212 protein-coding genes, 1 other RNA gene and 2 pseudogenes (1 of these 215 cut by a window edge) are annotated in these 221,802 nt (G+C 66.2%); 91 read left to right on the plus strand and 124 right to left on the minus strand.

The genetic code is table 11. The features are described from left to right. The 11 genes in view from popB to popN are tightly spaced (at most 27 nt apart) and all read right to left on the minus strand, a layout consistent with a single transcriptional unit that may run on beyond the window. On the minus strand, positions 1-63 hold the 5' end (the start) of the coding sequence (popB, locus tag ACYAF3_RS28325; RefSeq protein WP_004342870.1) for a type III secretion system translocon subunit PopB. 1,110 nt of this gene lie to the left of the window's left edge; the window shows 63 of its 1,173 coding nt (coding positions 1-63); its start codon is at positions 61-63; the stop codon falls past the left edge of the window. Beyond that, positions 44-550, minus strand: coding sequence for a SycD/LcrH family type III secretion system chaperone PcrH (gene pcrH, locus ACYAF3_RS28330; protein ID WP_003120337.1), 507 nt, complete (start codon positions 548-550; stop codon positions 44-46). The genes popB and pcrH overlap by 20 nt, the downstream gene beginning before the upstream one ends. A gap of 8 nt (positions 551-558) precedes the next feature. Then, positions 559-1,443, minus strand: coding sequence for a type III secretion system needle tip protein PcrV (pcrV, locus tag ACYAF3_RS28335; protein ID WP_003100789.1), 885 nt, complete (start codon positions 1,441-1,443; stop codon positions 559-561). A 9-nt stretch (positions 1,444-1,452) separates the two neighbouring features. Continuing rightward, complete coding sequence (pcrG, locus tag ACYAF3_RS28340; RefSeq protein WP_016253572.1) at positions 1,453-1,749, minus strand: LcrG family type III secretion system chaperone PcrG; 297 nt, start codon at positions 1,747-1,749, stop codon at positions 1,453-1,455. 27 nt (positions 1,750-1,776) lie between these two features. Then, a complete protein-coding gene (gene pcrR / locus ACYAF3_RS28345; RefSeq protein ID WP_003100791.1) occupies positions 1,777-2,211 on the minus strand; it encodes an LcrR family type III secretion system chaperone PcrR in 435 nt (144 codons plus the stop codon). Further along, entirely contained in the window at positions 2,208-4,328 is a 2,121-nt protein-coding gene (gene pcrD / locus ACYAF3_RS28350; protein WP_003100792.1) for a SctV family type III secretion system export apparatus subunit PcrD, read from the minus strand. Before pcrD ends, pcrR begins: the two co-directional genes overlap by 4 nt. Then, a complete protein-coding gene (gene pscY, locus ACYAF3_RS28355) occupies positions 4,325-4,654 on the minus strand; it encodes a type III secretion system chaperone PscY (protein WP_003087695.1) in 330 nt (109 codons plus the stop codon). Before pscY ends, pcrD begins: the two co-directional genes overlap by 4 nt. Positions 4,655-4,658: 4 nt before the next feature. Further along, on the minus strand, positions 4,659-5,024 hold the full coding sequence (pscX, locus tag ACYAF3_RS28360) for a type III secretion system protein PscX (RefSeq protein ID WP_003100794.1): 366 nt from the start codon (positions 5,022-5,024) through the stop codon (positions 4,659-4,661). Then, positions 5,021-5,392, minus strand: a complete 372-nt coding sequence (gene sycN / locus ACYAF3_RS28365; protein WP_003087694.1) for a type III secretion chaperone SycN — start codon at positions 5,390-5,392, stop codon at positions 5,021-5,023. Before sycN ends, pscX begins: the two co-directional genes overlap by 4 nt. Beyond that, positions 5,379-5,657 (minus strand): Acr1 family type III secretion system gatekeeper subunit Pcr1, encoded by a 279-nt coding sequence (gene pcr1 / locus ACYAF3_RS28370; RefSeq protein WP_003087693.1) that lies wholly within the window; start codon positions 5,655-5,657, stop codon positions 5,379-5,381. The genes sycN and pcr1 overlap by 14 nt, the downstream gene beginning before the upstream one ends. Continuing rightward, complete coding sequence (gene popN, locus ACYAF3_RS28375; protein WP_003087692.1) at positions 5,638-6,504, minus strand: SctW family type III secretion system gatekeeper subunit PopN; 867 nt, start codon at positions 6,502-6,504, stop codon at positions 5,638-5,640. Before popN ends, pcr1 begins: the two co-directional genes overlap by 20 nt. 190 nt (positions 6,505-6,694) lie before the next feature. Between popN and pscN the strand changes: the two genes are divergently transcribed. Genes pscN through pscU form a run of 8 tightly spaced genes read left to right on the plus strand, consistent with a single transcriptional unit; the run spans position 6,695 to position 13,209 of the window. After that, a complete protein-coding gene (gene pscN, locus ACYAF3_RS28380; protein WP_474726937.1) occupies positions 6,695-7,978 on the plus strand; it encodes a SctN family type III secretion system ATPase PscN in 1,284 nt (427 codons plus the stop codon). Continuing rightward, positions 7,975-8,451 carry a type III secretion system central stalk protein PscO gene (pscO, locus tag ACYAF3_RS28385; protein WP_003087688.1) on the plus strand — a complete coding sequence of 159 codons (477 nt, stop codon included), beginning with the start codon at positions 7,975-7,977 and terminating at the stop codon, positions 8,449-8,451. Before pscN ends, pscO begins: the two co-directional genes overlap by 4 nt. Then, positions 8,439-9,533: a type III secretion system needle length determinant PscP gene (pscP, locus tag ACYAF3_RS28390; protein ID WP_073651475.1), complete on the plus strand. Its 1,095-nt coding sequence runs from the start codon at positions 8,439-8,441 to the stop codon at positions 9,531-9,533. Before pscO ends, pscP begins: the two co-directional genes overlap by 13 nt. Further along, a complete protein-coding gene (gene pscQ, locus ACYAF3_RS28395) occupies positions 9,530-10,459 on the plus strand; it encodes a SctQ family type III secretion system cytoplasmic ring protein PscQ (RefSeq protein ID WP_016263647.1) in 930 nt (309 codons plus the stop codon). Before pscP ends, pscQ begins: the two co-directional genes overlap by 4 nt. Then, positions 10,456-11,109: a SctR family type III secretion system export apparatus subunit PscR gene (pscR, locus tag ACYAF3_RS28400; RefSeq protein WP_003087674.1), complete on the plus strand. Its 654-nt coding sequence runs from the start codon at positions 10,456-10,458 to the stop codon at positions 11,107-11,109. The genes pscQ and pscR overlap by 4 nt, the downstream gene beginning before the upstream one ends. A 2-nt stretch (positions 11,110-11,111) precedes the next feature. Further along, entirely contained in the window at positions 11,112-11,378 is a 267-nt protein-coding gene (gene pscS, locus ACYAF3_RS28405; protein WP_003087672.1) for a SctS family type III secretion system export apparatus subunit PscS, read from the plus strand. Next, positions 11,375-12,163 (plus strand): SctT family type III secretion system export apparatus subunit PscT, encoded by a 789-nt coding sequence (gene pscT, locus ACYAF3_RS28410; RefSeq protein WP_023086385.1) that lies wholly within the window; start codon positions 11,375-11,377, stop codon positions 12,161-12,163. The genes pscS and pscT overlap by 4 nt, the downstream gene beginning before the upstream one ends. Continuing rightward, the gene (gene pscU / locus ACYAF3_RS28415) at positions 12,160-13,209 is read left to right on the plus strand and encodes a SctU family type III secretion system export apparatus subunit PscU (RefSeq protein WP_003103203.1); all 1,050 of its coding nucleotides are present in this window, start codon (positions 12,160-12,162) and stop codon (positions 13,207-13,209) included. Before pscT ends, pscU begins: the two co-directional genes overlap by 4 nt. 105 nt (positions 13,210-13,314) lie before the next feature. On the opposite strand, the gene ACYAF3_RS28420 is transcribed toward pscU, so the two are convergent. From ACYAF3_RS28420 to speE, 3 genes are all read right to left on the minus strand, one after another. Next, the gene (locus tag ACYAF3_RS28420; RefSeq protein ID WP_128669377.1) at positions 13,315-15,417 is read right to left on the minus strand and encodes an LTA synthase family protein; all 2,103 of its coding nucleotides are present in this window, start codon (positions 15,415-15,417) and stop codon (positions 13,315-13,317) included. 2 nt (positions 15,418-15,419) lie between these two features. Beyond that, the gene (locus tag ACYAF3_RS28425) at positions 15,420-16,289 is read right to left on the minus strand and encodes an NHL repeat-containing protein (RefSeq protein ID WP_003087664.1); all 870 of its coding nucleotides are present in this window, start codon (positions 16,287-16,289) and stop codon (positions 15,420-15,422) included. Positions 16,290-16,449: 160 nt separating this feature from the next. Further along, positions 16,450-17,310 (minus strand): polyamine aminopropyltransferase, encoded by an 861-nt coding sequence (gene speE / locus ACYAF3_RS28430; RefSeq protein WP_003103196.1) that lies wholly within the window; start codon positions 17,308-17,310, stop codon positions 16,450-16,452. Positions 17,311-17,458: 148 nt separating this feature from the next. Between speE and ACYAF3_RS28435 the strand changes: the two genes are divergently transcribed. Further along, positions 17,459-18,352: a DNA-3-methyladenine glycosylase family protein gene (locus ACYAF3_RS28435; RefSeq protein ID WP_003449989.1), complete on the plus strand. Its 894-nt coding sequence runs from the start codon at positions 17,459-17,461 to the stop codon at positions 18,350-18,352. Between the two features lie 15 nt (positions 18,353-18,367). Here the strand turns inward: ACYAF3_RS28435 and ACYAF3_RS28440 are convergent, their stop codons facing one another. From ACYAF3_RS28440 to aroC, 6 genes are all read right to left on the minus strand, one after another. Further along, positions 18,368-18,559 carry a PLDc N-terminal domain-containing protein gene (locus ACYAF3_RS28440; protein WP_003103184.1) on the minus strand — a complete coding sequence of 64 codons (192 nt, stop codon included), beginning with the start codon at positions 18,557-18,559 and terminating at the stop codon, positions 18,368-18,370. A 48-nt stretch (positions 18,560-18,607) separates the two neighbouring features. Beyond that, positions 18,608-19,285: an acireductone synthase gene (mtnC, locus tag ACYAF3_RS28445; RefSeq protein WP_034006935.1), complete on the minus strand. Its 678-nt coding sequence runs from the start codon at positions 19,283-19,285 to the stop codon at positions 18,608-18,610. A gap of 71 nt (positions 19,286-19,356) precedes the next feature. After that, positions 19,357-19,902, minus strand: a complete 546-nt coding sequence (locus tag ACYAF3_RS28450) for a 1,2-dihydroxy-3-keto-5-methylthiopentene dioxygenase (RefSeq protein WP_003087656.1) — start codon at positions 19,900-19,902, stop codon at positions 19,357-19,359. Next, the gene (locus tag ACYAF3_RS28455; protein ID WP_003087655.1) at positions 19,899-20,516 is read right to left on the minus strand and encodes a methylthioribulose 1-phosphate dehydratase; all 618 of its coding nucleotides are present in this window, start codon (positions 20,514-20,516) and stop codon (positions 19,899-19,901) included. Before ACYAF3_RS28455 ends, ACYAF3_RS28450 begins: the two co-directional genes overlap by 4 nt. Further along, positions 20,513-21,664, minus strand: a complete 1,152-nt coding sequence (locus tag ACYAF3_RS28460) for an MFS transporter (protein WP_003087654.1) — start codon at positions 21,662-21,664, stop codon at positions 20,513-20,515. Before ACYAF3_RS28460 ends, ACYAF3_RS28455 begins: the two co-directional genes overlap by 4 nt. Before the next feature lie 43 nt (positions 21,665-21,707). Beyond that, positions 21,708-22,799: a chorismate synthase gene (aroC, locus tag ACYAF3_RS28465; protein ID WP_003087653.1), complete on the minus strand. Its 1,092-nt coding sequence runs from the start codon at positions 22,797-22,799 to the stop codon at positions 21,708-21,710. 107 nt (positions 22,800-22,906) lie between these two features. Here aroC and ACYAF3_RS28470 point away from each other — a divergent pair, with 107 nt between their 5' ends. Beyond that, entirely contained in the window at positions 22,907-23,890 is a 984-nt protein-coding gene (locus ACYAF3_RS28470; RefSeq protein WP_124207286.1) for an alpha/beta hydrolase, read from the plus strand. A 77-nt stretch (positions 23,891-23,967) separates the two neighbouring features. Next, positions 23,968-24,747, plus strand: a complete 780-nt coding sequence (locus tag ACYAF3_RS28475; protein ID WP_003087649.1) for a hypothetical protein — start codon at positions 23,968-23,970, stop codon at positions 24,745-24,747. A 24-nt stretch (positions 24,748-24,771) separates the two neighbouring features. Here ACYAF3_RS28475 and prmB read toward each other — a convergent pair whose 3' ends face one another. After that, positions 24,772-25,686 carry a 50S ribosomal protein L3 N(5)-glutamine methyltransferase gene (gene prmB, locus ACYAF3_RS28480; protein WP_003087648.1) on the minus strand — a complete coding sequence of 305 codons (915 nt, stop codon included), beginning with the start codon at positions 25,684-25,686 and terminating at the stop codon, positions 24,772-24,774. A gap of 170 nt (positions 25,687-25,856) precedes the next feature. On the opposite strand from prmB, the gene ACYAF3_RS28485 reads away from it, so the two are divergent. From ACYAF3_RS28485 to folE, 4 genes are all read left to right on the plus strand, one after another. Then, the gene (locus ACYAF3_RS28485; protein WP_003103179.1) at positions 25,857-26,453 is read left to right on the plus strand and encodes a cysteine hydrolase family protein; all 597 of its coding nucleotides are present in this window, start codon (positions 25,857-25,859) and stop codon (positions 26,451-26,453) included. A 172-nt stretch (positions 26,454-26,625) separates the two neighbouring features. Continuing rightward, complete coding sequence (locus ACYAF3_RS28490; protein ID WP_003087644.1) at positions 26,626-26,946, plus strand: hypothetical protein; 321 nt, start codon at positions 26,626-26,628, stop codon at positions 26,944-26,946. Between the two features lie 56 nt (positions 26,947-27,002). Next, the gene (locus tag ACYAF3_RS28495; protein ID WP_128669379.1) at positions 27,003-27,560 is read left to right on the plus strand and encodes a Smr/MutS family protein; all 558 of its coding nucleotides are present in this window, start codon (positions 27,003-27,005) and stop codon (positions 27,558-27,560) included. Between the two features lie 77 nt (positions 27,561-27,637). Further along, the gene (folE, locus tag ACYAF3_RS28500) at positions 27,638-28,183 is read left to right on the plus strand and encodes a GTP cyclohydrolase I FolE (protein ID WP_003087639.1); all 546 of its coding nucleotides are present in this window, start codon (positions 27,638-27,640) and stop codon (positions 28,181-28,183) included. A gap of 64 nt (positions 28,184-28,247) precedes the next feature. On the opposite strand, the gene ACYAF3_RS28505 is transcribed toward folE, so the two are convergent. Continuing rightward, the gene (locus ACYAF3_RS28505; protein ID WP_003087637.1) at positions 28,248-28,709 is read right to left on the minus strand and encodes a bacteriohemerythrin; all 462 of its coding nucleotides are present in this window, start codon (positions 28,707-28,709) and stop codon (positions 28,248-28,250) included. A 245-nt stretch (positions 28,710-28,954) separates the two neighbouring features. Here ACYAF3_RS28505 and ACYAF3_RS28510 point away from each other — a divergent pair, with 245 nt between their 5' ends. Further along, on the plus strand, positions 28,955-29,335 hold the full coding sequence (locus ACYAF3_RS28510; protein WP_003097780.1) for a VOC family protein: 381 nt from the start codon (positions 28,955-28,957) through the stop codon (positions 29,333-29,335). 27 nt (positions 29,336-29,362) lie between these two features. Here the strand turns inward: ACYAF3_RS28510 and ACYAF3_RS28515 are convergent, their stop codons facing one another. The 19 genes and pseudogenes from ACYAF3_RS28515 to ACYAF3_RS28605 all read right to left on the minus strand — a co-directional run bounded on the left by ACYAF3_RS28515 (position 29,363) and on the right by ACYAF3_RS28605 (position 53,047). Further along, positions 29,363-30,352, minus strand: coding sequence for a serine/threonine-protein kinase (locus tag ACYAF3_RS28515; RefSeq protein WP_003097784.1), 990 nt, complete (start codon positions 30,350-30,352; stop codon positions 29,363-29,365). Continuing rightward, positions 30,349-31,077 carry a PP2C family protein-serine/threonine phosphatase gene (locus tag ACYAF3_RS28520; RefSeq protein WP_003087627.1) on the minus strand — a complete coding sequence of 243 codons (729 nt, stop codon included), beginning with the start codon at positions 31,075-31,077 and terminating at the stop codon, positions 30,349-30,351. The genes ACYAF3_RS28515 and ACYAF3_RS28520 overlap by 4 nt, the downstream gene beginning before the upstream one ends. Continuing rightward, positions 31,077-34,604 (minus strand): type VI secretion system membrane subunit TssM, encoded by a 3,528-nt coding sequence (tssM, locus tag ACYAF3_RS28525; protein ID WP_003114614.1) that lies wholly within the window; start codon positions 34,602-34,604, stop codon positions 31,077-31,079. The genes ACYAF3_RS28520 and tssM overlap by 1 nt, the downstream gene beginning before the upstream one ends. A 15-nt stretch (positions 34,605-34,619) precedes the next feature. Further along, positions 34,620-35,489: a type IVB secretion system protein IcmH/DotU gene (gene icmH / locus ACYAF3_RS28530; RefSeq protein ID WP_003087622.1), complete on the minus strand. Its 870-nt coding sequence runs from the start codon at positions 35,487-35,489 to the stop codon at positions 34,620-34,622. A 2-nt stretch (positions 35,490-35,491) separates the two neighbouring features. Beyond that, positions 35,492-36,823, minus strand: coding sequence for a type VI secretion system baseplate subunit TssK (tssK, locus tag ACYAF3_RS28535; protein ID WP_003097790.1), 1,332 nt, complete (start codon positions 36,821-36,823; stop codon positions 35,492-35,494). Further along, positions 36,820-37,326 (minus strand): type VI secretion system lipoprotein TssJ, encoded by a 507-nt coding sequence (tssJ, locus tag ACYAF3_RS28540; RefSeq protein WP_003122875.1) that lies wholly within the window; start codon positions 37,324-37,326, stop codon positions 36,820-36,822. The genes tssK and tssJ overlap by 4 nt, the downstream gene beginning before the upstream one ends. A gap of 5 nt (positions 37,327-37,331) precedes the next feature. Beyond that, on the minus strand, positions 37,332-38,525 hold the full coding sequence (gene tagH / locus ACYAF3_RS28545; RefSeq protein WP_003114611.1) for a type VI secretion system-associated FHA domain protein TagH: 1,194 nt from the start codon (positions 38,523-38,525) through the stop codon (positions 37,332-37,334). A 17-nt stretch (positions 38,526-38,542) separates the two neighbouring features. Next, positions 38,543-38,683: a hypothetical protein gene (locus ACYAF3_RS28550; protein ID WP_003087614.1), complete on the minus strand. Its 141-nt coding sequence runs from the start codon at positions 38,681-38,683 to the stop codon at positions 38,543-38,545. Positions 38,684-38,771: 88 nt separating this feature from the next. Further along, positions 38,772-40,283: a sigma-54 interaction domain-containing protein gene (locus tag ACYAF3_RS28555; RefSeq protein WP_003097799.1), complete on the minus strand. Its 1,512-nt coding sequence runs from the start codon at positions 40,281-40,283 to the stop codon at positions 38,772-38,774. Between the two features lie 10 nt (positions 40,284-40,293). Continuing rightward, positions 40,294-42,927 carry a type VI secretion system ATPase TssH gene (gene tssH / locus ACYAF3_RS28560; RefSeq protein WP_019371917.1) on the minus strand — a complete coding sequence of 878 codons (2,634 nt, stop codon included), beginning with the start codon at positions 42,925-42,927 and terminating at the stop codon, positions 40,294-40,296. 6 nt (positions 42,928-42,933) lie between these two features. After that, positions 42,934-43,941 (minus strand): type VI secretion system baseplate subunit TssG, encoded by a 1,008-nt coding sequence (tssG, locus tag ACYAF3_RS28565; protein WP_003087607.1) that lies wholly within the window; start codon positions 43,939-43,941, stop codon positions 42,934-42,936. Continuing rightward, on the minus strand, positions 43,905-45,692 hold the full coding sequence (gene tssF, locus ACYAF3_RS28570; RefSeq protein ID WP_033980513.1) for a type VI secretion system baseplate subunit TssF: 1,788 nt from the start codon (positions 45,690-45,692) through the stop codon (positions 43,905-43,907). The genes tssG and tssF overlap by 37 nt, the downstream gene beginning before the upstream one ends. A gap of 159 nt (positions 45,693-45,851) precedes the next feature. Continuing rightward, positions 45,852-46,019 (minus strand): annotated as a pseudogene (locus ACYAF3_RS28575) (PAAR domain-containing protein); the annotation flags it as partial. 10 nt (positions 46,020-46,029) lie between these two features. Next, positions 46,030-46,437 (minus strand): type VI secretion system baseplate subunit TssE, encoded by a 408-nt coding sequence (gene tssE, locus ACYAF3_RS28580; RefSeq protein ID WP_019683149.1) that lies wholly within the window; start codon positions 46,435-46,437, stop codon positions 46,030-46,032. Between the two features lie 12 nt (positions 46,438-46,449). Continuing rightward, complete coding sequence (gene tssC, locus ACYAF3_RS28585) at positions 46,450-47,925, minus strand: type VI secretion system contractile sheath large subunit (RefSeq protein ID WP_003087596.1); 1,476 nt, start codon at positions 47,923-47,925, stop codon at positions 46,450-46,452. 27 nt (positions 47,926-47,952) lie between these two features. Then, entirely contained in the window at positions 47,953-48,459 is a 507-nt protein-coding gene (gene tssB / locus ACYAF3_RS28590) for a type VI secretion system contractile sheath small subunit (RefSeq protein ID WP_003097811.1), read from the minus strand. A 35-nt stretch (positions 48,460-48,494) separates the two neighbouring features. Continuing rightward, positions 48,495-50,051: a type VI secretion system protein TssA gene (gene tssA, locus ACYAF3_RS28595; protein WP_017148916.1), complete on the minus strand. Its 1,557-nt coding sequence runs from the start codon at positions 50,049-50,051 to the stop codon at positions 48,495-48,497. A 1,171-nt stretch (positions 50,052-51,222) separates the two neighbouring features. Beyond that, a complete protein-coding gene (locus ACYAF3_RS28600) occupies positions 51,223-51,825 on the minus strand; it encodes a glutathione S-transferase family protein (protein WP_003097816.1) in 603 nt (200 codons plus the stop codon). Between the two features lie 55 nt (positions 51,826-51,880). Further along, positions 51,881-53,047: an aminotransferase-like domain-containing protein gene (locus tag ACYAF3_RS28605; RefSeq protein WP_073667267.1), complete on the minus strand. Its 1,167-nt coding sequence runs from the start codon at positions 53,045-53,047 to the stop codon at positions 51,881-51,883. Positions 53,048-53,128: 81 nt separating this feature from the next. Here ACYAF3_RS28605 and ACYAF3_RS28610 point away from each other — a divergent pair, with 81 nt between their 5' ends. Continuing rightward, the gene (locus ACYAF3_RS28610; protein ID WP_003097819.1) at positions 53,129-53,605 is read left to right on the plus strand and encodes a MarR family winged helix-turn-helix transcriptional regulator; all 477 of its coding nucleotides are present in this window, start codon (positions 53,129-53,131) and stop codon (positions 53,603-53,605) included. A 50-nt stretch (positions 53,606-53,655) separates the two neighbouring features. Here ACYAF3_RS28610 and ACYAF3_RS28615 read toward each other — a convergent pair whose 3' ends face one another. Next, entirely contained in the window at positions 53,656-54,291 is a 636-nt protein-coding gene (locus tag ACYAF3_RS28615; protein WP_003097821.1) for a hypothetical protein, read from the minus strand. Between the two features lie 230 nt (positions 54,292-54,521). Here ACYAF3_RS28615 and ACYAF3_RS28620 point away from each other — a divergent pair, with 230 nt between their 5' ends. Then, positions 54,522-55,718, plus strand: a complete 1,197-nt coding sequence (locus ACYAF3_RS28620) for a benzoate/H(+) symporter BenE family transporter (protein ID WP_003087572.1) — start codon at positions 54,522-54,524, stop codon at positions 55,716-55,718. Positions 55,719-55,724: 6 nt separating this feature from the next. On the opposite strand, the gene ACYAF3_RS28625 is transcribed toward ACYAF3_RS28620, so the two are convergent. Both ACYAF3_RS28625 and ACYAF3_RS28630 read right to left on the minus strand, forming a co-directional pair. Continuing rightward, on the minus strand, positions 55,725-56,618 hold the full coding sequence (locus ACYAF3_RS28625) for a bile acid:sodium symporter family protein (protein WP_003117741.1): 894 nt from the start codon (positions 56,616-56,618) through the stop codon (positions 55,725-55,727). Between the two features lie 158 nt (positions 56,619-56,776). Then, positions 56,777-57,538: an SDR family oxidoreductase gene (locus ACYAF3_RS28630; protein ID WP_003087566.1), complete on the minus strand. Its 762-nt coding sequence runs from the start codon at positions 57,536-57,538 to the stop codon at positions 56,777-56,779. Positions 57,539-57,788: 250 nt separating this feature from the next. Here ACYAF3_RS28630 and ACYAF3_RS28635 point away from each other — a divergent pair, with 250 nt between their 5' ends. Continuing rightward, on the plus strand, positions 57,789-58,793 hold the full coding sequence (locus ACYAF3_RS28635; RefSeq protein WP_003097826.1) for an NADP-dependent oxidoreductase: 1,005 nt from the start codon (positions 57,789-57,791) through the stop codon (positions 58,791-58,793). Positions 58,794-58,935: 142 nt separating this feature from the next. Next, complete coding sequence (locus ACYAF3_RS28640) at positions 58,936-60,657, plus strand: SulP family inorganic anion transporter (RefSeq protein WP_003097828.1); 1,722 nt, start codon at positions 58,936-58,938, stop codon at positions 60,655-60,657. On the opposite strand, the gene ACYAF3_RS28645 is transcribed toward ACYAF3_RS28640, so the two are convergent. Continuing rightward, positions 60,638-62,596 carry a methyl-accepting chemotaxis protein gene (locus ACYAF3_RS28645; RefSeq protein ID WP_016263660.1) on the minus strand — a complete coding sequence of 653 codons (1,959 nt, stop codon included), beginning with the start codon at positions 62,594-62,596 and terminating at the stop codon, positions 60,638-60,640. The genes ACYAF3_RS28640 and ACYAF3_RS28645 overlap by 20 nt on opposite strands. 201 nt (positions 62,597-62,797) lie before the next feature. Between ACYAF3_RS28645 and ACYAF3_RS28650 the strand changes: the two genes are divergently transcribed. Next, on the plus strand, positions 62,798-63,205 hold the full coding sequence (locus tag ACYAF3_RS28650) for a DUF5086 domain-containing protein (protein WP_003117744.1): 408 nt from the start codon (positions 62,798-62,800) through the stop codon (positions 63,203-63,205). Positions 63,206-63,211: 6 nt separating this feature from the next. Here the strand turns inward: ACYAF3_RS28650 and ACYAF3_RS28655 are convergent, their stop codons facing one another. Next, the gene (locus tag ACYAF3_RS28655) at positions 63,212-63,820 is read right to left on the minus strand and encodes a flavin reductase family protein (protein WP_003097831.1); all 609 of its coding nucleotides are present in this window, start codon (positions 63,818-63,820) and stop codon (positions 63,212-63,214) included. Positions 63,821-63,957: 137 nt separating this feature from the next. Between ACYAF3_RS28655 and ACYAF3_RS28660 the strand changes: the two genes are divergently transcribed. Continuing rightward, entirely contained in the window at positions 63,958-64,305 is a 348-nt protein-coding gene (locus ACYAF3_RS28660; protein WP_003087550.1) for a GFA family protein, read from the plus strand. Here the strand turns inward: ACYAF3_RS28660 and mnmH are convergent. The 3 genes from mnmH to ACYAF3_RS28675 form a co-directional block, all read right to left on the minus strand. Then, a complete protein-coding gene (mnmH, locus tag ACYAF3_RS28665) occupies positions 64,284-65,393 on the minus strand; it encodes a tRNA 2-selenouridine(34) synthase MnmH (RefSeq protein WP_003087548.1) in 1,110 nt (369 codons plus the stop codon). The genes ACYAF3_RS28660 and mnmH overlap by 22 nt on opposite strands. Beyond that, entirely contained in the window at positions 65,393-66,427 is a 1,035-nt protein-coding gene (gene selD / locus ACYAF3_RS28670; protein WP_003087546.1) for a selenide, water dikinase SelD, read from the minus strand. The genes mnmH and selD overlap by 1 nt, the downstream gene beginning before the upstream one ends. Before the next feature lie 83 nt (positions 66,428-66,510). Beyond that, positions 66,511-66,789 carry a hypothetical protein gene (locus ACYAF3_RS28675; RefSeq protein WP_003097836.1) on the minus strand — a complete coding sequence of 93 codons (279 nt, stop codon included), beginning with the start codon at positions 66,787-66,789 and terminating at the stop codon, positions 66,511-66,513. Positions 66,790-66,903: 114 nt separating this feature from the next. On the opposite strand from ACYAF3_RS28675, the gene ACYAF3_RS28680 reads away from it, so the two are divergent. After that, positions 66,904-67,941 carry a patatin-like phospholipase family protein gene (locus ACYAF3_RS28680; RefSeq protein WP_003087542.1) on the plus strand — a complete coding sequence of 346 codons (1,038 nt, stop codon included), beginning with the start codon at positions 66,904-66,906 and terminating at the stop codon, positions 67,939-67,941. A 3-nt stretch (positions 67,942-67,944) separates the two neighbouring features. Here ACYAF3_RS28680 and ACYAF3_RS28685 read toward each other — a convergent pair whose 3' ends face one another. From ACYAF3_RS28685 to ACYAF3_RS28730, 10 genes are all read right to left on the minus strand, one after another. Beyond that, entirely contained in the window at positions 67,945-68,550 is a 606-nt protein-coding gene (locus ACYAF3_RS28685) for a DUF4893 domain-containing protein (protein WP_003097837.1), read from the minus strand. Positions 68,551-68,660: 110 nt separating this feature from the next. Continuing rightward, a complete protein-coding gene (gene glsB / locus ACYAF3_RS28690) occupies positions 68,661-69,569 on the minus strand; it encodes a glutaminase B (RefSeq protein ID WP_003087537.1) in 909 nt (302 codons plus the stop codon). Positions 69,570-69,690: 121 nt separating this feature from the next. Next, a complete protein-coding gene (locus ACYAF3_RS28695) occupies positions 69,691-70,383 on the minus strand; it encodes a response regulator (RefSeq protein ID WP_003114598.1) in 693 nt (230 codons plus the stop codon). 100 nt (positions 70,384-70,483) lie between these two features. Further along, positions 70,484-73,141 carry a sensor histidine kinase gene (locus ACYAF3_RS28700; RefSeq protein WP_116680151.1) on the minus strand — a complete coding sequence of 886 codons (2,658 nt, stop codon included), beginning with the start codon at positions 73,139-73,141 and terminating at the stop codon, positions 70,484-70,486. A gap of 107 nt (positions 73,142-73,248) precedes the next feature. Then, positions 73,249-73,800, minus strand: coding sequence for a potassium-transporting ATPase subunit KdpC (gene kdpC / locus ACYAF3_RS28705; RefSeq protein WP_003120424.1), 552 nt, complete (start codon positions 73,798-73,800; stop codon positions 73,249-73,251). Positions 73,801-73,853: 53 nt separating this feature from the next. Then, positions 73,854-75,926: a potassium-transporting ATPase subunit KdpB gene (kdpB, locus tag ACYAF3_RS28710; RefSeq protein ID WP_003087527.1), complete on the minus strand. Its 2,073-nt coding sequence runs from the start codon at positions 75,924-75,926 to the stop codon at positions 73,854-73,856. Between the two features lie 11 nt (positions 75,927-75,937). Next, the gene (gene kdpA, locus ACYAF3_RS28715; protein ID WP_019371928.1) at positions 75,938-77,632 is read right to left on the minus strand and encodes a potassium-transporting ATPase subunit KdpA; all 1,695 of its coding nucleotides are present in this window, start codon (positions 77,630-77,632) and stop codon (positions 75,938-75,940) included. A gap of 10 nt (positions 77,633-77,642) precedes the next feature. Continuing rightward, positions 77,643-77,732, minus strand: coding sequence for a K(+)-transporting ATPase subunit F (locus ACYAF3_RS28720; RefSeq protein ID WP_003097848.1), 90 nt, complete (start codon positions 77,730-77,732; stop codon positions 77,643-77,645). 187 nt (positions 77,733-77,919) lie between these two features. Next, positions 77,920-79,074 (minus strand): acyl-CoA dehydrogenase family protein, encoded by a 1,155-nt coding sequence (locus tag ACYAF3_RS28725; protein ID WP_003097850.1) that lies wholly within the window; start codon positions 79,072-79,074, stop codon positions 77,920-77,922. A 54-nt stretch (positions 79,075-79,128) separates the two neighbouring features. After that, entirely contained in the window at positions 79,129-79,995 is an 867-nt protein-coding gene (locus tag ACYAF3_RS28730) for an IclR family transcriptional regulator (protein WP_009876205.1), read from the minus strand. Between the two features lie 241 nt (positions 79,996-80,236). Between ACYAF3_RS28730 and ACYAF3_RS28735 the strand changes: the two genes are divergently transcribed. The 4 genes from ACYAF3_RS28735 (at position 80,237) to ACYAF3_RS28750 (ending at position 84,630) form a co-directional block, all read left to right on the plus strand. Next, the gene (locus ACYAF3_RS28735) at positions 80,237-81,022 is read left to right on the plus strand and encodes an enoyl-CoA hydratase (protein WP_009876204.1); all 786 of its coding nucleotides are present in this window, start codon (positions 80,237-80,239) and stop codon (positions 81,020-81,022) included. Between the two features lie 3 nt (positions 81,023-81,025). Then, positions 81,026-82,555, plus strand: a complete 1,530-nt coding sequence (locus ACYAF3_RS28740; protein WP_116349935.1) for a 3-hydroxyacyl-CoA dehydrogenase — start codon at positions 81,026-81,028, stop codon at positions 82,553-82,555. Between the two features lie 137 nt (positions 82,556-82,692). Beyond that, positions 82,693-83,340 (plus strand): FadR/GntR family transcriptional regulator, encoded by a 648-nt coding sequence (locus ACYAF3_RS28745; protein ID WP_003122888.1) that lies wholly within the window; start codon positions 82,693-82,695, stop codon positions 83,338-83,340. A 15-nt stretch (positions 83,341-83,355) separates the two neighbouring features. Beyond that, positions 83,356-84,630, plus strand: a complete 1,275-nt coding sequence (locus ACYAF3_RS28750) for a CynX/NimT family MFS transporter (protein ID WP_003122889.1) — start codon at positions 83,356-83,358, stop codon at positions 84,628-84,630. A gap of 50 nt (positions 84,631-84,680) precedes the next feature. Here ACYAF3_RS28750 and ACYAF3_RS28755 read toward each other — a convergent pair whose 3' ends face one another. From ACYAF3_RS28755 to ACYAF3_RS28810, 12 genes are all read right to left on the minus strand, one after another. Next, positions 84,681-85,748 (minus strand): AI-2E family transporter, encoded by a 1,068-nt coding sequence (locus ACYAF3_RS28755; protein WP_003097861.1) that lies wholly within the window; start codon positions 85,746-85,748, stop codon positions 84,681-84,683. A gap of 165 nt (positions 85,749-85,913) precedes the next feature. Further along, positions 85,914-86,720 carry a DUF4892 domain-containing protein gene (locus tag ACYAF3_RS28760; protein ID WP_003097863.1) on the minus strand — a complete coding sequence of 269 codons (807 nt, stop codon included), beginning with the start codon at positions 86,718-86,720 and terminating at the stop codon, positions 85,914-85,916. A gap of 8 nt (positions 86,721-86,728) precedes the next feature. After that, positions 86,729-87,391, minus strand: a complete 663-nt coding sequence (locus ACYAF3_RS28765) for a glutathione S-transferase family protein (protein ID WP_003087500.1) — start codon at positions 87,389-87,391, stop codon at positions 86,729-86,731. A 79-nt stretch (positions 87,392-87,470) separates the two neighbouring features. After that, positions 87,471-88,331 carry an alpha/beta fold hydrolase gene (locus ACYAF3_RS28770; protein WP_003097867.1) on the minus strand — a complete coding sequence of 287 codons (861 nt, stop codon included), beginning with the start codon at positions 88,329-88,331 and terminating at the stop codon, positions 87,471-87,473. After that, on the minus strand, positions 88,328-89,140 hold the full coding sequence (locus ACYAF3_RS28775; protein ID WP_003097869.1) for an alpha/beta fold hydrolase: 813 nt from the start codon (positions 89,138-89,140) through the stop codon (positions 88,328-88,330). The genes ACYAF3_RS28770 and ACYAF3_RS28775 overlap by 4 nt, the downstream gene beginning before the upstream one ends. Positions 89,141-89,241: 101 nt before the next feature. After that, positions 89,242-89,883: a LysE family translocator gene (locus ACYAF3_RS28780; protein WP_012614311.1), complete on the minus strand. Its 642-nt coding sequence runs from the start codon at positions 89,881-89,883 to the stop codon at positions 89,242-89,244. Between the two features lie 40 nt (positions 89,884-89,923). Continuing rightward, positions 89,924-90,748 carry an AraC family transcriptional regulator gene (locus tag ACYAF3_RS28785; protein WP_003097872.1) on the minus strand — a complete coding sequence of 275 codons (825 nt, stop codon included), beginning with the start codon at positions 90,746-90,748 and terminating at the stop codon, positions 89,924-89,926. A gap of 57 nt (positions 90,749-90,805) precedes the next feature. Next, a complete protein-coding gene (locus ACYAF3_RS28790) occupies positions 90,806-91,243 on the minus strand; it encodes a hotdog fold thioesterase (RefSeq protein ID WP_003087490.1) in 438 nt (145 codons plus the stop codon). Positions 91,244-91,292: 49 nt separating this feature from the next. Next, on the minus strand, positions 91,293-92,960 hold the full coding sequence (locus ACYAF3_RS28795) for an AMP-binding protein (protein ID WP_003122891.1): 1,668 nt from the start codon (positions 92,958-92,960) through the stop codon (positions 91,293-91,295). A 126-nt stretch (positions 92,961-93,086) separates the two neighbouring features. Further along, positions 93,087-93,551, minus strand: a complete 465-nt coding sequence (gene sixA / locus ACYAF3_RS28800) for a phosphohistidine phosphatase SixA (protein ID WP_003117751.1) — start codon at positions 93,549-93,551, stop codon at positions 93,087-93,089. Next, on the minus strand, positions 93,548-93,889 hold the full coding sequence (locus ACYAF3_RS28805; protein ID WP_003097882.1) for a DUF4389 domain-containing protein: 342 nt from the start codon (positions 93,887-93,889) through the stop codon (positions 93,548-93,550). Before ACYAF3_RS28805 ends, sixA begins: the two co-directional genes overlap by 4 nt. Positions 93,890-93,902: 13 nt before the next feature. Next, positions 93,903-94,925: an NAD(P)H-dependent glycerol-3-phosphate dehydrogenase gene (locus tag ACYAF3_RS28810; RefSeq protein WP_003097883.1), complete on the minus strand. Its 1,023-nt coding sequence runs from the start codon at positions 94,923-94,925 to the stop codon at positions 93,903-93,905. Between the two features lie 150 nt (positions 94,926-95,075). On the opposite strand from ACYAF3_RS28810, the gene ACYAF3_RS28815 reads away from it, so the two are divergent. From ACYAF3_RS28815 to bosR, 7 genes are all read left to right on the plus strand, one after another. Further along, positions 95,076-97,184 carry a TonB-dependent receptor plug domain-containing protein gene (locus tag ACYAF3_RS28815; RefSeq protein ID WP_016851772.1) on the plus strand — a complete coding sequence of 703 codons (2,109 nt, stop codon included), beginning with the start codon at positions 95,076-95,078 and terminating at the stop codon, positions 97,182-97,184. 171 nt (positions 97,185-97,355) lie between these two features. Continuing rightward, positions 97,356-98,114, plus strand: a complete 759-nt coding sequence (locus ACYAF3_RS28820; RefSeq protein ID WP_003120435.1) for an ABC transporter substrate-binding protein — start codon at positions 97,356-97,358, stop codon at positions 98,112-98,114. Then, on the plus strand, positions 98,111-100,066 hold the full coding sequence (locus tag ACYAF3_RS28825; protein WP_003097889.1) for an ATP-binding protein: 1,956 nt from the start codon (positions 98,111-98,113) through the stop codon (positions 100,064-100,066). The genes ACYAF3_RS28820 and ACYAF3_RS28825 overlap by 4 nt, the downstream gene beginning before the upstream one ends. A gap of 188 nt (positions 100,067-100,254) precedes the next feature. Beyond that, entirely contained in the window at positions 100,255-100,770 is a 516-nt protein-coding gene (fabA, locus tag ACYAF3_RS28830; RefSeq protein WP_003087475.1) for a 3-hydroxyacyl-[acyl-carrier-protein] dehydratase FabA, read from the plus strand. An 11-nt stretch (positions 100,771-100,781) separates the two neighbouring features. Next, complete coding sequence (fabB, locus tag ACYAF3_RS28835) at positions 100,782-101,999, plus strand: beta-ketoacyl-ACP synthase I (protein ID WP_003097892.1); 1,218 nt, start codon at positions 100,782-100,784, stop codon at positions 101,997-101,999. 154 nt (positions 102,000-102,153) lie between these two features. Further along, positions 102,154-103,779, plus strand: coding sequence for a methyl-accepting chemotaxis protein (locus ACYAF3_RS28840; protein WP_003097894.1), 1,626 nt, complete (start codon positions 102,154-102,156; stop codon positions 103,777-103,779). Positions 103,780-103,884: 105 nt separating this feature from the next. Then, the gene (gene bosR, locus ACYAF3_RS28845) at positions 103,885-104,325 is read left to right on the plus strand and encodes a biofilm oxidative stress transcriptional regulator BosR (RefSeq protein ID WP_003087468.1); all 441 of its coding nucleotides are present in this window, start codon (positions 103,885-103,887) and stop codon (positions 104,323-104,325) included. Positions 104,326-104,465: 140 nt separating this feature from the next. Here the strand turns inward: bosR and ACYAF3_RS28850 are convergent, their stop codons facing one another. After that, positions 104,466-104,942, minus strand: coding sequence for a DUF3859 domain-containing protein (locus ACYAF3_RS28850; RefSeq protein ID WP_003087466.1), 477 nt, complete (start codon positions 104,940-104,942; stop codon positions 104,466-104,468). Positions 104,943-105,010: 68 nt separating this feature from the next. Continuing rightward, positions 105,011-106,045, minus strand: a complete 1,035-nt coding sequence (locus tag ACYAF3_RS28855; protein WP_003097898.1) for an amidohydrolase family protein — start codon at positions 106,043-106,045, stop codon at positions 105,011-105,013. On the opposite strand from ACYAF3_RS28855, the gene ACYAF3_RS28860 reads away from it, so the two are divergent. The 5 genes from ACYAF3_RS28860 (at position 106,044) to ACYAF3_RS28880 (ending at position 111,702) form a co-directional block, all read left to right on the plus strand. After that, positions 106,044-106,949 carry a substrate-binding periplasmic protein gene (locus tag ACYAF3_RS28860; RefSeq protein WP_003120437.1) on the plus strand — a complete coding sequence of 302 codons (906 nt, stop codon included), beginning with the start codon at positions 106,044-106,046 and terminating at the stop codon, positions 106,947-106,949. The two genes, ACYAF3_RS28855 and ACYAF3_RS28860, sit on opposite strands and share 2 nt — an antisense overlap. A 38-nt stretch (positions 106,950-106,987) precedes the next feature. Continuing rightward, positions 106,988-107,410 (plus strand): MarR family winged helix-turn-helix transcriptional regulator, encoded by a 423-nt coding sequence (locus ACYAF3_RS28865; RefSeq protein ID WP_003120438.1) that lies wholly within the window; start codon positions 106,988-106,990, stop codon positions 107,408-107,410. A gap of 206 nt (positions 107,411-107,616) precedes the next feature. Further along, positions 107,617-108,108 carry a (2Fe-2S)-binding protein gene (locus ACYAF3_RS28870; RefSeq protein WP_003097907.1) on the plus strand — a complete coding sequence of 164 codons (492 nt, stop codon included), beginning with the start codon at positions 107,617-107,619 and terminating at the stop codon, positions 108,106-108,108. After that, positions 108,105-110,351 (plus strand): xanthine dehydrogenase family protein molybdopterin-binding subunit, encoded by a 2,247-nt coding sequence (locus tag ACYAF3_RS28875; protein WP_016253590.1) that lies wholly within the window; start codon positions 108,105-108,107, stop codon positions 110,349-110,351. Before ACYAF3_RS28870 ends, ACYAF3_RS28875 begins: the two co-directional genes overlap by 4 nt. Before the next feature lie 49 nt (positions 110,352-110,400). Next, positions 110,401-111,702, plus strand: a complete 1,302-nt coding sequence (locus ACYAF3_RS28880) for a cytochrome c (RefSeq protein ID WP_003117755.1) — start codon at positions 110,401-110,403, stop codon at positions 111,700-111,702. A 10-nt stretch (positions 111,703-111,712) separates the two neighbouring features. On the opposite strand, the gene ACYAF3_RS28885 is transcribed toward ACYAF3_RS28880, so the two are convergent. Further along, positions 111,713-112,495, minus strand: a complete 783-nt coding sequence (locus ACYAF3_RS28885) for an AraC family transcriptional regulator (RefSeq protein WP_003117756.1) — start codon at positions 112,493-112,495, stop codon at positions 111,713-111,715. 80 nt (positions 112,496-112,575) lie between these two features. Here ACYAF3_RS28885 and panB point away from each other — a divergent pair, with 80 nt between their 5' ends. Continuing rightward, the gene (gene panB / locus ACYAF3_RS28890; RefSeq protein ID WP_003087450.1) at positions 112,576-113,397 is read left to right on the plus strand and encodes a 3-methyl-2-oxobutanoate hydroxymethyltransferase; all 822 of its coding nucleotides are present in this window, start codon (positions 112,576-112,578) and stop codon (positions 113,395-113,397) included. A gap of 10 nt (positions 113,398-113,407) precedes the next feature. Here the strand turns inward: panB and ACYAF3_RS28895 are convergent, their stop codons facing one another. The 5 genes from ACYAF3_RS28895 to ACYAF3_RS28915 form a co-directional block, all read right to left on the minus strand. Continuing rightward, the gene (locus tag ACYAF3_RS28895; protein WP_003122896.1) at positions 113,408-114,133 is read right to left on the minus strand and encodes a dienelactone hydrolase family protein; all 726 of its coding nucleotides are present in this window, start codon (positions 114,131-114,133) and stop codon (positions 113,408-113,410) included. Positions 114,134-114,200: 67 nt separating this feature from the next. Beyond that, complete coding sequence (gene htpG, locus ACYAF3_RS28900; protein WP_003087446.1) at positions 114,201-116,105, minus strand: molecular chaperone HtpG; 1,905 nt, start codon at positions 116,103-116,105, stop codon at positions 114,201-114,203. A 117-nt stretch (positions 116,106-116,222) separates the two neighbouring features. Beyond that, positions 116,223-117,455 (minus strand): MFS transporter, encoded by a 1,233-nt coding sequence (locus ACYAF3_RS28905; RefSeq protein ID WP_003120441.1) that lies wholly within the window; start codon positions 117,453-117,455, stop codon positions 116,223-116,225. A 36-nt stretch (positions 117,456-117,491) separates the two neighbouring features. Further along, complete coding sequence (locus ACYAF3_RS28910) at positions 117,492-117,938, minus strand: PaaI family thioesterase (protein WP_003087441.1); 447 nt, start codon at positions 117,936-117,938, stop codon at positions 117,492-117,494. Further along, positions 117,935-118,408: a PaaI family thioesterase gene (locus ACYAF3_RS28915; RefSeq protein WP_003106488.1), complete on the minus strand. Its 474-nt coding sequence runs from the start codon at positions 118,406-118,408 to the stop codon at positions 117,935-117,937. Before ACYAF3_RS28915 ends, ACYAF3_RS28910 begins: the two co-directional genes overlap by 4 nt. Before the next feature lie 172 nt (positions 118,409-118,580). On the opposite strand from ACYAF3_RS28915, the gene ACYAF3_RS28920 reads away from it, so the two are divergent. Then, positions 118,581-118,817 carry a hypothetical protein gene (locus ACYAF3_RS28920; RefSeq protein WP_003087435.1) on the plus strand — a complete coding sequence of 79 codons (237 nt, stop codon included), beginning with the start codon at positions 118,581-118,583 and terminating at the stop codon, positions 118,815-118,817. 58 nt (positions 118,818-118,875) lie between these two features. On the opposite strand, the gene ACYAF3_RS28925 is transcribed toward ACYAF3_RS28920, so the two are convergent. The 11 genes from ACYAF3_RS28925 to sdhC form a co-directional block, all read right to left on the minus strand. After that, positions 118,876-119,640, minus strand: a complete 765-nt coding sequence (locus tag ACYAF3_RS28925; protein ID WP_003106486.1) for a DUF599 domain-containing protein — start codon at positions 119,638-119,640, stop codon at positions 118,876-118,878. 145 nt (positions 119,641-119,785) lie between these two features. Beyond that, positions 119,786-121,099 carry a branched-chain amino acid transport system II carrier protein gene (gene brnQ / locus ACYAF3_RS28930; RefSeq protein WP_023104251.1) on the minus strand — a complete coding sequence of 438 codons (1,314 nt, stop codon included), beginning with the start codon at positions 121,097-121,099 and terminating at the stop codon, positions 119,786-119,788. 310 nt (positions 121,100-121,409) lie between these two features. Then, positions 121,410-122,297 (minus strand): succinate--CoA ligase subunit alpha, encoded by an 888-nt coding sequence (gene sucD / locus ACYAF3_RS28935; protein ID WP_003087428.1) that lies wholly within the window; start codon positions 122,295-122,297, stop codon positions 121,410-121,412. Beyond that, complete coding sequence (sucC, locus tag ACYAF3_RS28940; RefSeq protein WP_003087425.1) at positions 122,297-123,463, minus strand: ADP-forming succinate--CoA ligase subunit beta; 1,167 nt, start codon at positions 123,461-123,463, stop codon at positions 122,297-122,299. The genes sucD and sucC overlap by 1 nt, the downstream gene beginning before the upstream one ends. A gap of 328 nt (positions 123,464-123,791) precedes the next feature. Then, complete coding sequence (gene lpdA, locus ACYAF3_RS28945; protein WP_003087422.1) at positions 123,792-125,228, minus strand: dihydrolipoyl dehydrogenase; 1,437 nt, start codon at positions 125,226-125,228, stop codon at positions 123,792-123,794. A gap of 68 nt (positions 125,229-125,296) precedes the next feature. Further along, on the minus strand, positions 125,297-126,526 hold the full coding sequence (gene odhB / locus ACYAF3_RS28950; protein ID WP_031755750.1) for a 2-oxoglutarate dehydrogenase complex dihydrolipoyllysine-residue succinyltransferase: 1,230 nt from the start codon (positions 126,524-126,526) through the stop codon (positions 125,297-125,299). A gap of 42 nt (positions 126,527-126,568) precedes the next feature. Then, the gene (locus tag ACYAF3_RS28955) at positions 126,569-129,400 is read right to left on the minus strand and encodes a 2-oxoglutarate dehydrogenase E1 component (protein WP_031755752.1); all 2,832 of its coding nucleotides are present in this window, start codon (positions 129,398-129,400) and stop codon (positions 126,569-126,571) included. A 256-nt stretch (positions 129,401-129,656) separates the two neighbouring features. Further along, positions 129,657-130,364 (minus strand): succinate dehydrogenase iron-sulfur subunit, encoded by a 708-nt coding sequence (locus tag ACYAF3_RS28960; protein ID WP_003087410.1) that lies wholly within the window; start codon positions 130,362-130,364, stop codon positions 129,657-129,659. Positions 130,365-130,375: 11 nt separating this feature from the next. Then, a complete protein-coding gene (gene sdhA / locus ACYAF3_RS28965; protein ID WP_003087407.1) occupies positions 130,376-132,148 on the minus strand; it encodes a succinate dehydrogenase flavoprotein subunit in 1,773 nt (590 codons plus the stop codon). Positions 132,149-132,151: 3 nt separating this feature from the next. Continuing rightward, positions 132,152-132,520: a succinate dehydrogenase, hydrophobic membrane anchor protein gene (gene sdhD / locus ACYAF3_RS28970; protein WP_003104386.1), complete on the minus strand. Its 369-nt coding sequence runs from the start codon at positions 132,518-132,520 to the stop codon at positions 132,152-132,154. Continuing rightward, on the minus strand, positions 132,514-132,900 hold the full coding sequence (gene sdhC, locus ACYAF3_RS28975; RefSeq protein ID WP_003104388.1) for a succinate dehydrogenase, cytochrome b556 subunit: 387 nt from the start codon (positions 132,898-132,900) through the stop codon (positions 132,514-132,516). The genes sdhD and sdhC overlap by 7 nt, the downstream gene beginning before the upstream one ends. A 348-nt stretch (positions 132,901-133,248) precedes the next feature. Between sdhC and gltA the strand changes: the two genes are divergently transcribed. After that, a complete protein-coding gene (gene gltA, locus ACYAF3_RS28980; RefSeq protein ID WP_003087400.1) occupies positions 133,249-134,535 on the plus strand; it encodes a citrate synthase in 1,287 nt (428 codons plus the stop codon). 114 nt (positions 134,536-134,649) lie between these two features. Here the strand turns inward: gltA and ACYAF3_RS28985 are convergent, their stop codons facing one another. The 3 genes from ACYAF3_RS28985 to ACYAF3_RS28995 form a co-directional block, all read right to left on the minus strand. Further along, positions 134,650-135,258, minus strand: a complete 609-nt coding sequence (locus tag ACYAF3_RS28985; protein WP_003104390.1) for an START domain-containing protein — start codon at positions 135,256-135,258, stop codon at positions 134,650-134,652. A 133-nt stretch (positions 135,259-135,391) separates the two neighbouring features. Beyond that, entirely contained in the window at positions 135,392-135,646 is a 255-nt protein-coding gene (locus ACYAF3_RS28990; RefSeq protein WP_003087397.1) for a YkgJ family cysteine cluster protein, read from the minus strand. Positions 135,647-135,749: 103 nt separating this feature from the next. Then, on the minus strand, positions 135,750-136,505 hold the full coding sequence (locus ACYAF3_RS28995; protein WP_003449855.1) for a hypothetical protein: 756 nt from the start codon (positions 136,503-136,505) through the stop codon (positions 135,750-135,752). Positions 136,506-136,620: 115 nt separating this feature from the next. Between ACYAF3_RS28995 and ACYAF3_RS29000 the strand changes: the two genes are divergently transcribed. After that, the gene (locus ACYAF3_RS29000; RefSeq protein ID WP_003104394.1) at positions 136,621-136,962 is read left to right on the plus strand and encodes a DMT family protein; all 342 of its coding nucleotides are present in this window, start codon (positions 136,621-136,623) and stop codon (positions 136,960-136,962) included. A gap of 6 nt (positions 136,963-136,968) precedes the next feature. Here ACYAF3_RS29000 and ACYAF3_RS29005 read toward each other — a convergent pair whose 3' ends face one another. Then, the gene (locus ACYAF3_RS29005; RefSeq protein ID WP_003104396.1) at positions 136,969-137,835 is read right to left on the minus strand and encodes an NAD(P)-dependent oxidoreductase; all 867 of its coding nucleotides are present in this window, start codon (positions 137,833-137,835) and stop codon (positions 136,969-136,971) included. A 103-nt stretch (positions 137,836-137,938) separates the two neighbouring features. Between ACYAF3_RS29005 and ACYAF3_RS29010 the strand changes: the two genes are divergently transcribed. Further along, complete coding sequence (locus ACYAF3_RS29010; RefSeq protein ID WP_003104398.1) at positions 137,939-138,490, plus strand: 3'-5' exonuclease; 552 nt, start codon at positions 137,939-137,941, stop codon at positions 138,488-138,490. A gap of 94 nt (positions 138,491-138,584) precedes the next feature. Further along, positions 138,585-138,866 (plus strand): pyrimidine/purine nucleoside phosphorylase, encoded by a 282-nt coding sequence (gene ppnP / locus ACYAF3_RS29015; RefSeq protein WP_003087375.1) that lies wholly within the window; start codon positions 138,585-138,587, stop codon positions 138,864-138,866. 117 nt (positions 138,867-138,983) lie between these two features. On the opposite strand, the gene ACYAF3_RS29020 is transcribed toward ppnP, so the two are convergent. Further along, positions 138,984-139,580: a DUF1287 domain-containing protein gene (locus ACYAF3_RS29020; protein WP_025324849.1), complete on the minus strand. Its 597-nt coding sequence runs from the start codon at positions 139,578-139,580 to the stop codon at positions 138,984-138,986. Positions 139,581-139,590: 10 nt separating this feature from the next. Then, positions 139,591-140,736, minus strand: coding sequence for an ATP-NAD kinase family protein (locus ACYAF3_RS29025; protein WP_003122902.1), 1,146 nt, complete (start codon positions 140,734-140,736; stop codon positions 139,591-139,593). A 209-nt stretch (positions 140,737-140,945) separates the two neighbouring features. Here ACYAF3_RS29025 and ACYAF3_RS29030 point away from each other — a divergent pair, with 209 nt between their 5' ends. Beyond that, on the plus strand, positions 140,946-141,125 hold the full coding sequence (locus tag ACYAF3_RS29030) for a PA1571 family protein (protein ID WP_003104406.1): 180 nt from the start codon (positions 140,946-140,948) through the stop codon (positions 141,123-141,125). A 68-nt stretch (positions 141,126-141,193) separates the two neighbouring features. Here ACYAF3_RS29030 and ACYAF3_RS29035 read toward each other — a convergent pair whose 3' ends face one another. Beyond that, a complete protein-coding gene (locus ACYAF3_RS29035; protein WP_003104408.1) occupies positions 141,194-142,075 on the minus strand; it encodes a LysR substrate-binding domain-containing protein in 882 nt (293 codons plus the stop codon). A gap of 377 nt (positions 142,076-142,452) precedes the next feature. On the opposite strand from ACYAF3_RS29035, the gene ACYAF3_RS29040 reads away from it, so the two are divergent. From ACYAF3_RS29040 to ACYAF3_RS29065, 6 genes are all read left to right on the plus strand, one after another. Next, on the plus strand, positions 142,453-143,814 hold the full coding sequence (locus ACYAF3_RS29040; protein WP_003144858.1) for an MFS transporter: 1,362 nt from the start codon (positions 142,453-142,455) through the stop codon (positions 143,812-143,814). Between the two features lie 55 nt (positions 143,815-143,869). Beyond that, positions 143,870-144,166 (plus strand): RidA family protein, encoded by a 297-nt coding sequence (locus ACYAF3_RS29045; RefSeq protein ID WP_474727009.1) that lies wholly within the window; start codon positions 143,870-143,872, stop codon positions 144,164-144,166. A gap of 67 nt (positions 144,167-144,233) precedes the next feature. Next, the gene (locus tag ACYAF3_RS29050) at positions 144,234-145,631 is read left to right on the plus strand and encodes an FAD-dependent oxidoreductase (RefSeq protein ID WP_003104413.1); all 1,398 of its coding nucleotides are present in this window, start codon (positions 144,234-144,236) and stop codon (positions 145,629-145,631) included. 151 nt (positions 145,632-145,782) lie between these two features. Further along, complete coding sequence (locus tag ACYAF3_RS29055) at positions 145,783-145,971, plus strand: hypothetical protein (protein WP_003449842.1); 189 nt, start codon at positions 145,783-145,785, stop codon at positions 145,969-145,971. A 127-nt stretch (positions 145,972-146,098) separates the two neighbouring features. Next, positions 146,099-147,463: a glutamine synthetase family protein gene (locus tag ACYAF3_RS29060; protein WP_003106001.1), complete on the plus strand. Its 1,365-nt coding sequence runs from the start codon at positions 146,099-146,101 to the stop codon at positions 147,461-147,463. A gap of 68 nt (positions 147,464-147,531) precedes the next feature. Next, positions 147,532-148,842 carry an NAD(P)/FAD-dependent oxidoreductase gene (locus ACYAF3_RS29065; protein ID WP_003106000.1) on the plus strand — a complete coding sequence of 437 codons (1,311 nt, stop codon included), beginning with the start codon at positions 147,532-147,534 and terminating at the stop codon, positions 148,840-148,842. Between the two features lie 31 nt (positions 148,843-148,873). Here the strand turns inward: ACYAF3_RS29065 and tusA are convergent, their stop codons facing one another. Both tusA and rlmM read right to left on the minus strand, forming a co-directional pair. Then, the gene (gene tusA, locus ACYAF3_RS29070; RefSeq protein ID WP_003105999.1) at positions 148,874-149,113 is read right to left on the minus strand and encodes a sulfurtransferase TusA; all 240 of its coding nucleotides are present in this window, start codon (positions 149,111-149,113) and stop codon (positions 148,874-148,876) included. An 84-nt stretch (positions 149,114-149,197) separates the two neighbouring features. Then, the gene (gene rlmM / locus ACYAF3_RS29075; protein WP_003087345.1) at positions 149,198-150,256 is read right to left on the minus strand and encodes a 23S rRNA (cytidine(2498)-2'-O)-methyltransferase RlmM; all 1,059 of its coding nucleotides are present in this window, start codon (positions 150,254-150,256) and stop codon (positions 149,198-149,200) included. A 326-nt stretch (positions 150,257-150,582) separates the two neighbouring features. Here rlmM and acnA point away from each other — a divergent pair, with 326 nt between their 5' ends. Together acnA and ACYAF3_RS29085 are read left to right on the plus strand one after the other, a co-directional pair. Beyond that, on the plus strand, positions 150,583-153,315 hold the full coding sequence (gene acnA, locus ACYAF3_RS29080; protein ID WP_003105996.1) for an aconitate hydratase AcnA: 2,733 nt from the start codon (positions 150,583-150,585) through the stop codon (positions 153,313-153,315). 372 nt (positions 153,316-153,687) lie between these two features. Beyond that, positions 153,688-155,253, plus strand: a complete 1,566-nt coding sequence (locus ACYAF3_RS29085) for a methyl-accepting chemotaxis protein (RefSeq protein WP_003087330.1) — start codon at positions 153,688-153,690, stop codon at positions 155,251-155,253. A gap of 37 nt (positions 155,254-155,290) precedes the next feature. Here ACYAF3_RS29085 and cprA read toward each other — a convergent pair whose 3' ends face one another. Both cprA and ACYAF3_RS29095 read right to left on the minus strand, forming a co-directional pair. Beyond that, positions 155,291-156,448, minus strand: a complete 1,158-nt coding sequence (gene cprA, locus ACYAF3_RS29090; protein WP_003087328.1) for a cationic peptide resistance protein CprA — start codon at positions 156,446-156,448, stop codon at positions 155,291-155,293. 88 nt (positions 156,449-156,536) lie between these two features. Continuing rightward, positions 156,537-157,169: an alpha/beta hydrolase family protein gene (locus tag ACYAF3_RS29095; RefSeq protein ID WP_003105994.1), complete on the minus strand. Its 633-nt coding sequence runs from the start codon at positions 157,167-157,169 to the stop codon at positions 156,537-156,539. Between the two features lie 187 nt (positions 157,170-157,356). Between ACYAF3_RS29095 and ccoN (ACYAF3_RS29100) the strand changes: the two genes are divergently transcribed. From ccoN (ACYAF3_RS29100) to hemN, 14 genes are all read left to right on the plus strand, one after another. Next, a complete protein-coding gene (ccoN, locus tag ACYAF3_RS29100) occupies positions 157,357-158,784 on the plus strand; it encodes a cytochrome-c oxidase, cbb3-type subunit I (RefSeq protein ID WP_003087322.1) in 1,428 nt (475 codons plus the stop codon). Between the two features lie 10 nt (positions 158,785-158,794). Further along, a complete protein-coding gene (gene ccoO / locus ACYAF3_RS29105) occupies positions 158,795-159,403 on the plus strand; it encodes a cytochrome-c oxidase, cbb3-type subunit II (RefSeq protein ID WP_003087318.1) in 609 nt (202 codons plus the stop codon). 5 nt (positions 159,404-159,408) lie between these two features. After that, entirely contained in the window at positions 159,409-159,594 is a 186-nt protein-coding gene (locus ACYAF3_RS29110) for a CcoQ/FixQ family Cbb3-type cytochrome c oxidase assembly chaperone (RefSeq protein ID WP_003087314.1), read from the plus strand. Beyond that, positions 159,591-160,517, plus strand: coding sequence for a cytochrome-c oxidase, cbb3-type subunit III (gene ccoP / locus ACYAF3_RS29115; protein WP_003087308.1), 927 nt, complete (start codon positions 159,591-159,593; stop codon positions 160,515-160,517). Before ACYAF3_RS29110 ends, ccoP (ACYAF3_RS29115) begins: the two co-directional genes overlap by 4 nt. Before the next feature lie 364 nt (positions 160,518-160,881). After that, a complete protein-coding gene (gene ccoN / locus ACYAF3_RS29120) occupies positions 160,882-162,309 on the plus strand; it encodes a cytochrome-c oxidase, cbb3-type subunit I (protein WP_003087306.1) in 1,428 nt (475 codons plus the stop codon). A gap of 14 nt (positions 162,310-162,323) precedes the next feature. Next, positions 162,324-162,935 (plus strand): cytochrome-c oxidase, cbb3-type subunit II, encoded by a 612-nt coding sequence (ccoO, locus tag ACYAF3_RS29125; protein ID WP_003087303.1) that lies wholly within the window; start codon positions 162,324-162,326, stop codon positions 162,933-162,935. A gap of 5 nt (positions 162,936-162,940) precedes the next feature. Next, positions 162,941-163,126 (plus strand): CcoQ/FixQ family Cbb3-type cytochrome c oxidase assembly chaperone, encoded by a 186-nt coding sequence (locus ACYAF3_RS29130; RefSeq protein ID WP_003087298.1) that lies wholly within the window; start codon positions 162,941-162,943, stop codon positions 163,124-163,126. Then, positions 163,123-164,079 carry a cytochrome-c oxidase, cbb3-type subunit III gene (ccoP, locus tag ACYAF3_RS29135; RefSeq protein WP_003087292.1) on the plus strand — a complete coding sequence of 319 codons (957 nt, stop codon included), beginning with the start codon at positions 163,123-163,125 and terminating at the stop codon, positions 164,077-164,079. Before ACYAF3_RS29130 ends, ccoP (ACYAF3_RS29135) begins: the two co-directional genes overlap by 4 nt. A gap of 217 nt (positions 164,080-164,296) precedes the next feature. After that, positions 164,297-165,712: a cytochrome c oxidase accessory protein CcoG gene (gene ccoG, locus ACYAF3_RS29140; protein ID WP_003087288.1), complete on the plus strand. Its 1,416-nt coding sequence runs from the start codon at positions 164,297-164,299 to the stop codon at positions 165,710-165,712. An 11-nt stretch (positions 165,713-165,723) separates the two neighbouring features. Next, entirely contained in the window at positions 165,724-166,263 is a 540-nt protein-coding gene (locus ACYAF3_RS29145) for a FixH family protein (RefSeq protein WP_003159982.1), read from the plus strand. Continuing rightward, entirely contained in the window at positions 166,260-168,695 is a 2,436-nt protein-coding gene (locus tag ACYAF3_RS29150; protein ID WP_003111083.1) for a heavy metal translocating P-type ATPase, read from the plus strand. Before ACYAF3_RS29145 ends, ACYAF3_RS29150 begins: the two co-directional genes overlap by 4 nt. After that, the gene (gene ccoS / locus ACYAF3_RS29155; RefSeq protein WP_003087273.1) at positions 168,674-168,883 is read left to right on the plus strand and encodes a cbb3-type cytochrome oxidase assembly protein CcoS; all 210 of its coding nucleotides are present in this window, start codon (positions 168,674-168,676) and stop codon (positions 168,881-168,883) included. The genes ACYAF3_RS29150 and ccoS overlap by 22 nt, the downstream gene beginning before the upstream one ends. After that, entirely contained in the window at positions 168,876-169,559 is a 684-nt protein-coding gene (locus ACYAF3_RS29160) for a sulfite exporter TauE/SafE family protein (protein ID WP_003087270.1), read from the plus strand. The genes ccoS and ACYAF3_RS29160 overlap by 8 nt, the downstream gene beginning before the upstream one ends. A gap of 127 nt (positions 169,560-169,686) precedes the next feature. Beyond that, positions 169,687-171,069 (plus strand): oxygen-independent coproporphyrinogen III oxidase, encoded by a 1,383-nt coding sequence (gene hemN / locus ACYAF3_RS29165; protein ID WP_003087267.1) that lies wholly within the window; start codon positions 169,687-169,689, stop codon positions 171,067-171,069. Positions 171,070-171,117: 48 nt separating this feature from the next. On the opposite strand, the gene ACYAF3_RS29170 is transcribed toward hemN, so the two are convergent. Next, the gene (locus tag ACYAF3_RS29170; RefSeq protein WP_003103936.1) at positions 171,118-171,585 is read right to left on the minus strand and encodes a hypothetical protein; all 468 of its coding nucleotides are present in this window, start codon (positions 171,583-171,585) and stop codon (positions 171,118-171,120) included. A 245-nt stretch (positions 171,586-171,830) separates the two neighbouring features. Between ACYAF3_RS29170 and anr the strand changes: the two genes are divergently transcribed. From anr to mdtI, 5 genes are all read left to right on the plus strand, one after another. Further along, a complete protein-coding gene (anr, locus tag ACYAF3_RS29175) occupies positions 171,831-172,565 on the plus strand; it encodes a transcriptional regulator Anr (protein ID WP_031755760.1) in 735 nt (244 codons plus the stop codon). Positions 172,566-172,650: 85 nt separating this feature from the next. Further along, positions 172,651-173,199, plus strand: a complete 549-nt coding sequence (locus ACYAF3_RS29180) for an adenine phosphoribosyltransferase (protein WP_003087259.1) — start codon at positions 172,651-172,653, stop codon at positions 173,197-173,199. 239 nt (positions 173,200-173,438) lie between these two features. Further along, on the plus strand, positions 173,439-174,275 hold the full coding sequence (locus tag ACYAF3_RS29185) for a metal-dependent hydrolase (protein ID WP_003087258.1): 837 nt from the start codon (positions 173,439-173,441) through the stop codon (positions 174,273-174,275). A gap of 408 nt (positions 174,276-174,683) precedes the next feature. Continuing rightward, positions 174,684-175,052 (plus strand): multidrug/spermidine efflux SMR transporter subunit MdtJ, encoded by a 369-nt coding sequence (locus ACYAF3_RS29190; RefSeq protein ID WP_003087256.1) that lies wholly within the window; start codon positions 174,684-174,686, stop codon positions 175,050-175,052. Next, positions 175,046-175,375 (plus strand): multidrug/spermidine efflux SMR transporter subunit MdtI, encoded by a 330-nt coding sequence (gene mdtI / locus ACYAF3_RS29195; RefSeq protein ID WP_003117768.1) that lies wholly within the window; start codon positions 175,046-175,048, stop codon positions 175,373-175,375. Before ACYAF3_RS29190 ends, mdtI begins: the two co-directional genes overlap by 7 nt. 573 nt (positions 175,376-175,948) lie before the next feature. Here the strand turns inward: mdtI and ACYAF3_RS29200 are convergent. Then, a pseudogene (locus tag ACYAF3_RS29200) lies at positions 175,949-176,098 on the minus strand (hypothetical protein); the annotation flags it as partial. A gap of 92 nt (positions 176,099-176,190) precedes the next feature. Here ACYAF3_RS29200 and ACYAF3_RS29205 point away from each other — a divergent pair. The 3 genes from ACYAF3_RS29205 to ACYAF3_RS29215 all read left to right on the plus strand — a co-directional run bounded on the left by ACYAF3_RS29205 (position 176,191) and on the right by ACYAF3_RS29215 (position 179,271). Beyond that, positions 176,191-177,774 carry a flavin-containing monooxygenase gene (locus ACYAF3_RS29205; RefSeq protein ID WP_003121915.1) on the plus strand — a complete coding sequence of 528 codons (1,584 nt, stop codon included), beginning with the start codon at positions 176,191-176,193 and terminating at the stop codon, positions 177,772-177,774. Next, positions 177,771-178,658: an SDR family NAD(P)-dependent oxidoreductase gene (locus ACYAF3_RS29210; protein WP_003103932.1), complete on the plus strand. Its 888-nt coding sequence runs from the start codon at positions 177,771-177,773 to the stop codon at positions 178,656-178,658. The genes ACYAF3_RS29205 and ACYAF3_RS29210 overlap by 4 nt, the downstream gene beginning before the upstream one ends. Before the next feature lie 73 nt (positions 178,659-178,731). Further along, complete coding sequence (locus ACYAF3_RS29215) at positions 178,732-179,271, plus strand: CbrC family protein (RefSeq protein WP_003103931.1); 540 nt, start codon at positions 178,732-178,734, stop codon at positions 179,269-179,271. Positions 179,272-179,283: 12 nt separating this feature from the next. Here ACYAF3_RS29215 and ACYAF3_RS29220 read toward each other — a convergent pair whose 3' ends face one another. From ACYAF3_RS29220 to dnaX, 4 genes are all read right to left on the minus strand, one after another. Further along, positions 179,284-180,432 carry an acyl-CoA dehydrogenase family protein gene (locus ACYAF3_RS29220; protein WP_003103930.1) on the minus strand — a complete coding sequence of 383 codons (1,149 nt, stop codon included), beginning with the start codon at positions 180,430-180,432 and terminating at the stop codon, positions 179,284-179,286. Positions 180,433-180,554: 122 nt separating this feature from the next. Then, on the minus strand, positions 180,555-181,151 hold the full coding sequence (gene recR, locus ACYAF3_RS29225; protein WP_003087237.1) for a recombination mediator RecR: 597 nt from the start codon (positions 181,149-181,151) through the stop codon (positions 180,555-180,557). A 78-nt stretch (positions 181,152-181,229) separates the two neighbouring features. Beyond that, positions 181,230-181,556 (minus strand): YbaB/EbfC family nucleoid-associated protein, encoded by a 327-nt coding sequence (locus tag ACYAF3_RS29230; RefSeq protein ID WP_003087236.1) that lies wholly within the window; start codon positions 181,554-181,556, stop codon positions 181,230-181,232. A gap of 45 nt (positions 181,557-181,601) precedes the next feature. Next, positions 181,602-183,677 (minus strand): DNA polymerase III subunit gamma/tau, encoded by a 2,076-nt coding sequence (dnaX, locus tag ACYAF3_RS29235; RefSeq protein ID WP_033987495.1) that lies wholly within the window; start codon positions 183,675-183,677, stop codon positions 181,602-181,604. 36 nt (positions 183,678-183,713) lie between these two features. Here dnaX and ACYAF3_RS29240 point away from each other — a divergent pair, with 36 nt between their 5' ends. After that, a complete protein-coding gene (locus ACYAF3_RS29240; RefSeq protein ID WP_031278138.1) occupies positions 183,714-184,580 on the plus strand; it encodes a substrate-binding periplasmic protein in 867 nt (288 codons plus the stop codon). Positions 184,581-184,758: 178 nt separating this feature from the next. Here the strand turns inward: ACYAF3_RS29240 and ACYAF3_RS29245 are convergent, their stop codons facing one another. The 7 genes from ACYAF3_RS29245 to ACYAF3_RS29275 form a co-directional block, all read right to left on the minus strand. Next, positions 184,759-185,841: a type I restriction endonuclease gene (locus ACYAF3_RS29245; protein WP_003133016.1), complete on the minus strand. Its 1,083-nt coding sequence runs from the start codon at positions 185,839-185,841 to the stop codon at positions 184,759-184,761. Positions 185,842-186,134: 293 nt separating this feature from the next. After that, positions 186,135-186,231, minus strand: an RNA gene (gene ffs / locus ACYAF3_RS29250) — signal recognition particle sRNA small type. Positions 186,232-186,341: 110 nt separating this feature from the next. Further along, positions 186,342-186,719, minus strand: a complete 378-nt coding sequence (locus ACYAF3_RS29255) for a hypothetical protein (RefSeq protein WP_003083354.1) — start codon at positions 186,717-186,719, stop codon at positions 186,342-186,344. A 45-nt stretch (positions 186,720-186,764) separates the two neighbouring features. Beyond that, the gene (ligA, locus tag ACYAF3_RS29260; protein ID WP_003083353.1) at positions 186,765-189,149 is read right to left on the minus strand and encodes an NAD-dependent DNA ligase LigA; all 2,385 of its coding nucleotides are present in this window, start codon (positions 189,147-189,149) and stop codon (positions 186,765-186,767) included. 90 nt (positions 189,150-189,239) lie between these two features. Continuing rightward, the gene (gene zipA / locus ACYAF3_RS29265) at positions 189,240-190,109 is read right to left on the minus strand and encodes a cell division protein ZipA (protein WP_003083352.1); all 870 of its coding nucleotides are present in this window, start codon (positions 190,107-190,109) and stop codon (positions 189,240-189,242) included. A 164-nt stretch (positions 190,110-190,273) separates the two neighbouring features. Continuing rightward, a complete protein-coding gene (smc, locus tag ACYAF3_RS29270) occupies positions 190,274-193,762 on the minus strand; it encodes a chromosome segregation protein SMC (protein WP_003083351.1) in 3,489 nt (1,162 codons plus the stop codon). Positions 193,763-193,787: 25 nt separating this feature from the next. Continuing rightward, positions 193,788-194,447, minus strand: a complete 660-nt coding sequence (locus tag ACYAF3_RS29275; protein ID WP_003087224.1) for a GntR family transcriptional regulator — start codon at positions 194,445-194,447, stop codon at positions 193,788-193,790. A gap of 180 nt (positions 194,448-194,627) precedes the next feature. Here ACYAF3_RS29275 and alkB2 point away from each other — a divergent pair, with 180 nt between their 5' ends. The 5 genes from alkB2 to guaD all read left to right on the plus strand — a co-directional run bounded on the left by alkB2 (position 194,628) and on the right by guaD (position 202,069). Next, a complete protein-coding gene (gene alkB2 / locus ACYAF3_RS29280) occupies positions 194,628-195,761 on the plus strand; it encodes an alkane 1-monooxygenase AlkB2 (RefSeq protein ID WP_023112890.1) in 1,134 nt (377 codons plus the stop codon). A 220-nt stretch (positions 195,762-195,981) separates the two neighbouring features. Continuing rightward, positions 195,982-197,436 carry a xanthine dehydrogenase small subunit gene (xdhA, locus tag ACYAF3_RS29285; RefSeq protein WP_023112889.1) on the plus strand — a complete coding sequence of 485 codons (1,455 nt, stop codon included), beginning with the start codon at positions 195,982-195,984 and terminating at the stop codon, positions 197,434-197,436. Beyond that, a complete protein-coding gene (gene xdhB, locus ACYAF3_RS29290; protein WP_088002631.1) occupies positions 197,429-199,828 on the plus strand; it encodes a xanthine dehydrogenase molybdopterin binding subunit in 2,400 nt (799 codons plus the stop codon). Before xdhA ends, xdhB begins: the two co-directional genes overlap by 8 nt. 26 nt (positions 199,829-199,854) lie before the next feature. After that, positions 199,855-200,694: a xanthine dehydrogenase accessory protein XdhC gene (gene xdhC, locus ACYAF3_RS29295; RefSeq protein ID WP_003083344.1), complete on the plus strand. Its 840-nt coding sequence runs from the start codon at positions 199,855-199,857 to the stop codon at positions 200,692-200,694. Positions 200,695-200,764: 70 nt separating this feature from the next. Further along, entirely contained in the window at positions 200,765-202,069 is a 1,305-nt protein-coding gene (guaD, locus tag ACYAF3_RS29300) for a guanine deaminase (protein ID WP_003083342.1), read from the plus strand. Positions 202,070-202,227: 158 nt separating this feature from the next. Here guaD and ACYAF3_RS29305 read toward each other — a convergent pair whose 3' ends face one another. Next, positions 202,228-202,761, minus strand: a complete 534-nt coding sequence (locus tag ACYAF3_RS29305) for a GNAT family N-acetyltransferase (protein ID WP_003082887.1) — start codon at positions 202,759-202,761, stop codon at positions 202,228-202,230. A gap of 135 nt (positions 202,762-202,896) precedes the next feature. Between ACYAF3_RS29305 and aceK the strand changes: the two genes are divergently transcribed. Further along, positions 202,897-204,630, plus strand: a complete 1,734-nt coding sequence (gene aceK / locus ACYAF3_RS29310; RefSeq protein WP_003082886.1) for a bifunctional isocitrate dehydrogenase kinase/phosphatase — start codon at positions 202,897-202,899, stop codon at positions 204,628-204,630. 34 nt (positions 204,631-204,664) lie between these two features. Here the strand turns inward: aceK and pdxB are convergent, their stop codons facing one another. Then, positions 204,665-205,807 carry a 4-phosphoerythronate dehydrogenase PdxB gene (pdxB, locus tag ACYAF3_RS29315; RefSeq protein ID WP_023085067.1) on the minus strand — a complete coding sequence of 381 codons (1,143 nt, stop codon included), beginning with the start codon at positions 205,805-205,807 and terminating at the stop codon, positions 204,665-204,667. Between the two features lie 214 nt (positions 205,808-206,021). Next, positions 206,022-206,528, minus strand: coding sequence for a winged helix-turn-helix transcriptional regulator (locus ACYAF3_RS29320; protein WP_003086962.1), 507 nt, complete (start codon positions 206,526-206,528; stop codon positions 206,022-206,024). 108 nt (positions 206,529-206,636) lie between these two features. Here ACYAF3_RS29320 and fabF point away from each other — a divergent pair, with 108 nt between their 5' ends. Together fabF and ACYAF3_RS29330 are read left to right on the plus strand one after the other, a co-directional pair. Next, complete coding sequence (fabF, locus tag ACYAF3_RS29325) at positions 206,637-207,905, plus strand: beta-ketoacyl-ACP synthase II (protein WP_003122983.1); 1,269 nt, start codon at positions 206,637-206,639, stop codon at positions 207,903-207,905. A 348-nt stretch (positions 207,906-208,253) separates the two neighbouring features. Continuing rightward, on the plus strand, positions 208,254-209,234 hold the full coding sequence (locus ACYAF3_RS29330) for a Shedu immune nuclease family protein (RefSeq protein WP_020750495.1): 981 nt from the start codon (positions 208,254-208,256) through the stop codon (positions 209,232-209,234). 93 nt (positions 209,235-209,327) lie between these two features. Here ACYAF3_RS29330 and ACYAF3_RS29335 read toward each other — a convergent pair whose 3' ends face one another. Further along, positions 209,328-210,521 carry an HNH endonuclease gene (locus ACYAF3_RS29335; protein WP_176608084.1) on the minus strand — a complete coding sequence of 398 codons (1,194 nt, stop codon included), beginning with the start codon at positions 210,519-210,521 and terminating at the stop codon, positions 209,328-209,330. Positions 210,522-210,789: 268 nt separating this feature from the next. On the opposite strand from ACYAF3_RS29335, the gene ACYAF3_RS29340 reads away from it, so the two are divergent. From ACYAF3_RS29340 to ACYAF3_RS29350, 3 genes are all read left to right on the plus strand, one after another. Next, on the plus strand, positions 210,790-211,626 hold the full coding sequence (locus ACYAF3_RS29340; RefSeq protein WP_003082875.1) for a PhzF family phenazine biosynthesis protein: 837 nt from the start codon (positions 210,790-210,792) through the stop codon (positions 211,624-211,626). A 167-nt stretch (positions 211,627-211,793) separates the two neighbouring features. Beyond that, positions 211,794-212,054 (plus strand): hypothetical protein, encoded by a 261-nt coding sequence (locus ACYAF3_RS29345; RefSeq protein WP_003102002.1) that lies wholly within the window; start codon positions 211,794-211,796, stop codon positions 212,052-212,054. Next, on the plus strand, positions 212,051-212,821 hold the full coding sequence (locus ACYAF3_RS29350) for a Fic/DOC family protein (RefSeq protein ID WP_023112887.1): 771 nt from the start codon (positions 212,051-212,053) through the stop codon (positions 212,819-212,821). The genes ACYAF3_RS29345 and ACYAF3_RS29350 overlap by 4 nt, the downstream gene beginning before the upstream one ends. 195 nt (positions 212,822-213,016) lie before the next feature. Here ACYAF3_RS29350 and ACYAF3_RS29355 read toward each other — a convergent pair whose 3' ends face one another. The 4 genes from ACYAF3_RS29355 to ACYAF3_RS29370 all read right to left on the minus strand — a co-directional run bounded on the left by ACYAF3_RS29355 (position 213,017) and on the right by ACYAF3_RS29370 (position 217,451). Next, positions 213,017-215,458, minus strand: a complete 2,442-nt coding sequence (locus tag ACYAF3_RS29355; RefSeq protein ID WP_121377955.1) for a TonB-dependent receptor — start codon at positions 215,456-215,458, stop codon at positions 213,017-213,019. A 77-nt stretch (positions 215,459-215,535) separates the two neighbouring features. Beyond that, the gene (locus ACYAF3_RS29360) at positions 215,536-216,378 is read right to left on the minus strand and encodes a FecR family protein (RefSeq protein ID WP_003101998.1); all 843 of its coding nucleotides are present in this window, start codon (positions 216,376-216,378) and stop codon (positions 215,536-215,538) included. Next, entirely contained in the window at positions 216,375-216,899 is a 525-nt protein-coding gene (locus ACYAF3_RS29365) for an RNA polymerase sigma factor (protein ID WP_003449595.1), read from the minus strand. The genes ACYAF3_RS29360 and ACYAF3_RS29365 overlap by 4 nt, the downstream gene beginning before the upstream one ends. Positions 216,900-217,127: 228 nt before the next feature. Further along, positions 217,128-217,451, minus strand: a complete 324-nt coding sequence (locus ACYAF3_RS29370) for a hypothetical protein (RefSeq protein WP_023122209.1) — start codon at positions 217,449-217,451, stop codon at positions 217,128-217,130. A 414-nt stretch (positions 217,452-217,865) separates the two neighbouring features. On the opposite strand from ACYAF3_RS29370, the gene pmpM reads away from it, so the two are divergent. Further along, positions 217,866-219,299, plus strand: a complete 1,434-nt coding sequence (pmpM, locus tag ACYAF3_RS29375; RefSeq protein ID WP_003123004.1) for a proton-coupled multidrug efflux MATE transporter PmpM — start codon at positions 217,866-217,868, stop codon at positions 219,297-219,299. On the opposite strand, the gene rhtA is transcribed toward pmpM, so the two are convergent. Next, on the minus strand, positions 219,282-220,175 hold the full coding sequence (gene rhtA, locus ACYAF3_RS29380) for a threonine/homoserine exporter RhtA (RefSeq protein ID WP_003086919.1): 894 nt from the start codon (positions 220,173-220,175) through the stop codon (positions 219,282-219,284). The two genes, pmpM and rhtA, sit on opposite strands and share 18 nt — an antisense overlap. Here rhtA and ACYAF3_RS29385 point away from each other — a divergent pair. Together ACYAF3_RS29385 and ACYAF3_RS29390 are read left to right on the plus strand one after the other, a co-directional pair. Continuing rightward, on the plus strand, positions 220,174-220,830 hold the full coding sequence (locus tag ACYAF3_RS29385) for a helix-turn-helix domain-containing protein (protein WP_025270943.1): 657 nt from the start codon (positions 220,174-220,176) through the stop codon (positions 220,828-220,830). The two genes, rhtA and ACYAF3_RS29385, sit on opposite strands and share 2 nt — an antisense overlap. Positions 220,831-220,867: 37 nt before the next feature. Next, the gene (locus ACYAF3_RS29390) at positions 220,868-221,266 is read left to right on the plus strand and encodes a VOC family protein (RefSeq protein ID WP_017148866.1); all 399 of its coding nucleotides are present in this window, start codon (positions 220,868-220,870) and stop codon (positions 221,264-221,266) included. 15 nt (positions 221,267-221,281) lie between these two features. Here the strand turns inward: ACYAF3_RS29390 and ACYAF3_RS29395 are convergent, their stop codons facing one another. After that, positions 221,282-221,758: a YbaK/EbsC family protein gene (locus ACYAF3_RS29395; RefSeq protein ID WP_003086914.1), complete on the minus strand. Its 477-nt coding sequence runs from the start codon at positions 221,756-221,758 to the stop codon at positions 221,282-221,284. Positions 221,759-221,802 lie beyond the last annotated feature (44 nt).

The raw sequence follows: 221,802 nt of genomic DNA on the forward strand, positions 1-221,802 counted from the left end.
GATATCCCCGGCGTCGGCCACCCCGTAGGGCAGTCCGGCGCGTTCAAGCGTTATCGGATTCATATATTCGATCCTTTCTCGCGGTTACGGCTTCCAACATGGCGCCGGCACGCGCGGCCAGGGCCTCGTGCGCCGGCTGTGCCGCGGCCAGGGCCCGGGCCGAGTAGAAGCCACTCTCGGCTCCGTCGAGATCACCCAGTTGCAGATGGCACTCGGCGGCATGGAAGGGAAAGCGCGGCTCGTTGATGTCCATCAGCGCGCCGTAGCTGTAGCTCTGCAGGGCCTGTTCATAGAGACCGAGGGACTGGCGGCAGGCGCCCAGGCCGAGAAAGTAGCGGGCGTCGTAGTGGTCGAGCATGCACAGTGCCTGGAAGATCTTCTGCGCGTCGTCCCACTTGCCCGCCTGGTACTGGTTGAAGCCCAGCGCATAGAGCTGCTCCAGGGTGTCCTCGCTGAGTCCGCGAAGCATCGCCAGGGTGCCGCCGTCGCGCAGGAAGGCCTCCAGCGCCTGTTGCTGGTCGGTGTCGGAAGGGGTCGCTTGCTGGTTCATGGATACCTCTAGATCGCGCTGAGAATGTCGCGCAGGACGCTGTCGTATTTCTGAATGAAGCGGTTGAGCGCCTCGACCGCCGAGTTGTAGCGGGAGCTGGTGTCGTTGAGCAGGGTGGTCTTCTCGTTGACCTTGTCGTTCAGCGGACGCGAGCGGTCGCTCACCGTGGTGGCGAAATTGCCGACCGGGTTGTTGTCCTTCTCGAAGGGGTACTCATCGCTGAGGCCCTTGAGTTCCCCGCTCTGCTTCGGCGAGCCGCTGAGAAAATCCTTGATCGACAGCTTGCCGCTGAAGGTATCCAGATTGCTCAGCAGCGCATACTCGGGGCTGTCCTTCCACCTGGGATCGCCGACGGCATAGCCATATAGCGTGGGGTCGACCAGATCGATACCGCCAGCGTCGATCCTGATGCCCTGCTTGGCCGACAGCGCGGCGTTGATCTGCGACTGGATCACGCTGTAGACCTTCAACTCCGCGGTCAGCGCCTTGAGCTCGTCGAGCAGCGCCTTGCGCTTGCCGTCCTGGGTCTGCAGGACATCCTTGTAGACACCGATGACATCCTCGTCGAGACGCCCGTGCAGGCTGAAATAGGCCGACACCAGGAACTCGCGCAGATCCCACTGCGCACCGGGCTGCCGACGTGCCTGCAGGACTTCGCGGAGTACCTCGAGGCCCTGCCCCGGAGGCGCGGACGGATTGGCCGCGAGCAACCAGGCGAGCGCCTTGAGCACTTGCGCCTCGCTCAGCGGCTGGCCGGCGTGGGCCAGCACGATCCGCTCGCTGCGCAACAGGGCCAGCAGTTCCTCCTGCTCGGCACTGGCAGGCGCCGCCGACGCGGCCAGGAGCTCGTCCAGGAACAGCTCGCGAGCGGCATTAAGGTTTCTGACTTCCATCGTGATTCCTCAGATCAACAAGCCACGCATCGGCGTCGGACGCCGCGGCCGGGTACCCTGCTCGCCCTGCGTCGGCTGGGAACTGCGCATGCGCCGCAGTTCGGCCAGCAGCTCCTCTTCGGCGGCTCGCGCCAGCTCTCGCTCCGGCGCCTGGAACAGCAGCTCGCCGGCGTCCGCGGCAAACCCCAGGCCTTGCCACATTTCCGCCAGCAGGCGGCCGCGTTCCTCGCTGTCGCGAATCGCCAGTTCGGCGGCCTGGACGGTCGCCCGCAGGGTGTCTTCGGTGTATTCGTTCATGTCGCCCATGGTAGGGATCGACGTTGCCGGAGCCTGTCAGGCACGGTCGGGTTTTTGTCGTTTTCGCAGGCTTCGCTGCGTCACCACCCGCCCGGCCTCCAGCTCGAACCAGCCGTCGGCGGGCTCGGCGGCGCCGGTCCAGCGGCGATAGAAGCGCGCCATGCGCTCGCCAGGCAGTGGGCTGCCGGCCAGCGCCAGGACCTTGCCGTAGAGACGCTGGCGCGGCCCCAGCGTATCGAGCGTGGCCTCCGCCAGCAGGTACAGCGCGGCGAATGGATTGGCCAATCCGCTGCGCGCCTGCCGCCGACGCAACATCACGATCCAGACCCGCTCGCCGTCGCAGCGCCAGGCCAGTTCGCAGCCATGGGCCAGGACCTGCCAGCCGAGCGCGATCGAGGTGTCGCGCAGGCAATGCGGACGCACCGCCAGGCCGCGGGCGAGAAACCAGGGAATCAGCGGATCGGCGCTCACAACACGATCCTGCCAAGCGGCTGGATGTTGATCTGCTGGGTCAGCTCCTGGTAGGACAGCACCGGCAGCCCGGCATAGTCGCTCTCCACCAACTTGCGCACGTAGCGGCGGATATCCATGGAAACGATCAGCACCGGCCGGTTCTGCATCTGCGCGAGATCGCCGACGGTCTGCCGCACGCGCTCGAGGAAGGCCTGGGTTATCGCCGGGTCGAGGGCCAGGTAGCTGCCGGCGCTGGTCTGGCGGATGCCACCGCGGATCTGCTCCTCCACCGCCTGGTCCAGCAGATAGGCGGGAAGGATATTGTTGCCGCTGGAGTACTTGTAGCAGATGTAGCGCTTGAGGCTGCTGCGGATGTACTCGGTGAGCTGCACCACGTCCTTCTCCTTCTGCCCCCACTCCACCATCGCCTCGAGGATCGCCCGCATGTTGCGGATCGAGATGTCCTCGCCGACCAGGCGCTGGAGAATCTCGGTCATCCGCTGCAGGGGAACGATCCGCTGCGCCTCCTTCACCAGCTCGCCGTAACCCTGCTCCATCTGCTCCAGCAGGTAGCGCGTCTCCTGGATGCCGATGAAATCCTCGGCGTACTCCCGCAGCACATGGGACAGGTGCCAGGTGAGCACCTGCTCCAGGCCCAGGCAGGCACAGCCGGAACGCTCCAGGCGATCCTGATGCGCCTGCTCCACCCAGCTCGCCTCTTCTCCCGGCACCTGCAGCTCCGCCGGCTCGTGGGGGACCGCGAGCAGTTCCAGCTGCGCGGCGCGTTCGCGCACCAGCAACCAGCCCGGCCGCAGGCATCCGCGCGCGACCGGGACCTCCTGTAGCTGCACCAGGTATTCGCCATCGCCCATCGCTTCATTGAAGCGCAAGTGGATACCCGGGAACGGCACGCCGAAATCCAGGTACAGCGCGCGTCGTACCCGCACCAGCTCCTCGTTCAGCGACATCGCCTCGAGACGTTCCTGGAGGCTGGCATCGACGTCGATCAGCAACGGCACGGTGAGGGCGAATTCTTCCTGCTCGGCGAGACGCCCGGCCTTCGGCTTGCCGCCGCCAGCCTTGCCACGCGCCTTGGCCGATGGCGCTCCGGCGCCCTGCGCGAGCAGCGCCGGCAGGTCGCGGGAACCGGCGCTGGCCTGGGCCCGCTGGCGCCAGAGCATGAAGTAGCCGCCGCCGCCAACCAGCAGCGCGAGAGCCAGGAAGGTCAGGGTCGGGAAACCGGGAATCAGGCCGAACAGCACCAGCAACAGGCCGCCGATCAGCAGCGCCTTGGGCTGCGCCACCACCTGTTCGCCGATGTCGCTGCCGAGGTCCGCCGATTCGTCGGAAGACACCCGGGTGACGATGATCCCGGCGGTGATGGCGATCAGCAACGCCGGCACCTGCGAGACCATGCCATCGCCGACGGTCAGCACCGCGTACAGTTGCAGCGCGTCGGCGGTGCTCAGGCCCTTCTGCGTGACGCCGATGGCGATGCCGCCGAGGATGTTGACGACGATAATGATCAGCCCGGCGATGGCGTCGCCCTTGACGAACTTCATCGCGCCGTCCATGGAGCCGAACATCTGGCTTTCCTTTTCGATCACCGCGCGCCGCGCCCGCGCCTCGTTGACATCGATCACGCCGGCACGCATGTCGCCGTCGATGCTCATCTGCTTGCCTGGCATGGCATCCAGGGAAAAGCGCGCGCTGACCTCGGCGACCCGCTCGGCACCCTTGGTGATCACCAGGAACTGCACGATGGTGATGATCAGGAAGATGATGATGCCCACCACCAGGTTGCCGCCGACCACGAAGCTGCCGAAGGTGTTGACGATCTGCCCCGCGTCGGCCTGCAGCAGGATCATCCGAGTGGTGCTCACCGACAGCGCCAGGCGGAACAGCGTGGTGATCAGCAACACCGCCGGGAACACCGAGAACTGCAACGGCGAGCCGATGTACACCGACATCATCAGCAGGACCACGGAGATGGTGATGTTGACGGCGATGAGGATGTCCAGCAGCAGCGGTGGCAGCGGCAGCACCATCATGAACACCACCGCCAGCAGCAACACCACCAGCAGGATGTCCTTGCGCTCGCCGACCCGGCCGAGAAGCCCGCTCAGGTCGTTCATTCCCGCGCCTCCAGCTCCAGCGCCCGGGCGTGCGCGGCACGCGCCGCGTCGAGACGCCCGGCGAGCTGTTCGGCACGGCTCAGGCAAAGCCACAGACCGGGCTCCTCCTCGCCATCCTCCTGCAACTGCCGGCACAGGCGCACGGCGGGCTCGCCGAGGCCTTGCTGGAGCAACGCCAGGAGCAAGGCGCGGCGCCCGTCGCGGCGCTCCGGCGCAACGCTCAGCAAGGCCTCCAGCAACACCTGGGCGCGTCGCGGCTGGCCGCATTGCAGGTGCAACCAGCCCAGCATCAGCAACAGGCGCTGTTGCGTCGGTTTCAACGTCATCGATTCATACCTTGTGCAACAGGTTCAGGGCCATTTGCAGCAGTCGCTCGTCTTCATCGCGCTCGCCGAGCAGGCAGGCCGCGGCCTGCAGGGCCGGCTGGCGGGGCAGCGTGAGGGCCAGGCGGAGATCGCGCAGCGCCTGGCGGAAGTCGCCGGGGCGCAGCAGGCCGTGGAACTCCAGCTGGGGCCGGGCGTAGTCGAACAGGCGCTGTTGCGCCTGCTGCGCGGGATACAGGCTGGCGACGTGGGTCTCCACCGGCCGGCCGTCGGGCGCCAGCAGATGGCGCTCCGGCAGGGGCGGCGCGAACGGCTCGGCATGCGCCAGGTCGAGTCGTTCGATGCCGATGTGCCAGGCACCGACCCGGCTCATGCGGCGAGCACTTCGCTGCGCGCCGAGCGCAGCGCCTGCAAGGCCTGGTGCAACGTCGGGATGCCGACCTGCCGGGCTTCCAGGGTGATGCACAGCAGCAGGCGCGATTCGCCGCTCCAGGCGCAACGCAGCGGCAGGCTCCCGGCCGCGCGCGCATGGCACAGGCGCAACGCCCGCAGGGTGCCGCGATAGGCCTGGTGCCAGGCCAGGTCACAGGCCAGCCAGAGCGACAACTGTTCGCCATGGCGTTCCAGCTGCAAGGTGCCGCTGTCCTCGAAATCCAGTTGCACCACGCGCGCCAGCGGCGCCGGTACGCTCACCCGCAGGTCCTGGCAGAACTGCGCGACGGCCAGCTCAACCCAGTCCATGCTGCTGCTCCTCTTCGCGCTCGATCGCCAGGTCGAGTGCCATCTGGCAGGCATTCAAAAGATTCTGGCGCTGCTCGTCGTCGCCGAACACTTCGACCGGCAACAGGCGGTAGAGACGCTTCAGTTCGCGGAAGAAATGGATCTGCCGGGCGACGTCGGCCAGCGGCAACGGCTCGAGCAACGCCTGCACCTCGGCGACGCCGACCCAGCGCTTCTCGAGCAAGGCGATGACTGCGCCGGTCAATTCAGAAGGCCCGTATGCCATGGCCCCGCTCCCCCGTCACCAGCACCTGCCAGAGCGCCCCCACCTGCTCCGCCAGGCCGCCGAGCACGCGCAGCTTGTGCATGTCGCTCATGACCCGCTCCAGCTTCACCGGATCGAGCCGGCTCGACTGACTGTCCAGGTCGGCGCTCAGGGCTTTCTGCAGGAAGGCCACGACCCGCTCCAGCGGCGTCGCGGCGAAGCGCGCCTGGATGTCCTGCCAGGCCGCCGACAGGCCCCGGTAGTCGAGTACCGCGTCACGGTAGGTATCGCGCAGCGCCTGGATATCGCCGACACCGGCGGCGGAAGCCTCGGCGGCCAGCGGCTCGATGCGCAGGCCGAGTTCGATCTCCAGGCCCTGCTCGTCGGCCATCCGCAGCAACGCCTGGTCGACCAGCGCCAGCATCGCCCGCGCCTCCGGCCGCCCGGCCAGGACGTCGCGCGCCCGCGACAGCGCCAGGAAGCGCTGGCTGATCTCGCTGGAGAAGCCCTCCAGGTAAGCGCTGAGCTGCGCCAGGCTGCTCAGTTGACCGCTGCCCAGGTGGGCGATCAGCGCCTCGAGCTTCTGCTGGCTTTCCAGGTCCGGAATGCGCTTCCAGTACTCCTGCAGCATGGCCTGGACTTCGCTCAGGCGCGCATGGGCGTCGCTCAGGCGGCGCTTGGCCAGGGATTTCTCGGCGCGCTCGGAAAAGGCGAAGGTCAGCTCTTCCGCGGCATCGGCCAGCGACTGCGAAACGGAAACGTAGTGGACGCGCTCGCCCTGGAAGCTGCCGCCAGCCTGCTGCGCGGGGGCGTTGGCCGCTTCCCGCGGCGCGAGGGGCGCGGCGGAGGAACTCTGGAGGATGTCCATCGTGGCTGTGGCTCCTGGTCTGCAAAGGCGGCGCAGTATAGGAACCGGCCCGGTGCCGCCGATGCCAATATCGGCCGGTTTTTTTTAGCCGCGGCGGCAACCGATTTCTAAAAACTCCCGGCTGGCACTGAAATTCGTCGCGCGAGGCTTTCTCTATAGTGCGCGCCGACTCCAGCCGAACCGACCCGCCATGCCCGCGCCTCTCTCTCCTCTCATCGTCCGGATGCGCCACGCCATCGAAGGCTGCCGGCCGATCCAGATCCGCGGGCGGGTCACCCAGGTCACCGGAACCCTGCTCAAGGCCGTGGTGCCCGGCGTGCGCATCGGCGAACTCTGCCAGTTGCGCAATCCCGACCAGAGCCTGGCGCTGCTCACCCCGCTCGGCGAGATGCTCGGGGTTTCCTCCAACACCGAGGTCAGCCCTACCGGCGGCATGCATCGCGTGGCGGTTGGCGAGCACCTGCTCGGGCAGGTGCTCGACGGCCTCGGCCGCCCCTTCGACGGCAGCCCGCCGGCCGAGCCGGCGGCCTGGTATCCGGTCTACCGGGATGCCCCGCCGCCGATGAGCCGGCGCCTGATAGAGCGGCCGCTATCGCTGGGTGTGCGCGCCATCGACGGCCTGCTGACCTGCGGCGAAGGCCAGCGCATGGGCATTTTCGCTGCCGCCGGCGGCGGCAAGAGCACCCTGCTGGCCAGCCTGGTGCGCAATGCCGAGGTGGATGTGACGGTACTCGCCCTGGTCGGCGAGCGCGGTCGCGAAGTCCGCGAGTTCATCGAAAGCGACCTCGGCGAACAGGGGCTGCGCCGCTCGGTGCTGGTGGTCGCCACTTCCGACCGACCGGCGATGGAGCGCGCCAAGGCCGGCTTCGTCGCCACCAGCATCGCCGAGTATTTCCGCGACCAGGGACGCCGCGTCCTGCTGCTGATGGACTCGCTGACCCGCTTCGCCAGGGCCCAGCGCGAAATCGGCCTGGCGGCCGGTGAACCGCCCACACGCCGCGGCTATCCGCCATCGGTGTTCGCCACGCTGCCACGCCTGATGGAGCGTGCCGGGCAATCCGAGCGGGGCTCGATCACCGCGCTCTACACCGTGCTGGTGGAAGGCGACGACATGAGCGAGCCAGTGGCCGACGAGACCCGCTCGATTCTCGACGGGCACATCGTGCTGTCGCGCAAGCTGGCCGCCGCCAACCACTATCCGGCCATCGACGTGCTGCACTCGGTGAGCCGGGTCATGAACCAGATCGTCGACGACGATCAGCGCCATGCGGCCGGACGCTTGCGCGAATGGCTGGCGAAGTACGAGGAAGTCGAGTTGCTGCTGAAGATCGGCGAATACCAGAAAGGCCAGGACAGCGAAGCCGACCAGGCCATCGAGAAGATCGGGGCGATCCGCCAGTGGCTGCGCCAGGGTACCCACGAAACCAGCGATTACGCACAGGCCTGCGCGCAGTTGCGGAGCCTCTGCGCATGAGCCTGGCGCTGCTGTTGCGCGTCCGACGCCTGCGCCTGGACCGGGCCGAGCGCGCCCAGGGCCGCCAATTGCTACGGGTTCGCGCCGCGGCGCAGGAACACACCGAGCGCCAGGCGGCACAACGGGACTACCGCGACTGGCGACTGGCCGAAGAGCAACGGCTGTTTCTCGCCTGCCAGGCGGCCATGCTCGACCGCCGGCGCCTGGAAGCCTGGCAGCAGCAGGTAGGACTGCTGCGGGAAAAGGAAGCCGGCCTGGAACAGGACTGCGCCGAGGCCGCGCAGCGCCTCGAAGGGGAGCGCGAGCGCCTGCGGCAGTGCCGGCGAGAACTGCTGGAACGCCAGCGGCAACTGGAGAAGTTCGCCGAACTGGAGCGCCACGTCGACGCCGAGCGCCAGGGGCTGCGCGAACGCAGCGAGGAAGGCGAACTGGAAGAATTCACCCGCCACGAGACCTGGCCATGCTCAAGCTGAACGCCGTGGATACGGCTCCGCTCGTGTCGTCCGACACCCCTGCCCCCCTTCCGCCGCTGCGCGCGCAGCAGATCGCCTTCGAACAGGCCCTGCCCGCGCACCGACCGCCGGCGCCCAGGCCACCGTTCGACAAGGGCGACGAAACGACAGAGGCCGAAGAGCCCGCCGCGACAGCCGACGCGCCGACCTCGACGCCTCTCGCCGACCAGCCCGCGGCGCCTGCCGCCGACCGGCCGCCGACCACTCGGCAAGCCCCCGTGCCAGTTGCCGCGGACGCAACGCCAACGCCAACGCCAACGCCAACGCCAACGCCAACGCCAACAGTGTCGCCGTCCGGATCGGTAGCACGGCAAGCGCCGGCGGTCTCCGCGCGCGTCGCGGCGTCCACGCAAGCCCGGGAGCCGGCCAGCGTTTCGGCGCCTCCGGTCGACGAACCGCCGCTGGTGCCGGTGTCCTCCCACCCGCAAATCGCAGGTCGGACGCATGAGCGGCCGCAGCCCGGCCCCGGCTTCCCGGCGAAAGCCGCAGCCGAGGTCGCGCCCACGGCGCAGGCCAGTGCCCAGGCTTCGCCGCCCGCGCCGACAGCGGGCGGCGAAGGCCGCGGAGAGGAGCGTCGGCAACCCGGAGAAACCGATCCATCCGCACTGCCCCCCGACGACCAAGCGCCTGTGCCACTGCCTGCCATGCAAACCCCCGGCGACCGCCTGCTGGCACGCCTGCTGGCATCGAGCGGGAGCCGGCCACTGCCGCTGGCCGATCTCGCGCGCCTGCTCGATGCCGTGCAGGGGCGCATCCAGGTCGCCAGCGCAGCCGAAAGCCATGCGGCGCGCCTGCAGGTGCAACTGCCCCAGCTCGGCGCCGTGGAGGTGCAGGTCCTGCATGGCCATGGCCAGTTGCAGATCGAGATCAGTGCCAGCCCCGGCAGCCTGGCGTTGCTCCAGCAAGCCCGTGGCGAGTTGCTCGAACGCCTGCAACGGCTGCATCCGGAACAACCGGTGCAACTCACCTTCAATCAGCAGCAGGACAGCGGTCAGCGCTCGCGGCAACGTCGCTACCTGCATGAAGAGTGGCAAGCCGAATGAACGGTGCGGACCTCGACCTGCCGCTCGCCAGCCGCGCCGAACTGGATCTCCAGCGACGTCTCGCACGTTGCCGTCGCCACTATGTCGGCAACGCTTTGCAAGCGCGCCTGGACATCGCCCAGGCCGCCCCCGACGTCGATCTCGAACTGAGCCTGGCGTGGGACGGCCTGCCCCTGCGCTTTCTCTGCCAGGCCCCGGCGCTGGCCCGCTGGCTCGCGCCGAACCTGCAGGAGGCAGCCTTCGCCAGCCTGCCGGCGGCCCTGCAACTGGCCTTGCTGGAGCGCGAAGGCAACGTCTTTCCCGGCCTGGTCTGGTACGGCCTGAGCCCGGCGCAACCACGCGCTGCGATGGGCCTGCGCCTGAGCCTGGAACGCGACGACCAGCGCCTGGCGCTCTGGCTCGACGGCGATCCCGCGACGCTGCTGGCACGCCTGCCGCCGCGCCCCTCGGCGCAACGCCTGGCCATACCGCTGCGCCTGTCGCTGCAATGGCCCGGCCTGCCGCTGGAGGCCGGCGAGCTGCGCACCCTGGAGCCCGGCGACCTGTTGCTGCTGCCTGCCGGCCATCGCCCCGACGCAGCGCTGCTGGGGGTTCTCGAAGGACGCCCCTGGGCGCGCTGCCAACTCCACTCCACGCAACTGGAACTGCTCGACATGCACGACATCCCCTCCCTCGCCGACAGCGAGGACCTGCACGAACTCGACCAACTGCCGATCCCGGTCAGCTTCGAGGTCGGCCGCCGCACCCTGGACCTGCATACCCTCTCCACCCTGCAGCCAGGCTCGCTGCTCGATCTCGACAGTGCCCTGGACGGCGAAGTGCGCATCCTCGCCAACCAGCGCTGCCTCGGTATCGGCGAACTGGTCAGGCTCCAGGACCGGCTCGGGGTGCGCGTAACCCGCCTGTTCGGACACGACGAAGCATGATCCAGTTGCCCGACGAGCTCGGCCTGATCCTCGGCCTGGCCCTGCTCGCGCTGGTCCCGTTCATCGCGGTGATGGCGACCTCCTTCATCAAGATGACCGTGGTCTTCTCGCTGCTGCGCAACGCCCTGGGCGTCCAGCAGATTCCGCCGAACATGGCGATGTACGGGCTGGCGATCATCCTCAGCCTGTACGTGATGGCACCGGTCGGCTTCGCCACCCGCGACTACCTGCGCAACCACGACGTCAGCCTGAGCGACTCGGCATCGGTGGAACGCTTTCTCGACGAGGGCATGGCGCCCTACCGGAACTTCCTCAAGCGGCAGATCCAGGAGCGCGAACACACCTTCTTCATGGAAAGCACCCGCCAGGTCTGGCCCAGCGAATACGCCGAGCGGCTCGACCCGGACAGCCTGCTGATCCTGCTGCCGGCCTTCACCGTCAGCGAACTGACCCGAGCCTTCGAGATCGGCTTCCTGATCTACCTGCCCTTCATCGCCATCGACCTGATCATCTCCAACATCCTCCTGGCGATGGGCATGATGATGGTGTCGCCGATGACCATTTCCCTGCCGTTCAAGCTGCTCCTGTTCGTCCTCCTCGACGGCTGGGCGCGGCTGACCCACGGCCTGGTCATCAGCTACGGAGGCTGACCATGAGCAGCGCCGACATCCTCCACTTCACCAACCAGACCCTGTGGCTGGTGCTGGTCCTGTCGCTGCCGCCGGTACTGGTCGCGGCCCTGATCGGCACCCTGGTATCGCTGGTCCAGGCACTCACCCAGATCCAGGAGCAGACCCTCGGCTTCGTCGCCAAGCTGGTGGCCGTGGTGGTGGTACTGTTCGCCACCAGCGGCTGGCTGGGCGGCGAGCTGTACCGTTTCGCCGAAATGACCCTGCTGAAGGTGCCGCTGGTGCGATGAGCGTCCAGGACCTGCAGCAACTGCTGCTGACCTACAGCCTGCTGCTGCCGCGGATCATCAGTTGCTTCGTGGTCCTGCCGGTGCTGGCCAAGCAGACCCTGGGCGGCGGCCTGGTGCGCAACGGCGTGGCCTGCTCGCTGGCGCTGTTCGCCTACCCGATCGTCGCCGGCAGCCTGCCGCCGGCCCTCGGCGCGCTGGACATCGCCCTGCTGATCGGCAAGGAAGTGCTGCTCGGCCTGCTCATCGGCTTCGTCGCCACCATTCCCTTCTGGGCCATGGAAGCGACCGGCTTCATCATCGACAACCAGCGTGGCGCGGCACTCGCCTCGACCCTCAACCCCAGCCTGGGCAGCCAGACCAGCCCCACCGGGCTGCTGCTGACGCAGACGCTGATCACCCTGTTCTTCTCCGGCGGCGCCTTCCTCGCGCTGGTCGGCTCGCTGTTCAGGAGCTATGCCAGTTGGCCGGTGAGCAGTTTCTTCCCGCAGTTCGGCAGCCAATGGGTGGCATTCTTCTACGCGCAGTTCTCGCAGATGCTGATGCTCTGCGCGCTGTTCGCCGCGCCGCTGCTGATCGCCATGTTCCTCGCCGAGTTCGGCCTGGCGCTGGTCAGCCGCTTCTCCCCGTCGCTGAACGTGTTCATCCTCGCCATGCCGATCAAGAGCCTGGTCGCCAGCCTGCTGCTGGTGCTCTACCTGGGCATCCTCATGGAGCACGCCTACGATGCCCTGCTGCTCGCCGTCGACCCGCTGCGCCTGCTGCGTCCCGTGCTAGAGACGCCATGAGCGCCGAGAAGACCGAGCAGCCCACGGCGAAGAAGCTGCGCGACGCCCGCCGGCAGGGCCAGGTGGTGAAGAGCAAGGAAATTGTCTCCAGCGCGTTGATCCTGTCGCTGGTGGCGCTGCTGATGGGCTTTTCCGACTACTACCTGGAGCATCTCGGCAAGCTGCTCCTGCTGCCCGCCGAGTACATCGACCTGCCGTTTCGCCAGGCGCTGGAGACCATCCTGGAGAACCTTCTCCAGGAGCTCCTCTACCTGCTGGCGCCGGTCCTGCTGGTCGCGGCGCTGGTGGTGGTGCTCAGCCATGTCGGCCAGTACGGTTTCCTGCTCAGCCTCGACAGCGTCAAGCCGGACCTGAAGAAGATCAACCCGGTGGAGGGCGCGAAGAAGATCTTCTCGATCCGGAGCCTGGTGGAGTTCCTCAAGTCGACCCTGAAGGTCGCCCTGCTCTCCCTGCTGGTCTGGCTGACCTTGCAGGGCAACCTGGCCAGCCTCCTGCGGATTCCCGCCTGCGGGCTGGACTGCGTGGCACCGGTGAGCGGGCTGATGCTCAGGCAGCTGATGCTGGTCTGCGCGGTCGGCTTCCTGGCGATTGCCGTCGCCGACTACGCCTTCGAACGCCACCAGCACTACAAGCAGTTGCGCATGAGCAAGGACGAGGTGAAGCGCGAGTACAAGGAGATGGAGGGCAGTCCGGAGATCAAGAGCAAGCGCCGGCAATTCCATCAGGAACTGCAATCGAGCAACCTGCGCGCGGATGTCCGGCGCTCCTCGGTGATCGTCGCCAACCCGACCCACGTCGCCATCGGCATACGCTATCGACGCGGCGAAACGCCCCTGCCGCTGGTCACCCTGAAGCACACCGACGCCCTGGCCCTGCGGGTCCGGCGCATCGCCGAGGAAGAAGGAATCCCGGTGCTGCAACGAATTCCGCTGGCACGGGCGCTGCTGCGCGACGGCAATGTCGACCAGTACATACCGGCGGACCTGATCCAGGCCACCGCCGAAGTCCTGCGCTGGCTGGAAAGCCAGCAGACGGATACGCCCTGATCGCTATCGGGCAGGGCGGCCGCCGCGGCACCGGCGACGAAAGACGCTGCGACCTGGCGCCGAAAAAAAGGGGCCCGAAGGCCCCTTTCACATGCTTGCTACGGGTCAGTCCTTGTCCGGGATCCCGTGTACCACGCCCGCGGTATTCTCCAGCAGGCTCTTGGTCGCGGTCTGGATGAACGACTCCAGATTCTTCTGCAGCTCGGCCTGGTCCGGCACTTCCTTGGTGATCACCGCCTTGGCATCGCCGCCCAGTTGGTAATCGTAGACGCGCACGTCACCGTCCTTCGGCCGCACCAGGATGCGGTTGCCGGAGACGATGGCGACGTTCTGCTCGCTGCCCGACGGCTTGATCACGCCGAAGCCCTTGTCGCCTTCCGGCAGGTTCAGCAGGTCGCGGCCCCAGCACTGGTGGACGGTCTCGCCGCCGAGCAGGCCCATGATGGTCGGCACGATGTCGACCTGGGTACCGACGGTCGGCAGGTGGGTACCGAACTTCTCCTGGATGCCGGGGGCGATCAGCAGCAGCGGCACGTTGAAGCGGTGCAGGTCCATCTCGGTGAGCTGCTCGGGGCTGCCGAAGCCATGGTCGCCGACCACCACGAAAAGGGTGTCCTTGTAGTACGGCGACTTCTTCGCCTTCTCGAAGAACTGGCCCAGCGCCCAGTCGGAATAGCGCATGGCGGTCAGGTGCTCGTCGAGCGAACCGTAGCCGGTCACGCGCTCCACCGGCAGGTCCTTCGGCAACGCATAGGGAACGTGGTTGGAGAGGCTCTGCAACAGCGCATAGAACGGCTTGCCGGTGCTCGCCAGCTTGTCCAGTTCCTCGTTGCCACGGGCGAACATGTCCTGGTCGGAGACGCCCCAGGTCGGATCGGAGAACACCGGGTCGACATAGTCGTTGCGGCCGATGAAGGTGGTCATGCCCTGGTTGCTGAAGAAGCCGGACTGGTTGTCCCAGGCGAAATCGCCGTTGTAGACGTAGACGTCCTCGTACTGGCGGGCGCTGAGCAACTGCGGCAGGCCGGAGAACTTGTGGCCGCCCTCCGGGGTTTGCATCAGGTATTCGAAGCCCGGCAGGTTGGGGAAGCAGGCCATGGTGGCGAACATGCCCTGGTGGGTATGGGTGCCGTTGGAGAAGAACTGGGTGAACAGCAGGCCTTCCTTCGACAACTTGTCGAAATACGGCGTGATGTTGCCCGGCGCGCCCAGGGCGCCGACATAGTGGCCGGCGAAGCTTTCCAGCAGGACCACCACCACGTTGCGGATCGGCAGGGTATTCGCCGCCGGCGGGGTGAACTCGCGGCGCACCGCGGCCTCATCGGCGTCCACCAGCTTGTCGTTGGGGGTCAGCAACATCTGCCGGGTGGTCTCCAGGGCGACCTTGTCGTCCAGGGTGGCCTTCCAGATGTTCGCGCGGTCTTCGGAGAAGCGCTCCTTGGCCGCCTTGACCAGGGTCAGGGTGCCGTTCAGGCCCAGTTGGTTGGCGAACATGGATTCGGTGGTGAAGGCATCGCCCCAGCGCAGCGGCGGGCCCTGGCGCAGGGTGCCGCGGGCGGCGAGGACGCAGACCAGCACGCAGAGGAACAGCACCACGCCGCGCACGTACCAGGGCGCGGCAGCGCTCGGCCGGGCGATCACGCTGTCTTCGCGCGGCTTGCGCTGGCTCGGGCGGGTCGCCAGGTCGATGGCCTTGAACACCCGGTACAGCACCCAGGTGGCGAAGGCCCAGGCCAGCAGGTAGCGGACCACCGGGAAGCCGTACCAGAGCATGCTCATGACGGTCTTCGGGTCTTCCGACATGTACTGGAAGACCAGGCTGTTCAGGCGCTGGTGGAACTCGCGGTAGAAGTCCAGTTCGAGTACGCCGAGGAACAGGGTGATGCTGGCGAACAGCGTCAACCATGTACGGAACAGGCCGCGAGCGGCCATCGCGCGTACCGCGAACAACGACAGCACCAGCGGCGCCACGGCATAGACGACGACCCGCAGGTCGAAACGCACGCCGTTGCCGAACGCCTCGAGGAAGGTGCTCGCCGGGGTCGCGCCGATCAGTTCGCGGTTGTAGATCAGCAAGGCCAGGCGCAGCAGGCTGAACATGACCAGCAGCACCAGCGCGCTGAGCGCGGTGAACGCCAGGTGGCTGCGGATGGTGGGCTGGAACAGCCGTGGGGGCGATTGGGTGGTTCGGACTTCCGTTTGGTCCATTTTTACAATTCGCTCTTCTGTCGTTCGATTTCGAGAATGCGGTCCCGCCCCTGCTCGGCCAGCAGGTAGCGGCCGGGCCCGATGGGCAGTAGGGACTGTGCGGAACGCAGGCGCCGTACGATCACCTGCAGCGGCCCGTCGGGCGGCAGCAGCAAGGCTCGCGCGTTATGCGTCGAGTCCTCGGTGATCCACAGGCCTTCGCTGTCGCACAGCAAAAAGCTCGGTGCATTCAGTCCGTTCAGCACCACCTCGTCCTCGGCCCCCTCATGCAGACGCATGACGTGGCCACGTTTCTTTTCCGTGTAGAAGACGCTTCCGTCCGGGCAGGCGGCCACCCCTTCGGAGCGCTGCAATCCCTCGCGCAGTACCGTCAGTCCGCCGGTCTCCGGGTCGTAGCGGAGAATCCGCCCGTCCAGGTCGCGATCCTCGGCGGCGTACAGGTAGCGGCCGTCGCTGGCGACGCCCTCCACCTGGATGCCGTCGAACAGCGGCCGGGCCTGCTGGGCATGCCACCAGAACACCGGCGAGGCGCCCTGCTCCTGGCTGATCGCGATGCCGTCGCGGAAGCTGGCCATGCCGTCGGGCTTGGACAGCCCGTCGAGCACCGTATCGCGGCTGCCATCGGCGGCGATGCGGAACACCAGGCCCTTGCCGTCCTGCAACTCCTGGCTCACGTAAAGCAGGCCGTCCGGGTCGCGGGCCAGGGCGCTGACGTGGGGAATGTCCTCGAGCACTACCCGGTAGGTCCAGCCGGATACGGTGGCCGCCGGGGCGAAACGTTGCCAGCCGAGGAAGGCCAGGGCGATGAAGAGGACGCTACCGAGCAGGCAGGAGACTACTACGCCGCTCTGGCGCAATCGTTTGGTCAGCATTCGATGCACTCAAGGACAAAACTGCCATTTATAGCCATGGCAACGGAAAAAAGCGCGCAGATTTTCCCGGATCGATTGTGAAAAAAATGTTAGCTGGCAGTAACAGGGGATGTCGGAGCGACGCATGAAAAAGGGCCTTGCGGCCCTTCCCGGTGAAGCGTCAATCGTTGTCCTGCTTGCCGATGGCCTGCAGCACGTACTGCGGCAGAGCAAACGCGCCCAGGTGGATATCGGCGTTGTAGTAGCGGGTGGCGATGCCGCTGTCGCGGAAGCGCTGGCGCAGCGTTTCCAGCGGAAGGCGACGCAGGCCTTCGCGGGTCGAACCCCAGGCGAAGGTCATGGCGCCGCCGATATAGGTCGGCACCGCCGCCTGGTAGAAATGCCAGTCGGCGAACAGCCCGTCGGTACGTGCGGCGGTGGTGCGCACTTCCTCCAGTTGCATGAACGGCGTGCCGTTCTGGGTGACCAGGATGCCACCCTCGTTCAGGCAGCGCCGGCAGGCCTGGTAGAAGTTCTCGGAGAACAGCACCTCGCCAGGGCCGATCGGGTCGGTGGAGTCGGAGATGATCACGTCGAAGCGTTCTTCCGTGGTAGCCACGAAGCGCATGCCGTCGTCGATCACCAGGTTCAGCCGCGGGTCGTCGAAGGCGCCCTGGGAGTGGTTGGGCAGGAACTCCTTGCACATGTCGACCACGGTGCCGTCGATCTCGACCATGGTGATCCGCTCGACGCTCTTGTGCTTGGCCACCTCGCGCAGCATGCCACCGTCGCCGCCGCCGATGATCAGCACGCGCCGGGCCGCGCCGTGGGCGAGGATCGGCACGTGGGTGAGCATCTCGTGGTAGATGAACTCGTCGGCCTCGGTGGTCTGGATCACTCCATCGAGCGCCATCACCCGGCCCATCCGGGCGTTTTCGAAAATCACCAGGTGCTGGTGCTCGGTGCGCACCTCATGCAGCATGTTGTCGATGCTGAAGCGCTGGCCGTAGCCCTGGTACAGAGTTTCCTGATAATCGCTCATGGGCCGGGATCTCCCTGGTAAGGCTGCAATCTGGCAGCGGGACTTGCCCGCGCCGCGAAGAAAGGCGCGCATTCTACGCTGGCGGCAATGACAGGTCGAACCCCGCCGGCGGATGGCGCCGGCTGCGCCGGCCAGGTATCGTCTGCCCATGAGCCAGCCTACCTCTCCCCTCGTCCTGCACCTGCCCTACCAGTCACCCTGGGAATGGCGCCAGTTCCACCAGCATTTCGCCCTGCGCCTGCTCGCCGGTGTCGAAAGCCTGGGTGACGACCACTATGCCCGCAGCTTCCGGGCCAACGGTCGCCCGGCCTGGTTCGAGGTGCGACCGCTGGCGGAACGCCAGGTCCTGGCGCTGAGCCTCAGCCCGTCCGCCCATGCCCTGGCCGCCGAACTCGAGGCACGGGTCCGCCGGATGTTCGACCTGGACAGCGACCCGGCCGCCATCGCCCGGCATTTCGCCGGGGATCCCCTGCTCGGCCCGCTGGTGGCCGCCAATCCGGGACTGCGCCTGCCGGTGGCCTTCGATCCCTTCGAACAGGCGGTGCGCGCCATCGTCGGCCAGCAGGTCACGGTGAAGGCCGCGGTGACCATCACCGGGCGCCTGATCCAGCGCCTCGGCGAGCCGCTGGAAGATCTCGGCTACGACGGCATCAGCCACCTGTTCCCGACGCCCGCCGCGCTGGCGCAAGCCAACCTCGACGGCATCGGCATGCCCGGCAAGCGGGTACAGACGCTGCAACGCTTCGCCGCGGCGATCGCCTCGGGAGAGCTGAGCCTGGACCTGGCGGACGGCCCCGAGGCCCTGGTGGAGCGCCTCTGCGCGTTGCCCGGCATCGGCCCCTGGACCGCCGAATACATAGCCCTGCGTGCCATGGGCGAAGCCGACGCCTTCCCCGCCGCCGACCTCGGCCTGCTGAAATCCACGGTCTGGGGGCCGCAAGGCATCGATGCGCGCAGCCTGAAGGCCCGCGCCGAGGCCTGGCGGCCTTGGCGCGCCTACGCCGCGATCCACCTGTGGAACCACTACGCCGCAGGCGGCTAACGCCGCGGCGGGAGGCTACAGCCTGACGTTGCCGCGCGGGCCGGCGATGGCCCAGATGATCAGGCCGAGCACCGGCAGGACGATGATCACCAGGACCCAGATGATCTTCATCCCGGTTTCCGCAGCGCTTTTCAGGATGTTGACGATGGCCCAGATATCCAGGGCCAGGATGACCAGGCTGATCAGCCCGCTGAGGGTGGAACCCATGGCGCGATGCTCCCGAGCAAGAGTGTTCCCTCAGGATAGCCGGCGCGTTCACTCCACGAGGATGTCGGCGAAGCTGGCCACCGTCGGATGGTCGTCCAGGCTGCCGCCTTCGCGGGCCAGGCCGAGCGTGCGCATGCCCGCGTCGCGCGCGGCATCCAGTTCCTGCACCACGTCGGAAAGGAAAAGGATTTCCGCGGCCGGCAGGCCGATGGCCCCGGCGATCCGCGCATAGGAGGCGCTTTCCCGCTTCGGCCCGCTGGTAGTGTCGAAGTAGCCGGAAAACAGCGAGCCCAGGTCGCCGGCCTCGGAACAGCCGAAGATCAGCTTCTGCGCCTGGATCGAGCCGGAGGAATAGACGTACAGGTCCAGCCCACGGGCCTTCCACTCGCGCAGCGCCTGCACCGCGTCCGGGTAGACGTGGCCCTTCAACTGACCGTCGCGGTAGCCCTGGGCCCAGACCATGCCTTGCAGGGCCTTCAGCGGCGTCACCTTGCGGTCCTCGGCGATCCATTGCAGGAGGATCGCGATCACCCGCTCGACATCGGCGTCCGCCTCACCGCTCTCGGCACGCACCGCCGCCAACTGTGCGGCTACCTCGGTCTCTCCGGCGTGTTCGCGGACGAAGTCCGGCAGGTGCCGGGCGGCATAGGGAAACAGCACGTCGAAAACGAAGCTGACCGCGCTGGTGGTGCCTTCGATGTCGGTGAGGATGGCTTTGATGGTCATGCGGACTCCGGATGAAACCGCCCCCGGCAGGACCGGGGGCGCGGATGGTGACGGATGGGACGGTGCCTCGCTCAGTCTTCCAGCAGGGGGAAGCGGCTGGCGATGTCGTCGCCGGTGAACTGGGCGACCCAGCCCTCCGGGTTGTTGAACAGGCGCACGGCGACGAAATGCGGGTGCTCGCCCATGTCGAACCAGTGGCGGGTGCCGGCCGGCACCGAGATCAGGTCGTTGCGCTCGCAGAGCACGGCGTAGACATGCTCCTCGATATGCAGGACGAACAGGCCGCGCCCGGCGACGAAGAAGCGCACCTCGTCTTCGCCATGGCGGTGCTCGTCGAGGAACTTGGCGCGCAATTCGGCCTTCTGCGGGTGGTCGCTGTTCAGGCTGACCACGTCCACGGTGATGTAGCCGCGCTCGCGCTTGAGCCGCTCGATCTCGTGGGCGTAGGCGGCGATCACCTCGTCCTGGCTGGCGCCGGCGGCGATGGGCGCGGCGGCTTCCCAGCGTTCGAAACGGACGCCGACCTCGGCCAGGGTCGAAGCGATGTCCTCGGCATGGGTCAGCAGCTTCAGCGGCTGCTCCGGCTGGTTCTCGTGATAGACGGTAAGGCTGCTCATCGGCTCAGACTCAGTACTTTCAGTTCACACTCGAACAGAAACTCGAAAGCTTCCACCTGACGCAGGGCATCGCTCATGCGCGCGCCCCAAGTGTACAGCCCGTGGCCGCGGATCAAATACCCCGGGCAGTGCGGATGCGCCTCCAGCCAGGGCTGCACGCGGCTGGCCAGGCGGGCGATGTCCTGGTCGTTGTCGAAGATCGGCACCTCGACCTGGCCTTCGTGGGTGGTGACCCCGGCGAAGGCCTTCTGCAGTTCGTAGTCCTGCAGCACCAGGCGGTCGCCGCGGACCAGGCGGGAAAGCACGGTGGCATTCACCGAGTGGGTATGCAGCACCGCGCCGATCGCCGGGTTCCAGGCATACAGCTGGGTGTGCAGGAGGGTCTCCGCCGAGGGTTTCTTGCCCGGTTCCAGGCTGTTGCCGGCCAGGTCGGTGACCAGCACGTCGTCGAAGCCCAACTGGCCCTTGTGCTTGCCCGAGACGGTGAGCAGCGCGCGCTGTTCGTCCAGGCGCGCGGAGTAGTTGCTGCTGGTTGCCGGCGACCAGCCGCGGCCGTAGAGGAACCGGCCGGCGTCGATGATCTGCTGGGTCAGCTGTTCACGGTTGTCGTTCATGCCCGCACCTCTTGCAAACGGGTACTGATGATAGCGGCTGCCAGCAAGGCTGCCAGGCTGGCGATGGCGAAGGTCCAGGCAGGGCCCAGGCTGTTCCAGCTATAGCCGGAATACAGCGCGCCCAGGGCTCCGCCGGTACCGGCCAGCGCAGCATACAGGGCCTGGCCCTGGCCCTGCTGGCGCGGGCCGAAGCTACGCTGCACGAAATGGATGGCAGCCGCATGAAAACTGCCGAAGGTGGCGGCATGCAGCGTCTGGGCAAAGACCAGCAGCGCCAGGCTGTCGGCCAGGTTGCCGAGAAGCAGCCAGCGCAACGACGCCAGCAGGAAGCTCGCGGCCAGCACCTGGCGCAGGCTGAAGCGTTGCAGCAGGCGTGGCATGGCGAGGAACAACATGACCTCGGCGACCACCCCCAGCGCCCAGAGCAGACCGATCAGCGCCCGGCTGTAGCCCAGCGATTCCAGGTGCAGGGTCAGGAAGGTGTAGTACGGCCCATGGGACAGCTGCATCAGGCACACGCACAGGTAGAACGCCAGCACGCCCGGCTGGCGCAACTGGGCGAGGAAGCCGCCCTCGCCTTCGCGCGGTTCGCGATGGGCCGGCTGGGCATTGGGCACCCACCAGCTGCACAGCACGATGCCGAGCATGATACCCAGCAGCGTCGCCGGGTAGACATCCAGGCTCAGGCGCTCGAACAGCGCGCCGAGACCGACCACGGTGCAGATGAAACCGATCGAGCCCCACAGGCGAATCCGGCTGTAGCTGGCGCTGCGCTCGCGCAGGTGGGCCAGGGTGATGACCTCGAACTGCGGCAGCACGGCGTGCCAGAAGAACGCGTGCAACGCCATCACCAAGGCCAGCCAGGCGTAGCTGTGGCTGACGAAGATCAGCGAGAAGCCCAGCGCCGTGCATACCGCGCCGAAGCGCACGATGGCCAGGCGCTGGCCGCTGCGGTCGCCCAGCCAGCCCCACAGGTTGGGCGCGACGCAACGCATCAGCATGGGAATCGCCACCAGCTCGCCGATGCGCGGGCTGGGGAAGCCCAGGTGATGGAAATACAGGGCGAGGAACGGCGCCGTGGCGCCGAGCAGGCTGAAATAGAAGAAATAGAAGCTGGACAGGCGCCAGTAGGGAACCGCGCTGGTCACGATCCGCCGTTCACCCGTCCCGCATCGCTGCCTGCCACAGCCCTCACAGCTGCGGCAGGACCGGTGTGTCGACGCGCACGTCAGCGTTCTGCCCACGCTGGCGCAGCAACTGGTCGAGCAGGACGATGGCCATCATCGCCTCGGCGATCGGCGTGGCGCGGATGCCGACGCACGGGTCGTGACGGCCCTTGGTGATCATGTCCACCGGCTCGCCGGCGGTATCGATCGAGCGCCCGGGAGTGGTGATGCTGGAGGTCGGCTTCAGCGCCAGGTGGGCGACGATCGGCTGGCCGGAGGAGATCCCGCCGAGGATGCCGCCGGCATTGTTCGACAGGAAGCCTTGCGGGGTCAGTTCGTCGCGGTGCTCGGTGCCGCGCTGGGCGATGCTGGCGAAGCCGGCGCCGATCTCCACGCCCTTCACCGCGTTGATGCTCATCAGCGCATGCGCCAGTTCGGCGTCCAGGCGGTCGAAGATCGGCTCGCCCAGGCCCGGCGGCACGCCTTCGGCAACCACGGTGATCTTCGCCCCGACCGAATCCTGGTCGCGGCGCAATTGGTCCATGTAGGCCTCCAGCTCCGGCACCTTGTCCGGGTCGGGGCTGAAGAAGGCATTCTGCTCGACGCTGTCCCAGCTCCTGAACGGAATCTCGATCGGCCCGAGCTGGCTCATGTAGCCGCGCACCTGGATGCCCAGGCCCGCCAGGTATTTCTTGGCGATAGCCCCGGCGGCCACACGCATGGCGGTCTCGCGCGCCGAGGAACGGCCGCCGCCGCGGTAGTCGCGCACGCCGTACTTGTGGTGGTAGGTGTAGTCGGCATGGGCCGGGCGGAACAGGTCCTTGATCGCCGAGTAGTCCTTGGACTTCTGGTCGGTGTTGCGGATCAGCAGGCCGATCGGCGTGCCGGTGGTCTTGCCCTCGAACACCCCGGAAAGAATCTCCACCTCGTCGGCTTCCTGGCGCTGGGTGGTGTGCCGGCTGGTGCCGGGCTTGCGCCGGTCGAGGTCGCGTTGCAGGTCCCGGGCGGACAGTTCCAGCCCCGGGGGGCACCCATCGACGATGGCGACCAGCGCCGGGCCGTGGCTTTCGCCTGCGGTGGTGACGGTGAAGAGCTTGCCGTAGGTGTTGCCGGACATGCGAGGCTCCGCGTGAGGACGAGAGGGAAAGACATCGGAGTATACCCGTCAAGGACGGGCCTGCGAACCTTCCCCGGAGGACGCGATCAAAGCGCTATCATCGGCCCATGAAGACCTCCATGCCGCGCGCCCTCCTCGCCCTGTTCTGCCTGCTCGCCAGCCTGGCCCACACCGCTCCCAACAGCATCCTGCACCGCCCCTACGACCTGGACACCGGGCACGGCGTGCTGCGCGGCTCCTTGCTGCTGCCGCGCAGCGCCGTGCCGCCGCCGGTGGTCCTGCTGGTCGCCGGCTCCGGTCCCACCGACCGCGACGGCAACAACCCCTTCGGCGGCAACAACCGCTACCTGTTGCGTCTCGCCGAGGCCCTGGCCGAACGCGGAATCGCCAGCGTGCGCTACGACAAGCGTGGAGTCGCCCGCAGCCTGGCGGCGGCGCCGCGCGAGGAAGACCTCAGCGTCGGCGTCTATGTCGACGACGTGGTCGCCTGGAGCGAACGGCTGGCCCGCGACCCGCGCTTCTCCCGGCTGATCCTGGTCGGCCATAGCGAAGGCGCGCTGATCGCCAGCCTGGCGGCGCCTCGCACGCCGGCCGAGGAATTGATCGCCATCGCCGGCAGCGGCCAACCCATCGACCGGGTGCTGCGCGAGCAACTGCGCGGTCGCCTGCCGCCGGCGCAACTGCGCCAGGCCGACTCGGTGCTGGCTTCGCTGAAGGCCGGCGAGACCCGCGGCGATATCCCGCCGGCGCTCGCCAGCCTGCTCCGCCCCAGCGTGCAGCCGTACCTGATCTCGCTGTTCCGCGAAGACCCGGCACGCGCGTTCGGCAGCCTGCGCATCCCGACCCTGATCGTCCAGGGCCGCAATGACATCCAGGTCGGCGTCGCCGACGCCGAGGCGCTCCAGCGAGCCAAGCCCGACTCGCAACTGGTGCTCATCGACGGCATGAACCACATCCTGCGGATCGCCCCGAGCACCGGTCTCCAGCAGCTTTCCGCCTACAACGACCCGAACCTGCCGCTGGCCCGGCAACTGGTCGAGGCGGTCAGCCGCTTCATCCTGCGCGGCGCAGAGGCGGAAAAAGGCCGCTGAGCCGCTACAGAAATCGCTTCCCGCGCCGACAAGTTCTGAAAGCCGGCCCGTGAAGGCGGCCGGCCAGAGGATGTCCGATGATCGATAGCGATACCCAACCGGCCGCAGAAGAAGCCGAGAAGAAACCGCCGCACCCCTGGGCCGAACTGGCCCCGGAGCATTTCCGCCTGCTCCGCCTGGCGCCACTGCCCACCGACCGCGCGACCGGCGCCCGCCCCCTGCGCTTCGTCCAGCTCGGCAGGGTCGAACGGCACAGCGCGGACCAGAGCCTGCTGCGCCTGAGCATCCAGGTGCCAGGCCTGATGCTGCGCAAGGAGCAGAACCTGCTGGAGGTCTGGGCCGATCATCGCAACAAGGAAGTGCGTTTCGGTTCGGACGCCGGGCTCAGCCTGGAACCCTTGAACCGCGGGCTGGGCCGTTTCCTGCTGGCCCAGGCGATCGCCTGGGCGCAACGACGCTGGGCCCACTACAAGGTGGAAGGCGGCGCACTGGCGCTGAAGGATGGCCTGACCGAAGACGCACGCCTGCGCCGCGACCATTTCATCCGCGCCCAGGGCTTCGACGTCAGCTATGAGGACCAGCGGTTGCTCAAGGCCCGCTACAGCGCCGGCCGGGTCAGTGAGCTGCACAGCGATTGGCACAAGGACAAGGTGCAGATCGTGCCGCTGCTGGACGCCGCGGCGATGCTGGAACAGGCCGAGCAGACCCTGCAGGCCCAGGATGCGGAGATCCGCCAACTGGAACAGCGCATCAACCACTACCGCCGCGACGACACCAGCCTGCGCTTCACCATCGCCTGCCTGACCGCCTTCGCGGTGTTCCAGGCCGGCCTGCTGATCTGGATCGCCACTCACTGAACCGGCGGCACCAGCCGCCTCCGATCACTTTTCCAAGCGCGAACGGAACAGTTCCCGGTGCTCGCGGCACTGCGCGGCGGACAGCATGAACACCCCGTGGCCGCCGTGCTCGAACTCCAGCCAGGTGAAGTCCACTTCCGGATACAGCGCCTGCACATGGACCTCGCTGTTGCCCACCTCGACGATCAGCAGGCCTTTCTCGCTGAGGTGGTCGGCCGCCTCGGCGAGCATCCGTCGCACCAGGTCCAGGCCGTCGTCGCCGCAGGCCAGGCCGAGTTCAGGCTCATGATGGAACTCCGCCGGCATGTCGGCGAAATCCTCGGCATCCACGTAGGGCGGATTGGACACGATCAGGTCGAAGCGCTGGCCGGGAAGCCCGGCGAAACCGTCGCCCTGGACGGTGTAGACCCGCTCGCCGAGGTCGTGGCGCTCGATATTGACGTTGGCCACCTCCAGCGCATCGAAGGACAGGTCGGCGAGCACCACCTCCGCCTGCTCGAACGCATAGGCGCAGGCGATGCCGATGCAGCCGGAACCGGTGCAGAGGTCGAGGATTCGCGCCGGCTCGGCCGGCAGCCAGGGCGCGAAGCGCTGTTCGATAAGTTCGGCGATAGGCGAGCGCGGCACCAGCACGCGTTCGTCGACGCTGAAGGGAATCCCGCAGAACCAGGCTTCGCCCAGCAGGTAGGCCGCCGGAATCCGTTCCTCGATGCGCCGCCGGAGGATCTCCGCCAACTCGGCGCGTTCATCGTCTTCCAGGCGACAATCCAGGTAGCTGTCAGAAATTTCCCAGGGAAGGTGCAGGGAGCCCAGAACCAGGTGGCGCGCCTCGTCCCAGGCATTGTCGGTGCCGTGACCGAAGAACAGGCCGGCGGCGTGGAAACGGCTGACAGCCCAGCGGATATAGTCACGCAGGGTGAGCAGACGGGACTCGGACATGACGGAATTGCTCCTCGCAACGCACAAAAGGGCGACATTCTAGCCGATCGCGCCGGAGCTGGCCTCCAGCGCGGGAAGTCCATACCACTTTAGTGCGCATGCGGCAAAGGTTCACAGGCTCGCCGATAGGGGCCAGAATGAAAGGCATGTGCCTTCTCAGGAGTAGTGACATGCCTCATCCGCTCACCCTTTTGCAGATCAGCGGACGCGGCTACCCGCCAGCCCCCCTTCGGCAGAGCACCTTGCTGATCATCGATGCCCAGGAAGAGTACCGCAGCGGCGCCCTGCGCCTGCCAGGCCTCGACGCCGCCGCCGCGGAGATCGGCGTGCTGGTGCAGGCGGCCCGCGCCAGCGGTACGCCCATCGTGCATGTACGCCACCTGGGTATCCAGGGCGGCCTGTTCGATCCGCAAGGGCCGCGCGGCCAGTTCCTCCCGGAACTGCAACCGGAAGCCGGGGAAAAGGTCGTGGAGAAACGCCTGCCCAATGCCTTCTCCGGCACCGAGCTGCACGACCTGCTGCAGAACCACGGCCGTCTCGACCTGATCGTCTGCGGCTTCATGACCCATTCCAGCGTCAGCACCACCGTGCGCGCGGCCAAGGACTACGGCTACCGCTGCACCCTCGCCGATAGCGCCTGCGCCACCCGCGACATACCCACCCTGAACGGCGGGGTCCTGAGCGCCGCGGATCTGCAACGCGCCGAGATCGCCGCCCTCGGCGACAACTTCGCGGCGATCGTCGCCCAGGCCCGGGAACTGCTCTGACCGCCCATCCAGCCGCCCTCCCGTCCCGCCCTGCGGAGGACTAGTCTGCCTGCAGGGCCATGGCTTGCGGCGAGAAGACGAGTGGCGCACGGTTTGCCCACGGCTCCCGGGAATCCGGGAACCCGGCCGGAAGGTTCCGGTCCTAGCCCCGATGACACACGAGGAAGTCGGGATGAAGTTGTCCGATAGTTTCGATGCGCGCCGGCTGCGCCCGCGCCGGCCGAGAGTCTGGCGCTGGCGCCTGGCGGCGGCGTTCGCGGCCCTGGTGGCGAGCCTGGGCGTGCTGCTGTCGCTGGCCGGCACCTCGGCCTTGATCGGCCGCCAGCCGGCTGTCGGCATGCTGCATATCGAACCCGCCGCTGGCGGCGTCTTGCTGGCCCTTGGCCTGCTGTCGCTCTGCCTCGGCGTGTTCTTCTGGCGTTTCAGCCGCCGCCGCAGCCGCCGCAACAGCGACCTGAGCCTGTCGCCGAACCTGATGAAAAAGCGCGACTGAGCGGGCTGCCGGCGTCCGGCCGATCCGGTAAACTGCGCCGCTTCGCGGAGGCTCCCATGCAAGACGACGACTTTTCCCTGTTCAAGAGCGAGATGCGCGGCGTCAAGCGCATCTCGGTCGATCGAGCCGATACCGGCAAACCTCGCAACGACCGCCAGCAACTCAAGCAGCGCCAGCTCAATGCCAGCGTGCGCAACGACGAAATCCGCGTCGATGGCCTGTCCGACCAGTTCGTCATCGACGTCGGCCCCGAGGACGAGCTGTCCTGGGCCTGCGACGGCGTCCAGGAAAGCCAGTTGCGCAAGCTCAAGCAGGGCCTGGTGCCCTTCGACGGTAGCCTCGACCTGCACGGCATGAGCGTGGAGAAGGCCCGGCAGACGCTATGGGACTTCCTTGCCGAGGCCACCCGCCTGGAAATCCGCTGCGTGCGCGTGACCCATGGCAAGGCCGCGCGCAAGGACGGACGCAGCCCGCTGGTGAAAAGCCACGTCAATACCTGGTTGCGCCAGCACCCGCAGGTGCTCGGTTTCACCTCCTGCCTGCCACGCCACGGCGGCACCGGCTCGGTCTACGTGATGCTGCGCAGGACCATGCTCGAAGGCCGCGACGAGTAGCCGGCAAGCGCCGAGTCTTGCCAGCGGCCCGGCGACGTCCTACCCTCCGCGCTGGTAATCGTCTGACTGGAACGCCCATGTCCCTGGAACAACACTACTCCTCGATCCTCACCCAGCTCGGCGAGGACGTTAACCGCGAAGGTCTGCTGGACACGCCCAAGCGTGCCGCCAAGGCCATGAAGTACCTGTGCCGCGGCTACCAACAGAGCCTGGAAGAAGTCGTCAACGGTGCCCTGTTCAGCTCCGACAACAGCGAAATGGTATTGGTCAAGGACATCGAGCTGTACTCGCTCTGCGAGCACCACCTGCTGCCCTTCATCGGCAAGGCCCACGTGGCCTATATCCCGAACGGCAAGGTGCTCGGCCTGTCGAAGGTCGCGCGGATCGTCGACATGTACGCCCGCCGCCTGCAGATCCAGGAGAACATGAGCCGGCAGATCGCCGAGGCGGTCCAGCAGGTCACCGGCGCCCTCGGCGTCGCGGTGGTGATCCAGGCCCAGCACATGTGCATGATGATGCGCGGCGTGGAAAAGCAGAACTCGTCCATGGTCACTTCGGTGATGCTCGGCGAATTCCGCGACAACGCCGCCACCCGCAGCGAATTCCTCAGCCTGATCCGCTGAGGCCAGGTCCGCTGGCGAAAGAACCGGCCCCACTGGGCCGGTTTTGCGTTTCCTTCCCCGGCGATCAGCCGAAGAAGCGCTTCATCGAGCGCGACAACCAACCGCCCTCGCTCTTGTCCTTGACCAGTTCGGACATGCTGTGGCGTACCGCATCCACATATCCGGCGTCGTCGTTGCGGATGTGGTTGAACAGCCAGCGCGAGAGCAAGCCCTTGAGTTCATCGCCGACATCCTCGCCGGCCTGGAAGCGCACCCGGTATTCGGAGACCCGGCGGATGAACAGCTCGTGGATCTTCTTGTGCGCCCGGGAAAACTGGTAGCCGGCATCCTCCATCAGGGTTTCCTCGAAGGCGAAGTGCGACAGCGTGTAGTCCACCAGCTCCTCGATCACCTCGGCGATCGCCGCGTGTTCCTTGCCTTGCTGGGCGTCGTGCAGGTGATTGATCATCTCGACGATGCGTTTGTGTTGATTGTCGATGACCTGAATACCGGTATTCAGGTCATCCTGCCAGACCAGATGCGCCATGATGACTTCCCCCAAGCGAACAGCGAACGGCCTTTCCGAACGGCCTGGGGCCAGGGTATTTTTGTGACGCAGTACGGGTATTGACGCCGGTCAAGCGGGACAAGATGTTAATGAATTTCGCATGAATTCATTCGCCCCCCTCGCGGCGGCATGCCCGCTCGATCCGCTCGGTTTCGCGCGGCTGAACATCCGCCATCGTCGCCGGAAAGCGGCGTCACCAGTGGTCCCGACAGGACAGGAAGGAAATGAACCTGATCGCGCACGTGGAAATACCGGTGTCCGACCTGGGGAGGGCGATGCGTTTCTACGCCTCGGTGTTCGGAGTGGCGTTCGGCGAGGTAGCCACCCTGCACGGAAGCAGAATGGCGCATTTCCCCTTCGAGGAAGGCCGTGACGGTGCCAGCGGCGCACTCGCCGAGGGCGACGTCTACGTGCCTACGCTACATGGGGCGATCATCTACCTGAATGTCGCGGACCTGGATGCCGTCATTGCCCGGGCCCTCGGCGAAGGCAGCGAAATCCTCTTCCCGAAGACGCCGCTTGGCGACGGCGTGTTCATCGCCGAGATCAGGGACAGCGAAGGCAATCGTATCGCCCTGCAGAGCGCTTGCGGAGAGCGGCCGTAGAGGTCCTGCAAACCGAGCGCCGCCGGCTCAACGGGCAAGAACGCCGGCCAGCCAGGAACGCCGCGCGCCCAGCGCTTCCTGCAATTCGCGGACGCCGATGCAGCGCCGTTCGGGGTCGAGGCTCAGGGCGGTACGCAGCGCCGGCCAGCAGCGCCGAGGCAGGTGTCCGGGCGCGCGCAGCTGGCGCTCCAGCCCCTGCTCCCGGGCCTGGTTCGAGGGCAGGCGGCGGAACGGATGGCGACCGTCGGCCAGTTCGTAGAGGACGCAGGCCAGCGCATACAGGTCGGCCGCCGGCGACAATGGCGCGCCCTCGAGCAGTTCGGGAGCGGCGTAGCCCGGAGTCCAGGCGTCGATGCGGCCCCGGCTGAGCTGCGGCAGGCCATCCAGGATGCCTGCCTGCGCCTGGCCGAGGCCGAAGTCGAAGAGCCGCACGCCCTCTTCGCCGAGCATCACGTTGCTCGGCTTCAGGTCGCCATGCAGTACTCCTTGTTCGTGGACGTAGGCCAGAACATCCAGCAACGGCCGGGCGATCGCGCTCAGCTCGGACCAGGGCAGGCCTTCGGGACGCTCGCAGAGCAGGCGGTCGAGCGGCAGGCCAGGCATGAGTTCCATGACGATGTAGGCGCGCTGGCATGCGGTGTCGACGTCGAAGGTGAACAGACGCACGACGTTCGGATGGCGCAAGCGCCGGGTCAGGGCGAACTCGCTATAGAGCAAGGCGCTGGCGTCGGGTGACTCGGCGACCGACTCGTTGAGCAGCTTCAGCGCTACCAGCGGCGCCGGGTCGCCGAACTGCTCATGGAGCAGGTCCCGGGCACGGTAGACCGTCCCCATGCCGCCGGCGCCGAGCATCCGCTCCAGACGGTAGCGCCCGGAAAGAACGTCCGGCAGCGGACCGGGCAACACCGCCGGCAGGTCCGGCGCCGAGGCGGTCGGGGCGGCGAAGGCGAAATAGGTCAGGTTCGCGCCGCCCTCCTCCTCCGGCAGCAGCTCCAGCGACGACAGCGGTTCGTTCATTGGCGGATCACCACGGCCGTCAGGTTGTCCCGTGCGGCGCCGCTCAGGGCACCGTCGAACAGCCGCTCCACCGCCACCTGCGGCGATGCCAGGCTCAACGCGCGACCCAGCGCATCGGCGCTCAGCTCTTCGTAGAGCCCGTCGCTGCAGAGCAGGAAGACATCCCCGGGATGCACCTCCAGTTCCAACACGTCCAGCACCAGTTGTTCGCTGGCGCCGACGGCACGTGTCAGCGCGCGCGCCGAGGGATAGGCGCGGGCCTGCTCGATATCCATCCGCCGTTCGTCGACCAGTCGCTGCAACAGCGAGTGGTCGCGGGACAGCTGGTACAGCCGCTGGCCGCGCCACAGGTAGCAGCGGCTGTCGCCGACCCACACGCAGGCCGCCCGCGAACCCTCCACGACCAGCGCCACCACCGTACTGCCGATGATCCTGTCGCCGCGTTCGGCGCTGAGGGTGAGTTCCTCGCCCAGGCGCCGGTTGAGCCAGTGCAGGCACTGGCGCATCGCGTTCAGGCGCTCGTCGAATCCCGCCCGGGCCGGCAGTTCCGCCAGGCTGGTGACGATCATCCGGCTGGCCAGGTCGCCGGCCTGGTGCCCGCCCATGCCATCGGCGACCGCCCAGAGCCCGCGATCCGGGCAGTCCAGGAAGGCATCCTCGTTGCGCGCGCGGACCTTGCCGCGATCCGTGCGTGCCGCGCTGCGCCAGGGCTCGGTGCGTTGCATCAGAGCTGCACCGGCATGCGGAAGCTGCGCAGGACCGCGAGATCGAACGGATTCGGCGTGCGCTGGGCGAGCAGCAGGTAGTTGGCGCGCAGGCCGCCCAGGTCGGCCTTGAGCACCATCACGTCACGCCCGCTGAGGTACTCGGTCTGCATCAGGTCGAACAGCCTGAACAGCGACCAGGGCCCGGTATTGCGTTCGATTCCCACCGGTCGTCCGGCCATCTTCTCCAGCACCAGGCTGGTGCGGCCGCCGTCGGCGTCGCTGGGCCACTTGAACGACATCGGCACGATCGGGCCGTGGCGGTACTCCATGGACTGACCGTCGAAACGGAACTCGGCGCGGCTGACGCCAGGATCGAGGGTATAGGGCTCCAGGCGGAAGCGCACCTGTGGCTCGGCCGGGTTCTCGGCGAAGAAGCTCTGGCGGATCAGCTGGGCCGTGCCCATCTGGTCGAGATAGACCTTGGACATCGGCAGGCTGTAACCGTCCACGCTGCGCAGGCGGTAACTGCCCGGGTCGCCGCTGACGAAGGGCCGCATGTAGGTTTCGAAGAAGCGTTCGGCGACGCCCTGCGCCTTGAAGAACTCGCGGAAATCGCTGACCGCGACATCGCTGGCGCTGTGCGCGTTGAACGGGTAGCGCTTGTTGATCGCCTTGCTGTAGAAACCGTACAGCTCGCTCTGGTAGCGCTGGTTGAGATACAGGTAGGCATCGCCGAGGACCAGCCGCCAGGCGTCTTCGGCCAGCACGCTGAACCATCCGCCGAGCGGTCGCGGCAGTCGCGCGGAGGCGTTGCGCAGGTTGCTCAGGGCATCGCGCTGGCCGCCCATGCGGCTCTTCGCCATGTCGAAAGCCGCCTGCTCCGGCTGGCTGGCGCGCGCCAGTCCGGCGAGTTGCAACTGCAACTCGTTGAGCGCCTGCAACAGCGGGGTGAGGTCGGCCGCCGGGCCGTTGTTATCGTCGAGCAGGCGATGCAGGGGCTCGAAGCGGCGTTGCAGGGACTTCTTCGCGGTATCCGGCAGGTTCTTCGCCAACGCGTCCCTGGCCTTGCCGGCCGCCGCGGCGGCCGCCTTGCCCAGCTTGCCGCCCTTTTCCGCGGCCTTGTCGCTGGCCTCTGCCAGCGCCTCGGCGCTCTCCGCCAGGACCGGGAAACGGGTGTTCTCACGGACCTCCAGCAACAACTGGAGGATCGGCGAGTTGGCGGCGAGCAGCCCGGAAACCTGGTCGGCGCCCTCGCCGGCATCGTTGAACGGCAGCAGGCCCAGGCGTCCGACCGCCTCGCTCCAGAAGTTCGCGTAGTCGCGGAAATACAGCTGCTCGAGTTCGACCATCAGGCGCCGCAGGTCCATGTCGCTGATCCCGCTGCCCTCGCCCAGGACCCAGTTGTCGCGAAGGATGTCGTTGACCAGGCTGGCGCCCTGGACCACGAAGTACTGCTGGTAGCCCTGCTGGGTGTAGAACCCCGGGATCACGTAGTCGGTGCCGACGAACAGACCGGCCTGCGGCCCCAGGTGCTGGCCGAAGCGATACTCGGGCAGGCTTCGCGCCTGTTCGCGCAGCACCCGGTAGACCACGTTGGCCAAGGACTCGCTGCGCAGCACCTGGCGTGCCTGGGCCACCAGGGTCTCGTTCAGCGGATAGCTGAACGGTTGCTCGAGCAGACGGGCGAAATGCGTGTTCAGGCCATTCTGCACGGTGCCGTTGCCGGCATAGCGCTGCGACCAGTCGGTAGCCACCCAGTCCTTGAGCCATCCGTTCTCGCGGCGCTCGCGCAGATTCAGCATCAGGTAGGCCCGCAGGCTGTTGAGCAGGCGTTCGCGATTCTGCATGTTGCCGCGGATCTGCGCTTCGAGCATCCGCGCCACGCGCGGCAGCAGTTGCGTCTCCAGCTCGCGGCGATAGGCCGCGGCCAGCGGCGGGTTGACCTCGTTGCCCTGGTACAGCCCGGCGCGCTCGTGCAGCGAGACTTCCCCTTTGGGCGGAAACACGGTGGTCGCCGCATAGCTGCTATCCAGCGTCTTCAGCGCCGCCATGGCGTCATCGCGCTCGCCAAGCGCCTGGCGCTGCTGGGTCCATTGCTGCGCCAGCTCGCGTAGCCGCTCCAGGCGCTCGTGGTTGGCCGAGAAACCGCCAGCCCAGAGCAGGCCGAATAGCAGAAGGAGCGCCAGCGAACCGACGTACAGGGCGCGCTGGCCCCAGTGGATGCGCGTGCGTTCGCGGCGATCGAGACCTGCCAGGTTGGCCTCGGGGAAGATCACCTGGCTCAGCAGGTGATGGATGAAGCGCGAGCGCCCGTTGCGCAGGGTCGGCAACAGGCCGCTGGCGATCCCCAGGTTGGCGCCGATGCCGGCGGTGTCCTCGTCCAGCTGCTGGGCCAGGTGCGGCGCGCTGGTCAGGTAGAAGCCGCGCAGGCGGCTGGCGCGCTGGTAGCGGTTGCCGGTGAAGGCGAGTTCGACGAACAGGCACAACCGCTCGCCGATCTGGCCAAGCTGGTGCGGGAAGTCGAGGATGCGACCGCGACGCAGGGTATCGCGCTCCTGGTGGATGCGCATGATCACCTGGCTGTTCAGGCGTCGCAGAAGGTCCTCGAACGCCTGGCGCAGGACCGTCACATCGGTGCCGTTCTGCTCCTTGCCGAAGCTGGTGCCCAGAACCTGGTCGCTCTCCTCGCGGCTCAACTGGTCGAAGAACTCGTCGAAGCCGAGCAACTGGTCGGCCTTGCTCAGCACCAGGTAGACCGGCAGATCGAGGTGCAGGGTCTGCTGGATTTCCTGCAGGCGCGCGCGCACCTGGCGAGCCAGCGTATCCAGCGCCATCTCGTCGTCGCTGAGCAACGTTTCCACCGGAATCGACACCATCACGCCATTCAGCGGCCGTGCGCGGCGGCGCTTGCGCAACAGGCCGAGCAGGGTCGCCCAGGCGCCCCCGTCGACCTCGCCGTCGGCTTGGGTCAGGTAGCGCCCGGCGGTGTCGATCAGGACGCCGTGGTCGGCGAAGTACCAGTCGCAGTAGCGCGTGCCGGCGGTGTCGCGGGTCAGCTTGCGGTCGATCCGGTTGATCGGGAATTCCAGTCCGGAAAAGTCCAGCAGGCTGGTCTTGCCGCTTCCCTGCGGGCCGATCAGCAGGTACCAGGGCAGCTCGTTGCGCCAGCGCTCGCTGCGACCGCGGTACAGGCTGGAGGTCTTCAGGGTGCGCAAGGCGTCCTTGAAGCGGCTGCGCAATTCCTTCTGTTCGTCTTCGATCAGACCGTCGCGGCGCAGGCGCTCCTGGCCCTCGTCGCTGTCCTCGACGGCCTTGCGCCGCACTCCGGCGCGCCAGCTGACGAAGACCATCGCCAGCCCCCAGACCAGGAACATCAGGCTGATGCTCAGCAACCGCGAGGTCGGGCTTTCCCAGAACTTGTAGTCGGCGACCGCCAGCAGCGGCCCGACGAACCACACCAGCAATGCCGCCAGGAGTACCAGCAACAGCGTCCAGACCCACGTCTTGCGCAGGAAGGCGCCGACTTTCTTGAAGAAGTTTTTCATTTCGCGTCCCTGTGTTTACGAACCGGGCTGTCCTGCCGCCGCATCGAGCGACTGGTAAGGCTGCAGCACCGTGTCGCGTTGTTCGCCGAGAACCCAGGCGAATCCCGAATACATCACCACTAGGCAGACCAGGGTGAACAGCGCCACCATCCACCAGGGCACGATCCGCACCAGGCCGCGACGCTGGTCGCTGAGCCCCTGCCAGTGCGGCGACAGTTCGCGCGGCACGTCGCCGCGCAACTGGCGGATCTGCCGGTAGAGCGCATCGGAAATACCGTCCAGGTCGAGCACGCCGCGAGCCATCACCCGGTACTTGCCCTCGAAGCCGAGGGCCAGGCAGAGGTACATCAGCTCCAGCATCGGCAGGTGCTTGACCGGGTTCTTCGACAGCCGGTCGAGCAACTGGAAGAACTTCTCGCCGCCGAAGGTCTCGTTATGGAAGCTGCTCAGCAGGCTGATCTTCGACCATTCGCTTTCGTTGCCCCACGGGGTGGTCACCACCGCCTCGTCGACCACCGTGCACAGCACGTAGCGCGCCGCCATGACCTGGCTGTTTTCCACGCCATCCTGCACGGCGCGGAATTCGAAGAGCTTCATGGCGGAGGTCAACCGCTCCTTGAGCGCCGCAAGGTTCTCCAGCACGGTGCTGTGCTTGAGCCGGACCACTTCCGAAAGCAGTTCGGAAGCCGCCGCCACCAGCGGGTTCAGGCTGACGTTGAAGGCCTCGCCCGGACGCAGGCGCGCCGCGTAGATCATCCGCTCCTCGAGCTGCTCGAAGCGCGGCGGTTCGGCGAAATCGGTCAGCGGCCCCTGGGCCGGTACCTGTCCCTGGTGATCGAGGAGGACGGTCTTCTCGTCCTCGTGGTATTCCCTTTCCTTGATCATGTTCAGTTCCTGATGGCCCAGAATTTCAGTTCAAGCTCGGAGAACTCGCCGGATACGTGGAACGCGAAACCGCCGGAGCGCTCCAGCTGGGCCATGTCCTCGGCGTTGGGTTCGAGAATGAAATAGGTCTTGTTGGAGTGGAACGGGATCTGCCGCGGCGCCACCGGCAGCGGCTTGACCCGGATCCCCGGCAGGTGCAGGTTGACCAGTTGGCGAATGTGCTCGACCGCACCCACCTTGAGATGCGCGGGCAGCCGCTGGCGCAGTTCCTCCGACTCGCAATTGGCACTGGCGGCGAGCACGAACGAGGCGCTGCCGAGCAGCTTGTGGTCGTGCAGGGGCGAGACCAGGATGCCGTACTGGCGGGCCTGGAGAGGCAGTTCGATGGCATGCTGCTCGAGCACCATCGACAGGACCTGGCGGATCGCCTCCATCAGCCTGCGGAAGCTGGCGCCCTGGTCGCTGTGCTGGTAACGGCTGTCCAGGCGCGGACGCTTGCTCTCGCTGCCGAAGGTGGCGAGGTCGCCGAGCATGGTCAGCAGCACCCGGTACAACTGCTCCGGATGCACCTGCTCCAATCCCAGGTAGTGGCGCAGCAGCAACTCGGTGCGATTGATCAGTTGCAGCATCATGAAATCGCCGACCTCCGCGCCGCCGACCTTGCCATTGGACCGGATACGCTCGGCGATGGTGTCGCCGCGATGGCCGAGCATGCTGATCACTTCCTTCAGGCAGGACAGCAGGTAGGCGGATGCGTGGGCGTGGAGGTAGCTCGGCACGAAGTCGGGATCGAGGCTGATCACCCCGTCCGGCGTGGTATCCAGCACCACCGCCACCTTCAGTTTGACGTAGGCCTGGTCGCTCTGCTGCTCGCCGAGCAGCAGGCGAAAATCCGGCCGCGCGCAGCTGACCTGCACCATGGAATCCTCGCCGGCGTTGGAGTCCGCCACCTCCAGGTCGTAGGCGGTATAGCGCGCCAGGACCTCGGCCTGCTCCGGCCGGCGCGCCTCGATGTGGTTGCCGGTGACCAGCGGCAGGGCCAGGTAGATCGGCACGTTCGAGGTATTGGGCGGCACGTCGAGGGCGAGCGGCTCGGTGTTGCCGCCGAGTTCGAACAGACTGCCGTCGGGCAGTACGCCGGAGGCCTGGCTGATCACCAGCTTGCCCATGTTGAGGAACTGGCGGTCCAGCTCCAGGGCGAGGAAGCCCCAGTTGTAGCTGCCCAGCAACTGGGTCCGGGCCTTCATCTGGTTGTCGTAGTAGCGGTCGTTGTGTTGCAGGTGCTGCGGGCGCAGCAGCATGCCTTCCTGCCAGACGATCTTGTGCACGTTCATCGCGCGTCACCCGCCTTGCCGAGCAGTTCGCCGGCATTCAGGATGCCCTTCTGGCCCAGCTTCAGCTCTACCCGGGTCAGCTCTTTCGCCGTGACCGGCACCACGTAGCGCCAGCTTGCCTCGCCGAGATCACGGTAGGCGGCGAGCACGCCCACGTAGCGGCTCCCCTCCCCCACGCTGAGCTTGAGTTCGACCCGCTCGCCGGGACGCAGCTCCAGCTCCTCGCTGGTCACCAGGTCGGGGTCCAGGGTCTCCTTGGGACGTTCGTAGAGGCTGAAGAAGTCGGCGTTCTCGAACGCCACCGGGTGTTTCAGCTCGAACAGCCGCACTACCACCGGCGACGGCCGGCCATTGAGGTCGGGATTGACCCGCTCGCCGGCGCTCAGGGCGAGGTCGAGCTTGGTCAGTCTGGAATACGGCGACAGCGTGGAACAGCCGGCCAGCAGCGCCAGGACGGCGAGCATGGCCAGCGCCCTGGCTGGCGGGATCGGGCGACGAGACATGGCGATCATCCTTGGTGCTCGGTGTAGAGGGTGGAAATCAGGCGAACCTGCTCTTCGTAGGCCTGGGCGAAATCACGCGCCAACAGACGCTCGCTCCAATCGTCGTCCTGGCATAGCGACTGGTGGTAGCGACCATAGGCACGCCAGCGGCTGCCCGAGGTGGCCAGCAACGGCCGGCGACCGTCGCGCTCGAAACGCAGGGCCAGCTGCTGCGGCGAGAAATGCTCGAGGGTCGCGCGCACCGCCGCCCGGCTGGCGCCGAGCAGCGCCACCTGGTGTGCCTGGAGGTCGCGGAAACTGCGTGCGACGGCCTGTTCGCCACTCAACTGGCCAGGCTTGCCATCCCGTAGCAGATGACCCAGCGCCTCGCCGGCATCGGCGCTGAAGCGCAAGGGATTCTTGCCGGTATCGCGCAATGTGCTCAGCGACAGGCGCAGTTCGTTCTTCAGTTCGCTGCGGGTCCGCAGGCTCTGCTGCAAGCCGCCGATGCACTGCCGCAGCAAACCGGCGGCGTCGATCGCCAGCGCTTCGCGCGCAGCGCCGTCGAGGCCTTCGAGGTCCACTCCGAGCGCCTGGCCGAAACGCTGCCAGAAGGCTTCGTCGCGTTCCGGAGGCGGACTTTCCACGGGTTCCTGCGGAGCCGCCGGGGCGGGCACCAGCTCCGGTACGACCAGGCTTTCCATGTCGATCCGCGCGTAGTCCGCACGCGCCCCGGCCTCATGACTGGGCTGGGCGATCGCGCTCAGGTCGTCGAGTTCGTAGGCATCTGCACCGTCCTGGTCGAGCGCCTGCAACGGATCGAGGGCCAGGAAGGCATCGTCCGGAATGATGCTGCCCGCCGGCTGCGGCCGCCCGACGTCCATGGCGAGCTCGTCGGGCTCGCGCAGCAACCGCGCGCGGATCTCGAAGTCGCCGAGCAGGAAGACGCTGTCCTGCTCGATGCGCTGCGGCTCGCCATGCGGCAGGCGGCTGCCGTTGCCGGCGCGGATGCCGTTGCTGCTGGTGTCGGTCAGGTAGAACGCGCCGTTGCGATAGCTGACCCGCGCATGCTGCTTGGACAGGTGCCGCTTGCGATCGGGAATCGCCCAATCGCACTCACCGCCGCGGCCGATGAGGCCGCCGTTCCTGCCGAAGGTCTTGCTGCATAGCTCTGTCGGTACGAATTGCTTGGCGCTGAGCATTTCCAATACCAGTTCCATGAGATCGCTCCTTGCGGTCACTTGCCGCGATTGACCGCCTGCGGATCGCCAAGCGGGCGATAGTCGCCGTCGTTGAATTTGTAGTTGCCGCTGCAACCGGCGAGGCCGCAGAGGACGGCCAGGGCCAGAAGCACGGCGGGCCAGTGACGAACAGGCATCAGGGAGTCTCCATGGAAGGGCCGCGGACGCCGCGCTCCAGGCGCGCGCCCGGCTGGGCTGGTTGGAAGGAAATCTCGATCATGGGCTTCAGGTCCGGGGATCGCCGAAATGAATGTTCAGGCGTCCCATGCGATAGATCAGGGTTCGTCGCGGCAGACCCAGTTCGCGCGCGGCGAGGGTCTGGTTGCCAGCGTTCCTGCGCAGGCAGGCGAGCAGCAGGTCCCGTTCGATCTGCTCCAGATGCTCGCGCAGCTTGAGCGGCGCCTCCGCTTCCGGGGGCGCGCGCAGGGAAAAGTGTTCGGCCAGCAGCACCTCGCCTTCGCATAGCAGTACCGCGCATTCCACCAGTCCCTTCAGCTCCCGAACGTTGCCGGGAAAGCCATAGCCGTCGAGCAGTTCCAGCGCTTCCGCGGACCAGCCCAGCGGCGCGCGGCGCAGGAACACGCAGGCGCGCTCGGCGAAATGCCGGGCCAGTTCGAGGGCGTCGCCCTCGCGCTGGCGCAACGGCGGCAACTCGATGGGAAACTGCGCCAGCCGGTAGTAGAGGTCTTCGCGGAACTTGCCATCGCGTACCAGCAGGGCGAGGTCACGGTGGGTAGCGGCGATGATGCGTACATCGACCTTGTGCGTGTCGTTGCCGCCGAGCGGGCGAATCTCGCCTTCCTGCAACACGCGCAACAGCTTGGCCTGGAGCGACAGGGGCATGTCGCCGATTTCGTCGAGCAGCAGGGTTCCGCCATCCGCGGCATCGAACAACCCGGGACGATCGCGCTCGGCACCGGTAAAGGCGCCCTTGCGGTAGCCGAACAGCTCGCTTTCCAGCAGGTTTTCCGGAAACGCCGCGCAGTTCTGCACCACGAACGCCTGTGCACGCCGCGGGCCGTACTCGTGGATCGCCCGTGCGACCACCTCCTTGCCGGTGCCGGTCTCGCCCTGCAGCAACACGGTATAGGGGTTGTGCAGGACCTTGCTGATCAGGCGGCAGGTCTCACGCATCGCCGCGCTCCTGCCGATCAGCCCGTAGCCGCTGACCACCGGTGCGCTGGACGGTCCCTGCGGCTCGCCGGAGGGTTGCGAGAGGCGTTGCAGCAGATGCAGCTGGGCCAGCACGAACGAGCCCAGCTGGCCCAGTGGATGGGCGAATCCCTGCAGGTCCAGTGGGCGCCGGGTAGCGCAGACCACCATGCCCTCGACCGTTTTCTCCGGGCTCACCAGCGGAACGCAGAGCAGGGACAGCCAGGGCTGCTCCCCTGCCGGCAGGAAGCCGGTCTCGTGCAGCCGCGACGGCAGGTCGACGAGACTGACCACGCGGTTCTGGCACAGGGCGAACTGCAGCAACTGCTCGCCGGTGTAGTCCGCCGGCAGGCTCGACGGCTCCAGCGCCTGCAACAGGCCGTCCCGGCATTCGGCGTTGAGGGTGAGCGCGGTATGGGTCTGGTCGAGCAGATACAACTGGCTCAGCTCGCAGCCGCTGAGTTCGCCGACTGCGCGTGCGAAACCGCCCAGCAGGGCCGTGATGTCGGTTTCCCGCGACAGCGCGCCGAACTGAGCGAGCAGGGCTTCGGCGAAGGCCAGGGGTTGCGGTACGCGGCTGAACATCGCACCCACCTCAGGCGAACTCGCAGAGCACGCGGCCGTGCTCGCCCAGCGTCGCATGGACCCGCTCGAGACGCTCGTCGCGCGCCATCGCTTCCAGCAAACGGTCGGCCACCAGCGGCAGCAGGTGCGTGTCCAGCAGGTGGTCGATCAACCGTGCGCCGCTGTCGCTCTGGGTGCAACGCTCGGCCAGGTGGCCCACCAGCGCCTGGCTGTAGTCGAAAGCCAGTTGACGGCGCGCCAGGCGCTCGCCGAGGCGTTGCAGCTTGATCTCGATCAGCTCGCGCAGTACCGGGCCGCCCACCGGGTAGTAAGGCACCACGCGCATGCGCGCCAGCAGCGCCGGCTTGAAATGCCGGCTGAGCGCCGGCCGGATGGTTTCCTCCAGGAGTTCGGCGGAAGGCCGCGCGCCGTCCTGGCAAAGCGCGGCGATGTGCTCGCTGGCGAGGTTGGAGGTCATCAGGATCAAGGTATTGCGGAAATCGATCTCGCGCCCTTCGCCATCGTTGGCCACGCCCTTGTCGAAGATCTGGTAGAACAGGTTGAGCACGTCCGGATCGGCCTTCTCCACCTCGTCCAGCAATATCACCGAATAGGGCTTCTGGCGTACCGCCTCGGTGAGCATGCCACCCTCGCCATAGCCGACATAGCCGGGCGGCGCGCCGATCAGGCGCGAGACGGTGTGCTTCTCCTGGAACTCGGACATGTTGATGGTGGTGATGAAACGCTCGCCGCCATACAGCAGGTCGGCCAGCGCCAGCGCGGTCTCGGTCTTGCCCACCCCGCTCGGGCCCACCAGCAGGAACACGCCGACCGGCGCATCGGGCTTGTTCAGCCCGGCCGCGGTGGCGCGCATCGCGCGGTCCAGGGCACTGACCGCCTGTTCCTGGCCACGGATCCGCGCCCGCAGGTCGTCGGCGAAACCCATCACCTTGGCGTTGTGTTCCCGCGCCAGTTGTTCCACCGGTACGCCGGTCCAGGCGCCGATCACCTCGGCAACCAGGCGCGGGCAGACCTCGAAGCTGACCAGCCGCCCCTGGGCCTGGGCATCGGCGAGCGCCTGGCGGGTTTCGTGAAGGGCCTTTTCCAGGGCTTCGACACCGCCATGCTCGTCGGCCGGGAAAGTCTCCGCGTCCGCCTCGCCGCCCTGCTCTTCCCGGTTCGCCTCGCGGGCCCTGGCCAATTGCTGGCGCAGGGCGAGCAGGCGCTCGGCGAGTTCGCGCTGGCGGCTCCACTGGTCCTCCTGTACGTGCCGCTCGCTTTCCGCCTGGGCCAGGCGCTCCTCCAGCGCCTGCAGGGCATCGTGGTCGATCGGCAGGCCTGCCTCGGCATCGCGGCGCAGGGCCTGGCGCTGGCGCTCGCCTTCGGCCAGCTCGCCGCGCAGGCGCTCGAGGCTCTCCGGCGCCGCCGCCAGGCTGATGCGCACCCGCGCACAGGCGGTGTCGAGGACGTCGACGGCCTTGTCCGGCAACTGGCGACCCGCCAGGTAGCGGGCGGACAGTTCGGCGGCGGCCACCACCGCGTCGTCGCGCAGGTAGATACCGTGGCTTTCCTCGTAAACCCGGGCCAGGCCACGCAGGATCGTCACCGCCTCGGCAACGCTCGGCTCATGCAACTGCACGGGCTGGAAGCGCCGGGCCAGCGCCGGGTCCTTCTCGAAATACTTCTTGTATTCGGCCCAGGTCGTCGCCGCGATGGTGCGCAACTCGCCACGTGCCAGGGCCGGCTTGAGCAGGTTGGCGGCATCCGAGCCGCCGGCCTGACCGCCCGCGCCGATCAGCGTATGGGCCTCGTCGATGAACAGGATGGTCGGCCTGAGCGCTGCCTTCACTTCGTCGATGACGCCTTTCAGGCGCCGCTCGAACTCGCCCTTCACGCTGGCACCGGCCTGCAACAGGCCCATGTCGAGGGACAACAGCTCGACGTCCCTCAGCGCCGGCGGCACTTCCCCTGCGGCGATCCGCGAGGCCAGGCCTTCGACGATGGCGGTCTTGCCGACGCCGGCCTCGCCGACCACGATGGGGTTGTTTTTCCGCCGACGGGCCAGGATGTCGACCATCTGGCGAATAGCCCCGTCGCGACAGAGCACCGGATCGAGCTTGCCGTCGCGCGCCTGCTGGGTAAGGTTGTGGGTGAAACGCTGCAACAGGGACTCGCCGCCGCCCGGCTTGCCGCTGGGCGCGCCCTCCAGCGGCTGCGAGAGCGCGAAATCCTTCAACCGCTCGATGTCGAGCCGCGCCAGCAGCGGCTGGTAGCGGCTGCCGGCATAGCGCAACGGGTTGCGTAGCAGGGCCAGGATCAATGCCGCCTGGTCGATCTGGCTACGGCCCAGTTCGAGGTTGGCCAGCAACAGCGCATCCTGCAGCCACTGCACCAGCTCGGGCGCGAACACCGGATTGCGCGAGGCACTATGCTCGCCCCGCGCTTGCAACGCGGCGTTGAGTTCGCCGGCGTCCACCGCGGCATCCTGCAGGGCGCGCGCCAGCAGTCCCTGGGGACGCTCCAGCAGGCCCAGCAACAGGTCCTCCACCAGTACCTTGCTGCCGCCACGGGCTACGCAGCGCTCGGCCGAGCCTTCGAGGTCGCGCCGGGTGTCGGCATCCAGCGCCTGAATCAGTTGTTGCAGGTCTACGTTGATCATGCTCATCCATCCTTAATGAATCTTGCTGCCCAGCGTCACCACGCCATCCGCGCGCTCCCGGCCCAGCCAGCTGGTCCAGCCAAGGCGGCAGGCGTTCTGCGCGCCGATGCGGAACTCACGGATTTCCTCGTGGCGCAAGACCAGCCGGATGTCGTAGTCGAGCGGGTCGCGCAGGGTGAAGCGAACCAGCGCGCAAAGCGGCTGGTAGCCGGGACCGATCGGCAGGAACTCGTGGAAGCGCTGCCAGTCGAGCTGGCGGATATGAATGCGGAACTTGCCGCTGCGGTCGCGGACCCGTTCGCCCAGCACCGCGTCTTCGCCAAGCTGGCTGTTGAACAGGCCGAGCCGGTTGCGCTGCTCTTCGAGGATCGCGACGCGCCGTTCGATACACTGCTCGGCGACCAGTTCGGCATGCTTGAAGTAGTAGCGCAGCACCGACTCGATCAAGGCCGCCGAGTGCGCCCGCAGGCTGAGCAGGCCCAGGTAGGGCAGCAGGCGTTTCCAGTTCAGTTCCCTGGCCTTGCGGATCTCTTCCCCGCCCAATCCGACGAGGGCGAACAACTGAGCGGAGAACGCATCGCTCGCGCCGCTCTGGAAGCTCACCCGGTAGCGGTACTTGCGCCAGATCGGCAACAGCAGCCGATGCAGGCGGTGATGGAAGAGATCGAGGAAGTTCCGCGTAGGATTGCCCTCCTCGCTGTCGCCCAGAGCCTGCTCGCTGTAGAACGCCGGCAACGGCGAACTGGCACCGAACAAGCCGATCAGGTTGAAACGCAGCCGCGCCCGCAGCATGCCGCGCTCTTCGAAGAACTCCACCCGATCGACATCGCTGCCCGGGAAACCGAGGCTAGGATTGGCCTGGAATTCCAACTGATCGTAGAGCGCCTCGTCTCCCAGGCCGGGATATTCCTCGCGGAGGCGATCCATGACCAGCAGGACCGCCTGGAACAGCGAGTACTCGCGAATGCCCCGGGCCAGCGCGCTTACAGCAGGGGCTGCAAACCCATGCGCGGTTTCCATTGGTACACGTCTCCCTGTGTGCTCCTCACCCGCAACTCGTGGTAGGAGTTGATGCTGGCGTAAAGCGCGAAAAATTCGTTCAGAACCGAAGCGAACACGAACAGGTCGCCCTCGCCGATGTAGCCTTCCGGATCGATCGTCAGCTCGGTACGCAAGCCGCGCAGCGGCAGGCCCCGATGCAGGCGGTCGACATGCTCGTGGCGGACCGCCTTGAGCCCGCCCAGCAGGCGCTTGCTGACCTTCGCCGCATGCTGGTCGTAGTAGCGCGGCAGGTCGTAGGTTTCGAGGATCACCTTGAGTGCGTCGACGTTGGCCAGCGACAGGTAGTTGAGCGACATGTTGCTGATCAGTTTCCAGAGGAAATCGCGGTTCAGCGGCGGCGCGTAGCTCGGCGTCGCCGGGGTGATATTGCGGAAACCGAGGAACTCCGGCGTACCTTCGCAGGCGACGCAGATATCGCCCAGGCGCAGCCGTTGGGGCAGGTTCTGGTTGGTGCAGGTCAGTTCCACCGACAGCGTCTCGGTCTGCTCGGGATGGCGGATGCCGAAGCTCAGGTAGGTGTCCAGGCCATCGTGCAGCAACGAGGTCCGTTGCCGGACGCTGTAGTGGGGCCGTGCTTCCGGGACGTCGAAGCTGGGATCGTGCTCGAAGGACTCGAACGGCACATAGGCCTGGTAGCCGAGCCCGCCCGGCCGCCAGCCGGTGACGCCCTCTACCGAGAACACCCCGCAGTCCTCCAGGCTGTATTCGGCCGGCATCAGCAGGTATTCGTCCTGCTTGCCGTCTAGGCGGATCGGCAGCGCATCGTGGCGGAACAGGTTGGCCACCGGCGTACAGTACAGCTTGACGTTCTCCAGCGTCGGGTGCAGGCGCTGGATGCCGCTCTTGCGGATATCGAAGCGCAACTCGAGGCCGCGGACCTGCTTGAGGGTTTCCTCGGGCAGCGCGCCGAGCAGGTCCAGGCCATCCACGTCGACGAACAGGAACTTGTCCTGGAACGCGAAGTACTCCTGCAGGTAGCGATAGCCACGGAAGGTATTCAGCGGATAGGGAATCAACGCCTCGTCTTCGGCGAAACCCACCGGCTGCACCCGCTCGCCCGTCAGGCGGAACGACATCGGCTTGCCGGCCACGCCATCCAGCGGCCGCCCATGGGCGTCCAGCGGAATCAGCTGGATGCTCTCCAGGTTGCGCAGCAGGCACAGGTAGAGCATCTGGCTGATGTAGCGCTCGCCGGCCAGGTGCAGGCGCAGCCGACTCAGGCCCAGCTCGCCGAGGTGCCCGTCGCAGTTCATCGCCAGGCGCAGGCCGAGCAGCGCTCCCTCGCCGGTCACCGAATAGTTGAGCGCCTCCAGCACCAGCGGCAGGACCTCGGTGGCGTAGCAGGTACGGAAGCGACAGGCGACCTCGCCCACCGGCCGGCTCTCGACCGGCGTATCGCGCTCCACGCGCAGCGCCCCGCCCGGGCGGGTCAGGGGGTCGAACTGGAGAATGCTGAAAGCCGGCAGCGGGCGCATATAGTTCGGCCACAGCAGGTGCATCATCGAGTGGCTGAGTTCCGGCAACTCGTCGTCCAGCTTCTGCCGCAACCGCCCGGTCAGGAAGGCAAAGCCCTCGAGCAGGCGCTCGACATCCGGATCGCGTCCGACCTGCCCGAGAAACGGGGCCAGGGCCGGGCTACGCTCGGCGAAACGGCGCCCCAGCTGGCGCAGTGCGGTGAGTTCGCTCTGGTAGTAATGATTGAAGGACACGGCTTACCTGCTGGATATCGTTTCACTGATGGCAGTCGTCTGACCGCTGCCGCCAAAACCGCAATGACATTTCTGGCCTGAAGATCGGAAACCCACGGTGTCCGTTGTCTTTCCGTAATCGACCCGATTCGCGCCCATCTCAGAAGACCTCATGGACGAACCAGGCATCGAAGCGGTACAGCGCCAGGCCGAGGCGTCACCCTGGCGGGCCGCCGCGAGGCCGTCGAAGAACACGTCGGCGGAACCGACGCCGATGGGGTTGCTGCCGTGCCCGGGGAGCGGACAAGCGGTGGGATCGGAAACGCGGGCTGCGGGTTTGCCGGACATCGAAACCTCCTTAGCTGACCTTCACCTGGCCGCTGCCATCCAGGCGTGCGGAAAAACTCACCTGGCGCTTGAAACCTTCCACCTCCAGCAACCCTTCGATGCTGAAGGCCAGGCGGAGCTGGTCGTTGTCGCGCGGCAGGGAAACGACACGCACGTTGCTCAAGCGCGGTTCGTAAGCCTCGATGAAACCTTCGATGGCCGAGCGGGCCTGGCTCAGGGAGTCGTGCAGGCTCAGGCGCATGTCGTTGAGATCGGGCAACCCGTAGTCGGACAGCGTCTGCACGCTGCCCGCCCGGGTGCTGAGCATCTTGCCCAGATGGGCAGCCACCGACGCCATGGCGGAAACCTCGCGGCTCCAGCCGACGCGCTTATCCGCGTCGCCGTTCAGGCGCTCGAACAGGCTGCCGTATCCGGTCATGGAAAGCTCCGCTTACTCTTTGTCCAGCTTGCCGACCAGCGACAGGGTGAAGTCCGCCCCCATGTACTTGAAGTGCGGGCGCACGTTCAGGCTGACGCGGTACCAGCCCGGCTCGCCCTCGACGTCACTGACGATGATCTGTGCAGCGCGCAGCGGGCGACGGCCGCGCACTTCGGCGCTGGGGTTTTCCTGGTCGGCGACGTACTGGCGGATCCACTTGTTCAGCTCCAGCTCGAGGTCGGTACGCTCCTTCCACGACCCCAGCTGTTCGCGTTGCAGGACCTTCAGGTAATGGGCCAGGCGATTGACGATCATCATGTACGGCAACTGGGTGCCGAGCTTGTAGTTCAGCTCCGCGGCCTTGCCTTCGGCGCTGATGCCGAAGAACTTCGGCTTCTGCACCGAGCTGGCGGAGAAGAACGCGGCGTTGTCGCTGCCCTTGCGCATGGTCAGGGAAATGAAGCCTTCCTCGGCCAGTTCGTACTCGCGGCGATCGGACACCAGCACCTCGGTGGGGATCTTGGTCTCGATCTCGCCCATGCTCTCGAAGTGGTGCAAAGGCAGGTCCTCCACCGCACCGCCGCTCTGCGGCCCGATGATGTTCGGGCACCAGCGATACTTGGCGAAGCTGTCGGTCAGCTTGGTGCCGAAGGCATAGGCGGTGTTGCCCCACAGGTAATGCTCGTGGCTGTTGGCCACGGTCTCCTTGTAGGCGAACGACTTGACCGGATTCTCTTCCGGATCGTAGGGCGTGCGCAGCAGGAAGCGCGGTACGGTCAGCGCCACGTAGCGGGAATCCTCGGACTGGCGGAAGCTCTGCCACTTGGCGAACTGCGGGCCTTCGAAATGATCCTTCAGGTCCTTCAGGTCCGGCAGGCCGGTGAAGCTTTCCAGGCCGAAGAACTTCGGACCGGCGGCCGCCACGAACGGCGCATGGGCCATGCAGGCCACGCTGGAGACGTATTGCATCAGCTTGACGTCGGGCGAACTGGGCGACATGTAGTAGTTGGCGATGATGGCGCCGACCGGCTGGCCACCGAACTGGCCGTATTCGGCGGTGTAGATGTGCTTGTACAGGCCGGACTGCATCACCTCGGGCGAGTCCTCGAAATCGTCCAGCAGGTCCTGCTTGGAAACGCTGAGAATCTCGATCTTGATGTTCTCGCGGAAGTTGGTGCGGTCGACCAGCAGTTGCAGGCCGCGCCAGGCCGACTCCAGCGCCTGGAAATCGGGATGATGGAGGATCTCGTCCATCTGCGTGCTGAGCTTGGCATCGATCTCGGCGATCATCCGGTCGACCATCGCCTTCTTCACCGGCTCGCCGTCGTTCTGCGGCTTGAGCAATTCCTCGATGAAGGCGGAGACGCCGCGCTTGGCGATGTCGTAGGCCTCGTCGTCCGGGCTCAGGCGGGTCTCGGCGATGATGCTGTCGAGAATGTTGTATTCGCCGTTCTGGTTCCGGCCTTGCTGTGCGGCACTGGTGCTCATGTATCTGCTTCCTTGGCTAGGGGTGGCTCAGGCGTCCTGGGAGGGGGCGGCGCTCAGCCCCAGCTCGCCCAGCACACGGCTACGGGACTCGTCGTCGGCGAGTACGCTTTCGATGGCCTTGCGGAACGCCGGGGCGTTGCCCAGCGGGCCCTTGAGGGCCACCAGCGCATCGCGCAACTCCATCAGCTTCTTCAGCTCGGGCACCTGCTCGACGATGCTGGCCGGGTTGAAGTCCTTCATCGAGTTGATCTGCAGCCCCACCGCCAGCTCGTCGCTGCCGCCCTCCTCCTGGAGACGATTGGGTACGCTCAGCGTCAGCCCCAGCTCCTGCTTGGCCAGGACCTCGTCGAAGGTCATCTTGTCGATGCCGATCGGCTTGCGGTCCTCCACCTTGCGCTCATCCGTGCGCTGGGTGTAATCGCCGATCGCCAGTAGCTTCAACGGCAGTTCGATTTCTTCCTGGGCACCGCCAGTGGCGGGCTTGAAGGTGACGTTGATGCGTTCCTTTGGGGCTACCGAGCCTTCTTTGGCCATGGCTTTTTCTCCTTGAGAATTGAGGGCGCGAAGCCCTATTCGAGCACCACCTCGAGATCGAGGTGGCACAGCCTGCGATAAATGTCTTCCTTGCGTTCTCGCACGGCGTGGTTCTGCGGCAACAGCTCGCAGCAGCTATGCAGCAGGTGCAATACATCCAGCGCCAGATCGGGCTCCCAGGCGTGCAATCCCGATTCGTGCAACTGATGGTCGAGGCTCTCCAGCTGGGTCTTGGCCAGCTCGTACTTCTTCGCCAGGAAGCACAGTCGCGCGAGGCTCAGTTGCCAGAAGAACCGGGCGCGTCCGCCGTGGGCGCGCTTCATGCCCTGCTTCAACACCTGTACCGCCGCCTTCAGGCCGTCCTTGCGCAACACCGGCTGGACCTCGTCCAGGGCGACGTCCCATTCGGCCTGCAGGGCCACGGTCTCGACCTTGCGCGGCGCACTGTCGTTCTGGAGATGGGGCATGACATGGGCGCTGATCCAGCCGCGGGTGGCCGCATCGGCGAATGCGCTGCCGTCGTGGAAACGCAGCTCCACCAGCCCCGGCAGACGCTGCAGGAGCAAGGCGAAATGCATTTCGACTTCCCGCATCGCCTGCTCGGCGTTGAGCCCTTGCAGGCACTCCCAGACCAGGCGCTGGCCGTCGAACCAGAACGGCGCCCGTGCCAGGCTCGCCTCCAGCTCCACCAGGAGATCGGCGTACAGGCCCTGGGCGAAACGCTCCTGGTAGCTTTTCAGCTTGTCCGCCGGCACTCCCCTTAGCGCGGTGACCTGTTCGGCATTGCGCTCGGGCATGGACTCGATGGGCAGCCAGAGCATCGTTCGGTTGAGGCGCAGCGCGCGCAGATCGGTGGCTTTCTGCTTCAGCCACCAGGCGCACAGGGGGCGTGCGGCCTCCTGCTGGGCGCGCATGGCCTTGTGGGCGTCGCGCTCGTTGTCGATGGGCGCACCCGGCGCCAGCAACTGGCTGGCCGCCTGCTTGACCTGGGCCACCACGGCGCCGACCACGCCAGGTTCGGGCTGGTTGTCGGCGGCGCGCTGGAGCATGCCCGAAAGGCGTCGGCTGATCGGCAGCAACAAGGGCGCGTCGTCGCCCAGTTGCGCGGTCAGCGCGGTATCGAGTTTTTCCAGGTGCTCGGCGAGACGCCGGAACAGGGGGAGTTGCTCCTTGATCGGTACGTTTTCGTTCAGCGCCTGCTCCAGCCGGGGCACCAGCCAGCCAATGGCCGCGGCGCGAGTGCGCGCCTTGAGCGGATGGATCTCGACCCAGTGCCGGCTGCACAGACGTTCCAGCAATCCCAGTCCGGCCAGCAAACCGGGAAAGGATTCCCGTTGGTAGAGGGCCCAGGTCAACCAGGCTGCAACACGCAGGTCCTTGGATTGGGCACGAAGCAGCGCTTCGCTGTTTTCCAGGATTTTCAACCAGTCGGTCTGGCCGTTCTCATGGAGCGAGAGCGCCTTGCCCAGCTCATTTTCCAGCGCCTCGTATTCGCTGGAAAAACGCACATCCTCACCCGCAAAGACATCCTTTGAAATCGGCTGTTCCGCGAGTTCCAGATAATGCGAGGAGAGCTTGCTCGAATAGGTCATCCTAACCCTTCAATGCACACCATGTGCGCCAATGAATATCTTAACAATTCAACTAGTTGGCATAAAAACCGAACGAAAATCCCAATAGTCTGAAGAGCTCTTTGCCTTTTCCATGAAAACAACATAAAAACTGGCAAGCAACAGGACATTCCCTCTTTGGGAATTTTCCTATTCATTGATACGAATCAATGAAAGATTTTCAGCCAAACGTCAGGCGTCTGCGTCCATGCCCTTTACGGCTTGGCTATAGCCATCATAACGACATTGATGGCCATTTGGAAAACCCTACCAAAACAGGTAGTTAACAATTTATAAAAAATAAGGCAGGCAGTATGGATTTCTCCGGAGAGCCTCGAAACATAGGCCTTCCAAGCGGACCAACAGCTGATTTAGAGCGTAATAGCGATTGTGCAAGAAGTTGCACAATGAAAACCAAGAAACATCCCCAATAACAGTCCACAGCCCTTGAAAATACTGGCCTGAACACTACTGCGCAAAAAGTTGCACAACACTCCGCAAATTCTTGCTCAATTCACTTGTTATTTTTCTTTTCAGAATGAGACATGGATAACAATCAGCCATTGGATGAGATTGATTAAAAGAGCCATGAAAGACTGGCACGGGAATTGTTAGGGAAATTAATCGAGATGGGCGGTCCCATGGCCACCGGCGAGGAAGTTGCGCCGTGACCGACTGCAGGCGGGACGCACCGCTGCGTTTACCCTGGGCACGCCCGTACCGCACCGGCTGGGCGGAAATCGATAGCGACCCGAGCAGTCAGGAAAGCAGGATTCGATGACAGCCGCAGCGCCTATCGCCAAGCCCTCGATGACCAACTTATGCGGTAGGCCGCGTACGGCGACGACAGAGAATTGCGCACCGCTTACCCGCTCGACAGTGCTGTGCGCCTACTGGCGAGAAAGCTGCCCGACAGTAGTCGGGTCGGCTAGCGCGGCCAGTCGGTCGATGCCCTCCTGGGCATCGACCTCAACGGCCAGTAACTGACCCGCCACCAGCGCAGCGCCGGGTACCAACAGCAGCGCCAGGAAAGCGAGCTACGAATAATCAGGAAAAACGCGCATCCAGCCCGATGCATAAAAATTTCGCTCTACCCGAAACTCCCGCTCATGACAGAAATCACTGCCTCGCCAACCGCTGATCGAAGCTCCCCTCAATCCAGCATCCCCACATACCCCGGCACCTCCCCCACTCGCTTGATCCACGCGCGGATCGCCGGGTAGGCCGTCAGGTCGAAGCCGCCTTCATGGGCGACATGGGTGTAGGCGTAGAGGGTGATATCGGCGATGGAGAACTGTTCGCCGACCAGGAATGGCGTGCGCGACAGCTGTTTCTCCATGACGTCGAGGGCCTTGTAGCCGCCGATCTTCTTCTCTTCGAACTCGGCGCGGCGGGCTTCCGGGAGGCCGAGGTAGAGCTTGATGAAGCGCGCCACGGCCACATAGGGCTCATGGCTGTATTGCTCGAAGAATTGCCATTGCAGCACCTGGGTGCGCAGGCGCGGTTCGCTGGGCAACAGGGCGCTGCCGTCGGCGAGGAAGTTGAGGATGGCGTTGGACTCCCACAGGCAACTGCCGTCCTCCAGCTCCAGCACCGGTATCTTGCCGTTGGGGTTCTTCGCCAGGAACTCCGGGGTCTGGGTCTCGCCCTTGAGAATGTCCACCGGTACCCACTGGTAGTCGATGCCGAGCAGCGACATGGCCAGCTTGATCTTGTAGCAGTTGCCCGAACGGTAATCACCGTAGACCTTGTACATCGTGTCGCTCCTCGGATCGGATGGCCGGCGCCCCGGAAGGAGCGCCGATGAGGGTTCAGGCCGCTTCGGCGGCCTGGGCGTCGCGGACGACCTTGGCCAGGCGCCGCAGGCCTTCGTGCAGGCGCTCCGGGGCGACGTGGCTGAAGTTCAGCCGCAGACGCCCGAGGTTCTGCTCCGGCTCGGCGAAGAAAGGTTCGCCGGGCATGAATGCGACATCGGCGGCCAGCGCCGGCTGGAGCAGGGTGCGGGTATCCAGCGGCTGCCTGAGGGTCAGCCAGAAGAACAGCCCGCCCTCCGGGATATTCCATTCGGCCAGCTCACCGAAGTGCTCCAGCAGCGCCTCCTGCATGGCGTCGCGGCGGACCCGGTAGAACTCGCGCAGTTCGGCCAGGTGCTGGCGGTAGGCCACGCTGCCGAACCATTGCAGCGCCTGCCACTGCCCTACCCGGTTGGTATGCAGGTCGGCCGACTGTTTCAGCCGCAGCAGGTGGGGGAACAGGTCCGGGGTGGCGATCAGGAAACCGACGCGCAGGCCCGGCAGCAGGGTCTTCGACACCGTGCCGGTATAGATCCAGCTGGACTTGCGCAGGCGGCTGACCAGCGGGGTTGCGCGGCCCTCGTCGAACACCAGTTCGCGATAGGGTTCGTCTTCGATCAGGGTCACGCCGAATTCGTCTAGCAGCGCCGCCACCGCGTCGCGGCGTTCCTCGCTGTAGCGCACGCCGGACGGATTCTGGAAAGTCGGGATCAGGTAGGCGAAGGCCGGCTTGTGTCGCTCCAGGCGCTGCCGCAGGGCAACCAGGTCGGGGCCCTCGGCACCCAGCGGCACGGTCACGCAATCGGCGCCGAACAATTGGAAGGCCTGTAGCGCGGCGAGGTAGGTCGGCGCCTCGAGCAGCACCTCGGTGCCCGGATCGATGAACAGCTTGCTGGCCAGGTCGAGGGTCTGCTGCGAACCGCTGACGATCAGCACCTGGCTCGCCTCGCAGGGGACGCCGAGGGCACGCGCTTCGGCGGCGATGGCTTCGCGCAGGGCAGGCTCGCCTTCGCTCATGCCGTACTGGCCCATGGAGGCCGGCATCTGCTCCCACTGCACCTTCGGCAGCATCGGCTCGGCCGGCAGCCCGCCGGCGAACGACATCACCTCCGGACGCTGCGCCGCGGCAAGGATTTCGCGGATCAAGGAGCTTTTCAGGCGGGAGATGCGTTCAGAGAAGGCCATGGGATCACCGGTAGCGTAGGCGGGGAAAAATGAGTCAAACTGCTTGACCGAAACTACGATGCCGCACCCGGAAGCGTCAATATGCCTGACCTGAAAAACCACGCCGTCCAGCAGCAGGCCATGATGGAAGCCTTCTTCTTCGCGTACCAGGCCTTCACCACCAAGCCTGACGAGATGCTCGCCCGCCGCGGCCTGGGACGTGTGCACCACCGCGTGCTGTTCTTCATCGCCCGCTATCCGGGCCTCAGCGTGAAGGAACTGCTGGCCCTGCTCGGCGTGACCAAGCAGGCGCTGAACATCCCGCTGCGCCAGTTGCTGGAGATGAACCTGATCGGCAGCGCCACCGCCGACGACGACAAGCGCAAACGCCTCCTCGGCCTCACCGCCGAGGGCGTGCGGTTGGAAAAGGCGCTGCGTCGCGAGCAGTCGCGGCTGCTCCAACGCTGCTTCGAGGAAGCCGGCGGCGAAGCGGTCTCCGGCTGGCTGGCGGTCAATCGCACCCTGGCTCGGGCGCATGCAGGCAGCCGCGGCGAAGCGGCGACGGAGGCCGCCGACTGACGCCCCATGGGCCTGGCGCATGGACGCTCGACAAGCCGACCGGCTGCCCGCTAGCTCCGCTCCAACTCCCGCGCCGCGCGCCAGCAGGCCAGCGCCATGGCCACGGTGGCGGCCAGCAGCGGCAGTACCGCCAGCACCAGCAACAGCACCGAAGCCAGCATCGCGCCGCCGGCGATGTCCAGCCAGGCCATGATCCGCAGCGACGGATAGAGGTTTTCCTGCTTGAGCAGACGCAGGCCCAGCCAGAGGGTGGTAGCGCCGATCAGCGCAAGCAGCGCGAAGTACACCAGCGCCTGCCAGTTCCAGCCCTGCAGCGCATCGTCGGTAACCGCCAGCAGGCTCCAGCCCTCGCCCAGCAGGGTCAGGAGAATCGACAACCATACCGGCCAGGCCAGCGAGGGGCCGCGAAAGCGCGACTCGACCAGGTGCTTGAGCCGCAGCAGCAGGTAGGCGCCGAGCAGGCTGAGGAGCAGGCCCAGCCAGTCGGCGTAGACCCTGAACGCGGCGCCGTCGCCGAATGCCTCCAGCAGGCTGAGCACCATCAGCACCACGCCGCCGGCTATCGAGGCCAGGCAGAGCCAGGCGAGGATGCGCAGTTGCGCGGGCGTCCAGCGCCGGCGGAAAGCATCCGGTATGCCCTGCTCGACCAATTCGACACGCGGCGTGGCGTAGGGGTTTGCATCCATGGCGAAGCTCCTCGGCAAATGCCGGGAAGTTACCAGCTCCGCCAGCTTCCGGCAGCTGCGACTGTATGGCCAACTATGTCCGCGGCTGTACCGGGACAGCCCCTGGCCGGCTGTTTAGGCTGCGCAAAACAGAAAAAGATGATCGGCACTCCGCGCCTCGCGCAACCTGCCCCGTGGCTCCGCCCACCGCCGTGCCCGGTCGTCCCGCACACTCCATGGAAGTACCCGGCATGACCGAAACCACCCAGCCCCAGCCTCGTCTGCGTCCGTTCGCCGACTCCTCTCCCGCCGCCGTGGTGGCCGGCTTCGTCGCCATGCTCACCGGCTACACCAGCTCGCTGGTACTGATGTTCCAGGCCGGGCAGAACGCCGGCCTCAGCAGCGCGCAGATTTCCTCGTGGATCTGGGCCCTGTCGATCGGCATGGGCCTGGCGACCATCGGCCTGACCCTGCGCTACCGGGTGCCGATCGTGATCGCCTGGTCCACCCCCGGCGCGGCGCTGCTGATCAGCAGCCTGCCCGGAGTGCCGTACAGCGAGGCGATCGGCGCCTTCATCGTCTGCGCCCTCCTGATCACCCTGTGCGGCGTCACCGGCAGCTTCGAACGCCTGATGCGCCAGGTTCCCTCCTCGCTGGCCTCGGCGCTGCTGGCCGGGGTGCTGTTCCGCATCGGCATCGAGATCTGCAACGCCGCCGAGCAACAGACCCTGCTGGTGCTGGCGATGTTCTTCAGCTATCTGCTGTGCAAACGCTTCTCGCCGCGCTATGCGGTGTTCGCTGCGCTACTGGTGGGGGTGCTGCTGGCCGGGATACTGGGCCAACTGGACTTCAGCAGGTTCCGCCTGGAACTGGCGGTACCGGAGTGGACCACGCCGAGCTTCTCCCTGGCCGCCACCATCAGCATCGGCATCCCGCTGTTCATCGTCGCCATGGCTTCGCAGAACATGCCCGGCATCGCCGTGCTGCGCGCCGACGGCTACCAGGTGCCGGCCTCGCCGCTGATCTCGAGTACCGGCATCGCCTCGATCCTGCTGGCACCGTTCGGCTCCCACGGGATCAACCTGGCGGCGATCAGCGCGGCGATCTGCACCGGTCCCTCGGCCCACGAGGACCCGCACAAGCGCTATACCGCGGCGCTCTGGTGCGGCTTCTTCAACTGCGTCGCAGGAACCTTCGGCGCCACCCTGGCAGCGTTGTTCGCGGCGTTCCCCAAGGCACTGGTACTGTCCATCGCCGCCATCGCCCTGCTCGGCTCGATCATGAACGGCCTGGCCAACTCGATGGCCGACGAGCGCCAGCGCGAGGCCGCGCTGGTGACCTTCATGGTCACCGCCTCCGGCTTTACCCTGCTGTCCATCGGCTCGGCGTTCTGGGGCCTGGTGGCCGGCCTGCTGACTCAGTTCGTGCTCAACTGGCGGCGCGGCTGACCGACCTCAGTCCGGCGCCGTCACGGGCGCCGGCGCGGCCTGGTGGCCACGACTGACCCACCAGCCGAAGGCCGCCGCGGTGAAGAACATCAGCACTCCGTAGATCGCCGGCGGAATCGCCATGGTGCTGTTGTTCAGCAGGCTCGGACTCAGCGCCAGGGCGATCGCCAGGGTGCCGTTGTGGATGCCGATCTCCATGCCGATGGCCACCGCCTGGGCCTTCGGCAGGCGCAGCAGGCGCGGCACCCAGTAGCCCACCGCCAGGCTCAGCAGGTTGAAGGCCAGCGCGGCCAGCCCGACCACCGGCGCGTAGGTGACGAAGGTCTGCCAGTCCTTGGCTAGCGCCAGCAGGATGATCACCAGCAACAGCAGCGCGGAAAGGATCTTCACCGGCTTCTGCAGGCGATCCGCCACGGCCGGCAGGCGGTTGCGCACCAGCATGCCGATGGCCACCGGGCCGAGGACGATGACGAAGACCTGCACGACCTTGCCGAACTGCAAGGGAATCGCCTGCCCGTCGCCCATGAAGTATTGCAGCGACAGATTGACGATCAGCGGCATGGTGAGGATGGCGATCACCGAGTTCACCGCGGTCAGGGTGATGTTCAGTGCCACGTCGCCATGCGCCAGGTGGCTGTAGAGGTTGGCGGTGGTGCCGCCGGGCGAGGCCGCCAGCAACATCATGCCGACCGCCAGGGCCGCCTCCAGGGCGAAGCCCTGGACGATCAGGAAACAGGCCAGGGGCAGCAGGACGATCTGGCACACCAGGCCGACCAGCACCGGCTTCGGGTAGCGCACCACGCGGAGGAAGTCGGCCGGGGTCAGGGACAGTCCGAGACCGAGCATGATGATGCCCAGGGCGATGGGGAGGAACAGGGTCAGGATGGGATCGGCGGTCATTATTGTTATTGCTCCGATGCGATGGAGACGGGCTCAGGCCCCGGATTCTCGACCCAGGTTAGTCCCCCGGCAGTGGCCTGGCGCGCCAAACCGCGCGCCGACCTGTAACAGAATGCGAATGCCCCGCGCCGGGGCATCCCGGTTGTATCGCCGCCCGCTCAGATCGCCGTCGCCCCGCCGTCCACCGGCAAGGCGATACCGGTGGTGAAGCCTGCGTTGTCGCTGCACAGATAGAGCACCGCGGCGGCGATTTCCTCGACCCGCCCGACCCGACCCAGCGGATGCATCGCGGCGGCGAACTCGGCCTTGCGCGGATCGGCCTCGTAGGCGCGGCGGAACATGTCGGTGTCGATCACCGCCGGACACACGGCGTTGACGCGGATGCCCTTCTTCGCGTACTCGATCGCCGCCGATTTGGTCAGGCCGATCACCGCGTGCTTGGAAGCAGCGTAGATGCTCATCTTCGGCGCCGCGCCGAGCCCGGCGACCGAGGCGGTGTTGACGATCGCGCCACCGCCCTGGGCCAGCATCAGCGGGATCTGGTGCTTCATGCACAACCAGACGCCCTTCACGTTGACAGCCATGATGGCGTCGAACTCGGCTTCGTTGCCGTCGGCCAGCTTGCCCTGCTCGATCTCGATACCGGCGTTGTTGAAGGCATAGTCGAGACGGCCGTAGGCCGCTGCGCAACCCTCTACCAGCGCCTTGACCTCGGCGTCGCGGGTGACGTCGCAGCGAATGAAGAGGGCTTCGCCTCCCGCCTGGCGGATCGCCTCGACCGTGCCCTCGCCGCCGGCGCTGTCCAGGTCGGCGACCACCACCTTGACCCCGGCGGCGGCGAAGGCCAGCGCGGTAGCGCGGCCGATGCCCGCCGCACCGCCAGTGACCAGTGCGACCTGGCCGGAAAGAAGTTTGCTCATCTGCTGCTCCTCGGAAAATCGCCTTCCGCCAACCGCGACGGAACCGGGCCGCGCAAGTCTAGCCAGGGCCGGCGCAAGGCATAGCACTATCAGGGGACTGGAGGATGGGCCATCCAGCCCGCTGATAAGACTGATGGCGGCGAATCATCGGCATAGATGACCGGTCATTTCCGCACTCGCCTTCGCTTGCCGCCGGCGCCGGCGCCAGCTATCCCTAGGGGCCTGTTTCCCGACATTCGAGTGCCCTGCCATGACCTCCCAGATCAATCGGCAATACCAGTTGGCCCAGCGTCCCAGCGGGCTGCCCGGCCGCGACACCTTCAGTTTCGTCGAAACCCCGCTCGGCGAACCGGCCGAGGGCCAGATCCTGGTGAAGAACGAGTACCTGTCGCTGGACCCGGCGATGCGCGGCTGGATGAACGACGCCCGCTCCTACATCCCGCCGGTGGGGATCGGCGAGGTGATGCGTGCGCTCGGCGTCGGCAAGGTGCTGGTTTCGAAGCACCCCGGCTTCCAGGCCGGCGATTACGTCAACGGCGCCCTCGGCGTGCAGGACTATTTCATCGGCGAGCCCAAGGGTTTCTACAAGGTCGACCCGTCCCGCGCGCCGCTGCCACGCTATCTCTCGGCGCTGGGCATGACCGGCATGACCGCCTACTTCGCGTTGCTCGACGTCGGCCAGCCGAAGAACGGCGAGACCGTGGTGATCTCCGGCGCCGCCGGTGCGGTGGGCAGCGTTGCCGGGCAGATCGCCAGGCTCAAGGGCTGCCGGGTGGTGGGCATCGCCGGCGGCGCCGAGAAATGTCGCTTCCTGGTCGAAGAACTGGGCTTCGACGGCGCCATCGACTACAAGAACGAAGACCTCGCCGCCGGACTCAAGCGCGAATGCCCGAAGGGTATCGATGTGTTCTTCGACAACGTCGGCGGCGAAATCCTCGACACAGTGCTCACCCGCATCGCCTTCAAGGCACGCATCGTCCTCTGCGGGGCGATCAGCCAGTACAACAACAAGGAAGCGGTGCGCGGCCCGGCCAACTACCTGTCGCTGCTGGTCAATCGGGCGCGCATGGAAGGCATGGTGGTGATGGACTATGCCCAGCGCTTCCCAGAAGGCCTGAAGGAGATGGCCACCTGGCTGGCGGAAGGCAAGCTGCAATCGCGCGAGGACATCGTCGAAGGCCTGGAGACCTTCCCCGAAACGCTGCTCAAGCTGTTCAGCGGGGAAAACTTCGGCAAGTTGGTGTTGAAGGTCTGAGGTCCGCCGCCGGCGCGAAGAAGCGGCGGATAGCGCCTCGCCTCGAAGAGCGTGTGCACTGAAGAAATAATGATTCCCGGCAATCCTGCCGCCTGTCCTTCGGGCTAAGCTGCGGCATCCGCGCCTGCAAGGAATCAGCCGCATGCCACTCGCCCGCTGGGTACCCGGACTCGATAGCCTGCTCCACTACCGCCGCGCCTGGTTCCGTCCGGATGTCCAGGCCGGGCTGTCGGTAGCGGCGATCCAGATCCCCACCGCCATCGCCTACGCCCAGATCGCCGGCTTCCCGCCCCAGGTAGGCCTCTATGCGTGCATCCTGCCGATGCTGATCTACGCCCTGATCGGCAGCTCGCGGCAGTTGATGGTAGGCCCCGACGCGGCGACCGCGGCGATGGTCGCCGCCGCCATCACCCCGCTGGCGGCGGGCGATCCGCAGCGCCTGGTGGACCTGTCGATGATCGTCGCGATCATGGTCGGGCTGTTCTCCATCGTCGCCGGCCTGGCCCGCGCCGGGTTCATCGCCAGCTTCCTCTCGCGACCGATCCTGGTCGGCTACCTCAACGGCATCGGCCTGAGCCTGCTGGTCGGGCAACTGGGCAAGCTGTTCGGCTACGAGGCGGCGACCAGCGGCTTCGTCGCCGGCATCCTCGCGCTGCTGGAGAACCTGCTGCACATCCATTGGCCGACGCTGATCCTCGGCAGCCTCTCGCTCTTGCTGATGGTGCTGCTGCCGCGGCGCTTCCCGCAGTTGCCCGGGGCGCTCTGCGGCGTCCTCCTGGCCAGCCTCGCCGCGGCGCTGCTGGGCCTGGATCGCTACGGCGTGGAACTGCTTGGCGAGGTACCGGCCGGGCTGCCGCAACTGAGCTGGCCGCAGACCAGCCTGGAGGAACTGAAAAGCCTGCTGCGCGACGCCACCGGCATCACGGTGGTCAGCTTCTGCAGCGCCATGCTCACCGCGCGCAGCTTCGCCGCCCGTCACGGCTACAGCATCAACCCCAACCACGAATTCGTCGCCCTCGGCCTGGCCAACATCGGCGCCGGGGTCTCCCAGGGCTTCGCCATCAGCGGCGCCGACTCACGCACCGCGGTGAACGACATGGTCGGCGGCAAGACCCAACTGGTCGGCGTGGTCGCCGCGCTGGTGATCGCCGCCACCCTGTTGCTGCTGAACAAGCCCCTGGGCTGGGTGCCGATGCCGGCGCTCGGTGCGGTCCTGTTGCTGGCCGGCTGGGGCCTGATCGACGTGCAGGCGCTGAAGGGCTTCTGGAAGCTCAGCCGCTTCGAGTTCAGCCTCTGCCTGCTGACCACCGTCGGCGTGCTCAGCGTCGGCGTGCTGCCGGGAATCTTCGTCGCCGTCAGCATCGCCGTACTGCGCCTGCTCTACTACACCTATCGCCCGAGCGACGCGGTGCTCGGCTGGATGCACGGCATCGACGGCCAGGTCGAGCTGGCCAAGTACCCGCAGGCCACCACTCTTCCCGGCCTGGTGATCTACCGCTTCGACGCCCCCCTGCTGTTCTTCAACGCCGACTACTTCAAGCAGCGGGTGCTTGCCGTGGTGGACGGCAGCGAGCGGCCGAATGCGGTGCTGCTCAACGCCGAAGCCATGACCAACCTCGACATCAGCGGCCTGGCCACCCTCCACGAGGTGCAACAGATCCTCAAGGCCCAGGGCGTGCACCTGTCGCTGGCGCGGGTGACCGGGCAGACGCTGGACCTGCTGCAACGCTCGAGCATGCTCGGCGAGATCAAGCCGCCGCTGGTGTTCAGCTCGGTGCGCTCCGGGGTCAGTGCCTATCGCTACTGGCTGCGCCAGCAGGAAAGACTCGCCGCCCAGGCCGCGGCTACAAGCGGAAATGCCTGACCATGCCCTGTAGTTCGCGGCCCAGCTCCGCCAGTTGTTCGCTGGACGAAGCCGTCGACTGCATGGCCTGGGCCGACTGATCGGCCACCTCGCGGATCGCCGTGACACTGCGGTTGATCTCCTCGGCGACCGCGCTCTGCTGCTCGGAGGCCGCGGCGATCTGCTGGTTCATCTGCTGGATCAGCGCCACCGCCGTGGCGATGTTGCCCAGCGCCGCCTCGGTCTGCAACGCGTCGTCGACGCTCTGGTCCACCAACTGGTGGCTGCGCTGCATACGCTGCACCGCCTGCTGCGTGCCATTCTGCAAGGCACCGATCAGGGTCTCGATCTCGGCCGTGGACTGTTGGGTGCGCCGCGCCAGCGCCCGCACCTCGTCGGCGACCACGGCGAAGCCTCGACCCTGGTCGCCGGCCCGCGCCGCCTCGATGGCGGCGTTCAGCGCCAGCAGGTTGGTCTGCTCGGCCACGCTCTTGATCACGTCCAGCACGCTGCCGATGCGCTGGCTGTCGGCGCTCAGCGCCTCGACGCTGGCGGTGGCCGCGCGCACCGCCTCGGCCAGTCGCTCGATCCGCTCCAGGGTCTGGCGTACCACCTCCTGGCCGACGCTGACCTTGCCGTCGGCGCTTTCCGCCGCCCCCGCGGCTTCCTCGGCGTTGTGCGCCACTTCATGGACGGTGGCGGCCATCTGGTTCATCGCCGTGGCCACCTGTTCGGTTTCCGCCCGCTGGCTGTCGATTCCCAGGCGGGTGCGCGTGGTAACGCCGGACAGCGCCTCGGAAGCGCCGGCAATCCGCCCGACGCCGTCCTGCAACTGGCTGACGATACCGTGCAGGCTGCCGGTCATGGCGCGCATCGCGGCCATCAGTTGGCCAACCTCGTCGCGCCGCTCGCTGTCGACCCGTACCGCAAGGTCGCCTTCGGCGATCCGCTGCGCCACACCCATCGCCTGGCGCAGCGGACGGACGATCAGCAGGCTGATGCCGAAGGCCGCGCCCAGGCCCACCAGCAGCGCCAGCACGGCGGCGCCGACGATCAGCAGGGAGTTTGTCCGCAGGCTGTGGAGCATGGCCTGCTGCTGCGCCTCCCAGCTACGGTCAACACGCGCCATCACCTGCCCGGCGCGCTCGCCCATGGCGGCGTACATCTGCCGCTCCTGGAGCTGACTGGCGCGGTACTCGGCGAGCTTGTCAGCGAAACCGCGGATATTGGTCAGCACGTCCTTGACCACCGACACGTAGGCATCGTCGGTGATCGCCTGCTCCAGCCGGGCTGCCAGCTCCAGCGCCTCGCGCAGCGATTTTGGCGGCCCCTCCTGCGCATCCGCGGCGCGCGCTTCGAGACGCGAGCGGGCCTCGTCCAGCCCCTGAAGGACCAGGCGATTGACCTGGGCGACCTGGGCCGCCTGCTGCAACAGCGGCTCGCCGTCGTGCCCCTGGCTCTCCTTCAGCGCATAGGCGCCATCCTCGGCCAGGCTGGACTGGAGGATATCGAGGCTGTTGGCGGCGCCGTTCAGCGACCAACTGGCGCTTTCCCAAGCCAATTGGCGTCCCTGGATGGACTGCTCGAAGCGGCCGAACGCTTCTAGGTATGCCGCCAGCACCTGCTCCACCTCGGCCATGCCAAGCGCCTGATCGGCGTCGCCGTCGGCCTTGAGCCGGCCCACCCGTTCAAGGGTCGCGGCCAGGCGCTGGCGCAAGCGCTCGGCGTCGCTCTTTTCCCCGTGCAGGGCAAATTCCTTCTCGGCCTGGCGAACCTCCAGCACGTCGCGATTGATCGCGCTCATCTCCTGCAGGCGCGCGAAGCGCTGCCCCAGCGCATGCAGCGAGAGCACCGCGAGCGCGGCCACCAGCGCGGTCAATAGCAGGACCAGGGTAAAACCGATGGCCAGTTTCTTCGCCGTGCCGAGATCGGCCAGACGCCTGCGCAGCAACCCCAGCATGACTCCCCTCCCCCGTGACGCGCCGTCTGCGTGCGCATTTCCCGCTGTGTCGCGCGTTTTTCGCCGAACCTGAGCGGCCGGGCAAGGTAGTGGCACGATAATGGCCAGGAGAGATATGCGCAGGTCGTTTCCAGGATATCCGGGCTGACGTCGGTCGAGCGCGGAGCCATACTGGGCGCCCCATGGAAAAAGGAGCTTGCCATGCGTCCCGTATTGCCGCTGTTGCTGTCGCTGAGTCTGTGCGCCCCCACCCTGGCCGACTGGAGCGGCCCGATCGAGCAGCCGCTCTGGTCGTTGCCGGCGGCGCCGGGCCTGTCGCGCTGGCTGATCGTGCACAACCTGTCGAGCGCGGCGGCCGACGGCCTGTACCACGTCGAGGTCCTGGAGCGCCGCCAGGGCCAGCAGCCCTGGCAGTTCCAGCGCCTGGCCGCGCACCTGGCGCTGACCGAACAGGCGCTGCGCGCGAGTATCGTGGCGCCGCTGAAGCGCGGCGGGGTGTATCCGGAAAGCTACCAGTTCGCCTATCGCCAGTGGCAGGAACGCCAGGCCGCGGGCCAGGCGCCGGTGTGCCGGCGCACGGTCGACGAGTGCCTGCGGGCGCCGGACTGAGCCCGGCTACCTGGGCCGGATCATGCTGAACGTGTCGCGGGTATGGCTGTAGTGGCTGCCGCCCAGGCGACCGACCAGGTCGAGCCGGGCGCTATCCACATGGCGCTCGTCGGCCAGCACGGCATCGTCGACATGGGCCAGCAGCACGCGGGCGAAGATCAGGTGGCAATTGGGGTTCTCCGCCGGATACGGCTTGATCTCCGCCACCTCGCACTCGAAGGCCACCGCCGCCGCGGCGATCCGCGGCGGCGCCACGCGTACGCTGGACACGGTAGGGATGCCGACCGTCTCGATCTCGCTCACACCATGGGGCAGCCAGGCGGAGGTGGCGTTCATGGTCTCGGCCTGGGCGGCGCCGACCAGGTGGATCACCAACTGCCCGGTGGCCTGGACGTTGCGCAGGGTGTCCTTGAGGCTGCCGTCGTCGCGCAGGCTGACGTTGACCATCAGGGTCGGCGGCTCGTCGCTGATCACCTGGAAGAAGCTGAACGGGGCCAGGTTGCTGGCGCCCTCGGCGGACAGGGTCGAGACCCAGGCAATCGGTCGCGGGGTGACGGTGGAAGCCAACCAGCGATAGGCCTCGGCGGGAGCGATGGTGGTGAAGTCCAGTTGCATGGCGGTCTCGCGGAAATCGACGGAGGGGACGCCGATTATGCCGCAGCCCCGCAGCTCTCGCGACCGTCTGCGCCGCAGCCCTGCGCCACCTGGAGGCAGCGGCTAGACTTGCCCTACCCTCACCCAGGAGCCCTGCCATGAACTATCGAGGAAGCTGCCACTGCGGAACCATCGCCTACGAAGTCGAAGGCGACCTCGACCAGGTGATCCAGTGCAACTGTTCACTGTGCAGCCGGCGCGGCTGGCTGCTGTGGTTCGTCCCGCGCGACCGTCTGGCGCTGAAGACGCCGGCCAGCGCGATGCACACCTACACCTTCAACACCCACCGCCTGCAGCATCACTTCTGCCCCACCTGCGGCTGCGCGCCGTTCAGCGAAGGCATAGGCCCGGACGGTCAGGCGATGGCCGCGGTCAACGCGCGCTGCCTGGAGGACATCGACGCCAGCGCGCTCCCGGTACAGCACTACGATGGCCGCAACGCCTGACGCTGGCGCAGGTAGCCGATCACCTCGGCCTGGTTGCCGCGGAACTCCACGCGGTCTTCCTTGCTCTGCCGCTGGAAGGCGTACATCGGGTCGTAGTACTCCTTGAGCAGCCCCTCGATCCAGCCGCGATGGGTATCCACCGAGCCGTCGCGGCCCTGCTCTTCCAGCGCCTGCACGAGGATCGCCGCCAGCCGCTGGTAGCGCTCGCCGCCGAGGCGCTTGACGATGCCGGCGAGGCTCTTCTGCAGGTAGGCGGAGAAGGCGGCGAAGCCCTCCTCCACGCCCACCACACGCTCGAACTCGCTGCGCAGATCGATCACGTAGTCCCTGAGGATACGCTCGACACGCTGCTCGAAGGCATCCTCCAGCCAGACCAGCGGGTAGCCCTGCATACCCTGGTACAGCTCCAGCGGCAAGGAGCAGCTGCCGACGATCCGTCCCTCGTCCTCAAGGACGAACTGGCCGACGCCACGATGACGCTTCTTCAGGATGTCGATGGCCAGGCGGTTCTCGAAGTCTATCTGCGCCGGCTGCGGCGTGGCTCGCCGGCCAAAGCTGGAGCCGCGATGGTTGGCGTGGCCTTCGAGATCGAGGCTGTTGTCCAGCGCCGCGATCACCTCGGTCTTGCCGCAACCAGTGAGGCCGCCGACCAGCACGAAATCGCACTCGTCGACCGCCGCGCGGGTGGTTTCGAAAAGGAAGTTGCGCAACGCCTTGTAGCCGCCGATCACCCGTGGGTAGTCGATGCCGGCGTCCTGCTTCAGCCACTGCTGGACGATCTGCGAGCGCAGGCCGCCGCGGAAGCAATACAGGTAGCCGTTCGGGTTGGCTTCGGCGAAGGCTTTCCAGGCCGCCAGCCGTTCGGCCTTGAGCGCCCCGCAGACCAGTTCGTGGCCAAGGGCGATGGCGGCCTGCTGGCCGTGCTGCTTGTAGCTGGTGCCGACCTTCTGCCGCTCGATGTCGTTCATCAGCGGCCGGTTGACAGTGTTGGGAAAGGCGCCCTTGTGGTACTCCACCGGGGCGCGCACATCCATCAGGGGGATATCGTCGAGAAACAGTTCGCGGTAGTGCTGGGTGTTGTCGCGCATTACAGCACCTGTACCGCGAGACTCTGTCGCTCGACCAGCTCGCCGATCGGCGCCAGTTGCAGGCCGAGTTCCGCCGCCACGGCGAGGAACTCCGCCTCGCCTTCCGGAGCCACCGCCACCAGCAGGCCGCCGCTGGTCTGCGGATCGCAAAGCAACAGCTTCTGCACTTCCGGCAGTGGCGCGATGCGCTCGCCATAGCTGTCGAAGTTGCGCAGGGTGCCGCCAGGCACGCAGCCCTGCTCCAGGTAATATTCGGCACTGGCCAGGCGCGGTACCGCGGCGTACTCCACGCGTGCGGTGAGCTTGCTGCCGTCGGCCATTTCCACCAGGTGGCCGAGCAGGCCGAAACCGGTGACGTCGGTCATCGCCTTGACCCCCGCCAACCGGCCGAAGCGCGCGCCGGGCCTGTTCAGGGTGCACATCCAGTCACGCGCCACGCCGACGTCCTCGGCGCGCAGCCTGGCCTTCTTCTCGGCGGTGGTGAGGATGCCGATGCCCAGCGGCTTGGTCAGGTACAGCCTGCAGCCGGCCTCGGCGGTGTCGTTGCGTTTCATGAAGCGCTTCTCCACCACGCCGGTCACGGCCAGGCCGAAGATCGGCTCGGGGGCGTCGATGGAGTGTCCGCCGGCCAGCGGGATGCCGGCTTCCTCGCAGACCTTGCGGCCGCCGGCGATCACCTCGCGGGCGACTTCCGCGGCCAGCACGTTGACCGGCCAGCCGAGGATGGCGATGGCCATCAGCGGGTCGCCGCCCATGGCGTAGATATCGCTGATGGCGTTGGTCGCGGCGATACGGCCGAAATCGAAGGGGTCGTCGACGATCGGCATGAAGAAATCGGTGGTGGAGACCACCCCGCGCTCCTCGTCGAGGGCGTAGACAGCCGCGTCGTCGCGCGAGGCGTTGCCGACCCAGAGCTTCGGATCGAGGTTCTGCGCGCCGCTGCCGGCGAGGATCACCTCCAGTACCTTGGGCGAAATCTTGCAGCCGCAGCCGGCGCCGTGGCTGTACTGGGTCAGGCGGATCGCCTCGCTCATCGGTGTACTCCCGTGGATGTCGGAAAAGTGCCCATTCTAGCAAAGCCGGCGCCGCCGCCAGAGGACCGATCGCCGCGCCCGGCTCAGCGCCCGGCGCGCGACTCGCGGATATAGAAGCGCGCCTTCTCGGCCTTGCTGGTGCAGCCCTCGTAGGCCTCGAACTGCTGCTGGGTCTTGGCCCCGGTGAGCAGGGTCAGGGCCTTCGAGTAGCTGACGGTGCCGGCGAAGCCTTCGGCCTTGGCCAGGTCGAGTTCCTTCCAGGCCGCGTCCAGCTGGTCGGCGCAGTTCTCCCGGTAGGCGGTCTTGCCGGCGCAGCCGGCCAGGGTCAGGGCAAGGACGGGCAGAACGATCCAGGTTTTCATCGAACGATCTCCGGACAGGGAAAGGGCCGCGCATCGCCGCGACGCACTTGGCGGCGGCCGGGCGACACGCGTATCGTTTTCGCTTCGTCACGCAGTATTGGCAAGGGGTTGCAGATGAGCAAACAGGTCGCCCTGGTATTGGGCTCCGGCGGTGCGCGCGGCTACGCGCACATCGGCGTGATCGAGGAACTCGAGGCACGCGGCTATGAGATCACCTGCATCGCCGGTTGTTCCATGGGCTCGGTGATCGGCGGCATCTACGCCGCCGGCAAGCTGCGCGAGTACCGCGAGTGGGTGGAAAGCCTGGATTACCTCGACGTGCTGCGCCTGCTCGACGTCAGCTTCCGCCTCGGCGCGATCCGCGGCGAGCGGGTGTTCGGCAAGATCCACGAGATCCTCGGCGAGGTAAACATCGAGGACCTGTCGATTCCCTACACGGCGGTTGCCACCGACCTCACCAATCAGCAGGAAATCTGGTTCCAGGAAGGCTGCCTGCACCAGGCCATGCGCGCCTCGGCGGCAATCCCCAGCCTGTTCACACCGGTCATGCAGGGCAGCCGCATGCTGGTCGACGGCGGCCTGCTCAACCCGTTGCCGATCGTGCCGGTGGTGTCGGCCCACAGCGACCTGATCATCGCGGTCAATCTCAACGCCACCAACCAGAAGCAGTACCACCTGCCGGTGATCGAGCGTCCGGCCGCGCTCAAGGGGCGCTTCGACAGCATGATCGAGAGCCTCGGCCACAAACTCTCGTTCTTCCGCCGCCACGGCGACGACAATACCCCGCCGGAGCTGAGCGCCGACGCCCTGCTCCATCCGGTTCCGGCGGAATCCGAGGAGCCCGCCGAGCCGCAACTGCAACAGCCGGCCGCGGCGCCGCAAGGCAAGGACTCGCCGAAGTCGGCCAGCGGCACCACGGTGGTGGAAAGCAGCGGTCCGGCATCGCTGCTGGAACTGGTCAACCAGAGCTTCGAGGTGATGCAGACCTCGCTGGCGCAGTACAAGATCGCCGGCTACCCGCCGGACATCCTGATCAACGTGCCGAAGCGGGTCTGCCGCTTCTTCGAGTTCTACAAGGCGCCGGAATTGATCGCCCTCGGCCGGCAGATCGCCAGCGACACCCTGGACCGCTACGAGGAAGACAACGCCTGAGCCTCAGCGGCTGAACTCGAGGACCTCGTAGCCGCCGCGCCGTTCCGGGAACAGCAGGAGGAAGCCACCGGCGTGCGGGCGCAGCAGCGCGACCACGTCGGACTCAGCCGGCGCGCCGTGGGCCAGGCCACTGAAGGCCACCTGGGGCTCGTCGTTGACCGTGGCGCCGCCGAGGAACACGTAGCGCTGCGTGCCTTCGCGGAACAGGTAGCCGCTGACCCGCTGCGAACCGCTGGTCTTCTCCAGGAACAGGCCGCGGTCGGTACGCCGGATGCGGCACTGGAAGTTCGGATAGCGATAGATGCCGTACTGGTCGGCCTGGGTCGAGCGGCACTTCCAGTCGCCCAGCAGGCCTTTCTCGTCGACGGCGACGACGGGCTGCGCCAGGCTGAGTTCCAGTTGCTCCAGTTCCGGCAGGAATTCCTCGAAGGCACTGTCGTAGTAGCGCTTGTTGATGGCCTCGGCGTCCTGCTCGACGGCCAGCACGCTGCGCTGCTGCTGTTCGCTGGTGTAGCCACGCCAGTCCGGTTCGGCGGCGCCGGCATGCGCGCAGGCGGCGAGAACGGTGAGGCAGGCGAAGACACGGGAAACGGGGATCGGACGGGACATGGCGACCTTCCTGGCGAGTGGACCGGCGCATCCGGCGCCGGCAAGCGGTAGCCGCAGAACATAGCGCAGCGGCGCCGGGAATTCGAGCGCCGCCACGACGGGCGGCGGTTTCAGAAGATCGACCAGCCGATCCGCTCGCTGAGTTTCTCCAGCGCGGCGATACCCGCCAGCGAATTGCCCGCGGCGTTCAGTTCCGGCGACCAGACACAGACCGTGAAGCGCCCCGGCACTACCGCGATGATGCCGCCGCCGACACCGCTCTTGCCCGGCAGGCCGACCCGATAGGCAAAGTTGCCGGCCTCGTCGTAGAGCCCGCTGGTGGCCATGATCGCGTTGACCTGCTTGGTCTGCCGCTCGTTGAGTACCTGCTCGCCGCTGTGCTTGCAGAAGCCCTTGTCGGCGAGGAAGCAGAACGCCCGCGCCAGGTCGACGCAGCTCATGCGCAGCGCGCAATGATGGAAATAGCTGAGCAGCACCGCCTCGACGTCGTTGTGGAAGTTACCGAACGATTTCATCAGGTAGGCCGCCGCCGCGTTGCGCGAGCGGTGCTGGTACTCCGAGCGCGCCACCACCGAGTCCGACACCACTTCCGGGTTGCCGCACAGGCGCCGGACGAAATCGCGCATCGATTGCGCCGGCGCGGCGAAACGCGACTGGTTGATGTCGCAGATCACCAGGGCGCCGGCATTGATGAACGGGTTGCGCGGCTTGCCGCGCTCGAACTCCAGCTGCACCAAGGAGTTGAAAGGCTGGCCGGAGGGCTCGTGGCCAAGGCGTTGCCAGATGTCCTCGCCGGAATGCTGGATCGCCTGGACCAGGCTGAACACCTTGGAAATGCTCTGGATGGAAAACGGCCGCAGGGCGTCGCCGGCATGGAACAGCTCGCCGTCGCGGCTGTACACGGCGATCCCCAGCTGGTTCGGCTCGACGCCGGCGAGCGCGGGGATGTAGTCGGCGACCTTGCCGCGCCCGATCAGCGGGCGGACTTCATCGAGAATCTCGTTCAACAGTTGCTGCATGATGACCTTCGTGGTGACACCGGGGCACCGACCCGGGCGCATCCGGGCCAGCGCGAATGCGCGGCATCATAGGCGATGAACGCACGGGAGGCATGCCCCTCGCGCAGAATTGCGCTGCGCGTCAGCTGTCGCGCAGGCGATAACCGACACCCGCCTCGGTCACCAGGAAGCGCGGGCTGGCCGGATCGTCGCCGAGCTTCTGGCGCAGGTGGCCGACCACGACCCGCAGGTAATGGGTGTCTTCGACATGGGTCGGACCCCAGATATCCTTGAGCAGTTGCTGCTGGGTCACTACCCGTCCGAGATGGCGTGCCAGCGCGGCGAGCACTGCATACTCCTTGCGCGTCAGCGCCACTTCCGCACCCTCCAGGGTGACTCGGCGATAGGCGAAGTCCACCTGCAACGGGCCGACCGCCACCGACGCCTCCGGGCTTTCGCCCTGCGCCGCCTGGCGCAGCAGGACGCGCACGCGGGCGAGGAACTCCTGGATGCCGAACGGCTTGGTCACGTAGTCGTTGGCGCCGCCGTCCAGGGCCAGTACCTTCTCGCCCTCGCTGGCGCGCACCGACAGCACCAGCACCGGCACCTGCGACCATTCGCGCAGGTCGCGAAGGATGTCCTGGCCGTCGCGGTCCGGCAGGCCGAGGTCGAGCACCACCAGGTCCGGTCGGTTCAGCGCGGCCTGGGCCAGCCCCTCTTCGCCGGTGCCGGCCTCGAGCACCCGGTAGCCCTGGGCATTGAGGCTGATACGGAGGAACTTGCGGATCTGCGGTTCGTCGTCGATCAGCAGGATGCTGTTCTGCAATTGGGTCATGGCACTCGGCACGGCAGGTGAACACGGCGACAGGCCAGCGGCGGCGTCGCGGAACCGGCAGGAATAGCGCGAGCGCGGGCGCCAGGCAAGTGCGCCGGGCTCATTCGTCGCCCTCCAGTTGCCCGAGGTCCGGCTGCGGATGCAGCGGCAGGTGCAGGACCAGCGTGGTGCCGCGACCGTCGAGGCCTTCGCCGACGCTGATGCGCCCGCCGTGGGCGCCGATCATGCCCTGGCAGATCGCCAGGCCCAGGCCGGTGCCCTGGCCACCGCGGTCGCCACGGGCAGCGGTGTAGAACATGTCGAAGATCTTCTCCCGCTCGGCCTCGGGAATCCCCGGCCCCTCGTCGCTCACCGCGAAACGCAGCTCGGCGGCATCCTGGCTGACCTCGATGCGCAACCGGCCGTGGTTCGGCGAGAAGCGCGCGGCATTTTCCAGCACGTTGATCAGCGCCTGCTCGATCAGCGCCGCATGCACGTAGAGCAACGGCAGGTCGTTGGCCACGATCGCCTGCACCCGGTACGGCGCCAGCACCGCGCGCAGGCGGTTCAGCGCGCTGCCGACGATGTCGCCCGGTGCCACCCAGTCGCGCGCCAGCTTCAGGCCACCGTGGCCGAGACGGGTCATGTCGAGCAGGTTCTGGATATAGCGGTCCAGTCGCTCGGCCTCGTCGCGGGTGCTTTCCAGCAGTTCGCGACGATCCGCCGGCGGGATCGCCTCACCCAGCGCCAACAGGCTGTCGATGGAGCCGCGCATGGCCGTCAGCGGCGTGCGCAGGTCGTGGGACACCGAGGCGAGCAAGGCGCTGCGCAGTTGCTCGGTTTCGCCGTGCAGGCGCGCGGCCTCCAGGTCCTCGGCCAGGCGAGCCCGCGCCAGGGCCTGGGCCAGGGGCTGGCCGAGGGCGGCGAGCAGGCGCCGGCGCTGCGGGCTCAGCGGCTGGCCGTCCAGCGGCGCGACACCGAGCAGTGCCAGCGGTCCCTCTTCCGCCGACAGCGGCCACCACCACCAGCGTCCTCCGGGCAGCGTGCCAGTACCGAGGCCGGCCGGCTGGTCGTGGGCCCAGGCCCAGTCCGCGGCGACCCGTTCCTGGTCGGCGAGTTGCCGCTGCACGCCGGCCTCGGTCTTCCACTCGCCATTGACCTGACCGAGCAGACAGACCTCGACGTCCTTCCAGTCGTCGAACTGCTGGGCGGCGGCGGCCAGCACCGCCTGGCGGTCGGTGGCGGCGGTGAGCTTGCGCGACAGCTCCAGCAGCAGGCTGGTTTCCTCCTGGGTATCGCGCAGCGCCTCCAGCTGGCGCCGCTGGCGTGCCGCCAGGTTGCCGGTGAGGCCGGCCATGAACAGGAAGAACGCCAGGCTCAGCAGGTCTTCGTGGCGATGGATGGCGAAGGAAAAATGCGGCGGGATGAACAGGAAGTCATAGGCCAGGAACGACGCCACCGCGCACAGCAGTGCCGGCATCAGGCTGCTGCGCACTGCCACCAGCAGCACCGCCATCAGGAACACCAGGGAGATGTTCGGCAGCTCCAGCAGGTGCGCCACGATCCAGGCCAGGCCGCTGGCCAGGGCGGTCGCCAGCAGCGCCAGCAGATAGTCGTTCCACACCACCGGATAGCGTGGCCGCGGTTCCGCCGGGCGCAGGTCGGCCTCGCTGTCCAGGGCACTGATCTCCAGGCCCTGGCCGTCGCGCAGCAGACGCCCGGCGAGACCACCGCCGAAGGCCCGGCGGTACCAGCGGCGCCGCGACTGGCCAACCAGGACCAGGCTGGCGCGGCGCTCGCGGGCATGTTGCAGGAGGGTCCGCGCCACCTCGCCGGCGCGCAGCACGACGATCTCGCCGCCGAGCCGCTCGGCCAGTTGCTGCGCACCCTGCAGGCGCATCCGCGCCTGCTCGCCGCGCAAGCCGCCGGTATCGACGTGTACCACGCTCCAGGGCAGGTGCCGACGTTCGGCGACCCGGCAGGCGTGGCGCACCAGGCGTTCGGCCTGTTCGTCACCGTCGATGCCCACCAGCAGCCGCCCGCGCAACGCCGGCGCTTCCTCGCCGCGCTGGCGGTAGCGGTGGTTGAGGTCGGCGTCGACCCGCGCGGCGGCGGTCTGCATCGCCAGTTCACGCAGCGCGGTGAGGTTGGTCTGCGAGAAGAACGCATCGATCGCCGCCCGCGCCTGTTCCGGCACGTAGACCTTGCCCTCGCGCAGGCGCTCCAGCAGCTCGCGCGGCGGCAGGTCGATGAGGACGATCTCGTAGGCCTCCTGCAACACCCAGTCCGGCACCGTCTCGCGGACCTGCACGCCGGTGATGTCGCGGACGTGGTCGTTGAGGCTCTCCAGGTGCTGGACGTTGACCGTTGTGTAGACGTCGATTCCCGCCGCCAGCAACTCCTGGATGTCCTGCCAGCGCTTGGCGTGGCGGCTGCCGGGAACGTTGCTGTGGGCCAGTTCGTCGACCAGGGCCAGCGCCGGCGGGTCGGCGAGGAGACCGTCGAGGTCCATTTCCTGCAGTTTCATCCCTCGATACTCGAGGCTGCGCAGCGGCTGCTGCGGCACGCCTGCGAGGAGGGACTCGGTTTCCGCCCGCGAGTGGGTCTCGACCACCCCGGCGCGCAGTTTCACGCCCTGGCGCAACTGGGCCTGGGCGGCCTGCAGCATGGCGAAGGTCTTGCCCACCCCCGGCGCCGCGCCGAGAAAGACTTTCAGGCGGCCGCGCCCGTCAGCGGGCAGGTCGGCCAGCAGCGCGTCGGCGCGTGCGGTGTCGGTCATGGATCGGTCGTACTCCGTTGCTCTGCGCCGCGCAGGGCGGACGATCGCCGGCGATCATCCGCCGATGCGGCGATATTGCAAGCCCTTGCGTGGGTCTCTGGGGAAACCTAGCGCTTCAACCCCGCCAGCGCCATGTTCAGCGCCAGCACGTTGACCACCGCCGGCCCCACCAGCGGCCGCTCGGTGTGGCTTTCCACCAGGTCTTCCACCAGCCGCAGCGGCAGCCCGCGCGCCGTGGCCACCCGCAGCGCCTGGTAACGCGCGGCCTGCGGCGGCAGCTGCGGATCGAGTCCGCTACCGGAGGTAGTGACCAGCGCCAGCGGCACCGGCCCCTGGTCGGCGATACGCTCCTGGGCGGCGTCCCTGGCGATGCGCTCGGCCAGTGCCGGGTTGCTCGGCGCCAGGTTGCTCGCGGCACTGGAAACGGTGGCGTAGTCGCCCGCCGAAGGCCGCGAATGGAACCACTCCTCGCCGTCGAACTTCTGCGCGATCAGCCGCGAGCCGAGCACCTTGCCCTCGGCGTCGCGCAGCAGGCTGCCATTGGCCTGCTCGGGGAACGCCAGTTGGGCGATACCGGTGACCAGCAGCGGATAGGCCACGCCGGTGACCATGCTCAGCACCAGCAGTGACGCCAGTGCCGGACGGAGTTGCTTGAACATGTGCAGATCCTCTCTTCAGTCCCAGGCCCTCGCCCGACGGCGAGGGCCGTTGTTCATGCCAGGCCGACGGCGGTCAGCAGCAGGTCGATCGCCTTGATCCCGAGGAACGGCGCCACCAGGCCGCCGACGCCATAGATCAGCAGGTTGCGCTGCAGCAGTTGCGAAGCGTCCGCCGCCTGCACCCGCACGCCGCGCAAGGCCAATGGGATCAACGCGACGATGATCAGCGCGTTGAACACGATGGCCGACAGGATCGCGCTCTGCGGGCTTTGCAGGCGCATCACGTTGAGCACGTCGAGCTGCGGGTAGATGCCGACGAACAGCGCCGGCAGGATGGCGAAGTACTTGGCCACGTCGTTGGCGATGGAAAAGGTGGTCAGCGCGCCGCGGGTGACCAGCAACTCCTTGCCCACCTGGACCACGTCGAGCAGCTTGGTCGGGTCGCTGTCCAGGTCGACCAGGTTGGCCGCCTCGCGGGCGGCCTGGGTGCCGTCGTTCATGGCCATGCCGACGTCGGCCTGGGCCAGCGCCGGGGCGTCGTTGGCACCGTCACCGCACATCGCCACCAGGCGACCTTCGCCCTGCTCCTGGCGAATCCGCGCCAGTTTCTTCTCCGGGGTAGCCTCGGCGATCACGTCGTCGACCCCAGCCTCGGCGGCGATGGCAGCGGCGGTCAGCGGGTTGTCGCCGGTCACCATTACGGTGCGGATGCCCAGCCGGCGCAGTTCGGCGAAGCGCTCGCGAATGCCCGGCTTGACCACGTCCTTCAGGTGAATGGCGCCGAGCAGCCGGCCGTTGGCTACCACCAGCAGCGGGGTGCCGCCGCTCTGGGCGATCTTGTCCACCTCCCGCGAAAGCACCTCGGGCATCTTCTCCCGCGGCAGGTCGATGAAGCGCAGCGCCGCATCCACCGCCCCCTTGCGGTACACCTGGCCGTTCCAGTCGACCCCGGACAGGCGGGTTTCCGCGCTGAAGGCGATCGGCGTCAGCTCCTCGCGGCGCGGCTCCTCGATCGGATGCAGGATGCGCAGGTATTCGACGATCGACTTGCCTTCCGGGGTGTCGTCGGCCAGCGAGGCCAGCAACGCGCCCTCGGCCAGTTCCTTGCCGCTCACCCCCGGCGCGGCGTACAGCGCGCTGCAGCGGCGGTTGCCGAAGGTGATGGTGCCGGTCTTGTCGAGCAGCAGCACGTGGACGTCGCCGGCCGCCTCCACCGCGCGACCGGACTTGGCGATCACGTTCAGGCGCACCAGGCGGTCCATGCCGGCGATGCCGATGGCCGAGAGCAGGCCGCCGATGGTGGTCGGGATCAGCGTCACCAGCAGCGCCACCAGGAACACCAGCGGCAGGTTGCCGCCGGCGAACAGGGCGAACGGCTTGAGGGTCACCACTACCAGCAGGAAGATCAGGGTCAGGCCGATCAGCAGGATGTCCAGCGCCACTTCGTTGGGGGTCTTCTGCCGCTTGGCGCCTTCCACCAGGGCGATCATCCGGTCCAGGGTCGACTCGCCCGGGTTGGCGCCGATACGTACCAGCAGCCAGTCGGACACCACCTGGGTGTTGCCGGTCACCGCCGAGCGATCGCCGCCGGACTCGCGGATCACCGGCGCCGATTCGCCGGTGATGGCGGCCTCGTTGACCGCCGCCACGCCTTCGATGACTTCGCCGTCGCCGGGAATCATCTCGCCGGCCTGGACCCGTACCACGTCGCCCTTGCGCAGGCTGCTGGCAGCGACGCTCTCGAAACTGCCGTCGGCGCGCCGCTTATTGGCGGAGAGGCCCTGGCTGCCGGCCTTGAGACTGTCCGCGCGGGCCTTGCCACGTCCCTCGGCGAGCGCTTCCGCGAAATTGGCGAAGAGCACGGTGAACCACAGCCAGAGGGCGATCTGCAGCGCCACCGAGGTCGGCACCGCCTGGTCGGGGACGAAGCACAGCAAGGTGGTGAGCACGGCGGTCAGTTCGACCACCAGCATCACCGGCGAGCGCAGCAACTGGCGCGGGTCGAGCTTGACGAAGGCTTGCAGCAGCGCCGGCCGCCACAAGGCGGCGAGGCTGGTGGACGCGTTGTGGCGACGTTCGAGCGATTTGTGCAAGGCGTTCTTGGACGCCTGGGTCTGAGCGTTCATGTGCGATTCCTTCAGAAGCCGAGGCTCAGTTGTTCAGCGATCGGGCCGAGGGCCAGGGTCGGCAGGAAAGTCAGGCCGCCGACCAGCAGGATGGTCACGGTGAGCAGGCTGGCGAACAGCGGACCATGGGTCGGGAAACTGTTCGGCCCCACCGGGCTGGCCTTCTTCGCCGCCAGGCTGCCGGCGATGGCGAGGATCGGCAGGATGTAGCCGAAGCGGCCGATGAGCATGGCCAGGCCGATCATCAGGTTGTGGAACGGCGTGTTGGCACCGAAACCGGCAAACGCCGAGCCGTTGTTGGCGCTCCCCGAGGTGTAGGCGTAGAGCAGTTGGCTGAAGCCGTGCGGGCCGGGATTGGTCACCGCCGAGGCCGGCCCCGGCAGGCTGGCGGCGATGGCGCCGAGCACCAGCACGCCGACAGGCATCACCAGCAGGGTGAATACCAGCAGGCGGACCTCCTTCGCCTCGAGTTTCTTGCCCAGGTACTCCGGCGTCCGCCCGACCATCAGGCCGGCGAGGAACACCGCGATCAGGACGAACAGCAGCATGCCGTAGAGGCCGGCGCCGACGCCGCCGAAGATCACCTCGCCGAGCATCATGTTCAGCAGCGGCAGCATGCCACCCAGGGGGCTCAGGCTGTCGTGCATGGCGTTCACCGAGCCGTTCGAGGCGGCGGTGGTGGTGATCGCCCAGAGCATGCTGGCGGCGGTGCCGAAGCGACTCTCCTTGCCCTCCATCGGCGCGCCCTGCTCGATCGGCAACTGCGCCAGCGCCGGGTTCGGCTGGTATTCGGCCCACAGCGACAGGCCCAGGCCGAGGCAGAACAGCAGCAGCATGCAGCCGAGGATCGCGCGGCTCTGGCGCAGGTCCTTCACGTAATGGCCGAAGGTGAATACCAGCGCCGCCGGGATCAGGATGATCGAGGCCACTTCGAACAGGTTGCTCCAGGCGCTCGGGTTCTCGAACGGATGGGTCGAGTTGACGCCGAAGAAGCCGCCGCCATTGGTGCCCAGCTGCTTGATGGCGATCTGGCTGGCCGCCGGGCCGAGCGGGATGGTCTGCTCGGCGCCTTGCAAGGTGGTGGCATGGACATAGTCGAAGAAGGTCTGCGGCACACCCTGCCAGACCAGCAGCAACGCCAGCAGCAGGCACAGCGGCAGCAGCACGTAGAGGGTGCCGCGGGTCAGGTCGACCCAGAAGTTGCCCAGCTGTCGTGTGGAGCGGCGGCTGATGCCGCGTGCCAGGGCCACCAGCACGCAGAGGCCGACCGCCGCGCTGACGAAGTTCTGCACCGTAAGGCCGACCATCTGGCTGAAGTAGCTCAGCGAGGCCTCGCCGCTGTAGGCCTGCCAGTTGGTGTTGGTGACGAAACTGACCGCGGTGTTGAACGCCAGGGTCCATTCCAGGCCCGGCAGGTGCTGCGGGTTCAGCGGCAGGCTGCCCTGCAGCATGAGGATCGAGAACAGCAGGACCAGGCCGGCCAGGTTGAATGCCAGCAGCGCCAGGGTGTAGGTCTTCCAGTCCTGCTCGCTCGCCGGATCGACGCCGAACAGGCGATAGCAGACGCGCTCCAGTGGCGCCAGCGGCGCGCTGAGGAGATTGCGTTGGCCTTCCATCACCTTGAAGCAGTAGCGCCCGAGGAACGGTGCAGGCACCAGGACCAGGGCGAAAAAGGCCAGGATCAAGAGAATCTCGTGGCTGTTCATGTGCCCTCCCCTAGGCACGGTCGGCGCGTAGCAGCGCCACCAGCAAATAGACGAACAGTCCCGTGGCCAGGGCCAGGGACAACCAATCCAGAACGGTCATGTGTGCGATCTCTCCTTCGAGCGGCCTCTGCCGCTTGAGGGAAAGTCTCCGCAAAGGGGGCGTAAAGAAGCGATTCAGGGCCGCGTCGGACGGCATAAAGAAAGCGTAAAGAGTGGCGCGGACAGCGCCTGGGAGAGCAACCGGCCGGGGACTGCGCCACGGCCGGTGACAAGGCGAAGGATCGACGCTAGCCCTGGGCGGCGCGGATCATGTTGCGGGCGATCAGCAGTTGCTGGATCTGCGTGGTGCCCTCGTAGATGCGGAACAGCCGCACGTCGCGATAGAAGCGCTCGATCCCGTAGTCGCCGATATAGCCGGCGCCGCCGAATATCTGCACCGCGCGGTCGGCGACGCGGCCGCACATTTCCGAGGCGAACAGCTTGGCGCAGGACGCCTCGGTACCGACATCGCGGCCTTCGTCGCGCTGCCGCGCGGCGTCGATGACCATGCAGCGCGCCGCGTAGGCTTCGGCCTTGCTGTCGGCAAGCATCGCCTGGATCAACTGGAACTCGGCGATCGGCTGGCCGAACTGCTTGCGTTCCAGGGCATAGCGCAACGCATCCTCGAGCATCCGCTCGGCGACCCCCACACAGACTGCGGCGATGTGCAGGCGGCCCTTGTCGAGCACCTTCATCGCGGTCTTGAAGCCGACGCCCTCGACCCCGCCGATCAACTGACTGGCAGGCACCCGGCAGTCGTCGAAGATCACGTCACAGGTATGCGCGCCCTTCTGTCCCATCTTGCGATCCGGCTTGCCCAGGGACAGCCCGGGCGTACCGCGCTCGACGACGAAAGCGGAGATTCCGCCGGCGCCACGGATCGCCGGGTCGGTGCGCGCCATCACGGTGTAGATGCCGGCCTGCGGGGCGTTGGTGATGAAGCGCTTGGTACCGTTGAGCACGTAGTGCTCGCCGTCACGCACCGCCGTGGTCTTCAGCGAGGCGGCGTCGGAACCGGAGTCCGGTTCGGTGAGGCAGAACGAACTGAGCAGTTCGCCCGACGCCAGGCGCGGCAGGTAGCGCCGCTTCTGCTCTTCGGTGCCGTCGATGACGATGCCCTGGGAGCCGATGCCGTTGTTGGTGCCCAGCAGCGAACGGAACGCCGGCGAGGTCCGCCCCAGCTCGAAGGCGATGCTCACCTCTTCCTCCATGGTCACCCCGAGGCCGCCGTAGGCCTCCGGGATCGACAGGCCGAACAGGCCCATCTCGCGCATGCGGGCGATGATCGCCTCGGGAATGCGGTCGGTTTCCGCCACTTCCTGCTCATGAGGCACCAGGCTTTCGCGGACGAACTGGCGGATGCTGTCCAGCAGCAGGTTCAGGGTTTCCGGATCACGAATCATGCTCACTCCAATAGGCCCCTAGGCCGGTTGCCATGATTCCGTCACCGGCCTCGGTCAGCGGGTGGCGGCCTCGATGTTGTGGACCATGTGCAGCAGGCGCGGGCCGATGTCGTCCTCCAGTTTCTCGCGCTTGAGATGGAAACTCGGCCCGCCGCAATTGAACGCCAGCAGCCCATGGCTCTCATGGTGCAAGGCCACGCCCACCGCGTTGACGTCGCGTTGCCACTCGCCGAGCGACAGGCAGAAGCCGTAGTCGGCATAGTCGCGGAAGGCCCGCTCCAGCCCCTTGCGCACTTCCGGCCAGTCTTCCGGGTGGCGCTTGCGAATGTGCCCGAGGATGAATTCCCGCTCGTCCTCCGGCATCGCCGCCAGGCAGGCCCGGCCGATCGCGCTGCGGTGCAGCGAGAGGTGGCTGCCGACCTGGCGACGCATGGTCAGGTTGGCCTCGCCATGCACCACGTCGAGGTAGACCATGCTCAGCCGGTCGCGGGCCGCCATGGCCACCGCGGCCTTGGCGTAGCCGGCCATCTCTTCCATCAACGGGCGGGCGAGCGCGCGAATCGACAGGTTCGAGAGCATCGCGTAGCCGAACGACATCACCCCCACTTCCAATTGATACTTGCCGCTATGCGGCAGGTGACGCAGATAGCCCAGCCGGGTCAGGGTGTGGGTCAGACGCGACACCGTCGGCTTCGGCAGGCCGGTCTTCTTCGCCAGTTCCTGGTTGCCCAGCAGGCTTTCCCGTGGCGTGAAACAGCGCAGCAATTCCAACCCGCGGGCCAGCGCGGTGACGAACTGGCGGTCCTTGAGATCCTCGTCTTTCTCCTGCATCGGGTCGATCAGCACAGCTTCGAAGGCGGACACTTCCGCTTCCGTACTGGCACCTTCCGCCGGACTCCGGCGCTCGTCGTTGCCGCGCATAGTAGGGACCTCTTTTTCAAAAAATCAATAAAACAAAATCATATTTCGCATAGCGAAACTAATAGAAGAACCCATGCACTTGCAACAACGAAAATAAAATCCTTTTAAAACAGTAAATTGTATAAGTAGATCATCCGAGATCCGACGCGTGTATTTACAACGCCACGGCTGGCGCTGATTATTTTCGATAAATCATGAAACCATATTTCGCATAGCGAAATATCAATTCATCGGAGCTTCCATGTCCGCCGATCCTTCGCCCGTGGTCCTGCTCGAATTTCCCGCAGCCGATATAGCCCTGCTTCGCCTCAATCGTCCGCAAGCCAGGAACGCGCTGAACGACCAAGTGCGCCAGCGCCTCGCCAGCCACTTCCAGACGCTCGGCGCGGATCCGGCGATCCGCGTCATCGTGCTCACCGGCGACTCGCGCTGCTTTGCAGCTGGCGCCGATCTCCGCGATCTCTCGACGAGCACGGCGATCGGCCTGTACGGCCGCCACGGCGAGCGCTACTGGGAAGCCATCGCGCGCTGCCCGAAGCCGGTGATCGCCGCGGTCAACGGCTTCGCCCTGGGCGGCGGCTGCGAACTGGCGATGCACTGCGACCTGATCGTCGCCGGCGAGTCGGCACAGTTCGCCCAGCCGGAGATCAAGGTCGGGGTGATGCCGGGTGCCGGCGGCACCCAGCGCCTGGTGCGGGCGGTGGGCAAGTTCCAGGCGCTGCGCATGCTGTTCACCGGCTGCCTGGTGAAGGCTCCGCAAGCGCTGGCCATGGGCCTGGTCAGCGAAGTGGTGGCGGACGAGTCGACGCTGGCGCGCGCCCTGGAACTGGCCATGGAGATCGCCCGCCTGCCCCCTCTGGCGCTGGCGCAGATCAAGGAGGTGGTCCTGGCCGGTGCCGACCTGCCGCTGGACAGTGCCCTGGCCCTGGAACGCAAGGCGTTCCAGTTGCTGTTCGACTCGCAGGACCAGAAGGAAGGCATGCAGGCCTTCCTGGAGAAACGCCCGCCGAACTACCAGGGGAAATAGACGATGCCCGATATTCGTTGTATCGCCGTGGTCGGTACCGGTGCGATGGGCACCGGGATCGCCCAGATCGCCGCCCAGGCCGGCCTGACTGTGTGGCTGTTCGACAGCCGCGCCGAGGCCGCCGCCGAGGCACGCCAGCGCCTGCGGCAGACCTTCGAGAGTCTATGCGGCAAAGGCAAGCTGAGCGCCGCCGACGCCGAGGCCGCGCAAAACCGGCTGCGGGTGGCGGAACGCCTGGAACAACTCGGCGACTGCGAACTGGTGGTGGAGGCCATCGTCGAGCGCCTGGAAGCCAAGCAGGAATTGCTGCGCCGGCTGGAAGCCATAGTCGCGCCGGAGACCATCCTCGCCAGCAATACCTCGTCGTTGTCGATCACCGCCATCGCCGCCGCCTGCGAGCGGCCGCAGCGGGTCGCCGGCTTTCACTTCTTCAACCCGGTGCCGCTGATGCGCGTGGTCGAGGTGGTCGACGGCCTGGCCAGCGCTCCGGAAGTCGGCGACGCCCTGCTCGCCCTCGCCGCGCGCCTGGGCCACCGCGGTGTACGGACCAAGGACAGCCCCGGCTTCATCGTCAACCATGCCGGCCGCGCCTATGGCACCGAGGCCCTGCGCATCCTCGGCGAAGGCGTCGCCGAATGCGCCGAGATCGACCGTGTGCTGCGCGAGTGCGCCGGCTTCCGCATGGGGCCGTTCGAACTGCTCGATCTTACCGGCCTCGACGTGTCGCACCCGGTGATGGAATCGATCTACCAGCAGTACTACCAGGAACCGCGCTACCGCCCGCACCCGCTGACCCGCCAGTTGCTCGCCGCCGGCCGTCTCGGGCGCAAGAGCGGCCAGGGCTTCTATCGCTACGTCGACGGCCAGCCGCAGGACAAGCCCGGTCCGCAACCGGTGCCGCAGGCCGCCATCCGGCCCCCGGTGTGGCTGGGCTGCGAAAACGAGGACGACCGCCGCACGCTCGCCGAACTGCTGCATCGCCTCGGCGTCGAGCCGGAAACCGGCGAACGCCCTTCCGCCGCAGCACTCTGCCTGCTGGCCGCCTGGGGCGAGGACCTGAGCAGCGCCGTGCAGCGCTTCGCCTGTCCCGCCGAGCGCAGCGTCGGCATCGACCTGCTCTGCGACCTCGAGCGCCGGCGCTGCCTGATGCTCTCGCCGCTGACTACCCCGGCCATGCGCGACGCCGCCCACGCGCTACTGGCTGGCGACGGCGCCGGGGTCACGATGCTGCGCGACAGTCCCGGCTTCGTCGTCCAGCGGGTACTGGCGATGATCGTCAACCTCGCCTGCGACATCGCCCAGCAGGGCATTGCCAGCGTCGAGGATATCGACCAGGCGGTGCACCTCGGCCTCGGCTATCCTCACGGCCCGCTGGAATGGGGCGACCGCCTCGGCCCGCGGCGCCTGCTGAGCATTCTCCAGCGCTTGCAGACGCTTACCGGTGACCCGCGCTACCGGCCCAGTCCCTGGCTGCGCCGACGAGCGCAACTGGGCATGTCCCTGCGCGCCGGCGAAACCGCCGCCGTAGGCTGACGCACTGGCGACCTGGCGGCGCAGCGCCATGCGTCTCGCCGCCAGGCCAACGCTTTTTCCCCGAGCGACGCTTTCCGGGCTTGCAGCTGCCGAGGTATCCTGCGCGCAAATTCATCCGATGATTGGATGTTTCTTCCGTGACCATTCCCCTCAAGCGCTCCCTGGTGGACATCGCCCTGGAGCAGATCCGCCAGCGCATCGACGCCGGCCATTGGCCGCTCGGCCAGCGCCTGCCGCCGGAGCCGGAACTCGCCGAGCTGCTCGGCATGAGCCGCAACACCGTGCGCGAAGCGGTGCGGGTGCTGACCTTCTCCGGCGTGCTGGAAGTCCGCCAGGGCGACGGCACCTACGTGCGCGCCTGCGCCGATCCGCTGGAAACCATGCTGGTGCTGGCGCGCAGCGCGGTGCAGCACTCCCTGGAGGCACGCGGGATGATCGAGATCGAGGCGGCGCGCCTGGCAGCCGTTCGCCGCGACGACAGCGACCTGAGCGCATTGCGCGAGCATCTCGACGCTTCGCGCCAGCGCTACGGCAGCGACGACCTGCAGGACTACATCGAGCACGACGTCCGCTTCCACCAACGGATGGTCGATGCCGCCCACAATCCGGTGCTCAGCGAACTCTACCGCTACTTCTCGCAGGTCATCCGGACCTCGCTGGAACGCACCATGGCCGACCCACAAAGGGCCCAGCCCTGCTTCGAGCTGCACCAGCAACTGCTCGACGCCATAGAACGCGGAGACCCGGACGCTGCCGCCGCGGCCAACCGCGCACTGCTGATCTGAACCCGGGACAGACCCATGACTCACGCCTTGAATGCCCGGCCGGGAGCGCACCCCGGCCATCCTCCGGAAGAACTGCTGATCGATGCCGAAGTCGACGACGAACCAGCCCCGCCGGCGCCGCCGCTACGCCCCTGGCTGCTCCTGCTGGGCCTGGTGCTGGTGGCGCTGAACCTGCGCCCGGCGCTGTCCAGCCTCGCCCCCCTGCTCAACCAGGTACGCGACGATACCGGCCTCTCGGCCGCCGCCGCCGGCCTGCTGACCACCGCGCCGGTACTCTGCCTGGGGTTGTTCGCGCCGCTCGCGCCGCGCCTGGCCCGGCGTATCGGCGCCGAACGCAGCGTGCTGCTGATCCTCTTCTGCCTGGCCGGCGGCATCGTCCTGCGCAGCCTGTTCCCGGTGTTCGGCCTGTTCGCCGGCAGCGTCCTGGCCGGCGCCAGCATCGGCATCATCGGCGTGCTCCTGCCGGGCATCGTCAAACGCGACTTCCCGCGCCAGGCCGGGGTGATGACCGGGGTCTACACCATGGCCCTGTGCCTGGGCGCAGCGCTCGCCGCCGGCGCCACCGCGCCGCTGGAGAAGCTCTTCGGCAACTGGGAACTGGCGCTGGCGTTCTGGTCGCTGCCGGCGATCCTCGCCGCCGCCTTCTGGCTGCCGCAGACCCGCCAGGGCCAGCACGCCCATCGCCAGGCCTTCCGTGTCGTCGGCCTGTGGCGCGACCCGCTGGCCTGGCAGGTCACGCTGTACATGGGCCTGCAATCGTCCCTGGCCTACATCGTCTTCGGTTGGCTGCCGTCGATCCTGATCGACCGCGGCATGACTGCGGTGGAAGCCGGCCTGGTGCTGTCCGGCTCGGTGATGCTGCAACTGATCACCGCCCTGCTCGCGCCCTGGCTCGCCGCTCGCGCCAGGGACCAGCGCCTGGCGGTGGTGCTGGTGATGGCTACCACCCTCGCCGGCCTGCTCGGCTTCCTCTATGCGCCGCTGCAGACCATCTGGGGCTGGGCGGTCCTGCTCGGCCTCGGCCAGGGCGGTACCTTCAGCATCGCCCTGGCGCTGATCGTCCTGCGCTCGCGCGACGCCCACGTCGCCTCGCATCTGTCGGGCATGGCCCAGGGCGTCGGCTACACCCTGGCGGCCATGGGGCCGTTCATGGTCGGCGTGGTCCACGACCTGACCGGCGGCTGGAACGCGGTCGGCTATATCTTCATCGGCGTCGCCATCGCCGCCACCCTGTTCGGCCTCGGCGCCGGGCGCAGCCAGTACGTGGGGGCCCGCAGCGAACACCTGTAGCCCGCAGACGCAAAAAGCCCCGCATCGCGGGGCTTTTTCTCCTTCGTCACTCAGGCATCCGGGCCGCGCCCTTCCGCGGGCGGCGTCCGCGGCGTGCTGGCGATCCAGTCGCTGAGCAGGTTGTAGGCCACTGCCAGCAGGATCGGGCCGAGGAACAGGCCCATGAAGCCGAACGCCAGCAGGCCGCCGAATACCCCGAGCAGCACCACCACCAGCGGCAGGTTGCCGCCACGGCTGATCAGGTAGGGTTTGAGGATGTTGTCCACCCCGCTGATGATGAAGAAGCCCCACAGGCCGAGGAACACCCCGTGGCCATAGTCGCCCTTGAAGAACAGCCAGGCGGTGGCCGGACCCCAGACCAGCGGCGGGACCATCAGTAGGCTGCAGGCGAAGGTCAGCAGGCCGAGCAGCATGGCTCCCGGTACGCCGGCGATCATGAAGCCGATCCAGGCCAGCAGGGCTTGCGCCGCGGCGGTACCGATCACCCCGTTGACCACCCGCTGTACGGTGCCGGCGACAAGGTCGCGATAGTGCTCCGCGCGGTTGCCGATCAGGCGCTCCAGGGCACGGTGGACGATGGACTCCAGGCGCGGCCCGTCGCGGTAGAAGAAGAAGATCAGGATCAGGCTGAGGACCAGTTCCAGGATCCCTCCGCCGATCTTCGCGCTGCGCGCCAGCAGCCAGTTGCCGACCTCGCCGACATAGGGCTTGAGCACGTAGAAGAACGCCACGCCCTGTTGGTCGATGGAGTCCCACCAGCCGATCAGGCGGTCGCCGATCAGCGGTACGCCGGCCATCCACGAAGGCGGCGGCGGCAGGCCCTCGACCTGGAGATTCTTCAGCAGCTCCATCAGCGAGCGAACGTTGTCCGCCAGGCCGAAGCCGAGCCAGATCAGCGGCAATGCCACCAGGACGATCCAGCCCAGGGTCAGCAGGCCCGCCGCCAGCGACTCGCGGCCACCGAGCAGGCGCGTGAGCATGCGCATCAGCGGCCAACTGGCGAAAGCCAGCACCGCGGCCCAGAACAGCGCCGACCAGAATGGCGCCAGCACCCAGAGACTGGCACCGAGCAGACCGAACAGCAGCACGCGAAGCAACAGCCGATCGTTATCGAACATCAAGGCAGGCCTTCCTCAAAGGGGGATACACCGATAGACAGCGCTCGGCGTGCGCCGTTTCCAGCCGGAGCGTGGGGCGCGGGGGAAAGGCAGTCTACTCTGGCGGGCGGCCTTGCCGAAGGCATTTTCGCCATCGCCCGGGCCCGCAGGCCCGGGCGAACGCGTTCAACGCAGCCAGTTGAGGTGCAGGCCCTCGACCTCCGACTGGCCCAGCTCCATGCGGCTGTTCAGCACGCCCTGCCCGCGCAGGGCGTCGCGCCACTCCTGGGCGTGCTTGCCGGACAGCTCGACCCGCACCCCGGTATCCAGGCGCAGGGTCCGCACCAGCAGCTCCAGCCAGGAGCCGGCCGGCTCCGCCGGCACATGGCTGAGGGTCAGTTCGCCGTTGGCCTTGAGCAGGCGCAGCAGGGTCGCCGGGCTCGGCAGCAGTTCCGCCAGCGGCGCATCGGCCTTGAGTTCCTCGGCCTGCAGGTAGGCGCGGCGATTGCCACGGGTGATCGAGTAGACCGCCACCAGGCTGTTCTCCTGCGGCGCCGCCAGGCGCACCAGCAGGTAGGCCTGCTGCTCGTCCGGGCCGTACAGCTTGGCATTGCCGAACACGGCGTTGGCCAGCAGGCTGCTGGAGCCGCAGTCGCGTCGCTCGCACCAGAACAACGGCGTGGCGTCGGCCTTGAGCAGCGCGGTGCGCGCCGCGGCGAACGCCTCCTGGCTGCTGTGCTCGGGCGGCAAGCGGTAGGTCAGTGCGGTCAGCTCGCCTTCGGCGCGCACCTCGCCCTCCATGCGCAGGCGACCGCTGATGCGGCTGATCGCCCCTAGCGGGTAGATCCGTTCCTCACTCGGCGCCTGACGGAAGTCGACGATCTCGGCGCGCGGGAAGCGCGGCAGGATGTCCAGGTCATGGCTGCCGGGAAGGTCGGCGGCCAGCGCCGAAAAGCTGAAAACGCCCAGGGATAGCAACAGGAACCCTCGCATACCGGCCCTCAACGGGTCAGCATCGACTGGGCGGTACGGATGGCGTCGTCGCCCTCCTTCTCCCGCCGCGGCACCAGCAGTCCGCGCTGCACCGCGGGACGCGCCTCGATGGCGGCGATCCAGCGCTGCAGGTTGTCCAGCCCGTCGACGGCGACACCGGACCAGTCGTGGATGCGCACCCAGGGATAGGTGGCGATATCGGCAATGCTGTAGTCGCCGGCGAGGTACTCGGCCTCGCCCAGGCGACCGTCGAGAACTTCGTAGAGGCGCCGGGTCTCATGCTGGTAGCGGTCGATGGCGCCCTGCAACTTCTCCGGGAAATAACGGAAGAACACGTTGGCCTGCCCCTGCATCGGGCCGACCCCGCCCATCTGGAACATCAGCCACTGGATCACCCGCGAGCGGCCCTTGACGTCGGCGGGCATCAGTTGCCCGGTCTTCTCGGCGAGGTAGATGAGGATCGCGCCCGACTCGAAGACGGCGAAGTCGTCGTTGTCGCGGTCGACGATGGCCGGGATGCGGCCGTTGGGATTGATCCTGAGGAATTCCGGAGCCTTCTGCTCCTTCTTGTCGAACGACAGCGCGTGCACCCTGTAGGGCAGGCCCATTTCCTCGAGGGCGATGGAAACCTTGTGGCCGTTCGGCGTGGCGGCGGTGTAGAGATCGATCATGCGGTGACTCTCCGTAACGATCCGTCCAGCCTTACGGCTGGACCCGGAATAGTCAAGGAAACAACGGCAAGCCGGTGTTTCAGCGCGCGAAGAAGGCCGCGAAGACCCTGGCCACCGCCTGCGCCCCGGCCTCATCGTCCAGATGCAGGTGATGCCCGCCCGGCAGGTGGTGCCGCTCGAACGGCAGGGTCTCCAGCAGCGCCCGCATGCGCGGCTCCACCGCCAGCATGCCCTGTTCGGCCAGCACCAGGCTGACCGGGCATTCCACGCTGCGCACGAAGTTCAGCGCGTGGGCCTGGGTCAGGCGCAGCGGCGACGGTAGGGTCAGGCGCGCGTCGGTGCGCCAGGTATAGCCACCGGGCACCGGTTCCAGGCCGCGCTGGGCGAGCAGTTCGGCGGCCTCCCGGGAGATCTCGCCGACCCCGCGCATCCGCGCTTCCACGGCTTTTTCCAGCTCGGCATAGACCGGCTTGCGCTTGTGGCGTAGCGCCAGTTGCGCCTTCAGCGCTTCGCCGAGCTTCTGCGGCGCCTTGTCGGCTTCGCCAGTGTAAGGAATCAGGCCATCGATCAACGCCAGCCGCTCGATGCGCTCGGGCAAGGCCCCGGCGAGCAGCACCGAGACGATGGCGCCCATCGAGTGCCCCAACAGGGAAAAACGCTCCCAGCCCAGTTGCTCGGCCACCATCAGCACGTCCAGCGCGTAGTCCCAGAGCAGGTAGCTGGCGCCCTCGGCACGATGCGCGGAATGCCCGTGGCCGGCGAAGTCGAGGGCGACGATACGCAGCCCGGCGAGCTTCGGCGCCAGGCGCGAGAAGCTCATGGCGTTGTCCAGCCAGCCATGCAGGGCGATCACCGGCTTGCCGTCCGGCGGACCGAACAGATGCGCGGCCAGTTCGATGTGCGGCAGGCTGATGCGTACTTCCTCGACCTGCAGGCTCATGCCGAACGCTCCTCGGTCGCCCGCGACCAGCGATCGAACACGCCTTTCAGCAGTTCGGCGGTTTCCCGCGGGCGCTCCAGCGGGAACATGTGGCCGCCGGGCAGCGACATGAACTCGCCGCGCGGCATCGCCCGGATCAGCCGGGTGTGGTGCGGCAACACCACCTTGCTGTGCCGCCCGCGCACCATCGCCAGCGGCACCTGCAACTGTCGTGGACGCCCCGGACTGCTGTGCGGCACGCTACGGTAGATGCTGATCTCGGTGGCCGGATCGAAGCGCAGGCGCAGGCCGGAACCGCCGCCGCTGTCGGCCAGCCCGTGGCGTACGTAGGCCTCCAGGCAATCGGGGTCGAAGCGGCGGAACAGCGCCTTGCCGGAGAAGTACGCCCGCGCCTCTTCCAGGTCGGGGAACGCCTCGCGACGCCCCAGGGTGCGCCCGGCCGGAGTGATCCGGTCGATGAAGCCGAAGCGCTTGGCGGCACGGATCACCAGGCGGTCGGCGAGGGTCAGCACCGGCGAATCGAGCATCACCACGCCGCGGTAGAGTTCCGGCCGGCGCAGCGCCGCGTGGTAGTGCAGCACGCCGCCGAGGGAATGGCCGACGCCCCAGACCGGCTGTTCCAGGCTGGCGAGGTGGTGCAGCAGTTCGTCCACCAGGTTGTCCCAGTTGTCGTTCACCGGGAAACGCGGGTCGTGCCCGTGCATTTCCAGGTGATCCACCCGGTACTCCGGCGCCAACGCCTCGAACAGCTTGGCGTAGGTAGCCGACGGGAAGCCGTTGGCGTGGGCGAAGAAAACCGATTGCGACATGCGCGACGTCTCGACAGGGCTGATGCCAGGGATTCTCCGGCAGCCTCGCCGAGGCGGCAATGGCTTTGCCGGCTGCCTTGCACGGCGAAGCGGCCAAAACCTCAGGCAGAGCGGACGAGATGCTCGAGGATCGCCGCCGCCACCAGCAGGAACACCACCCCGCAGGCCGCGTCCAGCCAGGGCACCGCGCGCAACAGGCGTGCCTGCAGGGCCGGGCGGGTAAGGGTCAGGCTGAGCAGGCCGAACCAGCAGGCGCCCATGCCGAACAGCAGCGCCGCCACCGCCAGTTTGCCGCCGAGCGACATCTGCGCGGGAATCAGGCTGCCGAGCAAGGCGATGAAGAACACCAGCGCCTTGGGATTGAACAGATTGGTCGCCACTCCGCGCAGCCAGGGCCCCAGGGGCGACGGCGGCAGTGCCCCGTCGAGCCGGCCCGGCTGGCCGTCGCCGCGCCGCAGCCAGGCGCGCAGCGCGCCGACGCCGAGCCAGGCCAGGTACAGCGCGCCGAGCGCCTGCAGGATGGCGAACAGCACAGGCGTACGGCTGAGCAGCAGCGACACGCCGGTCAGCACCAGGGTGGTATGCAGGAGAATCCCGCAGGCCAGCCCCAGCGCGCTGGCCAGGCCGGCCCGCCGCCCCTGGTGCAGGGTCGTGCGCACCACCAGGGCGACATCGGGACCGGGGCTGACCAGGGCTATGGCGAACACCGCCGCCAGGGTCAGCAAGACAGACAATTCCTGCATGGCTACTCCACGAAAAAGGGATCGGAAAGGAAAACGCGAATCAGCGCTGGCGCAGGCGCGCCGGCGGTAACCCATAGGTGCGCCGGAACAGACGGCTGAAGTGCGCCTGGTCGTAGAAACCGAACTGCTGGGCCACCTGGCTCAATGGCTGCTCGCCGCGCAGAACCAGCGGCAAGGCGCGCTCCAGGCGCAGTTGGGTCAGCCACTGGTGGGGCGGCAGGCCGCAGTGACGGCGGAAGCGCCGCAGCACCTGCCAGGGGCTCAGGCCGCAGAAGGCGGCCAGTTCCTCCAGGTTCGGCGGGTACTCCAGGCGCGACTCCAGCCAGTCGCGCAGCCGCGTCCAGTCGCGCTGGCCGAAGCCTTCCCGGTCGCCCTCCTCCAGGCGCAGGCTGCTGCCCAGGCTGAGCAGGCAGGCCAGCGCCTGCCAGAGGTGCTCTTCCAGGGCCAGACGGTTCTCCAGCGCCGCCGCTCCGCCGAGCATGCCCAGGTGCAACTGACGCAGGCGCTGCTGCAGACGCTCGTCGCGGACCAGGCTACTGGTCAGACGCGGCGCCCCCCGACGGCCGTCGCTGAAGTCACGGCTGGCGCGCTCCAGCCAGTCGGCATCGAGCGCCAGGACGCGGATACGGTAGCCCTCCTCGCCGGCGCTGCTGCCGTCGTGGATGCTTTCCGGCGCCATCAGCAACGCGTCGCCGGCCCCGGCCAGGCGCCGTTCGCCGCCGGCGGCATAGCGATGCCGGCCCTGCAACAGCAAGCCGATGTGGTACTCCAGGTGGAAGTGCCGGGGAAAGGAAAAGCGGTTGTGCTCGGCGTCTATCAGGCGTACGCCGGGAATCCCGCTGCTGAGATGGGTGATCTGTTCCATCCCGCTACTCTACCGCCCGCGGGACGGAACGATCTTGGACAAAATTGCGGACCGCGCTCAGCCCGCCCTGCCCGCCAATGGCACCACCGCCATGGTCAGGCGGGCGATGCAGCTCGGCTTGCCGTCGTCGCCACTGAGGCGGATGTCCCAGACATGGGTGGTGCGCCCCAGGTGGATCGCCCTGGCCACCGCGGTGACCCGGCCGCTGCGCAGGCCACGCAGGTGGTTGGCGTTCACTTCCAGGCCGACGCAGTAGTACTGGCTGGTATCGACGCACAGGTAGCTGGCCATCGAGCCCAGGCTTTCCGCGAGGACCACCGAGGCGCCGCCATGCAGCAGGCCGAACGGCTGGTGGGTACGCGAGTCGACCGGCATGCTGGCGGTCAGCGACTCGTCGTCGAAGGCTTCGAAGCGGATGCCAAGCAGGTCGCCGATGCTGTTCTTCTGCGAGGCGTTCAGTTGCTCCAGGTCGGGCGTTTGTCGCCAGAGGCTCATGGGAATTCCTTGCGCAAGGGGGAAGCCAAGGGCTTCCCGTCGGTGGGAGTCATTCGTGCCAGAGCACGGCCTCGCGGCGTTCCACCCATTCGTGGAAGCGCGAGCCATAGGCACCTTCCACCATATTGCGCTTGATCTTCAAGGTCGGCGTGAGGAAACCGTTGTCCACCGCCCAGGTTTCCTGCACCAGGACCAGGCCGACCAGGCGCTCGTGCTTGTCGAGCGCACCGTTGACCTGTTCCAGGTGCGCCCGCAGGCTGCTTTCCAGCGCCCCGCGGGTACCGTTGAGGGCCTCCCGGCGACCGACCTCGGAGAGCACGCAGAGCCCCAGCGGCGCGCTGAGGCCCTCGCCGACCACGCAGACCTGCTCGATGCGATCGTGCACCGCCAGGCGGTTCTCGATCGGCGCCGGCGCCACGTACTTGCCCTTGCTGGTCTTGAAGATTTCCTTCATCCGCCCGGTCAGGCGCAGGTTGCCTTCGGCGTCCTGCTCGCCCTTGTCGCCGGTGCGCAGGAAACCATCGGCGGTGAGCACCTCTGCGGTCTTCTCCGGCTCCTTGTAGTAGCCGACCATGGTCGCGCCGCTACGCACCTGCACCTCGCCCTCGTCGCTGATGCGTACCTCGACGCCGGGGCTGTTCTGGCCGATCCAGCCGGTCTTCTGCCTGCCGGGCCGGCAGACGTGGGAGTAACCGCTGTTCTCGGTCATCCCGTAGACCTCGAGCACATCCAGGCCCAGGCGGCGATACCAGAGCAGCAGCGCCTCGGGTACCGGCGCCGCGCCGCAGAGCGCGTAGCGCACCGCGTCCAGGCCTAGCCCGGCGAGCACCTTGCGACCGACGATGCGGCCGAGGATCGGCAGCTTCAGCAGGCGGTCGAGCTTCTGCGCCGGCATCTTCGAATACACCCCCATCTGGAACTTGGTCCAGATGCGCGGCACGCCGAACAGCAGGGTCGGCCGCGCACGCTTCATGTCCTCGACGAAGGTGTCCAGGCTTTCGGCGAAGAACACCGTGGTTCCCCCGTAGAGCGACCCCATCTCGACGAACATCCGCTCCGCCACGTGGCACAGCGGCAGGTAGGAGAGCATCCGGTCGTCTTCGCGGGTGCCGAACAGTTCCACGCCGCGGCTGGCGGCGAAGGCGAAACTGCTGAAGTTGTGCATCACCCCCTTGGGCACCCCGGTGGTTCCGGAGGTGTAGATCAGGGTGGCGAGTTGCTCGGCAGCGGTCGGCGTGTCGCCTTCGAGCGGCGCGCAGGCCTGTAGGTCGCTCCACTGGCGGTCGAAACGCCCTTCCGGGTGCAACGGCATGGCCACGGTCGGTATGCCCTCGGGGACTCCGGGCGCCATCGCCGGCCAGTCGTCGAGCTTGCCGACGAAGACCACCGCCGACTCGGAATGCTCCAGCACCTGGCGCGCCGACTCGGCGGTGAGATTGGGATAGAGGGGGACGGAAACGTGCCCGGCCATCCAGATCGCCAGGTCAATGACGATCCAGTGCGCACAGTTCTTCGAGATGATCGCGATACGGCTGCCGGCGGGGAGATCCAGGCTGCGCAACCAGGCGGCTGCACGCCGCGCCTGGTCGCCCACCTCGCCCCAGCTCAGCTCCTCGACCCGGCCGCCACCGATGGGCTGCACCAGGTAACGCCGTTGCGGATGACGCTTTTCGCGCTCGAAGAAGACTTCGAGCGGCAGACGATTTGCAGTGACCACGTACCGCCTCCGTTGTTGTTGTTCTGGGAGATCGACCAAGCACTTGCTTGGTCGAATATTCCATCACAGCCAACCGCAGGCAAGCCGGGAAATGTTTCGGTTTGTAGTCGTTGTGCCAGGCGCTTCCTAGCCGTGCCGCGGGTGATGCAGCGAGACCAGGGTCATCAGCCCGGCGGCGGCGAAGTCGCCTTCCAGCTCGGCCAGCGAGGCAGTGCTCATCGGCAACGGATCGCGCCGGTTGCCATGCACCAGCAGACCGCCCAGCGCCCCGACCAGGGGCTGGTGGCTGACCAGCAGGAGATTGCGCTCGCTGCGCTCGTCGAGGAAACCGAGCACCTCGCGCGGATCGTCGTCGGGGGTCAACCAGGGCGCGGTGCCGACCGGCTCGACCAGGCCCAGTGCCTCGCGCACCAGCTCGGCGGTCTGCTGGGCGCGCACGTAGGGGCTGGCGAGAATCCCGTCCAGCGGCAACCCGGCCAGCCGCGCGGCGCTCTGCAGCACCTCCTTGCGGCCATGGGCGGTCAGGCGCCGCTCGGAATCCCGGCTGGCGTGCGGTTCGGCCTCGCCGTGGCGCAACAGCCAGAGTTTCACAACTTCGGCTCTTCGTCGCGCGCCGGGTGCGCGGCGGGCGGCACGCTGTGGGCGGCCTCGCCCTCGGCGGCACGGGCGCTCGGCCAGTCGGCGAACGGCCAGGGTTTCTCGTCGCTGTGGAAGGTACCGAAACGGCCGATCTGCGCCAGGTACTGGCTGAGGCTGTCGCCGAAAGCCATCAGGCTGCCGTTCGGTGCGCCGTAGATCAGTCGGTAGACCAGTTGGATCACCACCACCGCCCCGAGGAGCAGTTCGGCGACCTGCCAGACCAGGACGAACAGCAGCATCCAGAGGATGCGGATGGCGATCGATTCGCGTGCTTGCGGGTCTGCGGACATGGCGGTCTCCTCGTCAGAAGCCGGTGGTGGGAATGAAATCGACGTCGGTCTTCGGCTCGCCGCGCATCAGCAGCTGGATGACCTGCGCCAGGGTGCGGCCTTCGAAGAGGATCGCATGGAGACCGGCGACCAGCGGCATGTACACCTGCATCTCGTCGGACTTTTCCTTGAGTACCTTGAGAGTGTTCACACCCTCCGCGGTCTCGCCCATGCGCGATACCGCCTCCTCCAGGCTGAGCCCCTCGCCGAGGGCGTGGCCGACCTGGTAGTTGCGGCTCTTCGGCGAGGAACAGGTGACGATCAGGTCGCCGACGCCGGCGAGGCCGAGAAAGGTCATCGGGTTGGCACCGAGCTTGACGGCGAACCGGGTCATTTCCGCCAGCGCGCGGGTAATCAGCATGCTGCGGGTGTTCTCGCCCATATCCATCGCCGCGGCCAGGCCGGCCATGATCGCGTAGACGTTCTTCAGCGCACCGCCGAGTTCCACTCCGAAGCGGTCGCGGCTGGCGTAGACGCGGAAGGTGCGGCCGTGCAGGGCCGCCTGGACGCGGGCGCACAGCTCGTCGTCCTCGCTGGCGACCACCGTGGCGGTCAGCTCGTGCTCTGCGATCTCGCGCGCCAGGTTCGGGCCGGAAATCACCCCGATGCGGGCTTGCGGGGCGATTTCCTCGAGGATCTCACTCATCAGCTTGAAGGTGTGCGCCTCGATGCCCTTGGTCAGGCTCACCAGCAGCTTGTCCGTCAATGCCGCCTGGTGTGGTTGCAGCACCTTGCGCAGGGCGCTGGAGGGCAATGCGACGAAGATCAGTTGGCAATCGGCCAGGGTGCGCTCCAGGTCGGTGACCGGCTCGACCCCGGGATGCACCTTGACCCCTTTCAGGTAGCGCGGGTTCTCGCGTCGGCTGCGGATCGCCTCGGCCTGCTCCGGGTCGCGCATCCACTGGCGGACCGCCTGGCCGTTCTCGGCCAGCAGGTTGGCGATAGCGGTGCCGAAACTGCCGCCGCCGAGCACGGCAATCGGTTGCTGCTCTGTCATGATTCATCCATTTCTGGCCGCCACGCGGCAATCACGCCATTATACGGTCGGCCAGCCGGCCGACCAGTCTTGACGCCGGCGCTGGCAAAAGCCCGCGCCTCGTTTACCATGCCCGGGCCAGACAATACCTATCGAGAACAAGGTCGTTCCGTGCCCATCGCTTCACGTGCTCCCGCCTCCCTGACCCTGCTGGCCCTGCTGTTCGGCGGCAAGCTCGCGGCCGCCGACCTGTTCAACGATCCCAGCGGCGTTCCCGAAGTATTGACCGCGACACGCCTGAAACAATCCCCGGCGGAAGTTCCCGGCAGCATCAGCGTGCTCGACCGCGAGCTGATCGTCGCCAGCGGCGCCCGCGACATTCCCGAACTGATGCGCCTGGTCCCGGGCATGATGGTCGGCTACCTGTCCGGCAACCAGCCCACGGTCAACTACCACGGCACCAGCATGTCGGGGGCGCGGCGCCTGCAGGTGCTGATCGACGGCCGCTCGGTGTACCGCCCGGGCCTTGCCAGCGTCGACTGGAGCGACCTGCCGCTGGCCCTCGAGGATGTCGAGCGGATCGAAGTGTTCCGTGGGCCGAATACCGTCAGCTACGGCGCCAACGCATTGATGGGGGTGATCAACATCATCACCCGCGCCCCCGGCGAGTCGCCCGGCACGCGCCTGAAGTACACGGCGGGCCAGCGCGGCATCCGCGACTGGTACGCCAGCCAGAGCATCGCCCTGGAAGACAGCGACTTCCGCCTGTCGCTGTCCGGCCAGGAAGACGACGGCTTCGACCGCGACCACGACGGTCACGCCCTGCGCGACGGCCGCCGGCTCAGCCGCTTCAACCTCAACGCCAGCCACAGCCTGGCGCCGAACCAGAGCCTGGAGTGGCAACTGGCGGCCAAGGAAGGCTCGAACCAGCACCCCTACGCCTACCGCTCGCCGTTTCCCCAGGTTCCCGACGACATCGACAACTCCGATACGCTCGCCCACGACTATGCCGGTTCGCTGCGCTGGAACGTCGACCTCGACCCACGCCACAGCTTCTATATACAAGGCTACGCACAGCACTGGGAGCGCCGGCAGGAATGGAACGCCTGCGAGGCGGCCATTGCCTTCAGCCCGCAACTGGCGCAGCTCTGGGAACTGAACCCGGACTACCTGCGCAGGTTCGCCGACGATCCGACCCGGCTGCCGCCCGGCAGCGCCCAGGAGTTGCAACTGGCGACCCAGGTCCTCGACCAGCTACGCAATGGCGGACTGCGTCCGGTCTGCGGACGGGTCGACCGCAACATCCGGGAAAGCCGCTACGACCTGGAGATGCAGGACACCCTCAGCCTGGGCGACAACCTGCGCCTGCTGAACGGCCTGAGCTACCGCTACGACCAGGCAAACTCCGAGACCTTCTACGGCGGCAGGGTCAGCAGCCAGATCTGGCGGCTGTTCAGCCAATTGGAGTGGCATGCCGGCGAACACTGGCTGCTGCAGGGCGGGGGGATGCTCGAAGACGTCGAGGGCTCCGGCAGTTCGTTCAGCCCGCGGCTGGCGGTGAACTACCTGTTCAACCCCCAGCACAGCCTGCGCGCGGTCTATTCGGAGGCAGTGCGGTCACCGGGCATGTACGAAAACGACGTCGACTGGCGCTACCGGGTCCGCCACCTGACACCGACGCCCTATGGGCAGAGCGAAGCCTACTACTTCGCCAGCGCCCACGGCCCCGGCGACCTGGGCAAGGAACACACCCGTTCGCGCGAGATCGGCTACAACGGTTTTTTCCGCGAGACCGGACTGGCCGTGGATGTACGCCTGTTCCACGAGGAAATCACCGGACTGATCAGCGATCCGCTCAGCGTCGTCGACTTCAGTCCGGACAACGGCGATCGCATCCGCTTCTCCGGCGCGGAAGGCCAGCTCGACTGGCGCCTGGGCCTACGCGACCGCCTGCGCGCCACCTACGCCTATCTCGACTACGACGCCACCAGTCGCTACGACCGGCGCCTGACCGCCCGCCACGGCGGCTCGGCCGGCTGGATGCACGACTGGGGCCAAGGCTGGTCCAGCGCCCTCTTCTATTATGGCGACGACTCGCTCAATGGACATCGTTTCGAACGCGTCGACCTGCGCCTGGCCAAGCGCATTCCCCTGGGCAAGGCCGCCCTGGAACTGGCCGGCGTGCTCCAGCAGCGTCTCGACGACGAACCGCTGACGTTTCCCGACAACCGCTACGACAGCCGCCACCTGCTCTACTTCAGCGCCGAGGTGACGTTCTAGATGCGTCGCTTGCGCCCCGCCCGCCGGGCTTTCCAGGCGCTGCTCGCGCTCGTCTTCTGCTGTCTCCCGCATGTCGGCGAGGCCGCGCAACTGGTCCTGGTCAGCGCCAACCAGGGGGCCGCGGTGAACGCCTTTCGCGATGCCCTGGCGCAGCGACGGCCGCAGGACCAGGTGGAACTGCGCACGCCCGCGGCCCTGGCGGAGGGGATGGTCTTCGCCGACGACACCCGCCTGCTCCTGCTCGGCCCCGAGGCCCTGGCCTGGCGCCTGCGCCAGCACCGGGCGCCGCCGACCCTGGCGCTGCTGCTCAACCGGGTCGATGGCCAGCGCCTGCTGCCAGGCGCCAACGGACATGGCGGACACGGCGTCGGAGGTCTCTGCGTACTCTGGAGCGACCCGCCGGCGTCCCGCCAGCTCCGCCTGGCGCGCCTGATCCTGCCGGGCATCCAGCGCATCGGCGTGCTCTACGGCAAGGACAGCGAATTCCTCCTCGACGAGCTTCGCCGCGAGGCCCGCAGCCAGGGGCTCCAGCTGTTCGTCGCCAGCAGCAGCGGCAACGACGACCCGCGCCCGCTGCAGTTCCTGCTCGGCAATAGTGACCTGCTGCTCGGCATCGACGACAAACAGCTGTACAACTCGCAGAGCATCAAGAGCCTGCTGCTCGGCAGCTACGCCAAGAACCGCGCGCTGCTCGGCCCCACCGCAGCCTTCGTCAAGGCCGGCAGCCTGGCGAGCAGCTACAGCGACCAGGAGGATTGGCTGGACACCCTCGACGAATTGCTCGGCCAGGCGCCCAGGCACTGGCCCCTCAGCCTCTATCCAGGGCATTTCAAGGTGCTCGGCAATCGGCAGGTAGCCCGTTCCCTGGGTATCGACCTGGCCAGCGACGCCGACCTCGGCCGGCGCCTCGCCGAAGGAGAAGAACCATGAGCCAGCGCCACGGCTGGGACATCCGTACCCGCATGCTGGCGATCAGCCTGGGCCCGGCGCTGCTGCTGACCCTGTTGCTCACCGCCTACTTCACCTACTCGCGCCTGCAGGACCTGCGCCAGGAACTGACCCATACCGGCCAGTTGATCGCCGACCAGCTGGCGCCGGCCGCCGAATACGGCGTGATCGCCGGCAACACGCCCGTGCTGCAGAAGCTGCTGCAGGCCACCCTCGACACCCCGCATGTGCGCTTCATCGAGGTACGCGACCGCAACGACAATATCCTGGTGTACGTCGAACAGTTGCCCGGCGCGTTGCAGAACGCCGCGCCGATCGACATCTTCCACTCCACCATCCAGCGCCAGCGTATCGCCCTGGCCAGCGACCCGCTGCTGGATGGCGCCAGCGAAGGCGACGGCCAGTCCGGCGAGGACTACCTCGGCCGGGTGGTGGTCGGCATGTCCAACGACGCCTTCAGCCAGCGGCAACAGGAAATCCTCCTGAAGGCCGCCCTGCTGGCCGCCTTCGCCCTGATCCTCACCTTCCTCGTCGCGCGCCGCCTGGCGCAGCGCCTGTCGGCGCCGATCAGCACCATGGGCCAGGCGGTCGAGGCGATCCAGAGCGGCGACTACAAGACCAGCCTGCCGATCCTCGACGACGGCGAGATCGGCGACCTGGCCCGTCACATCAACAATCTCGCCAGCGGGCTGGACCGCGCGAGCCGGGAACAGGAACAGGCGATCAGCCAATTGATCAGCGCCCGCGAGGAAGCGGAGCAGGCGAACCGGGCGAAGTCCGACTTCCTGGCGATGATGAGCCACGAGCTTCGCACCCCGATGAATGGCGTGCTGGGCATGCTGCAACTGCTGGAAACCACCGAGCAGACCCGCGAACAGGCCGAGTACACGGCGCTGGCCACCGAGTCCACCGAACACCTGCTGAAGGTCATCAACGACATTCTCGATTTCTCAAGGATCGAACGCGGCGCGCTGGAACTGGAGTGCATTCCCTTCAACCTGCTGGAACTGGTGCAAGGCTCCGCCCTGGTGTTCCAGCACAGCGCCCAGCAACGCGGACTGGCGCTGGAATTGCAGATCCAGGCCGGCCTGGAGAATATCGAGGTCTGCGGCGATCCGACGCGGATCCGACAGATCCTGGTGAATCTGCTGGGTAATGCGCTGAAGTTCACCGAGGAAGGCGCCATCCATCTCAGCCTGGAGTGGCAGGCTCTCGATCACGACGTACTGTGGCTGACCTGCGCGGTGCACGACAGCGGCATCGGCATCTCGCCGGAACGCCTGGAACATATGTTCGACGCCTTCCAGCAGGCGGATTCGTCGATTTCCCGACGCTACGGCGGCACCGGGCTCGGCCTGGCGATCGCCAGGACCCTGGCGGAACGGATGGGCGGCACCCTGCAGGCAGAGAGCAAGGAAGGCTCGGGATCGACCTTCACCCTGGAGATTCCGCTGCCCTTCCAGCAGTCGCCGGCGCACCGGCAGCAGGCCGCCGGCGACGCCGCCCCGGTCGCCGCCGGTCAGGAAATCCTCCTGGTCGAGGACAATCCGGTGAACCAGACAGTCATAGAAGCCATGTTGCGCAGCCTCGGCTATCGCGTCACCCTGGTCGCCGACGGTATCCAGGCGGTACGCAGCGCCGAGCGCCAGCGCTACGACGCGATCCTGATGGACTGCCGCCTGCCGGTGCTCGACGGCTACTCGGCGACACGGGAAATCAGGGCCCAGGAGAACGGCCGGCAGGTACCGATCATCGCCCTGACCGCCAACGCCCTGCAGGGCGATCGGGAGAACTGCCTGCAGGCGGGAATGAACGATTACCTGGCCAAGCCATTCAAACGGGCGGAATTGCAACGCATACTGCAACGCTGGATCGGCTCGCAGCCGGAACTCCCCGTGACATCGAACGAAACCGGACGAGGGGAGCCGGAATGATCTACGACAAGGGCGGCAAGCGGACGCGGGAATAAAGTGAACATCTGTTCGCCGGACACTGTGACTTTCACCGCAACGCAACAGTCTATGACTAGGCTGCCGCTGCGACGCCGATACAATAACCCGGCGCGACGGCCGCTGGACGAACCGCCACAACCCTGCAGTTCAGGGATTTTTGAGGAGCTCGCATGACCAAACAACACGCCTTCACCCGAGAAGACCTGCTGCGCTGCAGTCGCGGCGAGCTGTTCGGCCCGGGTAACGCGCAACTTCCCGCCCCCAACATGCTGATGATCGATCGCATCGTTCACATCAGCGATGTCGGCGGCAAGTATGGCAAGGGCGAGCTGGTCGCCGAGCTGGATATCAACCCGGACCTGTGGTTCTTCGCCTGTCACTTCGAAGGCGATCCGGTCATGCCCGGTTGCCTGGGCCTGGATGCCATGTGGCAGCTGGTCGGTTTCTACCTCGGCTGGCAGGGCAACCCCGGCCGCGGCCGCGCCCTGGGTTCGGGCGAAGTGAAGTTCTTCGGTCAGGTTCTGCCGACAGCGAAGAAGGTCACGTATAACATTCATATCAAGCGCACGATCAATCGTTCGCTGGTCCTGGCCATCGCCGACGGCACCGTCAGCGTCGATGGCCGCGAAATCTACAGTGCCGAAGGCCTCCGCGTCGGCCTGTTCACCTCCACTGACAGCTTCTAAGGGTTATCCGCATGCGTCGCGTCGTTATCACCGGTCTGGGCATCGTTTCCTGCCTCGGCAATGACAAAGACACCGTTTCCGCCAACCTCCGTGCGGGTCGGCCCGGCATTCGCTTCAATCCGTCCTACGCCGAGATGGGCCTGCGCAGCCACGTTTCCGGTTCGGTCGACCTGAACCTCGAAGAGCTGATCGATCGCAAGGTCTTCCGCTTCATGGGCGATGCCGCCGCCTACGCCTACCTGGCGATGGAGCAGGCGATCAAGGACTCCGGCCTGACTCCGGAACAGATTTCCAACCCCCGCACCGGCCTGATCGCCGGCTCCGGCGGCGCTTCCACCCTGAACCAGATGGAAGCCATCGACACCCTGCGCGAGAAAGGCGTCAAGCGCATCGGCCCATACCGCGTGACCCGCACCATGGGCAGCACCGTATCGGCCTGCCTGGCCACACCGTTCCAGATCAAGGGCGTCAACTACTCGATCTCCTCCGCCTGCGCCACCAGCGCCCATTGCATCGGCCAAGCCATGGAACAGATCCAGTTGGGCAAGCAGGACGTGGTCTTCGCCGGCGGCGGCGAAGAGGAACACTGGAGCCAGAGCTGCCTGTTCGACGCCATGGGCGCCCTCTCCACCCAGTACAACGACACTCCGGAAAAGGCCTCCCGCGCCTACGACGCCAAGCGTGACGGCTTCGTCATCGCCGGCGGCGGCGGCATGGTGGTGGTCGAGGAGCTGGAGCATGCGCTCAAGCGCGGCGCCAAGATCTACGCCGAGATCGTCGGCTACGGCGCCACCTCCGACGGCTACGACATGGTCGCCCCGAGCGGCGAAGGCGCGATCCGCTGCATGCAGCAGGCGCTGGCCACCGTCGACGCGCCGATCGACTACCTGAACACCCACGGCACCTCCACCCCGGTCGGCGACGTCGCCGAGATCCGAGGCGTGCGCGAAGTGTTCGGTGACAAGGCGCCGGCCATCAGCTCGACGAAGAGCCTGTCCGGCCACTCGCTGGGCGCCGCCGGCGTGCACGAGGCGATCTATTGCCTGCTGATGATGGAGGGCGGCTTCATCGCCGGCTCCGCCAACATCGACGAACTCGACCCGGAAGTGGCCGACCTGCCGATTCTCCGCGAGACCCGCGAGAACGCCAAGCTCGATACCGTCATGAGCAACAGCTTCGGCTTCGGCGGCACCAACGCCACCCTGGTCCTCAAGCGCTGGCAGGGTTGATTCCCTCCATCGCCGCATGAAGCGCCCTCCGGGGCGCTTTTTTGTACCCAGCGTTTCTTTACCCGGACTGCATGAACGGGCTAAACCTCCCGCCCTGCCTGCCGATAGTACTGGTCAGCCCCGTCCCTCTTCCTGCCCCCTGGAATCCGCCATCATGTCTTTGCGCAGTATGCCCATCGCGACCCGTGCCGCCCTGAGTTTCGCCCTGATCACCGCTCTGCTGGTCATCACCGGCATCTTTTCCCTGAACCGGATGGGTTCGCTCAACGAAGCCTCTTCGGACATCAGCGACAACTGGCTGCCTAGCGTCCGCGAAAGCGCCGAGTTGAACGTTCTGCTCGCCGAACTGCGGCAGGTGCAACTGGCCCATGTGCTGGCGGCGGACGATAGCAGCAAGCGCTTCCTGGAAAGCCGCATGACGGAAATCGGCAAGGAACTGACCGATCGCGAGGGCGCCTACCAACGGCTGATCAGTGGTGCCGACGAGCGCTCGATCTACGAGCGCTACCTGGCTACCCGGCAGACGCTCCTGCAAAGCCAGCAGACCCTGGTGCAGATGTCGCGCAGCAAGCCGCTGGAAGAGACCCGCCAGTACACCGAAAGCACCTTGCTCGACCAGTACCGCGCCACCCAGCAGCAACTGCAGGCGCTGATCGACTTCAACGTCAAGGGCGCCAGCCAGGCCAGCCACACGGCCGATGAGGTCTATGACAGCGCCTTCGCCGCAGTGATCGGCGTACTGCTGGTCGCCGGCCTCGCTACCGTGGTACTGGCCTGGCTGTTCACCCGCAGCATCACCCAACCGATCGGCGAGGCGCTGCGAGTGGCCGAGGTGATCGCTTCCGGTGACCTCACCAGCCGCATCGACACCTCTGGCCGCGACGAACCGGCCAAGCTGCTGGTCGCCCTCCAGGGCATGCAGGCACAACTGCGCCAGACCATCCAGCAGATCGGCAGCTCGGCGACCCAACTGGCCTCCGCCGCGGAGGAACTCAGCGCCGTCACCGAGCAGGGCAACCGCTCGCTGACCCAGCAGAACGACGAAATCCAGATGGCCGCCACCGCGGTCAACGAGATGACCGCCGCCGTCGAGGAAGTGGCGCGCAACGCCAGCTCCACCTCGGACGCCTCGTCCGCCTCCGAGCAATCGGCGCAGAACGGACGCCAGCGGGTACTGGAGACGGTCCAGGCGATCCGCCTGATGAGCGAAGAAGTGGACAATACCTCGGCGCTGGTCGGCGGCCTGGCGGAAAAGGCCCAGGACATTTCCAAGGTCCTCGACGTGATCCGCGGTATCGCCGAACAGACCAATCTCCTGGCGCTCAACGCGGCCATCGAGGCGGCTCGCGCCGGCGAGCAGGGCCGCGGTTTCGCCGTGGTCGCCGACGAGGTTCGCGCCCTCGCCCATCGCACCCAGGAATCCACCCGCGAGATCGAGCAGATGATCGCCAACATCCAGGAAGGCACCGGCGCCGCGGTCGGCGCCATGGACAGCAGCAGCGTACGCGCCCGCAACATGCTGGAGATCGCCGAAGCCGCCGGCCTGGCGCTGAACGAGATCGCGGAGCGGGTCGGCCAGATCAACGAGCGTACACTGGTGATCGCCAGCGCCTCCGAGCAGCAGGCCCAGGTGGCCCGCGAGGTCGACCGCAACCTGGTGAACATCCGCGACATCTCGCTGCAGACGTCCGCCGGCTCCAACCAGACCGCCGCCGCCAGCCAGGAACTGTCGCAACTGGCCATCGACCTGAACAACATGGTCACCCGCTTCGTCGTCTGACCATGCCGTGCGCCGTCTCACGGCGGCGCACTTCCTCCGGTTGCCCAGCGTGAAGCCCGGGTTTTACCATGAAACCCGATCCTCTCCCCCTCCGGAGCCGCCCAGATGGTCAAGCGCACCAGCCACAAGCAAGCCAGTTGTCCAGTCGCCCGCCCGCTGGACGTGATCGGCGACGGCTGGTCGATGCTCATCGTGCGCGATGCCTTCGAAGGACTGACGCGCTTCGGCGAATTCCAGAAGAGCCTCGGCCTGGCCAAGAACATCCTGGCGGCGCGCCTGCGCAACCTGGTGGAGCACGGCGTGATGGTGGCGGTCCCGGCCGAAAGCGGCAGTCACCAGGAATACCGCCTGACTGACAAGGGACGCGCGCTCTTCCCCCTGCTGGTGGCGATTCGGCAGTGGGGCGAGGACTATTTCTTCGCCCCGGACGAATCCCATGTCCGCCTGGTCGAGCGCGACAGCGGCCAGCCGGTGCCGCGCCTGCAGGTACGCGCCGGCGACGGCAGTCCGCTCGCCGCGGAAGATACCCGGGTCAGCAGGGACTGATCGAAGGACGAACAGGCTACCGTCGGCATCCGTTCGTACGCCGCCCTACCGCACGCAGGCAACCCTTGCCCGGTAGAGCGAATGGCGCCCCCGCGTTATCCACGCCACACAAGAAAACCAGCGCTTTGCATGGCTCGCGCTCAGCGCACGTCGAAGGATTTCTCCGCCAGCAGGCGATCGCCCTGGAACACCATCAACCGCCATTCGCCCTTCACCACTTCGTGCGGCTCGGTGAATTCGTAGGCCATGACATCGGTCGGCGCGCCCGGCACCAGCTTCTGCACCACTTCGAACTTGTCATGCCGCTGACCATCCGGAGTGACCACGCCCGGGGTGAGGTAGAGCAGCGTCAAAGGCGTATCGCCTTCCTGCTTGCCGCTGAGTTGATAACGCATGCCGAACTTGGTGCCGAGCTTGGCCGGGACTTCGGTGGTCTGCTGGATGTTCTGCTCGCTACGGGTCAATACCCGTTCGCCGGGCTGGAAATCCTGGTAGCGGCTTTCGAACACGCCATATTCGATGGGGCCGTCGATACGCACCTCGGCCTGCGCCGCCACGGCGACGCCGGCGCCGAGCAGGAAGACGGAACGACTGATGCAAGAACGGATGAAGGACATGACTCACTCCTGGATGGGACTGGCGCGAGCCTATGACGCCGGCATGACAGACTGATGACGAATCCGGGTTATTCGCCTCGCGGATCGGCGGGCTGGCGCGGCAGCACCGCCAGAAAGTTGTCCCGCGCCACCTGGCGAGCGACCTGCTCGGGCAAGGCGTCGAGGAACGGATCGAAGCTCGCCATCAACTCGGGCAGGCTGTCGAACTGGCCGACCACATCGGAACCGAGCATGAAGCGTTGCGGAAACCGCTCGACCAGTGCCAGCCACTGCGGATCGGGCTTGCCCTGCTCGTCCAGCAGGTACGGGCGCAACACCGACCAGGACAGGTCGATGTAGAGGTTCGGGTAGCGCTGTAGCAGACGCCGAAGGGTCGGCAGGAGGAAGTCCAGTTTCTTCTGGTGGCGATGGATCTCCATGCTGGTCCCGGCATGGGCCCAGATGAACCGCACATGCGGGTGATTGCGCAGGGGCTCCTCGATTTCCGCCAGGTACAGCGGGTTACGTTCGCGCTTGGAAGTGACGTTGGCGTGCAGCAACACCGGCAGGTCGAATTCGGCGGCCAGGTGATAGACCCGCGCCAGCGCCTCGTTGTTGGCCCTCGGCACGTCGCCGTAGGTCAGCGCGGTGAGGTCGTCGTGACGGGTAAAGATCTCGCCGATGCCCTGCCAGAGTCCCGGGTCCAGCTCCAGCATGCGACGGATGTGCGCGTCGGCGTTCTTGTCGGTCGGGTTGAAACCGGTCAGGAACGGATGCACGCGCCGCCGCTGCTCGGCTGGCAGGGATTTCACCGCCGCCGCCACGATCACGTCGGTGGCGCTGTACCAATAGGCTCCGGCATCGTCGCCAGCGTAGTAGCGCGGCCGCTTCGGCTCGTCCTCGTGCCATTTCTTGGCGACCGCGACGCCGCTGAGCATCACATGGTCGACCCGGCCTTTGTCCATCGCCTCCAGCAGCCGCGGCATGCCTTCGCTTTCCTGGAAAAAATCCACATAGTGCACGTGAGCGTCGCTGTAGCGATAATCCCTGGCATGGGTCAAGGATGTCACCAGGGACAGGGCGAACAATGTCGAAAACAGGGCACGCGTACGGGGGCCAGCCATGGCATTCCTCCTGATAGGCCTGAGTGAACATAGACCGCTGCCGCTCGGCCAGGGTTCGCCGCTCCGCTGGCTGGCCCTGCTGTTCGGCCTGCTGGCCTGGCATGCCGGGGCTGGCGAACGGGTGATCTATCCGCGCCACTCCGAAGGGCGCAACCCCGAACCCTACGTCGTCGAGCTGCTGCAACTGGCGCTGGCCAGGAGCGGCGGCGACTACCGCCTGGAGCCCAGCGCGCAGCCCATGCCGCAGTCCCGTGCGCAACTGCGCCTGGAGCAGGACGATCCGGGCCTGCAGGTGATGTGGGCGCAGTCCCGCGACGACCTGGAAGAGACCCTGCTGCCGATCCGCATTCCGATCTATCGCGGCCTGATCGGCTGGCGCATCCCCCTGGTCAGCGCCGCCAACAAGGATCTCCTGGCCTCGGCGCGGACCCTCGACGATCTCCGCCGCCTGCGCTTCGGCCAGCGCCAGGACTGGGCCGACACACCGATCCTGCGCGCCAACGGCCTGGAGGTGAAGACCAGCCAGAACTACGAGAGCCTGTTCCGCATGCTCGATGCCGGCCGCTTCGAGGTCTTCCCCCGCGAGGTCGTAGTGATCGACGGAGAACTGGAGGACGCCTCCCGCGCCGGGCTGCACCTGGCGATCGACCAGCACGTGGCCCTGCACTACCCCGCGGCCTTCTATTTCTTCGTTTCGCGTCAACGCCCGGAACTGGCCGAGGCCATTCGCCAGGGCCTGGAGAAGGCGATTGCCGACGGTAGCTTCGAACGGCTGTTCGAGCGACATTTCAAGACGCGGCTGGGCAAGCTTGCCCTTCGGCAGCGGAGAATAATCGAGCTGAAAAACCCCTATCTTCCAGGAAAAACTCCTTTTCAGCGCGAGGCGCTCTGGTACCGGCCGTGAGCTAGAATGAAGCCCTCACGCCACCACCGATGTCCAGCATGTCCCGTAACGCCCCGTACCGCCTCGACGACCAGATCGGCTTCATCCTGCGCCAAGCCAACCAGCGCTATGCGGCGTTGTTCGCCAATGGCATCGGCAACGGCCTGACCCCCACCCAGTGGGCCGCCCTGGTCCGCCTCGGCGAGACCGGACCCTGCCCGCAGAACCAGCTCGGCCGACTCACCGCCATGGACGCCGCGACCATCAAGGGCGTCGTCGAGCGCCTGGACAAACGGGGACTGATCCAGCGCAGCGCCGATCCGGACGACGGCCGGCGCCTGCTGGTCAGCCTCAGTCCTGCCGGACGCGCCGAACTCGAGGCCGGCCTGGCGGCCGCCCGCGAGATCAACCGGCAGGCCTTGGCCCCCCTCTCCCCGCAAGAACAGGAAACCCTGCGCGGGTTGCTCGCTCGCCTGACCTGAGGCCATTGCGGTCTATCCTTTTGTCCGCGTTGCGTCGCCCGGAGCTGCGCCTTTCGTCGTAGCGGCCTGCCATTGACAGTTCGCCGCAGGCGTTCATAACATGTTTGTATACAAACAAATTCCCGCATAGCCGCATGCTACCAGGCACGGCTGACGGGATATTCGCCTGATGAACAGCCATGCCGCCGGCATGGGGAGAAACCGCCATGAGCGATGCCCTTGCCCTGACCGTCAACGGTCAGTCCCTGCGCCTCGATGTCGCCCCCGATACCCCCCTGCTCTATGTCCTGCGCAACGACCTGCAACTGAACGGTCCCAAGTTCGGCTGCGGCCTCGGCGAGTGCGGCGCCTGCACCGTGCTGATGGATGGCGTCGCCACCCGCTCCTGCATCACCCCGGTGGAGGCCGCCGTAGGCCGCCGGGTGGTTACCCTCGAAGGACTCGGCGATGCCGCCCATCCCCATCCGCTGCAACAGGCCTTCATCGACGAACAGGCCGCCCAATGCGGCTACTGCATCAACGGCATGGTGATGACCGCCAAGGCGTTGCTGGATCGCAACCCGAACCCCAGCGACGGCGAGATCCGCCAGGAACTGGCCTACAACCTGTGTCGCTGCGGCACCCATGTGGAGATTCTCAAGGCCGTGCGGCGTGCCGCCGAGAGCCTGAAGGAGCATCAGGAGGAGCACCCGGCATGAGCCTGGCCAATCCCTCGCGACGCGGCTTCCTCAAGGCCGGCGGCCTGCTGCTGGTCACCGTCAACCTGCCCGCCCCGCTGCTCGCCCTTGCCGAGCAGGGCGCCACCGACCTGCCGCTGGACCAGGTCGACTCGTTCATCGCCATTGCCGCGGACGGCAAGGTCACCGCCTTCTGCGGCCACGTCGACCTTGGTACCGGCATCCGCACGGCACTGGCGCAGATCGTCGCCGAAGAGTTGGACGTCGCGTTCGAGCAGGTCGAGATGATCCTCGGCGACACCCGTCGCACACCGGACCAGGGGCCGACCATCGCCAGCGCCAGCATCCAGGTCAGCGCCGTGCCGCTGCGCCAGGCCGCCGCCGAAGCCCGGCGCTTCCTCCTGCGCCAGGCCGGAAGCCATTTCCCGGTGCATCCGGACAGCCTGCGCAGCGAAAACGGCCAGGTCTTCGCCGCCGCCAATCCGCAGCGACGGATCGGCTACGGCGAGTTGCTGCGAGGCCAGCGCTTCAACCTGAACATCGACGGCAAGGCGCCGCTCAAGCCGCGCAGCGAGTACCGTCTGGTCGGCAAGCCGGTGCGTCGGGTGGACATCCCGGCGAAGCTGACCGGTCAACTGACCTATGTCCACGACATGCGCTTGCCCGGCATGCTGCATGGGCGAGTGGTACGCCCGCCCTATACCGGCGCGGATGTCAGCGCCCCGCTCGGCAGCGGCCTGCTGGCGGTGGACGAAAGCTCGGTCGCCGGGCTGCCGGGGCTGGTCAAGGTGGTCGTGATCGGCGACTTCGTCGGCGTGGTCTGCGAACGCGAGGAGCAGGCGATCCGCGCCGCGCGCCAGCTCAAGGTGCGCTGGAAGGACTGGCAGGGCCTGCCGCCGCTGGAACCCGACCGGCTCGAGGACACGCTTCGCCGGCATCCGAAGAAGCCACGCACGCTGCACGACTCACCCGGTCTCGAGCAGCACCTCGCGGGCATCGCCCGGCCGCTGTCGGCCACCTATGTCTGGCCCTACCAGTTGCACGCCTCCATCGGCCCTTCCTGCGCCCTCGCCGAGGTCGATGCGCAGCGCGCTCGCGTCTGGTCCGGCACGCAGAACCCGCACGACCTGCGCAACGACCTGGCCAGGCTGCTGCAGCGCGAGACCGGGGACATCGAGGTGATCCGCATGGAAGCCGCCGGCTGCTACGGACGCAACGGCGCCGACGACGTCAGCGCCGACGCCGTGCTCCTGGCGCAGGCAGTGGGCCGGCCGGTGCGGGTACAACTGATGCGCGAACAGGAACATGGCTGGGAACCGAAAGGCACCGCGCAACTGATCGAGGTCCGCGGCGGTCTCGACGAGCAAGGCCGGGTGGCGGCCTACGACTTCGCCACCTGCTACCCCTCCAACGGCGCGCCGACCCTGGCCCTGCTCCTCACCGGGCGGATCCCGGCCACCCCGCAGGTGGCCGACATGGGCGACCGCACCGCGATCCCGCAATACCGCTACCCGCGGATGCGGGTGGTGGCCAACGACGCCGCCCCTATCGTCCGCGCGTCCTGGATGCGCGGCGTCTCGGCGCTGCCGAACGTGTTCGCCCATGAGTCCTACATCGACGAACTGGCGCACCTGGCCGGCATCGACCCCATCGCCTTCCGCCGCCGCTACCTGGACGACCAGCGCGCCCTGGCGCTGATCGACGCCCTGGTCGCCCGCGCCGGCTGGCAGCCACGCACCTCCCCCAACCCAGAGGCGCGCCGGGACGGCTTGCTGAAGGGACGCGGCTTCGCCTATGCGCGCTACTTCCACAGCAAGTTTCCCGGTTTCGGCGCCGCCTGGGCCGCCTGGATCGTCGACGTCGAGGTGAACCCGGAGAACGGCGCGGTGCGCGTCGCCAAGGTCTGGGTCGCCCATGACTGCGGGCAGATGGTCAATCCCGATGGGGTCAGGCACCAGGTCCACGGCAACGTCATCCAGTCCACCAGCCGGGTACTCAAGGAGTTCGCCACCTTCGACCGCCGTGGCGTCACTAGCCTGGAATGGGGCGGCTACCCGATCCTCGGCTTCCCCGAACTGCCGGAGATCGACGTACTGCTGCTCGACCGCCCCGAGCAGCCACCGATGGGCGCTGGCGAGTCAGCCTCGGTGCCCAGCGCCGCGGCCATCGCCAATGCGATCTTCGACGCTACCGGGGCGCGCCTGCGACAGGTGCCGTTCACTCCGGAACGCGTACTCGCGGCGCTGCGCAGCGCGCAGGCCTGATCCTTTTCCCCGGGGCGCCGCGGCGCCCCGCGCAGTGGATGACTGACAGATGAAGAAGGCAACACGCATCGGCCTCTGGGCCTCCGGCAGCCTCGTCGCGCTCGCCGCCATCGCCCTCGGCTACGCCTGGCAACCGGCCATCGGGCCACTGGAAGGCACACCCGGTCCCTTCAGCGCCGAGCAGATCGCCCGCGGCGAACGCCTCGCCGCCCTCGGCGACTGCGCGGTCTGCCACACTCGCGAAGGCGGCCCGCGCAACGCCGGCGGACGGGCCTTGCCGACGCCGTTCGGGACGATCTACAGCAGCAACCTCACGCCGGATCGCGCGAGCGGCATCGGTGGCTGGTCCTACCCCGCCTTCGAGCGGGCCATGCGGCATGGCGTGGCCCGCGACGGCAGCTACCTGTATCCGGCGTTCCCTTACACCGCCTTCACCAGGACTCGCGACGAAGACCTGAAGGCCCTGTACGCCTACCTGATGAGCCAGCCGGCGGTGCACAGCGAAACGCCTGCCAACCAGCTGCCGTTCCCCTTCGACCAACGCCAGCTGATGGCCGGCTGGAACCTGCTGTTCCTGGAGCCCGGCGCCTACCGCGACGAGCCGACGCGCAACCAGCAATGGAACCGCGGCGCCTATCTCGCCGAAGGCCTCGGCCATTGCAGCGCCTGCCACTCGCCGCGCAATGCGCTCGGCGCGGAAAAGTCCGGCAGCGCGCACTTCGCCGGCGGCGAGGCGGAGGGCTGGACCGCGCCAGCCTTGAACGCCAGTTCGCCGGCGCCCATCGCCTGGAGCGAGGAGGCCCTCTACGCCTACCTCCGCCACGGCTATTCGGCCTACCACGGGGTCGCCAGCGGGCCGATGGCGCCAGTGGTCGGCGAAGGCCTGGCCAAGCAGTCGGACGAGGACCTGCGGGCCCTGGCCCATTACCTTGCGTCCTACGCCGCTGCCCCGGCCGGGGAAACCGATCAGCAACAGGCGCAACGCCTCGACCGGCAGGGCTACGGCCGCGTGCAACCGCCCAGCGGCAGCGGCGCGCGCCTGTTCGCCGGGGCCTGCCTGGCCTGCCACCATGACGGCGACGGACCGCGCTTCTTCGGCGTGCGTCCATCCCTGGCGCTGAACAGCAATGTGCATGCGGACAGCCCGGACAACCTGCTGCGGATCATCCTCGACGGCATCCACAGCCCGGCCACCGGCGACCTCGGCTATATGCCCGGCTTCCGCCACAGCCTCGACGACCGGCAAGTCGCCGCCCTGGCCAACTACCTGCGCGAGCGTTTCGCCGGCAAGCCCGCCTGGCCGGACCTCGCGGCCAAGGCGGCAAGCCTGCGCCGACAGGCGGCGCCCTGAAGCATGCGGCTCAGTTGGGCAAGCGCAGGGAGCGGGCGAAGCAACCGGGGGTCTGGCCGAAATGACGCTGGAACAGGCTGATGAACGCCGAGGTGGAGTCGTAGCCAAGGTCGCTGGCCACCCGCGTCACGCTGGCGCCCTCCTCCAGCGCGGCGACCGCGTTGAGCAGACGCAGGCGCTGGCGCCACTCGCGAAACGACAACTGGGTCTGCTCGCGGAACAACCGCGCCAGGGTCCGTCGGGACGCCCCCACCAGTCCCGCCCAATCCGAGATGCCGCGCGGATCGGCGGGATCCGCCTGTAGCGCGTCGGTGATCCGGCGCAAGCGCGGGTCGCCAGGCAACGGCAGGTTCAGCGGCGCCTCGCGAAGGCGCCCGACCTCATCGGCGACCACCTGCATGAGACGCTCGGCCTCGCCACCCGGCGGATATTCACGGGGAAACTCCGCCGCCCGCAGCAACAGTTCGCGCAGCAGGCCGGACACCTCCAGTACCCGGCAACCGCCGGGCAGCGAACGATCCAGGTAGAGACTGCGGAACAGCACAGGGTTGCAAGCCTCCGCGGCGTGCCGGACGCCCGGCGGAATCCACAGCGCCCGCTGCGCCGGCACCAGATAGCTGTGCCGCTCGGTGCTGGCGCGCAAGGTGCCGCTGGCGGCGTACATCAGTTGGCCCCAGGGGTGCTCGTGCATCTCCACCCGGTGCCCGGCGGGCATCTCGAAGGCGCGCAGGTACACCGCGCAGGGCAGGCTGCGGAATCGCGGCAGGTCGCGTTCTTGTCCCGTTTGCGGCATCGGTTGTCCCCATCCGTCGAGTGAGCGGTACGCGGCCGATGGTAGCGTGTGGCTCCCCATAGACAAACCGGAGCCACGCCATGAGCAGTCATCGCCCGCAACATCGCCTGTCCGTTCCCGATATCCAGCGCCGCAAGGGTGCCGGCAGCCTGGTGGCGCTGACCGCCTACAGCACGCCCATGGCCCGCCTCCTCGATCCGCATGCCGACCTGCTGCTGGTCGGCGATTCGCTGGGCATGGTGCTCTATGGCATGCCCAGCACCCTGGGAGTGAGCCTGGAGATGATGGTCGCCCACACCCTGGCGGTGATGCGCGGCAGTCGGCGCGCCTGCGTGGTGGCCGACTTGCCGTTCGCCAGCTACCAGGAATCGCCCCGACAGGCGTTCCGCAACGCCGCACGCCTGCTGGCCGACAGCGGCGCCCAGGCGGTGAAGCTGGAAGGCGGTGAGGAAATGGAAGAAACCGTGGACTTCCTGGTACGCCGTGGCATACCGGTGCTCGCCCATATCGGCCTGATGCCGCAGCAGGTCAACGCCATGGGCGGCTTCAAGGCCCAGGGGCGTGACCCGGAAAGCGCCGAACGGGTACGCCGCGACGGCCTCGCCATGCAGCGCGGCGGCGCCTTCGCGGTGGTCATCGAAGGCGTAGGCGAGCCGCTGGCCCGTCGCCTTAGCGAAGAACTGGCGATCCCCTGCATCGGTATCGGCGCCTCGCCGGCCTGCGACGGCCAGGTACTGGTCAGCGAGGACCTGCTCGGGCTAAGCGGCGAACAGGTACCGCGCTTCGTCGAACGCTACGCGCGCCTCGACCGGGAAATCGACGAGGCGGCCCGGCGCTTCGCCGAGGACGTGCGCGAACGGCGCTTCCCCGAGGCCAGGCACTGCTTCGCCATGCGCGAGTGAGCCGGCGGTCTCAGGCGAAGACTTCCGCCAGCAGGTCGTCCATCGCCTGGAAGGCACGCCGGGAGGTCCTGGCGTCATAGTGCATCTTGCCCGGCAGCTTGGCGTTCGGATCGGTGAAGGAATGCACCGCGCCGCCGTAGCTGGTGAGCTGCCAGTCGACGCCGGCATCGGTCATCTCCCTGGCGAAGGCCGGCAACTGCTCGCGCGGCACCAGCGGATCGGAGGCGCCGTCGAGGACCAGTACCGCGCCCTTGATATTCCTGGCATGCGCCGGGTCCGGCGTATCCAGGGTGCCATGGAAGGACACGAAGGCCTTCAGCTCGGCGCCGTCGCGAGCCAGCTCCAGCACGCAGCAACCGCCGAAGCAGAAACCGAAGGCGGCCTGGCGGGTCGTATCGACAGCCGCGAGCGCCTGTCCGCGCAAGGCCGCCAGCGCTGCCTGCATGCGCTTGCGCAGCAGGGCCCGGTCGTTCTTCAGCGGCATCATCGCCGCGCCCGCCTCGTCGCCGTTCTGCGGACGCACGTCCCTGCCGTAGAGGTCCGCCACCAGCACCACGTGCCCACGGCCGGCGACCTGCCGGGCGATGTCCAGCGCGGCGGCGCTCACGCCCATCCAGTTCGGCGCCATCAGCAGGCCCGGGCGCGGCCCCGCGTGGCTGGCGTCGTACACCAGTTGACCTTCGTACGGCTGCCCATCGATGTCGTAGGCGACCGGCTCTACACGAATCTCACTCATGGGTACTGCTCCTGCGAGAGTTGGAAAAGACAAAGCCCGCCGAAGCGGGCTTTGTCGGGGCTACTGCTTAAGCGGACAGCTCCACCAGCAGCTTGTTCAGTCGGCGTACGTAGGCGCCCGGATCCTTGAGGCTGTCCCCCGCGGCCAGGGCGGCCTGGTCGAAGAGAATATGCGACAGCTCGCCGAAGCGGTCCTCGTCCGGCTCCGCATCCAGCTTCTCGATCAGCGGATGCTGCGGGTTGATCTCGAAGATCGGCTTCGAGTCCGGCACTTTCTGCCCGCTGGCCTCGAGGATCTGGCGCATCTGCAGGCCAAGGTCCTGTTCGCCGATGGCGAGGATCGCCGGCGAATCGGTCAGGCGGTGGGAAACGCGGACTTCGCTGACCTGCTCGTCGAGCACCTTCTTCAGGCGCTCGATCAGGCCTTCCTTGCTCTTGGCGACTTCTTCCTGGGCCTTCTTGTCCTCTTCCGAGTCCAGGCTGCCCAGGTCCAGGTCGCCGCGGGCGACATCGACGAACTGCTTGCCGTCGAACTCCGGCAGGTAGCTCATCAGCCACTCGTCGATGCGATCGGTGAGCAGCAGCACCTCGATGCCCTTCTTGCGGAAGACTTCCAGGTGCGGGCTGTTCTTCACCTGCGAGTAGCTCTCGCCGGTGAGGTAGTAGATCTTGTCCTGGCCTTCCTTCATCCGACCGATGTAGTCGGCCAGCGCTACGCTCTGCTCGCCCGAATCGTCGCCGGTGGAGGCGAAGCGCAGCAGGCCGGCGATCTTCTCCTTGTTGCCGAAGTCTTCCGCCGGGCCTTCCTTGAGGACCTGGCCGAAGTTCTTCCAGAAGGTCTTGTACTGCTCCGGCTCGTTCTTCGCCAGCTTCTCCAGCATGTCCAGCACGCGCTTGGTCAACGCCGACTTCATCGAGTCGATCACCGGATCCTTCTGCAGGATTTCCCGGGAGACGTTCAGCGACAGGTCGTTGGAGTCGACCACACCCTTGATGAAGCGCAGGTACAGCGGCAGGAACTCGTCGGCCTGGTCCATGATGAACACGCGCTGTACGTACAGCTTCAGGCCCCGCGGCGCTTCGCGATGGTACAGGTCGAACGGCGCGCGGCCCGGCACGTAGAGCAGCGAGGTGTATTCCAGCTTGCCTTCGACCTTGTTGTGGCTCCAGCTCAGCGGGTTCTCGAAGTCATGGGCGACGTGCTTGTAGAACTCCTGGTATTCCTCGTCCTTCACCTCGGCGCGCGGACGGGTCCACAGCGCGCTGGCGCGGTTGACCGTTTCCCATTCCGGCTCGGCCGGCTTGTCGGCCTCTTCGCCGTGGAATTCCTTGGGCAGCTCGATCGGCAAAGCGATGTGATCGGAGTATTTCTTGATCACGTTGCGCAGGCGCCAGCCATCGGCGAACTCCTCCTCGCCCTTTTTCAGGTGGAGGACGATGCGGGTACCGCGCTCGGGCTTGTCGATGGTAGCGACGTCGAACTCGCCCTCGCCCTTCGACGACCAGTGCACCCCTTCGCTGGCCGGCTGGCCGGCGCGACGGGAGTAGACATCGACCTTGTCGGCGACGATGAAGGCGCTGTAGAAACCGACGCCGAACTGGCCGATCAGGTGCGAATCCTTCTTCTGGTCGCCAGACAAGTTCTTCAGGAAGTCGGCGGTCCCGGACTTGGCGATGGTGCCCAGGTGAGTCACCACATCCTCGCGGCTCATGCCGATGCCGTTGTCTTCCAGGGTGACGGTGTTGGCTTCCTTGTCGAAGCTGACGCGGATCTTCAGCTCGGCGCCGCCCTCGAGCAGCTCGGGATTGGCCAGGGCTTCGAAACGCAGCTTGTCGGCGGCGTCCGAGGCGTTGGAAATCAGTTCGCGGAGGAAGATTTCCTTGTTCGAATAGAGAGAATGAATCATCAGGTGAAGCAGTTGCTTCACTTCAGTCTGAAAGCCCAGTGTCTCTTTTTGGGTTTCCACGCTCATCGCTCCAAGCTCCATCAATGACATAAGCCGCGTACCACGGCGGATGTCCCCTAGGTGGGGCCTTCTTCCGGCTTTTCAAGCGCTTATGCGAAAAAACCGCGCACCATCGTGCGACGACTAGCGTTCGAGCAGTTCGAGACGGGCGATCTCCGCCGGGCGCAACAGGTAGCTCGCCTCCCCCGCACCGGGCATTTCCCGGCGGATCACCAGGCGCCCCTCGCTGTCGAGGCCGGTGAAACGGCCCTCGGCGATACGCCCGCGTACCGTAGTGGCCTTGACCAGGCGCTGGCTGTAGCGCTGCGGTTCGACCTGGACCAGCTCCAGGTCGAGGGTGGCGTTACCCGGCGCCGGCAGCGCCTGCGGCTCGGGCGGCGCCGCCGCCGCGGCCACGGTCGCAGGCTCCGCCGGCAAGGCGGGGAACGCGTCGCCGCGCACCGTCCACTCCCGCCGGGCGTTCTTCTCCAGCGTCAGCTCCAGCACCTGAGCCTGGCCGGCCACCAGGGCCTCGATACGCAGCGGCCGCGCATGGCTGGCCGCGCGCCAGGACGGCGCCCGCACGAGGCTGACGTCGCGGCTGGCGAAACGTCGCTGCAGATAATCGCGCAAGACCAGGGCCAGGGTATCGTCGGAGTCGTATCCCAGGTCGACCTTGCCGTGCCGATAGCGTAGCCGGTCGGTATACAGCTCGACGTGGCCGCTGAGGGTGGTCCGGTAGTCGCTCGGCAGGCTCAGGTGGAACTCGCCCTCCAGGCGGTTCGGCGCCTTGGGCCGCAGGTCCAGGTGCAAGGTATAGCCACGCAGGAGACGACGCGCCTCGGGCAGGTCCTGATCCGGTTGCAGCCAGCTCAGCTCGACTTCTGGCAACGCGCCGCCGTCCTCGGGCAGCACATCCAGGCGCAGCGCCCCGAGCGGCTGTGCCGGAAGGCGGATCTGCAGCTCGCGCTGGGCGTAGAAATCGTGCCCCTGGCGCAGGCTCAGCACGCCGCCAATCAACTCGCCGCTCTGCGGCGCGAAAGGCTTGCCGTTGAACTCCCCGCTGAGCGCGATGGACAGTTCCGCCGGCGGCCTGGCCTCCGGTTTCAGCCAGCGCAGGCTGAGGATCGCCTCCAGCCGCGCAGCGTCGTGACTGGCCAGCAGCGCCAGGCCGACCACCAGCGGGATGCAACCCAGCGCGGCCAGCCCGACGCCCTTGCGCGCCGTACGCCAGTGCACGCCGATATAGGCCAGCGCCACCGGCGGGAAAAGGCTGCCGTAACCCCACAGCAGACCGGTACCGAAGGCCAGGACGATGACCCAGATATAGCCGGCGACCATCAGCAGCAGGCCGCCCAGAATCAGCAAGGCATCCATCGCGATATCCTCAGCCCACTTTCCGCAGCGTACGGCTCACGGCTCGTCCACCTTGAAATGCGCCCGCGCAGTGGCGATGGGCTCGCCCTGGGTGGTCTGCCAGGCGTTGATCGCGACGTTCGCCACCCGTCGCCCCTGGCGCCAGACCTGGCATTGCGCGTAGGTATCGCGGAAGTGCCCGGCACGCAGGTAGTCGATGGAGAAATCGATGATCTTCGGCAGGTGCGGAATGCTCATGAAGGTCAGCAGGTGCAACATCGCCGCATGCTCCATGAAGCCGGCGATCACGCCGCCATGGATGGCCGGCAGGGTCGGGTTGCCAATGTTGTCCTTGTTCGCCGGCAGGCGGAAGACCATGTCGTCGCCCAGGCGCAGGCATTCGATGCCGAGCAGCTTGGCGTACGGGATCAGCTCCACCAGCGGGCTGTAGTCGTTGTTCCGACGCGCGTCGCGGACCAGTTGCTCGAGGCTGGTCGGGCTCATGCCGCACCTCCCTGCGCGGCCGGCCTGGCCGCCCCGGCGCGGGCCGAACCGCCCATGCGCATGAAAGCGCCGACGACATGGGCGATGGGCTGGCCCGGATCGTCCTGGTAGGCGAAGCCGCGGGTGAAGATCACGTTCGGCGTGACCCGGTAGCACTCGGCGAAGCCATAGACATCCTTGTGCGGTTCGGCGGGATGCATGTAGTCGATGCGCAGGTCGAGCGTCGGGCAGATCTCGAAGTCCGGCAGCACGCAGACCGTGGAAATACCACAGGTGGTGTCCATCAGGGTGGTGATCGCGCCGCCGTGGACGACCCCGCTTTCCGGGTTGCCGATGATCGCCTGGCTGTAGGGCAGGCGCAGGGTCAGTCCTTTCTCGTCGGCGGCCTCGACCGTCAACCCCAGCACCTGGCAATGACGCAAGGCCGAGAGAAAGCGCCGGGCGCGCTCGAGGAGAGGATTTTCCGACATGACGGCGACCTTGCTGGGAGTTTTCTGGAGGGCGAATCATACCCTGCCGCCAAAGCCCCGGCAGCCGGGGTTTTGGACATAACGATCGAAATAGTCGAAGTGTGTGGAACTTCACGCCAGCGCAAATGTTCAAAGGGCTACAACGAGGAAAGCCGCACATGGAGGCTAAACGATGAAAAAGACCGTAACTCTTGCCCTGCTGCTCGCTGCCAGCCTTGGCCTGGCCGCTTGCGACAAGAAAGAGGAAGACAAGGCAGCGGCCCCGGCAGCTCCGGCTACCGAGACCCAGCCGAGCGCTCCGGCTACTCCCCCTGCCGAGCCCAGCGCCCCGGCGCCGTCGAGCGACACTCCGGCAACCCCGCAGACTCCGGCACCGACTCCGGAGCAACCGCAACAGAACCAGCAATAAGTTCTCGTTGACGTACCCTGAAAGAGCCCGCGCAAGCGGGCTTTTTCATGCCCGGGATTCAGCCCCTGGGCACCTCGCCCTCGCCTTCCCGCGGGCTTTCGGCGATTGCGGTCTCGGTGTAGACCATCACCTCCAGCACGTCCGAATGGAATTCGCGGCGATACAGGACCAGCACCACGCCGGCCGTCACCAGCATGAAGAACCAGGAATTGATGAACCAGGCGAGCATGGCCAGGCCGAAATAGTACGAGCGCAAGCCGAAGTTGAACTGGTTGGCCGCCAGCGAGATGACCCGGGCGGCACGCTCGGCAAAGGATTTGCGCTCCAGCTCGCCGACGTTGCGCTCGCCGATCATCGGTGCCGAGCCGACCAGGATCGCCGCGAAGTTGTATTGGCGCATGCACCAGCTGAAGGTGAAGAAGGCATAGACGAAGACCACTGCCAGGCACAGCAGCTTCAGTTCCGATAGTCCCCGGCTGGCCTCCTCCACGAACGGCAGGTCGGCCAGTACCGAGACGGCGCGATCGGTGGAGCCCAGCAGGGTGAGGATGCCGGCGAGGATGATCAGCGTGCTGGAGGCGAAGAACGACGCGTTACGCTCCAGGTTACCGATCACGCTGGCGTCGGCGATACGGTTGTCGCGCAGCAGCAACCGGCGCATCCAGTCCTCCCGGTAGAGGTGCAGGACGCTGGCCAGGCAGGCGGTGTCGCGACCCTTCCAGGTGGCGTAGCGGGTGTAGCCCACCCAGCAGAACAGGAACCAGAGCGCCGCCAGCAGGTGTTGCAGCAGGTGCCCGTTGAAAATGCCGAGTTCGGCGGTCATGAAAACTCCCTCTTGAGCCGGCCGGGAATCGCCCCGCCGTTGTTTCGCGCCGTTGGGACGCCGCTCGCCGCGGCCAGGACACGACTTTCGTCGGCTCATGAAAAAGGCCGCCCGGAGGCGGCCTTCCTGGGGTTCGCCTGACGTCTCAGGCGACCGCTTCGCGCGGCTTGCCCAGCAGCCGATCGCAAACGACTGCCAGGACCAGCGCAATGGATACCGGCAGCAGCCAGCCAAGGCTCTGATCGGCGAGCGGAAGCTTGGCGAAGACGTCCGGCACCCACCCGTTCAGCTTGGCCGCCCCCAGCCCGTCGACGATGCCGAAGAGCAGCGCGACGATCATCACCGGCACGAACACCCGCGGGGCCGACACCCAGAGCCGGTCGAACAGGCTCAGGGCGATCAGCACGATGGCGAGCGGATAGAGTCCCACCAGAACCGGTACCGAAAGGCTGATCAACTGGGTCAGTCCCTGGTTGGCGACCAGCAGGCTGAACAGCGAGAACACGATCACCACCGTCTTGTACGAAACCGGCAGCAGGTCGCTGAAGAACTCGCCGCACGCCGTGATCAGCCCTACCGCCGTGGTCAGGCAGGCCAGGGTGATGACCACCGCCAGCAACAGGCTGCCGGAAACGCCAAAGGTCTGCTGCACATAGGCGGTGAGGATCTGTACGCCATTCTGGGCGTCGCCGGCGATGCCCTGGCTGGTGGCGCCAAGATAGAACAGCGCCAGGTAGACCAGGGACAGGCCGGTGGCGGCGATGATCCCGGCGATCATGGAATAGCGCGTGACCAGCCGGCTGTCGCTGATGCCGCGGTCGCGAATGGCGGTGGCGATGACGATACCGAAGACCAGGGCACCGAGGGTATCCATGGTCAGGTAGCCCTGCAGGAAACCCTGCACCAGGGGCGCGCTCTGGTACTCGCCGGAACTGCTGCCGATCTCTCCCGCCGGCGCGAAGATCGCCGCGCCGCCAAGGACCAGCAGGGCCGACAGCAGCACCGGCGTGATGACCTTTCCGACCCGGTCGACAAGGCGACCCGGGTTCAGCACCAGGAACAGAACCACGGAGAAGTAAGCGACGGTATAGACGAGCAACGGCACGCCGCCGTCCCCGGTGAAGGGTGCGACGCCCATCTCGAAGGACACCACGGCTGTACGCGGGGTGGCGAACAGCGGGCCGATGGCAAGATAGACGGCGATGGCGAACGCCACTCCCGCGCGCCGCCCGATCGGCTGGGTCAGGCGGCCAATACCGCCTCCGACCCGGGCCAGGGCGACCACCGTCAGCAACGGCAGGCCGACACCGGTAAGGAGGAAGCCGAAAGCCGCGCTCCATACGTGTTCGCCCGCCGCCATGCCGGCACTGGGAGGAAAGATGATGTTACCCGCGCCGAGAAAAAGCGCGAACGTCATGAAGCCAAGGGCGAGCAGGTCGAACCCTTTCAAATGAGTCATAGGAGGATGTACCACTGGCAGAAGTCTCGGTTGTTCGGGGTTTCCCTTTGGGGGTGTTAGGAAACAACGTCCTTCCGGATGAGGAGGACCGGTCAAGCCGCCCGACCCCTTTTGAGGGCCATGTGGCGTTATAGCTGCAGGCGCACTGGCCTGCGGGATGATGCGTGGCGCGCCCGGGGTTTTGTCGGACACGAACCGTTGGCAATGATAGCGCATCGCGGCAACATTCGTTTGACGGATGCGATAGAACGACGAAGGCCACCGCTGTGAGGCGGTGGCCTTCGTCCTGGAACTCAGAAAACCCGGGAAATCAGGCCTTCTTCACTTCCCAACCGGTCAGCTCGGCCAGGGCCTTGCCGATGTCGGCCAGGGAACGCACGGTCTTCACACCGGCGTCCTGCAGGGCGGCGAACTTCTCGTCCGCGGTGCCCTTGCCGCCGGAGATGATGGCGCCGGCGTGGCCCATGCGCTTGCCCGGAGGGGCAGTCACACCAGCGATGTAGGACACCACCGGCTTGGTCACGTTAGCCTTGATGAAGGCCGCGGCTTCTTCTTCGGCGGAACCACCGATCTCGCCGATCATGACGATGGCTTCGGTCTGCGGATCTTCCTGGAACAGCTTCAGGATGTCGATGAAGTTGGAGCCCGGGATCGGGTCGCCGCCGATGCCCACGCAGGTGGACTGGCCGAAGCCGGCGTCGGTGGTCTGCTTCACGGCTTCGTAGGTCAGGGTGCCGGAACGCGACACGATACCTACCTTGCCCGGCAGGTGGATGTGACCCGGCATGATGCCGATCTTGCACTCGCCGGGAGTGATCACGCCCGGGCAGTTCGGGCCGATCAGGCGTACGCCCAGCTCGTCGCACTTGACCTTGGCGTCCAGCATGTCGAGGGTCGGGATGCCTTCGGTGATGCAGACGATCAGCTTGATGCCGCCGAATGCCGCTTCCAGGATCGAGTCCTTGCAGAACGGAGCCGGAACGTAGATGACCGAGGCTTCGGCGCCGGTGGCTTCCACGGCTTCCTTGACGGTGTTGAACACCGGCAGGCCGAGGTGGGTGGTGCCGCCCTTGCCGGGGGTCACGCCGCCGACCATCTTGGTGCCATAGGCGATGGCCTGTTCGGAGTGGAAGGTACCCTGGCTACCGGTGAAGCCTTGGCAGATGACTTTGGTGTCTTTGTTGATCAGGACGCTCATTACTTACCCTCCGCGGCCTTGACGACTTGCTGGGCAGCGTCGGTCAGGCTGGTTGCCGCGATGATGTTCAGGCCGCTTTCGGCCAGGACCTTGGCACCCAGTTCAGCGTTGTTGCCTTCCAGGCGGACGACAACCGGAACCTTCACGCCGACTTCTTTGACGGCGCCGATGATGCCTTCGGCGATCATGTCGCAACGCACGATGCCGCCGAAGATGTTCACCAGGACAGCCTTCACGTTGCTGTCGGACAGGATGATCTTGAACGCTTCGGTCACGCGCTCCTTGGTCGCACCGCCGCCAACGTCGAGGAAGTTGGCCGGCTTGCCGCCGTGCAGGTTGACGATGTCCATGGTACCCATGGCCAGGCCGGCGCCGTTGACCATGCAGCCGATGTTGCCTTCCAGCGCGACGTAGTTCAGCTCCCACTTCTGCGCATGGGCTTCACGGGCGTCGTCCTGGGACGGGTCGTGCATGGCGCGCAGCTTCGGCTGACGGTACAGGGCGTTGCTGTCGATGTTGATCTTGGCATCCAGGCAGTGCAGGTTGCCGTCTTTCTTGATCACCAGCGGGTTCACTTCCAGCAGGGCCAGGTCGTAGTCCTGGAACAGCTTCGCCAGGCCGACGAAGATATGGGTGAATTGCTTGATCTGGTCGCCCTTCAGGCCCAGCTGGAAGGCCAGCTCGCGGCCCTGGTACGGCTGCGCGCCGACCAGCGGGTCGATGGTAGCCTTGAGGATCTTCTCGGGAGTGTCGTGGGCGACCTTCTCGATGTCCACGCCACCTTCGGTGGAAGCCATGAACACGATGCGGCGGCTGGAACGATCGACGACGGCGCCGAGGTACAGCTCCTTGTCGATGTCGGTGCAGGACTCCACCAGGATCTTGCTGACCGGCTGGCCGTTGGCGTCGGTCTGGTAGGTCACCAGGTTCTTGCCCAGCCACTGCTGGGCGAACGCCTTGGCGTCCTCTTTGCTCTTCACCAGCTTCACACCGCCCGCTTTACCGCGGCCGCCGGCGTGCACCTGAGCTTTGACGACCCACTCGCTGCCGCCGATCTTGTCGCAGGCTTCTGCGGCCTCTTCGGGGGTGTCTACGGCAAAGCCCTTGGATACAGGCAGGCCGTATTCAGCGAACAGCTGCTTACCCTGATATTCGTGGAGATTCATGCTTGTCTACCGTTATTCGTCTAGGTATTGCGCATTTCGGCGGAGCGCTCGTGGCGCCCCACCACCTGTGACCGTCGTTTCGCGAACCACCCGGCTCGCGAAAAAACAGTCCGGCGGCATACGCCCGCGGCCACCTCGCAACGGTCGCCGGCGCTCACCCGCCGTGGTTCTTCTGAAAGTCTGCCGCCTGCGGCATCCCGACGCAGGCGGCAAACCGTGGATTCTACAGAACCCGGACCCGACAAGGCCAGGAACCTGTCCTGGCCTGACGGACGACGCGTCCCGCGTCGCTGTGACGCCCCTGGCGTGAACCGGGGCGTCGGATCACTCAGCGCTTCTTGCGGTTGGCGATGTGGATGGCATGGCCATTCACTGCCAGGGCAGCTTCGTGCAGGGCTTCGGACAGCGTCGGGTGAGAGAAGACCATCATGCCCAGGTCTTCGGCGCTGGTGCCGAATTCCATGCCGATCGCGCCTTGCTGTACCAGCTCGGCGGCGCTCGGGCCGATCACGTGGACGCCCAGGACGCGGTCGGTCTTCGCATCGGCGATGACCTTGACCAGGCCGGTGGTGTCGTTGGCAGCCATCGCGCGACCGCTGGCGGCGAACGGGAAGGTGCCGACGTTGACTTCGACGCCCTCGGCCTTGAGGGTCTGCTCGGTCTTGCCGACCCAGGCGATTTCCGGGTGGGTGTAGATGACCGACGGAATCAGGTCGTAGTTCATCTGCGCCTTGTGGCCGGCGATGCGCTCGGCGACCATCACGCCCTCTTCCGAGGCTTTGTGCGCGAGCATCGCGCCGCGAACCACGTCACCGATGGCGAAGACGCCCGGAACGCTGGTCTTGCAGTGGTCGTCGACGTAGATGAAGCCACGCTCGTCCAGGGTCACGCCGCTGTCGGCGGCCAGCAGGTCGGTGGTCACCGGGCGACGGCCGACCGCGACGATCAGCTTGTCGAAGGTTTCCTTCTGCTCGCCGTTGGCGTCGGTGAAGGTCACGGTGACCTGCTTCTTCTTCACTTCCGAAGCGGTCACGCGGGCACCCAGGCGAATGTTCAGGCCTTGCTTGGTCAGGACCTTCAGGGCTTCCTTGGCGATCTGCTCGTCGGCAGCCGGGAGGAACTTGTCCAGGGCTTCCAGCACGGTCACCTCGGCACCCAGGCGGGCCCATACCGAACCCAGCTCCAGGCCGATGACGCCGGCGCCGATCACACCCAGCTTCTTCGGCACGGCCTGGAATTCCAGGGCGCCGGTGGAGTCGACGATGATGTCGTCGGTCAGCGGGGCCGGCGGGATCTCCACCGGGCGGGAGCCGGAAGCGATGATCACGTTCTCGGCTTCCAGGACCTGGGTCTTGCCGTCCAGACCGGTCACTTCCACCTGCTTGTTGGCCAGCAGCTTGCCGTGGCCTTCGAAGGAGGTCACGCCGTTGGCCTTGAACAGGGTAGCGATGCCGCCGGTCAGGTTCTTGACGATGTTGGCCTTGCGCGCAACCATCGCCGGAACGTCGATGGTGACGCCCTTGGCTTCGATACCATGGACTTTGAAGGCCTCTTTGGCCTCATGGTACTTGTAGGAGCTGTCCAGCAGCGCCTTGGACGGGATGCAGCCAACGTTCAGGCAGGTACCGCCGAGCGCCACCTTGCCTTCCTTGCCGATGTACTTCTCGATGCAGGCGGTCTTCAGGCCCAGCTGGGCAGCGCGGATGGCGGCAACGTAACCGCCGGGGCCGGCACCAATCACTACCACGTCGAATTTCTGGCTCATATCTCAATCCTTATTCGGGTGAAACCGGACGGCCCCACGAGGGGGCCGCCGTGAAGAGAAACGCTAAATCAGACGTCCAGCAGCAGGCGAGCCGGATCTTCCAGCAGGTCCTTGATCGCCACCAGGAAGCTCACCGCTTCCTTGCCGTCGATCAGACGGTGGTCGTAGGACAGCGCCAGGTACATCATCGGCAGGATCACCACCTGGCCGTTCACGGCCATCGGGCGCTCCTGGATCTTGTGCATGCCGAGGATGGCGGTCTGCGGCGGGTTGACGATCGGAGTCGACAGCAGGGAACCGAACACGCCACCGTTGGAGATGGTGAAGGTGCCGCCGGTCATGTCTTCGATGGTCAGCTTGCCTTCCTTCGCCTTCTTGCCGAAGTTGGCGATGCCGCCCTCGATCTCGGCCAGGCTCATGAACTCGGCGTTACGCAGCACCGGAACCACCAGGCCGCGGTCGCTGGAAACGGCAACGCCGATGTCCTGGTAGCCGTGGTAGACGATGTCGTTGCCGTCGATGGAAGCGTTGACCCCCGGGAAGCGCTTCAGCGCCTCGGTGGCGGCCTTGACGAAGAAGGACATGAAGCCCAGGCGCACGCCGTTGTGCTTCTTCTCGAACAGGTCCTTGTACTTCGAACGCAGGTCCATGATCGGCTTCATGTTGACCTCGTTGAAGGTGGTCAGCATGGCCATGGCGGACTGCGCCTCGACCAGGCGCTCGGCGACCTTGGCCCGCAGGCGGGTCATCGGCACGCGCTTCTCGACACGGTCGCCGGCGGCGAAGATCGGCGCCTCGGCAGCCGGGGCGGCAGGCTTGGCCGAGGCGGCCGGGGCGTTCTTCTTCGCTTCGACCGCAGCGACCACGTCTTCCTTGGTCACGCGACCGCCCTTGCCGGTGCCGGCGATGCTGTTCGGATCGATGCCGGCTTCCTCGGCCAGCTTGCGCGCAGCCGGGGACAGGATGGCGTCGTCGCCGCCAGCGGCGGCCGGAGCGGCGGCCTGTGCAGCCGGAGCGGCGGCGGGCGCAGCGGCAGCCGGAGCGGCCGGAGCGGCGGCGCCGCCTTCGTTCAGCTTGCCGAGCAGCTCGTTGCTCAGAACGGTGTCGCCTTCGTTCTTGATGATCTCGGCCAGCACGCCGTCAGCCTCGGCGAGAACCTCGATGACCACCTTGTCGGTCTCGATGTCGACGATCAGTTCGTCGCGCTTGACTGCTTCGCCCGGCTTCTTGTGCCAGGTGGCGACGGTGCCGTCGGCGACCGATTCCGGGAAGGTTGGGGCTTTGATTTCGATAGCCATTGTGTGCGTTTCCTTAAATTCGGTTTCTTCAGCGCGTAGGCGTTAAACAGTAAAGGCGTCTTGCAGCAGTTTTTCCTGCTGCTCGGCGTGCATCGAGGCGTAGCCGCAAGCCGGAGCAGCGGAGCCTTCGCGGCCGGCGTACTCGAGATTGAGGCCCTTCTTGTGCGCGGCGATGACACGACGCATGTGATGCTGGCTGCAGAACCAGGCGCCCTGGTTCATCGGCTCTTCCTGGCACCAGACGATGTGCTTGAGGTTCTTGTACGGAGCCAGAACTTCCGCCAGGTCGTCTTCCGGGAACGGATACAGCTGCTCGATACGGACGATCGCGGTATCTTCGCGGCCTTCCGCGCGACGCTTCTCCAGCAGGTCGTAGTACACCTTGCCGCTGCACAGCACGACGCGGTCGACCTTCTTCGGATCCAGGCTGTCGATTTCCGGGATCACAGTCTGGAAGGAACCGTTGGCCAGATCTTCCAGGGTCGAGATGGCGAGCTTGTGACGCAGCAGGGACTTCGGCGTCATCACCACCAGCGGCTTGCGCAGCGGGCGGATCACCTGACGGCGGAGCATGTGGTAGACCTGAGCCGGGGTGGTCGGCACGCAGACCTGGATGTTCTGCTCGGCACAGAGCTGCAGGTAGCGCTCCAGGCGCGCGGAGGAGTGCTCCGGGCCCTGCCCCTCATAGCCGTGCGGCAGCAGCATGGTCAGGCCGCAGAGTCGGCCCCATTTGCTTTCGCCACTGGTGATGAACTGGTCGATAACCACCTGGGCGCCGTTGGCGAAGTCGCCGAACTGGGCTTCCCAGATCACCAGCGAGTTCGGCGTGGTGGTGGCGAAACCGTATTCGAACGCCAGCACGGCCTCTTCCGAAAGGAAGGAATCGTAGATATCCAGGCGCGGCTGGCCGTCGAACAGATTGGCCAGCGGTACGTAGACCGAGTCATCCTTCTGGTTGTGCAGCACCGCGTGACGGTGCGAGAAGGTGCCACGGCCGACGTCCTGGCCGGTCATCCGTACCGGATGGCCTTCGAACAGCAGGGTCGCGTAGGCCAGGGTCTCGGCGAAGCCCCAGTTGATCGGCAGGCCACCGGCCGCCATCTTCTGGCGATCTTCGTAGATCTTCGAAACCTGGCGCTGAACCACGAAGCCTTCCGGCACTTCCAGCATCTTGCTGGACAGTTCCTGCAGGGTCTTCAGGTCGAAGCGGGTGTCGTGACGCGCGGTCCAGGCATGACCCAGGTACGGACGCCAGTCGACGAACAGTTCCTTGTTGGGTTCCTTGACCAGGCTCTTCACCACGTGCAGGCCGTTGTCCAGGGCGTCGCGGTAGTCGTCGATCTTCGACTGAACCTGCTCGGCGCTGAGCACGCCGGCACTCACCAGGGCATCGGCGTACAGCTCGCGGGTAGTACGCTGCTTGGCGATCTGCTGGTACATCAGCGGCTGGGTGCCGCTCGGCTCGTCCGCCTCGTTGTGGCCGCGGCGACGGTAGCAGACCAGGTCGATGACCACGTCACGCTTGAACTGCATGCGGTAGTCGACGGCCAGCTGGGTGACGAACAGCACGGCTTCGGGATCGTCGCCGTTGACGTGGAAGATCGGCGCCTGAATCATCTTCGCCACGTCGGTGGCGTACTCGGTGGAACGCGCATCGTCCTGGCGGCTGGTGGTGAAACCGACCTGGTTGTTGATCACCAGGTGGATGGTGCCACCGGTCTTGTAGGCGCGGGTCTGCGACATCTGGAAAGTTTCCATGACCACGCCCTGCCCCGCGAAGGCGGCATCGCCGTGGATGGAAATCGGTACCACCTTGTCGCCGGAGCTGTCCTTGCGGCGGTCCTGGCGGGCACGAACGGAACCCTCGACCACCGGGGAAACGATTTCCAGGTGGGACGGGTTGAACGCCAGCGCCAGGTGGACTTCGCCACCGCTGGTCATCACGTTCGAGGAGAAGCCCTGGTGGTACTTCACGTCACCGGAGCCCAGCTCGACGATCTTCTTGCCTTCGAACTCGTCGAACAGGTCGCGCGGGTTCTTGCCCAGGGTGTTGACCAGGACGTTCAGGCGACCGCGGTGAGCCATGCCGATGACGATTTCCTTGGCGCCGTAGGAACCGCAGCGCTGGATGATCTCGTCGACCATCGGGATCAGGCTTTCGCCGCCTTCCAGGCCGAAACGCTTGGTGCCCGGGTACTTGGTGCCCAGGTACTTCTCCAGGCCTTCGGCCGCGGTCAGGCGCTCGAGCAGGTGCGCACGCGCCTCGGCGGAGAAGCCGGGACGGCCACGCACGCTTTCCAGACGCTGGAGGAACCACTTGCGCTGCTCGGAATCGACGATGTGCATGAACTCGGCGCCGAAGGTACCGCAGTAGGTGCTCTTCAGGCTGTCGACGATTTCACGCAGGGTCGCCTCTTCCTTGCCGATGTAAAGCTCACCGGTGCGGAAAGTGGTGTCCAGGTCGGCACCCGTCAGACCGTAGTGGTCAATCGACAGGTCGGCAGGCGCGGGACGCTGCCACAGGCCGAGCGGGTCGAGGGTGGAAGCCTGGTGGCCGCGGAGACGGTAAGCGTGAATGAGACGAAGGACTTCGACCTGCTTCTTCTCGTGCTCGCTGCTCACGCTACCGGCGGAAACCGGCTGGGCACGGCGCTGGTTCTTGGCCAGCAGGACGAAATGATCGCGCACTGTGGAGTGCGAGACGTCGGGGGCGGGATTGCCATCGGCGGGAAGCTTCTGGAAATACGTGCGCCACTCTTCTGGCACAGCGTTAGGGTCGTGCAGGTAGAGCTCGTAGAGCTCTTCGACGTAGGCAGCGTTACCACCGGATAGATGGGCACTGTTCCACATCCGCTGCATTACGCTTTCGTGCATGCTAGGTCACCCTCGGTAAGGGGACAACCACCTGGCGAAACCTTGAAGGCTCCGAAGTCCTCAGGCAGCGACATCGGTATGGCCACTACAGATCCCGCAGATAGTCCGGGTACCAGCCCGGATGCCCCTGCTGGTCATATTTTTCAAATCTGGGCCATGGCTTTGTGAGCTTGGCCCGCTTAGTTGCTGCGACGCCGGAAGAACTCCGGCGCCACAGGTGTTGCTAGGTACAACTCATATAACAACTGCGAGAGGATCAGGTTCCGCTCTGCAGCAGCATATTACGCACGTGGCCGATCGCCTTGGTCGGGTTCAGACCCTTCGGGCAAACGTTCACGCAGTTCATGATTCCGCGGCAGCGGAACACACTGAACGGGTCGTCCAGCGAAGCCAGGCGCTCTTCGGTCTTGGTGTCACGGCTGTCGGCCAGGAAACGATAGGCTTGCAGCAGTGCGGCCGGACCGAGGAACTTGTCGGGGTTCCACCAGAAGGACGGGCAGGAGGTCGAGCAGCAGGCGCACAGGATGCACTCGTACAGACCGTCCAGCTTCTCGCGCTCTTCCGGGGTCTGCAGACGCTCGATGGCCGGGGCCGGCGTATCGTTCTGCAGGAACGGCTTCACCTTCTCGTATTGCTTGTAGAAGATGCTCATGTCCACGACCAGGTCACGAATGACCGGCAGGCCGGGCAGCGGACGGATCACCAGCTTGCCGCCCTTCAGGCCGGCGGCCGACAGCGGGGTGATGCAGGCCAGGCCGTTCTTGCCGTTGATGTTCATGCCATCGGAGCCGCAGACGCCTTCACGGCAGGAACGACGGTAGGAGAAGCCCTCGTCCTGTTCCTTGATCAGCGCCAGCACGTCGAGGACCATCACGTCCTTGCCGTTGGTGTCGACCTGGAAATCCTGCATGTACGGCGCAGCATCTTTGTCGGGGTTGTAACGATAAACACTCACTTGCAACATGGCGGGCACCCTTAGTAAGTCCGAACCTTGGGTTCGAATGCCGGAACGGTCTTCGGCGCGAAGTTGACGGAACGCTTGGATACGCGCTTCTCACCCGGGAAGTACAGGGTGTGGCACAGCCAGTTCTCGTCGTCGCGCTCCTCGAAGTCTTCACGGGCGTGGGCGCCACGGGACTCCTTGCGGTGCTCGGCCGCGATCGCGGTGGCCTCGGCCACCTCGAGGAGGTTTTGCAGTTCCAGCGCTTCGATGCGCGCGGTGTTGAATGCCTGGCTCTTGTCGTTGATCTTGACGTTGGCGATACGCTCGCGCAGGTCGGCCAGCTGGGCGATGCCCTTCTGCATGTACTCGCCGGTGCGGAACACACCGAAGTAGTTCTGCATGCAGCTTTGCAGCTCGCGCTTGAGCGGAGCGACTTCTTCGCCGCTGGTGCGCTCGTTCACGCCGTTCAGGCGCTTGAAGGAGGCTTCCAGGTCGCTCTCGGAAGCGCCGCGGGCGTCGATGCCCTCTTTCAGCGCTTTTTCCAGGTGCAGACCGGCGGCACGGCCGAATACCACCAGGTCGAGCAGCGAGTTGCCGCCCAGGCGGTTGGCGCCGTGTACCGATACGCAGGCCACTTCGCCCACGGCGAACAGGCCTTCGACGATCTGGTCGTTGCCGTTGGCGTCCTGGGTGATGGCCTGGCCATGGATGTTGGTGGCAACGCCACCCATCATGTAGTGGCAGGTCGGGATCACGGGGATCGGCGCAACGACCGGGTCGACGTGAGCGAAGGTCTTGGACAGTTCGCAGATGCCGGGCAGGCGGCTGTGCAGGACTTCCTCGCCGAGGTGGTCGAGCTTCAGCAGCACGTGGTCCTTGTTCGGGCCCACGCCGTTGCCGGCCAGGACTTCCTTGACCATGGAACGGGCGACCACGTCGCGGCCGGCCAGGTCCTTCGCGTTCGGCGCATAACGCTCCATGAAGCGCTCGCCGTGGGCGTTGATCAGGTAACCGCCTTCGCCGCGGCAACCTTCGGTGACCAGTACACCGGCGCCGGCGATGCCGGTCGGGTGGAACTGCCACATCTCGATGTCCTGCACCGGCACGCCGGCACGCAGGGCCATGCCCACGCCGTCACCGGTGTTGATCAGCGCGTTGGTGGTGGAGGCGTAGATACGGCCGGCACCGCCAGTGGCCAGGACCACGGCCTTGGAACGGATGTAGACGGTCTCGCCGGTCTCGATGCAGATGGCGATGATGCCGACCACCGCGCCGTCCTGGTTCTTCACCAGGTCGACCGCGTACCACTCGTTGAGGAACGAGGTGCCATTCTTCAGGTTGGCCTGGTACAGGGTGTGCAACAGCGCGTGGCCGGTACGGTCGGCGGCGGCGCAGGTACGGGCGGCCTGGCCACCCTTGCCGAAGTCCTTGGACTGGCCGCCGAACGGACGCTGGTAGATGCGGCCGGTTTCGGTACGGGAGAACGGCAGGCCCATGTGCTCGAGCTCGAACACGGCCTCGGGGCCGACGGAACACATGTATTCGATCGCGTCCTGGTCACCGATGTAGTCGGAGCCCTTGACGGTGTCGTACATGTGCCAACGCCAATCGTCGTTCGGGTCGGCCGAAGCGATCGCGCAGGTGATGCCACCCTGTGCGGATACGGTGTGGGAACGGGTCGGGAAGACCTTGGTCACCACGGCGGTCTTGTGGCCGCCCTGGGCCAGTTGCAGCGCGGCACGCATGCCGGCGCCACCGCCACCGACGATGATGGCGTCAAAGGAAAGTGTACGAATGCTAGCCATGGATCACATACCCCAAAGAATCTGCACACCCCAGACGAAGAATGCGAACATCGCCATGCCGCAAACCGCCTGGAAGAGGAAACGCACGACTGTCGCCGCCTTGCCGAGAGCCATCGAAGTCAGGTAGTCGGTGGAGATGGTCCACATACCGACCCACGCATGGACGCTCAGGGCAACCAGGGTCAACAGGCTGAAGATGCGCATCCAACCCTGCGAGAACAGGCCGTGCCAGTCCGCGTAGGAAATGTTGGGGTGAGCAATGAGGTAGCCCAGCAGGAAAATGACATAAGCCGCGAGCACGACCGCGGAAACGCGCTGGGCCATCCAGTCGTAGAGGCCGGAGCGCGAGAAGTTTGTGACGTTAGTTACCATACCCATACCCCCGCCAGAACGATCAGCACCACCGCGATGGCGATGACGATTTTGGAGCCACGCTTACCGCCTTCCAGCGTCTCGCCGACGCCAGCGTCCATGACCAGGTGGCGAACACCGGCCACCAGGTGGTACAGCAGCGCAGACAGCAGGCCCCAGATCACCAGCTTGGCCAGGGGACTGGTCAGGCACGCCTTCACCTGCTCGAAGCCTTCTTCCGAACTCAGCGACTTGTCGAGCGCGAACAGCAGCACGGCAATACCGAGGAACAGGATGACGCCAGAGATACGGTGGAGAATGGACGTGTAAGCGGTGACAGGGAGTTTGATGGTCCTTAGGTCTAGGTTTACAGGTCGTTTGCTATTCACGGCTTTTTTCACACTGAGAGCCCTAACGAACAGGGCTAGTTGTCGGGAAGTGCACTTGTCAGGTACCCATCACCAGGGAGTGGCGACCGTCTATGAAAGCGGGCCAGGAATACCCCTTGCGGTCGGACGCCGAGTATAGACAGTTAGGCTACTAATGACAACGAAAACACCCATCGCCAAATGGTTGATTGCGGGCCTTTTATAAAAGGCGTAAATAGCCCCCTTTTTCTGCGAAAACCCCGCCACGGAAGGCTCTACGGCATGGATTCGCGCAAATTGACTTTCGAATTTATCCCTCTATAGTGGTGCGGGCCCTGCGTGGGGGGTACTGATGATTTCAAGCATAAATAGGAGGCCATCATGGCTGACAAAAAAGCGCAGTTGATCATCGAGGGCTCAGCCCCCGTCGAACTGCCCGTCCTATCCGGTACCATGGGTCCCGATGTAGTGGATGTACGGGGCCTCACCGCCACGGGCCACTTCACCTTCGATCCTGGCTTCATGTCGACCGCCTCCTGCGAGTCGAAGATCACCTATATCGACGGCGACAAAGGCGTCCTCCTCCATCGCGGCTACCCCATCGAGCAACTGGCAGAGAAATCCGACTACCTGGAAACCTGCTACCTGCTGCTGAACGGCGAGCTGCCCACCGCCGCGCAGAAGGAACAGTTCGTCGGCACCATCAAGAACCACACCATGGTTCACGAGCAGTTGAAGACCTTCTTCAACGGCTTCCGCCGCGACGCCCACCCGATGGCCGTGATGTGCGGCGTGATCGGCGCCCTCTCGGCCTTCTACCACGACTCCCTGGACATCAATAACCCGAAGCATCGCGAAGTCTCCGCGCATCGCCTGATCGCCAAGATGCCGACCATCGCCGCCATGGTGTACAAGTACTCCAAGGGCGAGCCGATGATGTATCCGCGTAACGACCTGAACTACGCGGAAAACTTCCTCCACATGATGTTCAACACCCCCTGCGAGACCAAGCCGATCAGCCCCGTGCTGGCCAAGGCCATGGACCGCATCTTCATTCTCCACGCCGACCACGAGCAGAACGCCTCCACCTCCACGGTGCGTCTGGCCGGCTCCTCCGGCGCCAATCCGTTCGCCTGCATCGCCTCCGGCATCGCCGCCCTGTGGGGACCGGCCCATGGCGGCGCGAACGAAGCGGTGCTGCGCATGCTCGACGAGATCGGCGACGTGTCCAACATCGACAAGTTCGTCGAGAAGGCCAAGGACAAGAACGATCCGTTCAAGCTGATGGGCTTCGGCCATCGTGTCTACAAGAACTTCGACCCGCGCGCCAAGGTCATGAAGCAGACCTGCGACGAGGTCCTCCAGGAGCTGGGCATCAACGACCCGCAACTGGAACTGGCGATGAAGCTGGAAGAAATCGCCCGCCACGACCCCTACTTCGTGGAACGCAACCTGTACCCGAACGTCGACTTCTACTCGGGGATCATCCTCAAGGCGATCGGCATTCCGACCAGCATGTTCACCGTGATCTTCGCCCTGGCGCGTACCGTCGGCTGGATCTCGCACTGGCAGGAAATGCTCTCCGGCCCCTACAAGATCGGCCGCCCGCGCCAGCTCTATACCGGCCACACCCAGCGCGACTTCACCGCCCTCAAGGATCGCGGCTGAAACCCGTCACGCCCGGCGAGAAAGGCTGCTTCGGCAGCCTTTTTTGTGCCCGCCCCTTTCCGCCGGACACAAAAAAACCGCCCCGGAGGCGGTCTTTTTGCAAGGAAGGCGCGCTCAGCGCTTCTCGGCAGCGCTACGCAGGCCCTTGAGGGTGTTCAGCGGCGCGTCGACCACGAAGCTGTTGGCCAACCAGGAAGGAATGCTGCCACCCGGCTCGGTTTCCACCTGGTAGGTCACTTCCGTCACGCCCTGCCCCTTCGGCTGCAACTTCCACTCGCCGACCAGCTTGGGCACGCGGATCTGGCCCTTTTCCTCGGGGATATAGGTCGGATCGGCCTTAAGGTGACGGATCACGGTGCCATCCGCAGTCTTCTCGGTGGTGACATGGATGACCACGTCGCGACCGGTAACTGGCCAGGGCATGTCGATCTTCGAGTAGGTCCAGGCGTCGGCGCCTTCCTGCTTCAGGAGTTTCATCTCGGCGCAGGCATGGATCCACTTGCAGGAACCCTTGACGTCCTCCTGCAGCGCCTCGATGGTCGCCACGTCGGCCTTGATGTCGGTAACGCCGCGATAAGCCTTGTACTTGGAGCCCTGGACACTGCTGAGGTAGACCTTCACGCCATCCTCGTCCTTGGCCAGCTTCCAGTCTTCGGCCAGCGCATTGCCGGCCACCCCGAACACTGCGGCAGCCAGCACGGTCATACGCAAAATGCCACGCATCGTTCCTGTTCCTCTCTTTATGGTTATTTTCGGTTCGCCGGCCGGGCGGTCGACGCCCTGCAAGCCGCGATCCTGAGCCTTCGGCGCAGGATGCGCAGCAGTATGGCGTGAGACAGCCAGACTTCCAACCCGTTCACGCGGCAGTGATGACTTCCCACTCCGCGATCAGGGCCAGCGCCTGCTCACGGCTGTCGCCGCAGATTTCCGGATCGGCGCCGAACTGGCCGCATACGGCCGGTCGCTCCGGTCGGCCGAACAGCCCGCAGAGATGGTTTTCGTCCAGGTGCAGGCAGCGTACGCCCGCGGGCTTGCCGGCCGGCATGCCCGGCAGCGGAGAGGAAATCGACGGTGCTATGCAGCAGGCGCCGCAGCCGGCTCTACATTGCATGGGAAGGATCTCGCCCGAAAGTTGGCAGAGGAGCGGCCAGGACAGCCGTCCGAAACGGGCGCAAAGAATACGGACCGGCCAGGCCGCCGCCAAGCCCGGCGGATCAGCGGCGCGTTTCCGCCTCGAGACGCGCGCTGCGAAGCTGCCACTGCTCGCGGTTGCCGGCAGCGAACAGCCAGGCCCTGGCCGACTCCGTCGCTGCCCGCCATTGCACGCGGCCCGGCTCGCGCAGGTCGAGGGATTGCGCCGCCGTCGAGTGGCCGAGGAAGGCGTTGCCAGCGGAACTCCAGTAGCCAGCGATCCCGGCCGGCAAGACCCAGGAGCGACCTTCCGCCTCGTCATCGACGATACCGGACAAGCGCTCCCCCGCTCCACGCCGCCAGGACAGGGCGACCCGGTTCAGCTCGCTGTCCGCCAGCGCGACGCGCACCTCCACGCCGCCCTGGCGCGGCTCGAACGACAGCTCGTAGGCGCTGAGCCGGCCATCGGCGCAGCGCAGGTGCCCCTTCAGGGACAAGCGTCGACCGACCAGTTCGAAGCTCTCCAGGCTCTGCTCCTGGCAGCGCAACTGCAGGCGACCGGCGCTTTCCCGCCCGGCCCCGAGAAAACCGCCCTCGCTCTCCCACAACGGCGGCCGAGCGCTACCCGCCACTGACAGGGCGAGGCTCTTGCCGCCCCAGCTCAAGCGGTATTCGCCCAGGTCGAAATCGCGCGGGATGGCAAACGCCGGCGGCACCCGCAGCTCGCTCCACAGAGCCGGCTCCCGCGACGCCTGGCTCGCCCACCAGGCGGCCGCCAGCACGACGGCCAGCCCGCTCAAGGCGAGCCCCCAGACCAGCGAGCGTTTGTGCAACCGCATACCTTTCATCCTTTTCCGAGCACCAGCCCCTACCGGTCGATGCCTGCCCACTTGGATTTATCGCCGCAGCCAATTAGGCTGCGGCGCCGTCCCAATCCCCCGGAGCCCACCCATCATGCCCGTCTGGCTGCAAACCGCCTTGTTGCTAGCCTGTTCCAACCTGTTCATGACCTTCGCCTGGTATGGTCATCTGAAGACTCTCAACAGCAAGCCCTGGATCATCGCCGCCCTGATCAGTTGGGGTATCGCGCTGTTCGAATACCTGCTGCAGGTACCGGCCAATCGCATCGGCTACACCGAACTCTCGGTCGGCCAACTGAAGATCATGCAGGAAGTCATCACCTTGGCGATCTTCGTCCCGTTCAGCGTCTACTTCATGCAGCAGCCGCTGAAACTGGACTACCTCTGGGCCGGCCTGTGCCTGCTCGGCGCGGTGTACTTCATCTTCCGCGCCTGAGCCGCGTCACGAACGCAGCCGGGCGATCAGGCTGGAGGTATCCCAACGACCGCCGCCCATCGCCTGCACTTCGGCGTAGAACTGGTCGACCAGCGCCGTGACCGGCAACTGCGCGCCGTTGCGTCGCGCCTCGGCGAGCAGGATCGACAGGTCCTTGCGCATCCAGTCCACGGCGAAGCCGAAGTCGAACTCTCCGGCCAGCATGCTCTGGTGGCGGTTTTCCAGTTGCCAGGACTGGGCCGCGCCCTTGCCGATCACCTGCATCGCCGCCTCGCCATCGAGACCGGCGCACCGGGCGAAGTGCAGCGCCTCGGCCAGGCCCTGGAGCAGCCCCGCGACGCAGATCTGGTTGACCATCTTGGTCAATTGCCCGCTACCCACGTCGCCCATTCGCCGGACCATCCGCGCATAGCTGCGCAACAGCGGTTCGGCGCGTCGATAGAAGGCCTCCTCGCCACCGACCATCACCGTCAGGGCGCCGTTGACCGCGCCTGCCTGGCCGCCGGAGACCGGCGCGTCGAGAAAGCCCAGCTCACGCTCGGCAGCCAGCAGCGACAGCTCGCGGGCGACTTCCGCCGAAGCGGTGGTGTGGTCGACGAACAGGCTGCCCGGCGCCATTCCGGCGAAGGCGCCCTGCTCGCCCAGCGCCACGGCACGCAGGTCGTCGTCGTTACCGACGCAACAGAACACCAGCTCGGCGCCAGCACAGGCCTCGCGCGGCGTATCGGCGCGCCGTCCGGCGTACTCCTCGACCCAGCGCAGCGCCTTGGCCGACGAGCGATTGTAGACACAGACGTCGTAGCCCTCTCGTTGCAGGTGCCCGGCCATCGGGTAGCCCATCGTGCCCAGGCCGAGAAATGCGACCGCAGTCATTCCGTCATCTCCTCGAAATCCGATCCCGCAGCCTAGCACAGCGGTTTGCCGAGGTCCGGAAGCCCCGCCATACTCAGCGCGGACCCTGGTATGGATAGCTCCGATGCCTCACTGGCTGGTAATCGATCTGGAGGCCACCACCGCGGAAGGCGGCTGGCCCCTGGAGGAAATGGAAATCATCGAGATCGGCGCCACCCTGGTCGCCGCCGCGGACGCCCGCGAACTGGACCACTTCCAGCGTTTCGTACGGCCGGTCAGGCGGCCGCTGCTGACCCACTTCTGCCGCGACCTCACGCATATCAGCCAGGCCAACGTCGATGGCGCAGCCCATCTCAATACGGTCTGGGAAGCCTTCGAGCGCTGGCTCGCCCAGCATCGTCCGCGACTGGCCGGCTGGGCCAGTTGGGGCGACTACGACCGCCGCCAGTTGGAGCAGGAATGGCGCCAGCACGGGCTGACCAGCCAGCTCAGCGAAGTGCCGCACGTCAATCTCAAGCAACGCTTCGGCGAAGTCCGCCAGTTGCCCCGCCCAGTCGGCCTGAACGCGGCCCTGCAACTGGCCGGGATGAGTTTCCAGGGCCAGCAGCACCGCGCCCTGGAGGATGCCCGCAATACCGCACGGCTGCTGCCGCTGGTATTGCCGGTGGAGCATTGAACGAGGCCCGCGCCGCCTAGTGACGCCTTTCCGAGGCTTGGGCATACTGGCGGGCCTTTTCAAACCCGCCTGTTCACCCCTTCAGGAGAAGCCCATGTTCAAGGTCAACGAATACTTCGACGGCACCGTCAAATCCATCGCCTTCGACATGACCGCCGGCCCGGCCACCATCGGCGTGATGGCGGCAGGCGAATACGAGTTCGGCACCAGCCAGCTGGAGATCATGCATGTGGTCGCCGGCGCGCTGACGGTCAAGCTGCCGGGCAGTGACGAGTGGCAGGAATACGCCAGCGGCAGCCAGTTCACCGTCCCGGCGAACAGCAAGTTCCAGCTCAAGGTCGCCCAGGACACCGCCTACCTCTGCGAATATCGCTGAGCCCGGGCAGACAGGAAAACCGGCCGCAGGCCGGTTTTTTCTTGCCCGCCGTCCAGCGGCTGCGGCGGAGGAATCGAGCTGCGCTCATCCGCCGCTGGAACGGCTTGCCCAGCCCATTCAGCCCTGCGGGAAGCGGTAGTGGCCGATGACCTGGTAGCGGAACAGCAGGTCCTCTTCCCGCACGCCGGCACCGATGTTGTGCAACACCAGCGGCCTGCCCTCCAGCCTGCGATCGGAAAGCACGCCGATATGCAGCAGGCCGTTGTCCAGGCGCCAGGCGACTATGTCTCCGGCCCGGTAGGCGGAAGCGTCGCGGCTAGGCGCCAGGGCCAGGCCCTGGCGGCTGAACCAGGTCATCAGGTTCGGTACGCGGCGGTGATCGATGTTGCGGTCGGTACCTTTCATTCCCCATTGCTGCGGGTAGGCCGCGAAGTGGCGACGCATGTCCTCGTGCACCGCCTTCTGTAGATCCAGCCCCTGTCCGCGCAGCGCACGGACCACCACGTCGGTGCAGACCCCGGTCTGCAGCGGCACGTCGCCGCCCGGATAGTCCAGTTGCCGGTAGGCCGGGTCGTAGCCCAGGGTAACGCCCACCTGGGCACGCGCCGCATCCACCAGTCGCTGCGGTTCGACCGCAGCGGCCGCCACCAGCGGCAGTCCGAGCATGGCGAGCAGCAACAGGCGGTGCAGCGCGCCGGATACGTCCTTGTCCATCCTTTTCCTCCTAAGCGCCCGCGGGCGCGTCCTGGTCCTTCGCGTATCCCAGCGGATACAGCAGTTCTTCCTTGTAGCCGGCCCAGACCCGGATGGCGTCCGGGAAGCTGTCGTCCAGCACCGGGTCGCCGCTGTCGACCAGCAACGGCCGGCCCCCGAGGGTCCCCAGCTTGCGCTTGGTGGCGACCACCCGCATGCGCTCCAGGCCGATGGCGCGCAACACCCGGGGACTGATCTGCTGGTTGCCGCGACCGATCACGTGGCCCTGGCCGCCGATGGCGGTGACCAGCAGGTACGCCGGATGACCGTCCACCAGTTCGAACAGCCGCGCCTCGTCGACGTCGCGGGCAATCACCGCGCCATTCTCCAGCACGTCGACGCCCAGCAGGGTGGTTTCCAGGCCGAGGTTGCGCGCCAGGCCATGCAAGGTCGAGCCCGGTCCGAGCACATAGCGCACGCCGTCTTCCCAGTTTTCCGCCAGCCAGTCGGCGAGGTCCACCAGCACCAGCTCCTCGGACTCCATCCCTGCCTGCTTCACGTGCTGCATGAAGTGGCCCTCCTCCGGCACTGTCATCTCGCCGTACCAACGCGCGGCGACGCGGCCGGCGCGCAGTGCCTCTTCGTCGAGGTCGCGCACTTCGCCGCTGGCCAGGCGCACCAGGCCGCCCTCGACCAGGCGCCTGGCCAATTCGCCGGCCGCGCGCGGACTGATGGCATAGACCCCGGAGTGGATCTTCACCCCGGCCGGAATGCCGAGCACCGGCTGTTGCTCGCGCACCACCCCGGCAACATCCCGTGCTGTGCCATCACCACCGGCGAACAGGATCAGGGCGACACCGGCCTCCTGCAGGCGCTCGATCGCCAACCGGGTATCCGCCGCGCTGCTGACCGCTCCCTGCCACTCGCCGAGCAGGCGATGGCGGAAGCCCATGCGCTCGAGCAACTCGCCACCCATGGCCCCGGGAAAGGTCAGGAACTCGATCTTCTCGACCAGCGGCAACAGGCACTCCAGGGCTACCCGGGTGCGCTCCAGCGCACGTGGTTCGGCGCCTCTGGCCAGGGCCTCGGCGGCCACCCCGTCGCTACCCTTCAAGGCGACCGGGCCACCAAGCCCGGCCAGGGGATTGACCACCAACCCCAGGCGAAACATGTCCATACTCATCCTCGGGCGAACTCCAGGACGCCCACACCGGTCGGACCACTATAACCAGAAAAACCCAGCGGTAGCCGGCAAGCTGGCACGCCGACTGCAAGATTGCTATGGTCCATGGCTTTCGCGTTGGAGCGGCACGACATCCGCCGTTTGTCACGGCGGTTTCATCTGCGCTCCCTAGACTGCCGATAAACCTGATGAGGAGACGGGCAATGAATTCGCAACACACCGATACCGCCAAGCGCCGCGTGATCCCCTTCAATACGCAGCAGCACACCGGTGGCGCCATCATCGACGCCCAGGGCCGGGAGATCCCGATCACCGAGGTGATGATCCAGCGCGCCTGCCGCGAACTGGACAGGTCCCTGGAGCAGGAACAGAAGCAGGCCTGAGCGCCCGCCAGCACGACTTCGAAGCCCGGCATCCGCCGGGCTTTTTTTCGCTTGCGCGAAGCCGCGCCCTAGCTCGGCGCCGGCAGGTCCTCGCCGACCAGGTCGAGGAAGGTCTCGACGATCCGCCGCGAACGCTGTTCGCGCAGGCACACCAGGGTCTCGGTCAGGCGTCGCTGGCAATCGACGATGGGTAGCGCATGGACCCGCGTGTCGGCGCCGAACTCCGCGGCCGACACCACCCCCACGCCGATCCCCGCCACCACCGCCTCGCGCGAGGCCTCGCGGCCCTCGACCTGGATCGCCGGACGGATCCGCAGGCCGGCGCGGCTCATCTCCTCCTCCAGGGTCTGGCGGGTCACCGAGCCCTGCTCGCGCAGCACCAGCGGCATGTCGTCGAGATCGGCGAGCCGGATCGACTCGCGCCCGGCCCACGGATGGCTGAGCGAAACGAAGGCGACGATCGGGTCGTTGCGCAGGGTCAGCGAAAGCAACCGCTCGTCGCTGACGTCCCGGCCCAACAGGGCCAGGTCGGCCTGGTAGCTGAACAGTCGCTGCAGAGACTCGTCGGTATTGCCGGTCTCCACCCGCACCGCGATGCCCGGATAGCGCTCGCAGAAACGCGCGATCTGCGGCAATACGTGCACCGGCGCATCCACCGCCAGGGTCAGGGTGCCGGTCTGCAGGGCGCTGGAGGCGGACAACAGCTCCTCCGCCTCGGCCTCGATCGCGAACAGCCGCTGGGTCACCGCGAGCAGGCGCTCGCCCAGTTCGCTCAGGCGCACCGAGCGCTTGTTACGGTGGAACAGCAGCACGCCGTAACGCTCCTCCAGCTTGCGCACCTGGTCGGAAACCGCCGGCTGGGTGAGAAACAGGCGCTCGGCGGCGCGCGTGAAGCTGCCGTACACGGCGACCGCATGGAAAGCCTTCAACTGTGCATGGGATACCGACATGGACCTTCACCATTCCAGGCAGGACAAGGGGTTCCGCGCCATGGGCGGCGCACACGGGAATGACCGTTCGGTCAACTTCCTCGACCCACGCCGCGCCAGGCTTACGGACAAACAAGTAAAACTTATATTTAAAATTTGATAAATCGATTTCATTTATTTATTCGGAATTGTTTCCATCGCTTCACCACAGCGCGCCAGCGCCTCGGCAGCCAGCCCCTGCCAGGGCAGCCGCAACCCTTACCCAGGAGGTGAAGCCGACTCCAGATACCTCTGACCAGGCGCCGCGACATGGCGGTGCGGAAGTGCTCATCAGAACAACAACAAGGCGTGTTCCCCTCACACCTGCCGGCACCGATAACAAGATCGAGGTCAGATCCATGAATCAACGTCCCGGGACGGCGCTGCCGTCCTCTCCCGTGTCCAGCTTCCAGCGCTGGCGCCTGCAGATATTCGCGATCACCTGGCTGGCCTACGCCGCCTTCTATTTCACCCGCAAGGCCTTTTCCGTCGCCAAGCTCGGCATCGCCGAAGATCCGGACTTCCAGTTGGACAAGATGGCGATGGCCGATCTCGACGCCATCTATCTCGCCGCCTATGCCGTCGGCCAGTTCACCTGGGGCGTGCTGGCCGACCGCTTCGGCCCGCGCATCGTGGTGTTCGGCGGCCTGCTGATCTCCGCACTGGCCGCGCTGGTCATGGGCACCTTCGCCACCCTGCCGATCTTCGCCACCTGCATGGTGGTCCAGGGACTGGCGCAGTCCACCGGCTGGTCGGGGCTGTGCAAGAACATCGGCAGTTTCTTCGCCACCCACGAACGCGGTCGGGTGCTCGGCCTGTGGAGCACCTGCTACGCCTTCGGCGGCCTGGTCGCCTCGCCGTTCGCCGGCTGGTGGGCGTACAGCGTGTTCGGTACCTGGCACGCGGCGTTCTACTCCAGCGCCGCGGTGGTCGGCGGCGTGGCCCTGCTGTTCCTGCTGTTGCAGCGCAACCGCCCGGAAGACGTCGGCCATCCTCCCGTCGAACCGCAGGCCGCGAGCGAAGCCGTGCGCTATGCCGGCTTCAGGCCGGAAGGCGGCAACGGCGGCAGCCTGCAGGTGCTCGCCAAGGTGGTGCGCAACCGCACGGTGCTCTGCCTCGGCCTGGCCTACTTCCTGCTCAAGCCGGCGCGCTACGCGATCCTCCTGTGGGGACCGGTGATCGTCTACGAACGCATGCCGGCGCTCGGCAAGGTCGGCGCGGCGATCGTTCCCACCGCCTTCGAGGTAGCCGGCCTGCTCGGCCCGATCCTGATCGGCTTCGCCTCGGACAAGCTGTTCGGCGCACGGCGCATGCCGGCCTGCGTGATCAGCCTGCTGGCGCTGACCGTCTGCCTGGCGCTGTTCGTCCCGGCGATGACCACCGGCAGCATTCCGATAGTGGTCGGCCTGCTGTTCATGATGGGACTGACCCTGTACGGCCCGGACTCGATGATCTGCGGCTCCGCCGCCATCGACTTCGGCACCAGCGAGGCCGCCGGCACCGCCTCCGGCTTCGTCAATGGCTGCGGTTCGGTGGGCGCGATCCTCGGCGGTCTGTTGCCCGGCTATTTCGACACCTACACGGTGTTCATCGGCTTCACCATCGCAGCCCTGATCGCCACCGCGGTGCTCCTTCCGCACTGGAACAGCCGGCCCGGCGGCGCACGGGAAAGCCTGCGGAATATCCCCAGCCTGGCGGACTTCCGTCCCATCCGCTCCTGACCGTCCGCGGCGGGAACCTCCGCCGCGTCCTTCTCCACGAACCGGGAACCCCCTCATGCATATCGAACGTTTCGAAGTCGTCAAGCGTCGGGCCGAGATGGCCCTGCACGGCAACACGGTCTACATCGGCGGCCAGGTCGCAGACGACCCCAGCGGTGACATCCAGGACCAGACCCGCCAGATCCTGGAGAACATCGACCGGCTGCTCCAGAGCGTCGGCAGCGACCGCGGCCAGGTGCTCTCGGTACGCATACTGCTAGCCCACCGGGAGGACTACGCCGGTCTCAACCAGGTCTGGGACCAGTGGTTTCCCGAAGGCCGGGCGCCGACCCGCGCCTGTAGCCTGGCCTAGTTGATCGACCCGCGCTGGCGGGTGGAAATGATCGTCGTCGCCGCCCGCCCGCAGTGAGAGCACAGCCATGACCTTCCGACCCTTCTGGCTGGACCAGGCCCTACGCTCCGAACATGCGGCACCCTGCCCGCCGCTGGCCGGGGATACCCGCGCCGACGTGTGCATCGTCGGCGGCGGCTACACCGGCCTGTGGACCGCCATCATGCTCAAGGAGCACGATCCCGGGCTCGACGTGGTGCTGGTCGAGGCCGATCTCTGCGGCGCCGGCGCCAGCGGCCGCAACGGCGGCTGCGCGCTGTCCTGGTCGGCCAAGTTCTTCACCCTGGAACGGCTGTTCGGACTAACCGAGGCGATCCGCCTGGTCAAGGCCTCCGAGGACAGCATCCGGGCCATCGGCGCCTTCTGCCAGCGCTACGACGTCGAGGCCGACTACCGGCTGGACGGCACCCTCTATACCGCCACCAACCCGGCCCAGGTCGGCAGCACCGACAGCGTGATCGCCGCTCTGGAGCGCCACGGCATCAACTCCTTCGCCAAGCGCCCGCTGGCCGACGTGCAGCGCCTGGCCGGCTCGCGCAGGCACCTGGAGGGTTGGTTCTCGCCGGCTGCCGCGACGGTGCAACCAGGCAAGCTGGTTCGCGGCCTGCGCCGGGTCGCCCTGCAACTGGGGGTACGCCTGTACGAAGGCACGCCGATGCGAGGACTGGAGCACGGCCGCCCGGCGGAAGTGGTCACCCCCCACGGGCGGGTCGTCGCCGGCCGCGTGGTGCTGGCGCTGAACGCCTGGATGGCGAGGGCCTTCCCGCAGTTCGAACGCAGCGTGGCGATCGTCTCCAGCGACATGCTCATCACCGAGCCACGACCAGACCTGTTGCAGGAGATCGGCCTGACCAGCGGGGTCAGCGTGCTCGACTCACGGATCTTCGTGCATTACTACCACAACACCCCGGACGGCCGGCTGATGCTCGGCAAGGGCGGCAACACCTTCGCCTACGGCGGACGCATGCTGCCGGTGTTCGACCGCCCCTCGCCGTATCTCGGACAACTGCGCGGCAGTTTGCGGGAGTTCTTCCCCGAGTTAGCCGAGGTCGCCATCGAGGCCAGCTGGAACGGTCCGTCGGATCGCTCGGTGACCGGCCTGCCGTTCTTCGGCCGGCTCGACGGCCGCGACAATGTGTTCTACGGCTTCGGCTACTCCGGCAGCGGCGTCGGTCCATGCCACATGGGCGGGCAGATCCTTTCTTCGCTGGCGCTCGGCCTGGACAATCCCTGGACCCGTTCGCCGCTGACCCAGGGGCCGCTCGGCCGCTTCCCGCCGGAGCCGATCCGCTATGTCGGTTCGCTGATGGTGCGCAACGCGATCCGTCGCAAGGAGCACGCCGAAGACGCCGGCCGGCGCCCGCGTCATCTCGACGTACGCCTGGCCAGGTTCGCCGCCGCCGCGGGCAAGGCCGACAAGGGTTGAGCCGCTTTCCGGGCGTCTCTTCAGCCCATTCGGGGGCGCCCTTCTTTTTCCTTCGGTTTCGATTTCGCTCAAGCAAAGGTCGTAAAAAGCGCATTTAATTCACCCGTCAGCCTGTGCGAGGCTGTTCCAACCCCTGGCCCAGTTTTCCTTCATGCACCTACCGACGACGCGCACCCTGCCCTACCAGCCTTCCGCCAACCCGGCCGGAACGCCCGCGCGTCTACCCCGCAAGCACAGCCGCTGGCTGGAACTGGAGCCGCTCTCCCTCCCTCTCGAACTGGCCTTCTGGGCGCTCTGGCATTGCCGCCACGCGCGTCCGCCGGACGCTCGTCACGCCTGATATCCCTCCGGCCCCGCGCAACGGCGGGGCCGGCCTGCCGCTTGCATGCCGTTCCGCGACGCTGCCGTCGCCGGAGCGCCGCTGCGAGCGTCGCGACGCTACCGGACAAGACCGACAAGAGAGCCCCATGAACTTCGCCTGCGAACAAGAAGCCCAGGATTTCCTGGCCGCCAATCCCGATATCGAACTCTTCGAACTGTTCATCCTCGACGCCAATGGCGTGCCACGGGGCAAACTGCTGCACCGCGACGAACTGCTGGCCGTCTACCGCAGCGGCCGGCCGCTGCCGAGCACCATCCTCGGGCTGACAATGAACGGCGAGGATGTCGAGGACTCCGGCCTGGTCTGGGACGTCGGCGACATCGACTGCCGCGCCTACCCCCTGTCCGGCAGCCTGGTGCGCCTGCCCTGGCGGCAGATCCCGACGGCGGCGGTGCAGGTCAGCATGCACCCGAGCGAGGGCCTGCCCGCCAGCGTCGCCGATCCGCGCCACCTCCTGGTGCGCACCATCGACGCGCTGAAGAGCGAGGGCTATCACCCGGTGATGGCCGCTGAGCTGGAGTTCTACCTGCTCGACCGTGAGCGCGACGCCAACGGCCGCCCGCAACCGGCTCGCGACGCCGATGGCGGCCGCCCGCGGGCGACCCAGGTCTACGGCCTGCGCGAACTGGAGCAGATCGAGCCGTTCCTCGCCGACCTCTATGCCGCCTGCAAGGCGCAGGGCCTGCCGGCACGCACGGCGATCTCGGAATATGCCCCGGGCCAGGTGGAAATCACCCTCGACCACGGCGACGCCCTCGCCGCCATGGACCAGGCGATCCGCTACAAGCGCCTGGTCAAGGGCATCGCGCACAAGCACGGGATGCTCGCCTGCTTCATGGCCAAGCCGTTCGACGACCTGGCCGGCACTGGCATGCACCTGCACGTCAGCCTGGCCGACGAACAAGGCCACAACCTGTTCGCCAGCGACGACCCCGCCGGCACGCCGTTGCTGCGCCAGGCGGTCGGCGGCATGCTCGCCAGCCTGCTCGACTCGCTCCTGCTGTTCTGTCCCAACGCCAACTCCTACCGGCGCTTCCAGGCCAACAGCTACGCGCCGCTGGCGCAGACCTGGGGCGTCGACAACCGCACCGTGAGCCTGCGCGTGCCGGGCGGCCCGGCCTCCAGTCGGCATATCGAGCACCGCATCTGCGGCGCCGACGCCAACCCCTACCTGGCCGCCGCGGCGCTCCTCGCCGGGGTCCACCGCGGCATCCGCGAAGGCATCGATCCGGGTGCGCCGGTGGAGGGCAACGGCTACGCCCAGGCCGGCAAGCGCCTGCCCACCGACTGGCTGACCGCCCTCGATACCCTGCAAGGCTCCGAGTGGGCGCGGGAAGCCTTCGGCGAGCCGTTCCTCGGCGTCTACCTGGCGGTGAAGCGCGCGGAATACCGGCAATTCATGGGCGAGGTCGGCGAGCAGGACTGGCGCTGGTACCTGACCCAGGCCTGAGATCCCGGACCCGCCCGCATACGGCGGCGCGCCGGCAGGACGCTCCGCACTGGAACAAGGAATACCCGATGAACGCAGCAATCCATCCCCGTCCGGCCGCGGAACGCGCGCCGTCCTACTACGCCGCCACGCTCAACGAGGAAACCGACTATCCGACCCTGCTGGGCGCGGTGACGGTCGACATCGCCATCATCGGCGGCGGCTTCACCGGCGTCGCCACGGCGGTCGAACTGGCCGAGCGTGGCTACAAGGTAGCCCTGGTCGAGACCCATCGCATCGGCTGGGGCGCCAGCGGGCGCAACGGCGGCCAGGTCACCGGCAGCCTGTCCGGCGACGCGGCGATGCACAAGCAGATGCGCCAATGGCTGGGCGCCGAGGTCGAGGACTTCATCTGGCACCTGCGCTGGCGCGGCCACGAGATCATCCGCCAGCGGGTGGAGAAGTACGGCATCGCCTGCGACCTTCGCCATGGCCACCTGCACGCGGCGATGAAGGCCAGCCACATGGGCGAGCTGCAGGCCTCCTACGAGGAGGCGGTGCGCCGCGGCATGGGCGACCAGGTGGTCCTGCTGGACAAGGCCGGCGTCCAGGCCCACCTGGAGACCGAGCTGTACTGCGGCGCGCTGAAGAACACCCGCAACATGCACCTGCACCCGCTCAACCTGTGCATCGGCGAGGCCAGGGCGGCGGCCGGCCTCGGCGCTCTGATCTTCGAACATTCCGAGGTGCTGGATATCGTCCACGGCCCGCGGCCGGCGGTGATTACCCGCGAGGGAAGGATCGAGGCGCAGCAGATCCTGCTTGCCGGCGATGTCTACCACAAGCTCGAACGCAGGCAGCTCAAGGGGATGATCTTCCCGGCCATGGGCGGAATCGTTACCACCCGGCCGCTGGGCGAGCTGGCACGGGAGATCAACCCGCAGGGGCTGGCGGTCTACGATTGCCGCTTCGTCCTCGATTACTACCGCCCCACCGCCGACGGCCGCCTGCTGTTCGGTGGCGGCGCCAACTACTCGGGCCGCGACTCGCGGGACATCGCCGCCGAGCTGCGGCCATGCATCGAGCGCACCTTCCCGCGCCTGAAGGGCGTGGAGATCGAGTTCCAGTGGAGTTGCGCCATGGGCATCGTGATGAACCGGATCCCCCAGCTCGGCAAGCTCTCCGACAACGTCTGGTACTGCCAGGGCTACTCGGGGCATGGCGTGGCCACCAGCCACATCATGGGCGAGATCATGGCCAAGGCGATGAGCGGGAGCCTGGAGCAGTTCGACACCTTCGCCCGTTGCAAGCACCTCAGGGTGCCGCTGGGCGACCTCTTCGGCAATCCGATGCTGGCCGCCGGGATGTGGTACTACCAGCTCATGGAGAAGCTGCGCTGAAGCGCGAGGGATGGCGGGGTCCGCGGAAGGCCTAGTCGGCCTTCTTGCGGATCCAGTAGAGATAGGTGCCCGCCTCTTCCTGCTGCTCGACCAGCTCGTGGCCGAGGAACACGCAGAACTTGGGGATGTCGCGGCGGGTCGAGGGATCGGTGGCAATCACCTTGAGCAGGCCGCCGGGCGCCAGGTCGCGGACCTTGTTGTGCAGCATCATCACCGGCTCGGGACAGTTCAGGCCGGTGGCGTCGAGAATGGCGTCGACAGAATGGGTCATCGGGAAACTCCGCAACAGAATCCGCGCATTGTCGCGCATGCGGCGCGGCCGGTCACCTGTCCCCGGCCGGAATGCCGCCGCCCCTCAGCGTTCGAGGCGGCGTAGATGGCAGGTCACTTCCTCGCGGTCGTGATACAGCTGCTTGCAGCCGATCGCTACCTTCAGGCCGCGCGCGTCAAAGCTCTCGCGCAGGCGCTGGAGGATCTTGCGCACCTCGGCATAGCGCTGCTTCATCGGCAGCTTGAGGTTGACCACCGCCTCGCGGCAAAGCCCTTCGCCGATCCAGGTCTCGATCAACGCACCGGTGCGTGCCGGCTTCTCGACGATGTCGCAGACCATCCAGTCGACCCGCTGGCGCGGGCGGTACTGGTAGCCGTCGACCTTCTGGTGGTCGACCAGCCCGGAATACATCAGGTTCTCCGCCATCGGCCCGTTGTCCACGGCGGTCACCCGCATCTCCCGGTTAACCAGTTGCCAGGTCCAGCCGCCCGGCGCCGCACCGAGGTCTACGGCGAGCATGTCCGGCGCCAGGCGCTTGTCCCATTCGCTGCGCGGGATGAACTGGTGCCAGGCTTCCTCCAGCTTCAGCGTCGAACGGCTCGGCGCCTCGCGGGGAAACTTCAGGCGCGGGATGCCCATCGGCCAGAGCGCGCTGTTGCGCGGCTCGGCGAGGCCGACGAAGACTTCCCGGCCGGAGCGGAAGGTCAGCAGCAGGCGCGGCAGCGCCGGGTCCTCCTGCAACCGCCCGGCCTTCACCAGCGCCGCGCGCAGCGGTTTCTCGAACTTGCGGCAGAAGGTCGACACCTCCTTGCCGGCATTGGTGTCCAGCACCTCCAGCCAGAGGCTGCCGCAAACCGGATAACTCGCCAGTTCCGCCAGCAGTACCTCGATGCGCTGGCTTTCCGGCAATTCGATGAAGCCGGGCCCGCGCGCCCACTGGCGCGGGAAGATCAAGTCGGCGAAACGCAGGCGGCGCATCAGGCGCTCGGCGCCGTCGGCGTCCTGGCAGACGAACTCGACGTGGGCGCTGGCCGGCTTGCTCTTGGCATAGCCGGGAATCTCGAGAGTGGCTGCATGCTCGGCGATTTCGGCGCAGACTTCACCTTCGAAGCCTGGCCGGCAGTGCATCAACAGGGTATTCATGGGGTTGTCTCCTTGGCCGCGCACTATAGTGCCGGGCATGCCTCAAGGGAACTGCAGCGACCGTTCGTCGGTCCAGTGTATATGGCAGGAGCCCTCGAGCCGGTCTAGCTTGAAGGTTTCGAACAACGCTATCCCAAAGTCTGACTCTCGCCAGCGGCCGGTACCGATGGGATCGGGCCACCGCGCATTACCGAGGTAACGGCACCCTGGCGTCCGCGGACGCCGCGGGTCCCGGGCGAAGCCAGGCACTATCGGCTCGACGACGGGCCTGGCGTCAGGACGAGGCCAGGCCCGCCGCCCCCGGGCCCGCCGTGAGGAAATCAGAAATGCCTGCTTTGGACAGCCTGAAAACCCTTCGCAGTCTCGCTGTGGACGGCAAGACCTACCACTACTACAGCCTCCCGGAAGCCGCCCGGACCCTGGGCGATCTCGGCAAGCTGCCGATGTCGCTGAAGGTCCTGCTGGAAAACCTCCTGCGCTGGGAGGACGGCAGCACCGTCACCGGCGACGACCTCAAGGCCCTCGCCGGCTGGCTCAGGGAGCGCCGTTCCGACCGCGAGATCCAGTACCGCCCGGCGCGGGTCCTGATGCAGGACTTCACCGGGGTGCCCGCGGTGGTCGACCTGGCCGCCATGCGCGCGGCCATGGCCAAGGCCGGCGGCGACCCGCAGAAGATCAACCCGCTGTCGCCGGTGGACCTGGTCATCGACCACTCGGTGATGGTCGACAAGTTCGCCAGCGAATCGGCCTTCGAACAGAACGTCGAGATCGAGATGCAGCGCAACGGCGAACGCTACGCCTTCCTGCGCTGGGGCCAGAACGCCTTCGACAACTTCAGCGTGGTACCGCCGGGCACCGGCATCTGCCACCAGGTCAACCTGGAGTACCTGGGCCGCACGGTCTGGACCAAGGACGAGGATGGCAGGACCTACGCCTTCCCCGACACCCTGGTCGGCACCGACTCCCACACCACCATGATCAACGGCCTCGGCGTGCTCGGCTGGGGCGTCGGCGGCATCGAGGCGGAAGCCGCCATGCTCGGCCAGCCGGTATCGATGCTGATCCCCGAGGTCATCGGCTTCAAGCTCACCGGCAAGCTGCGCGAGGGCATCACCGCCACCGACCTGGTGCTGACCGTCACGCAGATGCTGCGCAAGAAGGGCGTGGTGGGGAAATTCGTCGAGTTCTACGGCGACGGCCTGGCCGACCTGCCCCTGGCGGACCGCGCCACCATCGCCAACATGGCCCCGGAATACGGCGCCACCTGCGGCTTCTTCCCGGTGGACGAGATCACCCTCGGCTACCTGCGCCTGTCCGGACGTCCGGAAAGCACGGTCAAGCTGGTCGAGGCCTACAGCAAGGAACAGGGCCTGTGGCGCGAGAAGGGCCACGAGCCGGTGTTCACCGACACCCTGCACCTGGACATGGGCGAAGTCGAGGCCAGCCTGGCCGGACCGAAGCGCCCGCAGGACCGCGTGGCCCTGCAGAACGTCGCCAGCGCCTTCAACGAGTTCCTCGGCCTGCAGTTGCATCCCTCCAGCACCGAAGAAGGCCGCCTGCTCAGCGAGGGCGGCGGCGGCACCGCGGTCGGCGCCAACGCCGCCTTCGGCGAGATCGACTACCAGCACGACGGCCAGACCCACCGCCTGAAGAACGGCGCGGTGGTGATCGCCGCCATCACCTCCTGCACCAACACCTCCAACCCCAGCGTGATGATGGCCGCCGGCCTGCTGGCGAAGAAGGCGGTGGAAAAAGGCCTGCAACGCAAGCCCTGGGTGAAGAGTTCGCTGGCGCCGGGCTCCAAGGTGGTCACCGACTACTTCAAGGCCGCCGGCCTGACCCGCTACCTCGACGAACTCGGCTTCGACCTGGTCGGCTACGGCTGCACCACCTGCATCGGCAACTCCGGCCCGCTGCTGGAGCCGATCGAGAAAGCCATCCAGCAGGCCGACCTGACCGTCGCCTCGGTACTCTCCGGCAACCGCAACTTCGAAGGCCGCGTGCACCCGTTGGTGAAGACCAACTGGCTGGCCTCGCCGCCGCTGGTGGTGGCCTACGCCCTGGCCGGCAGCGTGCGGATCAACCTCAGCGAGGAACCGCTGGGCACCGGCAAGGACGGCCAGCCGGTCTACCTGAAGGACATCTGGCCGAGCCAGAAGGAAATCGCCGAGGCGATCCAGAAGGTCGACACCGAGATGTTCCACAAGGAGTACGCCGAGGTCTTCGCCGGCGACGAGAAATGGCAGGCGATCCAGGTGCCGCAGTCGGACACCTACGAGTGGCAGGCCGACTCCACCTACATCCAGCATCCACCCTTCTTCGAACACATCGCCGAGGCGCCGCCGGCCATCGCCGACGTCGAGCAGGCGCGGGTGCTGGCGGTGCTGGGCGACTCGGTGACCACCGACCACATCTCCCCTGCCGGCAACATCAAGGCCGACAGCCCGGCCGGCCGCTACCTGCGCGAGCACGGCGTGGAACCGAAGGACTTCAACTCCTACGGCTCCCGTCGCGGCAACCATGAGGTGATGATGCGCGGCACCTTCGCCAACATCCGCATCAAGAACGAGATGCTCGGCGGCGAGGAAGGCGGCAATACCCTGTACGTGCCCAGCGGCGAGAAACTGGCGATCTACGACGCGGCCATGCGTTACCAGGAGGACGGCACCCCGCTGGTGATCGTCGCCGGCAAGGAATACGGCACCGGCTCGTCGCGCGACTGGGCGGCCAAGGGTACCAACCTGCTGGGCGTGAAGGCGGTGATCGCGGAGAGCTTCGAGCGCATCCACCGCTCCAACCTGGTCGGCATGGGCGTGCTGCCGTTGCAGTTCGAGAACGGCCAGGACCGCAAGAGCCTGAAGCTGACCGGCAAGGAGGTGCTGAACATCCGCGGCCTCGGCGGCGAACTCAAGCCGCACATGCCGCTCAGCGTGGAAGTGACCCGCGAGGACGGCAGCCAGGACAGCTTCAAGGTCCTCTGCCGCATCGACACCCTCAACGAGGTCGAGTACTTCAAGGCCGGCGGCATCCTCCACTACGTGCTGCGCAGCATGCTCTGAGGCAGCGGCGGTACGCGCGGAGGGGTGGCTTCGGCCACCCCTTTTTCATTCCGGCGCCCGGGGCCGCGAGCGCTTCGCAGGGCGAACGACGCCCCGGCGTCATCCGCCGATACCCCGCAGGACCGGCGGATGGCCGCCTCGCGCTTATCCGCCAGGCCCCTCCCCAGCCCATGCGCGCCGCCGGGAACGACACGAAACCGTAACGCATTGACCTCCATCAGCGAATCCGCCATCTATCCGACCACGTGGTCGGTTCTCATGCTTTGGGTCAATAGCTATCTGTTTTTCCTCGTGAAAGCATTCACAAATCCCTCATGTGAAAGGCGTTTTCGCCGATGTAGAGGTAAATGCTTCACTTGTTTTGGAAGGCCCATGCGCAACAATCAGCCCATCACCCAGCACGAGCGCGTCTATCCGGCGGAACAACGCCTGATCACCACCACCAATCTCAAAGGCATCATCACCTACTGCAACGAAGCCTTCATCGACATCAGCGGCTTCAGCCGCGAGGAGCTGATGTCCGCGCCGCACAACCTGATCCGTCACCCCGACGTCCCGCCGGCGGTGTTCGCCCACATGTGGACCACCCTCAAAGCCGGCCGCCCGTGGATGGGGATCGTCAAGAACCGCTGCAAGAACGGCGACCACTACTGGGTCAGCGCCTATGTCACGCCGATCTACGACCAGGGCGCGGTGGTCGGCTACGAGTCGGTGCGGGTCAAGCCGACCGCCGAACAGATCCAGCGCGCCGAGGCCCTCTACCGTCGCCTCGGCGCCGGCAAGCCGGCGATCCCCCGGCGCGACCGCTGGCTGCCGGTACTGCTCGACTGGCTGCCGTTCATCCTGATCAGCCAGATCGGCTTCCTCATCGGTATCTGGCTGAACTCCTGGTGGGGCTTCATCCTCGCCGGCCTGCTCGCCGTTCCGCTCGGCCTGGCCGGACTGCGCTGGCAGAAGCGCGGGCTGAAGCGCCTGATGCGGCTCGCCGAACAGACCACCTCCGACCCGCTGATCGCGCAGATGTACACCGACAGCCGCGGCGACCAGGCGCGCCTGGAAATGGCCATCCTCAGCCAGGACGCGCGCCTGAAGACCTGCCTGACGCGCCTGCAGGACACCGCCGAATACCTCACCGAACAGGCGCGCCAGGCCGACACCCTGGCCCACCACAGCTCCGCCGGTCTGGAACAGCAGCGCGCAGAGACCGAACAGGTGGCCACCGCGGTCAACGAGATGGCCGCCACCACCCAGGAAGTGGCGAACAATGTCCAGTTGACCGCCGACGCCACACAGAAGGCCAACGAACTGACCTCGCGCGGCCGCGACATCGCCGCGGAGACGCGCAACGCCATCCAGCGCCTGTCGGAGTCGGTGGGCGAGACCGGGGCCGCGGTGAGTCGCCTGGCCCAGGACAGCAACGAGATCGGCGGCGTGGTCGATGTGATCAAGGGCATCGCCGACCAGACCAACCTGCTCGCCCTCAACGCCGCCATCGAGGCGGCGCGGGCCGGCGACCAGGGACGCGGCTTCGCCGTGGTGGCCGACGAAGTGCGCTCGCTGGCGCAACGCACCGCGGCCTCCACCGAGCAGATCCACCACCTGATCGCCAAGTTGCAGAACACCGCCAACGATGCGGTACATACCATGGAGAGCGGCCTGCAGCAGGCCGAAGCCGGGGTCCAGCGGGTGCTGGAAGCCGACAGCGCGCTGGTCGGCATCAGCGAGGCGGTCAGCAACATCACCGAGATGACCACCCAGATCGCCGCCGCCGCGGAGGAACAGAGCGCGGTGGCCGAGGAAATCAACCGCAACATCAGCACCATCGCCGCCCTGGCCGAGCAGACCTCCGACGAGGCGCTGCGCACGGCGAAACTGAGCGAGGAACTGACCACCACCGCGCAGAGCCAGTATTCCCTGGTCGAGCGCTTCAACCGCTGAGATCAGGCCGCGGGGAGGAAGCTCCCCGCACCTGCCGTCACTTGAAGTCCCATTGCATCTGCGCCGGGATGCTTACCGCGCTTGACGACTGCACGCAGACGTCGAGGTAGTCGGTGAAGCGCGGCGGCGCGGAGATCCCCTCCTCCAGCAGACGGCTGTTGTCGAACAGGTAGTTGAGGTCGGCAAAGCCGCTGTACAAGCGCAACGCGCGCAGGACCAGACGCGGATTGGCCGGGCCGATGCGCGACTCGAAGCTCTTCGCCAGTTCCTTGAGGTCGTCCACCTCCACCTTGCGGTAGCGCTCGCCTACCGGCGCCGCCCCGTTGGCGCGGGCGAAGGCCTCGTCGATCTCGCCGAAGGTGCAGGCCGCGCGATGGCCGGCGGAGATATGATAGAGGCTGTGCCCCAGGCACGGCTTCAGCGCCAGGCCGATCAGCGCCTCGGCGCAGTAGTCGACCGGAATCACGTCGATCTGCTCGTCCAGGCCGCAGGTGAAGCTTTCCAGGGCGAAGCCCATGCGGAAGACCCAGAAGATGCTGCCGGAGGCCTGGCAGCCAAGGGTACGGTGGCCCACCACGATGGATGGCCGCGCCACCACCAGGGGCAGGCCCGGCAGTTCCTCGCGCATGCGCCGCTCGATTTCCGCCTTGGACGCGGTGTAGTCCACCAGTTGCTGCTCCGCCGCCGGGAATTCCCAGGACTCGCTGATCGGCGACTCTCGCTGCGGTCCGCAGCACATCGCGGTACCGACGTGGAGGAAACGCTTCAGTCGCTTCGAACGGCTCAGCACGTCGGCGAAGGCGAAAGTGCCGTCGACGTTGACCGGCCAGATGGTCGGGTTCTTCGAGAACGACGCCACGGCGGCGCAATTGATCACCCGCTCCACCTGCATCAGGCGCGGCGTCTCGCGGGCCAGCCAGGAGGTGTCGAGGAAATCGCCGCAGAGGATCTGCTCCGCCCGCAGTGCCAGGCAGTCGGCTTCGTCGACGCCATGCATCAGCAGGTTGCCGCGCAGGCGTTCGAGCCCCTGCTGGCGGGATTCGGCGCGGACCAGGAAGGACAGGTTGGCGCCGTGCCCGGCGGCGATCAGCTGGGCGGCGACCGAACCGCCGAGAAAGCCGGTGGCCCCCGTCAGCAGGATGCGTTCGCGGGTATCGATAGCGGTGATCTGCTCACCGTCGGCATGCATGTTCATGTCTTCCCCCCTCAGAGAAGTCAGTCGCCCACGCCTCGATGCGAGGGTGGTTGCGCCGCAGCTTATGAGGGGATGCCTTAAGGAACCGTTAATGGCCCTGGAGCCCGCGAAGGAAGCCGGCCACCTCCCGCGCCGTTGCCGCCAGGTGCTGCTCGTGGGTCAGGCCGGAGGCCTTCAGCGGCTTGAGGTCGTGGTCCGCCGCGGCCAGCCAGTGCAGGCGGATCGTCGGCGCCAGCGCATAGCCCGCCACCGCCTCGCGGTTGCCCAGGGCGTCGCGCTCGCCCTGGACGATCAGGGTCGGCGTGCGCAGCCCGGCGAGGTGCGCGACCCGCGGCTTCTCCGGCTTGCCGGCGGCGTAGAACGGGTAGCCGAGGCAGACCAGGGCATCCGCGCCCAGCTCGTCGGCCAGCAGGCTGGCCATGCGCCCGCCCATCGACTTGCCGCCCAGGGCCAAGGGCCCGTCCAGGGTCTCGCGGACCTGCGCATGGACTCGCCGCCAGCAGTCGAGCAACTGCGCCTGCGGATTCGGCGGACGCTTGCGGCCGTCCTCGCGGCGCTGGGCCATGTAGGGAAACTCGAAGCGCGCGACGGCGATGCCCTGGGCGGCGAGCAGTTCGGCGATGCGCTCCATGAACGGGCTGTCCATCGGCGCCCCGGCGCCATGGGCGAGAATCAGGGTGGCCGACAGCGAGCCGGCCGGGCGGTTCCATTTCAGCGACAACTTGCCACACCTCGTATGCAGTGGGGGTCGGGAAGCCAATTGATCCCGATCAATATTTCATAACGCCCCATTATCCATGCTTCCTTTCGCTAATTACGCCAATTAGACCAGCCCCAATGGGGGGACGCCCGGCATCCCAACTGCCGGAAAAAGCCATAGCGTATAACCGTGGATGGAAGCCCATAGCATGAGCACCACTAACCCAGAGTCCGCCTATAACTACAAGGTGGTCCGCCAATTCGCCATCATGACCGTGGTCTGGGGCATCGTCGGCATGACCGTCGGTGTCCTGATCGCCGCCCAGCTGGTATGGCCCGACCTGAACTTCGGCTTGCCGTGGACGAGCTTCGGCCGCCTGCGCCCGCTGCACACCAACGCGGTGATCTTCGCCTTCGGCGGTTGCGCACTGTTCGCCACCAGCTACTACGCGGTGCAGCGCACCTGCCAGGTGCGACTGTTCTCCGACACCCTCGCCTCCTTCACCTTCTGGGGCTGGCAACTGGTGATCCTGCTGGCCGCCATCAGCCTGCCGCTGGGCTACACCTCGTCCAAGGAGTACGCCGAGCTGGAATGGCCGATCGACATCCTGATCACGGTGGTCTGGGTCGCCTACGCGGTGGTGTTCTTCGGCACCCTGGTCAAGCGCAAGGTCAAGCACATCTATGTGGGCAACTGGTTCTTCGGCGGGTTCATCCTCACCGTCGCCATGCTCCACGTGGTGAACAACCTCGAGCTGCCGGTGACCTTCACCAAGTCCTACTCGCTGTACGCCGGCGCCACCGACGCCATGGTCCAGTGGTGGTACGGGCATAACGCCGTGGGCTTCTTCCTCACCGCCGGCTTCCTCGGCATGATGTACTACTTCGTGCCCAAGCAGGCCGAGCGTCCGGTCTACTCCTACCGCCTGTCCATCGTCCACTTCTGGGCGCTGATCGCGGTGTACATCTGGGCCGGCCCGCACCACCTGCACTACACCGCGCTGCCGGACTGGGCGCAGTCGCTGGGCATGGTGATGTCGCTGATCCTCCTGGCGCCGAGCTGGGGCGGCATGATCAACGGCATGATGACCCTCTCCGGCGCCTGGCATAAGCTGCGCAGCGACCCGATCCTGCGCTTCCTGGTGGTGTCCCTGGCGTTCTACGGCATGTCCACCTTCGAAGGCCCGATGATGGCGATCAAGACCGTCAACGCCCTCTCCCACTACACCGACTGGACCATCGGCCACGTACACGCCGGCGCCCTCGGCTGGGTCGCGATGGTTTCCATCGGCTCGCTCTACCACCTGATCCCGAAGGTCTTCGGCCGCGAGAAGATGTACAGCCTGGGCCTGATCAACGCGCACTTCTGGCTGGCCACCATCGGTACCGTGCTTTACATCGCCTCGATGTGGGTCAACGGCATCACCCAGGGCCTGATGTGGCGCGCGGTCAACGAGGACGGCACCCTGACCTACTCCTTCGTCGAAGCGCTGGCCGCCGGCCACCCCGGCTTCATCGTGCGCATGCTCGGCGGTTTCATCTTCCTGCTCGGCATGTTCCTGATGGCCTACAACACCTGGCGCACCGTCAGTGCCGCCAAGCCGGCCGAATACGAAGCCGCCGCACAGATCGCCTGAGGAGCCGAGCATGAAACACGAAATACTCGAGAAGAACGTCGGCCTGCTGGCGCTATGCATGGCCGTGGCCGTGAGCATCGGCGGCCTGACCCAGATCGTGCCGCTGTTCTTCCAGGACGTGACCAACACCCCGGTCGAAGGCATGAAGCCCTATACCGCGCTGCAACTGGAAGGCCGCGACATCTATATCCGCGAAGGCTGCGTCGGCTGCCACTCGCAGATGATCCGTCCGTTCCGCGCCGAAACCGAACGCTACGGCCACTACTCGGTGGCCGGCGAGAGCGTCTGGGACCACCCCTTCCTGTGGGGTTCCAAGCGTACCGGTCCGGACCTGGCCCGCGTCGGTAGCCGCTACTCCGACGACTGGCACCGCGCACACCTGTTCAACCCGCGCAACGTGGTGCCCGAGTCGAAGATGCCGGCCTACCCGTGGCTGGTGGAGAACAAGCTCGACGGCAAGGACATCGAGAAGAAGCTCGAAGTGATGCGCACCCTCGGCGTGCCCTATACCGACGAAGACATCAAGGGCGCCAAGGACTCGCTGAAAGGCAAGACCGAGATGGACGCCGTGGTCGCCTACCTGCAGGTGCTCGGCACCTCGATCAAGAACAAACGGTGACGGCAATGGATATCGGGACGCTGCGAGGACTCGGCACGCTGCTGATCATGGTCGCCTTCATCGGTCTGGTGATCTGGGCCTACAGCGGCAAACGCAAGAAGAGCTTCGACGAAGCGACGATGCTGCCCTTCGCAGACGATCCCGAAGCCAAAAAGCACGTCGAGCAAGCTTCTAGGAGTAACAAAGAATGACCACCTTCTGGAGTCTGTACATCACAGCTCTTACCGTCGGTACCTTGATCGCCCTGCTCTGGCTGGTCTTCGCCACCCGCAAGGGCGAGGCCAAGGGTACTACCGAAAAGACCATGGGCCACTCCTACGACGGCATCGAGGAGTACGACAATCCGCTGCCGAAGTGGTGGTTCATGCTGTACATCGGCACCATCGTCTTCTCCGTCGGCTACCTGGTCCTGTACCCGGGCCTGGGTAACTGGAAAGGCGTGCTGCCGGGCTACGAGGGCGGCTGGACCCAGGACAAGCAGTGGGAACGCGAGATGAACATCGCCCAGGAGAAGTACGGGCCGATCTTCGCCAAGTACGCCGCCATGCCCATCGAGGAAGTGGCCAAGGACGAGCACGCCATGAAGATGGGCAGCCGCATGTTCGCCACCTACTGCTCGATCTGCCACGGTTCCGACGCCAAGGGCGCCCTCGGCTTCCCCAACCTGGCCGACAACGAGTGGCGCTGGGGCGGTGACCCGCAGAGCATCGAGACCACCATCCTCGGCGGTCGCCACGCGATCATGGCGGCCTGGGGCGACATCCTCGGCGAAGACGGGGTGAAGAACGTCGCCGCCTACGTCCGCACCGAACTCGCCGGGCTGAAGCTGCCGGAAGGCACCAAGGCCGACGTCGAGGCCGGCAAGCAGATCTTCTCGGTCAACTGCGTCGCCTGCCACGGCCCGGAAGGCAAGGGTACCGCCCTGGTCGGCGCGCCGAACCTGACCAACCCCGGCGCGTTCATCTACGGCTCCAGCTACGCCCAGCTCCAACAAACCATCCGCCATGGCCGCCAGGGCCAGATGCCGGCCCAGGAGCCCTACCTGGGCAAGGAAAAGGTGCACATCCTGGCCGCCTACATCTACAACCTGTCGCACAACCAGGGCAGCAACTGACCCCTCCCCCCACCCGCGCCCTCCCGGGCGCGGGTCCTTCCCCCGGTCTCAGACCTTAGTCCCAGGCGGCGCGACGAAGTGTCGCACCAGCGGACGCCTTTCCTACCCTTCCTTTTCAATCGCGTCTAAGCTGCTCTGCATTCGTCCCTCTCCGGCAGAGCGACGGGACACCTAACTTCACCGGCCGAACCCACTCGCCCGGATAGCGCCAAAAAGCCATACGGCCGCCTTGGAAAGCGCTCTGAAGCAGGCATCAAACTGGCGTCGCCCCTGGCCTGGCGCGTTGCAATGCCCACCCGCTTTCTCCATACTTGCCGCCGATTTTTTGTCCCTAAAAAAGTCCATTAACCGTGGAACCCCTAGCATGAGCACAGCAATCAGTCAGACTGCTTATAACTATAAGGTGGTCCGCCAGTTCGCCGTTATGACGGTGGTCTGGGGGGTCATTGGAATGGGTCTCGGTGTCCTGATCGCCGCCCAACTGGTATGGCCCGAATTGAACTTCGACCTGCCGTGGACGAGCTTCGGCCGCCTTCGCCCCCTGCACACCAACGCGGTGATCTTCGCCTTCGGTGGGTGCGCCCTCTTCGCCACCTCGTACTACGTGGTGCAACGTACCTCGCAAGCCCGACTGATTTCAGACACGCTGGCGGCCTTCACCTTCTGGGGTTGGCAGGCCGTGATCGTGGGCGCCGTGCTGACCCTGCCGCAGGGTTTCACCACCTCCAAGGAATACGCCGAACTGGAATGGCCGCTGGCCATCCTCCTGGCGATCGTCTGGATCACCTACGCGATCGTGTTCTTCGGCACCATCGTCAAGCGCAAGGTCAAGCACATCTATGTGGGCAACTGGTTCTACGGTGCCTTCATCCTGGTGACGGCGATGCTGCACATCGTCAACCACATGTCGCTGCCGGTGAGCTGGTTCAAGTCCTACTCCGCCTACTCCGGCGCCACCGATGCGATGGTCCAGTGGTGGTACGGGCACAACGCCGTGGGCTTCTTCCTGACCACCGGCTTCCTCGGCATGATGTACTACTTCGTGCCCAAGCAGGCCGAGCGTCCGGTCTATTCCTATCGCCTGTCCATCGTCCACTTCTGGGCGCTGATCTCCCTGTACATCTGGGCCGGCCCGCACCACCTGCACTACACCGCGCTGCCGGACTGGGCGCAGTCGCTGGGCATGGTGATGTCGCTGATCCTCCTGGCACCGAGCTGGGGCGGCATGATCAACGGCATGATGACCCTCTCCGGCGCCTGGCATAAGCTGCGCACCGACCCGATCCTGCGCTTCCTGGTGGTATCCCTGGCCTTCTACGGCATGTCCACCTTCGAAGGCCCGATGATGGCGATCAAGACCGTCAACGCCCTCTCCCACTACACCGACTGGACCATCGGCCACGTGCACGCCGGCGCCCTCGGCTGGGTGGCGATGATCTCCATCGGCTCGCTCTACCACCTGATCCCGAAAGTCTTCGGTCGCCCGCAGATGCACAGCATCGGCCTGATCAACGCGCACTTCTGGCTGGCCACCATCGGCACCGTGCTGTACATCGCCTCGATGTGGGTCAACGGCATCACCCAAGGCCTGATGTGGCGCGCGGTCAACGAGGACGGCACCCTGACCTACTCCTTCGTTGAAGCACTGGTCGCAAGCCACCCGGGCTTCATCGTGCGCATGATCGGCGGTGGTTTCTTCCTCACCGGCATGCTGCTGATGGCCTACAACACCTGGCGCACCGTGCGTGCTGCCAAGCCGGCCGAATACGAAGCCGCCGCGCAGATCGCCTGAGGAGCCCGACGTAAATGAAGAACCACGAAATACTCGAGAAGAACGTCGGCCTGCTGGCCATCTTCATGGTGATCGCCGTCAGCATCGGCGGCCTGACCCAGATCGTTCCGCTGTTCTTCCAGGACGTGACCAATACCCCGGTCGAAGGCATGAAGCCGCGTACCGCCCTGGAACTGGAAGGTCGCGACATCTACATCCGCGAAGGCTGCGTCGGCTGCCACTCGCAGATGGTCCGTCCGTTCCGTGCCGAGACCGAACGCTACGGCCATTACTCGGTCGCCGGTGAAAGCGTCTGGGACCACCCGTTCCTGTGGGGTTCCAAGCGTACCGGCCCGGACCTGGCCCGCGTCGGCGGCCGTTACTCCGACGACTGGCACCGCGCGCACCTGTACAACCCGCGCAACGTGGTGCCCGAGTCGAAGATGCCTGCCTACCCGTGGCTGGTAGAGAACAAGCTTGATGGCAAGGACACCGCCACCAAGATGGAAGTCCTGCGCAAGCTGGGCGTGCCTTACACCGACGAGGACATCGCCGGTGCACGTGAAGCCGTGAAGGGCAAGACCGAGATGGACGCCCTGGTGGCGTTCCTTCAAGGCCTGGGAACCTCTATCAAGAGCAAACGGTGAGTGTGATGGATATCGGGACTCTGCGTGGACTGGGCACCGTGGTGATCATGGTCGCCTTCATCGGCCTGGTGATCTGGGCCTACAGCGGCAAGCGCAAGAAGAGCTTCGACGAAGCGACGATGCTGCCCTTCGCAGACGATCCCGAAGCCAAAAAGCACGTCGAGCAAGCTTCTAGGAGTAACAAAGAATGACGACCTTCTGGAGTCTGTACATTACAGCTCTCACCCTCGGCACCCTGCTGGCGCTGACCTGGCTGATCTTCGCCACCCGCAAGGGCCAGCGCAGCAGCACCACCGACGAGACCGTGGGCCACTCCTACGACGGCATCGAGGAGTACGACAACCCGCTGCCGAAGTGGTGGTTCATGCTGTTCGTCGGCACCCTGGTGTTCGCCGTGGGGTACCTGGCCCTGTACCCGGGCCTGGGCACCTGGAAAGGCCTGATGCCGGGCTACCAGTCCGCCGACGAATTCGCCGACAAGGAAAAAGGCTGGACCGGCGTCCACCAGTGGGAAAAGGAAATGGCCAAGGCCGACGAGAAATACGGCCCGATCTTCGCCAAGTTCGCCGCGATGCCCATCGAGGAAGTCGCCAAGGATCCGCAGGCGGTGAAAATGGGCGGTCGCCTGTTCGCCTCCAACTGCTCGATCTGCCACGGCTCCGACGCCAAGGGCGCCTACGGCTTCCCCAACCTGACCGACGCCGACTGGCGCTGGGGCGGCGAGCCGGAAACCATCAAGACCACCATCATGGCTGGCCGCCACGCCGCCATGCCGGCCTGGGGTGAAGTGATCGGCGAGGAAGGCGTGAAGAACGTCGCCGCTTTCGTCCTCACCCAGATGGATGGCCGCAAGCTGCCGGAAGGCGCCAAGGCGGACATCGAGGCCGGCAAGCAGGTCTTCGCTACCACCTGCGTCGCCTGCCACGGTCCGGAAGGCAAGGGCACCCCGGCGATGGGCGCTCCCGATCTGACCCACCCCGGCGCGTTCATCTACGGCTCCAGCTTCGCGCAACTGCAGCAGACCATCCGCTACGGTCGCCAGGGTGTGATGCCGGCGCAACAGGAACACCTGGGCAACGACAAGGTGCACCTGCTGGCCGCCTACGTATACAGCCTGTCGCACGGCGAGAAGAGCGCCGAATAAGCGCTCCCTCCCCCACGACCCAGACGGCGCCGGCAACCCCGGCGCCGTTTTATTTTGTGCAAAAGAAAAGCGCGAATGGGACAATACGCGACCAAAAGTCGCACAGTTACCGCAAAAAGCCTGATAGATCAGGCGTATAATCAGTAGGCGTGCAACTATTTTCTGACCCTGTCGGCATGTACCGGCCGGGCGCCCCCCACTGCCGTGGTACGCACTGATGAGCAAACAGATTCCCGTTCAAGACGTCACCCCGCCTGCCAAGGGCGACACCAATAACAACGATCTCTACGCCAAGCGCGAGAAGATCTACACCCGGGCCTTCACCGGTATCTTCCGCCGACTGCGCATGGTGGGCGGTGCGGCGCTCTTCCTCCTCTACTTCGGTACCGTCTGGCTCAACTGGAGCGGCCGCCAGGCCGTCTGGTGGGACCTGCCCGAGCGCAAGTTCTACATCTTCGGCGCCACCTTCTGGCCGCAGGACTTCATGCTGCTGTCCTGGCTGCTGATCGTCTGCGCCTTCGGCCTGTTCTTCATCACCGTGTTCGCCGGTCGCGTCTGGTGCGGCTATACCTGCCCGCAGAGCGTATGGACCTGGATCTACATGTGGTGCGAGAAGGTCACCGAAGGCGACCGCAACCAGCGCATCAAGCTGGACAAGGCCCCGATGAGCGGCAACAAGCTGCTGCGCAAGACCGCCAAGCACAGCCTGTGGCTGCTGATCGGCCTGGTCACCGGCCTGACCTTCGTCGGCTACTTCTCGCCGATCCGCGAGCTGATTCCCGAGCTGCTCACCGGCCAGGCCGACGGCTGGGCCTACTTCTGGGTCGGCTTCTTCACCCTGGCCACCTACGGCAACGCCGGCTGGCTGCGCGAGCAGGTGTGCATCTACATGTGCCCCTACGCGCGCTTCCAGAGCGTGATGTTCGACAAGGACACCCTGATCGTCTCCTACGATCCGCGTCGTGGCGAGAAGCGCGGCCCGCGCAAGAAGTCCCTCGACTACAAGGCCCAGGGCCTGGGCGACTGCATCGACTGCACGATGTGCGTGCAGGTCTGCCCGACCGGCATCGACATCCGCGACGGCCTGCAGATCGAGTGCATCGGCTGCGCGGCGTGCATCGACGCCTGCGACAGCATCATGGAGAAGATGAACTACCCGAAAGGGCTGATCAGCTACACCACCGAGCACAACCTCAACGGCCAGAAGACCCACCTGGCCCGGCCGCGCCTGATCGGCTACGCCATCGCCCTGGTGCTGATGATCTCCGCCCTGATCACCGCGGTGGTCCTGCGTCCGCTGGTCGGCTTCGACGTTAGCAAGGACCGCGTGCTCTACCGCGAGAACGAACTCGGCCGCATCGAGAACGTGTACAGCCTGAAGATCATGAACAAGGATCAGCAGGACCACACCTACATCCTCGGCGCCAAGGGCCTCGAAGGCCTGACCCTGGAAGGCCGGCGCGAGCTGAAGGTGGCGGCGGGCGACATCCTCAACCTGCCGATGGAACTGTCCATCGAGCCGGAGAAGCTGCCTTCGACCACCAACGAGATCGTCTTCACCATCGAGTCGGCCGACGACCCGAGCATCCATAAAGAAGCGAAGAGTCGCTTCATTGGCCCACGCACCCGTTGAGTAACTTGAGCATGCAGTCCGAGACCCACCCTCAACCCTGGTACAAACACTTCTGGGCCTGGTTCATTGTGGCCCTCCTGGCGACCTCGGTGGTGCTCGGGCTGAGCCTGGTCACCATCGCGGTGCGCAACCAGGACACCCTGGTCACCGACAACTACTACGAGGCCGGCAAGGGCATCAACCGCTCCCTGGAACGCGAGAACCTGGCCGTACGCCTGCAAGTCCACGCCAAGGTCAAGGTCGACGACCTGACCGGCGAAGTCGAAGTGCGCCTGACCGGCAACAGCCGTCCGGATCAGCTCACCCTCAACCTGATCTCGCCGACCCAGCCGGAGAAGGACCGCCGCGTGGAGCTGCTGCGCAGCAACTCCGACCGCGAGCGCTACGTCGGGCAACTGACCGACGCCGTCGAGGGCCGTCGCTTCGTCGAACTGCTCGGCCAGGAAGGCAGCGGCCAGTGGCGTCTTTTCGAGGAAGAGGTGGTATCGCCGACCGTGGTCATGGAGCTGGGTGACGAACCGCTCCAGGGAGCAGAAGCGAAGCGCCCATGAGCGCCCCCCTGCCCTGCTACCACTGCGGCTTGCCGGTCCCCGCCGGCAGCCGCTTCGAGGCCCGCGTGCTCGGCGAGACGCGGGCCATGTGCTGTCCGGGCTGCCAGGCGGTGGCCGAGGCCATCGTCGCCGGCGGCCTGGAAAGCTACTACCGGCACCGCAGCGAAAACGCCGCCAACCCCGAAGCCTTGCCCAAGGCGCTCAGCGAAGAGTTGCAGCTCTACGACCGCCCGGACGTACAGGGCGGCTTCGTCCGCCATGAGGGCGAGCTGGCGGAAACCAGCCTGATGATCGAAGGCATCAGTTGCGCCGCCTGCGGCTGGCTGATCGAGAAGCACCTGCGCCAGTTGCCTGGCGTGGCCGAGGCGCGGCTCAACCTGTCCAACCATCGCCTGCACGTGCGCTGGCAGGACAGCCAGTTGCCGCTCAGCCAGTTGCTCGGCGAACTGCGCCAGATCGGCTATGCCGGCCATCCCTACCAACCCGACCACGCCACCGAGCGCCTGGCCATGGAGAACCGCCGCGCCCTGCGCCAGCTCGGTGTCGCCGGGCTGCTGTGGATCCAGGTGATGATGGCGGTGATGGCGACCTGGCCGGAATTCAACCTCGACCTTTCCGCCGGCATGGACCGCATCCTGCGCTGGGTCAGCCTGATCCTCACCACGCCGATCGTCTTCTACTGCTGCGGCCAGTTCTTCCGTGGCGCCCTGCGCGACCTGCGCACCCGCCACCTGACCATGGACGTCTCGGTGTCGCTGGCGATCGGCGGCGCCTACGTCGCCGGCATCTGGTCGACGATCACCGGCCAGGGCGAGCTGTATTTCGACGCGGTCGGCATGTTCGCCCTGTTCCTCCTCGCCGGCCGCTACCTCGAACGCCGCGCGCGGGAGCGCACCGCCGCCTCCACCGCGCAACTGGTCAACCTGCTGCCGGCGTCCTGCCTGCGCCTGGACGCCGCCAACCAGGGCGAGCGCATCCTGCTCAGCGAACTGCGCGTCGGCGACCGCGTGCTGGTACCGCCAGGCGCCGTGCTGCCGGCCGACGGAGTGATCCTCGACGGCCAGTCCAGCGTCGACGAGTCGCTGCTCACCGGCGAGTACCTACCCCATCCACGCCAGGCCGGCGACACCGTCACCGGCGGTACCCTGAACGTCGAGGGGCCGCTGACCGTCGAGGTCGGCGCCCTTGGCGACGACAGCCGCCTGTCGGCCATCGTCCGCCTGCTGGAACGCGCCCAGGCGGACAAGCCGCGCCTGGCGGAACTGGCCGACAAGGTGGCGCAGTGGTTCCTGCTCATCGTCCTGCTGGTCGCCGCAGCGGTCGGCGCGCTGTGGTGGCAGGTCGACCACCAGCGCGCCTTCTGGGTGGTGCTGTCGCTGCTGGTCGCCACCTGCCCCTGCGCCCTGTCGCTGGCCACGCCCACCGCGCTCACCGCGGCCACCGGCAGCCTGCACAAGCTCGGCCTGCTGATCACGCGCGGGCACGTGCTGGAAGGGCTGAACCACATCGACACGGTAATCTTCGACAAGACCGGCACCCTCACCGAAGGCCGCCTGACGCTCAAGCAGGTGCTACCCCTGCGCGATCTCGACGCGGATCGCTGCCTGGCCCTCGCCGCCGCCCTCGAGAACCGTTCCGAACACCCCATCGCCCGCGCCTTCGGCCGTGCGCCGGAGGCCGCCGACAGCGTCGCAAGCCATCCGGGACTGGGCCTCGAAGGCCTGGTGGAAGGCCGCCGCCTGCGCATCGGCCAGGCCGCCTTCGTCAGCAACCTGGGCGGCAGCGCCACGCCCGCGATGCCCGGCGACTCCGGACAGTGGCTGCTGCTCGGCGACGAGCAGGGACCGCTGGCCTGGTTCGGTCTCGACGACCGCCTGCGCAGCGACGCCCCCGCCCTGCTCGCCGCCTGCAAGGCGCGCGGCTGGCGCACCCTCCTGCTATCCGGTGACGCCTCGCCGATGGTCGCCAGCGTCGCTGCCGAACTGGGCATCGACGAAGCCCGCGGCGGCCTGACCCCGGACGACAAGCTGGCCATGCTCGAACGCCTGCACGGCGAGGGCCGCCGGGTGCTGATGCTCGGTGACGGAGTCAACGACGTACCGGTGCTCGCCGGTGCCGACATCAGCGTCGCCATGGGCAGCGCCACCGACCTGGCCAAGACCAGCGCCGACGCGGTGCTCCTGTCCAACCGCCTGGACAGCCTGGTGCAGGCTTTCCGGCTGGCGCGCCGCACCCGCCATATCATCATCGAGAACCTGGCCTGGGCCAGCCTGTACAATGGCCTGGTCCTGCCCTTCGCCGCGCTCGGCTGGATCACCCCGGGCTGGGCGGCGATCGGCATGTCGGTCAGTTCGCTGCTGGTGGTGGTCAACGCCCTGCGGCTGACCCGAATCCCTTCGCCGAGGTCCGTATGGCCGCGCTCTACATCCTGATCCCCGTCGCGATCGTCATCGTCGCCATCGCCATCTACGTGTTCTTCTGGGCGGTGGACAGCGGCCAGTACGACGATCTCGACGGCCCCGCCCACAGCATTCTCTTCGACGACGAAGACCCGAAGCACCAGGCCGGCGTCGACGAAGCGGAGAAGCCGTCGAAACCCGAGGACCGACCGCGTGGCTGAACTGGCGCCGCTGCTGGTTTCCGCGCTGATCCTCGGCCTGCTCGGGGGAGGCCACTGCCTGGGCATGTGCGGCGGCCTGATGGGCGCCCTGACCCTGGCCATTCCCGCCGAACAGCGCGGCCGTCGTCTGCGCCTGCTGCTGGCCTACAACCTCGGCCGCATCCTCAGCTACGCCTGCGCCGGCCTGCTGCTCGGCCTGGCCGGCTGGGCGGTGGCGCGTACCCCGTTGGCCGGCGCGCTGCGGGTGGTCGCCGGGCTGCTGCTGATCGCCATGGGACTCTACCTGGCCGGCTGGTGGAGCGGCCTGACCCGCGTCGAGGCGCTCGGTCGCGGCCTCTGGCGCCACCTGGAACCCTTCGCCCGGCGCCTGCTGCCGGTCTCCAGCCTGCCACGGGCCCTGCTGCTCGGAGCGATCTGGGGCTGGCTGCCCTGCGGGCTGGTCTACAGCACCCTGCTCTGGGCCACCAGCCAGGGATCGGCACTGGACAGCGCGCTGCTGATGCTGGCGTTCGGCCTCGGCACCTGGCCGGTTCTGCTGGCCACCGGCATGGCCGCCGAACGGGTGACCGCCCTGCTGCGCCGTCGCGGCGTACGCATCGTGGGCGGCCTGATGGTCATCCTCTTCGGCCTCTGGACCCTCCCAGGACCGCACCAGGCCTGGCTGATGGGGCATTGACGGACGCCCGTCCCAACATCGGGCGACACATCCTGTATACATTCACCCGCTTGATACAAATCAACAGGCCTTCCCGGCGCAATCCCTAGACTTCCCGACTAAAGCTCGCCAACTGGGGATCTCTGGCATGCTCGACACCATTCGCTGGGACGCTGACCTGATTCGGCGCTACGACCTTTCCGGCCCGCGTTACACCTCCTATCCGACCGCCGTGCAGTTCCACGAAGGCATCGGCCCGTTCGACCAGTTGCACGCCCTGCGCGACAGCCGGAAGGCCGGACACCCCCTGTCGCTCTACGTGCACATCCCGTTCTGCGCCAACATCTGCTACTACTGCGCCTGCAACAAGGTGATCACCAAGGATCGCGGGCGCAGCGCGCCGTACCTTGCGCGCCTGGTCCGCGAGATCGAGATCGTCAGCCGCCACCTCTCCCGCGAGCAGGTGGTCGAGCAACTGCACTTCGGTGGCGGAACCCCGACCTTCCTCAGTCCCGGCCAGTTGCGCGAACTCATGTCGCAATTGCGCACCCACCTCAACCTGCTGGACGACGATTCGGGCGACTACGGCATCGAGATCGACCCGCGCGAGGCCGACTGGTCGACCATGGGCCTGCTCCGCGAACTCGGTTTCAACCGCGTCAGCCTCGGCGTACAGGACTTCGACATGGAGGTGCAGAAGGCGGTCAACCGCATGCAGACCCCGGAGGAGACCCGTACCATCGTCGAGGCCGCGCGCACCCTGCAATACCGCTCGATCAACCTCGACCTGATCTACGGACTGCCGAAACAGACGCCGGACAGCTTCGCCCGCACGGTCGACGAAGTGATCGCGCTACAGCCGGATCGCCTCTCGGTGTTCAACTACGCCCACCTGCCCGAGCGTTTCATGCCGCAGCGGCGGATCAACGCCGACGACCTGCCGAGCCCGGGCCAGAAGCTGGAAATGCTCCAGCGCACCACCGAGCAACTCGCCGCGGCGGGCTACCGCTATATCGGCATGGATCACTTCGCCCTGCCCGACGACGAGCTGGCCAGCGCCCAGGAAGACGGCACCCTGCAACGCAATTTCCAGGGCTACACCACGCACGGGCACTGTGACCTGGTAGGTCTCGGGGTCTCGGCGATCAGCCAGATCGGCGACCTCTACAGCCAGAACAGCAGCGACATCAACGACTACCAGACCAGCCTCGACAACGGCCAGTTGGCGATCCGTCGCGGCCTGCACTGCAACAGCGACGACCGGGTGCGGCGCGCGGTGATCCAGCAACTGATCTGCCACTTCGAACTGGCCTTCGAGGATATCGAGACAGAGTTCGGCATCGACTTCCGCAGTTACTTCGCCGAGCTGTGGCCCGATCTCGAACGCTTCGCCGCCGATGGCCTGATCCGCCTGGACGCCAAGGGCATCGACATCACGTCTTCCGGACGTCTGCTGGTGCGTTCGATCTGCATGCTGTTCGACCGCTACCTGCCCAGCCTCAACCGGCAGCGCTTCTCCCGGGTGATCTGAAAGCGCACCGCCCTGCCCGCACGACAGGGCGGTGAATCCCCGCCCCTTCTACCGGCTGCCCATGACCTTCATGATCAGCGCCGGGTCGCTGATACCCATCTCCTTGATGGCCGATGCCATCGCTGCCGTCGCCGTCTGCAGGGCGGAGTTGAGTTGTTGCAACTCCTTCTGCAACTCAGGCACGCGAGCCTCCTTCGCCCCCGGATCGGACGACCTCATGGCCTCCTGCAGCTCCCTGAGCTTCTCTTCGATCTTCTTCTTCAACTGGCGGATCATCTTCACCATCGGCCGCAACTCCTGCGGGATATCCTCGTCCTCCTCCTCCACCGGCACCCCCATGGTGGCGGCCAGCTCGCGCCCTGCCTGGGAAAGCCGTACATGCTGATCGGCGGCGTCGGTGCCGGCGGCCGGGTCTTCCGCCTGCTCGGCGGTGCCGGTCCGCGCGGCCTTGGCGTCCGCGGCGGCGCGCGACGAGGGCGGCACCTGGGTGGTGATCCAGCCACTGAGGGTCAACATTCCAGTCACTCCGGGAAAAATGGAATTCTTCCATTGGATCGGCCCACGCGTCGCGAACTTGAGCCCCCTTTTCGTCGCCCCTTGACAGGGTGCGACAGGTAGTCGCAGTTGTTTGACGCAAGTCACTGATTGGAAACGCCATCGGCCTGTCAGAAATGGTCGTTGCCAGACCTATGGCTGGCACCCGCATCGTGGCTGCGTTACCCTTACTCCTGTTGTGCCTTTAACCTAGCAAGGACCCCTCAATGGCCGAAACCATCAAGGTGCGCGCACTGCCCCAAGCACACTGCAAGGATTGCAGTCTGGCCCCGCTGTGCCTCCCCCTGTCGCTGACCGTGGAAGACATGGATTCGCTGGACGAGATCGTCAAGCGCGGTCGTCCCCTGAAGAAAGGCGAATTCCTGTTCCGCCAGGGCGATCCTTTCGGCTCGGTCTTTGCCGTGCGCTCCGGCGCCCTGAAAACCTTCAGCATCACCGATGCCGGCGAAGAGCAGATCACCGGCTTCCACCTGCCCAGCGAGCTGGTCGGCCTGTCCGGGATGGATACCGAGACCTATCCGGTATCCGCCCAGGCCCTGGAAACCACCTCGGTCTGCGAGATTCCCTTCGAGCGCCTGGACGAACTGTCCGAGCAGCTGCCGCAACTGCGCCGCCAACTGATGCGCCTGATGAGCCGGGAAATCCGCGATGACCAGCAGATGATGCTGCTGCTGTCGAAGAAGACTGCCGACGAGCGCATCGCCACCTTCCTGGTCAACCTGTCGGCGCGCTTCCGTGCCCGTGGCTTCTCCGCCCAGCAGTTCCGCCTGGCCATGTCGCGCAACGAGATCGGCAACTATCTCGGCCTGGCCGTGGAAACCGTGTCGCGGGTCTTCACCCGCTTCCAGCAGAACGGCCTGATCAGCGCGGAAGGCAAGGAAGTGCACATCCTCGACGCCATCGAGCTGTGCGCCCTCGCCGGCGGCCAGCTGGAAGGCTGAAGCGCCTGCGAACCGCCAACGGGCCCGCCTCAGCGCGGGCCCGTTGTATGATGGGCCCCGAAAAACGCCCAGCCCAGGATCTTCCATGATTTTCGACGAGTTCACCCTCAAGTCGCAGATCCGCGCCGTGCCGGACTTTCCCAAGCCCGGCGTGGTGTTCCGCGACATCACCCCGCTGTTCCAGTCGCCACGCGCGCTGCGCATGACCGTGGACAGCTTCGTCCAGCGCTACATCGAGGCCGATTTCAGCCACATCGGCGCCATGGATGCCCGCGGCTTCCTCATCGGCTCGGCGGTGGCCTATGCGCTGAACAAGCCGCTGGTCCTGTTCCGCAAGCAGGGCAAGCTACCCGCCGACGTACTCGCCGAGGGCTACCAGACCGAATACGGCGAGGCCTTCCTCGAAGTACATGCCGACAGCCTCTGCGAAGGCGACAGCGTACTGATCTTCGACGACCTCATCGCCACCGGCGGGACCCTGCTGGCGGCCGCGAGCCTGGTACGACGCCTCGGGGCCAGGGTCTTCGAGGCCGCGGCGATCATCGACCTGCCGGAACTCGGCGGCTCCACTCGCCTGCAGGACGCCGGCATCTCCACCTTCAGTCTCACCGCGTTCGCTCTCGACGAGCGTTGATACGCCGGGGGGCGCCCTGGCGCCCCGCGCTCGCTCCTTGCGCCCCATCTTCCGTCTGGTCGAGCCGACCTGGCCATTAATGACTTCGAAATGGCCAGGAATGACCTCCCGCTGTTGGACAATCCTGCAATAATTACATCAGCTAATGACACATTCAGAGGTGTTATAGCGAACTCGCCATAGGGAACCCGAGGAAACCTGTGCGTTTCCCCTCCCCAGAACAACAAAAGGAGTTAGCCATGACTGCCACTGGCACCGCCTCCCCGGTTCGCGCCAATTTCCCCGTGCGGCGGATGGATTTCAGCTTCAGCGAAACCCCGAAGTACTGGTGGGACGGCCAACCCTTCATGACCCAGTTCATGAACAACCTGTCCTCGCTTTTCCCCTACGGCGAAAAATTCTTCGTCGATAGCGTGCGCGCGGTGCGCGACCGCCTGGAGGATCCGCAACTGAAGAAGGACGTCAGCGCCTTCATCGGCCAGGAGGCGATGCACTCCAAGGAGCATGCCGCCTACAACGAATATGCCGAGGAGCACGGGGTCGACCTGGAGTGCCTCGAACTGCGGATCAAGGTCCTGCTGGAAAACGTCAGCAAGGTCACCACCAGGAAACACCAGTTGGCGATCACCTGCGCCCTCGAGCATTTCACCGCGACCATGGCCGCGCAGCTGCTCAAGCGCGAAGACCTGACCATCCAGATGCAGTCGCCGAAGATGTACAAGCTGTGGATGTGGCATGCCATCGAGGAGAACGAACACAAGAATGTCGCCTACGATGTGTACCAGAAAGTCTACGGCGGCTACTTCACCCGGGTTCTGGTGATGATGCTGACCACCCTGATGTTCTTCGGCGTCATCGGCTGGTTCCAGCTCGACCTGCTACGCAAGGACGGCCAATTGTTCAACTGGCGCTCCTGGAAGCATGGCCTGGGCACCCTGTTCGGCCTGCGCAAGGGCTTCTTCACCCGCCTGCTGCTGCCCTACCTGGACTACTACCGGCCGGGCTTCCACCCCAGCGACCACGACACCGCGAAACTGGAGAAATACTGGAAGGACAAACTGGCCTTCGCCGATTGAAGCCCGCCTCCGCCAGTGCCGCTCCGCCCCCGACGCCAGGCCCCGCCTGGCGTTTCTTATTCGAGAGAAGAACAGGATATTGCACACGGAAAAGCCTCCGTTTCGACTAGCGTTCCTGAATCCGCCATTTTACGGAGGAAATAATTAGTCAATTCCTATCGACTGGCTTTTTACGATGCCCTGAGGTAATATCATGTTCATTATGTTGAACACTAGGGCATTACCTCTCCCCACTTCCCGTCTGGTCTCCCGCGAGCGTCACTGGACCGGCGACCTCTAGCTCCCTCCCTCGACCCCTGCTGTCGGTGGCGACCGCCCCTGCGCTTCGGGGTCTTTCCCGCCCCTCGCCAGCGCTCTTCGTCATCTTTGGCCGCGGCCTCCATTCCGCGGTGCCCATGGGAGGGCAACATGCGTTCCTGGATCTATCTGTTACTGGCTATCGGCGCCGAAGTGATCGGCACCACCTCGATGAAACTGGCCGCCACCCACGCCCCTGTCGCAGGCATGCTGCTGATGTACGGGATGATCGGCCTGTCCTATTTCTTCCTCGCCCTGGCGGTCAAGCGTGTCCCCGTCGGAGTCGCCTACGCCCTTTGGGAAGGCATTGGCATCGTCCTGATCACGGCGGTCAGCGTCGCCTGGCTGGGCGAAAGCATCGGCCTGTACAAGGCCGTCGGCCTCGGCGTGATGATCGCCGGCATCCTGCTGATCAAGTCCGGCACCCGCAACGCCAGCGGCACGCCGGCGCAGCCCCGTGGGGAGGCCGTCACATGCTGACCCTGAACTGGATTCCCTTCGCCTGGCTCGGCCTGGCGATCGCCCTCGAGGTCGTCGCCAACCTGCTGTTGAAATACTCCGACGGTTTCCGCAGGCGCAGCCTCGGGATCGCCTCGATCCTCTGCGTGATGGCCGCCTTCACCGCGCTGGCGCAGGCGGTGAAGGACATCGAGCTGTCACTCGCCTATGCGATCTGGGGCGGCTTCGGCATCCTCGCCACCGTCGCCATGGGCTGGGCGCTGTTCGGCCAGCGCCTGGCCTGGCGCGGCTGGCTCGGCCTGTTGCTGCTGCTGGCCGGCATGAGCCTGCTCAAGCTGGCCTGACGCCTCGGCGTCCAACGAAACGCCCATCATCTGCAGGACCGCGGCGCCGGTGAACAACAGCAGTATCTGTTCCTCACCCAGGGCGCAGATTTCCCGACGCCGCTCCGGCTGGCCGATATAGTCCAGCGACAACTGAAACAGCTGGCGGCCGATCAGGCTGGAGAGGCGACGGATGGTCGCCTCGCTCACCGCCGGCAACAACCTGAATTCGATGATGTCCTCCGACATGTCCTCGGCGAACTCATCCATGATCTGACGCAGGGCACCACGCAGCACCGGCGAAGCCCCATGCAGTTCACGCACGCCGACGATGAACGCGGCGGGATTGCTCTCCACGAAGTCGAAGAACAGCCGCACCGTCTCCCGGCAGACCCGCCGCCCCCTTTCCAGGTCCAGCCCGAACGGCGTCGTCTGCGCTCGGGCGCCGGGCGCCGCACGAGTCGCGGCCTCGCGGCGAAGCTGGCGCAGCGGCTGGCGCAGCTGGGTAGAGATGTCGCGGATCATGGTCAGGCCAAGATCGTCGATATCGCGGAAATGCCGATAGAAGGTGTTCGGATTCAGGCCCGCCTCGCGCGCCAGCTCGCGCAAGCCGATGGCCCCCAGGCTGCGGCTGCTGCTGCCCAGGCGCAAGGCCGCCTCCAGCAAGGCGCGTTTGCCGGGAGCGTCGGCAACCCTGTCCTTCGTTTCGTTCATATCGCTCATGTTCCACCTGGTTGTTTCCATGCGCCACAAGTTCGGCCGTTGCGCCGCGCCGACCCTACCTAAGGTTGGCTTGACCCTGAAGTATACAGATGTCTACATTCGCAGGTAGACGAGTGTATACGCCAGCAAACAATCATAACAGGAGCTTGGCCATGAGTACCCAACCCACCCCTGCCGCCGCCCGGCACTGCAAGGTCGCCATCATCGGCACCGGTTTCTCCGGGCTGGGGATGGCGATCCGTCTCCGCCAGGAAGGCGAGGACGACTTCCTGATCTTCGAAAAGGACGCCGGCGTCGGCGGCACCTGGAGAGTCAACAACTACCCTGGTTGCGCCTGCGACGTGCAATCCCACGTCTATTCCTTCTCCTTCGAAGCGAACCCGGAGTGGACGCGGATGTTCGCCCGCCAGCCGGAAATCCGCGCCTATCTGGAGAAGTGCTGGGAAAAATACCGCTTGCAGGAAAAGACCCTGCTGAACACCGAGATCGGCAAACTGGCCTGGGACGAGCGGCAAAGCCTCTGGCACCTGCATGACGCCCAGGGCAACCATTACACCGCGAACGCCGTGGTTTCCGGCATGGGCGGCCTGTCCACCCCGGCCTATCCACGCCTCGATGGCCTGGAGAACTTCCAGGGCAAGGTCTTCCATTCCCAGCAGTGGGACCATGACTACGACCTCAAGGGCAAGCGCGTGGCGGTGATCGGCACCGGCGCCTCGGCGATCCAGTTCGTCCCGGAGATCCAGCCGCTGGTGGCCGCGCTCGATCTCTACCAGCGCACTCCGCCATGGATCCTGCCCAAACCCGACCGGGCAATCAGCGAAACCGAGCGCCGGCGCTTCCGGCGCTTCCCGCTGGTGCAGAAGCTCTGGCGCGGCGGCCTCTACAGCCTGCTCGAAGGGCGGGTGCTGGGCTTCACCTTCGCCCCGCAGGTAATGAAGCTGGTGCAGCGCCTGGCGATCCGCCACATCCACAAGCAGATCAAGGATCCGGAACTGCGCCGCAAGGTCACGCCGGACTACACCATCGGCTGCAAGCGCATCCTCATGTCGCACAACTACTACCCTGCCCTGGCTGCCGCCAACTCCACGGTGATCACCGAAGGCATCCGCGCCGTCACCGCCAATGGAATCGTCGACGGCAACGGCCGGGAACGCGAGGTCGACGCGATCATCTTCGGTACCGGCTTCACCGCCAACGACCCTATCCCCCGCGGAGTGGTCTTCGGTCGCGACGGCCGCGACCTGCTGGACAGCTGGACCAAGGGCCCGGAAGCCTACAAGGGCACTACCACCGCCGGCTTCCCCAACCTGTTCTTCCTGATGGGACCGAACACCGGCCTCGGCCACAACTCGATGGTCTACATGATCGAGTCGCAGATCGCCTACGTCCTCGATGCGCTGAAGCTGATGAAGCGCCGCGAACTGCTCAGTCTCGAGGTCAAGGCCCCGGTGCAGGAACGCTACAACGAATACCTCCAGCGCAAGCTGGACCGCAGCGTCTGGAGCGTGGGCGGTTGCAAGAGCTGGTACCTGCATCCGGTCAGCGGCCGCAACTGCACCCTGTGGCCGGGATTCACCTGGCGCTTCCGTGCCCTGACCCGGCAGTTCGACGCCTCCGCCTACCACCTCACCACGACACCGCTCGCCGCCCTGAGCAACGAAGCCCGCCAACAGGCCGAAGGGGTACCCGCATGAAGTCGTTCGAAAACAAAGTCGCCGCCATCACCGGCGCAGGCTCGGGCATCGGTCGCGCCCTGGCCGTGGAGCTGGGCAGGCAGGGTTGTCACCTGGCCCTGGCCGACGTCAATGCCGCAGCTCTCGAGGAAACCCGCCAATTGCTCGCCAGCAGCGGGGTACGCGTCTCCACCGCGGTCGTCGACGTGGCCGACCGCGAGCAGGTGCAGGCCTGGGCCGACAAGGCGGCCAGCGAACATGGCCGGGTGAACCTGATCTTCAACAACGCGGGCGTCGCCCACGCAGGTACCGTGGAAGGCAGCGACTACTCGGAATACGAGTGGATCATGAACATCAACTTCTGGGGCGTGGTGAACGGTACCAAGGCGTTCCTTCCGCACCTAAAGGCCTCCGGCAACGGCCATGTGGTCAATGTCTCCAGCGTCTTCGGGCTGTTCGCCCAGCCCGGCATGAGCGCCTACAACGCCACCAAGTACGCGGTGCGCGGCTTCACCGAGTCGTTGCGCCAGGAACTGGACATGGAGGACTCCGGCGTCTCCGCCAGTTGCGTGCATCCCGGCGGGATCAAGACCAACATCGCCAAGACCGCGCGAATGAACGAGAGCATGGCCAAGGTCACCGGCCAGGCTCCGGACAAGGCTCGCGAGCAATTCAACGACCAGTTGCTGCGGACCACCCCGGAGAAGGCCGCCCAGGTCATCCTGCGCGGCGTGCAGCGCGACAGCCGGCGCATCCTGATCGGCACCGACGCCCACGCGATCGACGTGATGCTGCGCCTGGCACCAGTGCTCTACCAGCGCCTGGTCACCGCCAGCATGCGCCTGGCAGCGCGCTTCGCGCCGCGCCCGAAGAGCCCCCAGGGCGCCCGCGAAGCCAGCGAGTGAACAGGCCCGCCGGGTAGCCGCTAGGCTGCCCGGCACGTCATACTCGACGGCCAGTCTCCAGGGTACGGCCGTCATGAACCCTCCCCTTCCTCACTTCCGCTACCATCCCGAACCGCTCGCCAGCGGCAGCATCGAGGCTTCCGCCACCACCTGCCAGTGCTGTGGCAAGGCTCGTGGCTACGTCTACACCGGTTCGCCCTATTCCCGCCACGAGTTGCCGCCCGGCAGCCTTTGCCCCTGGTGCATAGCCGACGGCAGCGCGGCCGCGCGCTACGAAGCGAGCTTTTCCGACGACTATCCGCTGCTCGACGCCGGCGTCGCCGCGGATATCGTCACCGAAGTCTGCGAGCGCACGCCCGGCTACACCTCCTGGCAGCAGGAGCGCTGGCTGGTTTGCTGCGAGGATGCCTGCGCCTTTCGCGGCGACGCGGGGCGTGAGGAAATCGGGCAACTGGGAGCCGAGGGCCTGGCGCAGCGCTTCGCCGATTTCGCCTGGCCGGCTATCACCTGGCAACGCCTCGTCGACGCCTATACGCCCGGCGGCAATCCGGCCATCTACCGCTTCGACTGCCTGCACTGTGGCCAGGCGCATTACGACCTGGACTTCACCTGATAGAACGCGGCCCTACAACCCCATCTGCTTGCCGATGATCTCGTTCATGATTTCCCGCGAACCGCCGCCGATGGAGAGAATCCGGTTGTCGCGATACAGCCGCTCCACCAGGCTTTCGCGCATGTAGCCCATGCCGCCGAGCACCTGCACGGCATCATAGGTCAGGCGATCGGCGACATCGGTGGCGAAGTTCTTGGCCATCGATATCTCCTTGATCACGCTCTTGCCGGCGGCCATCTTCGCTGCCTGGCGATAGGTGAACTCCCGGGAAACCTCCAGTTGCGTGGCCATTTCCGCGAGACGATGGCGCAGCACCTGGAACTTGCCGATCGGCTTGCCGAACGCTTCTCGCTCGCGCGCCCAGCGCAGCGACTCCTCCAGAGCCAGTTGCGCGGTCATGTTGGCCATCACCGCCAGGGCCAGGCGCTCGCTCTGGAAATTGGCCATGATGCAGGCGAAGCCGGCATTCTCCACGCCGATGAGGTTTTCCGCAGGCACCCGGCAGTCGTCGAAGAACAGTTCGGCGGTATCCGACGCCCACCAGCCCATCTTCTTCAGCTTGCGGCCGACACTGAACCCGGCAGTGCCCTTCTCCACCAGCAGCAGGCTGATGCCGGCGAAACCCTCGCCGCCGGTACGCACCGCCACCGTGTAGTAGTCCGCGCGCACGCCGCTGGTGATGAAGGTCTTGCTGCCGCTGACGCGATAGTGATCGCCATCGCGCACCGCACGGGTCTTCAGGTTGGCCACGTCGGAGCCGCCAGAGGGCTCGGTGACCGCCAGGGCCATGATCTTCTCGCCGCGCAGCACCGCCGGCACTACCCGCTCGCGCACCTCGGGACGGGCCCACTTGACCACCGGAGGCAAGCCGATATCCAGCGATCCCAACCCGGCAACCAAGCCGCCGGAACCGCAGCGCATGAGCTCTTCGCTGGCCGCCACCTTGGCGAACAGATCGCCTTCGCAACTGCCGCCGTAGGCTTCCGGGTAGCCGATGCCGAGGATCCCGGCCGCGCCGGCCTTGAGATAGAGTTCGCGGGGAAATTCCTCGGCCTCCTCCCATTCATCGATGTACGGCAACACCTCGCGCTCGACGAAACGGCGCACCGAATCCCGGATCAGTTGATGGGACTCGTCGAAGTACTGCTGGAAGTCAGTCATGGCCGGGCTCCTGATGGGAGCCTCAGAACTTACCTAGCGCTTGCTTGGTTTTCAATACGGGAAACTGGCCATCGGCGAGGGCGTATAGGCCGCCCGTCCTACGGATACGGGAGGCACAGAGCTCAGGAGATCGGCCGCCGTCCGGCCAGGGCGTGGGCCAAGGTGCCGCCATCGACCAGCTCCAGCTCGCCGCCCAGCGGCACGCCATGGGCGATACGCGACAAGGTCAGGCCGCGGCCGGCCAGTAGCTGGGCGATATAGTGGGCGGTGGCCTCGCCTTCGACGGTGGGGTTGGTGGCGAGGATCACCTCGCTGAAGGCTCCGTCCCTGATCCGCGCTTCCAGTTCGGGAATGCCGATCGCCTCCGGCCCCAGGCCGTCGAGCGGCGACAGGTGTCCCTTGAGCACGAAATAGCGGCCGCGGTAGCCGGTCTGCTCCACCGCGAATACGTCCAGCGGGCCTTCCACCACGCAGAGCAGCGAGTCGTCGCGTCGCGGGTCGGCGCACTGCGGGCACAACTCCTCCTCGCTGAGGGTACGGCACTGCCGGCAATGACCGACCCCTTCCATCGCGGCGGTCAACGCCTGGGCCAGCTTCAGGCCGCCGCTGCGATCGCGCTCCAGCAGCATCAGCGCCATGCGCTGGGCCGACTTCTGCCCGACACCGGGAAGAATGCGCAGGGACTCGATCAGTTGGCGGATCAGCGGGCTGAAACTCATGCAGGACTCGTCGGATAGAGGGAGGGGAATGGCTGCCGGGCGCCGTCCGAAGAAGGCGGACCCGGCACGAACGCGGGATCAGAAGGGCATCTTGAAGCCGGGCGGCAGTTGCATGCCCGAGGTGAAGCCGGACATCTTTTCCTGGTTGTTCTGCTCGATCTTGCGCACCGCATCGTTGACCGCGGCCGCGATCAGGTCTTCGAGGATTTCCTTGTCTTCCTGCATCAGGCTGTCGTCCAGGCTGACGCGCTTGACGTCGTGGCGCCCGGTCATCACCACGCTGACCAGACCGGCGCCGGATTGCCCGGTCACTTCGGCGTTGGCCAGTTCTTCCTGCATCTTCTGCATCTTTTCCTGCATCTGCTGCGCCTGCTTCATCAGGCCGGCCATGCCACCTTTCATCATGTTCTTCACCTCGAATGTCGTCTTGTTGCGTGCGCCAAGCGCCGGTCAGGCCTTGGCTTCCAAAGGTTCGATGGTACCGTCACGGACCACCGCGGCGAACTGCTCGCGCAACTGCCGGACCAACGGGTCGGCATCGATCGATGCCTCGGCCGCCCGCTGGCGCTCGGCACGCCGGCGTGCCGCTGCCTGAGCCGGGGTCTCCTGCTCAGGCTTCTGCAGGGTCACCTCCAGTTTGAGGGTGCGCCCCAGGTGCTGGTTCAGCGCATCGTTCAGCCGCCGCTGCTGGGTGGCGTTGAACAGCGCGCTCTGGCCCGGATCGAGATGCAGATGCCAGTGGTCGCCGTCGGCAGCTACCAGCGTACAGTTGGCACCGATGCTGGCGGTCAGGCCGCCGAGGCCGAGCCGCGGGAACAGCTCCAGCCACTCCGCGGCCAGGCCGGTGGCCGGCTTCGCCGCCGGCAGCGGCTCCTCCACCACGACCACGTCAGGCTCGGGCGCGGCATCCAGGTAGGCCAGGGTATCCATGTCGACTTCGTAGTAGTCGTCTGCGGGCGGTGGCTCGTCGTCCTGCTCGTCCTGCTCGTCAGGTGCTACCGGCAACGCAGCCGGCAGGGCTTCCAGAACGGTTTCCACCACCGCCTCGACCGCCACTGCCGGAGGGACCGAGGGAGCCTCCACGGCTAGCGGCTCGGGCTCGGGCTCGGGCTCGGGCTCGGGCTCGGGCTCGGGCTCGGGCTCGGGCTCGGCAGCGAGGCTCGGCGCCGGCTCTTCCCAGGGCAAGTCGACGACCTCTGCCGCGGCGGCGGGCTCTTCGACAACCGCTTCCGTGACGCGCGCCTCGACCGCCGCCGGCGGCGCGGATGGCGCTGCCGGCGGGGCAGCCGGGGCTTCGACGGGCGCAGCCACGACAGGCGCGGGAGCAACGGTAGCGACCGGCGCAGGCGAGGCCGCGCCGGCCACGGGGGAGTTGGCGGGATCAGTCGTGGCCTTGCTGATCCCCAGGTCCTTTAGCGGCGTCCTCGGCACGCCGTCGGCGTCCGCCGGGCGGAACGCGAGCATCCGCAGCAACACCATCTCGAAGCCGCTACGCGGATCGGGCGCCAGCGGCAGGTCGCGGCGGCCGATCAGGCCCATCTGGTAATAGAACTGTACGTCTTCCGCCGGCAACGCCTGGGCCAGGGCCAGCACCCGCTCGCGGTCGCCCTGGCCATTGTCGATCGCTTCCGGCAGGGCCTGGGCGATCGCGACGCGGTGCAGCACGTTGAGTATTTCGGCAAGCACGCCGCCCCAGTCCGGGCCCTGCTCGGCCAGGTGGCGCACCGCTTCGAGCAGGGCGCGCGCATCGCCCTCCAGCAAGGCCTGGAGCACGCCATAGACCTGGCCGTGATCGAGGGTACCGAGCATCGCCCGCACGTCTGCGGCCAGCACCTTGCCCTCGCCGAAGGCGATGGCCTGGTCGGTCAGGCTCATGGCGTCACGCATCGAGCCGTCGGCGGCGCGCCCGAGCAACCACAGGGCGTCATCCTCGAAGGGCACGTTCTCGGCTCCGAGCACGTGGGTCAGGTGCTCGACCACCCGCTCCGGCGGCATGTTCTTCAGGGAGAACTGCAGACAGCGCGAGAGGATGGTCACCGGCAACTTCTGCGGGTCGGTGGTGGCCAGCAGGAACTTGACGTGCGGCGGCGGCTCCTCGAGGGTCTTGAGCAGCGCATTGAAACTGTGCGACGAGAGCATGTGCACTTCGTCGATCAGGTAGACCTTGTAGCGTCCGCGGGTCGGCGAGTACTGCACGTTGTCGAGCAGCTCGCGGGTATCCTCGACCTTGGTCCGGCTCGCGGCGTCCACTTCGATCAGGTCGACGAAGCGGCCTTCGTCGATTTCGCGACAGACCGAGCATTCGCCGCACGGCGTGGAGCTGACCCCGGTCTCGCAGTTCAGGCACTTGGCCAGGATCCGCGCGATGGTGGTCTTGCCGACCCCGCGGGTACCGGTGAACAGGTAGGCATGGTGCAGCCGCTGGTTGTCCAGGGCGTTGATCAGAGCCTTGAGCACATGGGTCTGGCCGACCATTTCACGGAAGGAACGGGGACGCCATTTACGCGCAAGAACTTGATAACTCATCGAAAACCGTCGCAGAAGGGAAGCACAAGTCGGCCAATGCTAGCGCAATTTACCCCTTCTGCGCTCGCCGACTTGGCAAACTGCGTGCTAAGAATTCCCCTGGCCCTTCAGCAGCCCTCGTCGGTGGCAATGACTCTACCTTCCCTGACATCGTTCATGCCTCATTTCGGCGCACCTGCGCTGCTCCTGCTGCAGTTGCTCGCGGCCCTGCCAGCGACGGCCGCGGAGACCGACGCGACGCCATTGCGCTTCTCGGTGATGGAAAGCTGGAGCATGCCGTTGGTCCGCCTGCAACGGGGCCAGCCGATCGACGGCATCGTCTACGACATCACCCGCTCCCTTGCCCGGCAGGTCGGCCGCAAGGCGCTCTACCACCCCTACCCGCGCGGGCGCATCGAGCAGGCGATGAAGGCTGGCGAAATCGATGTCCGCTGCTACATCAGCCCCGCCTGGCTCAGCCACGACTTCCCCGGCTATCGCTGGAGCGTCGCGCTGCTGGTGCAACGCGACATCCTGGTCGCCCGCGAAGGCTTCGCGCCGATTCCCGAGGCGCTGCCGGCCCAGCGTATCGGTACCGTCCTTGGCTACAGCTATCCCCGCTTGCAAGCGCTGTTCGACATCGGCCGACTGCGCCGCGACGATGCGCGCACCCAGGATCTGGTGCTGGAAAAGCTGCGCGCCGGCCGCTACCGCTACGCGGTCAGCCATCAACTGTCGCTGCACTGGAGCAACCGCCAGGCGCCGGGGCAGCCGCCACTCCAGGAAGCCGCGCAGCTCGAGGAAACGGCGGTGGGCTGCCTGGTGCGGGATTCCGCGGAGGTTCCGGTGGAAGCGATACTGAAGACGTTCGAGGAAATGAAGCGCAGCGGAGAGATCGAGGAGATACTGCAGCGCTACCGATGAGAGCGTCGACGGCCTGCGAAAAATGGCGGGCCTGAAATGGAGGCGGCCCCGCCAGTAGCATCCTAACGCCGGCAAGGCATCACCCGACGCCAACTGGTATCGCCTCAGGAACGGGGCGAAGTAATACAGGAAATGAAAAAGCCCGCTAGTCAGCGGGCTCCTATTAGCAGCACGCAGCTCATTCGTAGTAAGCAATGGAGCCCTTGAGCTGATCTGCGAATGTGTAGATGTCATCCAGGGAGGAGATAGGATGACGAGTTTCGTTCTTCTCTTGGTCGAACAGGCCAATGTACTTCTGACTACGATTAAAGTGAAGCCTGCAAATCGGCTTCCGGTTGTTATCGTCCAGCAACACGCCGAAGTAGCTCTGCGTATCGCGATGCACAATCCGCTTCGCATCAACGACAGCCCGAACAATAGCCTTAACGATATGAAACCCCTCCAGCTCCTCCAGCGTGGTGTGGACTCGGTCATCGTCAGTATTGCTTTCAGCCTGAGATGCCATGGAAGGCTCTGCGGGCGCCATCGTGATCGCCGGCTGAATTGCACCGCTCATGGCCGACTTCAAGCGGTCGTTGACCTGATCTCCTAGAAATTGAGACGCAGCCTTTCGGGTTAGAACACCAAACTGCTCTCGCACCTTCTGCGTGATGATTCCGTCGTATACGCGCGCAGCGAAAAACCTCACGAAATCGTCGTCAGGCTGATTGAACTGATTGGCCATTTCCCGCTTGATCTGACTCACGTACTTCAGCTCCCCAGCCGCATTGATGATCGAATCAACATCGAATGCAGCCTTGGTTAGCTTCTGGAGCTCGGGCAATACGTGCTCATCAACATCCAGCAGATCAAGCTCCAGGAACGGCTTTTCGTCCATCTTGTTGGGAGCGTCTAGGTCCGTGAAGAACTTGTAGACCTGCCCGTTAGTGAGGATGGAGATTCGGGCACTCGTGACGTGGAAGTAGCGGAAAAGCTGGCTGGCATGATTGATGTGCAAAGGCTCACCGATCTTCTTGCACTCAATCAGAATCTGAATCTGGCCATCCTTCAGAATGGCGTAGTCGATCTTCTCGCCTTTCTTGGTACCGATGTCGCAGATGTATTCAGGCGTCACCTCGGACGGGTCGAACACATCGTAGCCGAGCACAGAGTTTATGAAGGGCATCACCAAGGCAGTCTTGGTGCCTTCCTCCGTCTGGATCGCCCCGCCTTGCTGTCGAACCTTGGCTGAGAGTGCATTCAGTCGCTCTACGAATTCCATGTCACGCTCCTTGTTGAGAACACATTCATCGTAGTAACAGGCGTCGATACTGGCAATTGGCAAGCACAGCCCGCCAGTTGACCCAGCTCAAAGGCAGCAGCGAAGGCTTCGGTACGGACAGCAGAGCACCAGCTCTACAGCGATTCAGCGGTATGACGGCCTACATCAGAGAAAAGCGGACGGCTAGAATCGCCCTTACGGCGCACCACACAGGTGTACCAGGGCGCTGTCACACTCAGAGTTTTTCAGGAGAGGAAGTCCTTTAGAATTAAGGACCTACGAAATGGAGGCGGCCCCGCCAGCCACACCCCGGCACACGATGTTCCCGCTGTGGCTGCTTCCTTCCGGACCTGACCAGGTTGACGGGTAATCGTTGCGGGGGGACCGACAGGGCCACCATTGCAGCCTACCCTCGGGTAGGCCGCGCCATTCTACCGGCTTGCGCGTAAGTTACAACCACTTCAAGCACTTACGTTTGCAATCCATTTCGCGAAAGCGGTTCATTGCTGCTGGATCAGACCCTCCGGCGGCGGCTGGGTCGATACGCTCAGCTCGGTATCGACATACAGGTCCAGGGTGCCCCAGCCCGGCTTGGTGCTGAACGACGCATACTTCTCCTCACCGCGATGGAAGGAGAAGGCGATCCGGTAATCGCTGCCGCCGAACAGCTTCACCGGAAACTCGCGGACCTGGCCGGGCCGGATCTCCCCGGAGAAGGTTTCCACGCCCTGCTCCTTGTAGCTGTAGGCGATCGGCGCCGAAGCCTGGCCACTGTAATGCAGCAGGATGCGCGGCCGCTCGCTCCAACCCACGTAGGCGCCGAACAGCACCACCAATGCGAGCACGCCCAGCAACCGCTGCTTTCTTGCCTTGTCCATCGTTAACTCCAGTCTTCGGAAATCTTTCGCAGCAGCGCCGCCGCTTCAGCGGGCGACGCCGTGCTCGTCGAACAGTTTCAGCAGACCGTCTTCGTCGAGCACCTTCACGCCCAGCTCGTTGGCCTTGGCCAGCTTCGAGCCGGCGCCGGGCCCGGCGACCACGCAGTGGGTCTTGGCCGACACCGAGCCGGCCACCTTGGCGCCGAGCCCTTCCAGCTTGTCCTTGGCTACGTCCCGGCTCATCGCCTCCAAGGTGCCGGTCAGCACCCAGGTCTGCCCGGCCAGAGGCAGGCCTTCGACCGCCTTGCGCTCGCTCTGCCAATGCATGCCGAACTCACGCAACTGCGCCTCGATGGCCAGGGCACGCTGCACGTTGGCCGGCTCGTCGAAGAAATCGCGCAGGCTTTTCGCCGCTCGCTCGGGCAGACGCTCCACCTGGCGCAGATCGAGCCAGTCGGCACGGATGATGCCGTCGAGCGAACCGAAGCGGCTGGCCAGCTTTTCCGCGCCGGTGGCGGCGATGAAGGGAATGTTCAGCTTGTCGATGAAACCGGCCAGCGAGGCACAGGCGGCGAACTCCGCGGCGACCTCGCCCTCTTCCTGCAACTGCACGCCATGTTCGGCATCGCGCAACTGGGCGATCACCTGGCGGTTGTGCTCGTCGGCGAAGAAGTTGTGGATCTCGTAGGCCACCTCGGCGCCGACGTCCGGCAGGTAGGTCAACACTTCCGGCAGCGCCTTGCCGATCCGCTCGAGCGAACCCAGCGAACGCGCCAGCAGCTTGGCGGTTTCCTCGCCGACGTCGGGAATCCCCAGGGCGAAGATGAAGCGCGCCAGCGAAGGCTTGCGGCTGTCGGCGATGGCCGCCAGCAGGTTGTTGGTGGACAGCTCGGCGAACCCTTCCAGCTCGAACACCTGTTCATAGGTCAGGGTATAGAGATCCGCCGGCGAGGCGACCAGCCCGCGATCCACCAGTTGCTCGACGATCTTGTCGCCAAGACCGTCGATGTCCATTGCCCGACGCGATACGAAATGGATGATCGCCTGCTTCAACTGCGCCTGACAGGAGAGACGGCCGACGCAGCGATAGATGGCGCCCTCGCTGATCGACTCCTTGCCCTTGCTGCGCTTGACCAACTGGGTCCGCTCCACGGCCGAGCCGCAGACCGGGCAATGCTCGGGCACCTCGATCGCCTGCGCATCCGCCGGGCGGCGCTCGAGCACCACCTGCATGACCTGCGGAATCACATCGCCAGCACGGCGGATCACCACCGTATCGCCGATGCGCAGGCCCAGGCGGGCGACTTCATCCATGTTGTGCAGGGTCGCATTGGACACCGTGACGCCGGCCACCTGCACCGGCTTGAGGCGTGCCACCGGGGTCACGGCGCCGGTGCGGCCGACCTGGAACTCGACGCCCAGCAGCTCGGTCAACTCCTCGCGCGCGGGGAACTTGTGGGCGATCGCCCAACGCGGCTCGCGCGCGCGGAAGCCCAGTTCGCGCTGGAAGGCGATGCGGTTGACCTTGAACACCACGCCGTCGATCTCGTAGGCCAGCGCATCGCGTCGGCGACCGATGTCGTCGTAGTAGTCGCGGCAGGCCTGGGCGCCCTTGACCAGGCGCAGCTCGCGACTGATGGGGATACCCCAGCCGCGGAACGCCTCGAGGATGCCCACCTGGGTGTCCGGCAGCGTCCCGCTGACCTGGCCGAAGCCGTAGGCACAGAATTCCAGCGGGCGACTGGCGGTGATCTTCGAATCCAGCTGGCGCAGGCTGCCGGCCGCCGCGTTGCGCGGGTTGGCGAAGGTCTTGCCGCCGGTTTCCACGGCCTTGGCGTTGAGCGCCTCGAAACCGGCCTTGGACATGAACACCTCGCCGCGCACTTCGAGGATCTCCGGCCAGCCTTCGCCGTGCAGCTTCAGCGGTACGTTGCGAATGGTGCGTACGTTGCTGGTGATGTCCTCGCCGGTGCTGCCATCGCCGCGGGTGGCGCCGCGCACCAGTTGGCCGCGTTCGTAGAGCAGGCTGACGGCCAGGCCGTCCAGCTTCGGCTCGCAACTGTACTCGACCTCCGCGCCACCGCCGAGCAGGTCGCCGCCAGGCAACAGGTCGGCCAGTCCTTCGCGTACGCGGCGGTCGAAGTCCAGCAGGTCCTGCTCCTCGAAGGCGTTGCCGAGGCTGAGCATGGGGATCTCATGGCGCACTTCGCCGAACGCCGAGGCCGGCGTGCCGCTGACCCGCTGGGTCGGCGAGTCGGGCGTCAGCAGTTGCGGGTACTCGGCCTCCAGCGCCTGCAACTCGCGGAACAGGCGATCGTATTCGGCGTCGGGAATGCTCGGTTCGTCGAGCACGTAGTAACGGTAATTGTGGGTGTCCAGTTCGGTTCGCAGTTGCGCGATGCGTTCGGCGGCAGCCTGGGTGTCGGTCATGGTGGGAGTCCGTGAAACGAAAAGAGCAGCCTCGGCTGCTCTATAGAGTAGTTCGCCCCCTCCCGTACGAAGAAAGGGGCTGTGGCCGGATCAGCGCTTCTGCATCAGGCTGCGACGCTCATGGTCGATGATGCGCTGGCGGTAGTGCTCGATGGTCTGGGCGGTCAACACGCTGCGCTGCTCGTCCTTCAGCTCGCCGTTCAGCTCGTGGGCCAGCTTGCGCGCGGCGGCAACCATCACGTCGAAGGCCTGCTTCGGATGGCGCGGCCCCGGCAGGCCGAGGAAGAAGCTCACGGCGCGGGTGCTGAAGTTGTCGATGTCGTCCAGGTCGAAAGTGCCCGGTTTCACCGCATTGGCCATGGAGAACAGGATCTCACCATTGCCGGCCATGCTTTCGTGGCGATGGAAGATGTCCATGTCGCCGAAGCGCAGGCCGCTCTCGAGGATGTTCTGCAACAATGCCGGCCCCTTGAAGCCGCTCTCGTCGCGGGCGATGACGTTGATGATCAGCACCTCGTCGACCGGGGCGGGTTCGGCAGCAACCGCAGGGGCTTTCTCCCGCTCTTTCTCCTTGCGGCCCTTCGACTTGCCCTTGCGCGGCTCCACCGTCTCGGCGGCATCGCTCGGGTCCGCCTCCAGGGCCAGCCCCTCGTCGAGGTCCAGATCGCCCTGGCGCGGCTCTTCCTGGCGCTTGCCGCCCTTGCGTTCCTTGGCTTCGCGGGCGCTGACGCTGGGCAGGTCCTGTTCGTCGAAGGATGGCTCGCGATGCTCGACCACGCGCGCCGGCCCCAGCAGTTCAGCCGAGTCGCCGTCGTCGTCCGGCAGATTGGCGAAACTGCGGTCGAGCTTGAACTTCAACTTGCCCTTGCCGCCCCGCATCCGCCGCCAACCGTCGAAGAGAATGCCGGCGATCACGATAAGCCCGATAACGATAAGCCATTCGCGCAGACCGATATCCATGTAATTCCGTAGCCCCTAGTGAAAATGGTGAATAAAAAATGAAAAAAGGACGTCCTGTCCCTTGAAACGTGGAGCCAACCTTGTTCTGACAGAACTTTCCCACGCGATACAAAAAGTGGCCATTAAACTAACATGCCCATGCACAAGTTTACACTGCCTGACACTCAGGCTTCAGCCAATGCGACCGCCTCTTCCACGTCAACTGCAACAAGCCGTGAACAGCCCGGCTCATGCATGGTCACGCCCATCAACTGATCGGCCATTTCCATGGCGATCTTGTTGTGGGTGATATAGATGAACTGCACCTTTTCCGACATCTCCTTCACCAATCGCGCATAACGTCCGACGTTGGCATCGTCCAATGGCGCATCGACTTCGTCGAGCATGCAGAACGGCGCCGGGTTCAACTGGAAGATGGCGAATACCAGCGCCAGCGCGGTCAGCGCCTTTTCCCCGCCGGACAACAAGTGGATGGTGCTGTTCTTCTTGCCCGGCGGGCGCGCCATGATCGCCACACCGGTATCGAGTAGATCTTCGCCGGTAAGTTCCAGATATGCCGTACCGCCGCCGAATACCTTCGGGAACAATGCCTGAAGGCCAGCATTGATCTGGTCGAAGGTTTCCTTGAAACGATTGCGGGTTTCCCGGTCGATCTTGCGGATGACGTTTTCCAGCGTCTCCAGCGCTTCGGCCAGGTCGTCGTTCTGCGAGTCCAGGTAGCGCTTGCGCTCGGACTGCTGCTGGTACTCCTCGATCGCCGCCAGGTTGATCGGCCCCAGACGCTGGATGCGCGCCGCGAGACTCTCGAGACGCTCCTCCCAATCGCGTTCGCTGGCATCCAGGGGCAGGTTGGCCAGTACCGTATGCAGGTCGTAGCCGTCTTCGGCGAGCTGCTCCTGCAAGGCTTTGCGCCGCACCACCAGCCCCTGCCACTCCAGGCGCTGCTGCTCCAGCTGGCCACGCAGCAGTTGCGATTGCTGCTCGGCCTGGCCGCGGCGCTTCTCCACCTCGCGCAGTTCGCGATCGGCGTCTTCCAGGGCCAGCCGCGCCTGCTTGAGTTCGTCCTCGACGGCCATCCGCCGCTCCAGCAACTCCTCGAGCTTCATGCGTAGCTCTTCCAGCGGTGCCGCCCCCTCCTCCAGATTGAGGTTGAGCTGTTCGCAACGCTCGTTGAGGCGCGCCGACTGCTGGTCGAGGCGCTCCAGGGCCTGCTGGGTGGAATTGTGCTGCGCCTTCAGCGAGCCGACCCGCACCGCCAACTGGTGCGCATGGTCCTTGTGGGTGCGGGCATCCTGGCGAATCCGGTCGAGCCGTTCGCGCAGGGCGTCACGCTCCGCCAGCAGGGTTTCCCGGCGCTCGGTGTCCAGCGCCATGCTATCCAGCGCTTCCTGCAGGGTCAGGCGCGCCTCGCTCAGTTGCTCCTGTTCCAGCGCGCGCTGCTCGGCCAGTTCCGCCACTTCTTCGTCGAGACGGCGGCGACGCAGTACCAGTTGCTCGACCTTGGCCTGCTGCGCGGACAACTGCGCCTTCAGCTCGCCGTGCCGGCGCCCCTCCTCCTGGACCTGGCGCCGCACCTGCTCGCGCGCGCCTTCCAGCTCGCGCTGCTCGTCGCGGGCCGCAGCCAGACGCTCCTCGCCTTCGGCGACACGGGTTTCCAGGGCCTCCCGCCGCTCCTGCAACGCCTCCAGTTCCTGGGCGCGGGCGAGCATGCCGCCCTGGGCCTCGTCGCTGCGCCGGACCCGCAGGAAGTGCCGGCCGACCCAGTAGCCATCGCGACTGATCAGGCTCTCGCCGTCGTCCAGGGCGCCGCGCTGGGCGAGCGCCTGTTCCAGGGTCTCCACCGGTTTCACCCGGGCCAACCAGGGACTCAGGTCGGCGTCGGCGCGGACCTTGTCCAGCAGCGAACCGGCCGCCGTCGCGGCTCCGCGAGCGGGGCTGAGCAGGCGCAGCTCGCCCTTGCCGAAGCCGGCCAGGGCGAGCCCGTCGAAGCCGTCCAGCAAGACCGCCTGCAGATCCGCGCCGAGCACGGTCTCCACCGCCAGCTCCCAACCCGGCTCGACACGCAAGCCTTCGGCGAGGCGCGGACGTTGTTCCAGGCCCTGCTCGCGCAACCACTCCAAGGCGCCCTGTCCGGGATCGAGAGCGGCCTGCTGCAGGGCCTCCAGCGAAGCGATGCGCCCGTTCAGGCGCTGCAACTCGCCCTGCGCCTGGTGCTGTTCGGCGGCCAGTTGCTGCAATTCCTGGCGCAATTGTTCGAGTCGCTCGGCTTGGCCCTGCTCCTGCAATTGCAGTTCTTCCAGGGCCAGTTCGGCGATCGCCACCTGTTCGTTGAGTTCGAGGATCGCCGCGTCCTCGGGGTCGGCCGCCAACTGGCCACGCTCCTCCTGCAGGCGCCGCTCGCGATCCTGCAGGCGCTCCAGGCTCTGCTCCAGGTGCTGGATGCGCGACTGCTGCACCTCGGCCTGGCGGCGGGGTTCGGCGCTCTGCTGGTTGAAGGCATCCCACTGCTGCTGCCAGGCCTGCATGCCCTGCTCGGCCTGTTCCAGGGCGATGCCCGCTTCTTCCGCGGCGGCCGCGCTGAGTTCCTGTTCCGGTGCGAGCATGGCCATTTCCTCGGCCAGGGTCGCGAGCAAGGTACGGTCATGCCCGAGGTGCGATTCGGTTTCCTGGCGGGTCCGTTCGGCTTCGCGCAAGTCGTCCTGCAACTGGCGCTGGCGCTGCTGGCCATGCTGGATGCTCTGCTCGACCCGGGCGATGTCGCCGCCGACCGAATAGAAGCGCGCCTGCACCTGGTTGAAGCGTTCGGACAACTCGTGATGGCCGTCGCGCAGCCGTTCGATGCCGGCATCGGCACCGCGCTGCTCGGCCACCAGGGCCTCGAAGGCGATCTCCTGGTCGCCGATGACCCGCTCGCGCTGACCGACCTGCTCGTTCAGGTCGCGCCAGCGCACGGCACCCAGCTGGGCCTTGAGCTGGCGCTCCTCGGCCTTGTGTTCCTGGTATTTTTCCGCCGACTGGGCCTGCCGGTGCAGGCGTTCCAGTTGCCGCCCCAGCTCTTCGCGCAGGTCGGTGAGGCGTGCCAGGTTTTCCTGGGTCCGACGGATGCGGCTTTCGGTTTCGCGGCGGCGCTCCTTGTACTTGGAAATGCCCGCGGCTTCCTCGATGAAGTTGCGCAGGTCTTCCGGACGCGCCTCGATCAGCTTGGAGATCATGCCCTGTTCGATGATCGAGTAGCTGCGCGGCCCCAGGCCGGTGCCGAGGAAGATGTCGGTGATGTCGCGCCGCCGGCACTTGGTGCCGTTGAGGAAATAGGTGTTCTGCCCGTCCCGCGAGACCCGCCGGCGAATGGATATCTCGGCGTACTGGGCGTATTCGCCCACCAGGGTGGTCTCGGCGTTGTCGAAGATCAGCTCGATGCTCGCCTGGCTCACCGGCTTGCGGGTATTCGAGCCGTTGAAGATGACGTCGGTCATCGACTCGCCGCGCAGGTTCTTCGCCGAGCTTTCGCCCATCACCCAGCGCACCGCGTCGATGATGTTCGACTTGCCGCAGCCGTTCGGCCCTACCACCGCCGCCATGTTGCTGGGGAAGTTCACCGTGGTCGGATCGACGAAGGACTTGAACCCCGCCAGCTTGATGCTCTTCAGGCGCATGCGTGCGCTCCCGCCAGGGTCGCCATCAGCGTTCGGCGAGCGCGGCCAGCACCAGCTGGCAGTTGTGGCGGCCGTATTCCAGCAGGACCTCGCGGATCCTCGCCTCGTCACGGGCGATCACCGCTTGCAGGAGCTGGGCGAAACTGCCGAGGAACTGGTTCATTTCCGCCTTGCGCCGCTCCAGCGCCAGGTGGTAGGCGCGACTCACCGCCGGCAGCAGGTTTTCGACGGTCTCCTGCAGGTAGGGATTGTTCGCGAAAGGAAAGGCCGCGCGCATGATGTCGAAGCTGGCCTCGACGAAGCCGTCGATATCGCTTTGCGCCAGGTTGTTCAGCAGGCGCTGCTGGATGGCCAGGAACGGTGCCAGCTCGGCTTCGCTGCGCCAGCGCCGGGCGACGCTTTCCGCCAGCAGGATGTAGAGCTGCACGATCAGCGCGTAGAGGCTTTCCACATGTTGCGGGGACAGTTCGGACACCTGGGCGCCGCGGCGCGGCAGGATGTTCACCAGGTGGCGGCGTTCGAGAATCAGCAGCGCCTCGCGGACCGAGCCGCGACTGACGTTGAGGGTCTGGGTGACCTTCTGCTCCTGGATACGTTCCCGTTCCTTGAGTTCTCCCCGGATGATGCGTTCCGCGAGGTGGTGGGCGATCTGCTCTGCCAGGCTGTCCGGGGCCTTGAACGTCATGGTGATCCTTTTATCCAGGGGCGCGTTTTCCGGGGGTATATGGATGGGAAGTGTAACACAGGGCGTTACCCCGCCGGCTTCCCGGCGAAGCGGCGGACAGAACGAAGGTTGGGATGGGGCAGGCCGGCCAAGGGAGGACAATTGTCAGACAATCTAACAAGATAAATACGAGGACTTCCCATGTTTGCCTCGCTTTCCTCTGCCTGGATGCTGCGTCTGAAAAAGTACGGCTACTGGATCTGGCTGATCGCGGTGCTCGGCATTCCGCTCAGCTACTGGTGGTCGCTCGGTAGCGACTATCCCAACGCCTGGCCCTGGCTGGTGATCAGCGTGGTGTTCGGGCTGATCCCGATCCTCGATGCCATCGTCGGCCGCGATCCGGCCAACCCCGAGGAAGCCAGCGAAGTGCCGGAGATGGAAGCGCAGGGCTACTACCGCGTGCTGTCCCTGGCCACCGTCCCGCTGTTGCTGGGCATGCTCGTCTGGTCCGGCTGGATCCTCGCCCACGAGACCCGCTGGGACTGGTTCGGCCAACTGGGCTGGATCCTGTCGGTGGGCACCGTGATGGGCGCCATCGGCATCACCGTCTCCCACGAACTGATCCACAAGGACCCGCAACTGGAACAGAACGCCGGCGGCCTGCTGCTGGCAGCGGTGTGCTATGCCGGCTTCAAGGTCGAACACGTGCGCGGCCACCATGTACACGTCTCGACCCCGGAAGATGCCTCGTCCTCGCGCTACGGCCAGAGCCTCTACTCGTTCCTCCCGCACGCCTACAAGCACAACTTCCTCAACGCCTGGCGCCTGGAGGCCGAGCGCCTGAAGCGCAAGGGCCTGCCGGCCCTGCACTGGCGCAACGAGCTGATCTGGTGGTACGCCATCAGCGCCCTCTTCCTGCTCGGCTTCAGCCTGGCCTTCGGCTGGCTGGGAGCGATCTTCTTCCTCGGCCAGTCGGTGATGGCCTTCACCCTGCTGGAGATCGTCAACTACGTCGAGCACTACGGCCTGCATCGGCGGCGTCTGGACAACGGCCGCTACGAACGCACCACGCCGGAACACTCGTGGAACAGTAATTTCCTCCTGACCAACCTGTTCCTTTTCCACCTGCAGCGCCATTCCGACCACCATGCCTACGCCAAGCGCCGCTACCAGGTGCTGCGCCACTACGACAGCAGCCCGCAACTGCCCAACGGCTACGCCGGGATGATCGTCCTCGCCCTGTTCCCACCGCTCTGGCGCGCGGTGATGGACCCGAAGGTGCGCGCCTACTATGCCGGCGAGGAATACCAGCTTACCGACACCCAGCGCATCTGAGCGTCCCGCCCCTGGGAAACGGCACCTTCGGGTGCCGTTTTCGTTTATGGGGAAACTGACTGACCTACAGGTCAAAAAATTATTTGACTCAAAAGTCAGTTTTTTCTAGATTCGCCTCCATAGCTCCTACCGTGGAGCCCTGTGCGGAAACCGCCCCACTCCGGCCGGTTCTCCTGCAAGGCCTAGAATTCAATAACAAGAACCCGCCTGGAGGCACGCCTTGATCAGGTTCCTGCTCAACCGGGAGATCCGCGTCGAAGAACGCCTGGACCCCAACCTCACCGTCCTCGACTACCTGCGCCGGCACCTCGGCAAGACCGGCACCAAGGAAGGCTGCGCCTCCGGCGATTGCGGCGCCTGCACCGTGGTGGTCGGCGAACTGGTCACCGGCGAGGATGGTGCCGAACGCATCCGCTATCGCAGCCTGAACTCCTGCCTGACCTTCGTTTCCGCCCTTCACGGCAAGCAATTGATCACCGTCGAGGACCTCAAGCACCAGGACCGCCTGCACGACGTGCAGCAGGCGATGGTCGACTGCCATGGCTCGCAGTGCGGGTTCTGCACGCCGGGCTTCGTCATGTCGCTGTTCGCCCTGCAGAAGAACAGCGCCGGCGCCGATCCGGCCAAGGCCCACGAGGCGCTCGCCGGCAACCTCTGCCGCTGCACCGGCTACCGGCCGATCCTCGACGCCGCCGAGCAGGCCTGCTGCCACAAGCGCGCAGACCAGTTCGACGCCCGGGAAGCCGCCACCATCGAGCAATTGCGCGCCATCGCTCCGCGCGAAACCGCCGAGCTGAACAGCGGTGACCGGCGCTGCCTGCTGCCGCTCACCGTCGCCGACCTGGCCGACCTCTACGGCGCCAATCCGCAGGCACGCCTGCTGGCCGGCGGCACCGACCTGGCGCTGGAGATCACCCAGTTCCATCGCGAACTGCCGGTGATGATCTATGTCGGCCACATCCGCGAAATGAAACGCATCGAAGTGGGCGTCAACTGCCTGGAAATCGGCGCCGCCACCCCGCTGACCGACTGCTACCAGGCGCTGGCCGCGGACTACCCGGACTTCGGCGAATTGCTGCAGCGTTTCGCGTCCCTGCAGATCCGCAACCAGGGCACCCTCGGCGGCAATATCGGCAACGCCTCGCCGATCGGCGACGCCCCGCCGCTGCTGATCGCCCTCGGCGCGAAGATCGTCCTGCGCCGCGGCGAACGGCGCCGCGAGCTGCCGCTGGAGGAGTACTTCCTCGACTACAAGGTCACCGCCCGCGAAGAAGGCGAGTTCATCGAGAAGATCCTCGTCCCGCGTGCCCGGCCCAGCCAGGCGTTCAAGGCCTACAAGGTCTCCAAGCGCATCGACGACGATATTTCCGCGGTCTGCGCCGCCATCAGCCTCGACCTGGAAGATGGCCGGATCGCCCGCGCCAGGGTCGCCTTCGGCGGCATGGCGGCGACTCCCAAGCGCGCCGCCGCCTGCGAAGCGGCGCTGCAAGGCGCGCGCCTGGAAGCCGCCAGCTTCGAACGCGCCGCCGCCGCCCTGGCGAACGACTTCACCCCGCTCAGCGACTTCCGCGCGAGCAAGGAATATCGCCTGCTGACCGCACAGAACCTGCTGCGCAAATGCTTCCTGGAGCTGCACGCTCCCGCCGTCGAAACCCGGGTGACCGCCTATGTCTAACCATCGCAAGCCGCACAAGAGCCAGGAAGAGCTGGCCGACCTGTTCCACGCCGAGTTGACCACCGGGGTCGGCCGCAGCGTCAAGCACGAAAGCGCCCCCAAGCACGTCAGCGGCGAGGCGATCTACATCGACGATCGCCTGGAGTTTCCCAACCAGTTGCACGTCTATGCGCGCCTGAGCGAGCGCGCCCACGCCCGCATCACCCGCCTCGACGTGACGCCCTGCTACCAGTTCCCCGGCGTCGCCATCGCCCTCACCGCCGCCGACGTTCCCGGCCAGCTCGACATCGGCCCGGTGGTGGCCGGCGACCCGCTGCTGGCCGATGGCAAGGTGGAGTATGTCGGACAGATGGTCCTGGCGGTCGCCGCCGACAGCCTGGAAACCGCGCGCAAGGCGGCCATGGCGGCGATCATCGAGTACGAAGACCTGGAACCGGTGCTCGACGTGGTCGAGGCCCTGCGCAAGCGCCATTTCGTCCTCGACAGCCACCAGCACCGCATCGGCGATTCCGCCGCCGCGCTGGCCGGCGCGCCGCATCGCCTGCAAGGCACGCTGCACATCGGCGGCCAGGAGCATTTCTACCTGGAGACGCAGATTTCCTCGGTAATGCCCAGCGAAGACGGCGGCATGATCGTCTATTGCTCGACGCAGAACCCCACCGAAGTGCAGAAGCTGGTGGCCGAGGTCCTCGGGGTTTCCTTCAACCGCATTGTCATCGACATGCGCCGCATGGGCGGCGGCTTCGGCGGCAAGGAAACCCAGGCCGCGGCGCCGGCCTGCCTGTGCGCGGTGGTCGCCTACCACACCGGGCGTCCGGCGAAGATGCGCCTGCCGCGCATGGAGGACATGCAGATCACCGGCAAGCGTCACCCGTTCTACGTCGAATACGACGTCGGCTTCGACGACGATGGCCGCCTGCACGGCATCCAGATCGACCTGGCCGGCAATTGCGGCTATTCGCCGGACCTCTCCGGCTCGATCGTCGACCGCGCCATGTTCCACTCGGACAACGCCTACTTCCTCGGCAACGCCACCATCAACGGCCACCGTTGCAAGACCAACACCGCCTCGAACACCGCCTACCGCGGTTTCGGCGGGCCCCAGGGAATGGTCGCCATCGAGGAGATCATGGACGCCGTGGCCCGCAGCCTGGGCAAGGATCCGCTGGAGGTGCGCAAGCTCAACTACTACGGCAAGAACGAGCGCAACGTCACCCATTACCACCAGACCGTCGAGCACAACCTGTTGGCGGAGATGACCGCCGAGCTGGAAGCGAGCAGCGAGTACGCCCGCCGCCGCGAGGAAATCCGTGCCTTCAATGCCGCCAGCCCGGTCCTGAAGAAAGGCCTGGCGCTGACCCCGGTGAAGTTCGGCATTTCGTTCACCGCGACCTTCCTCAACCAGGCAGGTGCGCTGATCCACATCTATACCGACGGCAGCATCCACCTGAACCATGGCGGCACCGAGATGGGCCAGGGCCTCAATACCAAGGTCGCCCAGGTGGTCGCCGAGGTCTTCCAGGTCGACGTGGAGCGCATCCAGATCACCGCCACCAATACCGACAAGGTGCCCAATACCTCGCCCACCGCCGCCTCCTCGGGCACCGACCTGAACGGCAAGGCCGCGCAGAATGCCGCCGAAACCATCAAGCGGCGCCTGGTGGAGTTCGCCGCGCGGCACTGGAAGGTCAGCGAGGAAGACGTCGAGTTCCGCAACAACCAGGTGCGTATCCGCGAGCTGATCCTGCCGTTCGAGGAACTGATCCAGCAGGCCTACTTCGGCCAGGTCTCGTTGTCCAGCACCGGCTTCTACCGCACGCCGAAGATCTTCTACGACCGCGAGCAGGCCCGTGGCCGGCCCTTCTATTATTTCGCCTACGGCGCCGCCTGCTCGGAGGTGATAGTCGATACCCTCACCGGCGAATACCGCATGCTGCGCACCGACATCCTGCATGACGTCGGCGACTCGCTGAACCCGGCCATCGACATCGGCCAGGTCGAAGGCGGCTTCGTCCAGGGCATGGGCTGGCTGACCATGGAGGAACTGGTCTGGAACGCCAAGGGCAAGCTGATGACCAGCGGCCCGGCCAGCTACAAGATTCCCGCCGTCGCCGACATGCCGCTGGACCTGCGGGTGAAACTGCTGGAGAACCGCAAGAATCCGGAGCAGACCGTGTTCCATTCCAAGGCCGTGGGCGAGCCGCCGTTCATGCTCGGCATCTCGGTCTGGTGCGCGATCAAGGACGCCGTGGCCAGCCTCGCCGACTACCGCGCGCAACCCGCCATCGACGCGCCGGCGACGCCCGAGCGGGTGCTCTGGGGCGTGGAACAGATGCGCCGGCTGAAGGCCGCCCAGGCGCAAGCGGCGGACGCCGCGGTCGAACCGGCCTGAACCGCCGCGATCGGGAGGATGACGAGATGAACTGGATCAGCGCCCTGGCCGAGTTGCAGCGTAGCGGCGAACCTTGCGTCCTGGTGACCATCATCGAGGAGCGCGGCTCGACCCCGCGCAACGCCGGCTCGAAGATGGTGGTCAGCGCCGAGCGGCTCTACGACACCATCGGCGGCGGCCACCTGGAATACAGGGCCCAGGCCATTGCCCGGGAAATGCTCGCCGCGCGGACCCAGGACACCCGCCTGGAGCGCTTCAGCCTGGGCGCCAGTCTCGGCCAGTGCTGCGGCGGCGCCACGGTGCTGCTGTTCGAGCCGATGGGCCAGCCGCAGGCACACATCGCCGTGTTCGGCGCGGGCCACGTCGGTCGCGCCCTGGTACCCTTGCTCGCCAGCCTGCCCTGCCGGGTGCGCTGGATCGATTCGCGGGAACACGAATTTCCCGCGCTCCTGCCCGACGGCGTGGAGAAAGTGGTGAACGACGAAGTGCTCGACGAGGTCGAGCGGATGCCGCCCGGCAGCCACTTCATCGTCATGACCCACAATCACCCGCTGGACCTGGAGCTTACCGCGGCGATCCTGGCGCGCAACGACTTCGCCTACTTCGGCCTGATCGGCTCGAAGACCAAGCGCGTCAAGTTCGAGCACCGCCTGCGCGAACGTGGCGTCGACGCCGAACGCCTGCAACGGATGCGCTGCCCGATGGGCCTGGAGCAGGTGAAAGGCAAGCTGCCGGCGGAGATCGCCATCTCCATCGCCGGCGAGGTGATCGCCACCTACAACGCCGCCTTCGGCCTGGAACGCAAGCAGGGGCCGTCGAGCGTCACCCGGCTGACCCCGGAGTCGCGCCGCGCCCACGAATCCTGAGCGGCCCCCCGCTCCCCCGCGTCCGCCGCCAGGCGGCGGACCTCCCACGAACCCTTTTTTCGAGACTGCCATGACCCGCAACGCCAAAGCCTACCGCGCCGCCATCCTGCACAGCATCGCCGACCCCGCGGAGGTCGGCGTCGAACGCTCCTACGAATACTTCGAGGACGGCCTGTTGCTGGTGGAGGACGGCAAGGTCGCTCGCCTCGGTGACGCCGAAACCCTGCTCGGCGAGATCGGCGAGGTCGAGGTCTTCGAGTACCGCGACGCGCTGATCACCCCCGGCTTCATCGATACCCACATCCATTTCCCGCAGACCGGGATGATCGCCTCCTACGGCGAACAACTGCTGGACTGGCTGAACACCTATACCTTCCCCACCGAGCGCCAATTCGGTGACCAGGCCCATGCCGACCAGGTCGCCGAAATCTTCCTGCAGGAACTGCTGCGCAACGGCACCACCACCGCGCTGGTCTTCGGCAGCGTGCACCGGCAATCGGTGGAATCGCTGTTCGAGGCCGCCCGGCGCCTGGACCTGCGCCTGATCGCCGGCAAGGTGATGATGGACCGCAACGCGCCGGACTACCTGACCGACACCGCCGAGAGCAGCTACCGCGACAGCAAGGCGCTGATCGAGCGCTGGCACGGCCAGGGCCGTCTGCTCTACGCGGTGACCCCGCGCTTCGCCCCGACCAGCACCGCGGAACAGCTGGACATGGCGGCGCGGCTGCTGCGCGAGCATCCCGGCGTATACCTGCACACCCACCTGTCGGAGAACCTCAAGGAAATCGAGTGGGTGAAGGAGCTGTTCCCCGAGCGCAGCGGCTACCTGGACGTCTACGACCACCACGGCCTGCTCGGGCCGCGCTCGGTGTTCGCCCATGGCGTGCACCTGTGCGACGGCGAATGCCAGCGCCTGGCGGAGACTGGCTCGGCAGTGGCGTTCTGCCCGACCTCCAACCTGTTCCTCGGCAGCGGTCTGTTCGACCTGCCGAAGCTGGAGCGCTACAAGGTCAAGGTCGGCCTCGGCACCGATGTCGGCGCCGGCACCAGCTTCTCCCAGCTGCAGTCCCTGAACGAGGCGTACAAGGTCATGCAGTTGCAGGGCGCCCGCCTCGATCCGTTCAAGTCGCTCTACCTCGCCACCCTCGGCGGCGCCCGCGCGCTGGAGCTGGACGACCGGATCGGCAGCTTCGCCACCGGCAACGAGGCGGACTTCGTGGTCCTCGACTACCACGCCACCCCGCTGCTCTCCTACCGCCTGAGCCAGGCCGGCAGCCTGGCCGAACGGCTGTTCGCGCTGACCATCCTCGGCGACGACCGCACGGTGAAGGAAACCTTCGCCGCCGGTCGCTCGGTGCATCGCCGCGACTGACACGCTCATGAAAAAAGCCCCGAAGGTGTCCGAACTCTAGCTGGGGGGAGCCACACTTCTGCACTGCTGAGTTTCGCGTGGCTGAGTCACCTGTATCGGTGGGCTGGAGCGGTCCTTAAATAGGCCACTGCTGGCCGGAGGCAGTCTCCCGGCCACCCTCACTCCCCCACCCGCCCCTCGACCCTCCGCAAGCGCGCCATGCTGTACACATCCACGAAGCGCCCATCCCGCACCGCGTAGTCGCGCATCTCTCCTTCGGTCTCGAAGCCGAACTTGCGATACAGCGCCAGCGCCGGGGCGTTGTCGGTGTAGACGGTGAGTTCGACGCGGCGCAGGTTCATCCAGTTGTCGGCGATGTCCAGCAGTTCGCCGAGCAGGCGGCTGCCGACGCCCTTGCCCTGCCAGGCGACGGCGACGCCCATGCCGATGCTGCCGCTGTGGCTGCGGCGGATGCGCGGGTGCTGTTCGAGGCTGGCGCTGCCGATGACGTCGCCCTGGTGCAGGGCGACGAGGATCAGCAGGCGGTCGTCGTCCGCGCTGTCGTGCAGGCGCTTGCGGCGCTGCTCCACCGACTGGTAGGGCATCTGCAGGACCTGGCGGGCCACGGCGGGGTCGTTGTACAGGGCGGTGAGGCCTTCCACGTGGCGTTCGCTGTAGCGTTCGAGGCGGATCGTCGGCGATTCGGCGGTCATTGCGGTCATCCCTGGGCTGTCTGGCCACCCAGCATAAGCGTCTGCGCCGGGCTCGACCAGCCGGTCGGAGATCGCGCTTTCCCTGCCGCGCGGCTCTGGCTAAGCTCGACCTTCGAACAACGAAAGGACGCCAGCATGGTCCAGAGCGCCCCAGCCAGCGAAATCGCCGCCCTCATCCTGCGCGGTTTCGACGATTACCGAGAGCAGTTCCGCGAGATCACCGACGGCGCCCGTGCCCGCTTCGAGCAGGCGCAGTGGCAGGAAGCGCAGCGCGCCTCGGCGCAGCGGATCAACCTCTACGAGGAAAAGGTCGCCGAGACGGTGGCCGGGCTGCGCGCGGGGCTGGCCGACAGCGAGCTGCTGGACGTGGAGCGCTGGCCGATCATCAAGAGCGCCTACATCGCGCAGATCGACCTGCGGCTGGACGACGAGCTGGCCGAGACCTGGTTCAACTCGATCTTCTGCGGGCTGTTCAGCCACGACAACATCAGCGACGGCACGATGTTCGTGCACACCACCCGGCCCTCGCTGCGCGCCCACGCCCGCGCGCCCTACACCCGCACCTACCGGCCGGGCGGCGACCTGCGCCAGGCGCTGGAGAAGATCTTCGACGACTACCGCTTCGACGTGCCCTACGACGACCGCGAGCGCGACCTCGAACGGATCGACGCACTGCTGCACAGCAACCTGCCGGACTGGGTGTGCAAGGACCCGGACCTGGCCATCGAGCTGATCGGCTCGGTGTTCTATCGCAACAAGGGCGCCTACCTGGTGGGCCGCCTGTTCACCCCGGACGAGCAGTGGCCGCTGGTGTTCCCGCTGCTGCACCGCGAGGGCCACGGTATCCAGTTCGACACGGTGATCACCGACGAGGCGGAAGTCTCGATCATCTTCTCCTTCACCCGCTCCTACTTCATGGTCGACGTGCCGGTGCCGGCCGAGCTGGTGGCCTTCCTCAAACGTCTGCTGCCGGGCAAGCACCTGGCCGAGCTGTACACCTCGATCGGCTTCTACAAGCAGGGCAAGAGCGAGTTCTACCGCGCCCTGATCAACCACCTGGCGACCACCGACGACCGCTTCGTCATGGCCCCCGGCGTGCGCGGCATGGTGATGAGCGTGTTCACCCTGCCCGGCTTCAACACGGTGTTCAAGATCATCAAGGACCGCTTCAACCCGTCGAAGAGCGTCGACCACGCCACGGTGATCCAGAAGTACCAGTTGGTGAAGAACCACGACCGGGTCGGACGCCTGGCCGACACCCAGCAGTTCGCCGACTTCCGCTTCCCGGTGAGCAAGTTCGAGCCGGAGTGCCTGGCCGAACTGCTGGAAGTGGCGCCGTCGACGGTGGTGATGGAAGGCGACGTGGTGCTGATCCGCCACTGCTGGACGGAGCGGCGCATGACCCCACTGAACATCTACCTGGAGAACGCCAGCGAGGCGCAGACCCGCGAGGCGCTGAACGACTACGGGCTGGCGATCAAGCAACTGGCGGCGGCGAACATCTTCCCCGGCGACATGCTGCTGAAGAACTTCGGCGTGACCCGCCATGGCCGGGTGGTGTTCTACGACTACGACGAGATCTGCTACCTCACCGAGGTGAACTTCCGCTACATCCCCGAGCCGCGCTTCCCCGAGGACGAGATGTCGTCCGAGCCCTGGTATTCGGTGGGGCCCAACGACGTGTTCCCGGAAGAATTCCCGCGCTTCCTGTTCGTCGACCTCAACCAGCGCCGGCTATTCGCCAAGCTGCACGGCAACCTCTACGACGCCAAATACTGGCAGGGCCTCCAGGAGCAGATCCGCGAGGGCAAGGTGATCGACGTGTTTCCCTATCGGCGGCAGGAGACGCCTGAGCAGTTGCTCGGGTAGGTGCGGAGACAGGAATCGAACCAGTCGCACGTTCCTACACCAACTGCGCCCCCAGCGCCCGCACCACCCGCTGCAACCCCGCCTGTCCACCGGTGGCGACGCGCAGGCCGGTGATCTCGCGGCGCGGCGGGTAGTGTTTGCGCAGGGCGTCGAAGGCGGCGCGGCGGTTGGCGCTGTCGCCGGTCAGGCTGCGGCGGAAGGCGGCGTCGTCGCTGCGCGGGTCGTACACCGCGCGGCACAGCGTGGCCATGGCCCAGGCCGGGTCGCAGCCGGGGTTGAGTTGCAGGCCGGCGAGCCAGGTTTCCGGCAGCACGTCTTGCAGGCTCACGCGTTCGGCGATGCCGCGCCAGGCGCAGTAGGCCTGGTAGATCTGTGCAGTGCCGCGCAGCTTGCCTTCCAGGCTGTAGCCGGCGATGTGCGGCGTGGCGATCAGGCAGCGCGCGGCCAGCTCGGGGTCGGCCTGCGGTTCGCCTTCCCAGACGTCCAGCGCCACTTCCAGGTCGGCGCCGCCTTCGAGCAGGCGGCGCAGGGCCTGGTTGTCGACCACCGCGCCACGGCTGGCGTTGACCAGCCAGGTGCCGGGACGCAGGGCGGCCAGGCGGGGTTCATCCAGCAGGTGGCGGGTCGGGTGTTCGCCGTCGCGGTTCAGCGGAGTGTGCAGGCTGATCACGTCGGCCTCGGCCAGCAGCCGTTCCAGCGAGACGAATTCGCCGTCCGGCTCGCGCGCCTGGCGCGGCGGATCGCAGACCAGCACTTTCCAGCCCAGCCCGCGCAGCACCTCCACCAGCCGCCCACCGACCTGCCCAGCGCCGACCACCCCATAGGTGCGTTCGGCCAGGTCGGCGCCGCGCACCTCGGCCATCGCCAGCAGGCAGCCGAGCACATAGTCCACCACCCCGCGGGCGTTGCAGCCGGGCGCGCTGGACCAGGCGATGCCGGCCTCGGCGAAGTAGTCGAGGTCGAGGTGGTCGGTGCCGATGGTGCAGGTGCCGACGAAGCGCACCGGCGAGCCGGCCAGCGCGGCGCGGCTGACCTCGGTGACCGAGCGCACCAGCAGCACGTCGACCTCGGCCAGCGCCGCGCGGTCGATGGCGCGCCCGGGCAAGCGGCGAATGGAGCCCTGGTCGGCGAAGAAGGCGTCGACCACGGGAATGTTTTCATCGGCGAGAATACGCATGCAGACCTCCGCGAACGAGGCTGCACACTCTAGCAGGCCGAGGGCTCGCGGTGTTGCCGAACGGCTCGCGAGGCGGACCTGCCAGCGCCATGCGCAAGCCTCGACGATCGCGTTTTTCCCAACCACGACCGCGAACGATGGCCAGCTACAAGGAACAGAACCGCGAACGCCTCGTCCGTCTCCTCGACCAGGCGGCGGACGCCAGGGAGCCCGTTCATCGAGCCGGTAGCTCGCTCCGCTCCGGCATGGCCGCCAGGCGCTGGCGCATTTCCTCGCTGGCGGCAGGCCCGGCCTGTACGGTGCATTGCTCCAGCGGTACCGTTCGGCCATCGGCGAGAGCCGCCATGAACGAGCGCACCGGCCGCCCGCTTGTTCGCTCGACGAGCTGCACGCTCTGCCCTTCCTCTGCGTAGTGGCGATTGCCCCAGGCGACGAAAGCCATGAGCACGACACGAAAATCCTCGCCCTTGGCCGTGGGCACGTACTGATAGCGCAGCGGGCGCTGGCTGTAGGGCTGGCGTTCGAGCAGGCCCGCCTCCACCAGCGCGTTCAGGCGCCGGGTGAGCATGTTCGGCGCGATATCCAGGCTGCGGGAAAATTCGTCGAAGCGGCGCAGGCCCTGTAGCGCATCGCGCATGATCAGGATGCTCCACCATTCGCCGACCCGTTCCAGGCTGCGGGCGATGGGGCATTCGGCATCGGCGAAGGTCTTGCGTTGCATGGTTCTTCCTTGGCGAGGCTCACAAAGTGCTGGTCCGCATGTTACTTTCATGATGATAGTTACGTCCACTGACTGCTATTCCAACGGAACAGAAGGACTCGGACCCTCATGAGCAAACGTATCGTCGTCACCGGCATGGGCGCGGTCAGCCCGCTGGGCTGCGGAGTCGAACCCATATGGCAACGCCTGCTGGCCGGGCAATCGGGCATCGCCACGCTCCCGGCGGAGCTGATCGGCGACCTGCCCATCAGCATCGGCGGCCAGGTCCCCGACCGTGTCCAGGACCCGCAGGCCGGCTTCGATCCCGACCTGCTGCTGGCCGCCAAGGAACAACGCAAGATGGACCGCTTCATCCTCTTCGCCCTGGCCGCCGCGCAAGAGGCCCTGGCCCAGGCCGGCTGGGCGCCGCAGAGCGCCGAGGCGCAGGAGCGCACGGCGACCGTCATCGCCTCCGGGGTGGGCGGCTTCCATGCCATCGCCGAAGCGGTGCGGACCACCGACGGCAAGGGACCGCGACGCCTGTCGCCCTTCACCATCCCGTCCTTTCTCTGCAACATGGCGGCCGCCCATGTGTCGATCCGCCATGGCTTCAAGGGACCGCTGGGCGCCCCGGTGACCGCCTGCGCGGCGGGCGTGCAAGCCATCGGCGACGCGGCGCGGATGATCCGCGCGGGAGAGGTCGACGTGGCGCTCTGCGGCGGCGCGGAAGCGACCGTCCACCGGGTCAGCCTGGCCGGCTTCGCCGCCGCGCGCGCCCTGTCCAGCGATTTCAACGACAGCCCCGAACGCGCCTCGCGCCCCTTCGACCAGGCCCGCGACGGCTTCGTCATGGGCGAAGGCGCCGGCCTACTGGTCATCGAGGAACTGGAGCACGCCCTGGCGCGCGGCGCCAGGCCCATCGCCGAGCTGGTGGGCTACGGCACCAGCGCCGACGCCTACCACATGACCGCCGGGCCGGAAGATGGCAGCGGTGCCCGCCGGGCCATGCAGCAGGCGCTGCGCCAGGCCGGCGTGGAAGCGGCTGCGGTGCAGCACCTGAATGCCCACGCCACCTCCACCCAGGTAGGCGACAAGGGCGAACTGGCCGCCATCAAGGCCGTGTTCGGCACCGGCAGCGGGCTCGCCATCAGCGCGACCAAATCCGCCACCGGCCACCTCCTGGGCGCCGCCGGCGGCATCGAGGCGATCTTCACGGTCCTGGCGCTGCGCGACCAGCTCGCCCCCGCCACACTCAACCTGGAAACGCCCGACACCGACGCCGAGGGCCTCGACCTGGTTCGCGGCGAAGCCCGGCGCTGGCCGATGGAACACGCGCTGTCCAATGGCTTCGGCTTCGGCGGGGTGAATGCCAGCCTGTTGTTCCGGCGCTGGGTGTAGCGCGGCCGGCCCTCCGCCAGGCACTCCTGAGCACACTGGCGGAGGGGAAGCCACTCATGTCGCATGCCTCAGGGCGTGTGGGTTTTCCTGGTAGCTGCGTCGTGACAGTCTGTAGGCGCGATCTGGATTCGTGGGGCAATTGCTTGTGGAGTGGGCGTTCAATGGCCGATTTCGGCCAGAAGCTGTCTCTCGCATCCTGCGGTTGAATCCACACTCATAAGCTGTCAGTGGACACCATACTGGCAAAACCGTAGCCTGCCCGTAGAAACACTCGAAGATGCTATATGCTTCTGCAAAATTCATGCTTAGGCAAATACAAAATACACCGCGAAAGTTGAGAGCGCGCAAATGGAATTTGAGGTAGGATCAAGAACTGTTGAGATTAAAAAAAGGCGTATTCTCACCGCCAGCGTGAAACGGCAGGTAGCTATATTGAGTGGCTATCGATGCTCGTTCCCAGGCTGTGACCAAGACCTCATGCTCGATGGCTCGTCATTTATCGGGGAAATATCTTCGATCGAAGCCGTTCATTCTCACGGCCCAAGACACAACCCGTCTAAGGATGGAGACGAGCTACTTGAAATAGACAACTATCTTCTCTTATGCCCTAATCATCATGCGGTTATTGATAGGCAGCCTGAAATATATTCGACTGAGTGGCTAAAAAAGGCTAGGGAAGATCATCTAAGTAAAGTGTCAGAAGCACTGTCTGCCTCGAACTTTGTAGACGAGATAAAACTAGATGAGCAGGTTGAAGTTTCCTTAGAGGAAGCAATAGGTGTTTGGAAAGTAAATCGTGAAAACTCATCCGAGGAGTTCTGGCAAACTCTTCTGCAAAAATGTCCAGCTGTATTGTCACAGATATTTCCGCAAAGTATGTTTCAGCTAGGTAATAAATGCTACGTTGGTGGAAAATCTATAACAAACTCGGGTGGAAATCTCGTCGACTTTATCTACGCAAGCAGGCTGACTGGCAATATAGCATTGGTCGAAATAAAAACCCCGAAGACTAAATTGCTTGGAAAAAAGTATAGATCTAATGCCTATTCAATTAGCGAGGAGATGTCCGGATCATTTATTCAGGTGTTAAATTACAAAGACCAACTGATGAAAGAGTATTACAAGCTAAGCGAGGGCGACGAAGGTAGTTCCTTTTCTGCATTCAACCCAAAATGCTTAATTGTTATTGGCACGCTTGAATCAGAGCTTAAAGATGGGAATCAATACAAATCTTTTGAGCTATTCAGAAATAGCATGACGAATGTAGAGATTGTCACTTACGATGAGCTTTTTCAAAAGGCTCAAGACATTTTAGATATGGTCAAATAACACTGGTTGACGGTTCTGAGCCGATTTCTGCCTCTCATTACGGGCAGAAGCCGGCCAGAAGCGGTCATTAAGTGTCTAGCTAGTAGGTGCGATTCAATCGTCCTCGGCATGATCATCCTCAGAATACTCATCTGAATCTTCATGCAACTCGCGAATTTGGCTAGGGGGCATCCGGAAGATATTCTGGAGATGCCTTTGTTCTTGGTGGATAAGATTGTGGCAGCTGTTGCAAAGAGATATAAGATCTAAATCATTCTCGGCACCGAGCCTGTCATAGACGATGTGGTGCACGCATTCAGCGGGTCGCTTACAAGCTTGACATTCGTAGTCATCTCTATGAAGAATTCGGGCTCGCGTTCTTTCCCATTCCGGGGATTTATAATAGGTTCCAAATCTTGAGTTATCTTTCGTCGCTAACTCGCCAGCTTGAATCAATCTTTGAATTCGTTCCCGATGTTCTAGATATGCCCTTCTCCAAGCATCTCCTCTTCTTCTGTACCAAGCTGTAAGATCTTCCTTGGATCGTTCTTTCAGGAACTCATCGAAAGAGGGGAGCGATGCTAGGTCTGGATACTTGCTTTTACTAACGCTGCCTGTGTGATGCCCACAGAGAGTACATTGCATAACGACAGCAGTCCCTCCCGATTTATAAGTGCGTAAGCGAGCATCAGTGTGGCTGTGATCGCAACCTTCGAAGTTGGGAGGCGGGTCTTCTAACTGAAATACAGTATTAAATCCCACCTCGTCGAACTCGGGGAGACTATTTCCCTTATTTAATTCAGTAACGTAAACATCATGGCGAGCTGAATTCCAAATATCCCATTCAAACGTGAGCCGCTTATATAAGCCCTCATCAAATTCTGGTAGTTTTTCAATGTCGTATTCTTTCTTCTGTAGCGCCTTTGACTGAGCGCCACACGTTACGCATTGAGTGACGACGTGCAATGTTTCGTTGCGAAACTTTCGCCGAACTACACGCGTTTGGCTATGCCTGCAGCCATATGCCTCCGGCCTTGGAGGCTCAGGGTTCTCAAGTAGAAATCTCTCAACTGCAAGCTCAGGTGAGCTTTTGAATTGATCGAAATCCCGCTCTGGCAATCTGAATTTATTTTTTAGTTCGCGAATTTTTGTGCTTAAGTTAGCGATTTCAACCCCAGCGGCATCTCTTTCCTCCTTCGTTGCTGTTGCATCTTCCCTAGTACAATTAGCGTTAAATTCATCTATTTTCAGCTGAAATATCTTGGGAAGATACTCGTCAAGTGGATTGTCGGAAAATGGGTATCCCATGTGGCTCTATGTTCCCTTCTGAGGTTAGAGATGAGTTTTTCTGCATCCAATCTCTACGCCTTTTTGCGTTGATTTGCGAGCCCATCCCGTCACTGCTTTAGGTCTTCGATATCAGCGCGGAGTTCGGGCTCGGCTGGCGCGGGTAGCAGGCCGCTATTGGCCGATTGCTGCCCCTGACAAGAAGCCCCAAGCCCCCGAAGATCTGCACCCCGGTTTCAGACATCCGCCCCCTGCCCTATCCTCCCCCGCCACAACCCCAGGAGGCCCCATGCCGGTTTCGTTACCCTTCGAGCAAGTCGATGTCTTCTCCGAACAGCCCTTCAAAGGCAACGCCGTTGCCGTGGTGATTGGCGCCGACCGCCTGAGCAGCCGGCAGATGCTCGAGTTCGCCGCCTGGACCCAGTTGAGCGAGACGACCTTCCTGTTGCGGCCGACCACTGCCGAAGCAGACTACCGCGTAAGAATCTTCACCCCGCTGCGGGAGCTGCCCTTTGCCGGGCATCCGACGCTGGGGAGCTGCCAGGTCTGGCTGAACCAGGGGGGCGGCAATGCTGCTGACGAGATCGTCCAGGAGTGTCTGGCGGGCCTGATCCGCATCCGCCGCAAGGGCGCCTTGCTGTCGTTCGCGGCGCCTCCCCTGCTTCGTGGCGGAGCGGTCGAAGACGAGGTGTTGCGACGGATCGAGAGCGGGCTTGGCCTGTCCCCGGGGCAGGTACTCGGCAGCCAATGGGTGGACAACGGACCCGGCTGGGTCGCCGTTCGGCTGGCCACGCGTGACGAGGTCCTGGCCATTCGCCCGGACTACGCGAAGCTCGACGGGCTCAACGTGGGCGTGGTCGCGCCCTGGCAAGGTCCCCAGGCGGAGGCGGATGTGGAAGTGCGCGCCTTCATGGGCGAGGAGCTCAATGAAGACCCCGTCACCGGCAGCCTCAACGCGAGCCTGGCGCAATGGCTGATCGGCACGGGAGTCATGCCCGGGCGCTACACGGCAAGCCAGGGCACGGCCTTGGGTCGCCGGGGGCGGATAAGCGTCGAGCAGGTCGGCGGCGATATCTGGATCGGCGGTGAGGTACAGCCGGGCATGTCGGGGCGGGTCGTGTTCTGAGCCCATTCGTCGCAGGCAAAACCGGTCGTGAGCGGACACTCGATGCAGGGCTGGAGGATGCGTGCCGCGACACTGACGTGCTGGGGCAGCCCGAGTTCGTACTGTCGAGCGGTCCCGCGTATATATGGCTTTGATGCTAAAGTTGCGGAATGGAAAGAGGTTTACCGATGAAAAAGAGCAAAGGCTTAGTCGCAACCGAAATTCAGAGACTTGCCCAGGCCAATGGCGTTAGCGCGGAGCGCGATGGTCTGAGCCGGATGGCGCTCACCATCACGTGCCTGGCCGGCGACTCGGTATCTCTCGACAGCGTTGAGCAGATGCTGATCAACCTCAAGCGCAAAGGCGCACTAAGCAAGTCCCAGGCGTTCGATCTCCAGCGCCGCTACGTCATCGAGAAGCGCAAGGCGAAAGAGATACCTGGTGGATGAGTTTCGATCCCTTTGGTGACTTCGAAACGACTGGCTACCTGCGCAACAGCTTGGGTCTGAAAGATCCGGCGGAAGTGAAGGAAAACGAACACTTCTCCTTCGAAATGGGGCTCGATGAAGCCCTTTCCTATCTCGAACGCACAAAGGACCTGAACTACCAGGCCCTTTTGCAGGTACACAGGTTGTTGTTCGAGAAATTCTACCCCTGGGCCGGGCGTGACCGTCTCGAGCTGGTCCCTCATCTTTCTGTCTGGAAAGGTCCCAAGGGCGCTCCCAGACGTACCTTCTTCGAAAGTCCCGCGATGATCGAACGCGCGGTGGACTATGCCCTGAGCCTGGCGAGCAAGAAGCAGGGATTCATGCAGAAGCCCGGTGAGGTCATGGGACTTCTTTGCTTTGCGCATCCCTTTCTAGACGGCAACGGACGCTCGATTCTGCTGTTCTACATGGAGCTCAGTTATCGAGCCGGCTTTGCCATCGACTGGGCCAGCACACGCAAGGACGACTATCTCCAGGCCCTGGACGATGAGATTCACAATCCTGGCAAGGGTCACCTGGACCGCTACCTTGTCCCATTCGTTGTGCCTATCCACAGCCGTGATCAGTGGCCTGAGATCATCGGGCAAATCAACGGACTCGATGGTATGGATGGTGAGAACATTACCTACGAGAACCTCGATGATCCCGAGGTTCAGAAAGTCTATGCGGTGTATCACGCCGAGCATCCCTACCCAGCCAAAGATGGCACACCCGACTCCGAGCCCTAAGCTGCAGGCCGGAGGAGGTATGGGATTTCGCGTAATCCAGGCCCGGAGTGCCCAGCACACTGAGCGCAATTGGCCGGTAGCTGCCGCCCCGCAAGAACCCGCCCCCAACCGTCCTCTCTCCGAAGGCGTGCAGCCCTCGACGCTGCGGCCCAGCCCCCCACCGGGCCGCCCAGGCCCGGTGGCTCCGCCCTCCCCTCACCAGTTGTGCGTATAGCTCGCCGTCAGCACCGTGCCCGGCGCCGGCAGGTGGCTGGTGTTGTTGTTGTTGCGCAGCAGCTGGCTGTAGAGCGGGTAGTAGTCGCGGTTGAACAGGTTCTGGATGCCCAGGCTCAACTGGTCGTCGGGGGTGATGCGGTACTGGCTGACCAGGTCGACCGTGGTGTAGGTGCTGACCTGGCGCCGGCCGAAGCTTTCCACGCCGTCGAGGCGGTAGTCCTTGGAGTCGAAGAAGGTGGCCTGCAGGCGGTTGTTCCAGTCGGCATCCGGCTTGTATTGCAGGTAGGCGGTCAGCTTAAGCGGCGGCACGCGGTAGCCGGTCATGTCCTGCCAGTCCTTGCCGTCCGGCTTCTCGCGTCCGCGCATCCAGGTGGCGCTGCCGCCCGCGCCCCAGACTTCGTCGTCGCTGAGCCAGTCGGCGCTGGCCTCGACGCCGTAGATGCGCTCCTTGGTGCGGGTGAGGATCAGGCCGTTGTTGAAGCTCTGCACGTCGCCCAGCTTGGAGGTGGTGTAGAACAGCGCCAGGCTGCCCAGGGTGTTGCCGCCGATGGCGCCGCGCCAGCCGAGTTCGTAGTTGTTGGTCTTCACCGGTTCGAGGTTCGAGGAGCCGATATCGAAGCCACGGCGGGCGTTGCGCAGCTGGATGCCGACATCGGGCAGCTGGAAGCCCTGGCTGAAGGAGGCATAGATTTCCTGGCCAGCCACCGGCGAATAGACGATGCCGAGGTTCGACAGCACCGCGTCGTAGTCGAGGTCGCCGCCCTTGACGGTCACCGGCGAGGCGGCCTTGGACTCGGAGAGCGGGACGAAGTCGTCGAATTCGGCGGTGGAGTATTCGTAGCGCAGGCCGCCGTCGATCGACCAGTGTTCGTCGAAGCGATGCTGCAACTGGGTGAACGCGCCGGCGCTGCGGGTGCGTAGCGGCGGCATGTAGGTGAGCTTGCCGATCTTGTCGAAGACCAGCCCGCCGCTGGCGTCGTAGGCCGCCGGGTCGAACACGTCGAGCGGCATGTCGCTGCGTTCCTGGTTGTAGTCGCCGCCCCAGACCAGTTCGGTATTGCCGCTTTCGCCCAGCGGCGTGCGCAGGGTCAGGCGGCTGCCGAACACTTCGCTGTTCTGCATGATCTGGTCGACATTGCCGCCGCGGGTGGAGACGGCGCGGGCGTCGAACGGAGTGAAGCGGGTGAAATAGTCGCGGTAGTAGAGCTGCGCGGAGAGCCGGCTGCCGAGGATGTCGAGGTTCTCGTACTCGAGGTTCGCCAGGGTGTTGCGGATGCGGTTCTGCTCGTCCAGCTCCAGGCCTTTGATCGCGTTGGCCGGGACCGAGCCCGGCGGCAGCCTGGCGACCCTCGGGTCGGTGGCGTAGTCGGTGTCCTGGCGGGCGTCGTAGTGGCTGAGGGCGAGCTGCACGCGCTGGTTCTCGTCGATGCGCAGGCCGAGCTTGCCGCCGATGTTGTAGACGTTCGAGTCGAACAGGTCGCCCTGGCTGGGTTCCGGGGCGATGCGGTCGCCATGGGCGTCGTAGGAAGCGCCGACGTGACGGGTGCCGAAGTCGAACGAATAGTCGAGCGCCCCCAGGGAGCCGGCGAAGTATTGCTGGAACTGGCCGCCGAGGCCATCGCTGCCCAGCCGGGTCAGCGGCGAGGTGGCGCTGAGGCGGGTTTCCGCGCGGTTCTCGCCGCCGGCCGGACGGGTGGTGATGGAGATGATCCCGCCGGTGGCGCCGCTGCCGTAGATGGCGCTGCTGCCACGGATGACCTCGATCCGCTCGATCAGCGCCGGGTCGATGTTGGCCAGGTTGCGCGAGGAGTCGCGGTTGGTGTTCAGCGGCACGCCGTCGACCATCACCAGCATGCTGCGCCCGCGCAGGGTCTGGCCGTATTCGGTGATGGTGCGGCTGGAATCGGACATCCCCGGCACCGCCTTGGCCAGCACGGTGGCCAGGCTGTCGGAGCCCTGGCGCAGCTCCTCCAGTTGGGCATGCTCGATGACGGTGGACTGGCGCGTGGCGGAGACCAGGTCGCTGCTGGTGCGCGAGGCGGTGATTTCCATCTGCTCCATGTCCAGCGGTTCGCTGCGGGCTTGCGTAGCGGGCACGGCGGCTTCGCTGGCCGGAACGACGATGAAGGTATGTTCGTCCCTGGCCTGCGCCTTCAGGCCGCTATCCCTGAGCAACTGGCGCAATGCCTCTTCGGGGGTGAAACGCCCCTTCAGCGCGGGCGCCTGGCGGCCGGCGCCGAGATCGCCGGCGAAAAGGATCTGTACCGAGGATTGTTGCGCGAGGGCGTTGATCGCCTGGCCGAGCGGCGCGGCGGGCAGATCCACGTCGAGCTTTTCCTGGCCCTGGGCCGACACCGCCAGGAGCAGGCTGCTGGCGAGCAATGAAGGACGCAGGTGGCGACTGCGGAGGGAAAAATGCACGTCTCGATTTCCTATGCAGGTTGGCTTTTCCTGGATAGCCGCCACGGCGCGCGGGAAACCCTACCTGCGTCCGAGAATTATTTTCGCGTCGATTTGCGTTGGATCTCGACGCTGCCGTCCTCCTGCCGCGACACGGCCACGGGAAGGATGCTCGGCAGCAGGTCGAGCAGCCGGTCGGCGTTGTGCGCGGCGAAGACGCCGGTCAGTCGGAGGGAGGCCAGGCTGGGGTCGTCCAGGAGAATGGGCGCCTTGCGATAATGGCGCAGCAGCGCGACGGCTTCGCCCAGGGGCGTGCGCTCGAAGACCAGGCGGTCGTCTTTCCAGGCCATCGCCGTGGCGGCATCGACCTTGGCCAGCGGCATCAGTTGCCCGCCAATGGCATCGACCTGCTGGCCCGGCAGGAGCACGACTGGCGCTTGCGCCGTAGCCGAGGTGCCGACCTCCACCCGGCCACGCTCCAGGGTCACGCGGACATCGTCGTCCAGGCGGCGCACGTTGAACCGGGTGCCGAGCACGCGGATGTCGGTCGAACCCGCGGACACCACGAAGGGCCGATAGCGCGCCGGGGATACCTCGAAAAGCACCTGCCCCGCGCGCAACGCGACCCGGCGGCTGAGCGGGTGCCAACTGACCTCGATCTGGCTGCCGCTGTCGAGCAGGAGCTGGCTGCCGTCGGCCAGGGTCACGTCGCGCCGCTCACCGATGGCGGTGGCGAAGCGCTCGCGCTTGTAGGCCGGGTCCAGCCAGGCCAGGGCGCCGATGGCCAGCGCCAGCAATAGCGCGACGCCGGCCGCCTTGCTTGCCTTGCGCGATTTCGGCCGGGAGGGCGGCAGCGGGAACAGGTCCTTCAGCGCGTCGCGATGGCGCTCCAGGGCGTCGTCCAGCGGAACCTGCCCATTCCGTTTCGAGGGCTGGGTCATGGCCGTGCCTCGCCGCGGCCGAGCCGTTCCCGGCAGGCCGCCAGTCCGAGGCGCAGGTGCTTTTCCACGGTCTTGACGGAGATGCCGAGGCGGTCGGCGACTTGCGCCTGGGGAACTTCGTGGATCTTGTGCATGACGAAAACGGCCTGGCAGCGAGGAGGAAGCGTGGCGATGGCGTCGACCAGTGCCTGGAACTCGCGCTCGGCCTCATGGCGACCCATGGGCGTCGCCGCCATGCAGGCGACTTCCGGAAGCTCGGCGACGGCTTCCACCCAGGCGGTTCGACGACGGTCGCTACGATAGCGGCTCACGGCGGTGTCGTGGGAGATTTTCCGCAGCAGGGCCAGGGGCGTGTGCACGTCCTCCTTCTCGTCGCGTTCGAGCAACTGCACGCACACGTCGTGCACCACTTCGCGCGCCATGCCCCGGTCGCCGAAGCGCCGGCGAACATGGTCGACCAGTTCCTCGTAGTGACGAACCAGTGTGGACAACAGCGTCGGCTTGGCGGGATCGAACGGCACGATGCACCCAGGAAAGGAGCCTGGCTCCGAAGAATGGGGGGCGAGTGTAAATGAGAAACAGTCGCAGATGAAAGACCGGTCATCGTCAGGGATTGCCTGGGCTGGCGTGCGTAGCGGGCGGGTGGCTTTCGCCCGACCGCGCAACTGCCGAGCCAGGGCGGAGAGGGATCCCCTTTTCGCCCCGCTACTCAACCCCCCGGCCTTGCCGGGGGGCACCGCCTCCGTCGGTTATCGGTGTCTGCGTGCGTATTCCGCCTCGAACAGTGACAGGGCGTCGCTGAGCAACGACAGCAGGGAACCGGTGATGCGGCAGATGCTTTCACCGGGCTCTTCGGTTTCGTCGAGCAGGTCGAGGACGCTCAGCGTTCCGATCGCCGACTCCAGCCGGCGGCGGGCGGTGTCGAACAGGTCTTCGCTGGCTGCGCTGCTGTCCAGGTAGAGGGTGGCGCAACCGGGGTGCTGGTTGCATTGCGAGGTGCGTCGCAGGGGGATGAAGGTGGAAGGGGACTGTGCGGTTATTGCGGGATTCGACGTATCATCGACCTTAGCCATGGGTCAGCTCCTATCGTTAAGCTGGTCTCTGGTTAGCGGGTCGTAGGTGTTCCTGCACCTGCGGCTCGCGTCTTTTCTGCCCCCAAGAAAACAGATGGACTTGGCGACCCCTCCATCTTCCTCCTACTGGTTTTTTATCCAATTCCTGGGCGTCTGAGAGAGGCTGCGGAAAAGTCTGGGGGAGATGTCCGGCGTTTCCAGGGCATGTCATCCGCCGCTGTCACGGGTATCCGGCGGATAACCGCCAGGCGGTTATTCGCCCTACGGGGTCGAGCCTCAAGCGGGCAGCGCGGGGTCGTTTGTCTGCGCGTAGCGCGGTGGGGGGCTGGGCAACCGGCACGACCCTGCTGACCCTTCCTGACCACCCCGTCAACCCGTAAACTACGCGGTTCCCCTGCCCAGACAAGGACTGCCGTGAACAGCCCCGCCCTGCCCCTTTCCCGTGGCTTGCGCATCCGCGCCGAACTCAAGGAACTGCTGACCCTCGCCGCGCCGATCATGATCGCGCAACTGGCGACCACCGCCATGGGCTTCGTCGATGCGGTGATGGCCGGGCGCGCCAGTCCGCACGACCTGGCAGCGGTGGCGCTGGGCAACTCGATCTGGATCCCGATGTTCCTGCTGATGACCGGCACCCTGCTCGCCACCACGGCCAAGGTCGCCCAGCGCCATGGCGCCGGCGACCAGCCCGGCACCGGGCCGCTGGTGCGCCAGGCGCTGTGGCTGGCGCTGCTGATCGGACCGCTGTCGGGGGCGGTGCTGTGGTGGTTGTCGGAGCCGATCCTCGGCTTGATGAAAGTGCGCCCGGAACTGATCGGGCCGAGCCTGCTGTACCTCAAGGGCATCGCCCTGGGCTTCCCGGCGGCGGCGCTGTACCACGTACTGCGCTGCTACACCAACGGCCTGGGACGGACCCGGCCGAGCATGGTGCTGGGGATCGGCGGGCTGCTGCTGAACATCCCGATCAACTACGCGCTGATCTACGGCCACTTCGGCATGCCGAAGATGGGTGGCCCCGGCTGCGGCTGGGCCACCGGCTCGGTGATGTGGTTCATGTTCCTCGGCATGCTGTTCTGGGTGAACAAGGCCTCGATCTACCGCGCCAGCCAGTTGTTCTCGCGCTGGGAGTGGCCGGATCGCGCGACCATCGGCCCGCTGGTGGCGGTCGGCCTGCCGATCGGCATCGCGGTGTTCGCCGAGTCGAGCATCTTCTCGGTGATCGCCCTGCTGATCGGCGGGCTCGACGAGAACGTGGTGGCCGGCCACCAGATCGCCCTGAACTTCAGCGCGCTGGTGTTCATGATTCCCTATTCGCTGGGGATGGCGGTGACCGTGCGGGTCGGCCACAACCTCGGCGCCGGCCTGCCGCGCGACGCGCGCTTCGCCGCCGGCGTGGGGATGGCCGCGGCGCTGGGCTACGCCTGCGTCTCGGCGAGCCTGATGCTGTTGCTGCGCGAGCAGATCGCCGCGATGTATTCGCCGGACCCGGCGGTGATCGCCATCGCCGCCTCGCTGATCGTGTTCTCCGCGCTGTTCCAGTTCTCCGACGCCCTGCAGGTCACCGCCGCCGGGGCCCTGCGCGGCTACCAGGACACCCGGGTGACGATGATCATGACCCTGTTCGCCTACTGGGGCATCGGCCTGCCGGTGGGCTACAGCCTCGGCCTCACCGACTGGTTCCAGGAACCCACCGGACCGCGCGGCCTGTGGCAAGGCCTGGTGGTGGGCCTGACCGGCGCGGCGATCATGCTCTGCATCCGCCTGGCGCGCAGCGCGCGGCGCTTCATCCGCCAGCACGAGCGCCTGCAGCGGGAGGACGCGGCGGCCGCCTCAGTCCTTGGCCGGTAGCGCCGGGGCGGCGCCACGCGACTTGACGCTGAGGGTAGTGCCGACCGAGGCGAGGATGATCGCGCCGATGGCCAGCCATTGGGTCGGGCTCAGCCGCTCGCCGAGGAACAGCAGCCCGGAGAGCGCGCCGAAGGCCGGCTCGATGCTCATCAGGGTGCCGAAGGTGCGCGCCGGCAGGCGGGTCAGCGCGACCATTTCCAGGGTGTAGGGCAAGGCCGTGGAGAGCACCGCGACGCCCAGCGCCAACGGGATCAGCGCCGGGTCGAGGAGGTCGGCGCCGGCGTGGGCGACGCCGATCGGCACAACCAGGATCGCCGCCACCAGCACCCCCAGCGCGGCGCCCTGGGCGCCATGGTCGGCGCCGGCGCGCTGGCCGAAGAGGATGTACAGCGCCCAGCACACGCCGGCACCGAGGGCATAGGCGGCGCCGACCAGGTCGAGCGGCTCGGCGCTGTTGCCCAGCGGCAGCAACAGCCAGATGCCGAACACCGCCAGGCCGATCCAGAGGAAGTCCAGCAGGCGCCGCGAGGAGAGGATCGCCACCAGCAGCGGCCCGGTGAACTCCAGGGCCACCGCGATGCCCAGCGGCACGGTGCGCACCGAGAGATAGAACAGCAGGTTCATGCCGCCCAGGGCGATGCCGTAGACCACCACCGAGCGCAGCGATTGCAGGCTCAGGCGCTTGCGCCAGGGACGCAGGAGCAGCAGCAGGATCAGCGCGGCGAAGAACAGCCTTAGGGCCGTGGTGCCCTGGGCGCCGACCAGGGGGAACATGCTTTTCGCCAGGGAGGCGCCGCTCTGGATCGAGGCCATGGCGATCAATAGCAGGCCGACCGGCAACAGCGTTCCGGCGAGGCCGCGGGAGGTGGAGGTCATGGAAGAGGTCCGGCAGTGGGAAGCAGCCCGATGGACTGCGGGAAACGGGATGTGCACTATAATGCGCAAAACCGCGACAGTGAGCAATATATTGCCCAACCCTACCGAACGCCCCAGCGTCCTCGAACATGTCTCCGGCAACGTCCGCCGCCTGCGCCTGCAAGCCGGCCTCAGCCAGGAAGCGCTGGCCCGCGCGGCCAGTGTCAGCCGGCGGATGCTGGTGGGCATCGAGAGCGGCGACGTCAATGTCAGTCTGTCGACCCTCGACCGTATCGCCGCCGCCCTCGGCGTGCTGTTCCCCGACCTGGTCCAGGCACCGGCCACCGACCGCTCGCGGATCAATGCGGTGGCCTGGGTCGGCCACCACCCCGAGAGCCGCGCCACCCTCCTCGCCAGCGCACCGGCGCGGCGCGAGGTGGAACTCTGGGCCTGGTCGCTGGGACCGGGCGAGCGCTACGTATCGGAACCCGACGCCGCCGGCTGGCGGGAGATGGTTCTGGTCATCGAAGGTCGCCTGCGCCTGGAACTGGCCGACGGCGAACGGCGCATCGAGACCGGCGACTTCCATGCCTTCGCCAGCGACCAGCCGTACGCCTACGTCAACGACGGCGACGGCGACGAGGTGGTGCGTTTCACCCGCAACGTGGTGAGCTAGGCTCTAGCCTCGAGCCAGCCTTCCAGAGGAGACCGCGATGAGCGCACGCGTACGACCCTTCCTGATGTTCCAGGGGGGCCAGGCCGAGGCGGCCATGAACTTCTACCTGTCGCTGTTCGACGACGCCGAGATCCTCCAGATCCAGCGCTACGGCGCCGAGGGGCCGGGCCCGGAGGGCTCGGTGCTGAAGGCGCTGTTCCGCCTCGGCGACCAGAGCGTGCATTGCATCGACAGCCATGTGCGGCACGCCTTCGATTTCACCCCGGCGTTCTCCTTCTTCGTCGACTGCGAGAGCAACGCGCAGATCGAGCGCCTGGCCGAGGCCCTGAGCGACGGCGGCAAGGCCCTGATGCCGCTCGGCGACTACGGCTTCAGCCAGCGTTTCGCCTGGCTGGCCGACCGCTTCGGGGTGTCCTGGCAGCTCAATCTGGCCTGAGCCCGGCAGTTGCCGTCAGGCTTCCTGGAGGACTTCCTGGCACACATCGACCCACTGCGCATCCACCAGCTCGGCCATCCGTTGCGGGGCGATGCGGACCGCGCTGTGCACCGCCCCGGCGGCCGGAAGCACTTCGTCGAAGGCTTGCAGCGAGACGTCGCAGTACACCGCCAGCGGCGTCGCCAGGCCGAACGGGCAGACTCCGCCGACCGGGTGCCCGGTCAGCTCGACCACGTCCTCGGCGCCGAGCATCTTCGCCTTGCCGCCGAAGGCGGCCTTGATCTTGCGGTTGTCCAGCCGCGCGTCGCCGCGCGCCACTACCAGTACGGTGCGCTCGCCGACCCGCAGCGACAGGGTCTTGGCGATCCGCCCCGGCTCCACGCCATGGGCCTCGGCGGCCAGGGCGACGGTGGCGGTGCTGGTTTCCAGCTCGATGATGCGCAGGTCCGGGGCTTTCTCGGCGAAGAACCGCCGGACGGATTCGAGGCTCATGGGGTGGGCTCCTTGGCGAAAACCCACGAACTTATGCAAGCGCG

The organism is Pseudomonas sp. TZ252 (assembly GCF_056110345.1).

Excerpts from the sequence above, each read along its gene's own strand:
- ACYAF3_RS29050 (WP_003104413.1), top strand. The coding sequence starts at position 144,234 with ATGACCTTCCGACCCTTCTGGCTGGACCAGGCCCTACGCTCCGAACAT.
- ACYAF3_RS29395 (WP_003086914.1), bottom strand. The coding sequence starts at position 221,758 with ATGAGCCTCGAATCCGTCCGGCGGTTCTTCGCCGAGAAAGCCCCGGAC.
- pscR (WP_003087674.1), top strand. The coding sequence starts at position 10,456 with ATGATCCAGTTGCCCGACGAGCTCGGCCTGATCCTCGGCCTGGCCCTG.
- ccoS (WP_003087273.1), top strand. The coding sequence starts at position 168,674 with ATGGCCGCGCTCTACATCCTGATCCCCGTCGCGATCGTCATCGTCGCC.
- ACYAF3_RS28600 (WP_003097816.1), bottom strand. The coding sequence starts at position 51,825 with ATGTACAAGGTCTACGGTGATTACCGTTCGGGCAACTGCTACAAGATC.
- tagH (WP_003114611.1), bottom strand. The coding sequence starts at position 38,525 with ATGGAACTGGTATTGGAAATGCTCAGCGCCAAGCAATTCGTACCGACA.
- alkB2 (WP_023112890.1), top strand. The coding sequence starts at position 194,628 with ATGTTTGCCTCGCTTTCCTCTGCCTGGATGCTGCGTCTGAAAAAGTAC.
- ACYAF3_RS28645 (WP_016263660.1), bottom strand. The coding sequence starts at position 62,596 with ATGCTGGGGTTGCTGCGCAGGCGTCTGGCCGATCTCGGCACGGCGAAG.
- tssM (WP_003114614.1), bottom strand. The coding sequence starts at position 34,604 with ATGAAAAACTTCTTCAAGAAAGTCGGCGCCTTCCTGCGCAAGACGTGG.
- ACYAF3_RS29170 (WP_003103936.1), bottom strand. The coding sequence starts at position 171,585 with ATGTTGACCCTCAGTGGCTGGATCACCACCCAGGTGCCGCCCTCGTCG.
- ACYAF3_RS28680 (WP_003087542.1), top strand. The coding sequence starts at position 66,904 with ATGAGCAAACAGGTCGCCCTGGTATTGGGCTCCGGCGGTGCGCGCGGC.
- ACYAF3_RS28450 (WP_003087656.1), bottom strand. The coding sequence starts at position 19,902 with ATGAGCAGCCTTACCGTCTATCACGAGAACCAGCCGGAGCAGCCGCTG.
- fabA (WP_003087475.1), top strand. The coding sequence starts at position 100,255 with ATGACCAAACAACACGCCTTCACCCGAGAAGACCTGCTGCGCTGCAGT.
- ACYAF3_RS28880 (WP_003117755.1), top strand. The coding sequence starts at position 110,401 with ATGAAGAAGGCAACACGCATCGGCCTCTGGGCCTCCGGCAGCCTCGTC.
- ACYAF3_RS28885 (WP_003117756.1), bottom strand. The coding sequence starts at position 112,495 with ATGCCGCAAACGGGACAAGAACGCGACCTGCCGCGATTCCGCAGCCTG.
- kdpB (WP_003087527.1), bottom strand. The coding sequence starts at position 75,926 with ATGAACGCTCAGACCCAGGCGTCCAAGAACGCCTTGCACAAATCGCTC.
- ACYAF3_RS28650 (WP_003117744.1), top strand. The coding sequence starts at position 62,798 with ATGCGTCCCGTATTGCCGCTGTTGCTGTCGCTGAGTCTGTGCGCCCCC.
- ppnP (WP_003087375.1), top strand. The coding sequence starts at position 138,585 with ATGTTCAAGGTCAACGAATACTTCGACGGCACCGTCAAATCCATCGCC.
- ACYAF3_RS29040 (WP_003144858.1), top strand. The coding sequence starts at position 142,453 with ATGAATCAACGTCCCGGGACGGCGCTGCCGTCCTCTCCCGTGTCCAGC.
- tssK (WP_003097790.1), bottom strand. The coding sequence starts at position 36,823 with ATGAACGTGCACAAGATCGTCTGGCAGGAAGGCATGCTGCTGCGCCCG.
- ACYAF3_RS29320 (WP_003086962.1), bottom strand. The coding sequence starts at position 206,528 with ATGCAACGCAAGACCTTCGCCGATGCCGAATGCCCCATCGCCCGCAGC.
- ACYAF3_RS29255 (WP_003083354.1), bottom strand. The coding sequence starts at position 186,719 with ATGGACAAGGCAAGAAAGCAGCGGTTGCTGGGCGTGCTCGCATTGGTG.
- prmB (WP_003087648.1), bottom strand. The coding sequence starts at position 25,686 with ATGTCCGAGTCCCGTCTGCTCACCCTGCGTGACTATATCCGCTGGGCT.
- ACYAF3_RS28425 (WP_003087664.1), bottom strand. The coding sequence starts at position 16,289 with ATGCTGACCAAACGATTGCGCCAGAGCGGCGTAGTAGTCTCCTGCCTG.
- ACYAF3_RS28785 (WP_003097872.1), bottom strand. The coding sequence starts at position 90,748 with ATGGAACAGATCACCCATCTCAGCAGCGGGATTCCCGGCGTACGCCTG.
- ACYAF3_RS28925 (WP_003106486.1), bottom strand. The coding sequence starts at position 119,640 with ATGACCGCCGAACTCGGCATTTTCAACGGGCACCTGCTGCAACACCTG.
- anr (WP_031755760.1), top strand. The coding sequence starts at position 171,831 with ATGGCCGAAACCATCAAGGTGCGCGCACTGCCCCAAGCACACTGCAAG.
- tssH (WP_019371917.1), bottom strand. The coding sequence starts at position 42,927 with ATGAGCATGATCAACGTAGACCTGCAACAACTGATTCAGGCGCTGGAT.
- ACYAF3_RS28985 (WP_003104390.1), bottom strand. The coding sequence starts at position 135,258 with ATGCGTGGCATTTTGCGTATGACCGTGCTGGCTGCCGCAGTGTTCGGG.
- ACYAF3_RS29055 (WP_003449842.1), top strand. The coding sequence starts at position 145,783 with ATGCACCTACCGACGACGCGCACCCTGCCCTACCAGCCTTCCGCCAAC.
- fabF (WP_003122983.1), top strand. The coding sequence starts at position 206,637 with ATGAGCAAACGTATCGTCGTCACCGGCATGGGCGCGGTCAGCCCGCTG.
- ACYAF3_RS28755 (WP_003097861.1), bottom strand. The coding sequence starts at position 85,748 with ATGTTCGATAACGATCGGCTGTTGCTTCGCGTGCTGCTGTTCGGTCTG.
- icmH (WP_003087622.1), bottom strand. The coding sequence starts at position 35,489 with ATGATCAAGGAAAGGGAATACCACGAGGACGAGAAGACCGTCCTCCTC.
- ACYAF3_RS28955 (WP_031755752.1), bottom strand. The coding sequence starts at position 129,400 with ATGCACGAAAGCGTAATGCAGCGGATGTGGAACAGTGCCCATCTATCC.
- pscS (WP_003087672.1), top strand. The coding sequence starts at position 11,112 with ATGAGCAGCGCCGACATCCTCCACTTCACCAACCAGACCCTGTGGCTG.
- xdhC (WP_003083344.1), top strand. The coding sequence starts at position 199,855 with ATGAACTGGATCAGCGCCCTGGCCGAGTTGCAGCGTAGCGGCGAACCT.
- ACYAF3_RS28870 (WP_003097907.1), top strand. The coding sequence starts at position 107,617 with ATGAGCGATGCCCTTGCCCTGACCGTCAACGGTCAGTCCCTGCGCCTC.
- ACYAF3_RS28725 (WP_003097850.1), bottom strand. The coding sequence starts at position 79,074 with ATGATTCGTGATCCGGAAACCCTGAACCTGCTGCTGGACAGCATCCGC.
- ACYAF3_RS28505 (WP_003087637.1), bottom strand. The coding sequence starts at position 28,709 with ATGGCGCATCTGGTCTGGCAGGATGACCTGAATACCGGTATTCAGGTC.
- lpdA (WP_003087422.1), bottom strand. The coding sequence starts at position 125,228 with ATGAGCCAGAAATTCGACGTGGTAGTGATTGGTGCCGGCCCCGGCGGT.
- tssG (WP_003087607.1), bottom strand. The coding sequence starts at position 43,941 with ATGGAAACCGCGCATGGGTTTGCAGCCCCTGCTGTAAGCGCGCTGGCC.
- ACYAF3_RS28855 (WP_003097898.1), bottom strand. The coding sequence starts at position 106,045 with ATGGCTGGCCCCCGTACGCGTGCCCTGTTTTCGACATTGTTCGCCCTG.
- ccoN (WP_003087306.1), top strand. The coding sequence starts at position 160,882 with ATGAGCACAGCAATCAGTCAGACTGCTTATAACTATAAGGTGGTCCGC.
- brnQ (WP_023104251.1), bottom strand. The coding sequence starts at position 121,099 with ATGACTCATTTGAAAGGGTTCGACCTGCTCGCCCTTGGCTTCATGACG.
- pscY (WP_003087695.1), bottom strand. The coding sequence starts at position 4,654 with ATGACGTTGAAACCGACGCAACAGCGCCTGTTGCTGATGCTGGGCTGG.
- ACYAF3_RS29035 (WP_003104408.1), bottom strand. The coding sequence starts at position 142,075 with ATGTCGGTATCCCATGCACAGTTGAAGGCTTTCCATGCGGTCGCCGTG.
- ACYAF3_RS29045 (WP_474727009.1), top strand. The coding sequence starts at position 143,870 with ATGCATATCGAACGTTTCGAAGTCGTCAAGCGTCGGGCCGAGATGGCC.
- smc (WP_003083351.1), bottom strand. The coding sequence starts at position 193,762 with ATGCGCCTGAAGAGCATCAAGCTGGCGGGGTTCAAGTCCTTCGTCGAT.
- ACYAF3_RS28635 (WP_003097826.1), top strand. The coding sequence starts at position 57,789 with ATGACCTCCCAGATCAATCGGCAATACCAGTTGGCCCAGCGTCCCAGC.
- ACYAF3_RS28630 (WP_003087566.1), bottom strand. The coding sequence starts at position 57,538 with ATGAGCAAACTTCTTTCCGGCCAGGTCGCACTGGTCACTGGCGGTGCG.
- ACYAF3_RS29030 (WP_003104406.1), top strand. The coding sequence starts at position 140,946 with ATGAATTCGCAACACACCGATACCGCCAAGCGCCGCGTGATCCCCTTC.
- pscU (WP_003103203.1), top strand. The coding sequence starts at position 12,160 with ATGAGCGCCGAGAAGACCGAGCAGCCCACGGCGAAGAAGCTGCGCGAC.
- ACYAF3_RS28700 (WP_116680151.1), bottom strand. The coding sequence starts at position 73,141 with ATGACCGACACCGCACGCGCCGACGCGCTGCTGGCCGACCTGCCCGCT.
- ACYAF3_RS29215 (WP_003103931.1), top strand. The coding sequence starts at position 178,732 with ATGAACCCTCCCCTTCCTCACTTCCGCTACCATCCCGAACCGCTCGCC.
- ACYAF3_RS28765 (WP_003087500.1), bottom strand. The coding sequence starts at position 87,391 with ATGATCGATCTCTACACCGCCGCCACGCCGAACGGCCACAAGGTTTCC.
- sdhD (WP_003104386.1), bottom strand. The coding sequence starts at position 132,520 with ATGGTAACTAACGTCACAAACTTCTCGCGCTCCGGCCTCTACGACTGG.
- ACYAF3_RS29230 (WP_003087236.1), bottom strand. The coding sequence starts at position 181,556 with ATGATGAAAGGTGGCATGGCCGGCCTGATGAAGCAGGCGCAGCAGATG.
- hemN (WP_003087267.1), top strand. The coding sequence starts at position 169,687 with ATGCTCGACACCATTCGCTGGGACGCTGACCTGATTCGGCGCTACGAC.
- ACYAF3_RS28510 (WP_003097780.1), top strand. The coding sequence starts at position 28,955 with ATGAACCTGATCGCGCACGTGGAAATACCGGTGTCCGACCTGGGGAGG.
- ACYAF3_RS28735 (WP_009876204.1), top strand. The coding sequence starts at position 80,237 with ATGTCCGCCGATCCTTCGCCCGTGGTCCTGCTCGAATTTCCCGCAGCC.
- recR (WP_003087237.1), bottom strand. The coding sequence starts at position 181,151 with ATGAGTTTCAGCCCGCTGATCCGCCAACTGATCGAGTCCCTGCGCATT.
- ACYAF3_RS28485 (WP_003103179.1), top strand. The coding sequence starts at position 25,857 with ATGCCTCATCCGCTCACCCTTTTGCAGATCAGCGGACGCGGCTACCCG.
- sycN (WP_003087694.1), bottom strand. The coding sequence starts at position 5,392 with ATGGACTGGGTTGAGCTGGCCGTCGCGCAGTTCTGCCAGGACCTGCGG.
- ACYAF3_RS28550 (WP_003087614.1), bottom strand. The coding sequence starts at position 38,683 with ATGCCTGTTCGTCACTGGCCCGCCGTGCTTCTGGCCCTGGCCGTCCTC.
- ACYAF3_RS29085 (WP_003087330.1), top strand. The coding sequence starts at position 153,688 with ATGCGCAACAATCAGCCCATCACCCAGCACGAGCGCGTCTATCCGGCG.
- ACYAF3_RS28860 (WP_003120437.1), top strand. The coding sequence starts at position 106,044 with ATGGCATTCCTCCTGATAGGCCTGAGTGAACATAGACCGCTGCCGCTC.
- ccoO (WP_003087318.1), top strand. The coding sequence starts at position 158,795 with ATGAAACACGAAATACTCGAGAAGAACGTCGGCCTGCTGGCGCTATGC.
- ACYAF3_RS29000 (WP_003104394.1), top strand. The coding sequence starts at position 136,621 with ATGCCCGTCTGGCTGCAAACCGCCTTGTTGCTAGCCTGTTCCAACCTG.
- mtnC (WP_034006935.1), bottom strand. The coding sequence starts at position 19,285 with ATGACCATCAAAGCCATCCTCACCGACATCGAAGGCACCACCAGCGCG.
- ACYAF3_RS29185 (WP_003087258.1), top strand. The coding sequence starts at position 173,439 with ATGACTGCCACTGGCACCGCCTCCCCGGTTCGCGCCAATTTCCCCGTG.
- ACYAF3_RS29150 (WP_003111083.1), top strand. The coding sequence starts at position 166,260 with ATGAGCGCCCCCCTGCCCTGCTACCACTGCGGCTTGCCGGTCCCCGCC.
- tssE (WP_019683149.1), bottom strand. The coding sequence starts at position 46,437 with ATGACCGGATACGGCAGCCTGTTCGAGCGCCTGAACGGCGACGCGGAT.
- ACYAF3_RS29390 (WP_017148866.1), top strand. The coding sequence starts at position 220,868 with ATGAGCGCACGCGTACGACCCTTCCTGATGTTCCAGGGGGGCCAGGCC.
- ACYAF3_RS28420 (WP_128669377.1), bottom strand. The coding sequence starts at position 15,417 with ATGGACCAAACGGAAGTCCGAACCACCCAATCGCCCCCACGGCTGTTC.
- ACYAF3_RS28995 (WP_003449855.1), bottom strand. The coding sequence starts at position 136,505 with ATGCGGTTGCACAAACGCTCGCTGGTCTGGGGGCTCGCCTTGAGCGGG.
- kdpA (WP_019371928.1), bottom strand. The coding sequence starts at position 77,632 with ATGAACAGCCACGAGATTCTCTTGATCCTGGCCTTTTTCGCCCTGGTC.
- ACYAF3_RS28620 (WP_003087572.1), top strand. The coding sequence starts at position 54,522 with ATGACCGAAACCACCCAGCCCCAGCCTCGTCTGCGTCCGTTCGCCGAC.
- kdpC (WP_003120424.1), bottom strand. The coding sequence starts at position 73,800 with ATGTTCAAGCAACTCCGTCCGGCACTGGCGTCACTGCTGGTGCTGAGC.
- folE (WP_003087639.1), top strand. The coding sequence starts at position 27,638 with ATGTCCCTGGAACAACACTACTCCTCGATCCTCACCCAGCTCGGCGAG.
- ACYAF3_RS28805 (WP_003097882.1), bottom strand. The coding sequence starts at position 93,889 with ATGTCCGCAGACCCGCAAGCACGCGAATCGATCGCCATCCGCATCCTC.
- ACYAF3_RS28750 (WP_003122889.1), top strand. The coding sequence starts at position 83,356 with ATGACTCACGCCTTGAATGCCCGGCCGGGAGCGCACCCCGGCCATCCT.
- ACYAF3_RS28490 (WP_003087644.1), top strand. The coding sequence starts at position 26,626 with ATGAAGTTGTCCGATAGTTTCGATGCGCGCCGGCTGCGCCCGCGCCGG.
- ACYAF3_RS28960 (WP_003087410.1), bottom strand. The coding sequence starts at position 130,364 with ATGTTGCAAGTGAGTGTTTATCGTTACAACCCCGACAAAGATGCTGCG.
- ACYAF3_RS29145 (WP_003159982.1), top strand. The coding sequence starts at position 165,724 with ATGCAGTCCGAGACCCACCCTCAACCCTGGTACAAACACTTCTGGGCC.
- ACYAF3_RS29385 (WP_025270943.1), top strand. The coding sequence starts at position 220,174 with ATGGAAGAGGTCCGGCAGTGGGAAGCAGCCCGATGGACTGCGGGAAAC.
- ACYAF3_RS28915 (WP_003106488.1), bottom strand. The coding sequence starts at position 118,408 with ATGTCGGAAAATCCTCTCCTCGAGCGCGCCCGGCGCTTTCTCTCGGCC.
- ACYAF3_RS28695 (WP_003114598.1), bottom strand. The coding sequence starts at position 70,383 with ATGACCCAATTGCAGAACAGCATCCTGCTGATCGACGACGAACCGCAG.
- cprA (WP_003087328.1), bottom strand. The coding sequence starts at position 156,448 with ATGAACATGCATGCCGACGGTGAGCAGATCACCGCTATCGATACCCGC.
- ACYAF3_RS28825 (WP_003097889.1), top strand. The coding sequence starts at position 98,111 with ATGAGCCAGCGCCACGGCTGGGACATCCGTACCCGCATGCTGGCGATC.
- ACYAF3_RS28780 (WP_012614311.1), bottom strand. The coding sequence starts at position 89,883 with ATGCAGGAATTGTCTGTCTTGCTGACCCTGGCGGCGGTGTTCGCCATA.
- ACYAF3_RS28495 (WP_128669379.1), top strand. The coding sequence starts at position 27,003 with ATGCAAGACGACGACTTTTCCCTGTTCAAGAGCGAGATGCGCGGCGTC.
- ACYAF3_RS28760 (WP_003097863.1), bottom strand. The coding sequence starts at position 86,720 with ATGCGAGGGTTCCTGTTGCTATCCCTGGGCGTTTTCAGCTTTTCGGCG.
- mnmH (WP_003087548.1), bottom strand. The coding sequence starts at position 65,393 with ATGCGCGACAACACCCAGCACTACCGCGAACTGTTTCTCGACGATATC.
- ACYAF3_RS28625 (WP_003117741.1), bottom strand. The coding sequence starts at position 56,618 with ATGACCGCCGATCCCATCCTGACCCTGTTCCTCCCCATCGCCCTGGGC.
- ACYAF3_RS28865 (WP_003120438.1), top strand. The coding sequence starts at position 106,988 with ATGTCCCGTAACGCCCCGTACCGCCTCGACGACCAGATCGGCTTCATC.
- ACYAF3_RS29110 (WP_003087314.1), top strand. The coding sequence starts at position 159,409 with ATGGATATCGGGACGCTGCGAGGACTCGGCACGCTGCTGATCATGGTC.
- ACYAF3_RS29340 (WP_003082875.1), top strand. The coding sequence starts at position 210,790 with ATGCCGGTTTCGTTACCCTTCGAGCAAGTCGATGTCTTCTCCGAACAG.
- fabB (WP_003097892.1), top strand. The coding sequence starts at position 100,782 with ATGCGTCGCGTCGTTATCACCGGTCTGGGCATCGTTTCCTGCCTCGGC.
- ACYAF3_RS28520 (WP_003087627.1), bottom strand. The coding sequence starts at position 31,077 with ATGCAACGCACCGAGCCCTGGCGCAGCGCGGCACGCACGGATCGCGGC.
- pscQ (WP_016263647.1), top strand. The coding sequence starts at position 9,530 with ATGAACGGTGCGGACCTCGACCTGCCGCTCGCCAGCCGCGCCGAACTG.
- ACYAF3_RS29240 (WP_031278138.1), top strand. The coding sequence starts at position 183,714 with ATGCTAGCGCAATTTACCCCTTCTGCGCTCGCCGACTTGGCAAACTGC.
- ACYAF3_RS29335 (WP_176608084.1), bottom strand. The coding sequence starts at position 210,521 with ATGGGATACCCATTTTCCGACAATCCACTTGACGAGTATCTTCCCAAG.
- ACYAF3_RS28685 (WP_003097837.1), bottom strand. The coding sequence starts at position 68,550 with ATGTCCCGTCCGATCCCCGTTTCCCGTGTCTTCGCCTGCCTCACCGTT.
- pscO (WP_003087688.1), top strand. The coding sequence starts at position 7,975 with ATGAGCCTGGCGCTGCTGTTGCGCGTCCGACGCCTGCGCCTGGACCGG.
- ACYAF3_RS28920 (WP_003087435.1), top strand. The coding sequence starts at position 118,581 with ATGAAAAAGACCGTAACTCTTGCCCTGCTGCTCGCTGCCAGCCTTGGC.
- ACYAF3_RS28895 (WP_003122896.1), bottom strand. The coding sequence starts at position 114,133 with ATGAGTGAGATTCGTGTAGAGCCGGTCGCCTACGACATCGATGGGCAG.
- ACYAF3_RS28730 (WP_009876205.1), bottom strand. The coding sequence starts at position 79,995 with ATGCGCGGCAACGACGAGCGCCGGAGTCCGGCGGAAGGTGCCAGTACG.
- pscP (WP_073651475.1), top strand. The coding sequence starts at position 8,439 with ATGCTCAAGCTGAACGCCGTGGATACGGCTCCGCTCGTGTCGTCCGAC.
- pcrH (WP_003120337.1), bottom strand. The coding sequence starts at position 550 with ATGAACCAGCAAGCGACCCCTTCCGACACCGACCAGCAACAGGCGCTG.
- ACYAF3_RS28850 (WP_003087466.1), bottom strand. The coding sequence starts at position 104,942 with ATGTCCTTCATCCGTTCTTGCATCAGTCGTTCCGTCTTCCTGCTCGGC.
- ACYAF3_RS29305 (WP_003082887.1), bottom strand. The coding sequence starts at position 202,761 with ATGACCGCCGAATCGCCGACGATCCGCCTCGAACGCTACAGCGAACGC.
- zipA (WP_003083352.1), bottom strand. The coding sequence starts at position 190,109 with ATGGATATCGGTCTGCGCGAATGGCTTATCGTTATCGGGCTTATCGTG.
- ACYAF3_RS28555 (WP_003097799.1), bottom strand. The coding sequence starts at position 40,283 with ATGTTCAGCCGCGTACCGCAACCCCTGGCCTTCGCCGAAGCCCTGCTC.
- htpG (WP_003087446.1), bottom strand. The coding sequence starts at position 116,105 with ATGAGCGTGGAAACCCAAAAAGAGACACTGGGCTTTCAGACTGAAGTG.
- speE (WP_003103196.1), bottom strand. The coding sequence starts at position 17,310 with ATGAGCGATTATCAGGAAACTCTGTACCAGGGCTACGGCCAGCGCTTC.
- ACYAF3_RS29130 (WP_003087298.1), top strand. The coding sequence starts at position 162,941 with ATGGATATCGGGACTCTGCGTGGACTGGGCACCGTGGTGATCATGGTC.
- guaD (WP_003083342.1), top strand. The coding sequence starts at position 200,765 with ATGACCCGCAACGCCAAAGCCTACCGCGCCGCCATCCTGCACAGCATC.
- odhB (WP_031755750.1), bottom strand. The coding sequence starts at position 126,526 with ATGGCTATCGAAATCAAAGCCCCAACCTTCCCGGAATCGGTCGCCGAC.
- ACYAF3_RS28455 (WP_003087655.1), bottom strand. The coding sequence starts at position 20,516 with ATGAACGACAACCGTGAACAGCTGACCCAGCAGATCATCGACGCCGGC.
- tssA (WP_017148916.1), bottom strand. The coding sequence starts at position 50,051 with ATGACCTATTCGAGCAAGCTCTCCTCGCATTATCTGGAACTCGCGGAA.
- ACYAF3_RS29360 (WP_003101998.1), bottom strand. The coding sequence starts at position 216,378 with ATGACCCAGCCCTCGAAACGGAATGGGCAGGTTCCGCTGGACGACGCC.
- ACYAF3_RS29065 (WP_003106000.1), top strand. The coding sequence starts at position 147,532 with ATGAACGCAGCAATCCATCCCCGTCCGGCCGCGGAACGCGCGCCGTCC.
- aceK (WP_003082886.1), top strand. The coding sequence starts at position 202,897 with ATGGTCCAGAGCGCCCCAGCCAGCGAAATCGCCGCCCTCATCCTGCGC.
- ACYAF3_RS29275 (WP_003087224.1), bottom strand. The coding sequence starts at position 194,447 with ATGACGTTCAAGGCCCCGGACAGCCTGGCAGAGCAGATCGCCCACCAC.
- tssC (WP_003087596.1), bottom strand. The coding sequence starts at position 47,925 with ATGAGCACCAGTGCCGCACAGCAAGGCCGGAACCAGAACGGCGAATAC.
- ccoP (WP_003087308.1), top strand. The coding sequence starts at position 159,591 with ATGACCACCTTCTGGAGTCTGTACATCACAGCTCTTACCGTCGGTACC.
- pscT (WP_023086385.1), top strand. The coding sequence starts at position 11,375 with ATGAGCGTCCAGGACCTGCAGCAACTGCTGCTGACCTACAGCCTGCTG.
- pscX (WP_003100794.1), bottom strand. The coding sequence starts at position 5,024 with ATGAGCCGGGTCGGTGCCTGGCACATCGGCATCGAACGACTCGACCTG.
- ACYAF3_RS28905 (WP_003120441.1), bottom strand. The coding sequence starts at position 117,455 with ATGGATGCCTTGCTGATTCTGGGCGGCCTGCTGCTGATGGTCGCCGGC.
- ccoN (WP_003087322.1), top strand. The coding sequence starts at position 157,357 with ATGAGCACCACTAACCCAGAGTCCGCCTATAACTACAAGGTGGTCCGC.
- ACYAF3_RS28615 (WP_003097821.1), bottom strand. The coding sequence starts at position 54,291 with ATGGATGCAAACCCCTACGCCACGCCGCGTGTCGAATTGGTCGAGCAG.
- ACYAF3_RS28840 (WP_003097894.1), top strand. The coding sequence starts at position 102,154 with ATGTCTTTGCGCAGTATGCCCATCGCGACCCGTGCCGCCCTGAGTTTC.
- ACYAF3_RS28470 (WP_124207286.1), top strand. The coding sequence starts at position 22,907 with ATGAAGACCTCCATGCCGCGCGCCCTCCTCGCCCTGTTCTGCCTGCTC.
- ACYAF3_RS29010 (WP_003104398.1), top strand. The coding sequence starts at position 137,939 with ATGCCTCACTGGCTGGTAATCGATCTGGAGGCCACCACCGCGGAAGGC.
- ACYAF3_RS29245 (WP_003133016.1), bottom strand. The coding sequence starts at position 185,841 with ATGGAATTCGTAGAGCGACTGAATGCACTCTCAGCCAAGGTTCGACAG.
- ACYAF3_RS28990 (WP_003087397.1), bottom strand. The coding sequence starts at position 135,646 with ATGCAATGTAGAGCCGGCTGCGGCGCCTGCTGCATAGCACCGTCGATT.
- ACYAF3_RS28660 (WP_003087550.1), top strand. The coding sequence starts at position 63,958 with ATGAACTATCGAGGAAGCTGCCACTGCGGAACCATCGCCTACGAAGTC.
- ligA (WP_003083353.1), bottom strand. The coding sequence starts at position 189,149 with ATGACCGACACCCAGGCTGCCGCCGAACGCATCGCGCAACTGCGAACC.
- pcrV (WP_003100789.1), bottom strand. The coding sequence starts at position 1,443 with ATGGAAGTCAGAAACCTTAATGCCGCTCGCGAGCTGTTCCTGGACGAG.
- sucC (WP_003087425.1), bottom strand. The coding sequence starts at position 123,463 with ATGAATCTCCACGAATATCAGGGTAAGCAGCTGTTCGCTGAATACGGC.
- ACYAF3_RS28675 (WP_003097836.1), bottom strand. The coding sequence starts at position 66,789 with ATGAAAACCTGGATCGTTCTGCCCGTCCTTGCCCTGACCCTGGCCGGC.
- ACYAF3_RS29330 (WP_020750495.1), top strand. The coding sequence starts at position 208,254 with ATGGAATTTGAGGTAGGATCAAGAACTGTTGAGATTAAAAAAAGGCGT.
- sucD (WP_003087428.1), bottom strand. The coding sequence starts at position 122,297 with ATGAGCGTCCTGATCAACAAAGACACCAAAGTCATCTGCCAAGGCTTC.
- aroC (WP_003087653.1), bottom strand. The coding sequence starts at position 22,799 with ATGTCCGGCAACACCTACGGCAAGCTCTTCACCGTCACCACCGCAGGC.
- gltA (WP_003087400.1), top strand. The coding sequence starts at position 133,249 with ATGGCTGACAAAAAAGCGCAGTTGATCATCGAGGGCTCAGCCCCCGTC.
- ACYAF3_RS28515 (WP_003097784.1), bottom strand. The coding sequence starts at position 30,352 with ATGAACGAACCGCTGTCGTCGCTGGAGCTGCTGCCGGAGGAGGAGGGC.
- ACYAF3_RS29180 (WP_003087259.1), top strand. The coding sequence starts at position 172,651 with ATGATTTTCGACGAGTTCACCCTCAAGTCGCAGATCCGCGCCGTGCCG.
- ccoP (WP_003087292.1), top strand. The coding sequence starts at position 163,123 with ATGACGACCTTCTGGAGTCTGTACATTACAGCTCTCACCCTCGGCACC.
- pscN (WP_474726937.1), top strand. The coding sequence starts at position 6,695 with ATGCCCGCGCCTCTCTCTCCTCTCATCGTCCGGATGCGCCACGCCATC.
- ACYAF3_RS29210 (WP_003103932.1), top strand. The coding sequence starts at position 177,771 with ATGAAGTCGTTCGAAAACAAAGTCGCCGCCATCACCGGCGCAGGCTCG.
- rhtA (WP_003086919.1), bottom strand. The coding sequence starts at position 220,175 with ATGACCTCCACCTCCCGCGGCCTCGCCGGAACGCTGTTGCCGGTCGGC.
- tusA (WP_003105999.1), bottom strand. The coding sequence starts at position 149,113 with ATGACCCATTCTGTCGACGCCATTCTCGACGCCACCGGCCTGAACTGT.
- ACYAF3_RS28610 (WP_003097819.1), top strand. The coding sequence starts at position 53,129 with ATGCCTGACCTGAAAAACCACGCCGTCCAGCAGCAGGCCATGATGGAA.
- pdxB (WP_023085067.1), bottom strand. The coding sequence starts at position 205,807 with ATGCGTATTCTCGCCGATGAAAACATTCCCGTGGTCGACGCCTTCTTC.
- ACYAF3_RS29190 (WP_003087256.1), top strand. The coding sequence starts at position 174,684 with ATGCGTTCCTGGATCTATCTGTTACTGGCTATCGGCGCCGAAGTGATC.
- glsB (WP_003087537.1), bottom strand. The coding sequence starts at position 69,569 with ATGCAGCAACTGTTGAACGAGATTCTCGATGAAGTCCGCCCGCTGATC.
- ACYAF3_RS28435 (WP_003449989.1), top strand. The coding sequence starts at position 17,459 with ATGAGCCAGCCTACCTCTCCCCTCGTCCTGCACCTGCCCTACCAGTCA.
- popN (WP_003087692.1), bottom strand. The coding sequence starts at position 6,504 with ATGGACATCCTCCAGAGTTCCTCCGCCGCGCCCCTCGCGCCGCGGGAA.
- ACYAF3_RS29220 (WP_003103930.1), bottom strand. The coding sequence starts at position 180,432 with ATGACTGACTTCCAGCAGTACTTCGACGAGTCCCATCAACTGATCCGG.
- mdtI (WP_003117768.1), top strand. The coding sequence starts at position 175,046 with ATGCTGACCCTGAACTGGATTCCCTTCGCCTGGCTCGGCCTGGCGATC.
- ACYAF3_RS28770 (WP_003097867.1), bottom strand. The coding sequence starts at position 88,331 with ATGAGCCTGCAGGTCGAGGAAGTACGCATCAGCCTGCCGCACATCGAA.
- ACYAF3_RS29345 (WP_003102002.1), top strand. The coding sequence starts at position 211,794 with ATGAAAAAGAGCAAAGGCTTAGTCGCAACCGAAATTCAGAGACTTGCC.
- tssJ (WP_003122875.1), bottom strand. The coding sequence starts at position 37,326 with ATGTCTCGTCGCCCGATCCCGCCAGCCAGGGCGCTGGCCATGCTCGCC.
- ACYAF3_RS28655 (WP_003097831.1), bottom strand. The coding sequence starts at position 63,820 with ATGCAACTGGACTTCACCACCATCGCTCCCGCCGAGGCCTATCGCTGG.
- rlmM (WP_003087345.1), bottom strand. The coding sequence starts at position 150,256 with ATGAATACCCTGTTGATGCACTGCCGGCCAGGCTTCGAAGGTGAAGTC.
- sdhA (WP_003087407.1), bottom strand. The coding sequence starts at position 132,148 with ATGGCTAGCATTCGTACACTTTCCTTTGACGCCATCATCGTCGGTGGC.
- ACYAF3_RS28720 (WP_003097848.1), bottom strand. The coding sequence starts at position 77,732 with ATGACCGTTCTGGATTGGTTGTCCCTGGCCCTGGCCACGGGACTGTTC.
- ccoG (WP_003087288.1), top strand. The coding sequence starts at position 164,297 with ATGAGCAAACAGATTCCCGTTCAAGACGTCACCCCGCCTGCCAAGGGC.
- panB (WP_003087450.1), top strand. The coding sequence starts at position 112,576 with ATGAGCAGTCATCGCCCGCAACATCGCCTGTCCGTTCCCGATATCCAG.
- ccoO (WP_003087303.1), top strand. The coding sequence starts at position 162,324 with ATGAAGAACCACGAAATACTCGAGAAGAACGTCGGCCTGCTGGCCATC.
- ACYAF3_RS29020 (WP_025324849.1), bottom strand. The coding sequence starts at position 139,580 with ATGGACAAGGACGTATCCGGCGCGCTGCACCGCCTGTTGCTGCTCGCC.
- ACYAF3_RS28475 (WP_003087649.1), top strand. The coding sequence starts at position 23,968 with ATGATCGATAGCGATACCCAACCGGCCGCAGAAGAAGCCGAGAAGAAA.
- pcrD (WP_003100792.1), bottom strand. The coding sequence starts at position 4,328 with ATGAACGACCTGAGCGGGCTTCTCGGCCGGGTCGGCGAGCGCAAGGAC.
- ACYAF3_RS28810 (WP_003097883.1), bottom strand. The coding sequence starts at position 94,925 with ATGACAGAGCAGCAACCGATTGCCGTGCTCGGCGGCGGCAGTTTCGGC.
- dnaX (WP_033987495.1), bottom strand. The coding sequence starts at position 183,677 with ATGAGTTATCAAGTTCTTGCGCGTAAATGGCGTCCCCGTTCCTTCCGT.
- ACYAF3_RS28440 (WP_003103184.1), bottom strand. The coding sequence starts at position 18,559 with ATGGGTTCCACCCTCAGCGGGCTGATCAGCCTGGTCATCCTGGCCCTG.
- ACYAF3_RS28775 (WP_003097869.1), bottom strand. The coding sequence starts at position 89,140 with ATGTCGCAATCGGTTTTCTTCGCCCACGCCAACGGCTTCCCGTCGGCT.
- acnA (WP_003105996.1), top strand. The coding sequence starts at position 150,583 with ATGCCTGCTTTGGACAGCCTGAAAACCCTTCGCAGTCTCGCTGTGGAC.
- ACYAF3_RS28605 (WP_073667267.1), bottom strand. The coding sequence starts at position 53,047 with ATGGCCTTCTCTGAACGCATCTCCCGCCTGAAAAGCTCCTTGATCCGC.
- pcrG (WP_016253572.1), bottom strand. The coding sequence starts at position 1,749 with ATGGGCGACATGAACGAATACACCGAAGACACCCTGCGGGCGACCGTC.
- ACYAF3_RS29005 (WP_003104396.1), bottom strand. The coding sequence starts at position 137,835 with ATGACTGCGGTCGCATTTCTCGGCCTGGGCACGATGGGCTACCCGATG.
- ACYAF3_RS29060 (WP_003106001.1), top strand. The coding sequence starts at position 146,099 with ATGAACTTCGCCTGCGAACAAGAAGCCCAGGATTTCCTGGCCGCCAAT.
- ACYAF3_RS28875 (WP_016253590.1), top strand. The coding sequence starts at position 108,105 with ATGAGCCTGGCCAATCCCTCGCGACGCGGCTTCCTCAAGGCCGGCGGC.
- ACYAF3_RS29370 (WP_023122209.1), bottom strand. The coding sequence starts at position 217,451 with ATGGCTAAGGTCGATGATACGTCGAATCCCGCAATAACCGCACAGTCC.
- ACYAF3_RS28740 (WP_116349935.1), top strand. The coding sequence starts at position 81,026 with ATGCCCGATATTCGTTGTATCGCCGTGGTCGGTACCGGTGCGATGGGC.
- pcr1 (WP_003087693.1), bottom strand. The coding sequence starts at position 5,657 with ATGGCATACGGGCCTTCTGAATTGACCGGCGCAGTCATCGCCTTGCTC.
- ACYAF3_RS29350 (WP_023112887.1), top strand. The coding sequence starts at position 212,051 with ATGAGTTTCGATCCCTTTGGTGACTTCGAAACGACTGGCTACCTGCGC.
- ACYAF3_RS29025 (WP_003122902.1), bottom strand. The coding sequence starts at position 140,736 with ATGGACATGTTTCGCCTGGGGTTGGTGGTCAATCCCCTGGCCGGGCTT.
- ACYAF3_RS28790 (WP_003087490.1), bottom strand. The coding sequence starts at position 91,243 with ATGAGCCTCTGGCGACAAACGCCCGACCTGGAGCAACTGAACGCCTCG.
- ACYAF3_RS28640 (WP_003097828.1), top strand. The coding sequence starts at position 58,936 with ATGCCACTCGCCCGCTGGGTACCCGGACTCGATAGCCTGCTCCACTAC.
- selD (WP_003087546.1), bottom strand. The coding sequence starts at position 66,427 with ATGAGCGAGGCGATCCGCCTGACCCAGTACAGCCACGGCGCCGGCTGC.
- xdhB (WP_088002631.1), top strand. The coding sequence starts at position 197,429 with ATGTCTAACCATCGCAAGCCGCACAAGAGCCAGGAAGAGCTGGCCGAC.
- tssB (WP_003097811.1), bottom strand. The coding sequence starts at position 48,459 with ATGGCCAAAGAAGGCTCGGTAGCCCCAAAGGAACGCATCAACGTCACC.
- ACYAF3_RS28910 (WP_003087441.1), bottom strand. The coding sequence starts at position 117,938 with ATGAGCCCGACCAGCCTCGAGCAACTGGTCCGCGACGCGCGTCGGAAC.
- bosR (WP_003087468.1), top strand. The coding sequence starts at position 103,885 with ATGGTCAAGCGCACCAGCCACAAGCAAGCCAGTTGTCCAGTCGCCCGC.